The sequence below is a fragment of the Aeribacillus composti genome (genome assembly GCF_031760945.1).
Lineage (GTDB): Bacteria > Bacillota > Bacilli > Bacillales > Aeribacillaceae > Aeribacillus > Aeribacillus composti.
In genome coordinates this window covers 1596192-1826877 of record NZ_CP134501.1, presented here as the reverse complement: position 1 = coordinate 1826877, position 230686 = coordinate 1596192, and the positions used below count along the sequence as shown (strand labels likewise).

209 protein-coding genes, 2 tRNA genes, 6 pseudogenes and 1 riboswitch (2 of these 218 only partly in view) are annotated in these 230686 nt (G+C 38.8%); of the genes and pseudogenes, 64 read left to right on the top strand and 153 right to left on the bottom strand.

The window, feature by feature from the left end; all coding sequences use genetic code 11:
- Window positions 1–351: the 5' portion of a DMT family transporter gene (locus RI196_RS08865; protein ID WP_063389536.1), read on the bottom strand. 90 nt of this gene lie to the left of the window's left edge; only the first 351 of its 441 coding nucleotides appear in the window; its start codon is at window positions 349–351; the stop codon falls past the left edge of the window.
- 497 nt (window positions 352–848) lie between these two features.
- On the opposite strand from RI196_RS08865, the gene RI196_RS08860 reads away from it, so the two are divergent.
- The gene (locus tag RI196_RS08860) at window positions 849–2270 is read left to right on the top strand and encodes a glycoside hydrolase family 18 protein (protein WP_311067269.1); all 1422 of its coding nucleotides are present in this window, start codon (window positions 849–851) and stop codon (window positions 2268–2270) included.
- Window positions 2271–2340: 70 nt separating this feature from the next.
- Here the strand turns inward: RI196_RS08860 and RI196_RS08855 are convergent, their stop codons facing one another.
- The 5 genes from RI196_RS08855 to RI196_RS08835 form a co-directional block, all read right to left on the bottom strand.
- Window positions 2341–5466, bottom strand: coding sequence for an MMPL family transporter (locus tag RI196_RS08855; protein ID WP_311067268.1), 3126 nt, complete (start codon window positions 5464–5466; stop codon window positions 2341–2343).
- Window positions 5463–5915, bottom strand: a complete 453-nt coding sequence (locus tag RI196_RS08850) for a MarR family winged helix-turn-helix transcriptional regulator (RefSeq protein ID WP_144597992.1) — start codon at window positions 5913–5915, stop codon at window positions 5463–5465. The genes RI196_RS08855 and RI196_RS08850 overlap by 4 nt, the downstream gene beginning before the upstream one ends.
- A gap of 397 nt (window positions 5916–6312) precedes the next feature.
- The gene (locus tag RI196_RS08845; protein ID WP_094245728.1) at window positions 6313–6534 is read right to left on the bottom strand and encodes a hypothetical protein; all 222 of its coding nucleotides are present in this window, start codon (window positions 6532–6534) and stop codon (window positions 6313–6315) included.
- Window positions 6518–7054, bottom strand: coding sequence for an RNA polymerase sigma factor (locus RI196_RS08840; RefSeq protein WP_130156574.1), 537 nt, complete (start codon window positions 7052–7054; stop codon window positions 6518–6520). Before RI196_RS08840 ends, RI196_RS08845 begins: the two co-directional genes overlap by 17 nt.
- Window positions 7038–7415 (bottom strand): hypothetical protein, encoded by a 378-nt coding sequence (locus RI196_RS08835; protein WP_311067267.1) that lies wholly within the window; start codon window positions 7413–7415, stop codon window positions 7038–7040. Before RI196_RS08835 ends, RI196_RS08840 begins: the two co-directional genes overlap by 17 nt.
- A gap of 387 nt (window positions 7416–7802) precedes the next feature.
- Here RI196_RS08835 and RI196_RS08830 point away from each other — a divergent pair, with 387 nt between their 5' ends.
- Window positions 7803–8510 carry a DsbA family oxidoreductase gene (locus RI196_RS08830; RefSeq protein WP_144597991.1) on the top strand — a complete coding sequence of 236 codons (708 nt, stop codon included), beginning with the start codon at window positions 7803–7805 and terminating at the stop codon, window positions 8508–8510.
- Between the two features lie 562 nt (window positions 8511–9072).
- Here RI196_RS08830 and RI196_RS08825 read toward each other — a convergent pair.
- Window positions 9073–10395 (bottom strand): hypothetical protein, encoded by a 1323-nt coding sequence (locus RI196_RS08825; RefSeq protein ID WP_311067266.1) that lies wholly within the window; start codon window positions 10393–10395, stop codon window positions 9073–9075.
- Between the two features lie 104 nt (window positions 10396–10499).
- Complete coding sequence (locus RI196_RS08820) at window positions 10500–11102, bottom strand: TetR/AcrR family transcriptional regulator (protein WP_063389544.1); 603 nt, start codon at window positions 11100–11102, stop codon at window positions 10500–10502.
- Between the two features lie 84 nt (window positions 11103–11186).
- On the opposite strand from RI196_RS08820, the gene RI196_RS08815 reads away from it, so the two are divergent.
- Window positions 11187–11738 (top strand): hypothetical protein, encoded by a 552-nt coding sequence (locus tag RI196_RS08815; RefSeq protein ID WP_130156567.1) that lies wholly within the window; start codon window positions 11187–11189, stop codon window positions 11736–11738.
- 126 nt (window positions 11739–11864) lie between these two features.
- Here RI196_RS08815 and RI196_RS08810 read toward each other — a convergent pair whose 3' ends face one another.
- Genes RI196_RS08810 through RI196_RS08800 form a run of 3 tightly spaced genes read right to left on the bottom strand, consistent with a single transcriptional unit; the run spans window position 11865 to window position 14263 of the window.
- Complete coding sequence (locus RI196_RS08810) at window positions 11865–12113, bottom strand: hypothetical protein (RefSeq protein WP_063389546.1); 249 nt, start codon at window positions 12111–12113, stop codon at window positions 11865–11867.
- On the bottom strand, window positions 12106–13518 hold the full coding sequence (locus RI196_RS08805; protein ID WP_311067265.1) for a radical SAM protein: 1413 nt from the start codon (window positions 13516–13518) through the stop codon (window positions 12106–12108). Before RI196_RS08805 ends, RI196_RS08810 begins: the two co-directional genes overlap by 8 nt.
- Entirely contained in the window at window positions 13508–14263 is a 756-nt protein-coding gene (locus RI196_RS08800; RefSeq protein WP_311067264.1) for a prolipoprotein diacylglyceryl transferase, read from the bottom strand. The genes RI196_RS08805 and RI196_RS08800 overlap by 11 nt, the downstream gene beginning before the upstream one ends.
- A gap of 573 nt (window positions 14264–14836) precedes the next feature.
- Between RI196_RS08800 and RI196_RS08795 the strand changes: the two genes are divergently transcribed.
- Window positions 14837–16051, top strand: coding sequence for a Gfo/Idh/MocA family protein (locus RI196_RS08795; RefSeq protein WP_311067263.1), 1215 nt, complete (start codon window positions 14837–14839; stop codon window positions 16049–16051).
- Window positions 16052–16180: 129 nt separating this feature from the next.
- Here RI196_RS08795 and RI196_RS08790 read toward each other — a convergent pair whose 3' ends face one another.
- The 4 genes from RI196_RS08790 to RI196_RS08775 all read right to left on the bottom strand — a co-directional run bounded on the left by RI196_RS08790 (window position 16181) and on the right by RI196_RS08775 (window position 21395).
- A complete protein-coding gene (locus RI196_RS08790; protein WP_066246672.1) occupies window positions 16181–16756 on the bottom strand; it encodes a TetR/AcrR family transcriptional regulator in 576 nt (191 codons plus the stop codon).
- 195 nt (window positions 16757–16951) lie between these two features.
- Complete coding sequence (gene cstA, locus RI196_RS08785; RefSeq protein ID WP_063389551.1) at window positions 16952–18745, bottom strand: carbon starvation protein CstA; 1794 nt, start codon at window positions 18743–18745, stop codon at window positions 16952–16954.
- Between the two features lie 170 nt (window positions 18746–18915).
- On the bottom strand, window positions 18916–19647 hold the full coding sequence (locus tag RI196_RS08780) for a LytR/AlgR family response regulator transcription factor (protein WP_063389552.1): 732 nt from the start codon (window positions 19645–19647) through the stop codon (window positions 18916–18918).
- Window positions 19644–21395, bottom strand: coding sequence for a sensor histidine kinase (locus RI196_RS08775; protein WP_094245720.1), 1752 nt, complete (start codon window positions 21393–21395; stop codon window positions 19644–19646). The genes RI196_RS08780 and RI196_RS08775 overlap by 4 nt, the downstream gene beginning before the upstream one ends.
- Window positions 21396–21562: 167 nt before the next feature.
- On the opposite strand from RI196_RS08775, the gene RI196_RS08770 reads away from it, so the two are divergent.
- The 3 genes from RI196_RS08770 to RI196_RS08765 all read left to right on the top strand — a co-directional run bounded on the left by RI196_RS08770 (window position 21563) and on the right by RI196_RS08765 (window position 24106).
- Window positions 21563–21691 (top strand): hypothetical protein, encoded by a 129-nt coding sequence (locus RI196_RS08770; protein ID WP_277986809.1) that lies wholly within the window; start codon window positions 21563–21565, stop codon window positions 21689–21691.
- Window positions 21692–21726: 35 nt separating this feature from the next.
- On the top strand, window positions 21727–21849 hold the full coding sequence (locus RI196_RS18790) for a hypothetical protein (protein WP_499678692.1): 123 nt from the start codon (window positions 21727–21729) through the stop codon (window positions 21847–21849).
- Between the two features lie 724 nt (window positions 21850–22573).
- A complete protein-coding gene (locus tag RI196_RS08765; RefSeq protein WP_311067262.1) occupies window positions 22574–24106 on the top strand; it encodes an FAD-dependent oxidoreductase in 1533 nt (510 codons plus the stop codon).
- A 141-nt stretch (window positions 24107–24247) separates the two neighbouring features.
- On the opposite strand, the gene RI196_RS08760 is transcribed toward RI196_RS08765, so the two are convergent.
- The 3 genes from RI196_RS08760 to ppx form a co-directional block, all read right to left on the bottom strand.
- On the bottom strand, window positions 24248–25195 hold the full coding sequence (locus RI196_RS08760; protein WP_063389554.1) for an aldo/keto reductase family protein: 948 nt from the start codon (window positions 25193–25195) through the stop codon (window positions 24248–24250).
- 163 nt (window positions 25196–25358) lie between these two features.
- The gene (locus tag RI196_RS08755) at window positions 25359–27470 is read right to left on the bottom strand and encodes an RNA degradosome polyphosphate kinase (protein ID WP_063389555.1); all 2112 of its coding nucleotides are present in this window, start codon (window positions 27468–27470) and stop codon (window positions 25359–25361) included.
- A gap of 33 nt (window positions 27471–27503) precedes the next feature.
- On the bottom strand, window positions 27504–29036 hold the full coding sequence (gene ppx, locus RI196_RS08750) for an exopolyphosphatase (protein WP_063389556.1): 1533 nt from the start codon (window positions 29034–29036) through the stop codon (window positions 27504–27506).
- 514 nt (window positions 29037–29550) lie between these two features.
- On the opposite strand from ppx, the gene mmgD reads away from it, so the two are divergent.
- The 3 genes from mmgD to prpB all read left to right on the top strand — a co-directional run bounded on the left by mmgD (window position 29551) and on the right by prpB (window position 33442).
- On the top strand, window positions 29551–30660 hold the full coding sequence (mmgD, locus tag RI196_RS08745) for a citrate synthase (RefSeq protein ID WP_063389557.1): 1110 nt from the start codon (window positions 29551–29553) through the stop codon (window positions 30658–30660).
- Between the two features lie 24 nt (window positions 30661–30684).
- On the top strand, window positions 30685–32133 hold the full coding sequence (locus RI196_RS08740) for a bifunctional 2-methylcitrate dehydratase/aconitate hydratase (RefSeq protein WP_066246660.1): 1449 nt from the start codon (window positions 30685–30687) through the stop codon (window positions 32131–32133).
- Window positions 32134–32536: 403 nt separating this feature from the next.
- A complete protein-coding gene (gene prpB / locus RI196_RS08735) occupies window positions 32537–33442 on the top strand; it encodes a methylisocitrate lyase (protein ID WP_066246659.1) in 906 nt (301 codons plus the stop codon).
- 84 nt (window positions 33443–33526) lie between these two features.
- Here the strand turns inward: prpB and RI196_RS08730 are convergent, their stop codons facing one another.
- The 23 genes and pseudogenes from RI196_RS08730 to RI196_RS08620 all read right to left on the bottom strand — a co-directional run bounded on the left by RI196_RS08730 (window position 33527) and on the right by RI196_RS08620 (window position 61567).
- Window positions 33527–34399 (bottom strand): hypothetical protein, encoded by an 873-nt coding sequence (locus RI196_RS08730; RefSeq protein ID WP_066246656.1) that lies wholly within the window; start codon window positions 34397–34399, stop codon window positions 33527–33529.
- Window positions 34371–34946: an RNA polymerase sigma factor gene (locus RI196_RS08725; protein ID WP_063389561.1), complete on the bottom strand. Its 576-nt coding sequence runs from the start codon at window positions 34944–34946 to the stop codon at window positions 34371–34373. Before RI196_RS08725 ends, RI196_RS08730 begins: the two co-directional genes overlap by 29 nt.
- A 371-nt stretch (window positions 34947–35317) precedes the next feature.
- Entirely contained in the window at window positions 35318–35971 is a 654-nt protein-coding gene (locus RI196_RS08720) for an MOSC domain-containing protein (protein ID WP_063389562.1), read from the bottom strand.
- Between the two features lie 266 nt (window positions 35972–36237).
- The gene (locus tag RI196_RS08715; RefSeq protein WP_063389563.1) at window positions 36238–37158 is read right to left on the bottom strand and encodes a malate dehydrogenase; all 921 of its coding nucleotides are present in this window, start codon (window positions 37156–37158) and stop codon (window positions 36238–36240) included.
- 202 nt (window positions 37159–37360) lie between these two features.
- On the bottom strand, window positions 37361–37777 hold the full coding sequence (locus tag RI196_RS08710; RefSeq protein ID WP_082829330.1) for a MarR family winged helix-turn-helix transcriptional regulator: 417 nt from the start codon (window positions 37775–37777) through the stop codon (window positions 37361–37363).
- Between the two features lie 79 nt (window positions 37778–37856).
- Window positions 37857–39488, bottom strand: a complete 1632-nt coding sequence (locus RI196_RS08705; protein ID WP_375338809.1) for a DHA2 family efflux MFS transporter permease subunit — start codon at window positions 39486–39488, stop codon at window positions 37857–37859.
- An 86-nt stretch (window positions 39489–39574) separates the two neighbouring features.
- Window positions 39575–40219 (bottom strand): HlyD family secretion protein, encoded by a 645-nt coding sequence (locus RI196_RS08700; RefSeq protein ID WP_063389565.1) that lies wholly within the window; start codon window positions 40217–40219, stop codon window positions 39575–39577.
- Window positions 40220–40645: 426 nt separating this feature from the next.
- Entirely contained in the window at window positions 40646–41416 is a 771-nt protein-coding gene (locus RI196_RS08695; protein WP_242009281.1) for a PP2C family protein-serine/threonine phosphatase, read from the bottom strand.
- A gap of 68 nt (window positions 41417–41484) precedes the next feature.
- Window positions 41485–41802, bottom strand: a complete 318-nt coding sequence (locus tag RI196_RS08690; protein ID WP_063389567.1) for an STAS domain-containing protein — start codon at window positions 41800–41802, stop codon at window positions 41485–41487.
- A 52-nt stretch (window positions 41803–41854) separates the two neighbouring features.
- Window positions 41855–43474: a methyl-accepting chemotaxis protein gene (locus RI196_RS08685; RefSeq protein ID WP_158640158.1), complete on the bottom strand. Its 1620-nt coding sequence runs from the start codon at window positions 43472–43474 to the stop codon at window positions 41855–41857.
- 53 nt (window positions 43475–43527) lie between these two features.
- Entirely contained in the window at window positions 43528–45627 is a 2100-nt protein-coding gene (locus RI196_RS08680) for an HD domain-containing phosphohydrolase (RefSeq protein WP_311067261.1), read from the bottom strand.
- A 135-nt stretch (window positions 45628–45762) separates the two neighbouring features.
- Window positions 45763–46494 carry a LytR/AlgR family response regulator transcription factor gene (locus RI196_RS08675; protein ID WP_063389570.1) on the bottom strand — a complete coding sequence of 244 codons (732 nt, stop codon included), beginning with the start codon at window positions 46492–46494 and terminating at the stop codon, window positions 45763–45765.
- 601 nt (window positions 46495–47095) lie between these two features.
- Window positions 47096–47413 (bottom strand): STAS domain-containing protein, encoded by a 318-nt coding sequence (locus RI196_RS08670; RefSeq protein ID WP_063389572.1) that lies wholly within the window; start codon window positions 47411–47413, stop codon window positions 47096–47098.
- A 99-nt stretch (window positions 47414–47512) separates the two neighbouring features.
- Window positions 47513–49552: a flagellar assembly protein A gene (locus RI196_RS08665; protein WP_311067260.1), complete on the bottom strand. Its 2040-nt coding sequence runs from the start codon at window positions 49550–49552 to the stop codon at window positions 47513–47515.
- Between the two features lie 60 nt (window positions 49553–49612).
- Window positions 49613–50341: an EAL domain-containing protein gene (locus RI196_RS08660; protein WP_066246638.1), complete on the bottom strand. Its 729-nt coding sequence runs from the start codon at window positions 50339–50341 to the stop codon at window positions 49613–49615.
- 738 nt (window positions 50342–51079) lie between these two features.
- Window positions 51080–53665 carry a PAS domain S-box protein gene (locus RI196_RS08655; protein WP_311067259.1) on the bottom strand — a complete coding sequence of 862 codons (2586 nt, stop codon included), beginning with the start codon at window positions 53663–53665 and terminating at the stop codon, window positions 51080–51082.
- A 444-nt stretch (window positions 53666–54109) separates the two neighbouring features.
- Window positions 54110–54452 (bottom strand): annotated as a pseudogene (locus RI196_RS08650) (PH domain-containing protein).
- A gap of 90 nt (window positions 54453–54542) precedes the next feature.
- Entirely contained in the window at window positions 54543–54992 is a 450-nt protein-coding gene (locus RI196_RS08645; RefSeq protein WP_063389576.1) for a DinB family protein, read from the bottom strand.
- Window positions 54993–55691: 699 nt separating this feature from the next.
- Window positions 55692–55895: a copper chaperone CopZ gene (copZ, locus tag RI196_RS08640; protein ID WP_094245704.1), complete on the bottom strand. Its 204-nt coding sequence runs from the start codon at window positions 55893–55895 to the stop codon at window positions 55692–55694.
- 57 nt (window positions 55896–55952) lie between these two features.
- Entirely contained in the window at window positions 55953–58349 is a 2397-nt protein-coding gene (locus tag RI196_RS08635) for a heavy metal translocating P-type ATPase (protein WP_144597019.1), read from the bottom strand.
- Window positions 58350–58361: 12 nt separating this feature from the next.
- Window positions 58362–58637 carry a metal-sensing transcriptional repressor gene (locus RI196_RS08630; RefSeq protein ID WP_063389602.1) on the bottom strand — a complete coding sequence of 92 codons (276 nt, stop codon included), beginning with the start codon at window positions 58635–58637 and terminating at the stop codon, window positions 58362–58364.
- A 499-nt stretch (window positions 58638–59136) separates the two neighbouring features.
- On the bottom strand, window positions 59137–60597 hold the full coding sequence (locus tag RI196_RS08625; protein WP_066246629.1) for an aldehyde dehydrogenase family protein: 1461 nt from the start codon (window positions 60595–60597) through the stop codon (window positions 59137–59139).
- 652 nt (window positions 60598–61249) lie between these two features.
- Window positions 61250–61567, bottom strand: a complete 318-nt coding sequence (locus tag RI196_RS08620; RefSeq protein WP_063389580.1) for a helix-turn-helix domain-containing protein — start codon at window positions 61565–61567, stop codon at window positions 61250–61252.
- Window positions 61568–61704: 137 nt separating this feature from the next.
- On the opposite strand from RI196_RS08620, the gene RI196_RS08615 reads away from it, so the two are divergent.
- Window positions 61705–61980, top strand: a complete 276-nt coding sequence (locus tag RI196_RS08615) for a hypothetical protein (RefSeq protein ID WP_063389581.1) — start codon at window positions 61705–61707, stop codon at window positions 61978–61980.
- Between the two features lie 600 nt (window positions 61981–62580).
- Here RI196_RS08615 and RI196_RS08610 read toward each other — a convergent pair.
- The 3 genes and pseudogenes from RI196_RS08610 to RI196_RS08600 form a co-directional block, all read right to left on the bottom strand.
- A complete protein-coding gene (locus tag RI196_RS08610; RefSeq protein ID WP_311067258.1) occupies window positions 62581–63960 on the bottom strand; it encodes a methyl-accepting chemotaxis protein in 1380 nt (459 codons plus the stop codon).
- 253 nt (window positions 63961–64213) lie between these two features.
- A pseudogene (locus RI196_RS08605) lies at window positions 64214–65029 on the bottom strand (pirin family protein).
- A 10-nt stretch (window positions 65030–65039) separates the two neighbouring features.
- Window positions 65040–66008, bottom strand: coding sequence for an MBL fold metallo-hydrolase (locus RI196_RS08600; RefSeq protein ID WP_375338808.1), 969 nt, complete (start codon window positions 66006–66008; stop codon window positions 65040–65042).
- A 141-nt stretch (window positions 66009–66149) separates the two neighbouring features.
- Between RI196_RS08600 and RI196_RS08595 the strand changes: the two genes are divergently transcribed.
- Window positions 66150–66226, top strand: a tRNA-Pro gene (locus tag RI196_RS08595).
- A gap of 1 nt (window position 66227) precedes the next feature.
- A tRNA-Ser gene (locus RI196_RS08590) sits at window positions 66228–66315 on the top strand.
- Between the two features lie 168 nt (window positions 66316–66483).
- On the opposite strand, the gene RI196_RS08585 is transcribed toward RI196_RS08590, so the two are convergent.
- Window positions 66484–69630, bottom strand: a complete 3147-nt coding sequence (locus tag RI196_RS08585; protein ID WP_063389585.1) for an efflux RND transporter permease subunit — start codon at window positions 69628–69630, stop codon at window positions 66484–66486.
- Window positions 69631–69779: 149 nt separating this feature from the next.
- Here RI196_RS08585 and RI196_RS08580 point away from each other — a divergent pair, with 149 nt between their 5' ends.
- Window positions 69780–70637, top strand: coding sequence for a TetR/AcrR family transcriptional regulator (locus RI196_RS08580; protein ID WP_063389586.1), 858 nt, complete (start codon window positions 69780–69782; stop codon window positions 70635–70637).
- Between the two features lie 36 nt (window positions 70638–70673).
- Here RI196_RS08580 and niaP read toward each other — a convergent pair whose 3' ends face one another.
- A complete protein-coding gene (niaP, locus tag RI196_RS08575; protein WP_063389587.1) occupies window positions 70674–71864 on the bottom strand; it encodes a niacin permease NiaP in 1191 nt (396 codons plus the stop codon).
- Window positions 71865–72181: 317 nt separating this feature from the next.
- On the bottom strand, window positions 72182–72325 hold the full coding sequence (locus RI196_RS08570; RefSeq protein ID WP_158640157.1) for a hypothetical protein: 144 nt from the start codon (window positions 72323–72325) through the stop codon (window positions 72182–72184).
- Between the two features lie 151 nt (window positions 72326–72476).
- On the opposite strand from RI196_RS08570, the gene RI196_RS08565 reads away from it, so the two are divergent.
- A complete protein-coding gene (locus RI196_RS08565) occupies window positions 72477–73109 on the top strand; it encodes an NUDIX hydrolase (protein ID WP_130157232.1) in 633 nt (210 codons plus the stop codon).
- Window positions 73110–73130: 21 nt separating this feature from the next.
- On the opposite strand, the gene RI196_RS08560 is transcribed toward RI196_RS08565, so the two are convergent.
- Complete coding sequence (locus RI196_RS08560) at window positions 73131–74471, bottom strand: MATE family efflux transporter (protein WP_311067339.1); 1341 nt, start codon at window positions 74469–74471, stop codon at window positions 73131–73133.
- 147 nt (window positions 74472–74618) lie between these two features.
- Window positions 74619–75353: an SDR family NAD(P)-dependent oxidoreductase gene (locus RI196_RS08555; protein WP_063389589.1), complete on the bottom strand. Its 735-nt coding sequence runs from the start codon at window positions 75351–75353 to the stop codon at window positions 74619–74621.
- A gap of 552 nt (window positions 75354–75905) precedes the next feature.
- Between RI196_RS08555 and RI196_RS08550 the strand changes: the two genes are divergently transcribed.
- From RI196_RS08550 to RI196_RS08535, 4 genes are all read left to right on the top strand, one after another.
- The gene (locus RI196_RS08550; RefSeq protein ID WP_311067256.1) at window positions 75906–76226 is read left to right on the top strand and encodes a hypothetical protein; all 321 of its coding nucleotides are present in this window, start codon (window positions 75906–75908) and stop codon (window positions 76224–76226) included.
- Window positions 76227–76331: 105 nt separating this feature from the next.
- The gene (msrA, locus tag RI196_RS08545; RefSeq protein WP_311067338.1) at window positions 76332–76808 is read left to right on the top strand and encodes a peptide-methionine (S)-S-oxide reductase MsrA; all 477 of its coding nucleotides are present in this window, start codon (window positions 76332–76334) and stop codon (window positions 76806–76808) included.
- Window positions 76809–77084: 276 nt separating this feature from the next.
- Window positions 77085–77417, top strand: a complete 333-nt coding sequence (locus tag RI196_RS08540; RefSeq protein ID WP_311067255.1) for a DUF485 domain-containing protein — start codon at window positions 77085–77087, stop codon at window positions 77415–77417.
- Between the two features lie 15 nt (window positions 77418–77432).
- Window positions 77433–78971 carry a solute symporter family protein gene (locus RI196_RS08535; RefSeq protein ID WP_094245693.1) on the top strand — a complete coding sequence of 513 codons (1539 nt, stop codon included), beginning with the start codon at window positions 77433–77435 and terminating at the stop codon, window positions 78969–78971.
- A 473-nt stretch (window positions 78972–79444) separates the two neighbouring features.
- Here the strand turns inward: RI196_RS08535 and ilvD are convergent, their stop codons facing one another.
- From ilvD to yunB, 11 genes are all read right to left on the bottom strand, one after another.
- A complete protein-coding gene (gene ilvD, locus RI196_RS08530) occupies window positions 79445–81121 on the bottom strand; it encodes a dihydroxy-acid dehydratase (protein ID WP_063389594.1) in 1677 nt (558 codons plus the stop codon).
- Window positions 81122–81283: 162 nt separating this feature from the next.
- A complete protein-coding gene (locus RI196_RS08525; RefSeq protein ID WP_063389744.1) occupies window positions 81284–82063 on the bottom strand; it encodes a TIGR00266 family protein in 780 nt (259 codons plus the stop codon).
- Between the two features lie 1206 nt (window positions 82064–83269).
- The gene (locus RI196_RS08520) at window positions 83270–84121 is read right to left on the bottom strand and encodes an NAD(P)/FAD-dependent oxidoreductase (RefSeq protein WP_242009279.1); all 852 of its coding nucleotides are present in this window, start codon (window positions 84119–84121) and stop codon (window positions 83270–83272) included.
- Between the two features lie 76 nt (window positions 84122–84197).
- The gene (locus RI196_RS08515) at window positions 84198–85058 is read right to left on the bottom strand and encodes a DUF421 domain-containing protein (protein WP_066246610.1); all 861 of its coding nucleotides are present in this window, start codon (window positions 85056–85058) and stop codon (window positions 84198–84200) included.
- A gap of 14 nt (window positions 85059–85072) precedes the next feature.
- Entirely contained in the window at window positions 85073–85279 is a 207-nt protein-coding gene (locus RI196_RS08510) for a DUF1657 domain-containing protein (protein WP_063389730.1), read from the bottom strand.
- Window positions 85280–85284: 5 nt separating this feature from the next.
- The gene (spoVAE, locus tag RI196_RS08505) at window positions 85285–85641 is read right to left on the bottom strand and encodes a stage V sporulation protein AE (protein ID WP_063389729.1); all 357 of its coding nucleotides are present in this window, start codon (window positions 85639–85641) and stop codon (window positions 85285–85287) included.
- Between the two features lie 5 nt (window positions 85642–85646).
- Complete coding sequence (gene spoVAD, locus RI196_RS08500) at window positions 85647–86654, bottom strand: stage V sporulation protein AD (RefSeq protein ID WP_311067254.1); 1008 nt, start codon at window positions 86652–86654, stop codon at window positions 85647–85649.
- A 1-nt stretch (window position 86655) separates the two neighbouring features.
- On the bottom strand, window positions 86656–87135 hold the full coding sequence (gene spoVAC, locus RI196_RS08495; protein ID WP_063389727.1) for a stage V sporulation protein AC: 480 nt from the start codon (window positions 87133–87135) through the stop codon (window positions 86656–86658).
- A 13-nt stretch (window positions 87136–87148) separates the two neighbouring features.
- Window positions 87149–87595 carry a YhcN/YlaJ family sporulation lipoprotein gene (locus RI196_RS08490; RefSeq protein WP_063389726.1) on the bottom strand — a complete coding sequence of 149 codons (447 nt, stop codon included), beginning with the start codon at window positions 87593–87595 and terminating at the stop codon, window positions 87149–87151.
- A gap of 56 nt (window positions 87596–87651) precedes the next feature.
- Window positions 87652–87858: a DUF1657 domain-containing protein gene (locus RI196_RS08485; protein ID WP_066246606.1), complete on the bottom strand. Its 207-nt coding sequence runs from the start codon at window positions 87856–87858 to the stop codon at window positions 87652–87654.
- Between the two features lie 100 nt (window positions 87859–87958).
- Window positions 87959–88705 carry a sporulation protein YunB gene (gene yunB, locus RI196_RS08480; protein ID WP_063389724.1) on the bottom strand — a complete coding sequence of 249 codons (747 nt, stop codon included), beginning with the start codon at window positions 88703–88705 and terminating at the stop codon, window positions 87959–87961.
- A 191-nt stretch (window positions 88706–88896) separates the two neighbouring features.
- Between yunB and RI196_RS08475 the strand changes: the two genes are divergently transcribed.
- Together RI196_RS08475 and RI196_RS08470 are read left to right on the top strand one after the other, a co-directional pair.
- Window positions 88897–89088, top strand: coding sequence for a hypothetical protein (locus RI196_RS08475; protein ID WP_130158005.1), 192 nt, complete (start codon window positions 88897–88899; stop codon window positions 89086–89088).
- A gap of 258 nt (window positions 89089–89346) precedes the next feature.
- Window positions 89347–90582 carry an MFS transporter gene (locus RI196_RS08470; RefSeq protein ID WP_066246600.1) on the top strand — a complete coding sequence of 412 codons (1236 nt, stop codon included), beginning with the start codon at window positions 89347–89349 and terminating at the stop codon, window positions 90580–90582.
- Between the two features lie 185 nt (window positions 90583–90767).
- On the opposite strand, the gene RI196_RS08465 is transcribed toward RI196_RS08470, so the two are convergent.
- Window positions 90768–92465 (bottom strand): ABC-ATPase domain-containing protein, encoded by a 1698-nt coding sequence (locus RI196_RS08465; protein WP_311067253.1) that lies wholly within the window; start codon window positions 92463–92465, stop codon window positions 90768–90770.
- A 15-nt stretch (window positions 92466–92480) separates the two neighbouring features.
- Window positions 92481–92849, bottom strand: a complete 369-nt coding sequence (locus tag RI196_RS08460; RefSeq protein ID WP_063389720.1) for a replication termination protein — start codon at window positions 92847–92849, stop codon at window positions 92481–92483.
- 914 nt (window positions 92850–93763) lie between these two features.
- Here RI196_RS08460 and RI196_RS08455 point away from each other — a divergent pair.
- From RI196_RS08455 to RI196_RS08445, 3 genes are all read left to right on the top strand, one after another.
- A complete protein-coding gene (locus RI196_RS08455) occupies window positions 93764–94321 on the top strand; it encodes a hypothetical protein (RefSeq protein ID WP_311067252.1) in 558 nt (185 codons plus the stop codon).
- Between the two features lie 138 nt (window positions 94322–94459).
- Window positions 94460–95749 (top strand): sugar transporter, encoded by a 1290-nt coding sequence (locus tag RI196_RS08450; protein WP_311067251.1) that lies wholly within the window; start codon window positions 94460–94462, stop codon window positions 95747–95749.
- Window positions 95750–95752: 3 nt separating this feature from the next.
- Complete coding sequence (locus RI196_RS08445) at window positions 95753–96424, top strand: ABC transporter ATP-binding protein (protein WP_094245686.1); 672 nt, start codon at window positions 95753–95755, stop codon at window positions 96422–96424.
- 346 nt (window positions 96425–96770) lie between these two features.
- Here RI196_RS08445 and RI196_RS08440 read toward each other — a convergent pair.
- Window positions 96771–97124: pseudogene (locus RI196_RS08440) on the bottom strand (IS110 family transposase); the annotation flags it as partial.
- A gap of 261 nt (window positions 97125–97385) precedes the next feature.
- Here RI196_RS08440 and RI196_RS08435 point away from each other — a divergent pair.
- Window positions 97386–98996 carry an IS1634 family transposase gene (locus RI196_RS08435; protein WP_311067250.1) on the top strand — a complete coding sequence of 537 codons (1611 nt, stop codon included), beginning with the start codon at window positions 97386–97388 and terminating at the stop codon, window positions 98994–98996.
- Window positions 98997–99811: 815 nt separating this feature from the next.
- Here RI196_RS08435 and cotJC read toward each other — a convergent pair.
- The 3 genes from cotJC to RI196_RS08420 are packed head-to-tail and all read right to left on the bottom strand — an operon-like array spanning window position 99812 to window position 100932.
- Complete coding sequence (cotJC, locus tag RI196_RS08430) at window positions 99812–100381, bottom strand: spore coat protein CotJC (protein ID WP_063389715.1); 570 nt, start codon at window positions 100379–100381, stop codon at window positions 99812–99814.
- 45 nt (window positions 100382–100426) lie between these two features.
- Window positions 100427–100687: a spore coat protein CotJB gene (locus RI196_RS08425; protein WP_063389714.1), complete on the bottom strand. Its 261-nt coding sequence runs from the start codon at window positions 100685–100687 to the stop codon at window positions 100427–100429.
- 5 nt (window positions 100688–100692) lie between these two features.
- Entirely contained in the window at window positions 100693–100932 is a 240-nt protein-coding gene (locus RI196_RS08420) for a spore coat associated protein CotJA (protein WP_063389713.1), read from the bottom strand.
- A gap of 240 nt (window positions 100933–101172) precedes the next feature.
- On the opposite strand from RI196_RS08420, the gene RI196_RS08415 reads away from it, so the two are divergent.
- Window positions 101173–102657, top strand: a complete 1485-nt coding sequence (locus RI196_RS08415; protein ID WP_063389712.1) for an aldehyde dehydrogenase family protein — start codon at window positions 101173–101175, stop codon at window positions 102655–102657.
- Between the two features lie 1139 nt (window positions 102658–103796).
- Here the strand turns inward: RI196_RS08415 and RI196_RS08410 are convergent.
- Window positions 103797–104075 carry a hypothetical protein gene (locus tag RI196_RS08410; RefSeq protein WP_311067249.1) on the bottom strand — a complete coding sequence of 93 codons (279 nt, stop codon included), beginning with the start codon at window positions 104073–104075 and terminating at the stop codon, window positions 103797–103799.
- A 53-nt stretch (window positions 104076–104128) separates the two neighbouring features.
- On the opposite strand from RI196_RS08410, the gene RI196_RS08405 reads away from it, so the two are divergent.
- Entirely contained in the window at window positions 104129–104980 is an 852-nt protein-coding gene (locus RI196_RS08405) for a superoxide dismutase (protein WP_311067248.1), read from the top strand.
- A 5-nt stretch (window positions 104981–104985) separates the two neighbouring features.
- Here the strand turns inward: RI196_RS08405 and RI196_RS08400 are convergent, their stop codons facing one another.
- The 13 genes and pseudogenes from RI196_RS08400 to rarD form a co-directional block, all read right to left on the bottom strand.
- Window positions 104986–106428, bottom strand: coding sequence for an NAD(P)H-hydrate dehydratase (locus RI196_RS08400; protein ID WP_311067247.1), 1443 nt, complete (start codon window positions 106426–106428; stop codon window positions 104986–104988).
- 49 nt (window positions 106429–106477) lie between these two features.
- Window positions 106478–106684 carry a DUF6501 family protein gene (locus RI196_RS08395; protein ID WP_063389709.1) on the bottom strand — a complete coding sequence of 69 codons (207 nt, stop codon included), beginning with the start codon at window positions 106682–106684 and terminating at the stop codon, window positions 106478–106480.
- Between the two features lie 74 nt (window positions 106685–106758).
- A complete protein-coding gene (gene odhB, locus RI196_RS08390) occupies window positions 106759–108018 on the bottom strand; it encodes a 2-oxoglutarate dehydrogenase complex dihydrolipoyllysine-residue succinyltransferase (protein ID WP_063389708.1) in 1260 nt (419 codons plus the stop codon).
- A gap of 16 nt (window positions 108019–108034) precedes the next feature.
- Window positions 108035–110878 carry a 2-oxoglutarate dehydrogenase E1 component gene (sucA, locus tag RI196_RS08385; RefSeq protein ID WP_063389707.1) on the bottom strand — a complete coding sequence of 948 codons (2844 nt, stop codon included), beginning with the start codon at window positions 110876–110878 and terminating at the stop codon, window positions 108035–108037.
- A gap of 250 nt (window positions 110879–111128) precedes the next feature.
- Window positions 111129–113045 (bottom strand): vWA domain-containing protein, encoded by a 1917-nt coding sequence (locus RI196_RS08380; RefSeq protein ID WP_311067246.1) that lies wholly within the window; start codon window positions 113043–113045, stop codon window positions 111129–111131.
- 10 nt (window positions 113046–113055) lie between these two features.
- Window positions 113056–113961 (bottom strand): ATP-binding protein, encoded by a 906-nt coding sequence (locus tag RI196_RS08375; RefSeq protein ID WP_130157580.1) that lies wholly within the window; start codon window positions 113959–113961, stop codon window positions 113056–113058.
- An 811-nt stretch (window positions 113962–114772) separates the two neighbouring features.
- Window positions 114773–116239 carry an amino acid permease gene (locus RI196_RS08370; protein ID WP_063389705.1) on the bottom strand — a complete coding sequence of 489 codons (1467 nt, stop codon included), beginning with the start codon at window positions 116237–116239 and terminating at the stop codon, window positions 114773–114775.
- Between the two features lie 119 nt (window positions 116240–116358).
- Window positions 116359–116662: pseudogene (locus RI196_RS08365) on the bottom strand (group II intron maturase-specific domain-containing protein); the annotation flags it as partial.
- Window positions 116663–116800: 138 nt separating this feature from the next.
- Window positions 116801–116993: riboswitch (Lysine riboswitch) on the bottom strand.
- A 977-nt stretch (window positions 116994–117970) separates the two neighbouring features.
- Window positions 117971–119053 (bottom strand): C40 family peptidase, encoded by a 1083-nt coding sequence (locus tag RI196_RS08360; protein ID WP_311067245.1) that lies wholly within the window; start codon window positions 119051–119053, stop codon window positions 117971–117973.
- Between the two features lie 183 nt (window positions 119054–119236).
- A complete protein-coding gene (gene bshB2, locus RI196_RS08355; protein WP_063389702.1) occupies window positions 119237–119905 on the bottom strand; it encodes a bacillithiol biosynthesis deacetylase BshB2 in 669 nt (222 codons plus the stop codon).
- Between the two features lie 17 nt (window positions 119906–119922).
- Window positions 119923–120270 (bottom strand): YojF family protein, encoded by a 348-nt coding sequence (locus RI196_RS08350; RefSeq protein ID WP_311067244.1) that lies wholly within the window; start codon window positions 120268–120270, stop codon window positions 119923–119925.
- A gap of 14 nt (window positions 120271–120284) precedes the next feature.
- Complete coding sequence (yoyC, locus tag RI196_RS08345) at window positions 120285–120551, bottom strand: protein YoyC (RefSeq protein WP_063389700.1); 267 nt, start codon at window positions 120549–120551, stop codon at window positions 120285–120287.
- Window positions 120552–120585: 34 nt separating this feature from the next.
- Complete coding sequence (gene rarD, locus RI196_RS08340; protein WP_063389699.1) at window positions 120586–121485, bottom strand: EamA family transporter RarD; 900 nt, start codon at window positions 121483–121485, stop codon at window positions 120586–120588.
- A 138-nt stretch (window positions 121486–121623) separates the two neighbouring features.
- Between rarD and RI196_RS08335 the strand changes: the two genes are divergently transcribed.
- The gene (locus RI196_RS08335; RefSeq protein ID WP_063389698.1) at window positions 121624–122037 is read left to right on the top strand and encodes an Hsp20/alpha crystallin family protein; all 414 of its coding nucleotides are present in this window, start codon (window positions 121624–121626) and stop codon (window positions 122035–122037) included.
- A 537-nt stretch (window positions 122038–122574) separates the two neighbouring features.
- On the opposite strand, the gene RI196_RS08330 is transcribed toward RI196_RS08335, so the two are convergent.
- The 16 genes from RI196_RS08330 to ypmT form a co-directional block, all read right to left on the bottom strand.
- Window positions 122575–123960 carry a S41 family peptidase gene (locus RI196_RS08330; protein WP_066250343.1) on the bottom strand — a complete coding sequence of 462 codons (1386 nt, stop codon included), beginning with the start codon at window positions 123958–123960 and terminating at the stop codon, window positions 122575–122577.
- 183 nt (window positions 123961–124143) lie between these two features.
- Entirely contained in the window at window positions 124144–124983 is an 840-nt protein-coding gene (locus RI196_RS08325; protein ID WP_130157584.1) for a M15 family metallopeptidase, read from the bottom strand.
- Window positions 124984–125219: 236 nt separating this feature from the next.
- Entirely contained in the window at window positions 125220–125924 is a 705-nt protein-coding gene (gene deoD / locus RI196_RS08320; RefSeq protein WP_066250301.1) for a purine-nucleoside phosphorylase, read from the bottom strand.
- A gap of 98 nt (window positions 125925–126022) precedes the next feature.
- Window positions 126023–126331: a YodL domain-containing protein gene (locus tag RI196_RS08315; protein ID WP_082829560.1), complete on the bottom strand. Its 309-nt coding sequence runs from the start codon at window positions 126329–126331 to the stop codon at window positions 126023–126025.
- A gap of 79 nt (window positions 126332–126410) precedes the next feature.
- Window positions 126411–126734, bottom strand: coding sequence for a phosphatase PAP2 family protein (locus RI196_RS08310; RefSeq protein ID WP_158640156.1), 324 nt, complete (start codon window positions 126732–126734; stop codon window positions 126411–126413).
- Between the two features lie 1294 nt (window positions 126735–128028).
- A complete protein-coding gene (locus RI196_RS08305; protein ID WP_311067243.1) occupies window positions 128029–128799 on the bottom strand; it encodes a sporulation protein in 771 nt (256 codons plus the stop codon).
- Window positions 128800–129609 (bottom strand): serine/threonine protein kinase, encoded by an 810-nt coding sequence (locus RI196_RS08300; protein WP_311067242.1) that lies wholly within the window; start codon window positions 129607–129609, stop codon window positions 128800–128802.
- Between the two features lie 2 nt (window positions 129610–129611).
- Window positions 129612–129800 (bottom strand): hypothetical protein, encoded by a 189-nt coding sequence (locus RI196_RS08295; protein ID WP_063389690.1) that lies wholly within the window; start codon window positions 129798–129800, stop codon window positions 129612–129614.
- A 175-nt stretch (window positions 129801–129975) separates the two neighbouring features.
- A complete protein-coding gene (yodN, locus tag RI196_RS08290; protein WP_510904271.1) occupies window positions 129976–130641 on the bottom strand; it encodes a germination protein YodN in 666 nt (221 codons plus the stop codon).
- Between the two features lie 97 nt (window positions 130642–130738).
- Window positions 130739–130966, bottom strand: coding sequence for a YozE family protein (locus RI196_RS08285; RefSeq protein WP_311067240.1), 228 nt, complete (start codon window positions 130964–130966; stop codon window positions 130739–130741).
- Between the two features lie 218 nt (window positions 130967–131184).
- On the bottom strand, window positions 131185–132183 hold the full coding sequence (gene bioB / locus RI196_RS08280; RefSeq protein ID WP_063389687.1) for a biotin synthase BioB: 999 nt from the start codon (window positions 132181–132183) through the stop codon (window positions 131185–131187).
- 124 nt (window positions 132184–132307) lie between these two features.
- Window positions 132308–132457 (bottom strand): YjcZ family sporulation protein, encoded by a 150-nt coding sequence (locus RI196_RS08275; protein ID WP_082829556.1) that lies wholly within the window; start codon window positions 132455–132457, stop codon window positions 132308–132310.
- Window positions 132458–132823: 366 nt separating this feature from the next.
- Window positions 132824–133762, bottom strand: a complete 939-nt coding sequence (locus RI196_RS08270) for a magnesium transporter CorA family protein (protein WP_063389686.1) — start codon at window positions 133760–133762, stop codon at window positions 132824–132826.
- Window positions 133763–134055: 293 nt separating this feature from the next.
- The gene (gene msrB / locus RI196_RS08265) at window positions 134056–135027 is read right to left on the bottom strand and encodes a peptide-methionine (R)-S-oxide reductase MsrB (protein WP_063389685.1); all 972 of its coding nucleotides are present in this window, start codon (window positions 135025–135027) and stop codon (window positions 134056–134058) included.
- Between the two features lie 165 nt (window positions 135028–135192).
- Window positions 135193–136398 carry an MFS transporter gene (locus RI196_RS08260; RefSeq protein WP_311067239.1) on the bottom strand — a complete coding sequence of 402 codons (1206 nt, stop codon included), beginning with the start codon at window positions 136396–136398 and terminating at the stop codon, window positions 135193–135195.
- 151 nt (window positions 136399–136549) lie between these two features.
- The gene (ypmT, locus tag RI196_RS08255) at window positions 136550–136744 is read right to left on the bottom strand and encodes a protein YpmT (RefSeq protein ID WP_063389739.1); all 195 of its coding nucleotides are present in this window, start codon (window positions 136742–136744) and stop codon (window positions 136550–136552) included.
- 172 nt (window positions 136745–136916) lie between these two features.
- Between ypmT and RI196_RS08250 the strand changes: the two genes are divergently transcribed.
- On the top strand, window positions 136917–138296 hold the full coding sequence (locus tag RI196_RS08250; protein ID WP_130157591.1) for an RsmF rRNA methyltransferase first C-terminal domain-containing protein: 1380 nt from the start codon (window positions 136917–136919) through the stop codon (window positions 138294–138296).
- Between the two features lie 32 nt (window positions 138297–138328).
- On the opposite strand, the gene RI196_RS08245 is transcribed toward RI196_RS08250, so the two are convergent.
- The 13 genes from RI196_RS08245 to RI196_RS08185 form a co-directional block, all read right to left on the bottom strand.
- A complete protein-coding gene (locus RI196_RS08245) occupies window positions 138329–138907 on the bottom strand; it encodes a YpmS family protein (protein WP_311067238.1) in 579 nt (192 codons plus the stop codon).
- 5 nt (window positions 138908–138912) lie between these two features.
- Complete coding sequence (locus tag RI196_RS08240; protein WP_311067237.1) at window positions 138913–139740, bottom strand: SGNH/GDSL hydrolase family protein; 828 nt, start codon at window positions 139738–139740, stop codon at window positions 138913–138915.
- Window positions 139741–139871: 131 nt separating this feature from the next.
- Window positions 139872–140444 (bottom strand): SCO family protein, encoded by a 573-nt coding sequence (locus RI196_RS08235; protein WP_094245660.1) that lies wholly within the window; start codon window positions 140442–140444, stop codon window positions 139872–139874.
- A gap of 107 nt (window positions 140445–140551) precedes the next feature.
- On the bottom strand, window positions 140552–141400 hold the full coding sequence (gene fakB, locus RI196_RS08230) for a fatty acid kinase binding subunit FakB (protein WP_311067236.1): 849 nt from the start codon (window positions 141398–141400) through the stop codon (window positions 140552–140554).
- A gap of 213 nt (window positions 141401–141613) precedes the next feature.
- Window positions 141614–141865: a DUF2535 family protein gene (locus RI196_RS08225; protein WP_311067235.1), complete on the bottom strand. Its 252-nt coding sequence runs from the start codon at window positions 141863–141865 to the stop codon at window positions 141614–141616.
- A gap of 87 nt (window positions 141866–141952) precedes the next feature.
- Window positions 141953–143221 (bottom strand): threonine ammonia-lyase IlvA, encoded by a 1269-nt coding sequence (ilvA, locus tag RI196_RS08220; protein ID WP_063389677.1) that lies wholly within the window; start codon window positions 143219–143221, stop codon window positions 141953–141955.
- A 269-nt stretch (window positions 143222–143490) separates the two neighbouring features.
- Window positions 143491–143985, bottom strand: coding sequence for a dihydrofolate reductase (locus tag RI196_RS08215; protein ID WP_311067234.1), 495 nt, complete (start codon window positions 143983–143985; stop codon window positions 143491–143493).
- A complete protein-coding gene (locus RI196_RS08210) occupies window positions 143982–144776 on the bottom strand; it encodes a thymidylate synthase (protein ID WP_063389675.1) in 795 nt (264 codons plus the stop codon). Before RI196_RS08210 ends, RI196_RS08215 begins: the two co-directional genes overlap by 4 nt.
- A 207-nt stretch (window positions 144777–144983) precedes the next feature.
- Window positions 144984–145499: a phosphatidylglycerophosphatase A family protein gene (locus RI196_RS08205; RefSeq protein WP_311067233.1), complete on the bottom strand. Its 516-nt coding sequence runs from the start codon at window positions 145497–145499 to the stop codon at window positions 144984–144986.
- Between the two features lie 15 nt (window positions 145500–145514).
- A complete protein-coding gene (locus RI196_RS08200; protein ID WP_066250261.1) occupies window positions 145515–146096 on the bottom strand; it encodes a YpjP family protein in 582 nt (193 codons plus the stop codon).
- 373 nt (window positions 146097–146469) lie between these two features.
- Window positions 146470–146904: a BrxA/BrxB family bacilliredoxin gene (locus RI196_RS08195; RefSeq protein ID WP_063389672.1), complete on the bottom strand. Its 435-nt coding sequence runs from the start codon at window positions 146902–146904 to the stop codon at window positions 146470–146472.
- A 59-nt stretch (window positions 146905–146963) separates the two neighbouring features.
- The gene (locus RI196_RS08190) at window positions 146964–148088 is read right to left on the bottom strand and encodes a conserved virulence factor C family protein (RefSeq protein ID WP_063389671.1); all 1125 of its coding nucleotides are present in this window, start codon (window positions 148086–148088) and stop codon (window positions 146964–146966) included.
- Window positions 148089–148185: 97 nt separating this feature from the next.
- Complete coding sequence (locus RI196_RS08185) at window positions 148186–148659, bottom strand: glutathione peroxidase (protein ID WP_063389670.1); 474 nt, start codon at window positions 148657–148659, stop codon at window positions 148186–148188.
- A gap of 181 nt (window positions 148660–148840) precedes the next feature.
- Here RI196_RS08185 and metA point away from each other — a divergent pair, with 181 nt between their 5' ends.
- From metA to cspD, 3 genes are all read left to right on the top strand, one after another.
- A complete protein-coding gene (metA, locus tag RI196_RS08180) occupies window positions 148841–149749 on the top strand; it encodes a homoserine O-acetyltransferase MetA (RefSeq protein WP_063389669.1) in 909 nt (302 codons plus the stop codon).
- 60 nt (window positions 149750–149809) lie between these two features.
- On the top strand, window positions 149810–150949 hold the full coding sequence (locus RI196_RS08175) for a diglucosyl diacylglycerol synthase (RefSeq protein ID WP_063389668.1): 1140 nt from the start codon (window positions 149810–149812) through the stop codon (window positions 150947–150949).
- 378 nt (window positions 150950–151327) lie between these two features.
- Window positions 151328–151531 (top strand): cold-shock protein CspD, encoded by a 204-nt coding sequence (cspD, locus tag RI196_RS08170; RefSeq protein ID WP_063389667.1) that lies wholly within the window; start codon window positions 151328–151330, stop codon window positions 151529–151531.
- A 70-nt stretch (window positions 151532–151601) separates the two neighbouring features.
- On the opposite strand, the gene RI196_RS08165 is transcribed toward cspD, so the two are convergent.
- Window positions 151602–151820 (bottom strand): zinc-finger domain-containing protein, encoded by a 219-nt coding sequence (locus RI196_RS08165; RefSeq protein ID WP_157728045.1) that lies wholly within the window; start codon window positions 151818–151820, stop codon window positions 151602–151604.
- 353 nt (window positions 151821–152173) lie between these two features.
- Here RI196_RS08165 and RI196_RS08160 point away from each other — a divergent pair, with 353 nt between their 5' ends.
- Together RI196_RS08160 and RI196_RS08155 are read left to right on the top strand one after the other, a co-directional pair.
- Window positions 152174–152593, top strand: a complete 420-nt coding sequence (locus RI196_RS08160) for a reverse transcriptase-like protein (protein ID WP_063389665.1) — start codon at window positions 152174–152176, stop codon at window positions 152591–152593.
- Window positions 152571–152738, top strand: a complete 168-nt coding sequence (locus tag RI196_RS08155; protein WP_157727946.1) for a hypothetical protein — start codon at window positions 152571–152573, stop codon at window positions 152736–152738. Before RI196_RS08160 ends, RI196_RS08155 begins: the two co-directional genes overlap by 23 nt.
- A gap of 305 nt (window positions 152739–153043) precedes the next feature.
- Here the strand turns inward: RI196_RS08155 and RI196_RS08150 are convergent, their stop codons facing one another.
- The 5 genes from RI196_RS08150 to RI196_RS08130 form a co-directional block, all read right to left on the bottom strand.
- Window positions 153044–153310, bottom strand: a complete 267-nt coding sequence (locus tag RI196_RS08150; RefSeq protein ID WP_063389664.1) for a YpbS family protein — start codon at window positions 153308–153310, stop codon at window positions 153044–153046.
- Window positions 153311–153374: 64 nt separating this feature from the next.
- Window positions 153375–156980, bottom strand: a complete 3606-nt coding sequence (locus tag RI196_RS08145; RefSeq protein WP_063389663.1) for a dynamin family protein — start codon at window positions 156978–156980, stop codon at window positions 153375–153377.
- A gap of 442 nt (window positions 156981–157422) precedes the next feature.
- Window positions 157423–160866: a pyruvate carboxylase gene (pyc, locus tag RI196_RS08140; RefSeq protein WP_063389662.1), complete on the bottom strand. Its 3444-nt coding sequence runs from the start codon at window positions 160864–160866 to the stop codon at window positions 157423–157425.
- Between the two features lie 69 nt (window positions 160867–160935).
- Window positions 160936–162108: an FtsW/RodA/SpoVE family cell cycle protein gene (locus RI196_RS08135; RefSeq protein WP_311067232.1), complete on the bottom strand. Its 1173-nt coding sequence runs from the start codon at window positions 162106–162108 to the stop codon at window positions 160936–160938.
- 225 nt (window positions 162109–162333) lie between these two features.
- On the bottom strand, window positions 162334–162618 hold the full coding sequence (locus tag RI196_RS08130) for an Fpa/YlaN family protein (RefSeq protein WP_063389660.1): 285 nt from the start codon (window positions 162616–162618) through the stop codon (window positions 162334–162336).
- 279 nt (window positions 162619–162897) lie between these two features.
- Between RI196_RS08130 and RI196_RS08125 the strand changes: the two genes are divergently transcribed.
- Entirely contained in the window at window positions 162898–163395 is a 498-nt protein-coding gene (locus RI196_RS08125; RefSeq protein ID WP_311067231.1) for a molybdopterin-binding protein, read from the top strand.
- A gap of 285 nt (window positions 163396–163680) precedes the next feature.
- Here the strand turns inward: RI196_RS08125 and RI196_RS08120 are convergent, their stop codons facing one another.
- Window positions 163681–165027, bottom strand: a complete 1347-nt coding sequence (locus RI196_RS08120) for a PhoH family protein (RefSeq protein ID WP_375338794.1) — start codon at window positions 165025–165027, stop codon at window positions 163681–163683.
- Between the two features lie 253 nt (window positions 165028–165280).
- On the opposite strand from RI196_RS08120, the gene RI196_RS08115 reads away from it, so the two are divergent.
- Together RI196_RS08115 and RI196_RS08110 are read left to right on the top strand one after the other, a co-directional pair.
- Window positions 165281–165880 carry a YhcN/YlaJ family sporulation lipoprotein gene (locus RI196_RS08115; protein ID WP_063389657.1) on the top strand — a complete coding sequence of 200 codons (600 nt, stop codon included), beginning with the start codon at window positions 165281–165283 and terminating at the stop codon, window positions 165878–165880.
- 550 nt (window positions 165881–166430) lie between these two features.
- Complete coding sequence (locus tag RI196_RS08110) at window positions 166431–166631, top strand: YlaI family protein (RefSeq protein WP_063389656.1); 201 nt, start codon at window positions 166431–166433, stop codon at window positions 166629–166631.
- 87 nt (window positions 166632–166718) lie between these two features.
- On the opposite strand, the gene RI196_RS08105 is transcribed toward RI196_RS08110, so the two are convergent.
- Together RI196_RS08105 and typA are read right to left on the bottom strand one after the other, a co-directional pair.
- The gene (locus RI196_RS08105) at window positions 166719–167039 is read right to left on the bottom strand and encodes a YlaH-like family protein (RefSeq protein ID WP_242009277.1); all 321 of its coding nucleotides are present in this window, start codon (window positions 167037–167039) and stop codon (window positions 166719–166721) included.
- Window positions 167040–167062: 23 nt separating this feature from the next.
- On the bottom strand, window positions 167063–168901 hold the full coding sequence (typA, locus tag RI196_RS08100) for a translational GTPase TypA (protein WP_311067230.1): 1839 nt from the start codon (window positions 168899–168901) through the stop codon (window positions 167063–167065).
- Between the two features lie 149 nt (window positions 168902–169050).
- Here typA and RI196_RS08095 point away from each other — a divergent pair, with 149 nt between their 5' ends.
- Window positions 169051–169236: a DUF5325 family protein gene (locus RI196_RS08095; RefSeq protein WP_063389653.1), complete on the top strand. Its 186-nt coding sequence runs from the start codon at window positions 169051–169053 to the stop codon at window positions 169234–169236.
- Window positions 169237–169697: 461 nt separating this feature from the next.
- On the opposite strand, the gene RI196_RS08090 is transcribed toward RI196_RS08095, so the two are convergent.
- The gene (locus RI196_RS08090; RefSeq protein WP_311067229.1) at window positions 169698–170492 is read right to left on the bottom strand and encodes an inositol monophosphatase family protein; all 795 of its coding nucleotides are present in this window, start codon (window positions 170490–170492) and stop codon (window positions 169698–169700) included.
- 163 nt (window positions 170493–170655) lie between these two features.
- On the opposite strand from RI196_RS08090, the gene RI196_RS08085 reads away from it, so the two are divergent.
- A complete protein-coding gene (locus tag RI196_RS08085; RefSeq protein WP_063389651.1) occupies window positions 170656–171291 on the top strand; it encodes a YktB family protein in 636 nt (211 codons plus the stop codon).
- A 50-nt stretch (window positions 171292–171341) separates the two neighbouring features.
- On the opposite strand, the gene RI196_RS08080 is transcribed toward RI196_RS08085, so the two are convergent.
- Complete coding sequence (locus tag RI196_RS08080; protein WP_063389650.1) at window positions 171342–172307, bottom strand: NAD(P)H-dependent flavin oxidoreductase; 966 nt, start codon at window positions 172305–172307, stop codon at window positions 171342–171344.
- A gap of 198 nt (window positions 172308–172505) precedes the next feature.
- Here RI196_RS08080 and RI196_RS08075 point away from each other — a divergent pair, with 198 nt between their 5' ends.
- Window positions 172506–173978: an aminotransferase class I/II-fold pyridoxal phosphate-dependent enzyme gene (locus RI196_RS08075; protein ID WP_066250238.1), complete on the top strand. Its 1473-nt coding sequence runs from the start codon at window positions 172506–172508 to the stop codon at window positions 173976–173978.
- A gap of 173 nt (window positions 173979–174151) precedes the next feature.
- The gene (locus RI196_RS08070; protein WP_063389648.1) at window positions 174152–175081 is read left to right on the top strand and encodes a DMT family transporter; all 930 of its coding nucleotides are present in this window, start codon (window positions 174152–174154) and stop codon (window positions 175079–175081) included.
- Window positions 175082–175815: 734 nt separating this feature from the next.
- Here RI196_RS08070 and RI196_RS08065 read toward each other — a convergent pair.
- Entirely contained in the window at window positions 175816–175947 is a 132-nt protein-coding gene (locus RI196_RS08065) for a GapA-binding peptide SR1P (protein WP_082830423.1), read from the bottom strand.
- Between the two features lie 501 nt (window positions 175948–176448).
- Between RI196_RS08065 and RI196_RS08060 the strand changes: the two genes are divergently transcribed.
- Together RI196_RS08060 and RI196_RS08055 are read left to right on the top strand one after the other, a co-directional pair.
- Entirely contained in the window at window positions 176449–176823 is a 375-nt protein-coding gene (locus RI196_RS08060) for a hypothetical protein (RefSeq protein WP_311067228.1), read from the top strand.
- 394 nt (window positions 176824–177217) lie between these two features.
- Window positions 177218–178438: an IS110 family RNA-guided transposase gene (locus RI196_RS08055; protein WP_063388609.1), complete on the top strand. Its 1221-nt coding sequence runs from the start codon at window positions 177218–177220 to the stop codon at window positions 178436–178438.
- Between the two features lie 303 nt (window positions 178439–178741).
- Here the strand turns inward: RI196_RS08055 and lpdA are convergent, their stop codons facing one another.
- The 4 genes from lpdA to pdhA form a co-directional block, all read right to left on the bottom strand.
- Window positions 178742–180157, bottom strand: coding sequence for a dihydrolipoyl dehydrogenase (lpdA, locus tag RI196_RS08050; protein ID WP_066251282.1), 1416 nt, complete (start codon window positions 180155–180157; stop codon window positions 178742–178744).
- Between the two features lie 3 nt (window positions 180158–180160).
- Window positions 180161–181459: a dihydrolipoamide acetyltransferase family protein gene (locus tag RI196_RS08045; protein WP_063389644.1), complete on the bottom strand. Its 1299-nt coding sequence runs from the start codon at window positions 181457–181459 to the stop codon at window positions 180161–180163.
- A gap of 74 nt (window positions 181460–181533) precedes the next feature.
- Entirely contained in the window at window positions 181534–182511 is a 978-nt protein-coding gene (locus RI196_RS08040; protein WP_063389643.1) for an alpha-ketoacid dehydrogenase subunit beta, read from the bottom strand.
- 2 nt (window positions 182512–182513) lie between these two features.
- Complete coding sequence (gene pdhA, locus RI196_RS08035) at window positions 182514–183635, bottom strand: pyruvate dehydrogenase (acetyl-transferring) E1 component subunit alpha (protein ID WP_063389642.1); 1122 nt, start codon at window positions 183633–183635, stop codon at window positions 182514–182516.
- Between the two features lie 518 nt (window positions 183636–184153).
- On the opposite strand from pdhA, the gene RI196_RS08030 reads away from it, so the two are divergent.
- Window positions 184154–184288, top strand: coding sequence for a YjcZ family sporulation protein (locus RI196_RS08030; RefSeq protein ID WP_130157987.1), 135 nt, complete (start codon window positions 184154–184156; stop codon window positions 184286–184288).
- A 97-nt stretch (window positions 184289–184385) separates the two neighbouring features.
- Complete coding sequence (def, locus tag RI196_RS08025; protein WP_063389641.1) at window positions 184386–184940, top strand: peptide deformylase; 555 nt, start codon at window positions 184386–184388, stop codon at window positions 184938–184940.
- Between the two features lie 177 nt (window positions 184941–185117).
- On the opposite strand, the gene RI196_RS08020 is transcribed toward def, so the two are convergent.
- Window positions 185118–185888, bottom strand: a complete 771-nt coding sequence (locus RI196_RS08020) for a Cof-type HAD-IIB family hydrolase (protein ID WP_311067227.1) — start codon at window positions 185886–185888, stop codon at window positions 185118–185120.
- Window positions 185889–186263: 375 nt separating this feature from the next.
- On the opposite strand from RI196_RS08020, the gene RI196_RS08015 reads away from it, so the two are divergent.
- Window positions 186264–186473 (top strand): DNA-dependent RNA polymerase subunit epsilon, encoded by a 210-nt coding sequence (locus RI196_RS08015; protein ID WP_063389639.1) that lies wholly within the window; start codon window positions 186264–186266, stop codon window positions 186471–186473.
- A 6-nt stretch (window positions 186474–186479) separates the two neighbouring features.
- A complete protein-coding gene (rnjA, locus tag RI196_RS08010; RefSeq protein WP_063389638.1) occupies window positions 186480–188147 on the top strand; it encodes a ribonuclease J1 in 1668 nt (555 codons plus the stop codon).
- Between the two features lie 735 nt (window positions 188148–188882).
- On the opposite strand, the gene RI196_RS08005 is transcribed toward rnjA, so the two are convergent.
- Genes RI196_RS08005 through RI196_RS07985 form a run of 5 tightly spaced genes read right to left on the bottom strand, consistent with a single transcriptional unit; the run spans window position 188883 to window position 192507 of the window.
- Entirely contained in the window at window positions 188883–189548 is a 666-nt protein-coding gene (locus RI196_RS08005; RefSeq protein ID WP_269467019.1) for a potassium channel family protein, read from the bottom strand.
- A gap of 27 nt (window positions 189549–189575) precedes the next feature.
- Window positions 189576–190037 (bottom strand): DUF6884 domain-containing protein, encoded by a 462-nt coding sequence (locus tag RI196_RS08000; protein WP_130157983.1) that lies wholly within the window; start codon window positions 190035–190037, stop codon window positions 189576–189578.
- A gap of 8 nt (window positions 190038–190045) precedes the next feature.
- Window positions 190046–190771 (bottom strand): NAD-dependent protein deacylase, encoded by a 726-nt coding sequence (locus RI196_RS07995; protein ID WP_144596953.1) that lies wholly within the window; start codon window positions 190769–190771, stop codon window positions 190046–190048.
- Window positions 190772–190811: 40 nt separating this feature from the next.
- Window positions 190812–191711 carry a LysR family transcriptional regulator gene (locus tag RI196_RS07990; RefSeq protein WP_063389634.1) on the bottom strand — a complete coding sequence of 300 codons (900 nt, stop codon included), beginning with the start codon at window positions 191709–191711 and terminating at the stop codon, window positions 190812–190814.
- A 22-nt stretch (window positions 191712–191733) separates the two neighbouring features.
- Entirely contained in the window at window positions 191734–192507 is a 774-nt protein-coding gene (locus RI196_RS07985; RefSeq protein WP_094245630.1) for a sulfite exporter TauE/SafE family protein, read from the bottom strand.
- A gap of 224 nt (window positions 192508–192731) precedes the next feature.
- On the opposite strand from RI196_RS07985, the gene RI196_RS07980 reads away from it, so the two are divergent.
- On the top strand, window positions 192732–193769 hold the full coding sequence (locus RI196_RS07980; protein ID WP_130157977.1) for a metal ABC transporter substrate-binding protein: 1038 nt from the start codon (window positions 192732–192734) through the stop codon (window positions 193767–193769).
- Between the two features lie 266 nt (window positions 193770–194035).
- Complete coding sequence (locus RI196_RS07975; protein WP_066251268.1) at window positions 194036–195253, top strand: MFS transporter; 1218 nt, start codon at window positions 194036–194038, stop codon at window positions 195251–195253.
- 231 nt (window positions 195254–195484) lie between these two features.
- Here RI196_RS07975 and RI196_RS07970 read toward each other — a convergent pair whose 3' ends face one another.
- Window positions 195485–196651, bottom strand: a complete 1167-nt coding sequence (locus RI196_RS07970) for an acyl-CoA dehydrogenase family protein (protein WP_094245627.1) — start codon at window positions 196649–196651, stop codon at window positions 195485–195487.
- A 147-nt stretch (window positions 196652–196798) separates the two neighbouring features.
- Here RI196_RS07970 and RI196_RS07965 point away from each other — a divergent pair, with 147 nt between their 5' ends.
- Both RI196_RS07965 and RI196_RS07960 read left to right on the top strand, forming a co-directional pair.
- Window positions 196799–198031: an aminopeptidase gene (locus tag RI196_RS07965; protein WP_094245626.1), complete on the top strand. Its 1233-nt coding sequence runs from the start codon at window positions 196799–196801 to the stop codon at window positions 198029–198031.
- Window positions 198032–198327: 296 nt separating this feature from the next.
- Entirely contained in the window at window positions 198328–198954 is a 627-nt protein-coding gene (locus tag RI196_RS07960) for a LysE family translocator (protein WP_130157976.1), read from the top strand.
- 865 nt (window positions 198955–199819) lie between these two features.
- On the opposite strand, the gene RI196_RS07955 is transcribed toward RI196_RS07960, so the two are convergent.
- On the bottom strand, window positions 199820–200674 hold the full coding sequence (locus tag RI196_RS07955) for a DUF4349 domain-containing protein (RefSeq protein WP_165381945.1): 855 nt from the start codon (window positions 200672–200674) through the stop codon (window positions 199820–199822).
- Window positions 200675–200887: 213 nt separating this feature from the next.
- On the opposite strand from RI196_RS07955, the gene RI196_RS07950 reads away from it, so the two are divergent.
- Both RI196_RS07950 and ltrA read left to right on the top strand, forming a co-directional pair.
- Window positions 200888–202057 (top strand): FtsW/RodA/SpoVE family cell cycle protein, encoded by a 1170-nt coding sequence (locus tag RI196_RS07950; RefSeq protein ID WP_063389628.1) that lies wholly within the window; start codon window positions 200888–200890, stop codon window positions 202055–202057.
- 582 nt (window positions 202058–202639) lie between these two features.
- The gene (gene ltrA, locus RI196_RS07945; protein ID WP_311067329.1) at window positions 202640–203899 is read left to right on the top strand and encodes a group II intron reverse transcriptase/maturase; all 1260 of its coding nucleotides are present in this window, start codon (window positions 202640–202642) and stop codon (window positions 203897–203899) included.
- Between the two features lie 156 nt (window positions 203900–204055).
- On the opposite strand, the gene RI196_RS07940 is transcribed toward ltrA, so the two are convergent.
- From RI196_RS07940 to RI196_RS07920, 5 genes are all read right to left on the bottom strand, one after another.
- A complete protein-coding gene (locus tag RI196_RS07940; protein WP_311067226.1) occupies window positions 204056–205249 on the bottom strand; it encodes an ABC transporter permease in 1194 nt (397 codons plus the stop codon).
- Window positions 205246–205935 (bottom strand): ABC transporter ATP-binding protein, encoded by a 690-nt coding sequence (locus RI196_RS07935; protein WP_311067225.1) that lies wholly within the window; start codon window positions 205933–205935, stop codon window positions 205246–205248. The genes RI196_RS07940 and RI196_RS07935 overlap by 4 nt, the downstream gene beginning before the upstream one ends.
- Window positions 205932–207059 carry an efflux RND transporter periplasmic adaptor subunit gene (locus RI196_RS07930; RefSeq protein ID WP_311067224.1) on the bottom strand — a complete coding sequence of 376 codons (1128 nt, stop codon included), beginning with the start codon at window positions 207057–207059 and terminating at the stop codon, window positions 205932–205934. Before RI196_RS07930 ends, RI196_RS07935 begins: the two co-directional genes overlap by 4 nt.
- A gap of 7 nt (window positions 207060–207066) precedes the next feature.
- Window positions 207067–207756: a YknW family membrane protein gene (gene yknW / locus RI196_RS07925; RefSeq protein WP_311067223.1), complete on the bottom strand. Its 690-nt coding sequence runs from the start codon at window positions 207754–207756 to the stop codon at window positions 207067–207069.
- Window positions 207757–207989: 233 nt separating this feature from the next.
- Window positions 207990–208895, bottom strand: a complete 906-nt coding sequence (locus tag RI196_RS07920) for a hypothetical protein (RefSeq protein ID WP_311067222.1) — start codon at window positions 208893–208895, stop codon at window positions 207990–207992.
- Between the two features lie 175 nt (window positions 208896–209070).
- Here RI196_RS07920 and RI196_RS07915 point away from each other — a divergent pair, with 175 nt between their 5' ends.
- The gene (locus RI196_RS07915; RefSeq protein WP_311067221.1) at window positions 209071–209772 is read left to right on the top strand and encodes a Crp/Fnr family transcriptional regulator; all 702 of its coding nucleotides are present in this window, start codon (window positions 209071–209073) and stop codon (window positions 209770–209772) included.
- A gap of 538 nt (window positions 209773–210310) precedes the next feature.
- On the opposite strand, the gene RI196_RS07910 is transcribed toward RI196_RS07915, so the two are convergent.
- From RI196_RS07910 to RI196_RS07860, 11 genes are all read right to left on the bottom strand, one after another.
- Window positions 210311–212203: a XylR N-terminal domain-containing protein gene (locus tag RI196_RS07910; protein WP_311067220.1), complete on the bottom strand. Its 1893-nt coding sequence runs from the start codon at window positions 212201–212203 to the stop codon at window positions 210311–210313.
- 17 nt (window positions 212204–212220) lie between these two features.
- Window positions 212221–212490, bottom strand: coding sequence for a 2Fe-2S iron-sulfur cluster-binding protein (locus tag RI196_RS07905; RefSeq protein WP_063389622.1), 270 nt, complete (start codon window positions 212488–212490; stop codon window positions 212221–212223).
- Window positions 212491–212809: 319 nt separating this feature from the next.
- Window positions 212810–213016, bottom strand: coding sequence for a 4-oxalocrotonate tautomerase (locus tag RI196_RS07900; protein ID WP_130158872.1), 207 nt, complete (start codon window positions 213014–213016; stop codon window positions 212810–212812).
- Between the two features lie 502 nt (window positions 213017–213518).
- Window positions 213519–214376 carry an alpha/beta fold hydrolase gene (locus tag RI196_RS07895; RefSeq protein ID WP_144598356.1) on the bottom strand — a complete coding sequence of 286 codons (858 nt, stop codon included), beginning with the start codon at window positions 214374–214376 and terminating at the stop codon, window positions 213519–213521.
- A gap of 540 nt (window positions 214377–214916) precedes the next feature.
- Window positions 214917–215831, bottom strand: a complete 915-nt coding sequence (locus RI196_RS07890) for a catechol 2,3-dioxygenase (RefSeq protein ID WP_130158704.1) — start codon at window positions 215829–215831, stop codon at window positions 214917–214919.
- 61 nt (window positions 215832–215892) lie between these two features.
- Window positions 215893–216318, bottom strand: a complete 426-nt coding sequence (locus RI196_RS07885) for a GlcG/HbpS family heme-binding protein (RefSeq protein ID WP_063389618.1) — start codon at window positions 216316–216318, stop codon at window positions 215893–215895.
- A 29-nt stretch (window positions 216319–216347) separates the two neighbouring features.
- Window positions 216348–217208, bottom strand: coding sequence for an FAD synthetase family protein (locus tag RI196_RS07880; protein WP_130158702.1), 861 nt, complete (start codon window positions 217206–217208; stop codon window positions 216348–216350).
- Between the two features lie 17 nt (window positions 217209–217225).
- Window positions 217226–217711, bottom strand: coding sequence for a flavin reductase family protein (locus RI196_RS07875; protein WP_063389616.1), 486 nt, complete (start codon window positions 217709–217711; stop codon window positions 217226–217228).
- Between the two features lie 20 nt (window positions 217712–217731).
- Entirely contained in the window at window positions 217732–219237 is a 1506-nt protein-coding gene (locus RI196_RS07870) for a 4-hydroxyphenylacetate 3-hydroxylase family protein (RefSeq protein WP_130158700.1), read from the bottom strand.
- A 667-nt stretch (window positions 219238–219904) separates the two neighbouring features.
- Window positions 219905–221785: a thioredoxin domain-containing protein gene (locus tag RI196_RS07865; RefSeq protein WP_311067219.1), complete on the bottom strand. Its 1881-nt coding sequence runs from the start codon at window positions 221783–221785 to the stop codon at window positions 219905–219907.
- Window positions 221786–221853: 68 nt separating this feature from the next.
- Window positions 221854–222036 (bottom strand): DUF255 domain-containing protein, encoded by a 183-nt coding sequence (locus RI196_RS07860; protein ID WP_311067218.1) that lies wholly within the window; start codon window positions 222034–222036, stop codon window positions 221854–221856.
- 224 nt (window positions 222037–222260) lie between these two features.
- Here RI196_RS07860 and RI196_RS07855 point away from each other — a divergent pair, with 224 nt between their 5' ends.
- The 5 genes from RI196_RS07855 to RI196_RS07835 all read left to right on the top strand — a co-directional run bounded on the left by RI196_RS07855 (window position 222261) and on the right by RI196_RS07835 (window position 224026).
- Complete coding sequence (locus RI196_RS07855) at window positions 222261–222854, top strand: HTH domain-containing protein (RefSeq protein WP_311067217.1); 594 nt, start codon at window positions 222261–222263, stop codon at window positions 222852–222854.
- A gap of 51 nt (window positions 222855–222905) precedes the next feature.
- Window positions 222906–223178: a hypothetical protein gene (locus tag RI196_RS07850; RefSeq protein WP_311067216.1), complete on the top strand. Its 273-nt coding sequence runs from the start codon at window positions 222906–222908 to the stop codon at window positions 223176–223178.
- A 5-nt stretch (window positions 223179–223183) separates the two neighbouring features.
- Window positions 223184–223444, top strand: a complete 261-nt coding sequence (locus RI196_RS07845; protein WP_311067215.1) for a hypothetical protein — start codon at window positions 223184–223186, stop codon at window positions 223442–223444.
- Window positions 223445–223644: 200 nt separating this feature from the next.
- Entirely contained in the window at window positions 223645–223818 is a 174-nt protein-coding gene (locus tag RI196_RS07840) for a hypothetical protein (protein WP_311067214.1), read from the top strand.
- Window positions 223802–224026, top strand: coding sequence for an HNH endonuclease (locus RI196_RS07835; RefSeq protein WP_311067213.1), 225 nt, complete (start codon window positions 223802–223804; stop codon window positions 224024–224026). The genes RI196_RS07840 and RI196_RS07835 overlap by 17 nt, the downstream gene beginning before the upstream one ends.
- A 69-nt stretch (window positions 224027–224095) precedes the next feature.
- Here the strand turns inward: RI196_RS07835 and RI196_RS07830 are convergent.
- The 4 genes and pseudogenes from RI196_RS07830 to RI196_RS07815 all read right to left on the bottom strand — a co-directional run.
- Window positions 224096–224266 (bottom strand): annotated as a pseudogene (locus RI196_RS07830) (HNH endonuclease); the annotation flags it as partial.
- Window positions 224267–224502: 236 nt separating this feature from the next.
- Entirely contained in the window at window positions 224503–224709 is a 207-nt protein-coding gene (locus tag RI196_RS07825) for a hypothetical protein (protein ID WP_311067381.1), read from the bottom strand.
- A gap of 102 nt (window positions 224710–224811) precedes the next feature.
- Window positions 224812–225683 (bottom strand): annotated as a pseudogene (locus tag RI196_RS07820) (AraC family transcriptional regulator).
- 400 nt (window positions 225684–226083) lie between these two features.
- Window positions 226084–227271, bottom strand: a complete 1188-nt coding sequence (locus tag RI196_RS07815; RefSeq protein WP_311067212.1) for a glycosyl hydrolase family 18 protein — start codon at window positions 227269–227271, stop codon at window positions 226084–226086.
- A 432-nt stretch (window positions 227272–227703) separates the two neighbouring features.
- Here RI196_RS07815 and RI196_RS07810 point away from each other — a divergent pair, with 432 nt between their 5' ends.
- The 5 genes in view from RI196_RS07810 to RI196_RS07790 are tightly spaced (at most 17 nt apart) and all read left to right on the top strand, a layout consistent with a single transcriptional unit that may run on beyond the window.
- Window positions 227704–228429, top strand: a complete 726-nt coding sequence (locus tag RI196_RS07810; RefSeq protein WP_311067211.1) for a hypothetical protein — start codon at window positions 227704–227706, stop codon at window positions 228427–228429.
- Between the two features lie 15 nt (window positions 228430–228444).
- Window positions 228445–228843, top strand: coding sequence for a GntR family transcriptional regulator (locus tag RI196_RS07805; RefSeq protein ID WP_311067210.1), 399 nt, complete (start codon window positions 228445–228447; stop codon window positions 228841–228843).
- The gene (locus RI196_RS07800; RefSeq protein WP_311067209.1) at window positions 228843–229703 is read left to right on the top strand and encodes an ABC transporter ATP-binding protein; all 861 of its coding nucleotides are present in this window, start codon (window positions 228843–228845) and stop codon (window positions 229701–229703) included. Before RI196_RS07805 ends, RI196_RS07800 begins: the two co-directional genes overlap by 1 nt.
- Before the next feature lie 17 nt (window positions 229704–229720).
- The gene (locus tag RI196_RS07795; protein ID WP_311067208.1) at window positions 229721–230656 is read left to right on the top strand and encodes an ABC transporter ATP-binding protein; all 936 of its coding nucleotides are present in this window, start codon (window positions 229721–229723) and stop codon (window positions 230654–230656) included.
- On the top strand, window positions 230649–230686 hold the 5' portion of the coding sequence (locus tag RI196_RS07790) for an ABC transporter permease (protein ID WP_311067207.1). Its footprint extends 1189 nt past the window's final position; only the first 38 of its 1227 coding nucleotides appear in the window; the start codon lies at window positions 230649–230651; its stop codon lies off the right edge, out of view. Before RI196_RS07795 ends, RI196_RS07790 begins: the two co-directional genes overlap by 8 nt.

Below are 230686 nucleotides of genomic sequence, written 5' to 3'. Positions count from 1 at the left end.
TCCAAATAATCCAAAATGATCAATGATGACGCTGATGGCCATTTGACCGATGATTCCTGCAAGGAGCGTTACGGCCACCCCAACCTTCGGAACAGAAATAATGGTAAACGTGACGAACATCGCGCCTAAAAATCCCCCAAGCAAATTCCATTTTGGAACTTGAAACAAATCGGTAATGTGGCCCTTTCCAAAAAATAAAACAAGGAACGCTAAAACCATTGTTCCAACAAAAAAAGAGACAAATGCTCCTTCAACAGCACCGATTTTTTTGCCTAGACTTCCGTTAATCGGCGACTGTATTCCTATCATCATCCCACCCAGTATCGCTAAAAAAATGTAAATCCATTTCATCCTGAACCCTCCCCAGAAATATAATTTCTCTTCTACCCGCTTGAACTCCTTTACGTAAAAACGTTCTTAAGTAAAAAAGTTGATTTTCTAAAATTTTCATTTTGTAAAAAAAGAAGAGACTTAAAAAAACGGCGCTTTTGTAAAAGCTCTTAAAATGATGAAAGACAACAGAATTTATCAATAAATTTTTGTTGTCTGAAAGTGCAAACCTGCCGTTCAGATGAGAATCAAACCCGTTAAATAATTTTCTAGCACCCCCACAGAAAATGATGCTGTAAAGGAGGAGATGAAGACCGATCTATTTGTTTGATGAAGAGCACAACGTTTACAAGTATATTCGGCCTGATGATTAGTTCAATTATCCATTAACGACAATTTACTACACTTGTTATATGTAAAGACCTTAAAAAAATTATATTCAGCAAACTATTTTCTCTCATGTCATTTTCTAGATCAACCATTTTCAACATATATATAAACAAAAAAAGGAGGCACTTATGATCATTCATATTATACAAAGAGGAGAGACTTTATGGAACATAGCTGAACGCTACGGTATCAGTCTTTCTGAAATTATTGCTGCAAACAGTCTGCCCGATCCTAATCGATTACTGATTGGCCAATCACTTGTGATTCCCATTGCTTTTCGTCAACATATCGTCCGAGCAGGGGAAACATTATGGCAAATTGCCCAAAAATATGGAGTTGCCGTCGGGTCTATTGTTCAGGCTAACCATATTAGTGATCCTTCAAAAATTAATCCGGGAATAATTTTAAACATTCCGCCTCGCATCCATACTGTGAAGCCTGGAGAGAATTTATCGCAAATTTCTCAAATTTACCGTATATCCGTACAGGAAATTGCCAAAGCCAATCGAATTCAAAATCCCGACCTTCTTTATCCGGGGACAAGATTAACGATTCCTTTTGTAAAACCAGTCATTGACGTAAATGCATATACGATCCATGCAGGTGAAGAAGGAGGCAAAGAAGTTCGAGAAGCTGGCAGCTTTTTAACATACGTTTCTCCATTTGCCTACATCATCCGGGAAGACGGCGGACTCGATGCAATAAACGACACAGCGATTCTTCAAGCTGCTTTAACAGAACAAGTGATACCAATGATGAGCATAACAAATTTTACGTTCAGGGACCCCGGGTCACGGCTGGCTCATGCCATCCTTTCAAATACGGAACTGCAAGATCGATTATTGACCACCATTATAAACACTATGAAAGAAAAAGGTTATCGTGGATTAAATATTGATTTTGAAAATGTATTTCCTGACGATCGTGAGTTATATAATCAATTTTTACAGCGCGCCGTTGACCGATTGCACAAAGAAGGATATTTTGTTTCGACCGCGCTCGCCCCTAAAACGAGCCCAGAACAAAAAGGAATATTATATGAGGCACACGACTATGCCGCACACGGCAGGATTGCAGATTTCGTTATTTTAATGACATACGAATGGGGTTATAGGCTTGGACCTCCTCAGGCGATCTCTCCGCTTAATCAAATCAAACAAGTGCTAGATTATGCTGTAACCGTCATTCCAAGAAATAAAATCTTTATGGGCTTCCAAGTATATGCTCGTGACTGGCTCCTTCCCCATGTTCAAGGTCAGGAAGCAGAAACATTCGATATGCAAGAAGCGATTCGTCGAGCAGTTCAACATGGTGCTGTGATACAGTATGATCGAACATCTCAATCTCCGTTTTATCGGTATGTGGATGAACAAGGCCGTACGCATGAGGTCTGGTTTGAAGACGCGCGCAGCACCCGGGCAAAATTTGATGCGGTAAAGGATTACGGTTTACAGGGAATTAGTTATTGGGTACTTGGCTATCCATTCCCGCAAAATTGGGTATTACTTGAAGACAATTTTCAAGTGCGGAAATTCCGTTCAATTCATTGATAGCAGAAGTCTCTCATAGCACAAATGAAAATAAGGGAACCTACGCACAAAGCGTATGTTCCCTTCTCGCTTATTCCTCTTTCATAAACGGCCACCAGTTCGCTTTACCAAACATTTTGACCATCACCGGTACAAATAGCGGCAGTACAACAAGAGCATATAAAAATAATCCTGTTAAAACAATTGTGGCAATTTCGAGCAGCGACAGCACACCGGACGGAAGCATCGCCGCAAATGTTCCGCCTAAAATGACCGCGGCGGAAATAATGACCGTTCCCATATGACGCATAGCTGAAAGCATCGCTTCTGTGACAGGCAAATCTCTGTATTCGTTGAAGCGGTTCATAAGGAAGATGCTGTAATCTATGCCAAGCGCAATTAAAATGACAAATGAGAAAAATGGAACTGCCCAGTTCAAACCGTCGTATCCAAGAAGGCGAACGAAAATGACTTCTGACACCGCCATTGATGTGTAATACGTTAGAATAAGCGATAAAATTAAATAAATGGGCATGACAAACGAGCGCAGCAATGCAATTAATATAAGAGCAATCCCTATCAGCATCAATACAACTGTGCGGGAGTAGTCGTTTGCTGAAATCTCGTTCAAGTCGGAGTAAATGCTAGTAACCCCGTCATAGGCAATTTTCGCATTTTCAAGCTTCGTGTCTTTTACGGTAAACTCCACCGCTTGTTTGACCTCAGTAAGCTGATCCATCGCTGAAGTTGAATATGGATTTTTCTCGAAAACAACATCAATGGTTGTCACTTTGCCGTCATTCGATAAGTAAGCTTCTTTCGCATCCGCAAATTCTTTGCTTTCAAGCACTTCCTTCGGCATGTACCAGCCTGCCATTTCCTGATTTGAAGAAGAAAGACCAGATAAGTAATTTTCGGCAGAACCGAGACCATCGGCTACTTGATTTAGACCATCCACGCTTTTGTCAAGGCCTGAAATCAGCTGATTCATTTGTCCATCCAGCTGAGAAAAACCTTGCAGCAATTCCTCCTGTCCATTGTTGACTTGGCTTAAGCCGTTAGACAGCTCCGGCAATTTTGAAATGATGGTTTGCTGTCCAACCGCTGCTTTATTCAACCCTTTTCGCAGCTGATCAAGCCCGTTGATGAGCTCTCCCATTCCATTAACGAGCGCTTTTTGACCTGAAAGTAATTCAGAATATGAACGGTTCGCCTGCTCTATTCCATTTGTCACTCGCTGAAGCGCTCCGTTAATTTGCTGAAATCCGCTTCTCATTTGTTTTGCTTGTTCACTAAGCTGGGAAGCTGCCATTTTCACCTGTTGATACTCAGCATCCTGCTGAAGCTGCTGATGTCGTTGTTCGATGCGGTTTAAAGATTCACTCATGCCGGATAAATGTGTTGACAATTGACCGAGATGTGATTCCATCTGTTGATATTGTTTCAGCAATGAATGTAGACTGCTTCCGGCTGTTTCGTATCCTTTCAAAAGCTGTTCTGCGCCGGATTGCAGCTTTTTCGCATTGTTTTGAACGGTCTCAAGCCCTTTCTTTATGTCACCGGCCCCCATTGATCCGCTCTCGATCCCCTGTTTAACTTGCGAAAGCCCTTTTTCAAGTTCACCGACGCCTGCTTTTAATTCATTTGTTCCGGAAACCAGCGCTTCAATACCGTCTGTAGCTTGTTTTAATTTCGGAGATGATGCAGAAAGCTCTTTGCTCGCTTCATTCAAACCGGAGCTGATTTGTTCAAGCCCTTCATTTCCCTGACCAATTCCGTCTTTCAGCGTTTTCGCCTGTTCTGTCACAAATAATTGGTCGATCTGTTCGCCTGTCGGTCTCGTTACTGAGCGGACCGTCTCGACACCTTCAACTTTTTCGATGCTTCTGCTTATTTTTTCAATTAAAGCAAAATATTCCGTCCTATTCATGTTGTCATCATTTTTGATCACAATTTTTGTCGGCATCGCTTCGCCTGGGTTGAAGCTTTTCGAAATAATATTAAAAGCCTTGACAGAGTCGTAATTATCCCCGATTTCTTGAAGGGAATTAAACGACAGCTTGCTGTCATAGGAAAGCAGCACTGGGAGGGTAATGATTCCTACGATGATTAAAGAAACAAGCGGTCTGGTGAACGAAAAACGTCCTGCAAAGTCCCATAGCTTGCTCTGTTTATGTTCCAGATTTCCTTTAACTGGCCAGAACAACACCGGGCCAAGCACAGCCATGAAAAACGGAACAAGCGTCATAAGTGCTACCAGCAGGATGGCGACTCCGACAGCGACTGCCGCAGCCGATTGATAAAGCTTAAATGATGACAATCCGATCGCCGCAAAGCCGATCATAACGGCTAAACCGCTGAAAAACACAGTTTTTCCAGCCGTGCGATAGGTTGTTATAATCGCTTCAGTTCGGCTTTCTTGTTTGCCAAGCTCCTCTTTAAAGCGGCTTAGCAGTAAAATGCAATAATCTGTACCGATCCCGAACAAAATGGCGACCAAAAATGTTTGCGTAAAAGTGGACAATGGAAAATTCACCATTTCAACTAAAAAGGCGACAATTGACTGTGATGCCAAATATGTCATGCCGACTGTCAAGAGCGGCACAAATGGTGCTATAAGCGAGCGGAAAACGATCAGCAAGACGATCAAAATAAACACGACTGTTATGCCTTCTGTTTTTTTCACTCCTTCCTGCGAGCTGACAATAACGTCTTCATCGATGATCCAGCTGCCGGTATAATAATGCTCCAATGAAATATTATCGATCACTTTATAAAGAGCGGATGTCATTTCTTTTGCCGTTCTTCCGTCTCTTTCCATTTGTATTGACGTCAAGATGGTGGTTTTATCTTTTGAAACAAGCTGATCCTTTAACTCCTCTTGATGAAAAGGCGAAACAATTTCTGTAATCCGTAAATTCTCGCTGTGTTGTTCAAGCTGTTTTACAGCTTGTTCCGCTTCTTTCCAATCTTCCTTTGTCAGCCCGTCCTCATTATGCAGCACAAGGGCGACTGATATTAGATCTCCTGAATGCTCTTTGCTCTGAATTTCTTTTAAAATGTCATTCGCGATCGAAGAGGAATAACCTTCTGGAACCGTAATTTGCCCTTTTTCGCGCACAAGCTCCTCCATGTTTGGCGATGTAAAGAGCAAACCAATAACAGCGACAAGCCATAAAATGAGTACAAACCATTTTCCTTTCAGGATTGCCCTCATGACTCAACCTCCAGTTCAAGCAATACGTTTGCCAATTTTTCATAGGTTTGAATAAATGATTCGATCTCGTCCTCCGAAAATTTTGTTATGAACGATCCTACAACTTTATGAACTCTCTCTTCTGTGCTTGCAAACAAATTGCTCCCTTTTTCAGTCAAAGCCAAATAAATGACCCTCCTGTCTTTTTCATCGCGAATTCGCCGAACAAATCCTTTCTCAACAAGCCGATTAATCATCGCTGTGATCGCGCTTTTGTTCACTCGAAAAACATTAGCTAGTTCTGTTGAAGTGCACCTTTCCTTTTGATGGATATAGCGCAAAAGATAGTGTTGTTCGTTTGTGATATCTGGATCAATTTCACATTTCACAAGTTCTTCTGCTCTTTTCGTTACAGTGAACGAAACCTTAATATACCGTTCGATCAATTCATCTATTTTTTTTCGATCCATTGTCTGCCCCCTATTTTAAATAGTTCAACTATTTAACTATTAAACTATTTAACTATCAACCTGTCAATCAATTTTGTATGAAAATTGGCAAACTTCCTCTTCTTCAAGCGCGTGAAAGGTGCATTCCAATAATTTGAAGGCTTCTCTAACGTGCTGAACGCTAGTTTCCATTCTCTAAAATATGTTCTTAGCATAGAAAAAATGTTGTGTGAGCCAAGCTTTCATACTGATCCGCGTCACATAAGAGCAGATTCGCCGAGTTAGCAGGCAGGACTGTCCGTTGCACTCTCAATGCTTTCGTTATAGAACTGAGAAGCTTCTGTTTCAAGTGTCAGTTAAACGGCGAGCAATTGATGGAAAAAGGGATCAACCTGCAAAGATGATCCCATCCATCGGTTCACAAAATCATCCAAACCGAAACAGCTAGCGAAACAACAATTGGAATAACCTGAATACATACCATCCCTTTAAAGGTGATTCGTTCTTCAGGAATCGGAAATGAAGCCTTTTCACACAGCCAATTAGCAAGCTTCTCCATTTTTGACTTTTTCATTGGAAAATCCGGTACTTCCACTGTATATTTTTTTAATAATTTATCAATTTCACGATCCTTTTCCATCAGATTCGATCCCCCATTCTTTCCTCATTTTTTGAACCGCTTGATACAGCCTTGATTTCACCGTGCCCAAAGGTATGTTTAAGATGCGCGCAATATCCTTTTGTGACAGATCATGATAATAAAACAATACGATAACGGCCCGCTGTTCGTTTGAAAGCGATTGAAGCATCCGCTCGACCTCCATTTTTTCATCGGAACGGGATATGTTGACAGGCTCTTTATATAAAAACGGAAGAAGACGGTGCCACCTTGCTCTCATTTTTATTTTGCTGATCATCGTATGATAAGCAATTTGAAAAAGATATGTCTTCAGCCTCCCTTTTTCAGGGGAAAAGTAATGCTTTTTTTGCTGCAGCTTCAAAAATGCATCTTGAACGACATCCATGCTAAGCTGGTCGTCCCGTGTACAACGGTAAATAAAGCGGAAAAGCGGTGCTCGATATCGTTCATAAAGCTCGTTCAAAGCTTCCGTATCACCGTTTTGAAATTTTTCCATCAGCTTTTCATCTGTTAAATTCATCTGACCACCGCTCTTTAATTCCTTTGAACACATACAGAATTCTTCCGATGAACCAAAGAAACGTCATTAAAGTAAACATAAACGATTGATGAAGGAAAAATTGAATGACAGGACTGTTAATGTTATCTCCCTTTATTAGAAAGATAAAGAGTCCTGTGAGGCAGCAAAATGAATAAATTGCGGATATAACCGTAATCGTATCCCAACGGGTCCAATAGAAATAAAGATCGGTTTTTTTAAAATCAATGTTTCCCCATCGATCCCGAACGACCTTTTTATTTAAAGAAGCGATCGAAACACCGAAAATCGTTCCGATGATTCCGCCTACAATTGAACTGATTACCCAGCCGGTTACAGGCATAATTGTCATCTCCTTTCCCATCATTCATTTGTTTATACAAATCGTGAAAGGAAAAAGTTCATTTTTTTCCGTAATTTTTTAATAAAAAGGCTTCAGGTTGATTTCATCTGTAATATTAACAAAATCGCTGTTAGTTCTAATGTTTCGCTGGCCGTTTTACATGAAACGCTCCGATTCCATTCCGTTGATCAACATTTTACATCTTCTTGCAGATAAATCTCACGCTTTTTTCGCAAACGTCATAGGTCCGAAACAGATTCAATCATTTTAATGTTTTATGAAAAATGAAGTTTTCCTGTTTCTTTCTGTCAAGTCGAAAAAGTTGAAGTTGTTTCTTTTCATTCGATACAATGGATGTGCGATTGATTCATAAAAGAAGGTGAAAACATGAAAATTGAAATATGGTCTGATTATGTTTGCCCATTTTGCTATATCGGAAAGCGGCGTATGGAAAAAGCGCTCGAGCTGTTTCAGCACAAGGAGCAAGCGGAAATCGTGTTCCGCAGCTTTGAGCTTGATCCAACCGCCAAAAAGGAATACGATCTTTCCATCCATGAAATCATTGCTCAAAAATACGGCATTTCCGTTGAGGAAGCGAAGCGGGCAAATAACGATGTTGCCAAACAGGCAGAGTCCGTCGGATTGACATTTCGCTTCGAGGAAATGAAGCCAACAAATACGTTCGATGCCCATCGATTAGCGAAATATGCAGATAAAAAAGGGAAAGGAAGAGAAATGCACGAACGGCTCTTTTATGCTTATTTCACTGAATCGAAATTAATCAGTGACCATCAAGTTTTAGTTGAACTCGCAGAAGAAATCGGCTTGGATGGCGACGAAGTCAAGCAAGTGCTTTCAAGCAGTCAATTGGAAGAGGAAGTTAGAAAGGATGAACAGGAAGCCTCACGTCTCGGTGTCAGAGGTGTGCCGTTTTTCGTCATCAACCGCAAATATGCCATTTCTGGGGCGCAGCCAACAGAAGTATTTTTGAAAAGCTTTCAAAAAATATGGGATGAAGAAAACTCTTCTTCGCCGCTCAAACCACTGGCAGCTGATGGCGGAGGACTATGCAACGATCAGAGCTGTGAAATGTAATTCGCCCTGACCGCAAATGGACAGGAGGAACAACGGTCATCAAAAACGACGTGTCCTCCTTTTGTATTTCTTTCAGTTCATGACGATCTGTCAATTGCTCACATCGCAAAGTTTGTTTAATTTATTTACTTAAATTCGTTTGTTAACACATATAAAAGAACCGAATCGTCAGGTTATCAATGTTTACATCCTTTGTTACATTGACTAACCTTCCCAAGTTTTCTTTAGAGGAACAATTCTTACTTTACTCCTCAAACTATGAAATTTAGGCGGTGCGGCCGCTCATTATGTCTTCATAACGGTGATGAATCGTTTAACTATTTTTCTTGTTGATCTGCTATTCCTTTTTTCTTGAATGATGCAAAGACCTTTCCATTTTATTACACTTGCACCCGAAATAAAAAATCCACGTCAAAGTCCTAGAGGTAAAATACTGGGATTTTGACGTGGATCTCTATTTTCCCTTCAAATTTATGAATTTTTCATCCATCGCAACATTGTAAATGATTTCAAAGAACGGACTTTTTTCCATTTAATGTTTGATTATCCATTTCTTCATAAATTAAATTCTCGCTTCAAAAATGACCACCTCTTGATCAAATTTCATATCCAATAGACCCTCTGTTTTATTTATAAAAGAGTTCCAATTGTTGATAAGATTATTGTAAGTAAATGGATAATACGCATGATGCGCCGACCAATCATTTTGAAAAAACATGTCCCAGTCGTTTTTTGAGGAATGATAACGGACAAGATCATTCCAATTCGCATCATTTGTTTTTTGTTCATATGAAACGTAAGCAGACGGTATAATATGCAAAAAGACATGATCTATATTTTTTTCTTTTGCGTGCCTTCTCATACTTGAAATAATGTCATCGATGATTTTCGAATCAAGTATGGAATAAGCCCTTTTGCTCCGTCCATATGCTTCTTCCCTCTTTTCCTCCTGGAAGCGGTTGTATGATTCAATCGTTTTTTGGATATATGAATGGTATACATGCTCAAGGTTGCCGCGCATTTTTTCAGACAATGGTGTATGAAGCAATGCATCCAGCTTCATCCCTAATAATCCGAGTTCAATCCCGATTTGTTCTTCGCTTTTTGCAGCCGTATAGCCATGTTCTGTTCGAACCGCTTCTTGATAAAAGGACCCAGCCGCTTCAAAATCATATATTGTATAATGATCGCCGGTTTCTAAAGCGCTTTCCTTCTGTAAAAATTGTTGGCGGAGCGCCTCCAACTTAAAAGTATGGCTTCCCCTTAACAGCTGTTCACCATCCGTTCTGTCGATTGGGGCATAATCCTCATGCTTGCGTAAAAAAGATGTATATTGTTCGATGCGCTGTTCATAAGCTTTTAAAATATCGTTATACATCTCCTCTTTCACGACTGGGAGACCATGCTTCACAAAAAAGCCGCCAACTGATTTTGAAAAAGAATCAGCTAACTGTTGGATGCTTTGTTGAAAAAAATGATCGAGTTTGTCGAGCCGCTCTTTTCGTTGTTCACCAAAAAAATTTTCTTCAATCCAGTTTTTTAAATAAACATATTCTGAAGCTAGATCATCAATTTTTTCACCTAGGCGGTCAAAACGCCCAAATCCTGCCCGCCCCCTTGCTTTCGCGTAGAACTTAGTTGATTTCCAAGGAACGATTAGAGCGTTTGACTTTCCCCTTTTTAACGTGATTGTTTTCAGAACAGATCCGTGTGCCAGCGCTTCCTTCCTCAAATCTTTTATGTTGTCCTTTTCTGATTGGGCCCCAAGATTGGATTCATATATTTTTTCGACAATAGACTGTTTTTTCTCATGTTCTTTCAATGATTGCTGCAGAGCCACAATAGGTGCAAAACTGAATTGATCTGTGTAATAAAGCTGAACCATTTTCCCACCTCCTTTTATATCAGAAGCTAGAAAGGATTCCTAAACTTTCATTTTTTGCGGATGCGAGTTTGTTTGATTTATATTCTTAGTTTCGACGGAAACCATTATAAAACCTCTTGTTTGCACAAAGATTTTAAGTGACTGTCCAAAATGGATTCGATCATCTCATTAGATAAATATTCCGGATGCATTAATCCATGAATGGCCAAGCCATCGATCAGCGCATACAGACGGTCCACCTCCAGCTCTACATTGATATTCGGCCGCGCAAGATCAAGTTTGACTAAAGTCTTGATGACCTGTTCAAATCCATAACGCATTTTAAGATATACTTCTTTGCTTAAAGGCTGAAGTTCCGGCTCCGAAAGAGCTTTCTGGGTAAAAGCAAACCATACCTCCATTTCTTTCTTTGTATCATCTTCAAGCGGCAAAACCTCCCGGATCATCCTTTTCATTGCATCAAGCGGCGGCATAGAAAAATCAATTTCGTTAATTCGTTGACTCACCCTTTCCGACACCAATTTCATTGCAAATGACAGCAATTCTGCTTGAGTTGAAAAATAATGTCTTAATGAACCAACGGAAACTCCTGCTTCTCTCGCAATATTGCGAACGGTTGCTTTTTCCATCCCGCCTTTCGCAATGACATTCCATGTCGCTACAGCAATTTTTTCTCTTTGTTTTACGTGATCCACTTTTTTCGGCATATTTTTATTATATCATGGTTGTTTTTTTAATACACTTGTGTTAAATTTTTATTTAATACGTGTGTTTTAAAAAGGAGTGGAATCATGATCGGTTGGCTCATTGTCATATGCGAAATTTTGTTTTGGATATTTGTCGGCGCCGGATTATTCGCCAGATATATTCTAGGCTGGAAAAAAATCGGGTCGCTCCTTCTATTGTGTACGCCTCTTATCGATCTTGTTTTAATCATCGCAACGGTTTTCGATTTGAAAGACGGCGCAACAGCTCATTTTGTACACGGATTGTCTGCTGTATATATTGGGGTTTCGGTTGCATTTGGCAAACGGATGATTCAGTGGGCGGATGAACAGTTTGCTTACCGATTTGCTGGAGGAAAGCGGCCAAATAAACGGCCTCAATTCGGAAAACAGCATGCTGCTTATGAACGGAAAGGCTGGTACCGCCACCTTCTAGCATGGATTATTGGGAATGCCCTTCTCCTGTTCATGGTTCTTTTTGTCAACGATTTCCAGAAAACAGAAGCACTTTTATCATTTTCGGCAAAATGGACGTTCATCCTGTTTATCGATTTTTTATGGAGCTTCAGCTATACAATATGGCCGAAAAAAGAGGCGAAAGGGCATTATGAAAGTTAAAAATGTAATCCTATAATTTGACCATTTTCCCCTAGATTAGCGCTACAGAGCTTGTAGAGAAGGACAATATTTTTCTCTACAAGTTTTATTTACAGCTTTTTATACCATGTTTGTAAACTCTTTACGTTAGTACCATCCCATCATAAACACTCCGAAACATGCTGTATTCACTAAAAACGTAATCCCAGCTGCGATCAGTATTCCTTGAGCAATCGCTGTTTTTCTTTTCATTAAGGCGATCACCACTGCTGGAATGATATAAATCACCTGAACAAAACCGATAAAAAAGATCGTAATCGGAAAAATCAACAATAGCCCATGTAAAAGAAGCACAATACCGATGCCTTTCCAAATGTCTTTTGTATGCTCATTCATGCGCAGTCATCGCCATTTCTGTTTGAATTTCTTTCAGCCGGTTTTCAAGGCTGTCCCTATAAAACAAGTTATACGTGTCAAACGGAATGATGCGGCCGTCGTGATGTACAATATGTACACAGGATTTTTTAACTGAACGAACATCAAAGTTATAAGCATCTAAAAATTGCATAATAATTACACGAAACACATTGTTATAGCTGATATTTTCCGGTATCGCTACTTTCGGCAGACAGCATAATAAATCTTTTAGTGACATCGCGGAAGAGCCGGGAGAATGATTTAAACTGAATAGCTCAAAAACTTTATGTTTCAATTGTTCATCCTGTTCAAATACGATCGTATTTTGATCTCCTTCAAGGAGAATATGCGGATCGATCATACCCGTCAGAGGCTTTACTTCCCCGTTTAACTTCAGCGCATACCCCATAGCCAAACAGTCAGGATGGCAAGGGACGGGAATAATATCGTCTGCTTGAAAAACCTCCGATTGCTCGATAATCATGCTGCGAACTTCGCTCAACGTTAATCGGTCAGTTGCAGGGTTAAAATTTTTTGTTCTTCCGGCAATTTGCACCGGCTGAAAGGTGACTCCCCTGACTGCCTGCTGCGAAAGACCGTATTTAATGATTTTTCCGACCTCCTGATCGTTTACACCCTTTTTTAACGTGACAACTAATGTTGTGGAAATGTTGTATTCATTTAAATGTTCTATTGCCTTCTCTCGGACTGCACGCAAATCTACTCCGCGCAGATCGATTAACGCCTCTTTTTCAAAACTGTCAAACTGCAAATAAATTTCAAATCCGGGCATGTAGCGAGCCAGCTTTTCAGCAAATTTTTTGTCCTGGGCAATTTTAATTCCGTTTGTATTCACCATTATATGCTTAATTGGCTTCGATTTCGCCATTTCTAATATCTCGAAAAACTGTGGATGGATCGTTGGTTCACCGCCGCTGATTTGAACGATATCCGGTTCCCGCTCATTTTTCACAATCGCATCAAACATCTTCTCAATTTCCTCTAGTGGGCGCCATTTCTGTTTTTTCGGGGAAGACTCCGCATAACAGATCGGGCATTGCAAATTGCACTGATCCGTAACTTCCACCAATGCCAAGCAGCTGTGCTGCTCGTGATCCGGACATAAGCCGCAATCATACGGGCACCCGTATTGAATGGAGGTATTCCAGTGATACGGCATTTCTGCACGCTTCAAAAATTCACGGCATTTTTTGTAATATTCGATATCGGTTGAGATCAATACTTTTTCTCTTCCATGATGACGGCAATGTTTTACTAAAAAAACTTGATCATTCTCAAATATGACTTTTGCTTCCGTTTTCCGCAAACATTTCGAACAAATGCTGTTCGTTAATTCATAGAAAATGTATGGTCTATTTGGCATACTGAAATTTCTCCCTTCTTTTTTTCCTTATAAGGAACAAATAGTACATCAATCCGACGAAAGCTGCTAACTGAATGTTGTTTAACCCAAAATACGGGTGAGGTGTCGGCTTGATAAAATCAATAAAAAAGCGAAACAGCAAATAGGAAACCATAAAAAACTGGAACAGAAACCCTTCCCACGGAGCTGTTTTCTTTTTTCTTATGTATAGAACGAAAAAACCGATCAGCCATAAATAGACAATTTCATATATTTGAGTTGGATGTCTCGGCACGCCGTCTCCAAAATCAACACCCGTCACCCAAGTCGTTGGGGTGCCGTGCGTATGGTCTGAGAGGCCGGTGAAAAAACAGCCTATCCTGCCAATGCTCATGCCAATAATAAGCGGTAAGACAAAATCATCGCCTGTCGAGCGCTTCCAGCCGATTAGCTTTTTTGCGGTTTCAACTCCGATCAATCCTCCCAGCAATCCACCGACGATCGTTTTCCCGGCCATTAAATAGTTGAGATTCGTCACATTTTTCAGCGTTTCAACAGGATTTTCAAGCCAATATAGGAGCTTTGATCCTAACGCAGCCCCGGCTATCGCACCGATCACGACCCACATCGCCTTATCAAGTGGAATTCTTTCTTTATTTCTCGTATGCAAGTAAACTCTGAAACCGACAAAATAAGCCAAAGTCTCAAAAAATAAATGCGGATGAATCGAAACAGGACCCAAATGTATATAAACAGGAAAATCCATTTTACACCTCTTTTTGCAAAACCTTACTTTCATCATATCAAAAAATATGAATTTATTGTTTTAATATTTTAAACATTACAAAAAATTTCGTTGCAGCAGTTATATTTTTTCCCCGTCTCAACTAAACTAATGGAAGCGCCGGCAAATATTTTCGAAAGCTGATTTTTGTTCAACAAGCTTAGCATCAATAAGTGATTCCAAACTGTCCGCATCAGCCCATTTGCAGAAAAGCTATATTTTCTAATGTTTATAATCAAGGCAGATTGGATTTTTCCGGAAGCAAATCCCGAATTTCCTTTGAATCATGATGGCAATCGCTTTTGCATACAAATAAATAATTAAAAGTTATTTGTTAGGAATCGTTGTTTGAGCAGGTTTCCTAGATTTGATTCAACGATCATTCTGTCATTTCCTTGCTCTCATTCACGCAAATCTTTCAAACTTTTTTTACACTTAACAGAATCGGTTTTGAAAAATATACATCCTACTAATTGTGCAATTCAAAATTTACGAGACTATATTTTCGTTTATAATGAAGTTGTCAAACTCCATAACGTAAAGGGGGAAAACACCATGTCTGGCAAGATGAAGACTTACCGAGTGGGGATCGCAGGTGCGGGCGCTTTTGCCACTTTTTTGTCCGGTGCGCTTGCACGGCTGCCTGAATTTCAATTGACAGCTGTCGCAGGAAGGACGGATACAAAACGGGAGAGCGTGATGGCTGCTTTTCAAAAACAGAGACATAATGCGATAACGCCAAAAGAATATTATGAGGCAGCCGACCTTATAGCCGATCCTGAAATCGATATTGTCATTTTAGCAACACCGCCCCATCTTCACTCCTCACTTAGCCGACTGGCTTTAACACACGGAAAGCATGTCTTGTTAGAAAAACCTGGTGCCCTTTATGCCAAGGAACTTTTGGAAAATGCGAACTATGCAAAAAAACAAAAGCGTGCATTCGCCGTGAACCTTGTATTGCGTTACAATCCGCTAGTAGAAGCTGTTGAATGGATCGTCCGCCATCGGCTGCTTGGATTCGTGCATCATGCAAGTCTCACCAACTCGGCTCATCACGTCGCCAATGGCCATTGGTTTTGGAATGATCAACTAAGCGGAGGCATTTTTATTGAACATGGAGTTCATTTTTTTGAGGTCGGTCGCCACATACTCGGAGAAGCGGTCGATGCGAACGGTTTTGCTCTGACGGAGGAAAACGGTGAAAAACAGCGTGTTTGGGCAAGCGTTCTTCATAAACCAGTTTATCAACAAGACGAAAAAAGTTCGGGAAACAACATATATTCTTTAGTTCCTGTTCAATATTACCACGGCTTTACGATGGATCCTGACGCACCGGAATCGACAAAATGGGAAATTCATTGCACTCATGGACGGATTGTACTTGAAGGATGGATTCCCCAAAAATTATATTTAGAGGGCAAAATCTCAAAAGAACAGGGCGAGCTGATCGATCAAATACTAGACAGCATACCGAAAAAACCGGTAGAAAACGCTGTTGAAAAAGTACGCTCTTCAGCCTTTCATTGTTTCAAAAATAAATCGTTCCCGCTTAAAGCACTATCCAGCATTTCATACGAACGGACAATCAAATTGGAGCAGCGGCAATTGTGGTATGAGGCAATGGTCCAAGACCGTTTCCTTGATTTTTGCCGAATCATTGAAGAAGAAGGATGGGAAGGATTTGTTACAGCTGAAGACGCCGTGAAAGACTTAGAACTGGCAAATCGTGTAACGTTTAATAAAACGGAGCAGCCGCTAACCGAATAAATTGGTTAGCGGTTTTAAATAGCATTTTATCCAATGGAAAACGACTGATCTAATCTCGTTTTTTTATTTCGCATATACACTAATGCGAAATGATGTTAACGTCATTCCAGCACCTTTCATGTTCCCCTTTTAATTTTTATTCAAAATCCCCTCTAAGAACAAAAGGGACACTTGGTCCGCAAGTTCATTTTCTGTTTTTTCTCCTGTCATTACATATCGTTCAATGATGTGCTCGATCACTGAGAGAAATGCTTCACCGGCAAATTGAGTGTCAATTTCCGTTTTAACAATACCAAGTCTTTGATTGTTGCTCATATTTGCTGCTATTTTTTCAACAATGATGCTTCGTAAACGATCATCTTTGTTCTCCCTGAGTGCAACTTTCGTTAAGTGAGGATTTTTTCCGAGAAACTTCAGAATGTCAGCGATTGTCTCACGGACATGGTCTTTCACTTGCTCCGGTTGTATATCAGCCACTTTTTTTCCTGCATCACTAAAATGAATTAACTGCTTTTCAAAATCTTCAAGCATTTGTTCGAAAATTTCTTCCTTGCTGTTGAAATAAAGATAAAAAGCTGCCTGCGTGAGCCCTGCTTTTGCCACAATATCGCTGATCTTTGTAGCATGAAAACCTTTATGAGCGAACAGCTCCGCAGCAGCTTGAAATATTTTCTTTTTGCTCTCTTCTCCTTTATTTCTCGCCATAAAAATCACCCTTTTTATACAACTAACTAATTAGTTAGTTGTTATTGTACATGATATTGCTTTTACGATCCATTACTTCCATTAAGTTTTTTTGCCATCGTTTGATCATTTCTCCTCCTCTGTCGCCACCGCTGTTGTGATGCTTAAACAAATAAAGAGCGGCATCAACAAATGAGCCGCCCAATTACCCTTGTGTCAGGCTGATTTAGCCTCCATTTGAAAGCCCGGATCATTCCATATTTCAATCCATTTTTTCAATGCCGTTGCCAAGATGACAATACCAAGAACGAGCATAATGATGGATAAAATTCCGTTTAATACGTTGTAGCCTGCAGCTTCCGGATTCAAATAAACATTTACGGTCATCCAGTAGCCTGCATAGTTTACTGTAGCAAATAAATAAGCTAACGGAATGAGGCAAGTAAGCATATATCTTCGTTTATCGGCAATTTTTAAAATGACTGTCGCACCGACAATCAGTCCGATGGACGCCATCAGCTGGTTCGATACGCCAAACAATGCCCAAACCGATCCAATATCTCCTGAGTAAAGCAGGTACCCCCACATAAAACAGGCTAAAGCGCTTGCAAATACGGAAGCCGGAACGGAGTCTACCTTTTTTAATGGTTTATACACTTCACCGAAGAAATCTTGAATTAAATAACGTGCTACACGTGTTCCTGCATCAATCGCAGTTAAAATGAAAACAGCCTCAAACATTATAACAAATTGGAAAAAATACGAAGCCAAATTCTCAAACCATGGAATCGCAGTAAAAATATAAGTCATTCCAACTGCAAGTGTAACCGCTCCACCTGTTCTTCCTTCCAAATTTAAACCTATTTCCTGGCTTAAAGCTGGTAAATTAATAACATCCATTCCAAGTGTCCGGAATACTTCCGGTGCGGAATTGATCGCAAAATAATCTGCCGGATGAAGAGCTGTTGCAGCGATCAGCGCCATGATGCCGACCAAACATTCCACCAACATGGCTCCAAAGCCGACAACTTTTATATCGCTCCACTTATTAAGCATTTTCGGCGTTGTACCCGATCCGACAAAAGCGTGAAATCCTGAAATCGCACCACATGCAATTGTAATCGATATAAACGGCCAAACAGGTCCAGCTAAAATCGGCCCTCCGCCGTGGATAAATTCTGTAAAGGCCGGCATTTCAATAGAAGGATTAATGATAAAAACACCAATGATCAGCGCAATGAACACACCGATTTTCATAAAGCTGCTCAAATAATCACGAGGAGCAAGCAGCAGCCAAACCGGCAAAGCCGCAGCAAAAAATGCATAGATTGGTAAAATAAGCGCCAAAGTTTTAGTATCGAATGTCAACCAATCCCCAAGAGCTGTTTCTTGTATGGAAGGTCCTGCGAAAACACCTATCATTAATAAAATAAAGCCAACTGTTGAAGCTAATTTTAAATTGCCTGTTTTCTTATAGAAAATTCCGACTCCCATTGCAATAGGAATGGTGATTCCGACTGCAAACGTGCCCCAAGGGTTTTTTTCCAATGCATGAAGAACAACCATGGAAAGACCAGCCATTGTTATGGTAATAATGAACAGCATGGCAAGTCCTGTACAAAAGCCGGCTACCGGACCTAATTCTTCTTTTGCTACTTCCGATAATGATTTCCCTTTTTGCCGCATGGAAGCAAATAAAACGACTGCATCATGGACGGCCCCTCCAATTACGGCACCAATCAAAAGCCACAGCAGACTGGGCAAATATCCAAATTGTGCGGCCAGGATCGGTCCGACGAGCGGTCCTGCTGCAGCAATAGCGGCAAAGTGATGCCCGAAGCTTACCCATTTATTCGTCGGAACATAATCCTTTCCATCATTTAATTCGTGAGCTGGTGTCGGTTTTGAATCATCCAGCTTCAACACTTTTACAGCCATAAATGTTCCGTAAAGACGGTAGGCGATCATTAAAATACACATTGAGGCAATCACGATTGTAATCGCATTCATTTTTTTGCAACCTCCCCTTTGTTCTTGCTTTTTACATTCATTGTATTAAATAAACATCTTCATGATCGGTTTTCAAAACAAAATGCAAGAATCCGGGGATAAATCGTCAATTTCTTAAATTGAATTGCAACAATTTTGTCACAAATATTGCTTAAAGCTTTCAGCTTTTTTTAAATGCCCAATCGCTTTTTCAGCTCCTTCGTATAAGTTCTGCTGACCGGGATCGATTCGCCATTTTTCATGATTACATGATACGTGGAGTTGAACCACGGCTGAATTTCAACTATTTCATTCAAGTTGACTAAATAAGCTCTATGAACACGCATGATGTGCGTTTGCTGCAGCTTTCTTTCAAAAGTGACAAGCGATTCTTTAACTTCATATTTTTGATCGCGGCAAGTGATAATGGTTTTTCCGTCATTAAACTCAATATAAAGAATATCTTTCACGTTAATAAGCAGAATGCGGTCGTCTAATGACACAGGAATCTTTTCATCCTGCATTTGAAAATATTGCGGTCTTTTTTCTTGGCGGGCTTCCAGCCGCTTTGAAATTTTTTCAATTGTATGAAATATCCTTTCTTCATCAAACGGCTTCAAAATGTAATCAACCGCATTCAGCTCAAATGCTTTCAAAGCGTACTCATCATAAGCGGTTGCAAAAACAATCTCAGGTCTATGATCAATCTCCATTAGCTTTTCAGCAAGTCTAATCCCTTGTTCATGAGATGACAGCTGTATATCGAGAAAGATCACATCCATGTCGGTCTGGCGGATTTTTTCAATCGCTTCATCCATTTGTTCCGCTTCCCCAACAATCTCTACCTGCTTGCTCCTTTTAAGCAAGTAAATAAGTTCGTCTCTTGCCAACGGTTCATCCTCCACGATAAAAGCCTTGATCATACGGCTACTTCTCCTTTCATTTCTAATGGAAACTTAATCGTCACTTTCGTTCCATTTTCATCACTTTTAATATGGAAGGCTCCGGCGGAACCATAAATTTCTTCTATTCGTTTTTTTATATTCCAAAGAGCTGTTCCTGTTCCATCATTCGATTGAACGGTCTGATTTCCCAATTGGCGCAATAAATGATCAGGAATGCCGCTGCCATTATCTTCGGTGATTAAGATCATTTGATCATTTTCTGCATACGCCCGAATGGACACTTTCCCATGCTCCTTATTGGCAAAAGCGTGCTTGATGGCGTTTTCGACGAGAGGCTGAAGCGTAAACGGCGGAACCATTACTTTCTTTAAGCTTTGGTCAATATCAAAACTTACATGATATTTATCAGGAAATCTTGTCTGCTCAATAGATAAGTACGCTTCAACATGCTCAAGCTCTTTTTCAAGCGGAATGACAAATTGTCTAGCTCCCTGTAAATTACTTCGGAAGAACACGCTTAATTTTAAAAGAAGTTTTCTAGCTTTATCCGCATCAGTTCTGATCAAGCTGGAAATCGTGTTTAACGAATTGAACAGGAAATGCGGATTAATTTGCGCCTGCAAAGCTTTAATTTCTGCATCTTTCAGCAGTTTTCTCTGCAGTTCTGCATCAGCAAGCTCCAATTGGGTAGAAAACAGCTTGCTAAGTCCTTCCGCCAGCTCTTGCTCCACTTTATCCATAAGACTCGGGTCTAAAAAATAAAGCTTTAACGTGCCAACCGTTTGGTTGTGTACTTGAAGCGGCATAACAATCGCTGACTGAAGCGGACAATCAGAATTTGGGCATTGGATTTCCTCCTTCGATTTTGCTTTAATGATTTTACCCTGCTCTAAAACCTTTTTTGTCAGCTTTGTTACTAAAGTTTGCCCCTGCTTATGATGATCAGAACCTGCACCGATATGAGCGAGGACAATTTCCCGATTAGTAATGGAAATGGCATCTGCTTTCGTCCATTTTAAAATAATTTCCGCTACTTTTTTACACGAATGCTCATTTAAGCCTTTTCGGAAAAATGGCAAGGTCTGCTGCGCGATGTAAAAAGATTTATGTGTTTGAAGCGCCTTCGTCCGCTCTTCCTCCACTAGAATCGAATGAATAATTAAAATAAAAATAAGAGTCCCAAATCCGTTAATCGTAATCATCGGAAGAGCGATTAATTCTACAAGCTTAACTGCGGATTCAAACGGGCGGGCAAGTAAGAGAATAAGTCCCATTTGAGTACATTCCATAAAAATTCCAGTCAAAACAGCTTTCCAAGGTGAAAAATTGTCTTTTATTCTAAAACGCTTCCAAAGGAAACCGGTCACGAATCCAGCCAAAATAGTAGATGCTCCGCAAGCAAACGCGGTAAATCCTCCTAATGTCATCCGATGCAGTCCTGCTACTAAACCAGTGCCGATGCCGACGAATGGACCGCCAAGCAATCCCCCAATCACTACTCCCATAATTCTTGTATTGGCAATTGCGGCATCTCCATCCACTTCTATTTGCCATGTTTGTGAGCTGATATTCCCTTGAGCAATTTCGACACCAGTATAATTACTAATAATGCCAAAAGATCCAAATACGGCAATCAGCATTAGCTTTTCGCTTAATCCATGCTCATGATGAATCATTCGCCGAAATGCCTTCATCCTTGATAACAAAAAAGCTAAAATGACTAAAATTCCCACTCGCTCCAGCATTAAAGGCATTAAATCAAACAAGACAGACACACTCCTTTACACCGATATTCCAGCTTTTGTTCGCTCGCGGTGTCAATATTCATTGTACCTATTAAAGGGTGCTGAATAAAGTTTAATGTTCACAATGGTTATCATTACTATTACATTTTAAGCTTCTCAAAATGGATTTTTAGGCAGTACTCATTATAGTGAAAGTCGCACAGTTGCTTAGAGCGGGTGGAGATGCGGTATTTGATGCGGCAAGACATTTTAACATAATAGACGCAGCTACTGCCAGAACGTTTAAAAATAATAGTAAAAAATCGGAAATTGGTTAACGCAATTTGAAAATGCTGGTTCAGATGCAGCCGCTATGGTTAGAACAAGACTTCCAGTTTACTTAAAAAAGAATACTAGAATGAGTAAAACTACCGCTGAGAACATTGCAATAGCTGTAAGCTGGGCTATTCGTATGGCAGATGTCTTATTCTTTTAGGGGTGATACTTGTGGGGATTTTAGCTGTAAGTGAATGGATGAAAAAAATGGTTTATATGAAGATGATATACATTTTATCGAAACAATTTTGACTTTTGCTTCAACATTATAAAACCCAGTGGCTGAGAGTGAAGAATCAATAACAAAGTCAATAATAAAATAAATAGCCTCTTCCCTGAAAGAAAGGTGAAAATTAATAGAAAGGGCACTTATCAAGATTTTAAAAATATATTAAATGAAAATAAAATATTCATAAACCTAAGTGAATTATTGAGTAGATACCATTCTCAAGGAATTTGCAAGGATTTATGTGAAAAATTACTTAAAGAATACAATGATAATAAAAATGTGTAATTTTAGTTATTTCGGTTGTAGTCATATAATAACTATTCGAGTGCTCTTCGTAAAAAAACTTATGCTTTAATGTTTGTCCATTATAATTTATATTGTCTAATTAAGGAAAAAGCCTAATTTCTCATCATTTAAAATGAGAGAATTAGGCTTTTTATTTCGGAATTTACTTAGTGTTCTAAATCTGCATTTTCCTACAGCAACCCTAAGTAGAAGAAAGGAATAATTGGGATCAGCAAAAAACTTATTTCTTTGAAACGTAGCATATCTTAATTGAAATAAAAAGGTCGCTCAAAATTATCAGATGCACATAACAACCCAAATATTAGGAAAAGATAAAAGCATCATCAGTTCTAATAGGAGGAACTTTTTTATGAAAGAAGCCGTTAGTAAAAATGAACTTCCTCAGCTTTCAAAACCGTTTTGGCCAGATTCTGTTCAGCTGCCCTCCTTCAACAAGCTTGACAAAGATATTTTTGTTGATGTAGCGATTGTTGGCGGCGGGATCGCAGGCATCACAAGCGCCTATCTGCTTGCGAAAGAAGGAATCAAAACCGCGCTGATCGAATCGGATCGTATTTTAAATGGTACGACCGGACATACAACCGCAAAAGTCACCGCACAACACGGGCTGATTTATGATGAATTTATACAGCACTTTGGGGAAAGCAATGCAAAGCTATATTATGAAGCAGCCAGCGATGCGATGGAGTTTATCAAACAAACGATACAGGAGCACAACATCGAATGCGATTGGAAAGAAGAGGATGCATATGTTTATACGAATTCAGAGCAATACATAAAAAAAATCGAAAACGAATATAAAGCATATGAAAAGCTTGGAATTCAAGGAGAGCTTGTGGAAAATATCCCTGTTCCCGTACAGGCAAAAACAGCAGTTGTGATGAAAAATCAAGCCCAATTTCATCCGTTAAAATATTTGCAAAAGCTTGTGGAAAACGCGTCGGAAAAAGGGATAGACATCTATGAGAATACAACAGCTGTCGATATAAAACATGGCCCACACCCGAAAATTTTGACAAAAGACGGTTATCACATTTTGTGCAACTTTGTATTCATTTGTTCGCATTTTCCTTTCTATGATGCCGCCTTTTATTTTTCAAGAATGTATGCGGAAAGATCGTATATTATTGCTGTCAAAACAAAAACCGAGTATCCCGGCGGCATGTACATCAGCGCCGAAAATCCGGTTCGGTCGCTTCGGTCCGTCACGATCAACGGAGAAAAGCTTGTGCTGATCGCAGGTGAAAATCATAAAACTGGACAAGGAATCCCGATGATTCAGCATTACGAATCCCTTCAAGCTTTTGGTGATCAAGCATTCGGCATACAAAAAATTCCTTACCGATGGTCTACTCAAGACTTAACAACGTTGGATAAAATTCCTTATATTGGACATATAAACGAACAGAAAGCAAATATCCTGTTTGCGACAGGGTTTCGAAAATGGGGAATGACAAACGGCACAGCCGCAGCACGACTGCTTGTCGATATAATTAAAGGGAAGGAAAACCGATATCGCGAGCTTTTTACTCCAGCAAGATTTCAAGCAGATCCAAGCGTGAAGCAGTTTATTTCAACGAATACGGATGTTGCAAAGCATTTGATTGAAGGAAAGCTTGAGTTTGCTCTAAGAAAGCCGGAAGATTTAGCCCCTGATGAAGGAGCAGTCGTTTCCTATAACGGAAAAAGAGCCGGTGCCTACAAAGATGAAAATGGCAGCCTCCACATCGTAGATACTACCTGCACCCATTTAGGCTGTGAATTAGAATGGAACAGCGGCGAGAAAACATGGGATTGTCCATGCCATGGTTCGAGATTTTCAATAGACGGCGATGTTGTAGAAGGTCCGGCACTCAAATCAATTAAGAAATTAAAGGGGTGACTGCATCGCTTCCAAGTCCAAAAAATGAAAAATAAAAGGGAGAAAGACTTGTTGAGCAAAAACAATCCTTTCTCCCCTTTTTTATTGAAACGTCTGTTCTTCAATCAAAATGAACAAGTCTGCATTCTGCCTTAAGGAAAACTACGACAGGATTTGCTCAATTTCCTCGAGCACATCTTCCGTTAATTCCACATCAATTGCTTTGACGTTTTCTTCGACTTGCTCCGGCTTGGTGGATCCGATCAGAGCGCTGGCAACATTCGGCTGCCGCAATACCCAAGCAATCGCCAATTGGGAAAGTTTAATTCCTAATTTATCCGCCACTTTTCCTAATTTTTCTACCTTCAATAAATTTTCATCTGTCAGCAAATCATTGATATATTTATTTGCTTTTGGATCACTCGCACGGCTTCCTTCCGGGATGTCTCCATTGCGCTTATATTTCCCCGTCAGAACACCTTGTGCAAGCGGCGAAAAAACAATTTGGCTAATACCGTTATGTTCGCAGACTGGAATAATCTCCTTCTCAATATAACGGTTCAGCATATTATATTGCGGCTGGTTGACAACGATGCGGTCCAGCAAATATCGATCTGCTGTGCCAAGAGCTTCTTGTATTTGCTGAGCAGTCCATTCACTGACGCCGACATATAACACTTTTCCTTGCCGGACAAGATCATCAATTGTGCGCAGCGTTTCATCGATCGGTGTTTCCGGATCATAGCGGTGGCAGTAATAAATGTCAACGTAATCTAATTGAAGGCGTTTTAAACTGGCATGGAGCTGTTCAAACACATGCTTCCGCGATAAGCCTTTGTCATTGGGGCCATCTCCCATCGGCCAAAATACTTTCGTTGCCAAAACATATGATTCACGCGGATATTTCCGCAATGCTTCACCGACAACCTTTTCCGCTTCCCCAGTTGCATAAACGTTCGCTGTATCAAATGAATTGATGCCTAGCTCATACGCTTTGTCAATCGTCCGAATGGCCGTTTCTTTTTCGATGGAGTTTCCGTATGTAAGCCAGCTTCCCAAGCTGATTTCACTAACCTTTAGCCCCGTTCTTCCCAATTTGCGATATTTCATTTATTCATCCCCTTTTTTCAAAAAATAGCAAAAAATTCATTCAAGACTCATTATAATACTAAACATTTCGAATCTGAAAGCAATTTGTTTGAAGGGGACAAAAATCTATCATTTTTCCGCATGTGAAAAAGTTCTCTAGTTTTCATAAAACTTGCGCTGCTGATCAGTCAGCGTCATGGTAGCGAACCACTTCTTCATAAAAAATTTTTTGCGAGTTAATGACTGGCTCGTTTTCCGACCGTTCAACATAATGATAATCGCCGTTTGCATCCTGAAAACGCGCTTTGACGTTGTCCTTTAGTTGTATGTCCAAGATGTTTTTCAAACGCTCTTTTAAACGGACATCATAAATCGGAAAAAGAATTTCAACACGTTTAATCATGTTTCTTGTCATCCAGTCAGCAGAGGATAAGAAAATTTTCTCCTCCCCAAAATGGTGAAAGTAAAAAATACGGCTATGCTCCAAAAAGCGGCCGACGATGCTTCGCACTTGAATGTTTTCGCTCACGCCTTTTATTTGCGGTCGCAAACAGCAAATTCCCCTTACGATCAAGTCAATTTTGACTCCAGCCTGCGAAGCTTCATAAAGCTTCATGATGATCGTTTTATCTGTTAAAGAATTCATTTTGGCAATAATCCGGCCTTTGCCGCTTTTCTGGTGCCATTCGATTTCTTGATTGATGAGTTTGATAAAGGTCTCCCGCATATCATATGGCGATACAGAAAAATGATTCCAATCTGGTTTTTCCGCATAACCGCTTAAATAATTAAAAAAATTGGTTGCATCGATCCCAAATGTTTCTTTGCTTGTAAAAAAGCCGATATCCGTATACAGTTTCGCCGTGACGTCATTGTAATTTCCCGTGCTCAAATGAACGAAGCGTTGAATTTTACCCGTTCCTTCTTCCTGCCGGACGACAAGGGTAATTTTGCTGTGCGTTTTTAAATGGTGAAAGCCGTAAATAACGTGAACTCCGTGCTGTTCAAGCATTTTTGCCCAATGGATGTTGTTCTCTTCATCAAATCTTGCCTTTAATTCGACTAAAACCGTCACCTGCTTCCCGTTTTCCGCCGCTTTTGCCAATGCTTGAACGATCGGCGAATTTCCGCTTACTCGATACAGCGTCTGCTTGATTGCCAACACTTGAGGGTCATCCGCTGCACTTTCAATAAATTCAACAACAGGCTGAAATGATTCGTACGGATGGTGTAATAATAAGTCCCGTTTTAATATAGCTTCGAACAAATTTCCGTTCGGCAAGTCGAGCGGAGGTGGTGGAATGAACGAATCATGAACAAGGTGCTCAAAATCGGTCAGCAAATGGGTATAAAATGGAAATAAAAACGTTAAATCGATCGGGCCGTCCACTTCATAAACATCCATTTTTTGAATTTCCAGCACATCCATTAAATAATTTAAAACACGTTCATCTATCGTTCCTTTTTGAATTTCAAGCCTGACCGCCGCACCCCACTTCCGCTTTTTCAGCTCCTTCTCAATCACTTCCAGCAAATCCCGCGCCCCTTCTTCATCAATGGTCAGATCTGCATTCCTCGTAATGCGAAACGGTGAGACCGAAATGATGTTGTAACCGAGAAACAGTTTGTAAATAAAACTGCTGATCAAATCCTCAAGAAATACAAACTGCCTCTTTCCATCTTGATTCGGCACTTCAATGAATCGAGGCAAAACAGCAGGAACTTGAACGATCGCAAAAAAAGGGTTTTTCCGCTCTTTTTTCTTATATTGAAGCAATACGGCCAAGTTCAACGATTTATTTAAAAGCATTGGAAACGGTCTGTACGCATCGATCGCAAGAGGCGTCAAAACCGGGAAAATTTGCTCATCAAACTTTTGTTCCAAAAAGCGGAATTGTTCGCCAGTTAATTCATTAAGCTTGAGAAATTCAATCCCTTCCTCTTTTAATTCCCCCTGTACATATTCATTAAATATTGCATATTGGCGTTTGACCAATGTGTGGCATTTCGCCGAAATGGCGTTAAGCTGCTGCTTTGGCGTCATGCCGGCTTTATTTTCCGGTAAATTAAAACCAGCTTTTTCTTGATCTTTTAAACCAGCAACCCTCACCATGAAGAACTCATCTAAGTTCGAGCTGAATATAGCTAAAAACTTCATCCGCTCAAGCAAAGGATTTTCAAAGTCAATGGCCTCTTGCATGACACGCTCATTAAATGCAAGCCAGCTTAATTCCCGGTTATTATAAAATTCTGGACGGCTTATATCTGGAATCAATTGTTCTTTCTTATCTTGCATAATTTCGCCCACCTTTTACCTTTCGTATGTCCATTAGACGAGTGTAAATGATAATTCGACTTGGCAGTTAAAAGCGCGTTCCATATGCTTTTTTTGCTTATTTGCTTCCTGCTCTTCAAAAGTATAATCACTGTTGCAGGCTAAAGATATTTCCATCTTTTCCCCCTCCTTTTTGTTCACCTCCAGCTCGGAAATGATTGAACGGTGTGTCGTGTTGAGGGAATAAAGGAATTTCAAAATCGCGCCTAATCGCTCCAGCGATAAAATTTCTTCTTCCGTTAATAATGATTTGTAAGGAGAGATATATTTCATCAAAGTTTTTTTGGACTTAAAGGAAGCGACGCATGCGAGTTTCAACCGCATTTTATGACTGATTCCGTCAAGCGATCGATTTGTCAAAATATAAAACGTATGCTGACTGCTTGAATGATGATCGATAAATTCCCCGAATTGAACCAGCTTTGTGCTTTTAAACAAAATTTCTTTTTCCTCTTGAGTAAAAGATATAATTTTCTTTGCCTCACATTCACTGACAAATACGTAAGCAAGACGAAGGAGAAATGATGTATTCTTCAAGTTGATTTTATAATCACTTGCCAGCTTGGAAAATGTTTCGTCCGCTACTTGAGAAAAAGACCGGACGTTTAAGTTGGAAAACACCTCCTCAAAAAAGACCCCTTCCCTTAAGCCTTTGCTGCTCATTGTAAAAAATGGAGCTGATACGATTTCCGTCAGCGTATAAATTGCTTCAATTGCAGGAATGATGATATCCGCGCGTTCCTTCGACAGTCCATCTAATTTTTGACGCTCCGAGACAGTCATTCCGATCAGCCATTGATTTATTTTTTTAATTTCATTCGGTTCCATTTCATATTGATGAATACCAAATAACGGGTAATTGGTTTTATTTTGATGAAGCCGTATTAGATTTCTGGCGCTGCCGCCTATCCCGATTACCGGAACATTTTTGTTTTTAAGCCATTTTTGCGAAGAAAATTCATTTCGCAAAAACGCTGTCAGCTCTTTCATTTCCGATTCTTTCGGTTCGCTGTTGGCAATAAACCTTTTCTTTAATGTGAGGGCCCCAAACGGAAAACTGTATGAATGGACGAGCTCCCGATTTTTAAAATACGCAACTTCCGTGCTTGCTCCGCCTATATCAATGGTTATGCCTTCAGTTAAATATACGGAATGTATAACAGCTAAGTAGCCGTAATAGGCTTCTTCTTGGCCGGAAAGGACGCGAAAATCGAAATTCGTCTCTCTTTTTATAGCCTCTAAGACCATTTTCCGGTTTTTGGCAGATCTAATAGCTGCCGTTGCAACCCCTTTCGTTTCTGCCACTTGATGAAATTGAACGATTGGAACAAATTTTTTTAAAGAATCGATGACAACCTCGATCCCCTCGTTGGACAAATTTCCTTCGGCGTCAATATACGTAGCTAAACGGGCATTGATCTTAAAATTGTAAAGCTCTTTATATTGTCCATTTTGATCAATATGAAAAATAACGAGGCGAATGGAGTTCGATCCTAAATCTATTATGCCGATTTTTTTCTCTGTCATTTTTCCCATCCTTTTATGAAATCCAATGAGGAAAGTATGTTATTTTTTACTTATATCGTACTATTTTTCCAGTCTATTTAAAAGATTTGAATAGATATAAATAAGCAGTCAACATCCAAAAGACATTAAAACCGCAAAGCCTCCGATTGCTGGAAGCTGACTTCCATTTTTAAAGTCAGTTCTTCAAATGAATTTTGTGAAAGCTGTCGTTTTACAAAAACGAAAATTCCGAAGATTCATTTTCTTTTTTTAAAAAATGTGCTATATTTGTTCCAGAAGTAAAAAAATGGTTTCCTAACCATTTAAGCTTCGACAAGGAGAGGCGGTCAATTATAGCAAGATCGCTTTGAGATTTGGGAGAAATGAATAGGCTTTAAGAAATGAACAATGTTATTGTCTCAGCAATTGCCCAATAACAAAATTTGTGAAAGCGATCGATCATCCCGTTATTCATTTTTCCCTGTTTGCATCAAAAGTAAAGCGTTTTCGAAAACTTTTGAAGGAGGTATATTTGATGGAGTTTAGACCAGGATTAGAAAACGTAGTGGCAGCTGAGACAACGATTTCGTTTCTCGATGTAGAAAATGAAGAAATTGTCATTCGAGGATACGATTTAATTGAACTTGCCGAAACAAAATCATATGTCGAGGTTGCGTTTTTGCTGCTTGAAGGCAAGCTTCCGTCTGAACAAGAAAGAGCTAGATTTGAAAACGAGCTTCTAGCGAAAAGAGAGCTTCCAGACGTGCTTTACGACGTATTTTCCAAACTGCCGAAGACAACTCATCCAATGGACGCCCTGAGAACAGGCATTTCCATTTTAGCAGGATTTGACCCGCTCATTGATGACAGATCTGAACAGGCCAATAAAACGAAATCTATCAATCTTCTAGGACAGATGCCATCCATTCTTGCCAGCAGTTATCATCTACTCAATCAACAAGAAGTCATTCCACCAGATGAAAATCTCTCCTACAGTGCAAATTTTTTATATATGATTACAGGAAAAAAACCAACTGAACTTGAAACGAAAATATTCGACCGCTCGCTCATCGCTTATATCGAACATGAAATGCCAAACTCTACATTTGCCGCTCGCGTCATATCGTCTACACATGCAGATTTGTATGGCGCTCTCGCCGGTGCGGTTTCCTCTTTGAAAGGACACCTGCATGGCGGAGCCAATGAAGCGGTGATGTATTTAATTGAAGAAGCAGGTACAAAGGAAAATTTTGAGCGATTGATTAAACAAAAATTAGCAAATAAAGAGCGGATCATGGGATTTGGCCATCGCGTCTATATGAAAAAAATGGATCCAAGAGCATTGCTTATGAAAAAAGCATTGCAGCAGCTGTCCGAACAACGGGGCGATTTTCGATTGCTTGAAATATGCGAAGCCGGGGAAACCATTATGAGAGAGGAAAAAGGATTGTATCCGAACCTCGATTATTATGCGGCTCCTGTCTATTACATGCTTGGCATTCCGATTGATTTATATACTCCTATTTTCTTCAGTGCTCGAACAGCAGGCCTGTGCGCCCATGTGATCGAACAGCATAATAACAACCGTTTGTTCCGTCCGCGCGTGAAATATACAGGAAAACGTTCTTTGAAAGTACAACAGTAATGGATAGCTTAGGAGGTTGTAAAAATGGCAGAAGTACTAGTAAAAAATAATGAAAATCGACAAACAGACAAACTGCTTGAAGAAATTGCCGATTATGTTCTAAATAAAGAAATTCAAAGTAAAGAAGCGTTTGAAACCGCCCGCTATGTGTTGTTAGACACGCTGGGCTGCGGCATACTTGCTCTTCGCTACCCTGAATGCACAAAGCTTTTAGGTCCGATCGTTCCGGGGACGGTTGTTCCAAACGGGTGCCGCGTCCCTGGCACTTCATATGTATTAGACCCCGTGCACGGTGCATTTAACATCGGCTGCATGATTCGCTGGCTCGATTATAATGACACTTGGCTTGCAGCGGAATGGGGTCACCCTTCTGATAACTTGGGGGGAATTTTAGCTGCGGCCGACTACATAAGCCGAACGAATGTGGCAGAAGGGAAAAAGCCGCTCAATATGAGGACAGTTCTTGAAGCGATCATAAAAGCACACGAAATTCAAGGGGTGCTGGCACTTGAAAACAGCCTGAACAGAGTCGGGCTTGACCACGTGCTGTTCGTAAAGGTTGCTTCAACTGCTGTCGTTACGAAGCTTCTTGGCGGCGGAAAAGATGAAATCATCAACGCCCTTTCCAATGCCTGGATTGACAATTCAAGTCTTCGGACATATCGACATGCTCCAAATACTGGTTCTCGCAAGTCGTGGGCGGCTGGCGATGCAACAAGCCGCGCTGTACGTCTTGCATTTATGGCCATAAAAGGTGAAATGGGATATCCTTCTGCCCTATCGGCTCCGAACTGGGGATTTGAAGACGTGCTGTTCCGAGGACAGAAACTGAAGCTCGCCCGTCCTTTGGAATCATATGTAATCGAGAATATTTTATTTAAAATATCATATCCAGCAGAGTTTCATGGGCAAACAGCTGCTGAATGCGCCATTGAGCTTCATCCTGAAGTAAAAGATCGCCTTGATGAGATCGAAGAAATCACGATCACGACGCATGAATCAGCCATTCGCATCATCGACAAAACGGGACCTCTTCTCAACCCGGCTGATCGTGATCATTGCCTTCAATATATTACTGCCATCGGTCTTATTTATGGCGATTTAACAGCGGATCATTACGAAGATGAAATCGCACAAGACCCGAGAATCGATGCGCTTCGTGAAAAAATGACAGTTGTGGAAAATAAACAGTTCAGCAAAGATTATCTCGATCCGGACAAACGGTCAATTGCCAACGCAGTTCAAATACGGTTTAAAGACGGAACGGAAACGCGCCAAGTTGTGCGGGAATATCCAATCGGCCACAGATTCCGCCGTCAAGAAGGTCTGCCTAAGCTGATCCAAAAATATGAAAACAATTTGGCAACACGGTTCCCAAACAAGCAGCTCAAGCAAATCTTAGACGTTTCGCTTGACCAGAACGTGCTGGAAGAGACGTTTGTACATGAGTTTGTAAACTTATTTGTTATATAAATCCGGGGCAGATCACACGTTGTTTTGCATCAGATGCATGTTACTTTGGCGCAATTTCATTGTTTGGCAAGAAAAAACATGTTATAAACCTTGTAAGAACATTTGAGATAACTATATCGAGCTGGTGTGGCAATCGGCCACACCGAAAAATGTTCTGTAAAGCGAAAATTTTTTGGGCAGTCAAAAAGAACGAAAGAATCGATTTTGTACCAAATGACGGAAGTTAACAGACAAAAGATCAGGGTACAAAACAGACCGTAAGCGAAGCGTGGATACAGGGCGGCACCCTCGAGTAGACTTGACGAGGGCAGCGCTCGTTTAATGAAAAACGCGGCTTGCCTCTAGAAACGTAATTAATGGTTCTGTAAAGCTAAGATGAAATGACAGAAAAGAAGGTGATTCCATGGTTTGGATCGTTGAAAAAGAATCGACACAAGAGGAGTTGGCCGATCGGTTTCGAACGTTAATGAACGCACCGGAAATCCTTCAAATTCCTGGAGCCCATGATGGAATGGCTGCACTTATAGCGAGAAAAGCAGGATTTCAAGCGCTTTATTTGTCAGGCGCCGCCTATACCGCGAGCCAAGGGCTTCCTGACTTGGGCATCGTCTCGTCAGAAGAGGTTGCCCGCCGGGCGCGGGAAATCGTGCGGGCGGCTGATCTGCCGCTTCTCGTTGACATTGATACCGGTTTCGGCGGTGTTTTGAATGCCGCCCGAACAGCTAAAGAAATGGCAGAAGCACGAGTAGCTGCTGTCCAAATCGAAGATCAAGATCTTCCGAAAAAATGCGGACATTTAAACGGCAAAAAGCTTGTGTCTGTAGAGGAGATGATGCAAAAAATTAAAGCTATTAAACAGGCAGCGCCGACTCTTGTCGTTGTTGCCAGAACGGATGCCTATGCAGTTGAAGGAATTGAAAGCGCCATTGAACGCGCCAAAAGATATGTTGAAGCGGGAGCAGACGCTATTTTTCCTGAGGCTCTTTCAACAAAAGAAGACTTTTTAAAGGTGAGCCGGGCAATTTCAGCTCCTCTTCTCGCAAACATGACAGAGTTTGGAAAAACTCCTTACTATACAGCAGAAGAATTTTCGGAACTCGGCTATTCAATGGTGATTTATCCTGTTTCATCTCTTCGCGCCGCCGCTAAAGCGTATGAACGCCTATTCCAAACCATTAAATCGTCTGGAACTCAAAAAAGCGAGCTCGAGAATATGCAAACTCGCAAGGAACTTTATGAAGTGATTCATTACGATGATTTCGAAGCGCTCGACCAAACGATTGCAAAAACAGTATTGCCTGAAGATTAACCATCCACGGGGTTTGCCCCGTGGATGAAAAAGTATTTACCGGAAAAAATAGTAGCTGCTCACATTTCTGATTCATAAAACTTTTTAATCCCACAATCCTTTTTTCGTGTCCTTCCATTCCCATTGCTCCAAAATCGTTGTTGTTCTTGAACCCCATCCTTCCAATGCTTCATTAGCAAACTCTCTCTGTATATAAAAGTACTGTCTGTTATGCTCGCTTAAATAAATCTCGCCCGTTCTCGTCTGCTCTACATTTTCATAATGAAAGGAACGGAGAGACCAATCAGGTATATTTCTTTTCTCTTCTTCTTCCGCTGATAAAACTTTATAAGAAACATTTCCCAGCAATTCATCTGTAATGTAATTTTCCGCCTCTCCTAAAGATGTCCCTTTTGGAAAAAACATGACATCAACTTCCCCATATTTTTCATTCACCGCTATCAGCTTTGCTCCGATCAAATTTTTTTCTTCAATATATTCTGCCTGCCAACGATCCGGAATATATGTGGTAAAAGGTAGTTGCTTTATGTTTACGAGGTGATACAGCTCCTTTTCTTCCATTCCTTCCAATGAAATTGTCATTTCGATCGATTCAGGTCGGTTGATATCTCCTTTTTCTTCTTCCTTTTCTGCATTTTGAGATTGTTGGGGAGACATTAGTATGCTTTGTTGATCTGAATGCTGGCCGCCTTCTTTCGTCTCATTTGTTTGAAAAGGAGGAAAAATCATTAGAAGGATGCATACAGCTGCTGCGGCCGCAAATGAGAATACAAGCTGAAGCTTGCTAGCGGCTTTTTTCCTTCTCTCTTTATTTCTAGCTAATTCAATTCCGGCTAAAGCTTTTTGAAAACTTTTTTCTTTAAATTCATCTGTCGGTTCTATATAAAAGTGATGAAAAAGCTGTTTTATTGACTCTTCACGCTTTTCGCTATTCGGCGGTACGAGTTGTTTTTTCATGATCATTCACCTCGCTTTTTAAATGGGCTGACAATTTCTTTTTAGCCCTTGTTTGCAGCGATTTAACCGCCATAACCGTTTTCGACATTACCTTGGCTGTTTCTTTTATAGACATTCCTTCAAAAAATCTTAAATAAAGGACCGTCTTTTCATCCGGGGACAATTTTTCCATACTGGCCATGATCTGTTCTCTGAGCGAATATTCCAGAATATTTTGTTCTACTAAATGTTTATCCTGTTTATGCCCTAAGTCCTCGGGGCTTAAATAGACTGTGTTATTTTCTTTTTTATACTTGCGATGGTAATCGATAACAACCCGCCTTCCAATTGTAAACAGCCAAGTTTTAAAGCTTGATCTTCCTTGAAAGTTCGCTAAATGAACCGCCATTTTATACATGACATCTTGAGCAATTTCTTCTGACCGATGATAATCCCCCGTCTGCATATATGCATAGCGGAGCACTTGGCCAATGTAGCGGTCATGAAGCTCACGGAAGGCTGAATCGTCCCCCTCTAAAGCCTTTTGAACCAAATCTTCATCTCGCATGCCGAGGTGCACCTCTCTTTCTCGTACAATCAATTAGACGAAATGCTGGAGAAAAAGTATCGAATCATCAGATTCTAGTTGCAGAAATAGATTGGAGGAATTCCCATTTTCTCACAAAAAGCAAGAACTCAAATTTTGGAGCTTTTTAGATGGCAAAGTTTTGTAAAATAAGCCAACGATCTGCCCTGCATCAGTGGATCGTTGGCTTATTATATGGGAAGTAGCTGAAATGTAAGACGCTTTCTCCACAGAAGCTCAACCTTTGAAAATAGTAATCTAAAAACAACGATCATTGAAATTTTAATGATCTCTCTTGCATTTCTAATTTATATACAAGCCGATTTTCCAACCCCTTCTTTTGGTAGATGTTCCTAAATGGATTGTAAGCGTTTCATCAATGAATCCCGAAAGCTTTCCGATAGTTCGTCCACACGAAGAATTTGTTCAATTCCTTCTTTATTTGTTTTATCATGAAACATGATTTGATTCGCAAAAGAAACCGTTATGTTTAGCGGATGTTTTTCAATGAGCTGCAAGCTTGATTGTGTCTCCACCCAGCCTTCTTTCAGCACCCGAAAATAAAAACCGGTATAACCAGTATTTTGAACACGAAGCGGCAAGTCATTCACCCTGTGCTTTTTGGCAATCTTATGGCATGGCTGCCGAGGCTGGCTAACTTGCACAACCGCTTCCCCTAATTGGAACGTATCCCCGATGCAAACTTCTGTTTCCAACAAGCCTTTTACTGTCAAATTTTCACCAAATGCCACCACATCCAGCTTTCTTTCAAGCTCATGCTCCCAATAGGCATAATGATCATACGGATAAACGCATACCGCTTTATCTCTACCGCCATGATGAACAAGATCTGCCTGACCATCGCCTGAAAAATTAAGAAATGACAAAAAAACCGGTCCATCAACAGGCTGCTTTTGAATTCCAGTGACGAATTCTTTGCCGTTATATATGAAATTTTTCGGTTTTCCTACATTTATAGAAATAATTTCATAAGTTTTTGCTTCCATTTTGATCAACTCCATTAATTCTTTAAGATCTTCCAACTTCGTTTGGGAGCAGCAATAGATTATCGTTAAGCGGCAAGTCTGCAGTTTGTATGATTTTCAAAAAATCATACAGGATAAAAAAATCTATTCCAGTGCTGTAACCTCCTAAAATGGTTAAAAAGCTGAATTGGGAACAACAAAACAAAAACTAGCATAGTTTATAGTGAGCTTTTTTATTGTCTACTAGATAGATTGATGCGCTCTTTTTGAAGAAACTTCCATTTTGTCTATTTTTTATTCATAATAAACTCGTTGATGAGACGCTTCACTTTTTCAGCAGATTGTTGAAATAACTCTTTTTCCTTTTGTTCGATTTCCCATTCAAGGATGCTTTGGATGCCTGTATGATTCACTGCTAGAGGTACACCTAAACTAATGCCAGAAACGTCGTATTCTCCGTTTAATACCGCAGAACCGATTGCTGTCGACGTTTTTGGTTGAAGCAGCTGATCAATCAGCCTTTCCATACCGACGGCAGACGTCCACCCGGTTGTTCGGTTTATGCCTAGGTCATTGAAGTTTCGAAACCAATTTGTCAGCTTTTCTTTAACTTGAATTTTCTGATCTTCTGATAAAAGCAGCGGCTTATAGTTTACTTTGACTTGGCTGAAAAGCGGAACTTGTGTTTCTCCGTGCTCACCTATAACAGGGCTTGATACTTTATCATTCTCGTGTAGCTTTAGAACTCGGCGAAGCGCCCATTCAAACCTGTAGGAGTCATTCATGGTGTATCCGATTAATTTTTTCTTATCAAATTGAAACGTATGAACTAAATAGTAATTCAGAACATCGACTGGATTGGAAGCGGTGATAATCAAAGCGTTTGGGGCATGTTTTGCGACGGCTTCTCCGATTTGACGAAACAATTGCAAGTTTCCTTCTAAAAACTCATCTCTAGAAGAAATATCGGTTCGGTTTGGGATGGCTGCCGTAATGATGACGATATTAGAGTGCTTTAAATCGTGAAAAGTCCCTTTATAAATCGTTTTGGACGGATAAGCATTTTCCAAATCCATTAAATGATTGAGCAGCAGCTTTTCATTTTGATCGATGAGACAAATTTCATCGATCGCTTTTTTCCCTGCTAATTTGAAAGCGATGGCGGCTCCAAGAGTTCCTGCTCCGCCAATGATCGTAATTTTGCACATTTTCTTTTCCCCCTTTGCAGCCGTTAAGATTCCTCTCCACGTCAAACAGGCAGCATGACCCGTTTTGACATTGAATACACAAATTTCCCCGTCTTGTCAATGGATCATCTCTGAAAAAGTGCACCGTTTTAAAACAAGCTCGTCTCTTTTTGACTAAAATTACAAAGTCAGGCACTACTGATTTTGAAGACCACGGACGATATTATGGTATTTTCCGCAAAAGTCGAATTAAATCTTGAATTTCTTCTTCTGTAAATGCGTTGAATTTGGAACGCATATATTGAATCAAGTCCTGTTGAACCGCTATGATGGTTTCTTCTCCTTTTTTTGTTAAAGAGATTTGGACAATTCGGCGGTCCTTCTTTGATCTATTCCGTTCGATGTAGCCTTTTTCGATTAGCTGATCAGTAATACCTGTGAGGAAACTGGGAGATATATCAGATTCTTGGGAAATGGTAGATAGTTTTTGAGGGCCGTTTTTCAGCAAAAACTTCATAATAAAAAATTCATTTCTTGACAAGCCATATTTTTTCCCCATTGTATAAAAATTTCGCAAATCACGAAAAATCCTTATAAATTCGTTCTCTAATTCCGTCATGGAGGAGGATGTCGGATTCATAATATTACTTTCCCTTCCTTTCACATATATAAAGGGTGTCCTCTGCCGGACATCCCCGTTTCATTCATTATATCTTTGTTTATAACTCTTGGGAAGATGCTTCGGTTTTAACTTTTGCTGCTTCGAACGAGCTTTCCTGGAGCGTTTTCTTTGGTGTTTTTAAGAAAAAGGAAAGAACTAGCGCGATGAATGCCAAAACGGTCGCAATGTAAAATGCATCGTTGATCCCTTCGATGGTTGATTGCTGCAATGCCTGCCCTAAAAGTGCCTGAGCACCAATAGTTTGACCAGCATGTGCAGAAAGTCCGGCTGATTGAGCCATACTGCTGCCAAGTGCTTGCAGCTGATTCATCAACATTGGATCAGTTTTTGAAACAAGATTCGTATAATCTGATAAATGATTTGTTGATTGCTGTGTCATAACCGTTACTAATAATGCGGTTCCAATAGATCCAGCCACTTGGCGTATCGTATTCGACATGGCTGTTCCGTGGGAAATCATCTTTAATGGCAGCTGATTCATACCGGCAGTCATGATCGGCATCATGATCAATGACATTCCGAAAGACCGCAGCATATATATTCCTAATAAGGTTGTGTAGGGCGTATCGGCCGTCAGCTGCGTGAATTCATATGTTCCATATGTTGTAATGGCCAAACCGACAATTGCTAATCCTCTTACACCATATCGATCGAAAATTTTTCCTGCTATCGGCCCCATTAATCCCATGATCATTGCTCCTGGAAGCAATAATAAACCCGATTCAATCGGTGTAAAACCGCGAATATTTTGTAAATAAATCGGGAGAAGCAGCATTCCTCCAAATAATGCCATAGTAACAATCGAGTTGATAATTAATGTGAACGTAAAGAGGTTGTACTTAAATACTCTTAGTTCAAGCAGAGGTTTTTCCACATTCAATTGTCTTACGGCAAAGAAAATTAAAAAAACAACTCCGACCATTAAGCTGATGATAACTTCCGCGCTTGACCATCCTTTGCTTCCAGCCTCGCTAAACCCGTATAAAATGCCGCCGAATCCAATACTTGAATAAACAATCCCTTGGATATCAAACGTCGGGCGAGTTAATTCTTTTTCTAAACGGAACCAAATAAAGGCGAAAAAGATATCAATTAAACCGATCAAAGCCATCGCGTAGAACAAAAAATGCCAATCATAATTTTGCACAACCCATCCTGAGAGTGTCGGACCAATTGCAGGAGCCAGAATCATGGCAATCCCCATCGTCCCCATGGCTGTTCCTCTTTTTTCAGGAGGAAAAACAGTCAAAAAAATGTTCATGCCAAGCGGCATTAAAATTCCTGCACCAATCGCCTGAATAATTCTGCCAATCATCACCAATGGAAATGTTGCTGATACGGCACAAACGAGCGATCCAATTGTAAACGAGATCATCGCTGTAATAAACAGCTTGCGAAAACCGAAATTTTCAACTAAAAATGCGCTGATCGGTATTAAAATTCCGTTTGCAAGCATAAAGCCTGTCATCAGCCATTGTGCTGTTGTCGCATTGACATTTAAATCCGTCATCATGACCGGAAGCGCTACATTTAAAATTGTTTGGTTCAAAATCGCAATGAACATTCCAAACATTAAAACGAACAGCACTTTTCCAACCGGCACTTCCTTATCAAGTGCTTCCTCTTTTTTTGTATGCCAGTTTTTCTTTCTGACAAGGAAAACATTCATGACGATCAGCACAATCAGAGTGAAAAACGTATAACTGATGATAAACGGCATGCTTCCACCTCCTTCAGTTTATATGGTTAAATCATTTATTTATGGATGCGTACTTTTGCATTCATTCCCGGCATAATTCCTAGCCCTTTTGCATCCGCAATAGATATTTTCACAGGAATCACCTGTGTTACTTTCGTATAGTTTGCGTCCGCATTTTCACTTGGAAGCAATGAGAAGACGCTAGCTGTTGCTTTTCCGATTTGCTCTACTTTTCCCGAAAGTTTAGACTCGCTGTACCCGTCGATGTAAATATCAACATCTTGACCAACTTTTACATCCCCAATAATGGTTTCTTTAATATTGGCAGTGATCCATAAATGATCGAAATCATATGCATATGCCAAAGGGGTACCAGCTGCCACAAATGAATTTTCTACCGCATTTGTTTGGACAATCGTTCCGGACTGGGGCATTTGAATGCTGACAGGTTCATCCTCCCCAGGTACGGCTAATTTTCCAATGACTTTATCTTTCTGAAATTGTGCTCCAACCTTTCCATCAAATTTTGTCAAGACTCCGGAAGCAGGGGCGGCGATCACTAATTGCTGTCCGTCCACTTTTGCGTAATCTGTTTTAATATAGTTGACCGACTCATTGTAATAATAGAATCCGGCAAAACCTCCTAAAACCAAAACAACGAGAACAACAATATTTAATATGACCAACTTTTTCACATTCATTTTTTATCCCCCTTACAAAAAAAATATTCATTAAATAAATATTTCATTTTGTGAAATATTTATAAACTGCATTATTTATCATATGACAATCGTTTATCCGAGTCAATGTTTTTCGTGTACCGAAATATATATATAAAAATGACCCAGACAGTACAATGGACTGTTTGGGTCATTTTGTCCAAAAAGCATAATCATGTTCCATTCGATTTTTGATAAAAAGCTGCTGAAAACATTCATGAAAGTCCAAGACAAACGAACGAAATCTCAAAAAGAAAACGGTTTAAATAAATCACATTGTAAAAATGCTGCATGAATAGGAAAAGAGCAGCTATGATAAAAGCGATTCCCAGCCCAAGATTTATTTTTCCAACTAGTGTAAAATTTTTTATTTCAATTCCTCCAAACAATCACGTTTTCAAATAAACGTTACATGACAGGCGAATTTAAACTTGAAATATCGACTTTTTGTTTCCCTACTTTTAAGAATACCATAGTCATATCATCTTTTTGCGGAACGCCTTCTGTAAATTTATGAATCGATTCCAGCACTTTTTTTTCAATCTCCCCAGCATTTTTATCCTGATTTTGTTTTAACGTTTCGATCAGCCGTGCCAATGTAAATTGCTCGCCGCGTTTATTCTGCGCCTCAATGATTCCGTCTGTATAAAAGAAAATTGAATCATGTTCAAATAATTGGATCGATTCTTCATGGTAAATTTGATTAGGAAGACCGCCAATCATAATCCCTTTCACTTTTGGAAGCTCATGTACCGCATCGCCTCTTATAAACAGCGGAAGATGATGGCCGGCATTTGCATATGTAAACGTTCCCGACAGCGGATCCCAATCGGCACAGAAAACGGTAACAAAAGATTTTAACTTTCTCAAATCATTGTATAACGCTTTGTTCATTGCAGTCAGCGTCTTTCCGGGGCTTTGCGTGCTTTCAGCGGCTGTCCGAAAGGCGCCGCGCGTTAAGATCATGAGCATCGCAGCAGGAATCCCTTTTCCCATCACATCCCCAATAACGATGCGCACTTTTCCGTTGACAAGCGGATAAAAGTCGTAATAATCCCCGCCAATTAATCGGGCAGGTATAGAATAGCCAAATACCTCTCCCCCTTCGATCGATGGAGCATGCCCGTTCAACAACGTTGTTTGTATCGTCCGTGCCAAGTTTATTTCCCTTTGCAGCATTTGTTCCTTTCTCTTAACATCTTCTATCGTATAGGAAGATTGCTGATACGTTAAAAAGTCTCTTTGCATCAAACAACCTCCCCTTGAATCGATTTTAAAATTTCGTATAATCCAACTGTTTCAAATAAATGGTTTGTGAAATCATTCATACCTTTAAAAACTAATTTAATGTTTTTTTCTTGAGATAAATAAATTAAATCGATGATTTCACCAATTCCGGATGAATCAATGAATTCCAAATAGCTAAAATCAATCGTCAATACTTGAAAATTGCCGATTTCATTAAAATGAGCATGAAACACATGAGCCGTTGAAATATCTAAAACTCCTTTAATGTATAATGTGAGGCTTTGATCTTGAATTTCCTTTTGAACCGTAAGACCCATACATACCCTCCTTAGCAGAAAAACTGAGCAATCATTTTCACCTTTATGTGTTTCATGATTCTTGAACTTTAAATTTATTTATTTTATTTTCTAAATCCTTTGAAAGGTTGTCTAATTGAATAATAATTTCATTCAATTGCTGTATCGCATCAAAAGAAGATAAATTCATTTCCGTAACTTTTTTGACATTTTGTTTCATCAAATCATTCAGTCTTATGAGTTGATGACTTGATTGAATAATAAAATTAGAGACATGATGGAATTCAAAATGATTCGCTTCTTTTAGTTTTTCCAGTTGTTGATTGATATTTTCATAGTTTTGTCGTATTTCTTTCACCTCTAATTCTATTTCGTGAAAAATTTCCCGCGATTCCTTTGTCATGGTTGTTGAAACTTCGTCCATGACATGAAAGTAAGAGTGCACTGTCTCTGATAAAACGTTTGAAACGAGCCTTAATGTTTCAATATCGTTTTTAATATCGACAATTAATTGGCTGATGCGGTCAGTCATTTCATTTAAATGGGCAGCAATATCACCGAATTCATTTTTCTGATCGACATGAATTTCTTCGGTCAAATCGCCTGCTGCAATTTTATTAATATAACGGTGAATAGTAGGGATCGGAGTTAAATATTTTTTCGTAATGACCTGCAAAACGAAAAATATGATGACAAAGGCAGCAACAAATGACAGGACAAACAAAAAAATGATATTATGAAAAAACTTTGTGCCAGCGCTTAAGTCGGTGACAATCGTAATAACCCTGTCATTTGGAATTGGCAGATAATATTTCCGATAGTTTTCCCCCAGTTTCACTGACTCCATTTGATTTTCTTTCAGAACTTTTTGAATATAAAAATGATCTTTTTCATGCTTATATGAATTTTTTCCATATAATATCGGCGCATCTCTTTCCGGTTCAATAATATCTCGATTTTCGCTCCGAAGCAGTACATTGGCATTTATAACCGCAATTTCTTCGATTTCACTTTCTTTAAATTTTAAAATGGAATGAATAAGCGCTTCAGGATCCGAATGCTTCGTTGCATGATAAATTTCAGAATCAAGAATATACGGATTAATCATAAATTCAGTTGTTCCGTCATAATAATAGGCATATTTAAAATATTTGTTTTCCCAGTCTGATTTGGAGATCGGACCAACCCAATAATGTTCTTGATAATAACCTTTCCCTACTGTTACAGGCTTACCTGACATCAGTTGTTGAAAAGCATCATACCAATACCCCCACTCTTTTGTGCTTAAACCAATTTCATTTGGGTCTGAAGATTGGGCAATGATTATATCATCATTTCTTCTTACCAATAAAGAAATATTGTACACATCATATTTATTGCGCAATGCAATTAAATCTTGCTGAGTCACTTCCTCGATCGTTTTCCCGCGCAATTCTTTTGCAATCTCTTTTGAAATTAAGTGCAGCTTTTCGTCAATTAAACGTTCAACCGTTTTTTTGGAATTTTCGCTGATTTCTATCGCGCTTTTTAAAATGCTTGCTGTTCGTAACACATCATTTCTATGAAAATGATCAAATTCTTTCTCCATCTGCCTGACAAAAATAAAGATGAAAATAGAACAAATAATAATCGGAATAAGCGCAATCATTGTAATAATTTGACCAATGATCGTTTTATTCTTTAAGAAATTCATCCGCATTCACTCCGAACGAAAGGATCAAGTACTTGATTGCAAAATGATCTTTATCATAATGGAATGTTTTTTCTTCTCTCTATGAGTCGATCCTTTAAATCTACTTCTAAAATAATCGTCGTTCCTTCTGTACTTGTATATATTGAAATTTTATCCATCATTTTTAACATAATGCTGAAACCGTGCCCAAATGACCGTTTGCTGGAATAACCTTCTAACAATATTGATTTCGGCAGTTCGCTTAATTTGATGCCATTTCCTTTATCTTCTACAATCACTTTTAACCAATCATGGTTCAAATAAACTTTCATTTTTCCTTCAACCGCATGCTTTAATACATTTGTTACAGCTTCAGAAATAGATAAGAGCACATTATATCTTTTCTTTTCTGAAATATGCCGATCTTTTAACAACTGGTCAATAAATGTTCTACATGCCGCAACATCATTTTTTTCAGAAACAGGAAATTCTGCAATTTTCTCACCTTGATTAAAGCTTTTTAATTCTTCCCGTTCAATCAGAGTCAATTTTCCTTGTGTGACGGCGTATAAACAATCACGGTAAATTGTACGTATCCTCAATTCTTGTTTTCTCTCATATTCTCGTAAATGACTTACATCAAACAATAGACATAATATTTTCTTTTCCAAACAGATCCAATGAACGTTATACATTTTCCGACTTGGAACATCTTCAATAAATTCATGTGCATATCCATTTTGAATAGGATGATTCGTAATCAGGCTTTTGATTTGTTGTTCACAAGGAATCTGAACTTTTTCGCCATTTATATGATAGAAGCTGCCATTTTGATAAAATACAGCTTGTACAACAGCAAAATCTTTCAGAAGCTTCGAGCCTTTATATTTTATATCGTGAAAGTGCTGCTGATTTTGAGCCTGAATCAATCCCGGATGATGATCTTTGCCTGCCTTTTTGAAATCAGCTATTTTTAAAACAATTTCTACTAATTTTGGATCAAGTTTTGTATTCTTTAAATTTTGAAAAGCTTTCTTTTGATTGATAATTCCAGAAGAATGCATCAATTTGTCATACTCATTTGCCGCAGCAATAATGCGGGCTCCCAATGGAATTTCTTCTCCTTTTTTTCCATCCGGATAGCCTTTTCCATCCCATTGTTCGTGATGAAAACGGACATACTGGGCAGCTTTTTCGATTCCCGATATTGCTGAAACCATCTTTGCCCCTAACTCGGAATGTTGTTTATAAAGCTTTTCTTCTTCAAGCGTAAGAGCCCCTCGCTTCTGAAAAATTTCATGCTCCATTTGTATTTTTCCAATATCATGCAACAAGGCAGCGTAATGAACAGCATCAACATGTTTGGGGCTTAACTTTAACTCTTCTGCGATGCGGCGTGCTAAATCTCCTACCCTTTTAGAATGCCCCTTCGGCAAATGAACTTTTTGTTCCATATACTGTGTAATATTTTCTAAGGTCGTCAAATGGTTTTTTCTATGACGAACTAGTACTTGAGCAATGGATCGAGCGAATAGAAAAACAGCGACGGCAAAGATCGTTTCAAACCAAAATGGAAAAGGCTGTTGATCGTAATCAATAGCAGCAAGCCGAAATCCTAAAATAAATGTCACAGCAAATGCTAGCAATGTATCATTCATCTCTGTTTTCAAAACATCCGAAAAATTTTGAGAGAAAACGAGACTCTTATAGATCATTGTAATGGCAAAAAAGATGAAAAAATATATAAACGTTGTGCATGCAAATGCGAAAACGGAGGTTATATATGTAAAAACGCCGAGTTTGCCAAAAAAATACTCAAATACAAATCCTGATAAAAAAACAGCAACCGCACATTGACTGGCCTGAAATAACCAAGAAATAAAGCTTAATTTGCTATTGTAAAATAAGAATAAAGAAGCGATGAGAACAACAATCACAGCTTCCGGAATTCCCATTTGAACAAGAACCACAATGTTAAAAATGCTTGAACAAGAAAGCTTCTTACCATTGCGGAGTTCGATAGGAAATATTTCTAATATCCCTGCAAGAATCGCTATTAAAATGGCAAATGGTATATGTGTTTTCTCTAAACTCCATAATTGTATTAGAATAATGGGCAGGCCAAAGCCGATGACAATAAGCATGAACCCTTTCTCTTTCAACAAGATCGGCATGTATGATACACCTTTCTTTTAAAAACTCGGGTCAGACATATTTTACGAATTGAATGAAAAATCCCCGAATAATTTTTAAAGCTTTTTCAATATAAAAAAGAAAAAATCCATTTTAGAACTTCTCCCTTGCAAATATCATGCCCTTAACAATCCGTGCACCTCTTGTATTTTCAATTTCGAAATGTAGGCAACTTTATCGCTTCCAGAAAAATGGGCGGCATACGTTTCGCCTTGTGGTTCAATTTTTATGATCTTTTTCAAATTAACAATATAGGAACGATGAGTTTTATAGAAATTACAAGGCAATTTCCCTTCTATTTCTTGCAGGGATTCGTTTGTTTCGTGTTGATGTTCTGCAGTATGAAACACCGTTTTTCTTCCGTTCTTCTCAATAAAAAGGATGTCGTCCGATGAGATGTAATGAAAGGTTTGATTCGATTTAATCGAAAGCTTTTTAATCTCTTTAAATGGATGCTTGTTTAATAATTTTTTCTCTATTTCAATCGCTTTTTTCGCCTTTTCAAGCGCCGTAAATAATCGAGTCCGTTCAATTGGCTTTACGATATAATCTGTAGCAGACAGATTAAATGCCTCAACAGCAAATTCATCATACCCAGTTGTAAAGATGACTTGCAAGGACGGATGAATTTCTTTACATATTTTCATAGCTTCCATTCCGTTAATTTTCGGCATATCGACATCAACTAAAACAATATCAGGAATTTTCTTCATAAATCGTTGAATTAATTCTTCTCCGTCAGCTGCCTCACAGACGATTTCATATTGGGGGAACAATTGAATAAAATGGGATAAAATCAGTCTTGAAGGGTGATCATCATCTGCAATAATCAGTTTGTATTTCTCCATAAATCTCCACCTCGTTGCTCTAGTTTGCGTGCCGTCTTTTTGAGTTTATTGTGTATTCTGCATGGATGATGATGTTCCTTTTCAAAAGGAAAGCATGAATTGCGGATGAAACCGGCATCTTTCCTTGTTGGATGTCTCCATGATGCAGACAGCGTCTTCGATGTTTATCCAAGTACTTAAAATGCTGAAAAGCCGTTTTGCTTTATGAATTTCACATAAATATTTTCATAAAATAAGTTTTTCATTATAATCAAATTTTGTCGCCGAAAAGATACTTGCAAGCTGCGAAAAAGTTGAAATGCGTCGATTTCTGCAAGGATCGTTCTGCAATTCAAATCTTTTCCCGATATAAAACCACCGGGATGCCAATTTGAAATAAAAATTATTTTAACAGAAACATTATAGAAAAAATTTGATTTTTCCCCGGGCTCCCAACTCAGTCTCAACAATCTGTAAAATACACAAAATGCTAATATTAGTATTTTTTTACATATCAAAAGGTAGAAATCGGCTGTTTTGCTGATTTCTACCAATACTGCATCGTCTACATGTTGTTTTCTGCTTCTAAAATAGCACTCATCCCACTTCATTATCGTAATACCTATACAAATACATTTTCTCCTAAAATTTTATCTAATTGGAGCATATCAAATACATCTTTCACTAAAGGTTGAACGTTTTTTATTTTCACTTGAACATCCAACCCATTCTTTTTGACTGTCTCGATTAAATTTAATAACAGTCCAATCCCGGTGGAATCAACGAAAGGAACTTCTTGAAAATCAAACTCAATATTTGTATAGGTTTGCAGAGCCGGAATAATTTCTGTTTCCATTAATTCCGCGACTTCAATATCTAAATCTCCGACAAACCGGACGTATGCTTTTTCGTTCAATTGATCGAGGCTATAAGAAAACATACAAAAATTCTTCCTTTCTAAATCATGCCTGTTCGTTTTGCTGAAAAATCTTTTTATAAACGGCACGTCCTTTTTCAAACGTCAACTGTTTTTATGTCGCTAAAATACAAGATTTCCATTTTTATCTAATTTCGCTATTATGTTTCTTTTCCCTTCATGAAACACATGCTTCATTTTTCCTATTTCGATGATTGTCCCTTCATTGGCATGATCAATGATAATTTTTCCATTGCTTGGCACGCTGATTTTTGTCATAACCCCGCTTTCTGAACCGCTCTCTCTCACCATGACCTCTTTTTCGGAAAATATTTCCCCGCCTCTGAGGACATTTTTTATGGCGATCGTTCCACCAGCATACACTTTGCTGTTAAAACAGCCTTGTCCAGTTATAAAAATGTCCCCTCGGGAATAAATGGTGCTATTTTGAGCATACTTTAGTTTGACAAAACAGTGATCATCCTGTTCATTTTTTTGCCGCTCTAACAGTTCAGTTATTTTTTGCATGAGCTGATTGATTTTTTCGATCGTATGGTATTCATTTACAGCAGGTGAAAGGAAACATAGTCTTAACTGTTCGCTAATTGTTAACCATTCCAGCTCTAAAATATGACTCCCATTATTGCAGGTCGCAATATATTGCTTTACAAGCGTAAGCAAATTATTGAACTTTTTTTCAAGCAAAATTTTTATTAACGGCTGTAATCCTTTTGATGAATAGTCTGACATTTTATATGCAGGGAGCTTAATGACTTGATAAATGGATTTGATCAATTGATCCATTTGCTCTTGAATGCTTGTTAATAATCGAATGAGCTCGGATGAATAAATATTTTGTTTTCCTGCTGAGATTGTGCTTTTAATAAAGCTTCCATGAACGACAATGGCATTTTTCGATGAAATTGTAGCTCCATATACATTTTTTTGAATCAAAATGTTTCCATCCGCCTCTACAACCATTCCCTCTTCCACATTGCCAAGAACGTCCAGATCACCCTTAAAACGAATGTTTCCTGATAATAAATTCACATCATGAGAATGTACAAGTTTTGGCAATATAGATACTCTGACGATTAATCCCCTTTGTTCAATGAGAGGACGCCCCGTTTCTGTAGCTAAAATTTTTTTACCTTGCTCGATAAGAGCGATTCCCTTTCCCGGCTGAATCGTAAGCGGATATGTCGGTTTAGGTGGTAAAGGTTCGTTCGTAACCGTAATTCCAGGTATTCCAGGGACAGGAGGATGTACAATAGCAATGACCTGTCCTTTTTCAACTGAAGGGAACTCCTGTTTTTCACGAAAATCGACGGTTCCGTCTTCTTTTTCTTTCACTTTTGCTCCTTTATTTAAATCAACGAGAAGCTCGATTTTTCCATTTTCCCCTTCTTTTGGTTTCATGTCAGATGCAATTGTAAATTTTCCTGGCCGGTCCGTATGAATTGCTTTAATAATCTCATTATGGTTAAATCCATGAATAACTCGCAGCTCTTCTAGTTTTTTTAAAATTTGATTGTAATCAACTGCTGGAATCGTTTCAACAATTTCTTCTCCTTCTAATACAATATGCTCACTAGGTTCGATATCTTTCACTTTATACGTTTTTCGATACCCTGGTTCTATTTGTAAAAAAACATGCAGCTTGTCAGAGTCGATCGTAATATCCCATTTACCTTCCGTTACAACTTCATCCGTTTGAATTTTATACTCATCCATTTCTGTTACGATGGTTGTTCCGGTAATGAGTTGACCATTTTTATACAACTTTATTCCTTTTCCAACAGTAACGGTCGGGTATTTATTTGAAGCTGGCTGGCAATATAATTTTCCATCTTTTATCCACACTTTACCTTCTAATGAATTTTCTTTTATTGGTTCAGAGCTTGCAAATGATTCGATTTCTAACGAATCAATGATCTGTTCTAAGGGATCCTGTTTTATAGAGCTTTGCTTAGAAGATGTTTCCTGATCATCCAGCTTTGTTAATCTGACGATCGCCTGTTTAGAACCAATTTTCCAAAATCCTTTGCCGCCTTTTTCGATGATTTCAATCGAAACTTTCTCCTTATCAGTCCCTAAAATACTCAAACCTAGTTCGATCGCTTCCTGTATGTTTTTTCCTTTCGCTAAAACTGACTGATTCATTTGCATCTACCTCTCCATATAAAATTCAGGAGAAACATGTTCATTCATCTGTCGGAGTGCTTATCGAAAAATATCTTCAATGGTGTGGACGGCTGATTTTTCTGGTTTTCCTAATAAATTTCCTTGGCCAACAGGAACTTTTAACAATTTTGCCTTAGCTAAGTCCATCTCCTTTTCGATTCCTTCCAAGATAATAGTGATTTGTTGTTTTGCATATTGCACTAAAAGCGAGACAATGTGCTGTTTTTCTTTAGAACGATATAATTCTTTAGTAAAATGCCGATCAAGTTTAATATAGCTTGCTGAAAAATCAACAATTTGTTGTAAAACAGCCGTTCCATTTCCAACGCCATATAATGCTACATCAAAACCGTTTTTCTTTAACATGTTTATTTTATCTTTTAAATCTGGCAAGTCCCATATATGCTTTTCACTTGGTGTATGATTTATTTGAAATACAACTTTTTCTTGTATTTGAGGATATTGTTTCAATAACCGCTCGACAAATTTTTCGAATTGATGATGAATGAGTGTGGAAGGGAAAAGATTGACGAATATTAATGAATCATCCAAACGTTCAATCGGAAAACACGTAATCGCATTTAATATCGCCTTTATGTTCAGTTCATAAAGACATCCTTTTCCCCGTGCCAGTTCATATATTTTTTCTATGTCCATTTGGCCATCTGGAAAGGTTAAAAATGCCTCATATCCAAATACATTCCAATTATTTAAATCCCAAATCGGTTGATAAACTGATTCCATTTTATTGGCTGCACTGTTTCTCATCTTTTCCCTCCCTTGCCATGTTTTATGATATTTTTGTTCTATGTTCAATGTAACTGTATTCCAACTTATTGTCTAACCAGCCTCCAGCATGAGAGGAACGTATTTTGACTTAAGAAAAATGATAGAGGACAGAATATGTCAAAAATCCGACATTTTACGACTTTTTTATTCAAACTTACAAATATTGCCCAAATAGTTCTTTTGAACTAAAAACAATAGCAAAAAAGACCTATGACTAAATAATCATACTAAAATTATTTCATTTTTTTTAGCAGAAGTTTGAATCCAGAAGGAAAAGCTTCAGAATCGTCATTGTCTTGTATTCATGATTTTGTAACTAGGAAATTGTATTTATGAAAAAAAGAAGCTGCTATGATTAGCAAGCCTCCTGTTCAAGTATGAAATTCTTCTGCTTTTTCGACATTGCCGGCAAGTTTGACGTGTTCGTCTAATAAAGTTTTTTATAATTCTCATTTCCTGTATTTCCACAAGATGGTATCTTTTGCTTAAGAAAAGGTTTTCATTATCACTGGAATGAAAAAAGCTTTGATTTTCATCAAACCTTTTACTTTTGCATATTGAATATTGCAAAACACTTTGTAACAAGGCAACTGAACGATCAGTCATTAAATTCCAACATTAAACGGAACTCTTTTAACCTATTTGAACAAAATAACATTTTTCCCATAACTCATGCGGCATTTTCCGTAAACATAGAAAACAGTTTATATATATATATTAATGGTGCTGCCTGTGTTCTAGATCTTTCTTAACAGCATGATTCGTTTCTCGATTCAACATAGGCAGTTTAATCCAAAAGTCACTTCCTTCTCCTATTTTGCTAACAACCCCAAATTCCCCGTTCATCAGCTCTATCAGTTGTTTTACAAGTGAAAGTCCGAGACCGGTTCCTTCAACTTGCACATGTTGAATACGATAAAAAGGTTCATATATTTTTTTCAATTCTTCTTCGCATATCCCGATTCCGGTATCAATTATGTGAATAACTAGAAATCCGTTTTGACATTTACAGGTTATATGGATCTGTCCACCTTCAACATTATATTTAATCGCGTTATCTAACAAATTTAAAATGACTTGTTTTAATCTTAACGAATCAATGTGGATCATTTGATCCACACACTGATCAATGCTTTTGATGATTTTGATCCTTTTTTTGTTTGCCGCTGGCTTCATCAATGCTATACATTCACATATGACCGAATCAATTTGTACTTCGTCATTTGAAATTTTTATTTTTCCTGTTTCAATTCTGGAAAGATCTAAAATTTCATTAATCAAATTTAATAAATGGCGGCCTCCTTTTAAAATTTCTTCCACAAATGCTTGCTGCTGCTCCGTTAACGTTTTATCTAGTTCCAACAAATGAGAAAAACCAAGGATTCCATTTAACGGCGTTCTTAATTCATGACTCATTTTCGATAAAAATTCCGATTTCGCCATATTGGCTTTGACGGCTTCTTCTTTCGCCTGAATAATGCTGTTTTCCATCTTCTTTTGTTCTGTTATATCTTCAAACGTCCATAAATGGCCTTTCAGTTTCCCGTCCATATAAAAAGGAAAATAACTTCTTTTCAAGATTTTACTATTTTTGATGTTCACTTCATCAGAGAAATGCTTATAGGGAGTGAAAATCTTTGATACTTCCCCTGTGTTCTCTTCAACATTTCGGCCAACGGCTGGAAAATAATTTGTGATGTTTTTCCCAATCAGCTGTTTTATTGGCTCATTGATTTGAAAAATTTTCAATATCGTCTTATTTAAGGCGATAATCTTCATTTCATGATCAATCACAACAATTCCGATTGGCAGATTGTCAATAATCGTCCGTCTTAGTGCATTCGACTCATTTAATTTCATTTCCTGCTCTTTTCTGACGGTTATGTCTACACAAGAACCGATGACTTCAACAACTTTTCCATTTTCTATAACCGGACTTAACACAGCCAAGTAATCATATCCGTTCAGCTTTCCCTCAAAATGGACAATCTCGCCATTCCAGGCTTTCTGATAAGCTCGAAGCTGCCCTTCAGCGACTTCTTTCGGCAAAAAATCCCGCAAATCCTTTCCAATAATCTCATGGGGAGAATAGCCAAGTTTATAGAGCAATTCCCCTGCACATAACGTATGGATAAACTGATCGTTTATTTTGACGAACTTAAATGTCATTCCTTGCTGGCGTTCTAATGTATTCATTAAATCTTTCTGCATTTTTCGAAGTCGTTTTTGATATTGTTTTAATTCTTTCATATCTTTGGCGATGACGAAAAAACCTTCATTTTTTCCTTCAACGATCATAGGGACAAACGTTAAAAGTAAAGGAATCCATTCACCTTTACTATTTTTAAACGAAACTTCTATTTCATTTTCGTTATGCTCCAACAAACGATTCATTTTCTGTTTTACCCTTTCGGCATCGTCTTGAGGCAAAAACGAAAAAATCGATTGATGAATCATTTGTTCTTTTTTTGCTTTTAAGATTTCTAATCCTTTAGGATTTATATTCGTAATCATTCCGTCGATATTAATGATGAAAACGATATACGGATTATACGAAATCAATGACTCGTAATATAGATTTGTTGTTTCAAACTTTCTTTCTAGCTTGTTTTTTTCTTTTTGAACAAATGCAAAAATCATAAAAATCATGATGATTGAAAGGAGAAGTTGATTTGCCAGCAATGTAGAAACCGAATAAATCTGCTCATATATGAATAATCCAGCTTTTTTTATTTCATTCATTACCGTGTATTGAAAAATGAAAATACCCAATCCCAAAACAATTGAAGGTATTATGATCGCTTTCATTTGAAGCTTTTGAGATCGCTTATTGTGATGGAAAAAGGCAATCACTGCTCCCGCTAAAACAAAAGCGATTAAGTTAGAAAGAACGGAATAAAATCCGTCATATTCATTCCCTTTCAATGATTTTATACCAATATAATATATTACAAAAATACTTAAACCCACTACAATCGAAATCGCCGCTGCATTAGAAACATTTTTTTGTTTATCTTTCATGGAAAAAGCAGCGAATGATGCAATGATCCCTAGCAAAAAAGATAATAACGTACAGACGGTGTAATACGTTGCAATCAAATATAAATCATCACCGAGCATGTCAATAAATTGCATCGACCAAATTCCTAACCCTACCCATATCGTTCCTAACATTATGTATAACCACTTATCCTTTTCAGTAGACACCTGTATGTTCTGAATCATGTGAACAGAAAAAAAAGAAGCAATGATTGCCATGACGACAGATGAAATCACTAACTCCCAATTAAACAAAGCTTCCATGTTTCACACACCTTATCTTATTTGCTTACATCATAAACAAATAAAGAAGGTTAGACAATTATTTTTACTCTGTGGAACCATTTTGAACAGAACGGAACAGTTTTTTTAGTAAAATATTAAAACTGTTTTTTGAAGACGGTGGAGTAATATGCCAAAGAACTTTGCAGATAAGCGGGATACTTTTATTAAAAAGCGGAATTTAAAGCGTCATCCTAGTATTGAAAAAACAAAAAAAGCACCGAGATTTAAGAAATTTTATAGGTGCTATTGCTCTCAAACAATCATTCTATATGAAAAATTTCATAGAAGCAATTTTAAATGTTCTTAACAATCTTTGCATTTTATTGCACCTATTGATTCAAAAATCTCTTAGTGCAGCATTGTAAATGTTATATTTATTTATTTTTGTAAAATATAAAAATTCTTTTGATTTAAAGAGTACAACTACAGAATATGACTTGCAATAATTCGATCAAGCTTCCGAATATTCACTTTTTTATTTAATAATAATTTGAATTTCCCTGCCCTAGCCCATAGTTCGAGTTCTGCATTAAGGTCAATCTTTCCTCCATTTTCAGAAGAATACATGACAATCGATTTAAATGGAATGGTGTAGATTTCCATTTTTTACCTGTAATTCTTGACGATCGGCAATGATTATTCTTTTGTTCGTCACGACCGCAACATCTCGAACCGTTTTATACGCAGCTTCCGCAGTTTCCCCTTCAATTAAAATTTCCTCCACTTCTTTTGGAACATCTGTCTCTTCATAAAACGTCCAAGTCATAATAGAACCTTCATTTGCCATACCTGATTTCATCCCCTATTTGCTTCATTTATGAACAATAAACATAATTTTGGCAAACTGTCTTGGAGCTTATCTTACAAATGTGATAAAATCAACGTTCACTGGTTCATGCCGTTCAGATCGCAGTCTCAAGTTGATCTGTCCTCGATGGTAATGTCCGTGCAAAGCGACATGAGTTAAAATTTCCCTTAATGTATTTTGAAACTCGATTCCTTTACTGTTTTTGTAAGTGACAATGTTGTCTAAATCACGATTCGTCAAATTTTTCAAAAACGATGTAATGCTCTGTTCATTTTGTTTTGCAAGTTCTGCACAGGCATCTATATGTACATCCTCCCAAATCGCAATGTGTGAGCTGTCCAATCCTTGTAATCTTGTAAACCATAGTTTTTCAGTTAAAAGAATATGCGAAAACAAGCGCAGCGCTCCATTATTTTCCCCTTCAATCTTTTGCAAAGTGTCTAATATACGCTCGTTCGCCCAATGCAAGTGCTCAAACATCTTTTGAATCGTTTCCAATAAAAATCCTCCTTCTTTACTTTACTATGTATGCAGCAAATGCTGTTCCTTTGAGTTAACTGACAATGATTAGGTTTTATCGTATAAAAGTTCGTCAAATACACGGTATATCTTCCGAATATTCTAATAATTTATTGTTGGCAAGCTGATTATGAATTCCTGTTTTTGACTGTTTTATCAAATTGGGAGATATCCAACCTTTTAAAACTTTTTGGGAAAGAAACTCCAAAGATTGTTCAGAGTTTTGCATTCTGCCTCGCAAAATGACAAGTGTTGAAACAATTATAACATGAGTTCGCTTAAAAATTTAAACATTTTTTCAGTCTGCGAGCATAATTAAGCTCTCTATTATTAATCCAACTTCTGTCAAATATTATGCAAAATTACATATTCAATATACCTGCTTGACAGCCGATTTTCTCATTGATTCGTTCAATCATTTCGCAAACTTTAAAAGTCGGATAGATCATATGCTTGCTTGACAGATCAAGCAATCAATAGTTTACTTTCTATCAGTTAGTATTTAATAATAGAAGAAGGAAAGGGGCATGCTGACATCAAACGACAAATAGTTAATATTTATATCTATAGAAGGAAAGAGGTTGTAATAGCCTGACTCTTCTTTTCAACCTTTTGAGGCATGAAGCTCTTCATATAGAACTAGCAAAAGGAAAACCATCCCCTTTTAGGAGAGGATGGTTACTTGACATCGTAGCCTTGATCTTCAATGGCGTTTTTCATTTTTTCAATTGTTACTTTTTTGTCGTCATATTCTACCTCAACAGTTCCTTTTTCAAGTGATACTTCGACCTTTTCGACTCCGTCCAGCTCTTTTAGAGCGTTTGTAACAGCCATTTTGCAGTGATTGCAAGACATTCCTTCTACTTGAAATGTAAGATTCATTTTCATTTCCTCCTTAGTATGATTTTAAGATATTCAGATTAAATCGTTGCAAATACTTTACAGTTTAATTCGTTTTAGACGCAGCGCGTTTGTGACAACGGAAACTGAACTGAGTGCCATCGCTGCTCCGGCGATCCAAGGCTCCAAGAGGCCAAGGGCGGCAACTGGTATGCCGATTGAATTGTAGAAAAGAGCCCAAAATAAGTTTTGCCGAATGTTTTTCATCGTTTTTTGGCTCAAGGAAATCGCTTTTGGAATGTGTGTTAAATCGCCTCCGACCAAGGTGACGTCAGCCGTTTCGATGGCGACATCTGTCCCGGTTCCGATCGCCATGCCGATGTCGGCAACTGCTAGAGCGGGTGCGTCATTCATTCCGTCTCCAACCATTGCTACACGATATCCTTGCTTTTGTAGATCCTCCACGATTTTCGCTTTTTCCTCCGGAAGCACTTCAGCATATACTTGCCCGATCCCCGCTTCCTTCGCTACTGTTTCCGCTGTTCTTTTATTGTCTCCCGTTGCCATAAATATGTTGATTCCCATTTCCTTCAATGTTTGAATGGCTTTTTTTGAGCTTTCTTTAATAGTATCAGCGACAGCGATGATGCCGGAAAGCTCCCCATCAATTGCAACTAGCATAGCTGTTTTTCCTTCTGATTCAAGCTTCACCATTTTCTCCTCATGGTCTGAAGTTGCAATCGACCGTTCTTTCATCAGCTTTCTTGTGCCAACAAGTATATGTTTTCCATCTACTTTGGCTTCGATGCCATGTCCAGTCACGGCTTTAAAATGCTCCGGCTTTTGTATGTTGATGGAACGTGCTTTACCGAATTCCACAATTGCTTGGGCAAGCGGATGTTCAGAAGCGCTCTCCGCAGAAGCGGCATAATAAAGCATGCCTGTTTTTAATTCAATACAATCGGTCACTTCCGGTTTTCCTTTTGTTACCGTTCCCGTTTTGTCAAGGAGGACCGCATTGATTTTATGTGTTTCTTCTAGATGCTCTCCCCCTTTAAATAAAATCCCGTTTTCTGCCCCTTTTCCTGATCCGACCATGATCGATGTCGGCGTCGCCAATCCGAGTGCACAAGGACAGGCGATGACAAGAATAGAAATCGCTACTTCTAACGCTCTTGCCATATCATATGGCGTTATGAACAAATACCAAACAGCAAACATCACGATCGCAACGCCTACAACAATAGGAACGAATATACCGGATATGACATCGGCCATTCGCTGTATTGGCGCTTTCGATCCTTGCGCTTCTTCAACAATTTTAATGATGTTGGCAAGAGCGGTATCCTTCCCAACCTTTTCTGCCCGTATTGTTAAAAGGCCGTTTGTATTGATTGTGGAGCCAATTACTGCATCCCCTACTTTTTTCTCAACCGGGATAGATTCACCTGTGATCATCGATTCATCGACAGAAGACATTCCAGAAATGACCGTTCCATCGACTGGAATTTTTTCTCCGGGCTTTACGATTATCTCATCCCCTACTTTTACTTGCTCCAGCGGGATCCATTCTTCCTTCCCGTCACGGATGACAAGCGCGTCCTTCGCTTGCAGGCTTAACAGCTTGGAAATAGCTTCTGTCGTTCTACCTTTTGCAATCGCTTCAAAATATTTTCCAACGAGCACTAGGGTGATCAAGATTGCGCTCGTTTCAAAATATAGATGCGGCATATGATCGGAACGACCGATTGATTTGATCGCTTCGTACAAACTATAAAAGTAGGCTGCTGATGTGCCGAGCGCCACGAGCACGTCCATGTTTGCGCTTTTGTTTCTTAAAGCCCGGTAAGCTCCTGTGTAAAATGAGCCGCCGATATAAAATTGAACAGGTGTTGCCAGCAACAGCTGAAACCACGGATTCATAAACAGATCCGGCACCGCAAGCCCCGTTTCAAACGGTAAATGGGCGATCATTGTATACAATAAAGGAAGTGATAATAAAATAGAAACAATAAGCTTTCTTTTTTTATGATGCAATTGTTCTTTTTTTCGATCCGATTGATGGGTAGTCTCGTCCCGAACTTGTCCTTTATAACCAAGCTTTTTTATTTTCTCTAAAAGATCTTCAACCGAAACAACGCCTTCCCTATATTCCACAACAGCGCTGTTTGTCGCTAAATTGACAGTCGCATTTACAACGCCTTCCGTTCTTTTCAGCCCTTTTTCAATACGTGCACTGCATGCGGCACACGTCATGCCTTCAATATCCAATGTTACTTTTTCCGATTCGACGCCGTAACCTAACTGTTCAATTTTCCGCTGGATGTCTAAAAGATTTTGTTTCGAAGGGTTATAATGAATAGTTGCTTTTTCCATCGCTAAATTGACAGTTGCCTCTACTCCGTCCATTTTATTCAGCACTTTCTCAATGCGCGCGGAACATGCAGCACATGTCATGCCGGTAATGTTTAATGTGACAAGCTTCTGTTCGCTCATTTGTTCCACCTCTTATTTAGAAAACTGTTTGATCACATCCATCAGCTCGCGAATCGACTCATCACCGCTTCCTTCTTTGATCGCTTTCGCAACACAATGGCTGGCATGCCGCTCCAACAGGTTGAAACCTACTTTTTGCAGCGCAGCTTGAATGGCTGAAATTTGGACTAAAATATCAATGCAATAACGATTGTCCTCAATCATTTTTTGTACCCCGCGAACCTGCCCTTCAATCCGTTTCAGCCTCTTTAAAAGCTTGTCTATTTCATCAGAAGTTCTAGGAACCATTATTTTCTCGTGATCATGTTTTTCATTTTCTGTCACTGACACCCCTCCCCTCTTTCGTTTGTATACATTATACCCGTTATAGGTATAAAAAGCAAATGATTCAGCTTCCTAGTTTTTTTACAAAGATTCAACTCTATCAAGTCGTGAAACACAATTTTCTGCAAAAGCTGACCGCATACTTAAGAGTGGACAATAAAATTCAAAAATTGGTAAGATTCGTTTTAATAAAAAATCAGATAGCATGAGTGATGCCTTCATGAAATTGTTTTCGTTTATAAAAAAGAGGATGTATTTTTATATTTTTCTCTCGAACTATCGCTTATTCCCCCAAAAGGAATTTCCTCGTCCAAAATTCCTCTTACAATAAATCGGGGCTGTCTAATAAGTCGATTTTCCGGCTTATAGACACCCCTTTAATGTTTTAGAAACGCTGATATATCAATGCTTATGATGTTTCGTTTTCAGTGGATTTTGACTTTCTGGGCAGCCCCTGTCATCATTAAAACGGAAATTGACGCTCTTTTTCTTGAACTGAAACCCATTTTGTCACGGTAAATTCGTCGACAACCCATGGATTTCCGAAACGTCCTAAACCGCTTCCTTTGTTTCCGCCGAATGGAATATTTGGAGCATCATTGACTGTTTGGTCATTGATATGGGTCATGCCTGAATCAATGGACAACGCAAGCTGTTCCCCTCTATTCAAGTCGCTGGTGAAAATAGAAGAACTTAAACCATATTCGGTGTCATTTGCCATTTCAATCGCTTCTTCATCTGATTCAGCCTTAATGATTGTCGCGATGGGCGCAAAAACTTCTGTTTGCGCGAGCTTGCTTGAATTTTTGACATTCGTAAAGACAAATGGAGTGAGGACGTTTCCTTCTCTTTTCCCTTCTAAGACAAGTGTTGCGCCTTCCTTCTTAGCTTCTTCAATGTAGCTTAAAGCTTTTTTCAGCTGCGTTTCATTGATTAATGGTCCAATGACCGTATTGGGATCGGAAGGGTTCCCATAAGGAAGAGATTTTGCTCTGGAAACAAATTTTTCCACAAATTCATCGTAATGATCTTTATGAACGATAAAGCGATTGACGATCATACAAATTTGTCCTTGGTGGATAAACTTGCCGAAAACAGCGGCGTTCACTGCCTGGTCTACGTTGGCATCCGACAGCACGACAAACGGACTGTTGCCTCCAAGCTCCAGCGCAACCCGTTTCAAATTGCGGCCAGCAATTTCACCGATATGTCTGCCAACGGCGGTGGAGCCGGTAAAACTAATTAAGCGCGGAATCGGATTTGTCAACATTTCATCACCGATTTCAGGAATATCGGTTAAAATCATGTTGAAGACTCCTTTTGGAAGTCCGGCATATTCAAATGCTTTCGCAATGATCGAGCCTCCAACAAGACCTACCTGTATATCCGGTTTATGGACAACGCTGTTTCCTAATGCAATCGCAGGAGCGATTGTTCTCATCGATAAATTCATCGGGAAATTGAACGGTGATATTGATGAAATCACTCCGAGCGGAAGACGGTAAATTTTGTTCACTTTCCCTTCAATTGCACTTGGGACTTCCCTGACTTCATGTATGGCTCCTGCATAGTTCAAGGCTTCTTCGAGAACCTCCAGCGTCAAGTGCAATTCTACATTCGCCTTTAAAACAGTTCCGCCTGTCTCACGAGTGATAACGCTTACAATTTCATCCTGATGAGACTTTAAATATTCTGCTGCTTTTCGAATAACTTCCTTTCTTTCTTCAACAGACGATTTCGCCCATTTTTTTTGTGCCTGTTGAGCGATTTCAAATGCTTCTTGCACTTGTTCTCTTGTTGCTAAACGCACTTTTGTGATGAGGGAATTATCGTAAGGATTAACATCTTCAAATATGCTTTCGCTTTTTCCTTCAACCCATTGTCCGTTAATATAGCTTTTATTGTAGTTCTCAAATTTCTCCATTTGGTCCCCTCCTAAAAATTCCGAATTTTCAATCCAATTTTATTAGTTTATGGCGCGGCTGTCAATCATTAAGCATCATTTCATATTTTTCGTCCTGCTGTCATTGTATCAATTTGCTTGGCCCGCCATGAAATTGGCGAGCTTCTAAAAAACCTTTCATTGAGAACTGTAAGATTTTCTAGGAAGCTGCATCAACATAGCAGTTATGCTCCGTTTTATAGATAAATATGTTTCGCTGCCGACTTCCATTCCAACTCAAATCCCAAATATTTCTCGCTTTATTACGACAATGTTTAAATGATTTTCGAGTCATTTTTATTGAAATGGTTCAGAAGTTCCATTTGATTGTGCTTTTGAAAAGTGGATCAACTGTATATAGTTTTGTTCAAACATACTTTTTGGCTTCTTACATTCTAGCAAAATATTTTAAGCCGATGCATCAGCATGTTCCATTTTTACTGTGCATATAATACGGCAGTTACTTGCCTGGATCTAAAAAGCGGTGATTCAACTCTCCATAAAAATAAAATAAAGAGGATTCTCACCGCTTCCAAAAACTATCAAAACATGGTAAAATAAAAAGGAACATTTGTTCGTTTATTTTCGGTCTGCCTTTCGTCACGAATTCATGAAGGGATCAAGGGATGGAGGGTTATTTTTGAAAAGAAGATAAAAAAACATATAATGCTTTCTTTTGCTCATCATTTAAAGTAGAAAGAATATGTTCTACTTGATCATCAACAAGGGATATGTCCTCGTTATCGATCATTTTAAAAAAGCTTCCCATCGGTATATTAAATCTTTGGCAAAACTTTTGAATGAGGCTAATAGGAATTTCTTGTTCACCATTTTCGATTCTGGAAAGCCTTGGCTGAGAAATTTCCAAATCCTCGGCCAGTTGAACCATCGATATATTATACTTTTTTCGCACTTCTCTTATTTGTTCTCCGATTTTTTTATTGATTTCCATCTGTTACATTCCTTCTTTGCTACTTCATCTATAATATAGTTTAACGTTTTCCTATTTTACTTTCAATTCGTTTTGTATTACTATAAAAATGAATATTTTTTATTCATTTTTATCTTCAAAGGGTTGGGTGAGCATAGATGAACTTTGAGCAAGCTTTCAATGAATTCGCTTATAATCGAATTGAGCAAGCTTTGTTAAATCGACAAAACCGTGAGCTCAAAGCTCTATACAACGAGCTTGAAGAAAAGCTTAAAAAGCTGGGCATAGCCAAAAACGATTGCGATGATTTAAAAGGAACCATCTATTGTTTGATGGATACTCAAAATTTGCTAGTTTATAGGCAAGCACTTGCAGATGTCATTTCCTTTCTTATCAAACTGGAAGAAACAAAAGCGGGCACCGGCCAAAAATAAACAATTCTACGAAAATATTTCCCGTTCATGCTGATCAAAAGGGTTTTTGGGGGTCAAGATGTTGACAAATGAATTAAATCCTTCTTTCTATGAACATCGTAAATATTTTTCACTGCCTCTCTACATATTTAATAATGAGTATAAAAAAGACCATCATGAATCAATTATTGAACAGCATCTACATAAAAATGTAAAAAATAGGTATTTTCAAGTCCCGGAATTCGTTTTTAAAGAATTTGCCAAAGGAAATTTGTCTGAAGTGTGTGTCTGGATTTTATTGACTTGTTTTTATTTGCTCCATATAAACAAGAGAAACGGCTTTAACGAAGGGGAAATTTTGCGGCTCGTAATGGAAGCGAGGAAAAAGACATGTTCTTATCCATCATTAAAAAAATGCTTTAAGCATTGTGTTGCGGAGTTAAAGAGAAGCGGATGGATCGAGCAGAAAAACAGGCTAATCTTTCTGAAAATTTTTTGAGTATTCATTCTCTTTTTTTTAATTTTCTTGTTTGAGAGAAAAGAAAAACGCGGTTGTGAAACCGCATTTTTAAATAAAAGGGCGAAAATTATATCGTTTCAAAAAGGATTGAAACCATCTGCTTATTTTACTATTAAATCGACACCGATAACCCCGACGATGTCTCCGTTCTTATGAATGGGGAAGGAAATGGTGATGCACGGTTTTTTTGTAACAGCAGATGTATAGATGCTTGATATAAAGATTTTATTTTTACTAGCTTCGATAAACCAAGGACGGGCTTTTGCATTTATTAAGCCTGCAGGAGGGTTGGAATAAACGAATGTACCGTCCAGTCGATTCGACCAAATAGCTTCGATATGCTCGTTCTCCTCAAAAAATTGATCCAATGCTTTTTTATGAACATCCGCATCTAGTTCATACAATGGAAATTGTGATAAAAGATTCATCACTTTTTCTTTCATTTCGTTGATTTTTGCCAAATCTATTTCTGTAATTTGTTGAAGCTGATCCCTTTTGACTAACGTTTGCAGCTCTTTAGAGGTTTGATCCAATGTCTCGCTGATGGCAATCATCTCTTCAATATGCTGGTGCTGCTTATCCATATCTTCTGAAACTCTCAGTGCATATGTTTTATTTTCATGAGCCATATCTGAAATTTGCTTGAGCACCGTAGTAATTTCCTGTACATGATCACACTGTAATTCGACAGCGTCTTTCGAATCCGATACCATTGATGTGATTTTGCCCAACGATGTTTGAAAAGAATGGATAACATCAATTAAAGATAGTAATTCAGCCACATTCTTTTTCATCTGATCGTTTTCCGATTTTACCATTTTGGTCGAAAACTCAATTTCTGATTGAATCGAAGAAAGAATTTGATGTGTTTCTTCAACCGCATCATGCGTTTGGTTTGCTAAATTTCCAATTTCATTTGCAACGACCGAGAAGCTTTTCCCATGTATTCCGGCTCTTGCCGATTCGATATTTGCATTTAATGCAAGTATTTTTGTTTTTTGGGAAATCGCTCCAATCGAAGAAAGAATGTGATCCATTTGTTTGGAAAAAGAAACGAGCCGATCCATTTGATCAAGAATTTTCAAATGATTTTGCCGCAGCTGTTCCGTTTCTTCTTGTATTTTTTGCAGCTGCGATTTCGATTTTACGAGCTGTTCATAAAATAATATACTTGAGGAATGTATCTCTTGGGAAGATGCTGTGATTTTCACAGCTGCCTCTTCAATTTTACGCATCTTTTCTGAAACGTTATTTGTGTCTTGCGCGGTCTGCTCAATATGCTCTAATAGCTGAAACGTGCTTTTTTTACTCGAGGAAGATCGTTCATCAAGGGAAACAGCGGTTAATTTCATTTGCTCAATGACGCCTTTTAATTGATCCGCAGCAACTTCCACCTGTGCCGCAAACGAATCCTCCATCTGTTTTTTTTGTCTATCTTCTTCATGATCCGCTGCTCGATTCCATTTTTTTAAAAACAGCATATTTATCACCTACTGTCTCCACTAATTTACTCTTTATTGTAACAAGCCGAACAAGAACGAAACATGATTTATGTCACATAATCTGACACAAAACATTTCAATATACAACCATTCGACAGATGCTACCTTTTTTCTCGTTTTTTCTTTATCATTGTTGAATTTTGCGCTTTCCCGAGAAATAATTTTTATTTACAAAAAAATACTCTCCTTCCGTGCATAAAAGGCGGAGAGTTTATCAAGCTGTTATTCTCTTTCATTCAAACTTTCCTGTTTGATAGTCGACGATTGCTTGCCGTATTTCTTCTTTCGTGTTCATAACAAACGGACCGTAAGCTGTGACACGTTCATGGAGAGGTTCTCCCGCATATAGAAGCAGCCGGAGTTTGTCTGTCGCTGTGACGGTTATGAAGCTTTCCTCTCCCTCAGCACCCTTTGTTAAAAACAGCACTTGCCCTTTTTCCCCTTTTGTTTTGGACGCACCAAACAAGCCTTTTCCTTCCAATATATAAAGAAAACCATTATAGTTTTCCGGAAGATCTTGATGAACGGACGCATCAGGTTCCATAATCATTTCTACCATCGTGACAGGAACGTAATTTTTTAGTCGGCGCTTGAATACCTTTTGACGAACCAGAAAAAATCCGAATCAACGCTCCTTTTTCTTTTCTAACTGGCATGTCAGCACTTTTCAAATTTTGATAGCGGGGAGCGGTCAGTTTTTTTGAACTCGGCAAATTAACCCACAGTTGCAGACTGTGAACAGTAGATCCAGGTGCAGGATCTTCTTGATGGATTACTCCTCTTCCAGCAGTCATCCATTGAACATCACCCGGCTTTAGCTTGCCATATCCATTTTTGTTATCAAAATGCTCTAAAATCCCGTCAATTACATATGTGACAGTTTCGATTCCCCGATGGGGATGAAGGTCAAACGTCCCTTGCTGAAAAATATCCTCCGCAAGCATTAAAAACGGATCATATTCCTCCCAATTACCAGGTTCTAACACAAACCCATCGGATGATTCGATTGTAACGCAACATTTTTAATTTTGCGTATATCTCTTTCCATACAAGCCTCCTTATCTATTTTCTGCTTTTTGCAAGTAATCAATAATCCCTTGCGCACAAATGCCCATATCGATTTTTATATACTCGTGCACTTGATGATCTTCGGAAATATGTTTTTTCTTTAAGTAATCTTGCAACGTGCTGTACAATCTATCAGATAGAAGCTTTGATTTTTCTTCAAACGGCAAGCTTCCATGCTCTTTTACAACCGCTTTGCCTTGATCTACAAAAATGTCCAGCCAATATTTTAGCTGTTTATAAACTTCCTCTGGATGCTCGCTCATGCCAAAATGACCGAAAAATATTTTCGAAACGTTTAATGCTTCGATTCTTTCGCATGATTCAAGCATTTTATCCGGATCGAACTGGTTAGGAGAAGTAGACGGCAAATAAAACTCTAAGTCTGAATCTAAGAGCATTGAATAAAAAACCCCGATCGTGTCGCCGGTAAAGATGCCGTTGCTTTTGGAATCATGTATACAAAAATGGTGATTCGCATGACCTGGTGTGTGATAAAATGTCAGCACGCGATCATCGCCTACTTGAAGCGTTTCCAAATCTTCTTTTACAACTAGCTGGTCTTCTGGCACGGGCAAAATCGGGTCAAACAATTTTTGAAATTGCTCCTCTCCATACACCGTTTTGGCGCTGGCAATTAATCTCGATGGATCTTGCAAATGACGTTTCCCGCGGGGGTGGACGAACACTTTTGCTTTTGGGCAATGTTCAAGAAAAAGCCCGACACCTCCCGAATGATCTAAATGAATGTGCGTAACAATGATGTTTTTAACATCCTTCGGATCAATTCCTAAACTTTCAAGACCTTTTAATAAATATGGGACAGACGGGCTCGCGCTTGTTTCGATGATGGTCAGCTCTTTTTCGTGAAGAACGTAAGCCCCTGTTCTGTTTTCTAATCCTAAGTCAAAAAGATCAATTAATGTGATGTCATCGCCAATGTTTTGTACCTTCAATGTTATGTGACTCCTTTCTTTTATTTGCCTACTACATAATTCAACAAAAAAAGATTAATTTCCTTTTCCAAACTTTTTGTTGATTGGTTAAAATTTTTTGATGACAAATTTTTTATTTTAATATATAATATCAATGCTGACGTTTTTCGGGAAGTAGCTCAGCTTGGCAGAGCACCACGTTCGGGACGTGGGGGTCGCAGGTTCAAATCCTGTCTTCCCGACCATGGAGAAGTACCCAAGTGGTTGAAGGGGACGCACTCGAAATGCGTTAGGGCGGGCAACCGCCGCGTGAGTTCGAATCTCACCTTCTCCGTTTAAAAAACGCGCTTTTTAGCGCGTTTTTTTATTGCCGGAATTTGAATAATTGACCCTTTTAAAAATTTTTCAAAACAATTGATATTCTTATTTTCATAAAAACTGTTTCAGCAAGTTATGCAAAAAACCTGAAAAGCCTATTCAGTGCTTTTCAGGTTTTTTCTTATCATTCCTCGATTGGAGCTTTTCTTCTAAATTTGCTTAATACTTCATAGACGATCGGAACAATGATGAGAGTCAGCAAAGTCGAGCTGGTCAATCCGCCGATGACGGTTAAACCAAGTCCTCTCGAGATCATGCCTCCATCTCCTTCATAACCTAATGCGAGAGGAAGCAATGCTCCAACTGTTGCCAGCGCAGTCATTAAAATCGGTCTTAGACGAGTTGCGCCTGCTTCAATGAGCGCATCTCTTGTAGAAAGTCCTTCACGCTCTTTATGAATGACACGGTCAATTAACACAATCGCATTCGTCACAACAATACCGATTAACATGAGCGCGCCGATCAAAGCTGAAACGCTCAATGTTTCTCCCCCAAGCCATAGCGCTACAAATCCGCCGATGACGGTAAATGGAAGTGAAAATAGAATGGCAAAAGGCGCAAGTCCTTGACTAAACGTAACCACCAGCACAAAGTAGACAACAGCGATGGCAGCGAGCATAGCCAATCCTAATTGTGAAAACGACTCATTGATCTGTTCGGACACTCCACCTGTTTCAATGTTCACACCAGGCGGCAATTCTAAACCATCTATTTTCTTTTGAATGTTTGCATTTACTTGGCTAACGTCATTAGTAGTAATCTCTCCGCTGACCGAAACTGCAAATTTTCCGTCGCGTCTAGTAATCGTATTGGATGTTTCGCCTTCTTTTACTTTCGCTACATCTCCAATTTTCACATTCATGCCAAGAGGGGACTGAATGGTTTTCTTTTTCATCTCATCAATCGAATCAAATGTTTGCTCTTCCCCTTCAATATAAACTTCAATGTCTTGACCTTCTTTTTGGATTGTTGTTAAAACCGGCCGTTCATGCTGTTGGCTTAATGCCATCGCAATTTGCCCAGCGGTCAATCCTAGCTTGCTCATCTTTTCTTGATCAACAACAAACGTGAACTCATCATAAGTTTTCGATAAACCTGATTCGACATTTTTCAAGTTTTTTTCATCTTCCAAGATTTTTTGCACTTTTTGGGCGACAGGCTCAATATCTTCCATCGAATCGCCAAACACATGCAATGTGTACTCATTGCTTGCCATCATCATGTCAATGGTGCCCCAATCGCCTTTTTCGTTCGTTAATTCATTTAAGTCTTTAACAATTTTCTCCTTTTCTTTTTCAAAATTCGGTGTGTCATCTTCATACATAATAAAGAAAATGGCCTGATTTCGATTTCCAGGATTCATCGGATTTTCGCTTCCGACAGACAATTGAATCGTTTTTACATGATCACGGTCGACAAGGAAATCTTCTGCCTTCAATGCGATATCTTCTACTTCTTCCAGCGTTTGCCCTGGATCCGGATCATACGTTACGATAACTTGCTTTTCTTGTTCATTCGGCAAAAAGCTTACACCGATGACAGGAATTAAAAACAGACTGGAGACAAGAAGCAGGATCGCAATCAATGATGTTATCCATTTATGGTTCAAAGACCAATTTAATATTTTTTTATAGTTAGTAACCAAAAAGCCAGCTTCCTTTTCTTTTTCGCCTTTCCGTTTTACTCCTTTTTTAAATAAAACGTGAGCAAGTGCCGGCACAATAGTAATCGCCACTAAAAGGGACGCTAAAAGCGAGAATACAATCGTAAGGGCAAACGGCATAAATAGCTGTCCGACCATCCCTTCGACAAATGCGAGCGGCAAGAAAACCGCAATCGTCACAATGGTTGAGGACATAATAGGAATAAACATTTCTTTTGTCGCTGCAATAATCAGCTCTTTCCCTTTTAACGGCTCCCCTTTTAATGTCATCCGTCTGTAAATATTTTCAATGACGACAATCGAATCGTCAATGACGCGGCCGATCGCCATTGTGATAGCTCCAAGCGTCATCATGTTCAACGTGATGTCCATTTCACGCAAAATGATTAATGCAATTAATATGGAAAGCGGAATTGACACCACGGAAATCAACGTTGAACGAATGTTGCGCAAAAACAGCAAAATGACAATAACTGCAAAAATCGAACCGAACAGCGCTTTATTCAGCATTGTTTCAACAGATTTTTCAATCGGTTCCGCTTGGTCCAGCGTTGAAACGACTCCGAGGCCTTTATATTCGTCTTTTAATTCATCCAATTTTTCTTTTACTTCATTCACAACTTCAACTGTATTCGCATCAGTAGCTTTTACAATTTGCAGTCCGATTGCTTCTTTTCCGTTCGTTCTTGATACGGATTCAGCTTTTCCGACGATTTCGATATCGGCAATTTCTCCTAATTCGACTGTTGGCAATTCAATGCTTTGCTGCTGGATCGCCTGATTTGGCGCTGCACCATTTGCTCCAGACAAACCGTTTGGCACTTGGCTCATTTGCGCCTCTCCAGCTTGCTGCCCTTGTGCTGATCCAGTGACTGGAATTTTAAGCTTTTTCAAATCGTCAATTGTCGTAATATTTCCGTCAACAACAACAGACTTTTCCGTGTCTTTAAATGTATAAAGACCTAATGGCGCACGGAGATCCGCACCTTGAATATAATCTTTTATTGTTTCCTCATTTAGCCCGAGCTCTTTTAATTTGTCTTGATGAAAAACAAGCCGCCCCTCTTCTACCTGCTGTCCAGAAGTTACAATGCTTTCTACTCCATCGATTCCTTTCAATTCAGGAACAATGATGTCTTCAACCAGTTCAGTTAATTCAGGAAGTGTTTTTCCTTCATCAAAAAAGCTCACTGTATAAACAGGGAAAGCGTTCATGCTAAATCTTGCAATTTTAGGCTCTCCTGCTCCATCCGGAAGTTCGACTTGTTCGATTGCCTTTTCAGCTTCCTCTTCTGCTCGTTCCATATCTTTTTCAAATTTGTATTCGATTTGAATAGAAGATGCATTTTCAAACGAATTAGAGCTGACGATTTCCACCCCGTTCAAATTGCGAACAGCTTCTTCAATAGGAACCGTCACTTTCTCTTGTACTTCTTCAGGGGTTGCACCTGGATATGTAGTCGTAACACTTATGATGGGAGTGTTTATGTCCGGGATCGTCTCCAGCTTCATATTAAATCCAGAAAATAGTCCCGCAAAAATTGCAATGATAGTTAAAATCCAAATAGCCAGTTTATTACGGAGCGAAAATTTAATAATGTTCTCCACCAAGTCCCATTCCTTTCATGAAGATTTGACAATTCTCCTTTTTTTATACATACTTATAGTAAGTTGACTATATAGTCATTATAATTGACCGGTTAACTAGTAGTCAACTAAACTAATAAATTTTTTTCCGACAATAAGGGGATGTTCATGTGAAAGAAAAAGAACGTTTAATCATTGAAGCTGCGATGAAGCTGTTTGCTCGAAAAGGCGTTTCTTCCACCTCCATCCAAGAAATTACCAATGCATGTGGCATTCCGAAAGGTTCGTTTTATTTTTATTTCAAATCAAAAGACGAGCTGTTAATTAAATTATTGGAGCAGTTTTTTAGTCAGTTAAAGAAAAAAACGGAGCAAATCGGGGCAAATTACGAAGATCCAAAAGAGCGGTTTATTAAACAATTGTCTGTTCAATTAAAAGAATTTTTGGCGCATAAAGAAATATTTATTACGCAGATGCATGAAAATTTAAAAGAAAATAATGAAAAAATTGATTCGTTGTTACAAAACCTAAGAAACGATTTTTTTCATTTTTTAACAAACAATCTGAAAAACATTTACGGCAAGTCAATTGATAAGTATATAGCAGATGTAAACATTATCGTTCAAGGAATCTTTTTTTCATTCATTCAGTTCCTCATATTTGAAAATAGGGTGAGAGTAGATGAGGAAAAATTGGCAAAATACATTTTGCAAACAGCAGATGATTTAGTCAAAGGAATGCTGGCAAAACAAAATGACCCCATCATTCCAGCTGAGATCATGACCAAAATGTTCAATCATCCTCAATCCCCCAGCCATCCGTTGAACATTTTAAATGAGATAAAAGAAATGAGCCGTTCTATAATCGATGATGGACAGTTAAACATTACGATTGAAGTGTTAGAAGCTGAAATAACGGCTGAAAAGCCAAGAACTCCGGTCATTAAAGGAATGTTGTCAAATCTCCATGAATATCCTGAACTACGCTACTTGGCCAATCAACTAGCTGATTATTTTCAAATTAAATGAGCCTCTAAAGGGTTAATTCCTTTAGAGGCTGTATTTTTACTCCAGCTCCAACGCTTTTGTTTCTTGTCCAAACAATAGAACAGCTAATGCTCCAATAATAATGGCAGCGCAAAAAATTGAAAAAATGGCTACCATGGAAACTTTGAGAGCGGCTAAATAACCAACTAATAAAGGCCCGAAAATGCCACCAATTCTTCCAAACGATGCGGCCATTCCCGCACCTGTCCCGCGAATTTCTGTTGGATAAAGCTCAGGTGTATAAGCATAAAGCGCTCCCCAAGCCCCTAAGTTAAAAAATGATAAAAAGATTCCAGATATTAAAAGCTCTGCCGTTGTATCGGAAAATCCGAAAAAGAATGCGCTCAGTGCAGTGCCAAATAAATAAAGAGAAAGAACAAATTTTCTACCGATTCGTTCAATGAGCCACGCCGCACTAAAGTATCCCGGAAGCTGTGCAATCGTCATAATAAGAACATACTCAAAGCTTTGCACTAAACTGTAGCCTTTCATCATCACAACGCTTGGAAGCCATAAAAACATCCCGTAATAAGAAAAAACAACAGAAAACCACAACACCCAAAGTACAGCTGTTTGTTTCACATATTTTTTTGACCAGACAGCTGCGATATTTTTCCATACATTTGATTTTGTTTGTATCGATTTGAATTTTTTTGAATCCGGAAGCTTCATGCGCAAATAAATCGCATAAAAAGCCGGAAGAGCTGTTAAAATAAGGGCGAGACGCCAGCCAAATTGAGGGATAACAAAATAAGATATAATTGCCGCGATCAACCATCCTGCAGCCCAAAAACTTTCAAGCAGCACGACCATTCTTCCCCGATCCTTTGTCGGCGAGCTTTCTGATACTAGCGTTGATGCTACTGGCAATTCACCCCCCAGCCCCATGCCGATAAAAAATCTTAACAGCAAAAATACTGCTAATGTGGTTGTAAAAGCCGACAGGCCGCTGCCGATCGAAAATAACAATAATGTGATAATAAAGACAGTTTTTCTGCCAATTTTGTCTGACAAGAGACCGAAGAAAAATGCCCCTACAGCCATGCCGATCGAGTTGATGCTCCCGATCCAGCTCATTTGTTCTGCCGTCAAATTCCAATCTTCTTTTAACGCGGCAATGATAAAAGATAAAATGCCGACATCCATTGCATCAAAAAGCCATGCGAGTCCCGCAATGCCTAATAGCTTTTTTGTTGACATCTCTTTCATCTTGTCAACTTCACCTCTTTCTGATGTCTTTACATATGTTTTGTTATATGTAAACTATATCATATTTTACATAATTGTCATGTTTTTTGTTTTATAAACGAAACATAATATTGTGCCACCGGCATATGAATCCTATAATCGCAATTTCAGACCATCTTTGCAGCGTTTCATTTATTGCAAAAGGTACAATTCCTTGAAATTTCTACTTTCAGAAAAATCCTTAACAACTAAAAAAGATCCACAGAAATCATTTATATATTCTGTAGATCTTCGCCATTTAAAAAGGAATAGGAGACAGCATTTTGTCTATAAAATTTTTATTTTTTGTTTTTTGTCCCATCTTCTACGTTATAGGCTTGACCATATGCTTCACGGGACGGTTCATATAAGTCATGTACATCCGTTCTTCTTTCGAGTTCCGTTTGTTCATGTGTACGTTTTTTGTTTTTAAACCACTTCATTCTTGCTCACCTCTCATATATATCATCATCTTCTTATTTATTGTTGCGAAATTTTTTACGTTTATTCGAAAATATGCATGCCATTCGCCAACCAGTTCTTTTTTTCATTTATAATGAAATTAATCGATTATGTTAGATTGAAGGTGACAGTATGGAGATCGAAGATATTATAAAGAAGGTTAAAAATCATACTCCGACGATAATTGGGATGGATCGTTTAGTAAAATTTGCGGTATTGCTTCCGTTTATGCGAATAAATGATGAAGTTCATTTGTTGTTTGAAGTACGCGCCAAAAAATTAAAAAGGCAGCCCGGCGAGATTTGTTTTCCAGGTGGGAAAGTTGAGCCGACCGATCACGATGCAAAACATACAGCTATTCGCGAAACATCAGAAGAGCTAGGTATTTCAGCCGATATGATTCAGCATGTATATCCGCTTGATTATGTGATGACTGCCTACGGAACGGTTGTTTATCCTTTTGTCGGCATGATCGACCCTGACGCTTCGTTAGAGCCAAACAAAGACGAAGTCGGCGAAGTATTTACAGTTCCTTTTCAATTCTTTTTAGAAACGAAGCCAGAAATTTATGAAGTTCATTTTCGGGCAGAACCTGAAGAAAATTTTCCTTATGAAAGCATCATCGGGGGAAAAAAATATAAATGGAATTCACCGAAAATAGAAGAACATTTTTATTATTATAAAGATAAAGTGATTTGGGGGCTGACAGCCCGGATGATCTACTATTTTATCGATATGCTAAAGAGCGAGCCATCCCTAAAATAGTTTTATGGGATGGCTGTTTATTTAAGCTGTACCGTGAAACAATTCTTTTTTCCTCCACCCGCCGAGCCTAAAATATAAAAAGGCGAATAAGCTGGAAATAACAAAGCTGACGCCCATTCCGACACCGATGCCGTCTTCGCCGATCCAATTGGAAAAAAGGTATGTGAGCGGGTAACGCAGCACCCAAAACGAGATGATGTTTAAAATTAAGACTTGCATCATCGCACCAGATCCACGAACAACACCGTTTAACACAAAATTGATGCCAAGAAACGGATAGAAGAAAGCGACGATTTTTAAATAATTCACACCAAATTGCACCGCTTCTTCCTCCTGGATAAATAATTCCACACCAAAACGGGCGAAAAAGAGAATTAGCAATGATATCAAAACCATAATAGCTAAATTATACATCAATCCATATTGAGCAATTTTATAAACTCGATCCCATCGATTTGCACCAATGTTTATGCCTGCCAAGCTGTTGACAGCAGTTCCGAGGGCCATTGCGGGAAGCAAGATAATATTATCGAGCCTCTGAGCAGCGCCGAATCCGGCCAGCGCGTCTTCGCCAAAACTAGCTACAACGCTCATGATCGCCGTCACTCCAGCGGAAATGACCATCATTTGCATGCCGGACGGAACCCCGATTTTTAAAATAAGAGAAACTTCTTCTTTTTTCGGCATACGCGGCCATGTAAAAGGAACTAATTTGTAATGAATCGCCAAATATATTCCGAATAAAAAGGCGATCCCTTGGGAAATCACTGTTGCATAAGCCGCTCCGGCTATGCCGAATTGAAATCCAGAAATAAATAATGGATCTAAAGCGGCATTTAAAAGAACAGCCAAAACAACAAAATAAACCGGGGCTTTGCTTTCTCCAAGCGCACGCATCAATGTCGCCACAAAATTGTAGCCGAATAAGAAAATAATTCCAAGAAAATTAATTCGCAAGTATAAGGATGCATCTGCAATTAAACTGTCAGGTGTTCCAAGCAAAAATAAAATCCGTTCGGCAAAAATAAATCCAAAAACTCCAAGCAAAATCGATAATATAAACAGCGTGACAACAAAGGCATTCACATACCGTTTCAACCCTTGTTCATCGCGTTTTCCTTTTAATTGGGACAAAATCGTTAATGTTGCTTGGTTGATCCCGATAATGAAAGAAAGAATTGTGAAAATGACAGTTCCTGAGAGAGACACCACCCCTAATGCACGAGCCCCCAGCAAGTTTCCAACCCATAAACTGTCAATTATTTGATACGAAACTTGAAGCAAGTTCGTTAATAAAATAGGCGAGGAAAAAGTGATGAGCTGCTTTAAAATATTTCCTTCTGAGTAATCCGTCTGTTTCATCCAAGAATCACCTTTTTCTTTCATCTTACATTGACGCAGCCTTCGAATAAGCAAAGTGCCGCTCGGTGAAGGATTTACGACCACGTCCTGCTGAGAGCTTTTTTTGAACGAATGGGGCTCTCTTGCTTCCTTACCTTTTATCAAGATTTATTCTTCATATATCATTTTTTTCGTCATACCGCCGTCAATAATAATATTTTCTCCCGTAATAAAATCGTTGTCGGGATGAGTTAAAAACAAACACGCTCTGGCAATATCATCCGGTTTTCCGACTCGCTTTGCAGGATGCTGTAGATGATCGCGCTCAGTAAGCAGTTCATAGTTGTTCGTTTCAATCCAGCCGGGGCTTATACAATTGACTCTGATTTTGTCTTCCCCCAATGAAATAGCTAAAGCGTGTGTTAAAGCAACGATGCCGCCTTTAGACGCAGCGTACGCTTCCGAATCTTTTTCAGACATGAACGCTCTTGTTGAAGCAATATTAATGATCGAACCTCCCCTTTCATTTTCTCGCATATATTTTGCCGATTCCTTTGCAAATAAAAATACGCTGCGAAGATTTGTTTGTAATATGTCATCCCATTCCTCAACCGTTAGCTCATAAAGAGATTTAAATCTTGAAACACCTGCATTGTTAATCACAATATCGATTCTTCCCGTTGTATGTTTGACCGTTTCTATTAATTGGATGACGTCCTTATGATTTTTGACATCCGTTTTGATAAACGTCGCTCCATATTCCTCAGCTGTTTCCTTTCCTTTTTGTTCATTCACATCCGCTATCACAACTGTTGCTCCTTCTTTTGCATAGGCGGAAACGATCGCTTTCCCGATCCCTTGTGCACCGCCGGTTATAATGACTGTTTTTCCTGCAAAGACCATGTCGATTCCTCCTCTTATCGTTTTTTAAAATCCTGCTCTTGTTTTCGATTACTTCCGTTGGAAATAACAGGGGCAGCCCCACAATATTGAAAATTTTCATTTAAAGATGGACTTTTTTCGTTGAACGCAGAAACCGTCTAAAGATCTTTTATGCAAGCTTTTTCCCTCCTTTTAGCTTCGGCTGCTTAAAAGGTTGGTTTCACCATCTTGTGTTCGAGCTACTAGTTCAATCTGGCTGCAAAGCTGGAAGCTTGCAACCTTCCCCTCCTCTAAATCGAAAAAAGAGTCCCCCTTGAAACAGATTGACTGTTAGCTCAGAAGACACGCAGCCTGATATAAAAAGATCAACTCTACTCGCCTAAACGGAAGCGAATTAATTTTTTTGTATTGCCTTTTTTCGGCTGCAGATTTTTACATTTCTTCTATTTAGTCGCTTTTAGATAGCTCACTCATTTATTATATCATTTATAAACTTAATCAATTGACAACAACGTGCAGCATACATAAAATACAATTAAACAGATCGGAATAAAAGTCAGAAAGGAGATACCTTTGGCAATTAAATTGACAACTGTTTCCATCTTTGTTTTCATGATTATCTCATGGCTGTTTGGCATCTATTCGCTGTCAAAGTTTTACACACCAACAATCATCATCCCGATTTTTAACAATTATTATTGGTCTACTCCATTTGTCGGAATGTTAGGTTTAACTGTTTTCTTTTCCATCGTATCAGTAGCAGCATTTTTTATCTTGAAATATAAAAATTTTAGAAAACGAACCGCGATCTATTCTATAGCCTCCATTTTATGGATAGCTATTATCGCTGGGCAATTTAAAATTTTACAGTTTAATCTCGGGATTTGCCATTAACTTTATGATATTATTAAACTTTAACTCATTCTAACTGGACCAGGAGTGAAGAAATTGGAGAAGAAGCTAGAGAAAGCAACATTCGCCGGAGGCTGTTTTTGGTGCATGGTAAAACCTTTTGACCAGTGGGACGGCATTGAGAAAGTCATTTCTGGTTATACGGGCGGGCATGTTGAAAATCCTACTTATGAACAGGTCAAAACAGGGACAACTGGGCATTATGAAGCGGTACAAATCGAATTTGACCCATCGGTGTTCCCATATGAGAAGCTCCTTGAAATTTATTGGCAGCAAATCGATCCGACCGATGACGGCGGACAATTCCACGACAGAGGCAGTCAGTACAGGACGGCCATTTTCTATCATTCAAATGAGCAAAAAACGCTGGCAGAACAATCTAAACTCGCCTTAGCCAAAAGCGGAAAATTCAATAAACCGATCGTAACCAAAATTTTACCGGCTGCGCCATTTTACCCAGCAGAAGAATATCATCAAAATTTTTATCAAAAAAATCCAGAAGCATACAAAAAAGATCGGGAAATTTCCGGACGGGATGAATTTTTGCGAAAGCATTGGAAATAAAAATGATCGAAACAGTAAAATCTTACAATAGATTTTACTGTTTTTTTGAATGGCCATCACTGATCATGCATTCATTCAGCTTCCTGATTTCCGGACATCCAAACGCATTTGTGTAAACGATTCCATTTTGTGTGTCAATGCAGCCTCTCACTTCCAAAATGTTACAAACGAAATTTTGAAAACGTTTTACAAAAATGATTGACTATTTTTTTAGCATAACTTATTATTGTAATTGACAAAAAATTACGAATATTACCAAAGAAAGGGGATGGTACAATGGAAACATTCGGAAAGGAAAAAGAACAGGGGGAGCGCATTCTCGATTATGAGAAAATTGTTGCAACGAGCAAATTTCAACAGTTGATTAAAAAAAAGCGGAATTTTATTGTACCCATTATAATCGTTTTTCTCATCACTTACTTTTTATTGCCGATTCTCACGGGTTATACATCCATCTTGGAGCATAAAGCAATCGGATGGATTACATGGACATGGCTCTATTCGCTTGGTCTTTTTGTCATGGTTTGGGTATTCGCTACGATGTATGTAAAAAAAGCGGAAACATTTGACCAATTGGCGGAAGAAATTATTGAAGAAAATATAAAATAAGGGGGCTGCACTTTCATGAGTGTACCAGCATTCATTCTGTTTTTAATCATCCTTTTAGTCACGTTATATATCACGTATTGGGCTGCAAAAAGAACAAAAACCGCAAACGAATTTTACACAGCCGGCGGAGGCTTGACTGGGTGGCAAAATGGACTTGCGATAGCTGGAGACTATTTATCAGCCGCATCATTTCTTGGTATCGCAGGCGCCATCGCATTGAATGGATTTGATGGTTTCTACTACAGCATCGGCTATTTAACCGCATATCTCTTCGTTCTATTCATCGTTGCAGAGCCTCTCAGAAATTTAGGAAAATATACACTCGCAGATATGATCAACTCAAGATTCAGTGAAAGAAAAGTCCGTGCAACAGCTGCTCTTAGTTCCATCACAATTGTTATATTTTATATGATCGCACAGCTTGTTGGTGCAGGTGCACTCATTAAATTGTTATTGGGGATTGAGTATTGGATCGCCGTATTGATCGTTGGAGTCATGATGACCATTTACGTATTATTTGGTGGAATGACAGCAACTAGCTGGGTGCAAATCATAAAGGCTGTATTGCTTATGGCAGGAACGGTCATTATTTCATTCCTTGTTTTATTGAAATTTAACTTTAATATCGTTGGCATGTTTAACGAGATGTCACAAGCGACTCCACACGGCGAAAACTATTTACATTCAGGAATTGTATTTAAAAATCCGCTCGATTTACTTTCCATGATGCTGGCCTTAGTGTTGGGAACGGCAGGGCTTCCTCACATATTAATGCGCTTTTTTACCGTTAAAGATGCACAAACTGCACGTGCGTCAGTAGTTAATGCAACTTGGGTTGTCGGAATCTTTTATGTCATGACAATCTTCTTAGGATTCGGTGCAGCCAAATTTGTCGGTTCAGAAACGATTATAGCCGAAAATCCTGCTGGAAATATGGCGGCGCCGCTGCTTGCGAAAGCACTTGGAGGAGATTTCTTAATGTCCTTTGTTTCTGCAGTAGCTTTTGCAACAATATTAGCTGTTGTTGCAGGTTTAGTTTTGTCTGGTGCGTCCGCATTCGCGCACGACATTTATGGACAGATCATTAAAAAAGGAAAAGCTACGGAAAGACAGCAAGTGTTAGCTGCAAGATGGGCTTCTGTAGGCGTTGCCGCATTTTCAATCCTGCTAGCCCTTGGCGCTCAATCATTAAATGTTGCATTTCTTGTGTCTCTTGCGTTTTGTGTAGCGGCAAGCGCTAATTTGCCCGTCATTGTTTATACGATTTATTGGAAAAAATTTAACACTGCCGGAGCGGTCACTGCCATGCTGGCTGGTTTAATTACAGCGATTGTATTAGTGTCAATCAGCCCAAATGTCATTCATCCTGAAGCTGGAAAAGCCTTTTTTGTCGGCGATCCTATTTTCCCGCTGACAAACCCAGCGCTCATATCAGTACCAGCAGGTTTTATCGGTGGTTTGATTGGTACGCTTGTTTCCGCCAAGCGGGATGAGAAAAAATATGCTGAAGTGACGTTTAAAGCCAATACTGGATATAAAGAAGCCGAAATGTAAGCGCTTGAAAAATAGATGAAGGGGGTGTCTGATAAGTCGTTTTTACGGCTTATTGACGCCCCCATTAATGTTTTAGAAACGTTGATATATCGGTGTTGTTTTCAATGGCGATTTGACTTTCTGGACAGCCCCCTTCAACTTTAAAACATGAAAAAGCCCATTTGAAATCATTAAAAAATGGGCTTTCATAATTTCATAATGAAAAAAACAATCCGTTCTCGTGCTTCTTCTGAATCCTTTCTCTGTTTTATATGCGTCAAAACGAGATGAGCAGATCTTTGTTTCACACTTTCTGTATGTTGCTTCCCCTCATCTTTCCAGCAGTATTGGATCAGAAAAATTCGCCAAATCAAGTGAGATCATCTGAAAAATGCTTGAAAGACGCGGCAGTCGCGTCTTTCTAGAAATATGTGCAGCTATGAGGAAAATCTGTCCAATTTTTAATTTTTTGAAAAAGGGGGCGGTTAGTGACGTCAAATTTTCATAATGCCGCCTGTGCTAGCAGATGTAACCAGTTTGGAATAGCGAGCTAAGTAACCGGTTTTCACTTTTGGCTCAAAGCCTTTCCATTCCGCTTTTCGTTTGTTCCATTCCTCTTCTTTAACATGCACATCAATCGTCCGTTTTTCAATATCGATCACAATACGGTCTCCTTCTTTTACAAAGGCAATCGGTCCGCCTTCCGCAGCTTCAGGTGATACGTGGCCAATCGATAAACCGCGGGATGCACCGGAGAAACGTCCATCCGTGATGAGAGCAACTTTCGGTCCAAGACCCATCCCAACAATTTGTGATGTCGGCGCAAGCATTTCAGGCATTCCCGGGCCTCCTTTAGGACCTTCGTAACGAATGATGACAACATCCCCTTCTTTTACTTTTCCTTTCGCAATTCCTTCAAGCGCTTCCTCTTGAGAATCAAAAATTACGGCAGGGCCGTCAAAATGAGTGATTCCTCCTTGAACGCCGCCTGTTTTAATGATAGCGCCATCTGGAGCTAGGCTTCCAAATAATACGGCAAGTCCGCCTTTTTCAGAAAACGGATTATCAATTGGGCGAATAACGTTGTAATCTTTTACTTCGCATCCGGCAATATTTTCACCGAGCGTTTTTCCTGTTACCGTCATGCAGTCTAAATGAAGAGTTCCTTCTTTTTTCGTCAACTCATTTAATACGGCGGAAACTCCCCCAGCTGCATGTAAATCTTCAATATGAACATCAGATGCCGGCGCAAGCTTTGCTAAATGAGGCACTCTTTCCGCCACTTCATTGATCCGTTCAAGCGGATAATCAACGCCTGCTTCATTGGCAAGGGCTAAAGTATGCAAGACCGTGTTGGTCGAACCACCTAACGCCATATCTAAAGCAAATGCGTTATCAATTGCTTTTTCCGTCACAATATCACGAGGTTTTAAATCCATTTCGATCAATTTCATTAATTGTTTTGCCGTTTGTTTGACAAGTTCTTTCCGTTCAGGCGAAACAGCTAAAATCGTTCCGTTCCCTGGCAGGGCCAAACCTAATGCTTCAGACAAACAGTTCATTGAGTTTGCTGTAAACATGCCTGAACAAGATCCGCAAGTCGGACAGCCGTACATTTCAAGTTCTTTTAATCCGTTTTCATCTATTTTTCCTGATTGATAAGCTCCTACTCCTTCAAAAACTGAAGATAGGGAAATTTTCCGGCCGTCGCTTGTTCTTCCGGCAGCCATCGGTCCTCCGCTGACAAAAATCGTCGGAATGTTAATCCTCATAGCTGCCATCAACATACCAGGCGTAATTTTGTCGCAGTTCGGAATGCAGACCATGCCGTCAAACCAGTGTGCATTGACGACTGTTTCAACAGAATCAGCAATAATTTCTCGGCTTGGCAGTGAATAGCGCATGCCGATATGCCCCATTGCAATTCCGTCATCGACACCGATCGTATTAAATTCAAATGGCACGCCGCCAGCTTCGCGAATCGCTTCTTTTACAAGCTTTCCAAATTCTTGTAAGTGAACATGGCCTGGAATAATGTCCACATATGAATTAACAACCGCAATAAACGGTTTATCAAAATCTTCTTCTTTTACACCAGCTGCGCGCAACAAGCTTCGATGCGGTGCACGGTCAAACCCTTTCTTGATCATGTTGCTGCGTAATTGCGCCAAAATAAATCCCCCCGCTTTTAATTCCTTTTTTAATTTTCAATTAATTTTAATATTTAAATATTATACTACTATTTTATTTTTTTCACAAAGGTTTTTATTATGGCCTTTTTCATTAAAAAAAGAGGAATCGTATGAGCCGCTTCCTCTTGTCATTGCAAATAATCAATCTCCATCAAATAAATCCCCAATTCCGCCTAAAATGCTGCCTTCATCTTTGCCTCCACTTTGCGCGGCCAAAACTCTGTCAGCTAAACGGCTGAAGGGCAATGATTGTACCCAAACAGAACCCGGTCCACGTACGGTTGCGAAAAACAGACCTTCGCCGCCAAAGAATGCCGTTTTCACTTTGCCGACAAATTCGATATTGTAATCAACATCTTTTGTCATTGCTACTAAACAGCCTGTATCAATTTTAAGTTTTTCTCCTGGGAGCAAATCCTTCTGGATAATCGTTCCGCCTGCATGAAGAAAAGCTAATCCATCTCCCTCAAGCTTCTGCATAATAAACCCTTCACCGCCGAAAAATCCTGTCCCTAATTTCCGTTGAAATTCAACTCCGACGGAAACCCCTTTTGCAGCGCAAAGAAATGAATCCTTTTGACAAATGACCTTCCCGCCGAATTCCTTTAAATCAAGCGGAATAATTTTTCCGGGATACGGAGCGGCAAAGGAAACATGTTTTTTTTCCATCTGATGATTTGTAAACACTGTCATAAATAAGCTTTCTCCAGTAATCAAACGCTTCCCTGCGCCAACAAGTTTACCTAATAAACCTTTTGATTGATTACTTCCGTCACCAAAAACTGTTTCCATTTCAATACCATCGTCCATCATCATCATGGCGCCGGCTTCTGCTATGGCGCTTTCGCCAGGATCAAGTTCAATTTCGACAAATTGCATATCGTCTCCATGAAGTTTGTATTCAATTTCATGAGCGACCATAGTTTCACCCCAATAATTGTAATTTTTTGAATATGTAATATACTCATCATAGCTCTTTTTCATCCATATTGCCATAATTTTTTTAAGAATCTCTATGACCATAGAACCAGTGCATAATACCACTTTGAGCAATCCGTTCGATTTCTTTTTTCAATCGGGCTTCGGTGCAATATGAATGTTTTGTCCTAGGCAAGGAAAAAGAATTGCTTGCAGCAAAAAAGCCAAAGGATTAACGGCTGCTCAGTTAAACGATATATCTACTTCATTTGCAAAATGCAGATGTAAAATAAAGTTTGATAAATAATCGTCTTATATAAAATTGAAAGTTTGATCAAAAATCCTGTTTATTTAGAATTTATCCTTTAAAAAAGCAAAACAGAATTTGATCGAATTTAATCGATTTAGGAGCGAGAAAATCAGCCTCTAAATCCGAAAAAACTAATGAGGTATTGGTACAGCTCGAACAGTTAATACAGGGCTGACCAGTTTATAAAGATAATATAAAAAGTTAATTGATGAAATTATCTGAGTAATAGATTTTCGATTTTCGAATAAACTAACATCACTGGATATGGAATATTCGTTCTGGATCGCTGCTGAAATAATTTCGCAGAAGCAATTTGAGAAATTATAGATAATACCTTTTATTAGGTGTATTTTTATTTTTACTTCAACAAAGGAAAGCAGCTGCAAATGAATCTTATCGTGCAAATAATATAGAATGATTTCTTGTCTTTGATAAAAATTCCTATGTAAAGCTGGAGAATAGTATGTGAAACATACACTTCAACAATTCGGGGCTTTAGTTGAAAACATCTGAGCCTTCATCGTAAAAAAATTAAAGATTGAAGAGAGCTTTTTCGCCAAAAACAAATGCTCAATCCCTATCATGTGCAGAACTTCCATTTTCGGATTCTCACTTATTTGATCACATTTACTTTCTCTGCAGCCGTGAAAGGCTGTAATCATAAATATCTTCATGTCAACACAAAGGAGGGCATCGAAACTTCCAGCGCTCAAAACAATTGATGTCCTCCCCCTCCTAGCTTTATGTTCAGTCAACTTTTTCCAATACTAATTCAAGACAAATCCGAGCATTCGCTCCTAAATTGCTCGTCATTCTTTGTCGATAACTTTTACGGTCGTAAAATCGGCAAAATAATGGAGCCCTGAACAGCTCGGAATTTTCAGATCTATCAATCAACATCAAGTCCGTTGTTCCTCTAAAAGCCGTTTATGAATCCAAATCGCTGCTTGGATTCCATCCCCCATTGCGATTGCAGCTTGTTCCGAGTGAGCCGCAACGTCTCCGGCTGCCCAAACATTTTGGACGCTCGTTTCTTTCGTCCGTGCATGGATGACTAGATGCTTATTTTCTAATCGCTCGGCGCCGAGCTGAGCGGCAAGATCTGAATGAACGCGATTGCCGCCAAATCCGAGGAAGCCTCTATCCGCGAAAAGGCGTCTTCCGCTTTCCAATTCAACTCCCTTAAACCATTCACCGTCTCTCATCACTTTCGTTAACCGTTCTTTTATGTATTCGATATTTTTATTAGAAAGTTCATTTTTTAATGCAGCATTAATTTCTTCTCCATCATGATTCACGTACTGAATGTCTTTCGTCCAGTACGTTAGTGAGAGAGCCAGCTTCGCTCCTGCTTTTCCTGCCCCCATTACAATGACCGATTTCCCATCTACTTCATATCCATCGCAATCAGGGCAAACATATACCGAAATGCCTAAACAATGCTTTATTTCTGACAGCACTTCTGGTATGCGGTCGGTAACCCCTGTTGCAATCAGCAATTTTTTTGTTTTGTATATGCTGCGATCGTCCGTTTCGATAAGGAAATCTTTTCCTTGCTTTTCGACTTTTGCTGCCAGCTTTTTCAAAAATTTTACTCCGTATTTTTCTGCATGTTCTCTTCCAAGAGTACGCAGTGTCTGTCCGCTTACCCCGTCAGGCCACCCTAACAAATTATGATAGCTTCTGCATAGCGTCGATCTTCCGTTCATCTTGTCGATGACTAAAACATTATGTTTATACCTTCCAAGCATAATGGCCGCAGATAAACCGGCGATCCCGCCGCCAACAATGATGCAATCGTATGTTTTCACTTTTCCACCCTTTCAGTCAACCTTGCAAAAAAGGCGTTAATGTTTTGATCATTTCAGCTATTTTTTTTCTATTTTTTATATACATGTTTTTCGCTTCCGTATTTTCAGTTTGCAGAGCGTATAATTCAAAATCTGCCTCCACTTTTTTAAGGGATGAAAGTAGAAGCTGTTTTTCAACAGGTTCAGGCACTTTTACTTTATCATCATATAAATCAACAGTGAGTTGTCCATATGAATCGACTTGGGCTAAAAAAACATTCTCGACGGCGACTCCTAATTGATCGAGTTTTTCTTTCAGCCATCTTCGATTCAAACCGGTCGTTGAAAGAGCTTCGTCCATAATTTTTCCGTCCATTATGACGGTTTGCGGTTCTTTAACAGGGGCAACGTTCGTTTTGATATCTCCTACCGTTATAGGCTGTTTTTCTTTTTTTAGCAAAATACTCAGTTCACCAGTAGTTTCCAAAATAGCAAATTCCACATCACTGGCATGATGGACATTATTTTTCCTCAATTGTTCCAACAAAGCGGCCAAAGGATATTTTTCTTTCTTTAAATTTTCCTCCATGATTTTTCCGTTTTTAATAAAAACGGTCGGTTTTCCTTCAATAAATTGCTGAAACGACGGACTTTTCATGGAAATGAATGAAATAATAACCGGAATCATCACCCATATGGCAATGCTGATAATACCGTTTGTTAAATTTAAATTCGTATCCATTGACAGTGTCCCGGCAATGTCACCAATGGTAATGCCGACGACGTATTCAAAAAAGGAAAGCTTGGAAAGCTGTTTTTTTCCCAATAGTTTGGAAATGAAAAATAATCCAGCTATTATGGCAAGTGAACGAATAATGACTTCAACCCACTCTGGCATGTTCATCCCTCTTTTCAAAAGCCTTTATACTCAGGTTCCTCAAACTCCAGCTCTCCAATTCGAGACTTTACATCATTGATAATTTCTTCAGATATTAACATGTTTTCGTGAAAAACTCGTTTCGTTTCTTCATCAGTTGACGTAATGGCCAAGTTTTGTAATCCCGCATGAATGCTTTTTAAACTGGCCAGCGTTTGCTTGACCTGTGATGCTACTGTCAATCCAATCACCCCTTTGGTTTAAATAAAAGCGCTCCGATAAAACCAAAAATAATAGCTGCTGAAATACCGGAGCTAGTCACTTCAAACATACCTGTTAAAACTCCGATCAATCCATGTTTTTCTGCTTCTTGCAACGCTCCATGAACGAGAGAATTTCCGAAGCTTGTAATCGGAATGGTTGCACCTGCACCCGCAAAATCGATAAATGGTTCATAAAGCCCGAAACCGTCCAAGATGGCTCCAATCACGACAAACGTACTTAATGTATGAGCAGGTGTTAAATGAAACACATCAAACATGATCTGTCCAATTACACAAATTAATCCGCCTATGACAAACGCCCAAAAAAATGACGCAACCAAATGTTTCACCCCCTGAATTCAATGGACACAGCGTGTGCAATGCACGGAATGGTTTCATTTTGCTGGAACGTTAGCGGAGAAAGCAGCGCCCCAGTTGCGACAGCGAGAATTCGCTTCAGCTCGCCTTTTTTCATCCGATTTAATAAATGGCCGTATACGACAATTGCCGAGCAGCCCGCCCCGCTTGCACCGGATAAAACTGGTTGTCCTTCCCGATAAATCATTAAACCGCAATCCTGAAATTTTTCCTCATCCATTTGAACTCCATTTTTTTCAAATAATTCAAGAGCGACGTTGCGTCCGATTTTTCCTAAGTCGCCTGTTACAATTAAATCATAGTAGTCCGCATCAATATTTAAATCGCGGAAATGCGCTTCTATCGTGTCAACTGCTGCCGGCGCCATCGCACCGCCCATATTAAACGGATCAGACATGCCTAAATCGACCACTCTGCCAATCGTTGCCGAGGTCACGGCAGGTCCTTTCCCTTCATTGCTTAACAAAGCAGCTCCTGCACCCGTGACTGTCCACTGTGCAGTCGGTGGCTTTTGCCCACCGTACTCGGTCGGATAGCGAAATTGTTTTTCGATTGCCGTATTATGGCTGGCCGCACCAGTCAGTAAATATTTTGCTCCGCCGTAATTGACGATAAATGCGCTTAATGCCAGCCCTTCCATCGACGTAGAACAAGCGCCGAAAATGCCGAGATAAGGAACGCCGAACGTTCTTGCTGCAAAGCTGGACGGGGTGATTTGATTCACTAAATCTCCGGAAATAATAAATTCCACCTGTTCTTTTTGAATGTTTCCTTTTTCTATTGCTTTGTAAAACGCTTCTTCAAAAAGCACTTTATGAGCTTTTTCATAAGAGTCCTCACCCAACCACAAATCTTCGTGAAGAAGATCAAAATCGTCGGCTAGTCTGCCATTTGCTTCAAACGGCCCGCCAACGGTAGCGGTTGAAATGATCACGGGTTGATTATGAAATACCCAAGTGCGATGTCCTTTCAGCATTTCAAAAACCACCCCATTTAATTAAAATCGTTTTGATTAAAGCAACTACAAATGCAGAAAACGTTCCAAATAAAATAACAGATCCGGCCAATTTAAACATGTTCCCGCCTACACCGAGGACAAATCCTTCTGTTCGGTGCTCAATCGCTGCAGAAATAACAGCATTTCCGAACCCTGTGACTGGTACAGCGCTTCCGGCACCGCCAAATTGAGCAATCCGGTCGTAAACACCAAATCCGGTCAAAAGCATAGATAAAAAAATCATCGTGGCAACAGTCGGATTTCCAGCGGTTTGTTGAGTAAAATGAAAAAAGTACATGTAAAAAAACTGTATCGCTTGTCCGATGGAGCAAATAATTCCACCGACTAAAAAGGCTCGTAAACAGTTTTGGACAACAGGTCTTTTCGTTTCATTTTTTTTCTCCAATTGATAGTATTCCTGCATGATTTTCGTTTGAAGTTTTCTTTGCTCATTCGCCATTGAAAACACCTTCTTATGTTTCTTCTCTGCTCAATTGAATAATGTTTTCCACTTTCTTGTTCATTTCACGCTTGTCCAGATTTTCCAGTTTGTTAATTAATTTTTCTGTTTCCCAATAAATTTTCATGTCGCTTGAAACGGTGACATCATAATCTCGGAAAGATTTTTTTAATTTTTTTTCAATTGTTTTTTCCTTTTGTTTTAATTGAAACCGTTTCATATGATCTAATTGAAAAGCAAGCAATAGCTTGCGGTCTGTATTGACGCTTATGGCTTTGGGAACTCCATCATAGCTTTCCGCTATTTCCTCCGCCTTTTTCGCGACCTTTTGATTAAAAGGAGCGTTCTTCGTCGAATAATTGATTTTTGTCGGTTGTTCTAAAGTCGGATCGACCATATCGTTCTGTTGGCATGCTGAGAAAACAAAAAGGAAAGTGAAAAAGAATATAAAATGTTTCATCCTGACCAGCTCACTCTTATTTGTGATGTGTTGAAAAGGTTGGTAAATACCAACCTTTACTGTTGTTTATATTGAGGCTCTTCATTCTGGATTTGCTGCAAGCGAGTATTAATCAAATCAACAATTGACTGTGTTTGCTGCGCAGCCTGTTGATAAATCTGTTTTGCTTGCTTGTTTTCCGTTTGCAGTGCAAACGTTTCAAAGCTTGCTTGAGCACTTTTTAATCCTGCTAATGTTTGTTGAACTTGAGTTGAAACTGTCAATGTCAATTCCTCCTTTTTGTTGTTACAAGTTTAATATTTCCTAAATGCCCAAAAGTAAAAAAGGGATGTTCTTCCCTTATATCCATTTTATTCCGTATTATTATTTTGATTTTTCAGGCATAATGACAGCAGGTGCCGAACCAGTCCCGCCGCTGTTGTAAAACTGCGGAACTTTTCCTTCAATAAATAAATCACCAATTTTCACTGAATTTTCTATTTCCATATCTTTTGAAATCGAAGGAATAATGACGTTAATTTTAACTAAAATGTCCATATATATTTCTAAATAAGCGTTATTAATGCCAATTTCCTTATATTTTGTGCTAATTTCTGAATTAACTGAACCAATAAGTTCAAAGCGTACGGGAACTTCAGGACCTAAATGGGAGATGAGCGCATTGTTCGTTATTAATCCGAGTGGAATATGATAAACCAGGCCTTTTCCATCTGGGTTTTGATTGACGGGGATGCCGTCTTCCGATTCAACCTCCACATTCCCATCTAAATATTGCTGAATATAAACGGTCGCATCTGAAATAAGACGGTTATAAATTTGGGAATTAAAGCTGTAAGTCGCCGTTTCGTCTGATTTCTTTTCATGAATAATGATCAATTCCTTCATATCAAGTTTTTCTGCTATTTTTTTCGAAACAGCATCATGAATTGCATGTTCGGCAATTTGCCTCGTCTTTGTTTCCGCTATTCTGACCAATGTCGGTTCAATAATGGCATTGATCAGCCATAAGCTGTATGCTGTCAAAACATTGAAAATGACAAATGTAATTAAAAAAACATATTTAGCCGGCAGAGGGCCGCGTCTTCGTCGTCTTCTGAATTTTCGGTACAAAAGAATTTCCCTCCCTTTGTACCAATATATGTAGAAAAGAAAGCTGATTAGAAGCTAAAATAAAATTGGAATCAACTGTAACTAATAAAGAATCGTGAAAAAACAATACTATAACTGTTGGAAGATGTTCTTCCAAACACAACTTAGGAAGAGGTGCTTTTATAATGAGAAAAATGGGGTCCCTCTTCAAAATGGGAAAAAAACGCTCCATGTTTCCTAAGAACCGGCAAAGAAACAGCATGATGTGGATTTCTTTAGTCGGTTTGGGGGCTGCAGCATTATACGGATTTGGCAGACGACAAAACTTATTCGCTAACATCATCAAACCGCTGCAACAAAAATTTGCAAACAGTCAAATTCAACAAATCATGCCAAACCGATAAAAGAAAACGGCCGATTTTCTTTCTCTTGTTTGAAAGAAAATCGGCTTTTTTTGTAATATGTGTCAGTTGCAATTTTTCAACCCATCACTGTTCTAGATTTTCCATCGATTTGTGAATTTTCTTCTCCAGCTTCTATTAAAAAGAAAAGGCAACCAATCCATTGAGTTCCTTTGAAAAATTTGTATAATAGAGTAGTTGGTAATTGTTCGAGTATCTAAATATTTTTGTTTTTACGATGCAGGAGGTGCCATCAAATCCATGAAGGATTCTGCCGTTCATACCGCCAAGCCGCCGCTTTGGACAAAATCATTCATTTTGTTAATTATCGGAAATTTATTTGTTTTTATGAGCTTTCAAATGCTTTTGCCTACTTTGCCGCCGCAAGCGAAAGCAATTGGAGCATCGGACATTGAAATCGGGCTTGTTACAACCCTTTTTTCCATCGCTGCTGTTGTCATTCGACCGCTCATTGGTTTTCTTCTTGAATCAGCGAAACGAAAATGGCTCGTTATAACTGGAGCTGTAGGCTTACTCTTTTTAACCCTTTCATACTCGCTTACATCGATTGTTTTTTTATTTTTAATTGTCCGCCTCCTTCACGGTTTTGCCTGGGGATGGTCAACAACAGCAAATGGAACGGCAGCTGTTGAATTGGTTCCAACGAAACGCCTCGGAGAAGGAATGGGCTATTATGGTTTATCTATCACCATTGGGATGATCATCGCTCCTAGTTTTGGCATTTTGCTTTTTCAACATTTAGGATTCCAGCCGCTCATCATCGGTTCCGCCATTTTCGGTGTCATATCGATTATAGCCCTTTCATTAGTTCAATACAAAACGCCAAAGTCTGTTTTAGAAAAATCAATGCATGTAAAGGATTTTTCTTTTTTTCGCTCACTCATTGATAAACATGGGGCGTTTCCTGCACTGATTACATTATTATCAGCTTTCGGTTATGGGGGAATTGTCACGTTTATCGTCATATTCGGCCAAGAAAGAGGGATCGATCAAATCTTCTTATACTACTTATGTAATGCGTTGGCGGCAACTGCTGTACGACCAATTTCAGGAAGGTGGTTTGATCGAAGCGGTCCTTGGCTTCTTGCCATTGTTTGCTCATTCTTAACATTTATCGCCTTTTGGGTTTTATCTTTCACATACTCAGTCGGAATGCTTGTTTTAGCTGGTATTTTATTTGGCGCCGGTTTTGGGTCACTGCTTCCTGTTTTGCAATCATGGGTGCTTTCTAAAACACCTGCCGATCGGAGAGGAGTCGCAAACGGAATGTATTATTCAGCATTGGATGGAGGAATAGGAATAAGTGCGGTTTTTCTAGGCTTCTTATCATCCTATGTTGATTTAGGAACGATTTTTCAATTATCAAGCATTTGTTTTTTCATTGTTATTCTGCTAGTTTTAATTGATTATTTAAAAGAGAAAAAGAAAACGGACAAGCGGGAAAACCAGCAAGTTCATGCCAAATCGTTTTCGTAACGAGCATTGACAGATTCAAAGCTTGCGACTCCCGCGCCCGTTTCGCGCCGGCAAGCTTGCGGTCGAGGCCGTCTAAGCAAAAGAAATGCTCGGAGTCTCTCGCTTTCTTTGCGCTGTCAAAATTGGGGCACCCGTCAGTTCGTTGATGATGATAGAAAAATTTTTTATGGAAGAAAGTCTTTTCTTCATTCCCGAATTTTTAACGCCCTAATCCGGTTCAAGGCTGCCGCTAATTCAAATCTTCTTACATACGCCAATTCACCTTGATGACCATGATGGGCCGAAAAACTTTGGAGACCGTCCTGATTGATCTTATTTTCTACGAAATCAAGCAATTGTGATACTGTTAAGCGTCTGTCAAAAAGGTTTGTCCGTTCGATATACGATAATATTTCTCCAATCATTCTTGTCTGGCTTTCGTCGACCAGCTGTTCTACATAAGATAAATCAATTTTTTCTAGTCCATATTGAATTTCAGAAAGCCGGCAAGCAATTTTAGATTTTTTCCCTTTTCTGCTGTTCAAGCTGCCTGATTCCGGAATACGAAGCTTCCATTCTCCAAATTTCTCCCCTCCTTCATGCTTTCTTCCGGTTTTAATTTGACAGGCAATCTGTTTTGCTTCATGTGTGACGTCATAAGGCTTATAATGATCCATTTTTATTACGCGATCCGCAACGGAAAAGTAATCTCCCGATCCGCCCATAACTAAAATTGTTGAGACATCAAAATCCTGCTTCAATTGTAAAACTTTATCGATAAATGGAGTAATGGGTTCATGCTCTTTATGAATTAATGCTTGCATTCTGGCGTCCCGAATCATAAAGTTTGTTGCACTTGTATCCTCGTCGATCAATAATGTTTTTGCTCCTGCTTCTAGCATTTCCATTATATTGGCTGCCTGCGATGTACTGCCGCTTGCATTTTCCGTAGAGAAGGATTTTGTGCTTTTTTGAAACGGCAGATTGTTAATAAAAGCGGAAATATCCACCTTCTTTATACTGCGGCCATCTTCGGCACGTATTTTGCATGCTGAACGATCCGTCAAAACAAATTCACGGCCGTCCCCTTCAATATGGTCATAAACACCATGCTCGAGCGCCTTTAATAAAGTGCTTTTTCCATGATAACCTCCTCCAACGATCAAGGTGATGCCTTTGAATATAGCCATGCCCTTCAACGGTTCTTGCCGATGCGGAACAGGAATTGAGACTTCCATTTCCTTTGGACTTTGAAAAGGAACAGCGCCTTTCAACGGCTGATCACTTACGCCGCTTGCACGCGGCAAAATTGAATTATTTGCAATAAACGCTATTATTCCTCTCTCTTTCATATAGGAGCGGATCGCCATTTGCTGGTCGCAAAGCTGAATCGCGCACTCAATATCTTTCCCCTTCACAGAAAAGACAGAATGCCGCAAAATTTCGGGAAGTAGTTGAAAAAATATTTTTTTGGCTTCCTTGCCTAATATTGTTCTCCCTTGAGCCGGAAGACCGATTGAAAGACAAACTGTAATATCGTTTTCTCCTATCTGAACAGCTGTCCGTTCTAACACCTTCTGCCCCGGTTTGTCAATCATGATCAGCCCGCTTTTTCCAGAGCCGCGTACGTTATTTTTCAAATTAGAAATTGCTTGAAATACTTCGCGGACAATCATATCTTCACATCTTATCTTTCTTTGCCGGCTGTTTGTCCATTTTTGTAAAAAAGCCGTTTTGCTTCTAGCGATCAATATTCTGATTTTCGAAGGACTTGCAAACGGATCGCCCTGTACATAATCGATCAACAATTCAAAATCAGGAAACTTGTACGAGCCTTGAATCTGTTTGTACGCTTTATATCCTTTGCCATCGATTTGTTCCAGCTTTTTTGCAAGATTGATCATAATACTCCTCCATATTTATGCAAAATTGTCTCGTATAGCTTTTTCAATAATTGCTTTTGAGCGGTCCAGCTCTGCTTTTAGTTGTCTTTTATATTGTTTTGCTTTTTCATAATCGACAAACTGATAATAGACAACCTCTTGAAACTCGGCTCCTTCCTTTTTTCGTTTAATTTGTTTTAAAATGCCGTCTTTTATTAAATCATGAAGCGCTTTGTACAGCTCAGAATGATTCGGACGGTAGCCATACGGGCGAAACTCTTCCCGCAGTTCATCCAATATTTTAAAACCGTACAGCCGCTTCTTTTCCGTCATCGTGATTAAATATAATTTTAAAAAAGCTCGCTGCTTCAATAAAAAGCCGCTAGGTTTTCTTTTTTCCGTCATCTCTCCATCCATCTCCTTTTTACAATAATATAATTATGTAAACTTATAGTTTTCCGATCCTTTTATTTTAATCATAATATAAGTTCAAATAAAAATATATCTTTTTTTCATTTAGAACATTGTTTGCAAAATGAATTGTCACATAATATGACAAGACCTCCATGCTATTTGTTAAAATATTTGTTTTAGCATAAAGTGGAATGGCATTCGGCTGTTTGTCAATCCGAAAATCTTTTCCTCTACCACCGAATCTTGACCTTTTTAAAATTTCGATTGCTTCTCGGAAGCATCGGGCATGAACATTTCTTATTCACGCAATAATGAGTGTTACAAACAAGATGATTCTGTCTAAAAAAACGTAGATTAATGAGATGGATTACTTAAAATCATCATTCCTAACATGCCACCTTTTGAAAACCATCAGAAAAATTTAGGAGCAGCTTGACCAAGGGATCCAACCTTCATTATAATATTTCTATAAATTGCCAAAAACCTCATTCGGAAATACTAGTTTAAAAGAAATTACATGACTTTGTTTTCGGGTTTCATCACATAAGAATTCACGGGCTGCTTATCTATGCAAGTTCGTGATTACAATTTGGCTTCCCGCTTTAGTACAATTGCATGATTTGTTGTTTATAGTCTACTAGAACTAAAAATTTCTGACCAGCTAAGTACAGCCCCATTCAGTTGCAATTTTAAACGAGGAAAGAATATTATTTGTGTGAAATTAAAGCAATTTTGAGAGGATAAGTTATGAATTTAATCTGACTGCTGCCGGAATTATTCTTGATGGTCTCAATGAAATTTCTTATATTTCATGGTGATTGACTCTAACTGTAATAGCCTTTAGCCTCCTAATGTTTTAATTTTTGTAATAAGGCGGGACACCTTTTCTTATAAAGGGGATAAAAATGCTCAAATTAAAAAATGAAAGAATAATAAATTTACTTTCTTTTTGCCTGTTAGTGCTAGCAGTTGTGGCGAATTCATTTTTTTCCATTAAACAGTTTCAAGTGATTGAGCAATTTGATAAACTGCAAGCGAGCTTTCCATTGTTTGCACATTCGTTTGTTACTGCTTTGTTAATTTTAATACAATTGATTGCGGGAATTACCGTGATCATAATCGAAACAATATTTATTACTTATATTACAAATGTCATGACGAATAAAAAGTTTACATTTAGTAACTTTTTATCAGCCATCATTTTTGCGAATCTTGTTTCCATTTTATTAAATATGACGATCATTTCACTGGCTGGCTTTGATCAATTGCAAGATATTCAATGGCTGGGCTGGTTTCCAGGTTCGCAAATCCTATTGGTTGTTTTTTTCTACTTATATTTATCATATTTAGACAGTTCCACTTCCATCAGCCTAAAAATAAAACTGTGTACAATAATATTTTCGACCACTTATGGTTTGACGCTTATCATTCAAACGTTCATGACTGTTGTGCAATTTCAATGATCTTAGGAAGGTGCATAATATGGAAAAAAAATTTAAGGCTAAAATGAGAATATTGTTCGTAATCTCGATAATCGTTTTTTTAGTAGGAATTTTTAATCTGGTAAAAATTGTTGCGAAAATGTTGGGGAATTGAAGAAGATGAAATACTTTAAATACAAGCGGTTAATGAAAAAAAGAAAAGCATTAGCAAATTTCGAGATTTTATTTGGGAATTTTCTAAATAAGTTTGCTGGCGGCGATAAAAAATTGCTGCTGGTCTTTCTTTATAACGTAAATGCAGTCATTACTTTCGCTTCGATGTTAGCACCGATTTTTGTCTATTTGCTCATTTATTTTTTTCATTCCTTTATAATAAATATAAATCCTTTTTATATCGCCACTATCTATTTTTTTATAACGCTTTTGTTCACTGATATTAATAATGATGATTACGATCATGTGGAGCTGGAGAATATTTCTCAATGGATGTATAAAGCTCACAAAAATAAATTTCAATTACTGATTATTAAAAAATTGCTGTTAACATTTGGAACAAACATTCTTTCTTATTGTTTTTTTATGTTGATTTTTATGAGAGAATTTCATTTTAGTTACATAACCATCCTTTTATACGAGATTTTCGTCTTAATAGCTGTTTTTTTTACTATTATTGTAAAATTTTTATGGAGCAATCCTCAGATTGTCTTTTTATTTATTCACGGGCCGAACGCTACGAAAAAGAAAGAACATTTCATCCGGTATAAAAATGACCTGCATTTAGATCAGTATCAAGCGGCTTTATCCCGATCTTGTCAAAATAGAACTTACTACTTATATATATTGTATACTTATTTGTTTGCAGTTGCTTCTTTAGTTCTGATATGTATGATTCATTTTTATTTTAATATTCATAAATTGATTATCATTTCGGTTTATTTAGGAATTGAAAGCGCAATGATTAGTTTGATATCTCAAGGAATCATAAATAGCTCAAAACTGTTAAACGACTGTAATTTAAGCGATTTTTATTATATAAAGAAGTTTGATCAAAAAACTTATTATGAGAATTCGCTTTCTAAATTTCTGTCAAGAAGGCTCATCGTAATCCTAATCAGTTATTATGCTGGTGTATTCCTCCTTTATGGATTTTCATTATTTTCAGCTGTCACTGTTTTATGTTCAACAATCATTTACTTCTACACAATAAAAATCATTTCAAAAAGAGTCTATCGCTTTCAAAAATTATCAATAGAAGATATTAAAAACAATTTTTTTGTATATTTTTTTAATCCTTTAGAAGATTTATTCGTTTTAGGATTGCCTTCTATTGCATGCAGCGCTGTAGCTTTTTATTCAATGAAATTCGGCAGTATATATCCTATACTCTTTTTCTTTATTGTTTATTCACATTTTTTATTATTATATAATTTTCTGACAAAAGAGAGGTAAAACATGCTTGAATTGATCAATATAAAAAAAAGATATGGTGAATCAGCCTACATTTTTGACGGTATTAACTTAAAAATAGATAACATGAGCATTGTTGAATTACTTGGTGAAAATGGAATTGGCAAATCAACGTTGTTGAATATCATCGGTGGAATGACAACATTCGATGGGGACATCAAGTTAAACAATATTTCATTAAAGGACGATTTTCAAAAGTATATAAAAGGAGTCTCCTTAATTGGCAATACACCATTTTTATACGATTATTTAACACCGGCTGAAACAATTGATATGATCTTATCCTTCCTGAATGGGGAAAGATTAGATTCGTCTCTAGAAGGTCTTATAGAAAAAATTGGACTCTACAAATATAAAAATACCCTTACACGCGAACTGTCTTTAGGAACGAAACAAAAACTATCTTTAATTTTAGCACTTCTATCTTCGCCTAATTTGATTCTCCTTGATGAACCTTTTGTCAATTTCGATATTAGGTCAAGAAAAGTTATTCTCGATTATTTGAAAAATTACGTCATGCAAAACAAGGCAATTTTAATTTATGCCACTCATTCAACGGATGCTGATTTAACTGATTTTTCAAATCAAAAGATCATTTTAAAAAGAAATGAACAACTGAATACAGTAGTTTTAGAGTGCGGCAGCCGTGAAGCATAAATTTTGTATGCTCGGTTATAGGAAGTTCATTTTTCTTTTTGGGCTTTCTAAGGAACAGTTTCACCTTGATTTCCAGCCTTCTTTTTCCGCGATTTTACTAACATACAAATACTGTTTGAATCATTCTTTCATATAGCAGAATGAAAAACAAAAAAATTCCTAAAAAACAGCATTTACGAGGATAGCTCGAGTAAATAGTAGTCAAAGCCTGATGAAACAGTTTATAAAGGAGTCCAAAAGCCATTCAAAACCAATCAATCTCTATAAAAATTGACCCTGCTAGAACAGTCGCTAATGTTAATGGAGATTTTCAAACTCAAGGGGCAGTGTCTTGGACTTATAAAGCCTTGGTTGGAAGATTGTTGTCTAGCTCTTTGGAGCGCTTCACGTGCATCGGGTTTGTCATCACGAGAGGAATGCTCTTCTCGTCAAGAAAGTAAGCGAGATTGAGCCAATAATGTCCCGTTGGCTCGATGCCAACGATCACTTCCGTTTTTTCAACTTCCTCCATCGCTTTCACGATGCACTGGTACAACCATTCCAATCCTTCTTTCGATTGCAGAACGGGAAACGGCTTTTTTAACACCCTCCCTCGCTCATCCACAAAGCAGGCATAATGCTTCTTTTTCGCGATATCCATGCCAACGATGAGCGTTTGATCGGTGACTTGATTAATCTTCTTGTTTGAGATAGAACTCATGTATAGTCCTCCTTGGTATCCAAATTAGGGGGCAATTAATCCGATTGACACCCCCGAATCATACCAAGAGGGCTTTTTTATTCAAGTCCCCGAAAAAACTTCTAACTCAAGTTTGACACCATTTCACTACATGTGGATAACTAAAGGTGATTATACCAATAGTTATCCACTTTTTTATCGAAAATATAATCATTATGTAGTGTTATGTGGATAACTTTTGTATATCCAATAATATGTAATATATGTTATACTATTAGTGCTATGTATATTCGAATTAATAAGCAAAAAAATAAAAATGGTTCAGTTCGTCAATATCTACAAATATGTCGTACATTTCGTGTAGACAATAAAGTTCGGCAACAAACGCTTTGTAATCTAGGGAGGTTAGAACATTTATTAGAGAATGGCTCTGTCGATAACATAATCGAGGGATTAGCCAAATTTTCAGAGCGTTACTTTGACCGAATTCACGGGCAAGGCTCTTCCTCTTCTGTCTCCGTGCTTTGGACAAAAGAGTTTGGGCCGGTTTATCTGTTCCGAAAGGTATGGGAAAAGTTAGGGCTTGGTCGGCTATTACGTAAAATCATGGATGATTCCGAGACTGCTTCTCAGTATGACGAAGCCATTTTTGCCATGGTGTTAAACCGTCTCATGGATCCCAATAGTAAGCATTATATCTTCAAACAATGGATCGACACGATTTATGCAGAAGGTCTTTCAGACATTCAACTCCATCACTACTATCGTGCATTAGACTTCTTAAGTGAACAAAAAGAAAAAATTGAGGAACAACTTTATGGACATTTAACCGATTTAACCTCATTAGAAGTAGATATCGTGTTTTACGACACGACAAGCACCTATTTCGAAGGAGAGGAAGCAGACGAACTGCTGGCTCACTATGGTTACTCCAAAGATCATCGTGGAGATCGAAAACAAGTCGTGATTGGCTTATTAATGACCAAAACAGGGATTCCGATTGGACATCAAGTCTTCCCTGGAAACATGCATGATACGAAGACGTTTGGCATGGTGGTTGAAGACCTGAAGAAGCGCTATCCTATTCAGAAAGTCATTCTAGTGGGAGACCGCGGAATGGTTAGTGAAGCCAACTTAGATCAAATTCGTGAACTGGGCATGGAATATATTGTGGGTGTCAAATTACGAAAGTCGAAGAAAGCCCAAGAGCTATTATCCATCCGTGGGCCATATAAGAAGGTTCTCCCGAATCTAAAAGTGAAGTCAAAGAAAATCGATGGCGAAACGTATGTACTCTGTTACAATCCGGACGCTGAAGAACGTGATCGAGCGAGTCGTCAAGTCGTGTTAGAAAACCTTCAATCGAAGCTTGATGAACTCGGTCCATCTGGACTCGTCAAAAACCGTGCGTATTCCAAGTTTTTAACGATAGAAAAAGCATCGGCCAAAATTGATGAAGAGAAGGTATCCAATGACGAAAAGTTTGACGGAAAGTACGCCATTCGTACCAACTCGTCATTAACGGATGAAGAGGCAGCACTTGCCTATAAAGAGTTGTGGAGAGTGGAACAAGCCTTTCGTAACCTGAAGTCGAATCTAGAACTTCGCCCGATGTACCATCGAGTGGAATCTCGTATTCGAGGCCATATCATGGTTTGTTTCCTTGCGCTTGTCATGGAATCCTTTTTGGCCTATAAGCTAAAAGAAATAGGATGCCAAACAAGTGTAAAGGATATTTTGCATGATGTAAGCCAGATGAAGGCCTCGAAAATACGCGTGAATGGTGAAGAGCAAATCGTTCGTACAGAATTACAAGGTCAAGCAAATCTAGCATTTGAAGCACTTGTCACACAAGCGCCTCCTAGAGTATTAGAAAAAAACACGTGCCACTAACAAGTGTAGTGGTACGTGTTGTGGGTAAAGTCCAAAACACCAGTATTTTCGGGCTTTTCTTTAGTGTACTCTGTCAAACTTGAGTCTAACAGGAATGTTCCTTATAGGCTTTTGTTTATTCTTTGCTATGGCTGTTCCTAGCCTAATCATTTACTTTGTTTCTTTAGGAGTTAATCATTTCTTAGGAGACTATGTAAATTATTGCTCTCGGTCAGACTTATACATATTTCTTTATTGGTAAGTGCAGTAGCACTCGTTTATATGCTCAGATTTATGGTAATTATTAAAGGACTCGCAGCATCGCTCATAATACCTAACTGGATCACTTACATTTTTGAGTTTTCTTTTGCATAGATAGCTGTGTATTTTCCATACAGTATGTTATAAATAACCATTTAAGTAATGTGTCCATTTTTCAAGGAGGAGAGTTACTTTTATCCTTTTTTGTTGCATTTTTATTTTTAGGGTGTGCCATTCTTTTCTAACCTAGATGATATATCAAGGATAAAATTGGGATAGACATAGTAGAAGTAGAAAATACTATGTCTTCATAAATATTAAGAAGGAGGATATGATTTTGAATTTTATTCATGGGCTAAAGAAAATGGATTAAGTAATGCAAAATACACTATTTTTGTACGTGAACAGCTTCAATTGATCGATTGTACAGCTGTTTGTATTATTTTAAAAGAAAGAGAGTAAAAAAATTCGATCAATGCTGTCAATCTTGGATATTACCAACAATGTTCTGCCTGAAACATAAAAGGAGCATCCAATAGATGAAAGTACGTCTGATTGGATGCTCCTTGAACTTCTTAAAAAAACTTTTTACGATCACGTTCTTCTTTTAAAATTTCCACCGCCTCCCGAAAACGTTGCGAATGAACAATTTCTCTTTGGCGCAAAAATCTTAATCCGTCATTTAAGTCTGGATCATCTGACATATCGATAATCCATTGATAAGTAGCTCTTGCTTTTTCCTCGGCAGCTATATCCTCATACAAATCAGCTATCGGATCCCCTTTTGCTTGAATATAAGTCGCAGTCCACGGAGTTCCAGCAGCGTTGTTATAAAACAAGGCGCTGTCATGATTGACATAATGCTCGCCTAGTCCTGCTTCCTTTAATTGTTCCGGTGTCGCATCTTTCGTCAATTTATACACCATTGTTGCGATCATCTCCAAATGAGCAAATTCTTCTGTTCCAATATCCGTTAAAAGTCCTACTACTTTGTCGGGGATCGTGTATCTTTGATTCAAATAGCGAAGGGCGGCAGCAAGTTCTCCATCTGCTCCGCCGTATTGTTCAATTAAATATTTTGCAAGTTTTGGGTTGCACGTACTCACCCTGACAGGATATTGTAGTTTTTTTTCATAAAACCACATGTTCTTTCTCCTTTCATCGTATGAGTATAGTTAAACAGATTAAAGCTATACTTGCCATGGCCACGGCATCGTTCCCCAGCTCCAGTTCGCGTCTGAAAAGCTGTTTCCAAATTGCTGCAGCGCACCGAATTTTGATTCAAACATTTGCTTCAATTGTTTTGAGTATTGGGCATATTGGTTAAATTGCTGGATTGCTTCTATATCATTTGGATGAGTGTCTAGATAAAGCGATAATTCAACAAGCACGAAATCAGCCGCTTGAATTTCTTCAAGGAGCTGATAGTACTCTTGAGGAAGCTCCTTCATTTTGGCTACCTCCCTTTTTTCTCATACGGATTTTCGTAATAGTCATAAAAAAATCGCCAAAGAGTCCCTTTTTTTAATGCTTCTTTTGCGGAAAATTGCTGCAAGTTCGGCGGCTGAAAACCGAGGAAAAGGTTTGGCGGTGTGGAATAGTATTTGACACCGATTGGTTTACATGGATCATATCTGCTATGAAAAGGACGATATGATTTTACGGTCGTAAAAGATTTTTGATGCTTCTCATTCATAGTCATCACCTCTTTGAAGTTCATTTCTCTTTATACGATTATTCTTAAATAGTTTGTCTTGATGACTGAAATAAAGTTGTTTTCTTAAGTTTTCTGCGGCCATCCAGCAGTTGTTGGTCAGGAGATTTTTGGTAATTTTTAAAAAATAGGTTGAAATATTCTGAATTTTCCTTTATTATAAAACTGTATTTCGTTCATCCAGAGTTTACACAACGAAAAAAAAAATTAGGAGGATGATCGATGAGTCAATTAATCGCTAATGTTGAAGGGAAAGTAGCGGAGTTTCTAAAAGGGAAAAAAAAGTTGTACATTAATGGTGAATTTGTCGAAAGCGTTTCCGGCAAAACGTTCGACACTCCTAATCCAGCAACTGGAGAAACTCTTGCAACGGTTTATGAAGCGGACAAAGAAGATATTGACCGTGCTGTCCGTGCGGCAAGAGCTGCTTTTGACAGCGGGCCATGGTCCAAAATATCAGCTGCTGAACGAAGCCGATTATTGTACAAACTGGCGGATTTACTGGAAGAAAACAAAGAAGAACTAGCTCAGCTGGAAACGCTGGATAACGGAAAACCGATCCGGGAAACTAGAAATGCAGATATTCCATTAGCCATTGAACACTTGCGTTACTATGCCGGATGGTCTACAAAAATAGTCGGGCAGACCATTCCTGTCAACGGCCCATTTTTCAATTATACAAGACATGAACCTGTTGGTGTTGTCGGCCAGATTATTCCATGGAACTTCCCGCTTCTAATGGCAATGTGGAAACTTGGTGCCGCTCTTGCAACTGGTTGTACAGTCGTTTTGAAGCCTGCAGAACAAACTCCACTTTCAGCCCTTTATTTAGCAGAGCTTATTGAAGAAGCAGGTTTCCCACCTGGGGTTATCAACATAGTACCGGGCTTTGGGGAAACAGCTGGGCAAGCGATTGTTGATCATCCTCTGGTAGATAAAATTGCTTTTACCGGATCGACGGAAGTCGGCAAGCTGATAATGAAAAATGCCGCACGTTCACTGAAGCGAGTTACGCTGGAATTAGGAGGCAAATCGCCGAATATTATTTTGCCGGATGCTGATCTGTCAAAAGCGATTCCAGGTGCATTAAACGGTGTAATGTTTAATCAAGGTCAAGTATGCTGTGCAGGTTCTCGTGTGTTTATTCAGAAAAAACATTACGATAATGTATTAGCAGATATGGCCTCCCATGCCAAAAATATCCGACAAGGCTTTGGCCTGAATCCGGAAACGGAAATGGGGCCGCTCGTATCTGAAGAGCAGCAGTCAAGAGTGTTGAATTATATTGAAAAAGGAATTGAAGAAGGCGCAGAAGTTGTGACCGGCGGATCTACGCCATCTGAAAAAGGCTATTTTGTCACTCCTACAATTTTTGCTGATGTTGAAGATAAAATGACAATTGCCAAAGAGGAAATATTCGGTCCGGTCATTGCTGCATTGCCTTTTGAAGATTTAGATGAAGTTATTGATCGGGCAAACAACAGCGAATACGGCTTAGCTGCCGGTTTATGGACGAGAGATGTGGCCAACGCTCACTATGTCGCCAATCGCTTGAGAGCAGGAACTGTTTGGGTCAACTGTTATAATGTATTTGATGCAGCTTCTCCGTTTGGCGGATACAAACAATCAGGTATCGGTCGCGAAATGGGTTCATATGCTTTGAACAACTATACAGAAGTAAAAAGCGTGTGGATTAGCTTAAATTAAAATATATAATTCAGAATAGCGCCTGTCTAAAAAACAATATCTATGCCCCACAGAAAATGATTTCTGTGGGGCTTTCCAGTTGTCGAGAACTTCTCCTAAAAGGTTGAGTTCCGCCTGCTTTAGTACTTTCTGCATTGAGAAAAGCTCGGGCATTTCCTCTGTGAAAAACAACAGAAACAGTAATTGTCCATAATACAGCAGAACACCCCTTCCCTGTTCGGCTTTAAATTGAAAAAAGCGTTGTCTTCTCTGCTTTTTACATAAATGAAAGGACGCACAGCATCAAAAAGGAATTACAGGGAAAATCGCGATATAAAATGAACATTGTTTCTAAAAATCTTTCAAAAACAGAAATGAAGAGGATTATGAAATCTTTAAAGGAAAACCAAGTAACGGGATAAATCAAGTAATTTAATATATGAAATCTGTAAAAATAGTAAACAAAATGAATTTAAAGGGTGTATAGACAGATGAAGCTATTATTTGAGATTGAAGAATATGAGGATACAAAAGATGCTCCTTTTGAGCTATCCTTTTATTTCTACAAAAGATTATATATGTATATTGTTGAAAAGGGACAAAAACAACATTCCGTGATGGTCTTTTATTAGATATCGGAGATTACTTGATCAAATTCAGTAATGAAAAATAGTTCAAGGGACCGTAGAAGCTTTGAGAATGCTTTAAAATATCACATTAAAAAAATCCCAAAATCGTCTGTTTATTGATTGTTGTATTATGATTCAAGCAAACAAAAAGTACTGGATTGTCATTTCACGGACTTTGTTATAGCCTTTTGTAAAGGAATACCAAAAATATATAGACGACATTTTAAAGCAGGATGAAAATGCGTATGATGATAAAATTTTTGTTATGATGGCAGATCTAATCAAGAAGTAGTATTTTGTTGTTAAAATGAAATTTGAATGTACTTACTTCTGCCATTAAAGTAGAGTTTGTCTATTAGTTTCCAAAAAAGCTAAAGAAGCTGACGTGCTTATTTGAAAAGATGAAAAGTATACTGTTCAATGAACGATGTTTGGGCAGATTGAACTTAAGGGGCCGTACAATTAGTTGATTTCACGGTATTGGATCCCCCTTTTCATGTTCAGTAATGCTGATATATCAGCATTTCTTGATTATTGAATTCCAATGGATGTATCCTTTTGGGACAATCCCCTGATCTTATTTTGCATTGATACGCTGGCATTTTTCATACATAATTCAGGCAGCTGCTCTTTTTTCATAACAAGACCGAGTATTGACAAACAAATTTCTTCCCATCCAGCCTCTCCTCTCATATAAAAAATGCACGTCTTCAAAAAATCATCCGTTTTTAATTGGTGAAAAACCGCTTTAAGGAGCTTCCCTCTTCCATCTAAAAAAAGACGCGCTTCTTTTAGTTCACCCTTTTTCAAATTGCTTCATATAGTATTCTGGACGATTGAATGAAAAGGAGGATTTTGTTGTCTTGAGTGAATCGTATATTAATGAATTAAAAAAATGGTGTGATGATCTTTATGGAAACATCATTTCAGAACACCCTTTTGCAAGCGAATTCGAGGAAAAAATAATCCGTTTCAAAACAGAGCTGGACAAAGCCGAGTCCGTTTCAGAAAGCGAACTTTATGAACAGGCGAATCAATTGTATGATGAATTCAGATTATTTATTGAAGGTGAAGATGACCGGTCTTTGGCTGTGCCGATAGGACAACATAAGCTCCCTCCTCTTCCCTATCGATACAATGCGCTTGAGCCGTATATTTCAGAAGAAATCATGAGGCTTCACCATTTGAAACACCATCAAAGCTATGTAGACGGTTTAAACAAGGCGGAAATCGAAATGGAAAAAGCACGGAGAACAGGAGATTTTTCATTGATTAAACATTGGGAACGGGAAGCAGCTTTCAATGGGGCAGGCCACTATTTGCATACAATTTTTTGGAATGTCATGAACCCAAAAGGCGGGGGCGAGCCAAAAGGTGAATTAAAGGAAGCGATCAAAAATTCATTTGGAAGCTTTCAAGCATTTAAAAAGCATTTCAGCGAAGCTGCAAAAGCAGTCGAAGGCGGAGGCTGGGCGATATTAGTATGGTCCCCCCGTTCAAGAAGATTGGAAATATTGCAGGCGGAAAAGCATCAAAACTTAAGCCAATGGGATGTCATTCCTCTTCTTGTATTAGATGTTTGGGAGCATGCATACTACTTGCAATATAAAAACGATCGGCAAAAATATATCGATAATTTTTGGAAAATCGTCAACTGGCCAGAAGTGGAACAAAGATTTCAAACTGCAAAAAAAGTCATTTGGAAGCCATATTGATAAGGCTATTCGAATCGTTTCATCACTTCCGGCAAAATGTCTGGAATATCGCCCGCAAGCATTGATCTTACACCTTTCGTTTTTACAAACAGATCTGCACATAAACCGTGTAAATAGACTGCATTTGCCACAGCTGCTTTTTTGTTCTCATAATAGGACAAAAAAGCAGCGATGATTCCCGTTAATGCATCTCCGCTCCCGCCTTTGCCCAAAGCAATGTTTCCAGTTGGATTGATCATTCCTGTTCCATCCGGAAATGCAATCACTGTATATTGGCCTTTTAAAACAACAATGACATTTTCTTCAACGGCAAATTTAGAAGCAGCTTCGATTCTGTTCTTTTGTATATAGCTGATCGGCTGATCGATTAAACGGCTAAATTCACCCGGATGCGGTGTTAACACAATAGGATGTTGTCTATTTTTCGGATATGTGCGTTTATGTAACGCACCGGCATCCAGCACAACAGGCCAATCGTTTTGTAAGATGGATTGAATGGCTTTTTCGGTCTCTTCTCCAGGAACGATACCTGGTCCAATTGCACATACTGACAGCTTTTCCGGGAATTCACCATCTCCTGCTTTTATAAGACCTTCAAAAAAATAAGTTGCTTCAGGAATTTGCCCGGCGATGGCACCGGCTACAAATGGTGTTGTGCCGATCACAAGCTTGCCAATTCCTGCCCTCATAGCTCCCTTCGCAGCAAGAAGCACACTTCCCGGCATTTCGTCGGAGCCAGCAATTAAATAGCCTGTTCCAAAAGTGCCTTTATGGGAAAAAGACGGATGGTTCGGCCATGTTTGCTTCACATCTTTTTCTGTCCAGACCTTCCATTTCCCTTCTTCCTTCAGGCCGATGGACACAACTTCCTTTTTTCCGTAAAAAGATGAAGAAGGCAGCAAAAAGGCTGATCGCTTATATCCGTGGATGCTGATGGTGACGTTTGCTTTAACCGCTATTGGCGCTTCTCCGGAGTCGGATAAAACTCCTGAAGGAACATCAACGGAAACGACAAAAGCGTTTTGTCCATTAATCCATTCAATGATGTTTTTCACATCATCTCTTAGCGGATGCCTTGCACCGACCCCCAGCAAAGCGTCAACGATGACTTGGTAATGATTTTGTTCATATTCGGCTGTTTCGAGAAAACCGCTGTTTTTATAAAAAGCGAAATGATGCTTCGCTGCTTCACTTTTCGGTGCCCCAAGCGGAAAAGAAAGATCGGCATGGTAGCCGTTTTGTTTTAAATATCTGGCCAAAACAATTCCATCTCCGCCGTTGTTGCCTTTACCGGACAATATTAAAATGCGATCATCTTTTTTTACGTACGAAACAAGCTTTTGAAATAAAGAGCGCCCGGCGTTTTCCATCAACACAATAGAAGAAAGGCCATTTTTTTCTGCCAGATTGTCAATGTTGCGAATATCCTCTTCAGTATAAACGAACACGAACAACACCTCCTCTCAAAAAGGAAAGAAAAAATAAAGGGATGATTAGCTATTTTGCTTCTTCAAAATATTCTTTGTAAAACCCGCCTACTTTTCCGGAATTGTCGATAATAAAATAATACTCTTCCGTTTCGTTCAAGACATCATAAGTTTGTCCAGGTGTCAATACATTATTTACCATATACTTTTTTGCATTTGTATGTAAACATACAACTTTTTTATTCGCTTTTTTGTTTTTCCATGATAGATGATTCATGTTTGCCACTCCTTCAATCGCTCGTTTTCATATGAAAAGAAGAACGCGGAATGCGTTCTTCCTTCATTAGTGATTTACCCTTCCAGCAAGAGCTGCTCTGGATCCTCCAACAGCTTTTTGACAGTTGCCAAGAAGCTGACAGCTTCTTTTCCGTCAATAATACGGTGGTCATATGATAAAGCAATATACATCATCGGACGGTTTTCAATGCGCTCTTCGTCAATCGCAACTGGGCGAAGCTGGATTTTATGCATCCCTAAAATACCGACTTGAGGTCCATTTAAGATCGGTGTTGACAATAAAGATCCGAAAATACCGCCGTTAGTTATCGTAAATGTTCCTCCTTGCAGATCCGAAAGCGCAAGTTTATTTGCTCTCGCTTTTGCTGCAAGATCGGCAATTTCTTGCTCGATTTGAGCAAATGTTAAGCGATCTGCATCTCTTACAACAGGAACAACCAAACCTTCATCTGTAGAAACAGCTACTCCAATATCATAATATTTTTTCAACACAATTTCATCGCCTTGAATTTCCGCATTCAGTAGAGGGAATTTTTTCAAGGCTGCGACTACTGCTTTTGTAAAGAAGGACATAAAGCCTAAACGAACATCATGCTCCTCAAAAAATTGATCTTTTCTCCGTTTGCGGATGTTCATAACTGCTGTCATATCCACTTCATTAAAGGTTGTCAGCATAGCTGCTGTATTTTGAACTTCTTTTAGACGTTTGGCAATGGTTTGTCTTCTGCGGGACATTCTGATCCGTTCCACAGGCTTCTGATCTGCAACCGTTGCCTTTTGTGTTTCTTGCGGTTCTGGTTTTGGTTTATTAGGGGCTTTTTCTTCCGCTTTTGGCGCTTCATAATATGCAATATCTTGTTTGCGAACACGACCGAGCGGATCAGCCGTCGGCACGGCCGATAAGTCGATTCCTTTTTCACGTGCAAGCTTTCTTGCTGCAGGCGTTGCGATTGGGCGCGGTTTGCCTGCAGACTGTTCTTCCGATTCCACTTGAACTGTTTGCTCCTCTCGATTTTGCTCTGGAGCGGCTTCTACTTTTTGTTCTGGCTGAGGGCTGCTTGCCTGTGGAGCTTCACTTGCGCCTTCATCGATGATTCCGATGACTTCGCCAACTTCGACAACATCGCCCTCATTTTTAAATACTTCTTTTAAAACACCAGCATGTTCAGCAGTAATTTCAACATTGACCTTATCGGTTTCCAGCTCAAGAATGTATTCGCCTTTTTCAATTTTATCGCCAGGTTTTTTCAACCATTGAGAAATTGTACCTTCTAAAATGGATTCTGCTAGTTCTGGAACTTTAATTTCAGCCATTTTTTAAATTTCCTCCTCATTCATTCCATGTAAGCGCTTCTGTTATGATTCGGCTCTGCTCTTTTTTGTGAATTGTCGGGTCTCCTTCTGCAGGGCTTGACCGTCTTGGACGTCCAATATATTTAACAGCGAGCTTATCACCCACAATAGATTTTAATTGCGGATATGTGAAAATCCACGATCCCATATTCTTCGGCTCTTCTTGCACCCAGACGATTTCCTGCAAGTTAGGGTATCTTTCTATAATCTCTTTAATTTCTTCTTCAGGGAACGGATAAATTTCCTCCACCCGTACAATATGAAGAAAATCTTTTTGATCTAATTTTTGTAGACCATTCGCCAATTCTATCGATATTTTGCCAGTGCACAAAATTAAACGTTTTACTTTTTCTTTATTTTGACCTAAACCAGGCTGCTCAATAACCGGTTGAAATTGACCTTCAGTCAGCTCTGTAACGTCGGAAACCGTATTTGGATTACGCAGCAAGCTTTTTGGCGTCATAATGATGAGCGGACGCACTTCTTCTTTTGTTAAAATCGCTGCTTGTCTTCTTAGCAAATGAAAATATTGAGCAGCAGTCGTTACATTTGCCACCGTCCAATTGTTTTCTGCAGCAAGGGTCAAGTACCGTTCCAAACGCCCGCTGGAATGTTCCGGTCCCTGGCCTTCATATCCATGTGGCAGCAACATGACGAGTCCAGATTTTTGTCCCCATTTTGCCCTGCCGGCTGAAATAAATTGATCGAATATGACTTGTGCAACGTTTGCAAAATCACCGAATTGTGCTTCCCAAATGACAAGCGTTTCCGGAGAAAATACGTTATATCCGTATTCAAATCCCAATACAGAAACTTCAGACAACGGGCTGTTATGAATCGCAAACGATGCTTGAACATCCGACAAACGATGCAGCGGCGAGAAGGTTTTGCCTGTTTTCACATCGTGCAAGACTAAATGTCTATGAGCAAAAGTCCCGCGTTCCGAATCTTGTCCAGTAATTCTAAGCGGAGTTCCATCTCTCAAGATTGTCGCAAAAGCGAACGCTTCTGCAAGCGACCAATCTACTTTTCTTTCTTCTTCATATACTTTTGCCCTGCGTTCTAGAATTTTTTGCAATTTATTAAAAACGGTGAATCCTTCTGGGAAAGTAATTAATTCCTTGTTAATTTTGTCAAGGACATCCACCGGCACAGTCGTGTCGATTTTGGGCAGACCATGGCTGACCGTTTCTGGAATATGAATTTCCTCTTCTTGGTGTTCGTTTTTTGGAACTTTATCGTATGCTTTTTTCAGCCGATCCTGCACTTCTTGTTCAAACTTTCTTGCGTCTTCTAAAGAAATAATTCCATCGCTTTCAAGCTGTTTAGCATATAATTTGCAAATTGTTTCATGTTTCTTAATTTTTTCATAAAGCAACGGATTTGTCGCCATCGGCTCATCCATTTCGTTATGCCCGTAACGGCGGTATCCGATTAAATCAATTAAGAAATCTTTATGGAATTTATTGCGATACAAAATGGCAATATAAACAGCTGCCAAACATGCTTCTGGATCATCCGCATTCACATGAACGATCGGAATTTCGAAGCCCTTGGCTAGGTCGCTGGCATATTTTGTTGATCGAGAATCATGGCTTTCCGTCGTAAATCCAATCATATTATTGGCGATAATGTGGATTGTTCCTCCGGTTTTGTAACCGTTTAACTGACTAAGGTTAAGAGTCTCTGCCACGACTCCCTCGCCAGGGAATGCTGCATCGCCGTGAATCAGCACAGCCATGGATTTGTGAATATCTTGTTCAGGATATCCGCGCACATTACGATTATCTTGGGCTGCACGTGTATACCCTTCCACAATCGGATCCACAAACTCTAGATGGCTAGGGTTGTTCGCTAGCGTGAGCCGTGCACGAACAACATTATGATCTTTAATTTTTCTGTCCGCACCTAAATGATATTTCACATCTCCGGTCCAGCCGTAGTTGATTCCGATTGAACCTTCAGACGGAACCAATTCTTTGTTCGGTGCATGCTGGAACTCAGAGAAAATAAGCTCAAATGGCTTTCCTAACACATGAGCCAACACGCTTAGTCGGCCCCGATGCGCCATTCCGATGTTTATATTTGTCGTTCCGCTTTTCACAGCTTCAGAAATCAGCTCATCAAGCATCGGAACGAGCATATCAACACCTTCAATGGAGAATCTCTTTTGGCCGACAAATGTTTTATGGAGAAAAGATTCAAATCCTTCAACTTCTGTTAATCGCTTCAAAAGAGAAATGCGTTTCTCTTTTGAAAGTGTTTTGAAAATTTTCCCAGATTCCACCATTTCGTTGAGCCATTCATGCTCTTCAAAATTGTGGACATGCTGAAATTCAAATGCAATCGATTTTGAATAAACATCTTTTAAATATTGGATCGCTTCGTACCCGTTGTGTACATGATCAGGAGTATACGGACTCAACAATTTGGCCGGTATTTCAATTAAGTCCTCTTTCGTCAGACCGTATCTTGATTCATTCAAAACATCTTCTTCGTTATGTTTTATCCCCATAGGATAAATAGAAGCATCCAAATGTCCAAATGTCCGAATATCCTCTGCAAACCTTACAGCAGCTGCTACTTTTTGCAGCTTTTCAAACGTATAAGACAAATTTCTGCTTACAGTGGATGAGGAGTTTACATAAGATTGTTCAGTTAGAGCCTCAGGAGCCCCCCAAGCATCAAACATGTTTCTTAATTCTTCATCAACAGAATTCGGATCTTCTAAATATTGTTCATATAAGTCCATGACATACCCTAAATTAGGTCCGTGAAAATCACGCCATGCGATTTTTAAATTTGACGAAGTTTCTTCCATTTTCTTAAAAACCCCCAATGATCACTAATCATTAGAATTCTTCTGCTTTGTTTCCCCACAAAAAATTTTTTTAAATTCTCATCACCATCCCACAAGAAGCAAGCTATATTTTTTTAAATAACCGCTTCCACCGCTATTTTAACACTATTCATCAGATTGACCAATAGTATTTACTTAAAAATTAGCATCTTTATATAATAATTTTCTTGATTTTTTGAATACATGTTGTATTCTGCCATGTTTTGGCGGTTTATTCGATTGTTTTTTGCAGCAATTTTTTCAAAAGCGGGAACAAGACGTCCGGGAGTTCTGTGATATTTTGCACCATGATGCTGTGTTTTCCATAAATCGTTTTCATTACCTTTCTTTTGCTTTCTTCAACTGCTCCGGCGGATAAAAATATGTTCAGCACCTCTATACCGTGCTTTCGTGCATTCATTACGGCTTCATGTGTATCGACAATTCCGTTTTGATCATATCCGTAGGCAGCAGGCTCACCGTCTGAAAAAACAAGAAGAAATTTTTGCTTCTCTTTTCTTGCAAGCAGTTCGTTTGTCATATGCCGGATCGCAAAACCGTCGCGGTTATCTTCTTCAGGCAAAAGCTGCATGATTTCTGGTCCTGAGCTGGAGCTAAGTGAAGTTTCGAAGTTGATTACTTTTTTGAAATAGTTCGGCTGGTTGTTTTCTGTACTGTTTGCCGAGTCTTCCCAAAAACCGACAATTTGATGTGGAACCCGAACAGACTTTAACGTTTCATGAAACAAAATGATGCCTCGTTTCGTTTCTTCCATTTTGTCGTGCATGGATGCAGAGCAGTCGACGAGCAGTGTAAACACCCCGTCAAGATCATTCGCAGGATTCCTTTTTTTGAAAAAAAGCTTCGGGTTTTCATCCGTCCATAGACGCAACAGCTTTTTATTCAATCTGCCAAAATGTTCATCTTGTTTTGGATATGTCTTTTTATGTTCAAGCGTTTTTTGAATGATTCGCTGCAAACGTTTTTTGTACACGATCAATTGCTGCAATTCCTTTTCATACGCAGATTTTTCTGCTTCCTTTGGCATGTTTGCCGTCAGGAAATATGCTTTTGCATGCTTGTTTTCCTTCCCGAGTTGTTGTTGTATTTCTTGCTCTGCTTCTTTTTGCAGCTTTTCATCAGCATTTACTTCGTCATAATAATTGTTTTGAGTCTGTCTAGCTGAACCTTCCACAATCACAAGCGCCTGATCTCCCGTCTCAGTTTGCCTTGCATGTTCATCTATTAAATTCGTTTGCGTTCCTTGTTCTAAATCAAATTGCAAAAAGCTTTTCGTCGGTGTGGATGTTTCACGATGCCATATGGCCATTTTTTCATCATGAAGATCTTCATCGCCCTTTTTTACATTATCCAGTGCATCATGATTTTGAAGCCGGTCTTTTCGTTTCATGTCGTCAAAAGTCAAGGTATGGAGATCTTTTTCCGATAAATCAGGCAAAATGAAATAAGTATGGATCAAATCTTTTTTCAACACTTCATCCAACAGCCTCATCGTCTTCAGGACAATATCGGAAACTTCTTTCGTGCTATTTGCATCGTATACGTTCATCACTTGTTCCTTCACGAAAGGCAGCAGTTCATCTATTTGGACGCTTATTTCTGGTACATTCAAAACAGGTGATGTGGCCGTAGCCATTTCATACAGGGCCGCAAAGAGCGCATCGGTTGCAAATCCCCGATCAAGACTTGCTTTCAGCTGATCATGGTAATATTTTTTATAAATATTCAGTCGCTTGCGGAAATAGCGCTTTGTCCCGGGACGATCGCGTTTAACCAGTTCTTCAATCCGGACATCTTCAAGCAGCATCAACAGCTGTTTTGCAAATTTTTGATGATGTAATGTCCGAACGAGATCATGAAATGCAGCAATTTGATGAAAATCCGTATAATAATAGCTGCCAATTGCGCGCAAATAAATGTCTGATTTAAATCCTGCAAGCTTGTCTTCTTCCGCACGATCGTTCCAAAAATGGCTGATATAAATTTTTTGTTCTGCTGGATGAAAGTAAGACTGAACGGCAAAAGCGATATCGATATCTCTTCGTTTTGTCAATGTTTGCGCTAAATCGGACAGCTCCATCATTAACATTGAATCTATGATTTCATCATTAAATTTTATATAATGCATCGGATTTCCCTCACTCAAAAACGGTTTCTGCAATGTTCATGATCGCTCTTTTTTCCAGCTCATCATCCAATTTTGCTGCAATGGCCCGTTCAATCGCTCTTAAAGGGGGCAAATAAACCGACAAATCGCAGGCATCGATCAAAGCCCGGATGGAAGCTGCTTCTTCCGAAACCTTCCCGATTTTTACTTGTGTAATAATGTCGCTGGATAATGTGAGAAACTTTTCTATCAGCTTTTCATCTTTTAAAGAAGACTGCTCAGTGAGCACTTGTTTTAACTTTTCATTTTGTACATATGGAACATCAATCACGACGAATCGGTTTTTCAACGCTTCGTTTAACGGAACCGTCCCTACATACCCTTCGTTAATAGCTGCGATGACACCAAATCCCTCTTTCGCCGCCACAACCTCTTGTGTAAATGGATTCGTGATCCGCCTCCGGTAATCTAGCACCCCATTTAAAATTGGCAATGTCTCAGGTTTCGCCATATTGATTTCATCTATATATAAAAAATGCCCTTTTTTCATCGCCTGAATAACAGGTCCTTCGACAAACTCAATGGCTGTTTGATTGCTGGAATTGACAATCGTTTTATATCCAAGCAATGCTTCGGCATCAAGATCAACTGAACAGTTAATGCTGTGCATCGGCTGAGAAAAAAATGATGACAGCGTTTCAGCAAGTTTCGTTTTCCCAGCACCGGTCGGTCCTTTTAACAAAACATTTTTTCCAAGGGCCAATGCCACCAGCGCATCATACAAAATGACTGGATCGTCAGACAAAAAACCGCCTTGTCCAATTAATCTTTGATCTTGATCAGAATGCACCCGCTTTTTGCGAGATTCAATTACATTTATTATTTCTTTTGGCAAATGAAGCTCTAAAGACATCATAAAAATTTCCTTTCTAATCATCACGTTCTTTTTTATATTGTTTCACTACATAACTATATCATATCCTTTTTTAACACATTAATTTTTAAGATTCTTTTGAATTTAAAATATTGTAATTTTTACAGACAGCACAAACCATAGACGTGGTTTGTACTACTGGGATTGTCCAGAAAGTCAAAATCCATCAAATCATAAGCATGAATATATCAACGTTTTAAAAAAAGTTAAAGGGGCGTCTATAAGCCCAAAAATCGACTTATTAGACAGCCCCTATAAATCAATAAATTATATAGAAATTTATTTATATTGAACTCAACTTTCGCATACTAGTAGCTTAGTTAAAATTTTATATATATAGATCTTGTAATTCAAATGTATCATTTAACATTTTGGCAACATTAAGAAAGACACCTATTTTCAGACCGTCGAAAAACGGTCCAAGCTACATATCCATGCAGATGTTAACATGTCAAGTTACATCTATATAGGGAGGAATGGATTCAATCCAATCGTTTTCTATCTTACCAAATGAAAGGAAGATGATGGACGCCTTTCCGCCATTCCCCCATCTCTGGATGTTGGGAGCTCTGAACAGACAATCTTAATTATCGGAATAAAAAGAACAAATCATTTGATGGAAAAGATGAAGCTTTCCCTTTAACTGATGAACGCCGCTCCGTATCAAGAAAGAGCGGCTTTTCTGATTGGACCATCATTCGTTTACACTTGTCCTGCACCATACGAGCGTTTTCGTCGTTGTGATGGCATACAAAATCCGTTGAACACCGAACGTGCAGATTTTGGATACTAATGCGTCTTTTCAAGCGGCTTTTTAGTCTAATTCACATTCATCGAGAGGAACGACCTTTGTCTTTTTCACGATTTTATAGCCAAACCAAACTGCTAAAAACAATGGCAATCCAATGTAAGAAACGAGAATACCGTACCAGTCGATTGATTCTCCCATGAAGGCCCTGTAGTTCTGTCCCAAAATGACGACCGCGCAAAGTACCAGAGCAAACAGCGGTCCGAATGGAAACCATTTTGCTTTGTAAGGAAGATCACGGAGATCTCTCCCTTGCGCAACATACGCTTTGCGGAAACGATAGTGACTGATTGCAATGCCAAGCCATGCAATGAACCCCGACATACCAGAAGCATTTAATAACCATACATAGACGATCCCATCCCCAAAAAACGAAGCCAAGAAAGCAAGCGTTCCTAATGAAGCAGTAACCAGTAATGCATTAACAGGGACTCCCCGGCGATTCAACTTAGCCAAAAATTTTGGCGCTTTCCCCTCTTTTGCTAGCCCCCAAAGCATCCGAGTAGACGCATACATACCAGAGTTTCCAGCTGATAAAACCGCTGTTAAAATGACAGCATTCATAACGGATGCAGCGAACGCAATGCCAGCTTTGTCAAAAACGAGAGTAAACGGGCTGACCGTAACATCGCTATTCGCTAGATTTTCATTCGTATATGGAATAAGAAGTCCGATTGCTAAAATAGCCAATATATAAAATAGCAAAATGCGCCAAAATACTTGCCGAATGGCGCGAGGAATGTTACGCTTCGGATCCTCGCTTTCACCTGCTGCAACTCCAAGCAGCTCTGTTCCTTGGAAAGAAAAACCCGCCGCCATAAAAATGCCGAGAGTCGCCATGAAACCACCATGGAATGGAGCGTCGCCGATGGTGAAGTTTTTAAATCCAACCGCTTCACCACCCATAATACCTACAATTATTAAAAAGCTGACAATAAGAAAAATAATGACTGTTATTACTTTAATGAGCGAAAACCAATATTCTGCTTCGCCAAATCCTTTTACGGATAAATAATTAAGCAGAAACATAATTACTAAGCATAAAGCGCTCCATAAAAGTGAAGGACTATCAGGAAACCAAAATTTCATAATTATAGTCACAGCAGAGAGCTCTGCGGCAATCGTAATGGCCCAGTTGTACCAGTAATTCCATCCTAGAGCAAATCCGAGCGCAGGATCGACAAACTTAGTTGCATACGTACTAAACGTTCCAGTAACTGGCATATAAGCTGCCATTTCTGCAAGACTGGTCATCAAAAAATACACCATTATACCAATTGCAATATACGCTACCAGCGCTCCGCCCGGCCCAGCAGTATGAATTGCTCCACCGCTGGCTAAAAACAATCCAGTGCCAATCGTCCCACCAAGAGAAATCATCGTTAAATGCCTTGTTTTTAGCTTGCGTCGAAGCTGGTTAGGCGAAGAATGGGCGGTCGTAGCTGTTTCCTTCTTTTTAATAACGCTTTCCATTGTTTTCATCGCTCCTTTTTTCTTTGTCATGGAAAGGAGCCGGGTGATAATCGAGTAGGAGTGGGTGACTAACCCCCGACCTCTCACACCACCGTACGTACCATTCAGTATACGGCGGTTCAATTAAGATGACGCAGAAATTGATATCTTTCGAATAGACTTCTTAACCTTTGTCGACTCCAGTAGGAGTTGTCGAGGGTTTTGTGTAGAATGGGACTGCAGGCAATCCGACAGTATTTCTTGCGTATTACCCCACTCGAATGGCTTATGCGTTGGAACACTTAATCCTCTGAGTTTCCGAATTTTTGTTTTCGGCGTTTTCCACTCTTTCCATAAACACATTCGAAGTCTTCGTCTGATCCATTCGCCAAATTCTTTGAACTTACTTGGCGTATCTGCCAAGGCAAAATAGCCGCACCATCCCCTTGCGTTAAGCTAACTGCTCTTCTGCCTTTGCAGCTCGGGACTTTCACCCTAGAGATTACACCCATGCTGGGCGCACCAAAAAAGCCGCCGAAGGTGATTCGGCGGCAATACAAACATTACCCGTATCAACCCTTCCGTGAAGATAGCGCTCCACGGCTGCTTTTCTTCAGGCAAACCGTGACAGTGCTGCCCCTGTTCGGTGGCAACCCCAGTCCGCACATCCAGAGAAATGTGCGAACTTCGGCGGCTTTCCCTTTCCAGCGAAGTCTTCAATGTTCTCTGCATCTCGTTCGCAGTACTCATAAAAGCCGCAACCTCTACCTCATCGGGTGAATGAGGATGCTATTTATTTAATTCCATAATGATTATAAAACAATTTTTGTGCAAAAACAATATCTATTTGCACCTCGATTGAGACAAGATTTTTTCGTATAGAATTTTTTAAAATCCAACCATTGCTTTCAAGGGATGATCAATCGGTCTACCAGATGATTGTTGTAGATAGAAGACATGGTTTCTCGTGATGACTTCGATCTTTTGTTTAGAAATGATTTTAAATATGGTTCTTACGAAATTTTTTATGAAAACGAGTAAGGGTTGAAAACAAGTTTATATTTGTTATTTCGCAATAGTTATCACAATCGATAAAGTACCTGTTTCTCTAACAAAAATAATCCAGTTCGTCCGCAAGTCACTCGTTTTATTATTTGTAAGCGATTGATTTGACCCTCAAGCAGACCGATGTTTTAGGGGGAAGTAAAGCATTCCTTACAGCTTGGATATCACTTCTCAGCCTAAAAGCATAATAATAAAATGGTGTTGGGATCATTTCACCCTCCCTCTATAAACTTTAATTTTCTTCAAAATTCTCACGTTTTCTTTAAATTTCACTAACTTCCAATAGCTTCTTCACCTCATGTTAGTAGATATTAATTGAATATATTTACATGGTAGGGTCCGTCCCACCTAACAGATTTACAATATCTGTAATATCCTGTATGACCGTGCTCCTAATCAATACCTATAGCACCTCCTTCAGATCAACAGAGTATGACTTATTTTCTAAAAATTATTCCATATCATTTGCTGAATTCGTTGCAAAATATAAATTTTTATATACAATTGTATTTCTTGTCAATAATGTCGAAACATTTTTAACAACCCTAAATTTCATACATATACAAAATCTCCAGTAAGATGGATGTATCGGCAAATTAGACGATTCTATCATTCTTCCGATTAAAAAAGCAATTAGCCAACAAACGGCTGATTGCTTCATGTTTCTCATTCTCGCAAAATATAATTTTAAAAGTAAGATCTGGCTCCTAAATATCGATCGTTCCAATATTTTTGGTTTAAATTCGATATTTGCACGCCACTTGATCCGGCATGAATGAAATCCCCATTTCCAAGATAGATTCCCATGTGGGAAGGACCTTCTTTATATGTTGAAAAATATACAAAGTCTCCGACATCTGGTGAACTTACTGGTTTCATCATGTTCCAATAACCGGCTGTACTTAACCGAGAAACGGATGTCACTTTGTTTAATACATAGTAAACAAATCCGCTGCAGTCAAAACCAGATGGCGTATTTCCGCCCCATCTGTACGGAACTCCAACTAATTTTTTGGCTTCTCGAATCATTACTAAAACTTTGCCGTTTTGAGTAGATGAATCAGAATTCGTTTTTGTACCGGAATTCACTTGACGTGCACTATCGGCTGAAGAGCCTGACAGCTTCAATACTTGGCCGGGGTAAATAACGTCAGATGAAAGGTTATTCGCAGCTTTTAATTGATTGACGGTTAATTTAAATTTTACAGCAATTTTCCATAGAGAGTCGCCTTTTTGGACGGTATATGTATTTTGTGAACTTGCTTTATTTGAAGTTTGTGAGGTTTGTTTGGGCGCCTGCACCTGTTCTTTGGCGCTAACCTTTTCGCTAGATACAGCTTGGCTGGATCCAGATAGTTTTAACACTTGGCCAGGATAAATTAAATCGCTGGTTAATCCGTTCAGCCTTTTTAATTCGCTGACAGACGTTCCGTTGTTTTTGGCAATGCCCCATAACGTATCACCTTTTTTCACTGTGTATGTCGAACCAGTTTGTTTAGGAGCCGCCTCTGTTTGATTATTAGTAGTTACTTTCGCTTTCGGAGAAGACGATGCTTCTGAAGGAATATTTAAAACCTGACCTATGTATATTGTATCGCTTGTAAGTCTATTTGCTTCTTTTAACTTTACAACAGTAGTATTATATCTTTGCGAGATTCCCCAAAGAGTATCCCCGGCTTCTACTCGAATCGTTTCAGCGGAAGCGACTCCTGCGAAAACCGAAGATCCAAGAACCGCGGATGTCGTTAATCCCAACACTTTTTTCTTCATACAGCCTTTCCTCCTCATATGAGACATCCTATGTTCGTTTATCGTACAATAAAATTTCTTACTTATTATATCGACAACTTTCTTCATATTTTACTATATTATAAGATAAAATTCATCATTTTTTCAAAAAAGAGGATGATAGACCTGTATTGTAAATATTTTCAAAGCAGCCTATTCGATCGTTTATTTTTCATCATCAAATGGGTAAATCCAGAACGTTTCTTTATGAAAAAATTGTTGAAATTGAGGGAGGTCTTTTCCTCCTTCTTCTATTTTTTCTACGATGGAATAAGTTTGCGATCGATGAGCCTTCAATGCCTGTATTTTTATATCTGCAACTTCAGATATATCGATTTCTACATCCGGCTCGCCTATATGTTCAAATCGATCGTTTGAAAAAGCTATGCAATAAACGGTTGGACGCTCCTCCCTTTTCAAGCGTTTCACCGCACGAATAACCGCCTCGCCACAAGCGTTGTGATCTGGATGAACAGCATAACCAGGATAAAACGTGACAAGAAGGGTCGGTTTGACTTCCCGGATGATCTGTTCAAAGTGGTCTGCCAATTTTTCTTCATCTTCAAATTCCAATGTTTTATCCCGATAGCCGAGCATTCGTAAATCGTTTATATTTAAAATTTTTGCGACCTGCTCCAATTCTTTTTTTCGAATATCTTTTAATGTCTCCCTATTGGCGATTAAAGGCTTTCCCATGCTGCGGCCCATTTCGCCTAAAGTGCAGCAAGCATACGTGACAGGTACGTTTGCTTTCCGTTTTAAAGCGATCAGTCCTGCTGCTCCGAACGATTCATCGTCGGGATGAGGCAGGATCACTAATAACCTCTCTTCCATTTATTCCTCTCTCCTTTTTAAGTAAATGGAGTTTCACTAATTTGTAATGCAATGGCAAGCTTTCCATCTCGATCGTGGCCGGCCATGAGAAGGCGATTTTGTTCATCAACGGTATAATCGGTAAGACCTTCAGCATACACCCAGCCTTCCTCTGTTTTTAATCCGACACGGTATGGTCCTGTTCCTTTTATTTTACCTTGTGAAAATGTAATTTTTGCATTTCGGACAAACGCGACAATAGTCATGCTGTTTTGATTGTGGTGTGAAGTATAAGCACCGGTTGTCGTTTCAAGATGAATATACACCTCTTTATGTAAAAAAGAATCAATGATTTTTTGAACCCTTATCGGATCAATCGGTTTCAAAGCTTCCACCTTCTTTATTTTGTTAAGATTTTCTCATACATCTCCATATGCTTGCTGATTAATTCAAGCTTCTCTTCCGGTGAAATGTCGGCTGCTATAATGCGTTTCAGCGCATCTAGTAATTTTTTATCTGGACTTTTTCTTACTCTAGGGTGAGTCATTTCATCGAGGAGTTCTTTTTTAATCGCCTCTTCCAACGTTTTTTTCTCATCTGACCCTACTGAAAGAGTTCGGTTTGACCAAAGTTTTCTGTATGCATGAAGAAGTTCGTTATCATTCACATTTATTCACCTCGAGGAACCTGCTTGCATGAGGTTACTTTGAGAGTCTAGTCTTCCATATCGTTTTGAAAGAAGGTTCACTCATTGTAAAAATGATGATGCCTGTCCAAATGCAAACAAAGGTGATCAATTCTACAACAGTAAACGGCTCGTGGTAAAGAAAAACGCCGAGAAAAAAAGTGATCGTTGGCGCAATATATTGCAAGACTCCGAGAAAATACATCGGAATTTTAGGCGTACCTTTCGCAAACAGCAATAAAGGGATCGCCGTAATGACGCCTGTTCCCATTAGAAGAAAGTTGGTCGATGCATCCCATTCAAAAAAAACACTGCTTCCTAACGATTCTAAGTATAGCACATAAATGATTCCAATTGGAAACACAACAAACGTTTCAAGCGCCAGACCAAAAGCAGAATCTAATTTTATCACTTTTTTAGCCAGTCCATAAAACCCGAATGTACTCGCAAGAATAAGCGATGTCCACGGGACATGGCCATAATGGACAGTTGATATGAGCACTCCGAAAGCCGCAAACAAAAACGCGGTCTGCTGCCCTTTGTTTAATTTTTCATGCAAAAAGATCATTCCTAATAGTACGCTCACCAATGGATTTATGTAATAACCAAGACTTGTCTCAAGTACACGGTCATGATTCACCGCCCAAATATAAACAAACCAATTGGCGCTGATTAAGAAGGATGAAAGAGCCAACGTTAACAAAATCTTGGGTGATTTAACGATTTTTGTGCACTCATATAAAAAATCAGCAAATCGTTTTTGGAACAAAAGCAACAGCAACACAAAAACAAAAGACCATATGATTCGATGAGCCAAAATTTCCTCAGATGACACATGGTCTAATACTTTCCAATAAATAGGGAATATCCCCCATAAAATATAAGATAGACTAATATACATGATTCCTGATCTCATGCTAGATCATCTTCCTTCCCATATCACACATTATATTCTGTTTCGATCGCTTTTTCCAAGAAATTGTTTTGAACGATCTTTCCGCAGCAGTCATATATTACAATGTAACAATTAGGGTCGAAGAGGGATGTGTGAGCAATGAATCTTTGGAAAAACATGAATGCCGGACATGTTGAACAATATATTCAGGAAGTAATGAAGCAAGCGTTTGGTTCACACTATACAGAGCAATTCCCATTCACCAGTCCTTTTCCTATTATGAATCATAAAGAAGCTCCTCCTTCACCTGAATTTTATGAGACAGATGAATTTATCTATATTAAACTTCCGATGAATGATGATTTAAAAAAAATGATAAAAATCCAACATAACCAACACCATTTGCATCTTATGAATTATCCGGAAAAAAATCAACAAAAAAAATTTGTATTTCCTGCACCTGTGAAAAGAAAAGGGACAAAAGCCGTTTTTTCTGACGGAATTCTTGAAATTAAATTCGTGAAATTAAAAGATCATCATTATACGGAAATTGATCTTTTCCCATCTGAGTAAAATGAGGCCGGTTTTGTTAACCAGCCTCCACTCATCCAATTTTCGTATGGATAAACTCCGCACTGCCAAAAGGGATCTTCAACATATTCTTGAAACTGAAGATGAAATGCAGACAAATCCGATTCCGCATTTTACTTTAATCCCTTTTCTTAACACCAATTCAAAAATATCGAAGCGAACGTTCGCCGCATTATATGAAAGCTCAACAAAAATGAAATGAAAATGGCAGAACGATAGGGAGGTCTATGATTATTAAATTTTTTAAAATGAAATGAAAAGTGGAGAAGGTAGGCAAGAATTTAAAAGCAAAATATTTGTCACTTGCCCTTTTTTATTTGCGATCACTTTACATATATTTGGATGCCTTAGTTGTATTAGCAATCATTCCCTCTTGCTTTATCGTATAGAAAAAATCAGTTAAGTAAAGCTTTTGCAACAGGACTTTCCTTAAATAAAGTCCTTTCAATGTCAACAATATGCTTGAACAAATCTGAAAATAAAGAAGGCGGCCGGAAGACCAAGCCGCTGCTGTCAATTTTATTCCATCTTCGATTTCAATACTTCAATTGCTTTTTTCATTTGGGTATCATTTTTTTCAATTTTTTCTCTTACTAAATCCATCAGTTTGATTGTCGTATCTTGTGAGATTTTCCCCGTTTGTTTTAATTGATGGTCTCTTTGGAAAGCAACAACAGTATTTTTTAATGCTTTATCAAAATATCCGTCCACATCTGTTTTATAGCCTAAAGCTTGAAGCATTTTCTCAGCTGTTTTCACTTCTGTTGAAACGTCGCCTTCCTGCAACGTTTTTTCCGGATTTAAATATGGTAAATGAGCATATTCAGGCAAAGTCACTTTATATTGAGGTTCTATTCCTTTTTCGTGAATCCATTTGCCTGAAGGTGTCAGCCATTTGGCAATCGTATATTTCATCGACGAACCGTCTTCAAACGTTTTAGCGCTTTGAACGGTTCCTTTTCCGAACGTTTTTTCTCCTACAATCGGAATTCCCTCCGATTCGTTCAAAGCCGCGGCCATAATTTCGGCTGCGCTGGCTGTTCCATTATCTGTGATGACTACGACCGGAACATCAACGATTGGTTGATTTTCCGCTTTATAAATATCCTTTGATCCGTCTTTTGCTTCAACTTGCAAAATCTTTTTGCCTTTATCAACAAACATATTTGACATCGTTATGGCTTGGTCCATCAATCCCCCAGGATTTTGTCTTAAATCGAGGACAATTCCTTTTACTTTTTTCTCCTTCAGCTCTGTCAATGCATCTGCCAATTCTTTTCCAGTGTTCTCGGAAAATTTTGTGATTTGTATTTTTCCAATTTTATTTTCTACTACTTCACTATAAACTGTTTCAATCGGAATCGTATCTCTTGTAATCGTAAAGGTCAGCGTGCCGACGCCATCCCGTTCAATTTCAAGGCTTACTTTCGTTCCTTTTTCGCCACGAATAAGAGATACCGCTTCATTCACAGACATTCCTTCAACACTTTTATTGTCAACTTTTAAAATTTTATCTCTCGGCTTCAACCCTGCTTTCTCGGCAGGCGAGCCTTTTATCGGTGAGACGATCATGATATAGCCGTTCGTCTCTGTTACTTCTGCACCGATTCCTTCAAAGCTTGAAGATATATTTTCTTCAAATCCTTCTGATTCTTTCAAATCCATATATGACGTATACGGGTCGTCGAGAGATTCTACCATCCCTTTGACAGCACCTTCTACCAATTTTTCATCATCTATTTTTTTATAATATTCTTGCTTTAACGTATCATATGCTGAATAAAGCTTCTCAAAACTATCATTTTCTTTTTCAGATGCTGACGTAAAGTTGAGTAATGTGAGCGTAAAACCGCAAGTTATTATGACCGTCAGTACAATTGCGATGAAAAAATTTCGTTTTTTAATATACAACACAACTCCCCCTTTAATCCATCCATTTCATTATGTCCGACAATTACAATATCGTCAAACGATCTATGTGTTTCTGTCGGCAAAGAAATGGCAAGTCAAAACGTTAAATCAACGCTCTTTCATCCTTCATCTCTTGTTTATGAAAAAATCAATCCCGCTTCAGCGGGAGAGCTTCGGTTAAATTTTCTTTACTTTTTGGAAATATTCTTCAAGTGTTAAATTATTTTCATATATGACTTTTGCAGCTTTCTTTCCAACGTAGCGAATATGCCAAGGCTCATACTTATATTTTGTGATCGCTTCTTTCCCTTTCGGATAGCGGATAATATAGCCAAATTTATGGGCGTTTTGTTGAAGCCATTTTCCTTCCTTCGTTTCCCCAAATTTTTCAGTAATTTGAAAATCTACACTTTCACTCGTCACATCAATAGATAACCCTGTCTGATGCTCACTTTGACCAGGTTTTGCTACTGCTTGAACTGCTTTTTGCTCCCCTTTTTGTTTTTTTTCTGCTTCAAACAGCTCAACCTGCCGATCGTACGAACGAAAGCCTGAGGCTCCGAAAAGAATCACGCCGTCTTTTTTCGCAGCTGCAAAAAGCTGTTCAAGTGCCGCAGCTGCTTCCTTGCGCAAATAACGCTTCGGAACATCCGCGTCCCCGAATGAAAACTGTATGTTTGGCACTGTCAAATCATTTGGTTTATAGTCGACAGGAAGGAAAAAATCTTTATTGACAAGAACTAAAATATTGTCAGGATTTTGAATAACGGGTTGACCGTTAACCGTTTGTACGACATTAAAATATTGCTCCTCAAGCAAAAATTCCGGATCAATTTGTTCTGTTTGGACGGTTTTTTCCGTTGTTTGGACGAGTTCTTTGTTTTCTACTGTTTTTGCTTGCGGTTCATTCTCTTCAACATAGTCGCTTCCATGAAAAAAGGGAAGCTTATCAAATGGCATTGAGCATCCGGCAAGCATCAAAGCTGCAAGAATCGTGACTGCGATGATTTTATGCATAAAAATTCCCACCTTGTATAATCTCTCACTCCTATTTTAACACTTGTCCAAACAGAAGAAAAACGGTTCTTACATTATAACTTATCATAACGTTCAATAAAAGAAAGGAGCAGATGACGATCTTTCAAAAACTAAAACAAGAGAGTGAATGTAATAAATGGAGCTAAGCCGTTTCCTTCAATTTTTGTGAACATGTTTTAAAAAATAAAAAGCGGCATGACGCCGCACATGCCGTTTTATTCCTGTATAGCAGCTTCAAGAGCGATTTCAACCATTTCGTTAAAGGTCGATTCCCTTTCGGCAGCAGATGTTTCTTCCCCAGTCAGGACATGGTCGCTGACCGTTAAAACAGATAATGCTCTTCTGCCGAATTTCGCAGCAAGTGTATAAAGAGCAGCCGTTTCCATTTCAAGTGCCAAAATTCCGTATTCAGCCCATTTTTCGTGCTCCGCTTGATCATTATAGAATAAATCCGTCGTGAACACGCTTCCGACTTTGACGTCGATTCCTTTTGATACTGCAGCATCATAAGCTTTTTTCAACAAATCAAAATTAGCGGTAGGCGCATAATCAACAGAGCCAAACGTTATGCGGTTCATTTGGGAATTCGTTGATGCGCTCATAGCTAAAATGCAGTCTCTGATGTGGACGTCTTTTTGAATGGAACCGCAGGAGCCAACGCGAATAAGCGTTTGCACATCGTACTCTTGCATGAGTTCATGAATGTAAATCGAAATCGATGGAACCCCCATTCCTGTTCCTTGGACAGAGATGCGCTTTCCTTTGTAAGTTCCGGTAAAACCGTACATTCCTCGAACTTTGTTGTAGCATACAGCATTTTCTAAAAAAGTTTCCGCAATATATTTGGCCCGAAGGGGATCACCGGGAAGCAATATTTTGTCAGCAATCTCGTCTTTTTTCGCACCAATATGAATGCTCATGTTATCAAGCCCCTTCATTTAAAAATAATTGAAGTAATATTATCATAACATAGCAGATTTTTCATGAGAATCCGTGCAGCATATTTTGCATCCTCCAATCACCGGACGTGAATGCGGTGAATTTTTTCCCACCCACCGGTCACTAATTTATAATACTTTGTTCCATTTTTTCCTTCATCAATAAAAACAATGTCTCCTGTCCAAATATAACGTCCGTTATAATCCGGAGGGATCGCTTCCGAAATATTAAATTTCCGAAAAATTTTTTTGAGCACTTCCTGATGATTTTTTGCACGGACAGTTAAGCGGTATACGGGTCGATACCCTTTTTTCTCCCCGATGTTTGGTGTTTGAAAGATCGTCACATCATAATCGGTCGATGGATTAGACAATTTAAGAAGATTCAGTGCCAACCTTGTCCCCTCCAAATACAATTTTCCAAACTTATTTGCTGTCAATGGAGGGAATTCCTGCTGCGAATGTCAACTACTTTTGTCGAACCTTTTCTGATATTGTCAAGATAAACATAAGCCAGCACAATCCAACCGCAAATCCCGCCAAAACATCTGTTAAATAGTGAACTCCCAAATAAATTCTGCTTAATCCAATCAACAGACATAAAATACTGGAAACGGCAAAAACGACCCGCTTTCCTTTTTTTATGCGGGTGCTGATTAAATAAGCGATCAAACCGTAGACAGCTGTTGAATTCATCGTATGACCGCTTGGAAAACTGTAGCCGGAAATATCGGTCAGTCGATCAAAATCAGGGCGCTCTCTTTTCACCATTTCTTTTATCATTTCATTCATCCAACGAACTCCGTATAAATTTATGTAAAGAATAATGAACGTGATCCATTTTTTTCGAAATATATAATAAATACTTATGAAAATAGTGACAGGGAGAAGAATATGATATGAACCAATTTCTGTGAAAAAGAACATAATGGAAGTAAATGGATCATTTCGAACCCCTTCGATTGATTGAACAATTGTATCGTCAACATGGCGAACTGTCTCATTTTTAATCGCAAAGGAACTCGTTATCAAATAAAAAAGCAGGATGAAAAATATATATGTTTTATTCATCTAAGGCAGCGAAGATATGCCACTTTTTAGCGAAAGTGGGAAAGGTAATCGCTTTTTCCTCCCTTCGTTTCGTTGTATTTCTTAGTATAGTAAAAAATAGGAAAAACGCAAATCGTTTAAAACGTCTTATTCTTTTTATCGCTGATATTCGAAACAATTTTTGCTGAAACCTATGATAGAATGATAGTTGGGGAGGTGGTGGAAAACAGTGGATAAAAAAATACATCCATTCATACTATTAAAATTTGTTGATCAATTCGATCGTGTTGGGGATGTTTGCTTATGACAAATACAGCGAACATAATATAGGTTATAGCATCACTTTTACAGTCTTATGTATATTTTTTGTTTTCTTAACTATTTATGGGTTCATGAACAATAGTAAAATTAACCGAGCAAAGCAATAAAAGAATGATGCTTCTTTTTGATGTTAAATAGTAGTGATGGCCGCCTTTTAATAAGGTGGAGGAGAATTTCCTTTGCGTGCTGCTGGTATTTTCTTATTCAAGTTAAGAAGTTTACTGTTGCCGCGCATTGATAAATCCGTTCATTCATCTTTTCAAGAGAGTGTGTGAACTGGATACATTTCCTTCCGTCTTTATATACATAGAGAGCTTTGATTTTTAAGTTCTTCATCGCCATAAATTTTTGATAGCTGGCTTCTATTTCTGAGCAGCAAAAGCAGAGGGGTGACGATATGTGCTGCCCAACACCCCTTCCATTTTCGCAGCCTTAATGCGCCCTCTTCCTCCCATTTTGGGTTGGTCCGATTTTATCGCGGCCACAATAAATTTAGCTAGTTAAAAATGCCGCGTAATTTGACTGCACAGCTACTTTGACAGCTTTTCTAAACGGAATAGTCTTCTCCGTTGTCGCTAATATGAGAGCTTTGTTATACACCTACTTACGCCATAACCGACTGATTCTATTCCCCGTCGGATTTTATGACAACAGCCTTTTAAATTGGACATGATTGAAAAATTTTCATACAAAAAAACTAGGCTCTCCTTGTTTATCAGCTATATTGGCGAATGATATTGATAAGCTTGCTATCAAGATTCGGCACGTCCTGCTTGCTTACACGAACTCGAACGTAGCTTTCATCCAAATCTAGCGCTTCGGCGAGAAACCCGGAAAGTCCTCTTGCTCTTCGGTCAATTTCCATAATCATTTCAATATCGTGTTCGCCTATCGAATAGAAAACAATTTCAAGCTCCTTTAAACGGCCTCTAAATGGACCGGAAGTCGGATAAAATTCAAACTCTTGAATGAACGGTAGCCTTTTTCTTAAACGATATGGCGCTGCTTCATTTTCAACTTGAAGGAGCTTAAATCCGATTCGGTTTATACTGTTTAATACTTCCTTCATTAAGCCGCCGGGAACAACGTCGATATAGTCCGTATCTTTCGGATCGATCGCTCCTTTAATATCCAATCCGGTATGAATCCATACTTTGGATGCTCCGATAGTAATTGGAGTATCAAGCGGAAGCTGAAATGAAAACGGAATTTCTTTCGTTTCATTCGGCAGTATGACGAAAGGTTTATTGATTTGTATTTTAGCGATTTCTGCTTGCCTCTTCTCTCTACGATCATCTACTTCTTTTATATAATGCGTAAGAACGGACAAGTAAATTTCGTCAATTTTTTGTTCAACGTTTCCTCCATTAATGACAACAATTCCTTTCACCTCTTCACCGGGATAGAACGTTGAGGAGGTAAGCTTCGTATCTACTTTTGCCGCTCCAATCCCAATGCCCGCGAAAATTTTATTAAATAGAGACATTTATTCTCCCCCTATTTCGGAATTTTTCTGAATATCCTCTAGAATCTCCTCTGCTGATCTGTATGAACCATCCATTCCAAACAGCTTTTTTATAATATTCTTTGATTCTACGGAAATATCTAGCTCCTCTTCCCAACTTTTTTCTTTTTTTCCCTTTTGATCAAATGATGAATAAAGCAAAAACAATACGAAATGCCCCAGCGCATAAAAATCCGTCTGAAAGCTAATTTTACGCATCCTTTGCTTTTCCGGCTCCCATTTATGAAAACTCTCCTCTTCTTCATCTGTAATCAAACGGGACAAGCCAAAATCAATGATGGAAATACTGTCGTTGTAAAGAAGAATGTTCGGTATTCTTAAATCACGGTGGACAACGTTTTGATCATGTATATACTGGACAACTTCGAGAATTTTTGTTAAATAATGAAAAGCATCTTTTTCGGAATATTTTTTTCCAAATTGAAAGATTAATTGCTCAAATGTTAGCCCTTCTTTGTATTCCATGACAAGATATTGATGGCTACCATCATTGATTTCAGCGTATAAAGCTGGAACGGCAGGATGACTTAATTTTTGCAATATTTCCCTTTCTTTTTGAAAAGGCCGTTCACCCATTGTTTTTCTTCGCTTTCGGAGCTGCTTCAAAACGACTTTTTGATGTGTGGACAAATCTTCTGCAAGATACGTGATTCCGTAGCTCCCTACTCCTAAAAATTTTTGGACTACGTATCGTTCGATAACAGATCCTGGTTTATGCAGCCGCTCACCCCAAAGCGGAAACGGCTTCCAAAACTTTTTCCATACTTCCATCATCAGCTGCTATACGAACCGGAAAAGAATCCAAACCCAGAGCGATGTTTTCTTTTATAATAATGATGGCCGTAAGAAGTTGGATCATGTTTGTATTTTGACTTAGGATAATGCTTTTTGTGGTAGTGGCTGCTGCTGGAATAATGGTAAGGGCGATGGCCTAAAAACGATTTGATGAATTTTCTCAACATACACCTTTTCCCTCCTTCTTGTATTACTTGTTTTTACGAAAAAAATCTGTATTGGTTTCAGTTTAAAAAATTTTTTGAATAAAAAGATTGGAAGACCTGGTAATCTTCCATTCCTCTATTTCTATTACTTGTCATCCATTGCAGTTTTTTCATTAGAAAATTTTTCAAAAAAAGATCATGGTAAGCGGCTCATTTTTTTCAAATATTGAATGACAACGTCCATCATTTCCTTATATTTTTTATCCCCAAATAAATCGTAAAGACCTTTGTAATCATTATACAGATCAAGGAGGGAATCAATGATTTCCTGCTGCATAGGCTTTGTTTTCTTTTCGTTTTTTTGGCTGTTCATCGGAGCAGAAGCATTTTTCTGTGCGCCCATCCCAGCAATATGTTGGATAATATGAATATTTTGCAAATGTTGATCTGCTTCTTTTTTCGAAACGGCCAGCTTTAATTCATCCGCAGATGATTCCATCCATTCCCCGTCGCGCACCCGCACTAATTCATAAATCACTTCCTCCCACGCATCGTCTTTATACCTCCACAATTCCGTCCGGTACCCGACAATTTTGAAAATTTCATCACCATAGCCTTTCACATAAACAAGATCGCCAATTCCAAACATCAGTTCCACTTCAACCGTTTCTGACTCAAACACAGTCCCATCATATTCTGATAAAAACTGTAATGAATGTTCAAAATATAAAATTTCATTGTAATTGATTTCATATAAAAACTCTTCGTCCATCGTATGGATGTTTGTAATCGTCCCCAAAGTACCGTACAAAGTAATAACGACTTGATCGCCAATATTGAACTTCGGTTTTTTTCTTTTCAGTATGAAGGCACCCCCTTTAATGCCATCACTCTTTCGATTATCACATTATATGCATCATCAACTTGTTTGAGTTGGGCGGACTATTTTGAAGGCTCAGTCAATGTTTTTGTTCAATCAATTGAACATATTTTTCCCAAGCTTCATCAAAAACAGACATGTTTTCCAAATATGATCCATTTAATTCCAAGTAATTGCTGAGTTCATCATAATCAGTTGAATTTTTCGGAAAGCTGTGGTCAAGATAAGCATCGTTTGCAAACTTGCTGATTTTGTCCTTCGGTTTAGGATGTCTGAACGTCATCAAATAATGATAAAAAGAAGTCATATTTCCACCTTCCTAAAAAATTTGCTTGTTTCATTATAACGTTTTGATAAATTTTCGAAAATAAAAAAACCGCCTTTTTATGGAGCGGTTTTAAAGAGAAAAAATGCTCTTTCTTCAGCTGCAGCTGGAAAAAGATTTTTTATTGTTTTATAGAATGGACCATATTTATTCTCCACTGAATACAAAACAACGATCCATTATGCCAAGACACCGTTTCCTTATTGAACGGTTTCTGGAAGCGGATTTAAGTCAATCTCAAAGCCTAAATCTTTTAACATTTCGTGATCTTTTGACATTTCCTGTCCTTCAGTTGTTAAATAGTCTCCGATAAAAATAGAATTAGCCGCATATAACCCAAAAGGCTGTAGCGAGCGCAAGTTTACTTCCCTTCCTCCGGAAATGCGTATTTCTTTTGTCGGCAGCATGTAGCGGAATAAGGCAAGCACCTTTAAACAATATCGAGGATTAAGATTATTTTCTCCTTGCAACGGAGTTCCTTCAATAGGATGAAGAAAATTAACCGGAATAGAATCTGCGTCGATCTTCTTTAAAGCAGCAGCCATTTCAATAACATCTTGTTTCGATTCACCCATCCCGATAATCACACCGGAGCAAGGAGAAATCCCTGCACGTTTGACTTTGTCAACTGTGTTTACGCGATCTTCATATGTATGACTAGTGACTATATGTTCATGATATCTTTCTGATGTGTTCAAGTTATGATTGTATCGATTGACACCAGCTTCCTTCAATCGTTCCGCCTGTTCGTCTTTTAAAATTCCTAAACATGCGCAAACCGTCAAGTTGTATGTATCTTTTATTTCGCGTACAGATTCGCATATTTTTTCTAACTCATGGTTTGTAGGCCCTCTTCCGCTTGCAACGATGCAGAAAGTTCCAGCTTTCAACTCTTGTGCCCGTTTGGCCCCCTCTAAAATGGCTTCTTTTGAAAGCAGCGGGTATTTGTTGATCGGAGCCGTTGATACGGAAGATTGGGAACAGTAGGAACAGTTTTCAGGACAATATCCTGATTTTACATTCATGATCATATTTAACTTCACTTTATTCCCGTAAAATGCTTTTCGAATCTTGTAAGCACCATGCAGAAGAAGCAGCAATTCTTCATCAGGACAGTCCAAAATTGCAGCAGCTTCCTCATAAGTTATTTTATGTCCAAATAGTACGTTTTCGGCTAATTCAACCCAATCGATTCTCATTTCGTAATCCCCCTTTTCTGTAATACTTAAATGGTAAAAAAAGAAAGGATATATGTCAACTATTTTTTGAATTAAGTTTACATAAAATGCAGATAAAAATCCTGCCCGAACAGGCAGGATTTTTTTATTTTACATAAGCGCAGCCGACAATGATCAAAAGTATAAATAATACTACGATCAAAACGAATGAAGATCCGCAGCCATATCCGGCACCATGTACCGGATAACCGTATCCATGTCCACAATGGTGAAAATCGTGATGGTGAAAATGCATTTGCCCCACTCCTCATTTTTTAATCTAGGTTTCAGTTTACATTATGTTTTTTTGGACTTTCAGGTATGTGCACATGCCTATTTTTCCAAATTCTTTGGAACAAACGCCCTGCAGTTGGAAATTGGAAACACCAGTTGTGCAAGCAGGCAGATGATATCGTCCTAGTAAGAAACATGAGGAGGAACTTCATCTGCGACCGCATTTTGATTGTCTTAAAAAATCAATTTTACAAATTTTAGATTATTTGAGATTACTATAGACATGGCAGCGGTCAACGAAAGAAAAGGAGTGGGCAAATTCGTCTTTTTCCGACATAAGCTGCTAGTATTAGTTCAGAGTCATCTGACCAGTTATGGTTGTACAAGTTTAAAAATATCTTTTTTTCCAAAAAATATAAGCTGTTAAGCTTGACATGAGCAATGAAATGGAAATGGGAATAAAAAACGCAAAATGATGATTTTGAAACGGTATCGGCACATTCATCCCATACAAGCTCGCTACTAATGTCGGAATAGAGATGACGATCGTAATTGCCGTCAAAAATTTCATGACAATATTGACATTGTTGGAAATGACTGATGCAAATGCGTCCATCATTCCGCTTAAAATACTTAAATATACCTCTGTCATTTCAATTGCTTGTTTGTTTTCGATAATGACATCTTGCAAAAGATCTTGATCTTCCTCATACATTTTCAAGTAATTTAATCGCAGCAGCCTTTCCATGACAATATTATTGGATTTCAGCGATGTCGTAAAATAAACTAAGCTTTTTTCCAGACTGAGCAATGAAAAAAATTCTTTATTTTTCATCGATTGATGAAGCTCTTTTTCTACTTCGCTCGTTTTGCGATTAATTTGTTTCAGATATCGCAAATAATAAGTTGAAGTTAAATATAAAATTTGAAAAGCAAAACGCGTTTTCATAAACGTATAAAAACCTTTAACTTTGTTTCTGGCAAACTGTTCAAAGATTGGGTTTCCTTGCAAACATACTGTAATAAAACAACTGTCAGTAATGATCATTCCGATCGGGATCGTTTCATAAAACGTTTGCCCGATGTCATCTACCGTGATAACCGGAATGTCAACAATAATCAACACATTGTGGTCCTCTTTTTCAATCCGGGATCTTTCCTCATCATCCAGTGCATCTTTAAAAAAGTCTATTGGAATTTGCAGCCGTTCTGACACGAAATGAACTTCTTCCTCAGTCGGTGCCACCATGTTGATCCAACAACCGTTTTGAATATCTTCAATTTCCTTCAATTGGCCGTTCGCGCTTGACATATAAATGTTCAGCATGCTTTAACCTCCTTTGCTAGAGGCAGTCTGCACGCGCAAGAGTGTCATCGCTTACGAACAGCGCCTCTTTCCGCATACATACTGCCTTACCTATCTCGGGTCCGTCCGGATCTAAAAAAGAACCGCTATTCATAAACGATTTTCACCCTCCTTCATCCATAAAAATTCAACCTAATATATGATACTAATTTTGTTTTACGATGTATATAGGTTTTAACGGAATTTTACATAAATTTGAACATTTAATAAAAAAAGGGCACATGTTTTTGTGCCCATTCGTTTACATATAATCTTTACTCTGTTTGATCGTCTTCAAACAGTTTTTTATATTCACCATAGCCTTCTTGTTCGAGCTGATCTTTCGGGATAAAGCGAAGCGCAGCCGAGTTAATGCAGTAGCGAAGGCCTGTCGGTTCTGGACCGTCAGGGAAAACATGTCCAAGGTGCGAATCCGCCGTTTTGCTTCTAACCTCTGTACGGATCATGCCGTAAGATGTATCTAATTTTTCGACGATCTCATGCTGATGAAGCGGTTTTGTAAAACTTGGCCATCCGCAGCCTGAATCAAATTTATCGAGCGAGCTGAAAAGCGGTTTTCCCGAGACGATGTCGACATAAATCCCTTCTTCTTTATGATCCCAATATTCATTTTGAAATGGAGGCTCCGTCCCGTTGTTTTGCGTCACCTCATATTGCATCGGAGTCAATCGTTTCTTCAGCTCTTCTTTATCCCAGTCGCTCCAATGCTTGCGTATAAATTCATCCCGTCCAGACGCTTGACGATACCGTTTGTAGTGAAAAGGATTTTTTTTGTAGTAATCTTGATGATAGTCTTCGGCTGGGTAAAAAGGTTTTGCCGGCAATATTTCGGTCGCAATCGGTTTTTCAAAACGTCCGCTTTTTTCTAAAAGCTCTTTCGATTGTTCCGCGAGCTCGCGCTGTTCCTCCGAATGATAAAAAATAGCCGTTTTGTAAGATTCTCCCCTGTCATAAAATTGTCCGCCCGGATCAGTCGGATCAATTTGCTGCCAAAATATATCCAGAAGCTTTTTATATGGAAACACGTTCGGATCAAAGGTAATTTGCACGGCTTCCACATGACCCGTCGTGTGCGAGCACACTTCTTCATATGTCGGATTTTCCTTATGTCCTCCCGTATATCCGGAAACAACCTTAATAATTCCCGGAAGCTCATCAAAAGGCTGGACCATGCACCAGAAGCAGCCACCCGCAAAAGTAGCCAATTCATATTTTTCATTGCTCATCATTTTTCCCTCCCTTTAGCTAATTTTCCTGCCTGCTCATTCTCATCGCAAAAGTAAAGATCAACTTGTTCTTCCTACAATACATTATAAAACGATTAAAAAGAACAAAACAATTGATTTGCAACTCAAGCATAGCGAAGTGCAAAAACTAGTATATTCGTTCCATTAAGAATTTTTCCTTTTTTGCTCCATGTTATCACGAAATGGCCATAACGCTGCCATCATGAAGGCTAAAAGCAAAACGATGGAAGCTAAAACGTATGGAAAATCGACGTCGATATCAAACAAAATTCCTGCAATCGCAGGACCGACAATGTTTCCTAAACTTGTATAAGTAGAGTTCATGCCGGCAATAAACCCTTGTTCATCTCCTGCCATATTGGATAATAGAGTGGTGACAGCTGGTCGAAGAAGATCGCATGCTAAAAATACAGCAAACGTTACAGCCATAATGAAAAAGTAGCCGTCAACTAAGGTTGACAGAAAAATAAAGACGGAAGCGCCTAATAAACAAATTTCAATCAACCTTTTCTCGCCAAGATACTTCACTAGCTTGTCAAAGAAAACGATTTGGGCGATGAGTCCAAAAATCGTTCCTGTTGTTATGACGATGGAAATATCTTTCGGCGAAAAACCGAATTTTTTATCGACAAACAAACCGAACATCGTTTCATATGCGGAAAGACCAAATGCTAAAACAAACACGATCAATAGCGGTACAACATACGGAGGTTTGATCGATTTGCTTAATTCGCTGAAAAATTGAAGACGAGTTTGTTTTTCATCTAATTGTTGAATGTTATCATTTGGAAGCGGTTCTTTTAAAAGGAGAATGGAAAAAACGGCTGCGACAAGCGCAATAAATGCCGCAAGAAAAAACGGCACCCGAATGCCGAATTCTGCTGCAAATCCTCCGATGCCGGGCCCGATAATAAAACCTGCGTTAATGCTGGCAGACAAATATCCAAGCGCTTTCGGCCTGTCCTCTAAAATGGTGATATCTGTAATAAACGCAGTAACAGCGGGCATAATACATGCCGCGCTGATTCCGCCAATTATTCTTGAAATCAAAAGCAAGAAGAACGCAGAACCTATTGCAAATAAAAATTCGGATACAGCAAACAAAACTAAACCGATGACAATCATAATCTTTCTGCCAAAACGGTCAGTAAAAATCCCCGTGACCGGCGAGGAAAACAACTGGGCAGTTGAAAATGCTGCTATGAGATATCCCATATAAACGCCCGATAAATTTAGTTCATTCATATAAGCAGGCAAAACCGGAACAACGAGTCCGATTCCTAAAAAAGCGATAAAAACATTGCAAAGCAGTAATATAAGGGAGATATTTTGTTTATTTGAACGTAACATGATAACTTCACCTGCATATCTTTGACTTTAAATTTTTATGTATCAAGAATCAACTACGATGTAAAATTTTTACTTTTACAGGAAAGAAAGAAGGCGATCCATCAAAGGACGTTTTTCATCCTTCTGGATCCCCTTTCTATCTCGCTTTTCTTTAACTTTTATGCTCGCGCAAATGAAGTACATATACAGCAATGCTTAAAAACAAGGCGCAGTAACCGACATTTATGTAAACTTTGTCTAAATTGTAATCTAAGTTTCCAGCAAGGTATTGTTTATATGCCATACCGCCAAAATAAACAGCAAGGAGGAACATGACGATGCTAGCAATTAAATATATTTTTTTCAAATACATCACCCCTACACCAAATTCCCTTGCTTTTCTTTTTCTATAAAAATGTTTCATCTCTAACAATTTATTTTCTCTTATCTTCACTTCTCCGTCAAGAATTCGCCAGAAAGAATTTTCGCCATTATGTTTCATATTCCGCTATAATATTTTAGGAAAGGAGATCTGAAATATGGCATTACCTGATGATTTTTGCCGGAAAATGAAACAATTGTTAAAAAATGAAGCAGATGATTTTTTTTCTGCTTTGCGAGATGAACCGATCAAGGGACTGCGCTTCAATCGTCTAAAAATAGAAAAAGAAACGTTCATTCGGAAAATACCTTTTTCTCTTTCTTCAGTTCCCTTTTGTGAAGACGGATTTTATTACGATGAAAAACAAGACGAGCCCGGAAAACACCCTTTTCATGCAGCTGGGCTCTATTATATACAAGAACCGAGTGCTATGGTTCCTGCTGAAGTGCTTCAGGCAAAACCCGGAGAAAAAATATTAGATTTGTGCGCTGCGCCAGGAGGAAAATCGACGCAAATTGCCGCGGCGATGGAAAATGAAGGAATTCTTATCTCAAATGAAATTCATTTCAAACGAGCGAAAGCACTATCGGAAAATATTGAACGTTTCGGAATTCAAAACGCTATTGTGATAAATGAACGGCCCGAAAAACTGGTTCAACACTTTCCGAATTATTTCGACAAAATTTTAGTTGATGCCCCGTGCTCTGGAGAGGGAATGTTTCGAAAAGATGATAACGCCATCGAATTTTGGAGCGAGGATCTTGTTGAAAAATGCTCGTACACGCAAAAAAAGCTGTTATCTTTAGCGTTTCAAATGTTAAAACCCGGCGGAACTCTCGTCTATTCCACCTGCACGTTTTCTCCTGAAGAAAATGAACAGGTTATTGAGGCATTTGTAAGCATGCATCCAGAAATGTCTCTTGTTGAAATTCCTAAACGTGAAGGTTTTGATCGAGGAAGAGTGGAATGGACAAAAACGAATTTTGAAGAAATTTCAAAATGCATCCGCCTTTGGCCGCATAAAATCAAAGGTGAAGGGCATTTCGTTGCGAAATTAATCAAAAATGGCGAAAACAATACGAGAAGCAGCGTTTCATATTTAAAATCAAATGTCAAAAAACAGCAATTAGCTGAGTTTCAGCAATTCGAACATTCTTTTTTAAAGAAAAGAATAACCGGGGCATTTTTCTTGAAAAAACAACAGCTGTATGTATTACCTGAAAAATGCCCAGATATTACTTCGTTGAACGTTTTGCGGGCGGGTCTCCATCTTGGAGAAATCAAAAAGAAACGATTTGAACCGAATCATCATCTTGCCCTGTCACTCACACCAAATGATGTGAAATACAGTTATTCCTTCTCAACGAACGAAAAAGATTGGCAAGCTTATTTAACGGGAGAAACGATTTCATCTCCATTGGGTGTAGACAGGGGATGGATATTAATGACAATAGACGGCGAATCGATCGGTTGGGGAAAAGAAACGAAAGGAACCATTAAAAACTTTTATCCAAAAGGTCTTCGTGTTCAATTTTGACAAAACAAAAGCGGGTTTTGATACCCGCTTACTTATTTGAGAGGGAGCGGAACATACAAATTTGCTGAAATTACCCCTTCCTCCAAATCAATTTTTTCAGCTTGAATTTTAGACCCGTTTTCCAATGCAAGCTGATCAAGAAAGACTACAATCTGGCGATTTTTTGCATCAATCTGCACTTCTTTTGGAAAGTGGTATTGGGAATCAATATATTTCAACACATAAGAAACCGGAACGGAAAGTCTCCCAACCGATAAGCTTTTCACCTTTAAAATGACGTTTCCCTGCTGTACACTCGGTTCAAAAGACATGACCATGTCCAAATCCCGGCCGAAAGCGAGAAGGCTGCCGTACAGTTTAATATCATCCGTAATTTCAACCCAGTATGTGAGAGGCTGATGAACGGCTTCCTTTTTTAAATAATCATTGATGACCTTAGTTACTGTCTGTTTATCTGTTTCCACTTTAAAGACAGCAAAATTTTTACTACCTTCCGCTTCCTTTTTCAGAGGTGGTTTTTCCCCAGGCATAAGCAGAAGACCAGAGGAGATGAGAATAATCAAAAAATTGGAAAACAACAAGATAAAAAATGCAAGCTTCCATTTATTCATTTACTTCAATCCTTTTTTGTTCCATTTTCCAATGTTTCCATAACCCTTGCCGCAATCAATACATATCCGTTCTCGTTCGGATGGAATTCATCTGTATATAAGAGGTTTTTGTCCTCTCCTTCTTGAAAAATATCCTGAATTGAAACGAATACCGCACGTCCATCTCCGAGCAAAATTTGTTTCGTCCGCTCGTTCCATTCCGAAATAATCATATCAATTTCCGGAAATTCTGCCAATTTCCACGCAAACGGATTATAAAGCCCAATAAACGCAATCACTGCCTGTTCATTTGTCAACCGGATCTTGTTCATAATGTCTCTTAAACGTTGTTCATAAAGAAGGCGTTCTTCTTGAAAAAGTTCAACTGTTAATTCAAAAATATTTTCCCGCACGACTTTCATTAAATCATTTGCACCAATCGTCATGAAAATGAGATCGGCATCTTCCAATTCCTTTTTTACTTGATCTTCATCAAGCTTTTTTAACAAATTTTCCGTTGAATGCCCCATCGCTGCAAAATTGACTGTTGAAACAGATGAAATGTCTTCCTTTTTTTCTAATTCATCTGAAACGAGACCAACATAGCCTTCTTTTGTTCGGTCGCCCACTCCTTTTGTCAGGGAGTCGCCAAGTGCAACAATTTTGATATCTCCTTGCAATTGAAAAGAGCTGGACCTACTTTCATTCCCCGCGACAGCGATTTCAGTTTCAATCGGTTTGCTCTCTTCCTCTTCCGCCTTCGCTTGATTTGAAGGAGAGGCAGTGGATTTTTGGACACATCCGGTTAATAAGAAAAAAGCCATAATAAGAAGAGAAAATTTTTTCGACAGCATTCCTATCACCTTGTGACGATCTCTTTCTTTTTATTATATCATACGAAAAAAAGTTTAAAATTGACCCAAAGGCATCATGTACAGAGGGTCCTTTCCCCCTGCTGTCAGACGCTTTAGGCCAACTTTAAACTTTATTGAACAGCTTTTATATCGTTGATGATTTCGTCATACGGCGTATTTTCAACACCGTTGTAGCTTTTTAAAACAACTCCGTTTTGATCCACTAAATAAAAGCTCGTTCCATGAATGACCTGATCATCGCTTTCCGGTTTTTGAACGATCGTTTTAAAACTGTTTTTTGCAAAGTTTTCAATTGTCTCTTGGCTGTATCCGGTTAAAAAATGCCAGTTGTCAAGAGAATCGGAAAATTGATTTGCAAATTGTTTCAGTTTCTCTGGTGTATCTACTTCCGGATCAACGCTGAATGATACAAACTCGACTTCAACACCTTCTTTTTCCGCTTTTTCCTGCAATTGAGCCATATGGGCTGTCATCGGCGGACAAACGGTTTCACAGCTTGTAAAAACAAAATCAGCTACCCAAACCTTCCCTTTTAAATCTGCTAAAGCAAAGGGCTGTCCGTTTTGATCCGTAAATTCAAAATTTTCCACTTTATAATTCAACGGATCTTTTATTTTATTTCCGCTGCAAGCCGTTAAAAAGATCAATAACAGAAAACAGGAAATGAACATTTTCTTCTTCATCGATCATTCACCTTTCACCTATTCTCATCGAAAGTGTATCAAATTTTCATTCAAGTGAAAACAAATTCCAAAATGATTCATAAAAGATTCAAAAAACTAGCTTTTACTTATGGCTTCACATAGTAAGAAACTCCTAAAGCTCCTTTGCCGGTATGAATGGAAATGATGGGTGTCGTTGTGCAAATATCAATTTTATCGGCGGTTGTGATCTTCAACAATTCCTCTTTTAAGCGCAGCGCCAAATCTAATGCATTGGCATGCGCCACCCCAATCCTCAGCAAATCGCGATCTTTTATATCTTGAATCAATTGCTTCATAAAAAATTTAACAACTTGCGAATGGCTTCTAACTTTTGTGATTGGCGTAAAGATCCCGTCTTGTAAAGAAGCAATCGGTTTAATATTCAATAACGAGCCTAATAGAGCCTTTCCCTTTCCAATCCGTCCCCCTTTTTCCAAATGCTCGAGAGTGTCTACTGATACATAAAGAAAAGTGTTTTTTCGTACTTGTTCTATATGAGAGATTATTTTGTCTAACATTGCTCCCTTTTTTGCCATTTTTGCCGCTTCAATCACTTGAAAACCTAAAGCGCTAGATATATAGTTGGAATCTATGACCGTAACTTCTCCCTCGGTCAGGCTTGCCCCCTGCTGTGCGGCGTGCACTGTTCCGCTCAGTTTACCGGACATATGAATGGATAGCACTTGAAAACCTTCTGCATGAAGGCGATCATACACTTCCTTAAAATGGATCGGAGAAGGCTGAGAACTTTTCGGTATTTCTGCTGATTCCATCATTTTTTCAATAAATTCCGCTGGTTCAAAATCAATGCCGTCCGTATAAGATACACCATTCAATGTATAGGTTAACGGAACAACTTCAATATTGTATTCCTCCAAAATATTTTTATCTAAATCTGCTGTTGAATCGGTAACGATCCTTACCTTTTGTGTCAATACATTCACTTCCTATCAAACAATAATATTTCAACCTTATCACGTTTCTGATCAAAAGAAAAGAAACAGTCTCTAATCTTTACCCGTCCTAACATATTTTGAAACTTAAAAATTCAAAAACGGTCAATTTCGCAGATCTCTCCTTCTTCTCCAAAACGCTTAAAAAAATAAAAAGCCCTTGCCGATAATCAAATATCTGCAAGGGATATTTCTTTAAGCGTTATGTTTTAATCGGTTGTCTTGAAAAATTGATTCATAATCTTTCCACTTTAAAGCATGCTTCAAATAGCTTCGAAAATTATAAAGGCTTTTTGGCTTTGATTCTTTGCAAATGTTCGCTATAAAAAGCTGCATATGAATATTTAACATGAAACGGTAAGAGTTATCCTCCTCCAATACTGGGATTTCAACAATCTTCACCTTCTGTCCATTTTCAAGTTTGAACTCTAGGCTTTTAAATAGCAAAGTATCAATCCTCTTTTTACCCGTTTCTTCTATTATACAACAAAATAGGAGCGAATTTTGCAAAAATTTGTCATATACAAAAATATTTTAAATTAACAAATTGAATAAGTTGCTGTCCTTGTTAACCTCTGTAAAAGGAAAACCTTTCTTTTTCATTCTTTCGACTAATCCGCGGTAATCTTCCCGATGCTTGACTTCGATGCCGACAAGCGCAGGACCGCTGTCTTTATTATTTTTCTTCGTGTATTCAAAGCGAGTGATATCATCCGTCGGACCTAATACCTCATCTAAAAATTCACGTAAAGCACCCGCACGCTGCGGAAAATTAACGATAAAATAATGCTGCAAGCCTTCATAAATTAAGGATCTCTCCTTAATTTCCTGCATGCGCTCAATATCGTTATTGCCTCCGCTAAGAATGCAAACGACATTTTTTCCTTTTATTTGATCTTTGTAAAAATCAAGCGCTGCGATTGGAAGCGCACCTGCTGGTTCTGCTACAATTGCATTTTCATTATATAAGTTCAAGATAGTTGTACAAATTTTTCCTTCCGGCACAAGTAAAAGATCGTCCAAAATTGTCCGGCAAATGGAAAATGTCTGATTTCCTACCCGCTGGACCGCCGCTCCATCCACAAATTTTTCAATCTCATCCAGTTCGACTACTTCGCCTTTTTCGAGTGATTTCGCCATAGCTGGTGCTCCGGAAGGTTCCGTGCCGATTAATTTTGTTTCCGGCGATACGCTTTGAAAGTATGTGCCGATGCCAGACATTAACCCTCCGCCGCCGATAGCAGCAAACAAAAAATCAATTGGCTCATCGCTGTCATTTAAAATTTCAACAGCAATGGTGCCTTGGCCCGCAATGACATCTTTATCGTCAAACGGATGGATGAACGTACGGTTTTCTTTTTCGGCGCATTCAAGCGCTTTTTTATACGCATCATCAAATGTATCGCCTGTCAACACAATTTCAATGTACTCTCTTCCGTGCAATTCCACCTGAGATATTTTTTGTTTAGGAGTTGTGGAAGGCATAAAAATTTTTCCATGCACTTTTAACGCTCTGCACGAAAATGCGACTCCTTGCGCATGATTTCCAGCACTTGCACAGACAACTCCATTTTTCGTTTCCTCAGGAGTCAAATGTTTCATTTTGTTGTAAGCTCCTCTTATTTTAAAAGAGCGTACAACTTGCAAATCTTCCCTTTTCAAGTATACCCGGCAACCATATTTTTCAGATAATCTTTGGTTAAATTCCAATGGAGTATGTGTCACAACATCCTTTAATGATTGATGCGCTTTTAATATATCTTCTACTTGGACGAATGCTTCAACTTTTGTCAAATTCGTCATCGTACATCCCTGCCCTTAAACAATTTCTTAATTTTTAAATTATAACACGATTCAAATAAAAATAAAATTACATCTATTGTTTTTATTTAGAAATCGGCTTTTTTGACCGATTGAATCCAATTTTACATGTGAAATTATATGATTCTTATATGTATTACTTGCAAGATATGGCACAACTAAAAAAGACGCTGCAGCGCCTTTTTTAATGTCCTATAGAAGCCTGCGAAAGAAGCAATGCTTCCTTGACTTCAAATTGACTCAGACCGTTCTTATTTATTTCGCTCATACACAAGGAAGCGGTGCGGATAAACATTTTTTTCATCAACTACTCCATCTTTTTGGGAAATAAGCTTCCATTCAGAAAAATCAATTTTTGGAAAATATGTGTCGCCTTCAAACTCCCCCTCAATTTCTGTTACATAGAGCCGATCGGCAAACGGAAGCAGCGCTTCAAAAATCTTCGCTCCGCCAATTACAAACATTTCTTCTTCCTTATTGTTGTTTTGGGCAAATTGCAAAAATTCATTTATCGAATGAAAAACGAGACAGCCTTCGCAAGAAAACTTTTCATTCTTTGTTAACACAATCGTTTCTCTTCCGGGAAGGGGCCGTCCAATCGATTCAAAGGTTTTACGGCCCATGACGATCTTTTTGTTCATCGTTGTTTCTTTAAAATATTTTAAATCATTCGGAAGATGCCAAGGAAGCTTATTGTCCTTTCCGATCAGCCGGTTTTCATCCATCGCAAACAAAAAGGAAATCATACACTCACCTCACCTTTAATGTGAGGATGAGGATCATACCCTTCCAGCGTGAAATCTTCATAAGTAAAATCAAAAATGGATTTTACCTCTTTATTCAATTTCATTGTCGGAAGAGGCCGCGGCTCCCTCGTCAGCTGCAATTTTACTTGCTCAATATGGTTGTTATAAATATGAACATCGCCGAATGTATGGATAAACTCCCCGGGCTCCAAGTCGCAAACTTGAGCAATCATCATCGTTAAAAGCGCATAGGAAGCAATATTGAACGGCACACCTAAAAAAAGGTCTGCGGATCGTTGATAAAGCTGACACGAAAGCTTTCCTTCCGCAACATAAAATTGGAAAAACGCATGGCACGGCGGTAGAGCCATTTTATCTAAATCAGCGACGTTCCAAGCACTTACAATCAATCGCCGTGAATGTGGATTCGTTTTAATTTGTTCAATGACATTTGAGATTTGGTCGATGGTATTTCCGTCTGCACCTGTCCACGAACGCCATTGGTAGCCGTAAATGGGGCCCAAGTCGCCGTTCTCATCTGCCCATTCGTTCCAAATTCGGACGCCGTGTTCTTGTAAATATTTTACGTTTGTATCACCTTTTAAAAACCATAACAGCTCATAAATGACCGATTTTAGATGAATTTTTTTCGTCGTAACAAGAGGAAACCCTTTAGCCAAATCAAAACGCATTTGATATCCAAATGTGCTGATGGTTCCTGTCCCCGTCCGATCCTGTTTTTTAACCCCGTGCTCAAGCACATGTCTGCATAAATTTAAGTATTGTTCCATTGATGACACATCCTTTAGTTGAAATGTTACTTTAGTTTACAATCGGCTCGTTCTCTCATTGCTATTAAACCGTTTGTCAAACGAAAAATTTTTTTCAAAATCCGGATCGAAAAAGCCGTCTCATGCAGCTTATTTTTGCAATCTCCATCTTTAAAAATGGAAAAATTGGCGAATCGCCAATTATTTCCCGCTGCACACTTTCTGAAATTATTTTATCTCTTCCAGCTTATCATTTACATCTTCGTTATTATGAGCAATGCGGCTAGCTGCACTTGCAGCAATGGCTGCCACGATATCGTCTAAAAATGTATTGACTTTCCCGCCATGGCTATTGTTCAGCTCTTTGATGATTCCAAATTTTTCTTTGTCTAAATAGCCATAATTCGTAAATCCAATTGACCCATAAACATTTACAATCGATAACGATAAAATTTCATCAATTCCATATAGCGGTTCATCTGATTCGATAATTTGCTGAAGCGGTTCAGGAAGCAATTTTTGTTCCGCAAGCTTGTCTAAAGCAATTCCTGTCAAGACAGCATGAATGATTTCTCGTTTTCTTAAAATCTTTTCAACATGGTATGTGCATTCTTCAAGAGACAGATCGGGAATGTATTTTTTTTGCAGCTCCAACACGATTTGTCCAATGTCTTTTAATGTTACTCCCCGATCTTCCAACAATTCAATCGCTTTTTTTTGGAGCTTTTCAAGTGAATACGCCATATTCAATCACTTCCTTTACTGCATCCAATTTGGAGGTGTGTTTGTGTCCCAATAAATTTTCCCCAATGCATAATGGGTTTGAAAGTGGTCATGGTATGTATGGTAATGAAAATCAAACCAATAGCCTTGTTTTGGCGGATGATCGACGCGAACATGAAATCGTATCAAGTCTTTTCCGCTCGTACGATCATAAATGTGAAAAATTTTTTCTCCTTTTCCATTCGCAGGTTTTTGGGATATAGCCAAATCTGCAAATTTTTCCTTCTCCGTTGCCAAGAAGGTTTTGATCACTTCTTCCATTTGCGGCAAAACTAAGTTGCGAAACTCATCTTCTATCACACCGCTGATTTTTTTGCCGAATTTTTCAAATGATTGTTTTTCCGCTTCAAACAAAAATTGATCGACAATGTTTGGCTGTTCTATTGCTGACTGATCTTGTGAATCACGATGCAGTAATAGTTTTTTCTCTTCGGCCTCCGGTGCATAGTTTGCGTCAGGAGCCTGTTTATTGACGGTTAAGGCGGACGGAGGCGCTACAAGCCCGAATGTTGCGAGTGTAAATAAAACGACAAGCGATTTTCGAATCCAATTTTTCAAGTTCCCAACATCCTTTCCGCCAAATGAACAAACGATACTATCATTCTATCATATTTTAATCAAAATAGATATTTGATAGAGTTTTTTGACTGAAAAGAAATGGGTTCAAAAAAACGAGAAAAAAGGGTAAAATAAAAATCAGAAGTTGGAGGCAGCAGATCGGAAGCCGACAATTTGGGAAACCGGCAGAAAATGACCGTTCAACTCATCCTGCAAAATTTTTTCTAGTTGATTGGAGGAAAGTACATATGTATGATGCAATGTTTATAATAGGTAGCTTTATTACACTTGCATATTTAATTGTAATGGAACTTACAGACTAAAAGCTCATGGAAGACCATGAGCTCTTTTACTTTTAAGAAGCTGAATATCATTAGCAATGCTTTTCAAATGCTTGAAGAAGATTTTCCATAACTCCTTCCAGCGTATTGCCTTCAATGTCATGTCTTGGGATAAAATGGACAACTTCTTTTCCTTTTAAAAGAGCCATTGACGGCGACGACGGTTCATAACCGATAAAATACTCCCTCATTTTTGCCGTCGCTTCCCGATCTTGACCCGCAAAAACTGTTACGAGATGGTCAGGAGTTTTTTCGCTTCTTACTAAAGCTTGTGTTGCCGCTGGTCTTGCAAGTCCCGCTGCGCAGCCGCAAACGGAATTCACAAAGACGAGCGTTGTCCCTTCCGCTGATTCCATAAATTGATCCACCTCTTCAGGTGTAACTAATTCGCGGAATCCGGCATTTGTCAACTCATCTCTCATCGGTTGAACGAGCTGACGCATATACTCTTCATAAGCCATTGACATTTTCAATCCCCCCAATTTTTACTATATTTAACATTATTCGTTTATGAAACAGAAATATGCTACTTTTGCCGGCTTTCGGTCATTTGCTTCCAAACGGATCCTTTTGCTTCTTCTCCTTTTTCGATCCTTTCTATTGCCATTTTTATTTGCATTTTCACTTCAAATTCTGGATCGTCTTCCGCTTCCTTCAGTTCCTTTAAAACAGATTCATCTCCTACTTCGTACAAAAACATGGCTGCTCGCCAACGAACAAGTTTACTTTTGTCCTTCAATGCTTTCGCCATTTCAGGAATAGCCGCTTTGTCCCCGATGTCGGATAGCGCATCACCTGCTGTTCTTCTAACAGTAACGCTTTTATCTTTTAACGCTTTATAGAGCAAAGGAAGGACAGCCGGATCTTCGAGCATTCCTAAATAGACCGTTGCAAGTCTTCGTATCGATGCTTTCTCATCATTCAACGCTTTTTCCAGCACATCTAAATCTTCAAGCGTTGGATCCATTTGCTCCAAATGGGCAAACCGCTTTTGCCAATCAGGATCATCAAGCATGTCAACCGTTACTTTGTAGCTGAATCGCTTAAACGTTTCCTTTTCATCCTTTTGATGAATGATTCTATTTTTTATGCGTTCCAGCCTGTCATTCGGATAGGCTGCTGATATTTCATCGACAACCTCCTGGCCGATTGCATCCAAATCTCCGTAGCGGACGCCATGCTCCTTCCATTCCCTTTCTAAAACAACGTTGTTCGCATGCTTTTGAACTTCCATGATCATGTTTCGGAAGCGTTCAGGCAGCCCGTAGCGGCGCTCCTCATGTCCGTCTGTCAGCTTTACTTGCATCGGCAGGCCGTGAAACATTTGAATAAACACTTTTACTTCGCCATATCCTTCTTCAGGAGAATAGGCGTCCTGGCTGTTATCTTCAACCTGCTCGCCGAAAATGCTTCTTACTTCTGATAAAATATCCTGCCAATGATATTTGCTGTTTCGTTCAATGGCCATAAAATCTGCAACATGATAAACCCCTTTCACCCCTTCAATTGCTAAAATGGATTGGATTTCCTTTGGTGCTTCATGAGCATTTTCTTTTTTATAATTGTTCCTTTTACCTGCCGGAAGCTCTTGGTCGAGAATTACTTTCATCGTATTAGGGCTTGGGGTAGGTTCAATCGACTTAATGTTCACAAGATGTCACTCCCTACTTCCTCTTAGCTAGTTCCATTTTAACATGCCAGTCTGCAAAATTCTTTCCAAAAGCACTTGCAGTGAAATAATGGAGAATTTACAAAAGCTTTTCGATATAAGGAGCGATGTCTTTCGGATTTGTTTGCGGAACAAATCGCTCTACCGGATTGCCGTCGCGGTCGATCAAAAATTTTGTAAAATTCCATTTAATCATCTTTGTTCCAAACACGCCTGGAATTTGTTCGGTCAAATACACAAATAAAGGATGGGCATTCGGGCCTCTCACATCAATTTTTGAAAAGACGGGAAATGTCACACCATAATTTTCACAAAATGTTTGGATTTCTTCGTCCGTTCCCGGCTCCTGATTGCCAAACTGATTACACGGAAACGCCAGTACGACAAATCCTTTTTCTTTGTATGTTTCATATAAATTTTGCAAATCTTTGTATTGCTCCGTAAAGCCGCAATAACTTGCAGTATTGACAATGAGCATGACATTTCCTTTATACTGTAATAGTGATATTGTTTGCCCATCTGCGGTTTTTACATCAAAGTCATAAACAGTCATCACGCCTCCCCCTCCATTTACGTTGATTTTACATTACAGTCATAATAATAACAAATCTAAAATTGAAATATCATTTTAAACTATCTATAATATTAGCAAAACTTAGTCTGATCATGTTCTGTTTCGCTCTGCACATGATTCATTTTTTTGTTTTTCGATTACATTCCGGAGGTGCACATACATGCCAATTAATATACCAGCAAATTTGCCGGCAAAAGAAATATTGGAGAAGGAAAACATTTTCGTGATGGATGAAAAAAGGGCTTACACTCAGGATATCCGCCCATTAAATATTGCCATTTTAAATTTAATGCCAGAAAAAGAAAAAACGGAGACCCAGCTTCTCAGACTTTTAGGAAATTCTCCACTTCAAGTTAATATCACGTTTTTGCGTCCGAAAACCCATACGCCAAAAACAACGGCAAAGCAGCATTTAGAACAATTTTATACAACGTTTGATCAAGTCAAGCATCGAAAATTCGACGGGTTGATTGTAACAGGGGCTCCTGTTGAAAAAATGCCTTTTAATGCTGTTAATTATTGGGAAGAGTTGACGAACATTTTTGAATGGACAAAAGAAAATGTGACATCTACTTTGCATATTTGTTGGGGTGCTCAAGCAGGCCTATTCTATCATTACGGCATCGATAAATATATGCTGCCGAAAAAATGCTTCGGCGTTTTTGAACATAAAATATCAGATCCTTCCGTCAAGCTGTTAAGAGGTTTCGATGAAATCTATTACGTTCCCCATTCTCGCCATACGGACATCGATGTGGAAGAAGTGAAAAAACAAAAAGATTTAGAGATTTTGTCTTATTCGGATGAAGCGGGTGTATGTCTTATTTCTTCGAAAGACGGGAGATTTATTTTTTTAACCGGACATCCTGAATATGATGCAACAACATTAAGAGATGAATATGAACGAGATTTGGCGAGAGGACTTGACATCGAAATCCCAAAAAATTATTTCCCTAATGACGACCCGACGAAATCGCCTTACAATCGCTGGCGGTCACATGCGAATTTGCTGTTTGTCAACTGGCTTAACTATTATGTATATCAAGAAACTCCTTATATTTGGGAATAATAATAGCAACCTGGTCGGATTAAAATACGACGTTCTGAAATTGAGGTGATGAAATCGTTTATGAATAAGCAGAAAATTTTGATCTTGACAGCAAAGTACGGAAACGGGCATATTCAAGTGGCAAAGACGCTGGAAAAGCGATGTATGGAACGGGGTATGGACGTCATCGTTTGCGATCTATATCAAGAGTCTCATCCACTCATTACTGAATTCACAAAATACCTGTATTTAAAGAGCTTTTCGTTTGGAAAACAGTTTTACCGTTTGTTTTATTATGGTGTAGATAAAATGTACAATAAACGAGTCATGAATGTTTATTACACAATGGGCAGAAAAAAACTCGAACAAGTGATTGCTGCTGAAAAACCCGATATCATCATCAATACGTTTCCAATGATCGTCGTACCCGAATACCGGAGACGCACCGGTCACGTGATTCCGACCTTTAATGTCATGACAGATTTTTGTTTACATAAAATTTGGGTGCATCAAAACATAGATAAATATTATGTTGCATGTGAAGATGTAAAAGAAAAACTTCTCAGCTTAGGGATCGACGAAAAAGACGTAAAAGTTACCGGAATTCCTATACGCAGCCGATTTGAAGAAAATATTGAGATAGAACCGTTGTACCGCAAATATGGATTAAGTGAGAACAAACATATTTTGCTTATTATGGCAGGTGCTCACGGCGTCTTAAAAAATGTGAAAGAAATTTGCGAAGCGATGCGCTATTCAGAAAACGTCCAAACCGTTGTTGTATGCGGAAACAATCATGCGCTCAAAGACCGCTTAGCCCCTCTTGCTAAAGCAAGCAGAGATCAATTGAAAGTTTTGGGTTACGTCGAAAGAGTGGACGAGCTGTTTCGAATTGCTTCCTTGTTAATTACAAAACCCGGAGGAATTACGTTAACAGAAGCTTCTTCCCTTTCGGTTCCTCTCGTTTTATACAACCCGGTTCCTGGGCAGGAAAAAGAAAACGCGGAATTCTTTGCAAAACACGGTGCTGCGGTCATCGTCAACAATGTATCTGATATGATTGATGAGGTGAACAAATTATTGCATTCACCTGATAAATTAAAACGGATGCGTAAAAATATTTTTCAACTGTACCATCCAAACGCTGTGGACACCATTTTAGACGACATAAAGTTAGAAAGTGAACGAATGTCTAAATATATTCATGAACATATTTCATAAACGAGTGTCAATAAGACATTCGTTTTTTTATAAAATGATGTCGCTTTATCGTATTAACTTCCTCGTATTACCTGGAAAATGCTTTTTTTTGCGAGAAAACAGCACCGATTTTCACGGTGAAAGCATCCTTGTCATGTAGCCGGCAATTAAGCTGATTTATTCCCAATCAATTTCCATCTTAGCGTTTTGACAAAAATTCGAATCATTGGAATAAACTTGACTTTCAATAATTGGTTAGTGTATAGTAGATATATCATTTAGCTGAATATAGGCAGCCTAAGGTTTTGAGACCTTGCTTGTTGCATTATATTCCTGTTAAATGATAAAAAATTTTTTAAGCACGGCTTTGTGCGGAAAGTATTAGGAGGAAATCGAAATATGCAACAAAATGGTAAAGTAAAATGGTTTAACAATGAAAAAGGTTATGGTTTTATTGAAGTTGAAGGCGGAGACGATGTTTTTGTCCACTTCACTGCAATTCAAGGCGAAGGTTTCAAAACCTTAGAAGAAGGTCAAGCGGTATCTTTTGAAATTGTCCAAGGAAATCGTGGACCACAAGCAGCGAACGTTGTAAAATTATAATCGATGATCATTTGATCTTCAAATATAAAAAGAGGCTTTTGCCTCTTTTTATTTTTTATTTTCGGAATTTTTATTTATTACTGAATTTTCGATCGCCGCGCTTGCGTGTCCCCCTCAAATTTTTCCCCAGCTCTTTAATTTGCTGTCCCACCGTACATTTATTAATACAAAATGAATGGGCATATGTTTTTCCGTATTCTTTTCGAAAATGAGCTTTTAAAAAACAATTTACGCAATATTCATCCATTAATTCAGTCACTTTTTCAAATATAGCCGCACGATCTTTCATCATTCCATCTCCACTGTTTTTTATTTATCATTATGCTGTTTCACAAAAAGAGATTGTACTTTCTCGAAAATGTATCTTTCGCATTCTCAATTGAAGAGACTAATTTTTTATACCATATTCTGTTCAACCTTGCAACCGATTCACTCAAAAGGGTTTTTACAGACATTGATCGAATTGTATGGTATAATCACATCGATTTTTTTGAAAAGAAAAAGGCAGTCAAATAGATGTTTTACTTAATAAGATCAAAAGCTCCTCACATCTATTTTAAGCTTTTTTCATCCTTATCATGATCTTGATGACATGTTATATTCTTCATTTTTAAAAAAATTCCTCTAAGGGAGTGAAATTGATTGGTAGAAGTCTACATAGATGGTGCGGCAAAAGGAAATCCCGGACTTTCCGGCGCCGGTATTTATATAAAAGGAACGAACATTCAAGAAAAATATTTTTTCCCCCTTGGCGTCATGGATAATCATGAAGCTGAATTTGCTGCATTAGTCAAAGGACTTATGATCTGCCTTGAAAAAGGATATAAGATCGTCTCTTTCAGAACCGATTCACAGGCAGTGGAGCAAGCAGTGCTTAAACGTTATGCAAAAAATCAACGCTATAACAGCCATCTTCAAGAAGCATTAAAGCTCATCGATCAATTGGATTTGTTTTTTATTAAATGGATTCCCGAAAAGCAAAACAAAACGGCTGATGAATTAGCCAAAAAAGCATTGCAGCTTCAAAAAGGGATTGATCATGAAGGAACAACAAGCGGCTGATTTTAAGTTTTTTCGCGTTGCTTATATTTGGAAACAGCATTTTTTATCGTTCGGAGGGCTTTATGTGTTAACTCATATTATTGAAGAAGAACTAACAACGTTCTGGTCTTTCATTGGAACCCTTTATTGTATTAGCACGCAATAAACTAACAACGTTCGGAGCGTTCAGCGGGACCTTAATGTATTAGCGCGATAAACTAACAACGTTTGTGAACATTCACCGTGACCTTTAATGTATTAGAACACAATAAACTAACAACGTTTATGAGCGTTCCATCAAGAGCGGGGCCCCATGAGATCATCCGCTTTTTGATCAGAGGGATGAGCTTTGTTTTTGCGGCTTCTCCCGGCAAAAAACATTTCCACAAACCATTTTGCACGTTCTGTTAGCATCCAGAAAATAAAGACTCTTCCATAAATTTTATGAGGAACTGGGTCATCCAGTTCCTTTCAGCTTTGCTTCCGACTTACATATTCTTTTACCATTTCTTCCGTTACGTATTTTCGCTGCGGAACGATTCCGGTGGTTCTGGCCAGCTCATTCATTTCTTTTGTAATTTCGTTAATCGTTTGCACGGAAAAATGAAGCCCCTTTTCGCAAAGCATTACAGCTTCATCGATTGCCTGCTCCCGTTTTTCTTCTAGATGCAAAAACCTTTTCACGATCTCGTGCTGGCGGTTTGAATGCTTTGTTATCTCTTTATGTACTTCTGCCATCTTTTTTCCCCCTAATTTTTAAGTTCGAGCACTTTCAAAGGAAGAGAGGAGCTTCTGCCCCTCTTTATGAAAGCGATGTTAATTCATTGAATTTTTCTTTCATCCATTGTACATCATTTGGTGCTGTCAACGTTTTTAATCTAGCTTGAATAAATTGTTCCCCTTCATGAATCATTTTTTCCTTCAGCTGTTCGATTTCCTTTTTCAATAATGCTTCGTAATGGCGAGCCAGATGCTCTTCAAAAGCTCTCACCGACATGTCAATCGTATCTTTCAAATTCTGTTCTAGAATATCAAACAGCTTTTGCTTTTCGTTCTGCTCGAAAAATGATTTCGTATTTCGGAACACTTTATGTGCTTTTGAAACATCAAATTGAATGTAAGGGAAAACGGAAACTTGGATCCGGATTTCTTCCCATTGAACCTCTTCTATATTTGAAAACGGAACTGCTTCACATTGTTTAGCAACCATGTCGGAAAGGTTCTGATTGATTTTTTGCAATATTCCGTTTAAATAATTTTCAATACGAAGTGTTGTAGCGTTCATTTCCTGCTGGAGCTGAATATTCAGTCCTTCTATCATTTCGTTAAAACAATCCATTAAAATGGCTGCTTCTCCCTTTGTGTTGTTTGTAAATTTGCCAGGATGATACGCCTCTTTAAACAGCTCTGGAAGTTTATGAAGAAGCCGCTGTTTTACGTAATAGTTCAATTCTTCCGTTTCCTGTTGGAATGTTATAACGTATTCATCAACTGATTGCGTACGAATTAATTCCTGCATGCGATTGAGCTGATCCTTCAATTCGCGAATTTTCTGATCGCGTTCGCTTTCATCAAGCTCCAAAAGCTTGATCATATCTGAAAGTTCTGAGACCGCCTGTTGAAATTCATGTTCAGCCGCTTGAATTAAAACGGTCATCAATTCATGATGGATAAAATGTTCAAACGACTTGAGAAAATGCGGAAACTCGTCTCGAACCTTTGAAATCTTTTTCTTTTCCAATGCCTGTAAGCTTGAAACTTGAAAAAGCTTCGGCTCTCGGATTGAATGGGACAATAACATTTGCTCGACATAATTTCGAACATCTTCTGCATCTTGATCATGTTCCGCCAAATCAATTGCATTGATGATAAAAAACATTTTATCTAACGTAAAGGCGTCCTTTACAAGACCAAGCTGATCCAAAAACTGCTGATCTCCTTTTGAAAATGGATGGTTGTAGTAAGTTAAAAAGATAATGGCATCCGCATGTTTTATATATTGGAAAGCAAGTTCTGTATGCCGGCCGTGAAATGAACTCGCACCTGGAGTATCAACAAGAGTAATCCCTTTTCTAGTCAGATCACAATCATAATAAATCGTTACATCCTGAATCATACATGACCGTTCTTCTTTTGCAACAAATGACTCAAGCTCATCTGCCTTGATCCATTTCACTTTTTGATCTTCTTTTTCATAAAATGAGATTCCTTCTAAAAAGGTGTTCAGCCTTCGTTGAACCATTTCATCTTCCGTTCGTTTCATTGCTTGAAGCATCACTTCGCGCAAACCGGAAAATCGCTCCGCCTTAAGAGAAAGCGGTGCTAGCAATTCATTAATTTCTTCTAAAATTTGCTGCTCATTTTTAAAGACTACTTCCACATCCCCGTGTTTTTTGCCATCTTTAACACCGGTTAATTTATTGATAACAGCGGTTGTTGGAGTTGGCGAGGAAGGGAAAATTTTTTCACCAATCAAGGCATTTAAAAAGCTCGATTTTCCTGCACTAAACGCGCCAAAAATTGCAATTTGAAAGGAGCGGTTCTCAATTTGAGAAAGTTTTTCTTTTAAGCGGTTGGCTGAATGCTCCAGCCCAGTCTCATTTAAAATTTCAATCCCTTTTTGCAGCTTATTTATCATTTGATCTTTCTTCGCCGCTTCATGTTTTCGTTCGGTTTCTTTTTTCTCTATTTTTTTATCTTTTCTTTGCTTTTCATTCGAAATAAGGAATTGAAGAGAATTCCATTCCATGATTTGTTTTTGCAGATGTTCGGCTTTCCATCGCTCGATATCGATATTGTCAACAGTTCCTTGACCATTTAATATGTCGGAAAGCTGTTTAAACTCATTCATAAATTGTTCTTTCTCATCAATCGCTTTAGACATTTGCATCAGTTTGACTGTAAGCTGTTCCCGCTCCTGCTTCATCCGTTCTCTTTCTGTTTGATTCATCTTGTGTAACGCTTTGATCATGTGATCGCGCAAGCTTTGAGCTTCTCGTTTGCACAATTGCTGTACAGCATTTGAAACATCTTTCCCATACTGGAGCACATATTGACCGTTTAATTCAGCCCCTGGTTTGATCACGTCAAGCAGCATATTTTCATCAAATTCGATCGAAAAGCTTAGTATTTGCTGTAAAAGAGAAGGTTGGTCGATATGATGCTTTTCGTAATATTTTTTCGCCATATTGATGATGTGCCATACAATTTGCGATTCCACATTTTTGGCCAGCTCTTCATAAAATTGAATAAGTGCATTTCGTTTTGCCTCTTCTGTTTTCTTTTTTGAGAAAAACAAACCAACTTTAAAATCTTTTTTCTGGGTTTCAATTAATTTTGCCGCTTTTTCCCTTGTATCATAAGGCATAAGATTGGCGTTTCTCAACAAACCATCAAGTTCTTGATCAAATGCTGCTTCAAACTGTTTAATGTCTTCATCTATCAGTTTGAGCTTCTGTTCTATTTCCGACAATTTTTGCTGGCTGTTTTGAAGCAGCTGATCAAGCTGATTCCATTCATCCAATGAGAGATGAAGGCTCTCCGCTTTCTCTTTAGACAAATCCTCCTTCATTTGTTGAAGCAAAATTTTTGCCTGCTCCAATACATTTTTTCGCACTAAATGCTTTTTATTATCGACTAGCCCATTTAACCGCTCCTCTAACTGCTTAAATTCGTTTAAAGGATGCTCAGGCGATTTCGTTGTCGTATAATAAATATTTTCCTTTTCAATTCCGATAGCTGTCAGCGAGGCTTCAATGTTTGTTTTAAACGTTGAAAAAGGTATTTCATCTTCTTGATGCTTATCAATTTGGTTGATGATGACGATGATCGGTTTATTCATCCCCCTCAGCTTTGACAAGAAAGAAAAATTCAGCTCCGACTGAACGTGATGATAATCCGTCACATATACGATGTAATCCGCTAAATGGAGCGCCGATTCTGTTCTTTTGCGATGATCGTCATCCGTCGAATCAATTCCCGGCGAATCTGTTAAAATCAGATGTTCACGAATCGTAAAATAAGGCCGTTGAATAAATACTTTTTCAATTTCATTTTCTTGTTTGCACAGCTTGCTGATCAGCTCATTATCCAAATCGTCTTTCGATTCATACATTTTGCCATTAAACAGATGCACACGGGTCAAACGTTCGCCTTTCGCCAGCATGACGATATTGGAGCTGGTCGGAAGCGGACTCGAAGGCAAAATGGTTCCGTTTGCAAGCTTGTTTAACAGCGATGATTTTCCTGCCGAAAAATGGCCCATAAATGCAATTTGGATTTGATCCTGCATTTCTTTTTCAATTAATTCTTTCCATTTTTGTTTATAGGAAGCTTTGACTTCTTTAGGAAGCTTTTCAAATATTTGAATCAAGCTGCTGATTCGTTCTTGCTCAACTACATTTCCCATACCTCAGGCTCCTTTTCGTCAATTCCTCATGTTGATTTTACCATATTGCCCGTAAATGAAGGCAAAAAAATTATTTTCAGGAGCCTGGACAAGAAAAAACCCGCTTCGCTTCCTCCCAAGCGACTGTTAAAAAGCTCAGTTTTCCCATAAAAAAGAGATTGACTGTTTTTTGCCAATCTCCGCTATGTAATATATGAAAAATTTATTTATGAATTTGAATCGACTCGCTTCAAAACATATCCGATTAAAATGCTATAAATCAAAACCGTACTCCCGACAAAAAGCATGGTCATGTCGTCACAGCCTTTCTTGAGAATGATTTTCATCATTAATTAAAGAATAACATGAGTGAAAATCATTTTCAATAGTTTTTTCGAAACGAAGTTTTAAATTTTAAAATTTTACATAAAAAACCAGCCAAAAATGGCTGGCACAAAATTTATTATTTAGTGATTTCGATTAACAAATCACCTGTTTGAATAGCTTCTCCGCTCTTCACATAAATATCTTTAATAACACCTGCAAATGGAGCTTGAACAGTCGTTTCCATTTTCATTGATTCAGTGATCATTAAATGATCGCCTTTATTTACTTTTTCGCCTTTTTCTACCAAGACTTTAATTACTGTTCCAGGCATAGACGCTCCAATATGTTCAGGGTTTTGCGGATCTGCTTTGACTCTTTGCTGAACAGTTGATTTGATGCTCTCGTCTTTAATAACAACCTCACGCGGCTGGCCGTTTAATTCAAAGTACACGATCCGCGTTCCATCAGGCTGCGGTTGGCCAATGGAAACTAGCTTCACAATCAGCGTTTTTCCTTTTTCAATTTCCACTTCAATTTCTTCGCCTAAACGCATTCCGTAGAAGAATGTCGGTGTATCTAAAACAGAAATGTTTCCATATTGTTCATATGTTTTCAAATATTCCGTGAACACTTTTGGATACAGTGCATAAGCGATCGTCTCGTAAGGCGTCGGCTCACGATGGAGCAGCTGCTCCAGCTCTTCTTTTAATGCTTGGAAATTAACCGGCTCCAATAGCTCCCCAGGTCTAACTGTAATCGGCTCACGGCCTTTTAAAATCACGCGCTGGAGCTCTTTCGGAAAGCCTCCGTACGGCTGGCCGAGATATCCGGCAAAAAATTCAATGACTGAATCTGGGAAGTCAAGCGATTCTCCACGCTCATATACGTCTTCTTCCGTTAAATTGTTCTGAACCATAAAGAGCGCCATGTCACCAACAACTTTTGATGACGGAGTTACTTTAACAATATCGCCAAACATTTGGTTGACGCGGCTGTACATTTCTTTCACTTCCTCCCAGCGGTCACCCAAACCTACAGCCTTCGCCTGCTGCTGCAAATTGCTGTATTGTCCGCCAGGCATTTCATGTACATAAACTTCTGAATGAGGAGCTTTCATGCCGCTCTCAAAGTCTTGATAATATTTGCGCACTTCTTCCCAATATTGAGACAGCTTTTCCAATGATTGAATGTTAACATTCGGTCTTCTTTCCGAACCTTCAAGCGCATAATATAAAGAATTGGCACTTGGCTGAGAAGTTAAACCGGCCATTGAGCTCAACGCCGTATCTATAATATCGACCCCTGCTTCGATCGCTTTGGCATATGTGTAAATGCCGTTTCCGCTCGTATCATGTGTATGCAAATGAATTGGCAGATCGACCGTTTCTTTTAACACTGAAATAAGCTCATATGCCGCCTGTGGCTTCAACAGTCCTGCCATATCTTTAATGCCTAAAATTTGTGCGCCTGATGCTTCCAATTCTTTTGCCATCTGTTTGTAATAATTCAAATCATATTTTCTTCTTGTTGGATCGAGAATATCCCCTGTATAACAGATGGCTGCTTCGGCAATTTTTCCGGTTTTACGGACGGCATCGATGGCAAGGGTCATCCCTTTTACCCAGTTTAAGCTGTCAAAGATTCTGAACACATCAATGCCTGCTTCCGCTGATCTTTCGACAAATTCTTTAATTACATTATCTGGATAGTTTTTATATCCGACAGCATTCGATGCGCGCAAAAGCATTTGCAGAAGCAAGTTTGGCACATGCTTTCTGACAATTTGAAGTCTTTCCCACGGATCTTCTTTTAAAAAGCGATAGGCAACATCAAACGTTGCTCCTCCCCACATCTCAAGCGAAAACAGGTTTGGAAGCAATCTCGCAGTAGGTTCAGCAATCTTTTTAATGTCATTTGTGCGCACGCGAGTTGCCAGCAATGATTGATGAGCATCTCGGAAAGTCGTATCCGTCAACAGCACTTGTTTTTGTTCTTTTACCCATTTAACAAGACCGTCGACTCCTTCTTTCTCTAAAATTTGTTTCGTTCCTTCTGGAATAGGCTCCGATAATTTTACGTGCGGAATCGGTGGCTCATCAAATACCGGTTTTTTCTTTTTCCCGATGCCTGGAAAACCGTTCACCGTCACATTCCCGATATATGTGAGCATTTTTGTTCCCCGATCTCGTTGTTTCGGGAAAACGAACAGCTCAGGCGACGAATCAATAAAGGACGTATCATATTCTCCAGATAAAAATTTCTCATGTTTAATGACATTTTCCAAAAAAGGAATATTTGTTTTTATTCCGCGAACTCGAAATTCTCTTAAATTTCGAATCATTTTTCTGGCAGCTTGCTCAAACGATAGCGCCCATGTCGATACTTTTACAAGCAATGAATCATAATAAGGTGTAATAACAGCTCCTTGGAAGCTGTTTCCGGTATCCAATCGAACGCCAAAGCCGCCTCCGGAACGATACGCCATAATTTTTCCAGTGTCCGGCATGAAATTGTTCAGCGGATCTTCCGTCGTCACCCTTGCTTGAATAGCATATCCCCATGTTTTAATGTCTTCCTGTCTTGGAATTCCAACTTCCGGGCTGTGAATTGAGTGGCCTTCTGCCACAAGAATTTGTGTTTGAACGATATCTATCCCCGTAATCATTTCAGTTATCGTATGTTCTACTTGAACGCGCGGATTTACTTCGATGAAATAAAAGTCATCGCCGGAAACTAAAAATTCCACCGTACCTGCATTGACATAGTTGACATTTTTCATTAACCGTACAGCCGCTTCGCAAATTTTATCCCTTAATTCCTGCTTTAAAGAAACGCTTGGAGCAACTTCCACGACTTTTTGATGACGACGTTGAACAGAACAGTCCCTCTCATAAAGATGAACAATGTTTCCATCGTGGTCACCAATGATTTGCACTTCAATATGCTTCGGATTTTCGATCAGCTTTTCTACATACACTTCGTCGCTGCCGAATGCTGCTTTTGCTTCCGATTTAGCTCGTTCATAAGAATCCTTTACTCCAGCCTTTGAACGGACTATGCGCATTCCCCGGCCTCCGCCGCCAAGAGCAGCTTTAATGATAAACGGATACCCGTATTCTTCACCAAACTGAATCACTTCATCCAAGCTTTTGACTGGACCGTTGCTGCCTGGAATGACTGGAATTCCGGCCTTTTCCGCCTGATGTCTAGCTTTCACTTTATCGCCAAACATATCTAAGTGCTCTGTTCTAGGGCCGATAAAAATGATTCCGGCTTCTTCGCATTTTCTAGCAAATTCGATATTTTCAGATAAAAAACCGTATCCGGGATGAATAGCATCCACGTCATGAGCTTTTGCAATTTCAATGATACCGTCAATATCTAGATATGCTTCGATCGGTTTTTTTCCTTCGCCAACTAAATAAGCTTCATCTGCTTTATATCGATGATAAGAACCTGAATCTTCCCTGGAATAAATTGCAACGGTTCGGATATTCAATTCATTGCAAGCTCGAAATACCCGAATCGCGATTTCTCCACGGTTTGCTACTAAGATTTTTTCAATTTTTCTGTTCGTCATATAAATCCCCCTTGCAGTGTATATTAGATTTTCAAGAAAATAAAACTAGAGCAGCATATGGCGGAACGATTACATGCTTGCAATTTCTTTTTCTTTTTTATATTGCTCCCGGTAATTGACAAACATTGAAACATTCACTAACAATCCCATCGATATTAAAAGTACTAATAACGATGAGCCTCCATAGCTGACAAACGGCAATGTAACACCAGTGATCGGGATCAGTCCTGTCACTCCTCCCAAGTTGACGGCCGTTTGAATAGCGATCATGCTTGAAACTCCTACAGCAATCAATGTACCAAACGGGTCGGTGCATTTTCTTGCAATATAGAGGCCTTTTAAAACGATAAACGCCAAAAGCGTAAGAACAAATAATACACCGAAAATACCTAGCTCTTCCGCTACAACGGCCATAATAAAATCAGTGTGCGCTTCCGGCAAATATCCGTATTTTTGCACGCTTTCCCCCAGCCCCAGTCCAGTAAGACCTCCGGATCCGATCGCAATATATGAATTGACGAGCTGATAACCTGCTCCGTCTTCATGTTCAAATGGATCCGTATACCCTGTAAAGCGGGAAAGACGTTCTTTACTAAAAATATCATCGGCCTTAAATAAAATGAGCGGACTTAGCAGCAATAAGAAAAATAAAGCAAGCAATACTAACTTTAACATGTTTTTGATGCCCATACCTGAACATAAAATAATAGACAAGGCAATCATTCCAATAATGAATGATGTCCCAATGTCAGGCTGAAGCATAACAAAAACGCAAATCAATACGGTAAAGATTACCGGAGGCAATGCTCCCTTTCCGAAGTGCCATATGTACGATTGCTTTTTTTCGTATACAGCTGATAAATAAATAATGGCGGAAAGCTTGACAAATTCTCCCGGCTGAATGGCTCTTCCGGCAACTTTAAACCAGCTTTGCGCACCGCCGGCAACATGTCCAAAAATAAATAACAGCCCGAGAATAGCAATCGATCCAAAAAACAAAATTCTTATAAATTTTCCGTTCAGCAGAGCGCGGTACGGAAAAAACATCATAACTAGAAAAGCTATCGTTGCAAGCAGGAGCGAGGACAATTGCTTGCGAAAAAAATAATCGCTTTCCGTATAATACCTCGTGACTGCCATGATCATACTTGAACTGTACACCATGACCAAGCCGAAACCGCATAATAAGAAAACTGCTAAAATAAGCGAATAATCATATGATTTTAAAATTCGTTTCAACATGTTCATCTTCCTTACGACTTGCTGCTCTTCTTGTTGCAAAATAAATACACAGTCATTGTTTTCATAAGTGTAAAGAAAATTTATTTTCTATTATACTTTGAACAATTCATTTTCTCAATGGCAAAATAAAAATTACGAAGGAACACCTAGTGGAAGGTCGATATGAGAAATGGAAAAGATAAAATAAAAGCCCAAACCTTTTTTTTACCGGTTTGAGCAAGCTTTTTATTTTCGTACAAATGCCTCGTGCAGAGCTGACAGCTCACGCTCAAGCTCATCAAGCAGAGCTTTTCCCTCGCGTTCTTCAATCAGGCCTAGTCTGACAGCAAAGTCAATTTCCCGAGATAATCCGAACATTTGCGTATCTAAAACCTCTTCATAAAGAGGACATTGAGGCATTGTCAAATTGTCCATTTGTACTTTAATCAATTTCATGATTTTATCTGCATCCGCCTTTAAAAGCGAAAGAGCCTTTTCCCGGTGACTAAGAACCATTTCAAATGATGCCATCTGAATCCCTCCGTTCCCCATTAAGGAATCCCTATTCTATCTATTAATATTAAATGTTATAAAGGAAAATTGCAAGGAAACACGCACCCTCCTTCCCTAATAATTTTAAAGTTGTTCATATATATGTATGAACCTTCCAAAAAAATGCTAGAAGAATTTGTCTGATTGATTTGCCGCTCTGGACTCAGCCGCCTGACTGTCGCCTTTTTGAACTGAAATGGACAACGGAATGTGACAAAATCCATAAAAGCGCTTATACTTTAACGTGGAGGGATGCTCATGAGCGATACTATTCAAATAAAAGGGAATGTAAAATTTCCAATTACTTTGGACCCAGGTGTTTGGATCTTTGATGACCGCCGCATTGATTTAAATACATATTTTGATCAAGGCCGCAAAGAGGAAAACATAGAAGAGGACTATGTGAAAAAAACAGCAAATCAATGGCAACGGGAGATTCAGGAGGGAGCTGTATTTCCGCCTACTTTAAAAACGGAACAAAAATTTGAAAAAGAAAAGGTGCTTACCGGGACTTTCGGCATGCCGCTTAAACCGTTTTTATCAAATGCTGAACCGTTAACGAACGCCAAAACGGTCGTTTTTGAAACCGAAAACGGCGAAGTCGAAATGCCGATTGAAAAAGCAGAAGAATGCATTTTGGCATTTAGCAAGGAAGGAAAACCGCTAAAAGAAGACGGCCCTGTCCACATCATTTACGGAGATGGCTCGAACCGCAATGATCCAATTAAAAAGGTGAGAGCAATAATCGTAAAATAATTTTTTGGGGTGTCTAATAAGTCGTTTTTACGGCTTATTGACGCCCCCATTAATATTTTAGAAACATTGATATATCGGTGTTTATAATTTTTTGTTTTCAATGGCGATTTGACTTTCTGGAAAGTACCTTTTTTTTTCATCTCTCACAATTTGAGTAGAATCGCAAATGTTAGCGCAAAAAATTTTTTTGGATGCTGCAAAGAGCTTAAGATAAATCAGCTGCTGCAAAGCTCACACTTTTATCTCTGACCCCTGAGGCTTTTGAAACTACAACGTCTCACTTTTTCATAACAAATCTGCTGCTATTTGCGCCAATTGGGATCGTTCGCCTTTCAGTAATTTTACATGTCCCGCAATTGCTTGATCTTTAAATTTTTCCACTACATAGGTCAACCCATTGTTATATTCATCTAAATAAGGATGATCAATTTGTCCTGGATCCCCCATCAACACAATTTTGCTTTTTTCGCCAACTCTTGTTAAAATCGTCTTCACTTCATGTTTCGTCAAATTTTGCGCTTCATCGATGATGATAAATTGTTCCGGGATGCTCCTGCCGCGAATATAAGTCAGCGCCTCCACCTCGATCGAATTCATACCTGCTAAAATCGCATCAAGCTCGCCAGCTTTTTTCGTATTAAATAAATATTCTAAATTATCCCATATCGGCTGCATCCAAGGCCTCAGTTTTTCTTCTTTTTCTCCCGGCAAAAAACCGATATCTTTTCCCATTGGAACAATTGGTCTGGCGACAAGAAGCTTTTTATATGATTCCATGTCTTCTGTTTGCATCAGCCCGGCCGCTAAAGCCAAAAGCGTTTTTCCTGTACCTGCTTTGCCGATCAAAGTCACGAGCTGAATATCGTGTCTCATTAATAGTTCGAATGCCATCGTTTGTTGAACATTTCTCGGCTGAATTCCCCAAACATGGTCATGCTGAAAAACAAGCTTTTTCAATCTTTTCCCTGTTTTATCGACAATCCCAATGGCAGATGATTTGCCTCCTAAAGCATCCTTCAGCAAAATAAATTGATTCGGATAAAAAGGATGATTGGTTATTTCCGACAGCAGCAGCTCATTTTTCTCATAAAATCGGTTTAAGTTTTCCATACTTATGTAAAGGTCAAGAAACCCTGTATAGATATGGTCAATTTCTACTACACGATCGCTCAGAAAATCTTCAGTATGAAGTCCAATCGCATCTGCCTTCACTCTCACTAAAGCATCTTTGCTGACTAAAATTACCGATTTTCCATCTTTCTTTGATTGCTCTTCCAATGATAAATTTTTGGCTACTGCCAAAATTCGGTTATCATTTGTTTTTTCCACGAAAATCTCCTGCAGATCATGAAACGAACGATGATTTAATTCAATTCTTAAAGATCCGCCGTTTGGCAGAGGAATTTTTTCGTGCAATTTCCCTTGTTCCCTCAACTGATCAATGATTTTTGAAACTTGGCGCGCATTTCGTCCAACTTCATCCATATATCTTTTTTTGGAATCCACCTCTTCAAGAACAACGGCAGGTATTACAACTTCGTGCTCATCAAAGGAAAAAATGGAATTCGGATCCTGCAACAAAACATTCGTATCCAGCACATATATCTTACCCAATCTTTCTTCCTCCCTCATCCGAAATTATTGGAGGCTTCCTTAGCTAAAATATATGTCTTTATGAATAAAGATAGAAGGTTTATTAAACAATAAATAAAGAAAGATGCTGCCTAAGCCGATGTCTTCTACAATCCAGTCGGGAGTTAACTCCGAAAGATTCAGGCTTCTTTATAAGTTTTGTAACTAGAACCAATGTTATTCGTCAAAGACGGAAGCACGAAATAAGTAATGGATTACTTTACACCTTACTTGTAAGAAAAGGAGTGATAGCATGCGCAGCTTTTTGATGTTTATTTTGCTTGTCGGCTTTATTTTAAACGGTTGTTCCACAAACGAAAATGCACGAGAGGAAAATCGTGGTGAAAACTATTCAAGAACAATTACTGTCAAAGATTCCGTGCGGGAAAATGTTGATCGCAAATCCGGCCAGGAAATCGCCCGCCGCTTGGCAAAAATAGCCGAAAATGTTCCAGATGTAAATGATGCAACTGCAGTTGTTCTTGGAAATTATGCAGTCGTCGGAATTGATGTCGACAAAAAGCTGGATCGTTCAAAAGTTGAATCGATTAAGTATTCCGTTGCAGAATCATTAAAAAACGATCCTTACGGGGCTTATGCTGTAGTTATTGCCGATCCAGACACAAATGAACGAATCCGCCAAATTGGAGAGGAAATTCAAAACGGCCGGCCCATTGGCGGCATTCTAGATGAGCTCGCTCAAATTGTCGGAAGATTGATGCCGGATCTTCCTGGTGACGCGACAGACAATCAACAAAAGCAGCCGATGAATGAAAAAGATCAGCTTCCGAAGTCAAAAAATCAAGAGCTGAATAAAGAACAGCGTGATCAATCAAACCAAAAACAACAATAAAGACATTAAAACGCTTAAGTCCGAAGCTTAAGCGTTTTTCATTGCTTTCAACACCTTTTAGTCAAAATCCGATGATGTTTTATCATATTTAATAAAATAACAACTCATAAAACATTGTTTCACTATCGACCTGCGCGGCTGAAGATCAGTATGTCTATTCATTTTAATAGCTTGACTATCGCCGGATGATTCACGATCCCAAGTCGGAACGGAAATGCAAATGGCTCTGGTTTGGATAAAGAGTATTGACCTGTCTCACAATGTTTTTTGCAATGCTCGAAAGTGGCTCAATAGCTTATTTTTCTGTCTTTTCTTATAGAAATTGTATTGTGTGTAAGTCGTATAAAGCCGCTGCTGGCTTGATTCTTTTGCAAAGTTGCAAAAGAAATTGTGTGAGCGGAAGCAAAACGTGATATACTATGCGAGAGGCGAGTGAGTATAGAGGCGTGTTGTCTGGAAGCAATCCAAACTATCATCGAAGCCTTTTGATGCTGAGACGAACAACGTTGTACAAAGCTTAAAAATTTGATTAGAAAGTGTGAGAAGCAAGATGAAAGTCAAATGTGTTTTATGCGATAAAATCGAAACAATTGATGACGAATCATTGAAGGCAAAACAGCTGAGGAATAGACCGATTCATACATATATGTGCAATACTTGCTATAATCGAATTACGGAAAAAACAAACAAAAGACTATCAACCGGAAAGTTCCGTTTGTACCGCGAAAGAAAAAGGAATGAGCTTTTTTGAGAACAGAAAAATACTCAGAAAAAAGTTAAACAGATGAAGGTGGTGCGCGCTGGCACATACCGACATCTGTTTTGATTTTCTTTAAAGCTATGTGTTGTTTTCATTTTTTTTCGAATAGTAAAGCCGAATTTTATATATGCTTAAAATAAGAACAGCGACTACCAATCCTTCTGCAATCGGCAGAAAAATTGCCAAAAACGTCAGCACCGTACAGCCGAAAGCGAGAAATAAATAGATTATAGCAGACTTTAAAATCGGGAGCTTCTTAGCAAATCCTAGTTTATATACAATAATTGATAAAATCAGAATGGTAATATACAAATACCACATTCCGACATCATGCTGCTCATGAACACGGAAAAGACGCGCAAAAAAAGACAGCCTTTCAATTACTTGTTCTTCTGTCACTACGTCCCTCCCCCTTTCACTCATTAGCTTTGACTTGACAGTTTTTTCTTTTTCGCTGCTTTTTCCCTCTCGTTTTTATCCAAGATTTTCTTTCTTAAACGAATCGATTGAGGCGTGACTTCACAATATTCATCATCATTTAAATATTCAAGTGCTTCTTCCAACGACATGATCCGAGCTTTTTTCATTCCGACCGTTTGTTCTTTCGTCGAAGAACGGATATTTGTTTGTTGTTTTACTTTACATATATTCACAACAAGGTCATTTTCACGATTATGTTCACCGACAATCATCCCAGCGTACACGTCTGTTCCGGGTTCAACGAAAATCGTTCCGCGATCTTCGACCTGTTGAATGCCATAAGAGGTAGCTTTTCCTGTTTCCATTGAAACAAGAACCCCTTGACGCCTTCCGCCAACTTGTCCTTTTTGCATAGGCTGATACGAGTCAAACGAATGGTTTATGATGCCGTATCCTCTTGTTAAAGACATAAATTCGGTCGTGTAGCCGATTAATCCGCGCGATGGCACCATAAAAATCAAGCGGACTTGTCCATTTCCGTTATTGATCATGTCGACCATTTCCCCTTTGCGCGCGCCCAATGATTCCATGACAGGACCTGTGTATTCCTCTGGAACGTCCACCTGCACCCGTTCAACCGGTTCGCAAAGTACTCCATCGATTTCTTTTACAATTACTTCAGGCTTCGAAACTTGCAGCTCATACCCTTCCCTGCGCATGTTTTCAATTAAAATGGATAAATGAAGCTCGCCTCGCCCTGATACTATCCATTTATCCGGGGAATCCGTCGGCTCCACTCTTAGCGAAACATCTGTTTGCAGTTGTTCATGCAGCCTTTCTTCGATTTTTCTCGCCGTCACATATTTTCCTTCTCTGCCTGCGAAAGGGCTGTTGTTAACTAAAAACGTCATTTGCAGCGTCGGTTCATCAATCCGAAGAACAGGTAGCGCCTCTTGATGATCAACCGGACAAACCGTTTCCCCGACATTAATGTCTTCCATTCCAGAAACAGCGACAAGATCACCAGCTTTTTCCTGTTCAATTTCCAATCGTTTTAATCCTTTAAATCCAAACATTTTCGTAACACGGAAATGCTTCACACTTCCGTCAAGCTTCATTAATGCGACTTGTTGTCCGACTTTCATCTCTCCGCGAAAAATGCGGCCGATGCCGATCCGCCCAACATAGTCATTGTAATCCAGCAGCGCCACCTGGAATTGAAGGGGTTCTGAGCTGTTATCAACAGGTGCAGGAATATGTTCGATAATCGCATCAAATAGAGCTTCCATATTTTCATCCTGTTTAGTTGGATCAGTGCTTGCCGTTCCGTTGATGGCCGAAGCATAAATAACCGGAAATTCTAATTGATCATCGTTTGCATCAAGCTCAATAAACAGCTCAAGCACTTCATCGACAACTTCTTCAGGCCGGGCAAACTCTCTGTCAATTTTGTTCACGACGACAATAGGTGTTAAGTTTTGTTCCAACGCTTTTTTCAAAACAAATCTTGTCTGCGGCATGCAGCCTTCATAGGCGTCGACAACTAGCAGCACGCCATCGACCATTTTCATAATTCGTTCTACTTCTCCGCCAAAGTCGGCATGACCAGGCGTATCTAAAATATTAATGGTCGTTCCTTTATATTCAATCGCCGTATTTTTGGCTAAGATGGTGATTCCGCGCTCGCGCTCCAAGTCATTGGAATCTAAAGCACGCTCCGCCACTTGTTCATTTTCCCTGAACGTTCCTGATTGGCGAAGCAATTGGTCAACCAATGTTGTTTTCCCATGGTCTACGTGCGCGATAATAGCAATATTGCGTAAGTCGTTTCTAACTTTCACACTGTCATCTCCTATTTGCTAAACTGAACCTAGGCTATTATACCATAAATACTGTGGAAACGTTGAACGTTTTTCGATAAACTAAAGATGGAAAGAGGCTTAAAGGCTATTAATGGTTTTCGTCTTGGATTGATGAAAGGAGGATGGGAATGGGCAACGGAAAATGGATATTTTGGGTTCTCGCCACCATTGCGGCGCTGCTTATTGTGTCGGTCGGCTTTGCAATAGGGGCTGGCAGCCTGTTGGGAGTAGTTGTTAGCATCATTGGAATTATTATTGTATTTGGACTCGGCTTTACCCAAAAAAAGAAAATGCGAGAGAGAGGATTATTATAAAGAATTTACATCTTGGCATCGACCATTTTATACTTTCAAACGGTTTATGATACATAGATCGTCCCCTCTACTGATAGAGGGGATTTATTACATGGCATTAGTTTCTTTCAAACCTACAAAGACCCATCTTTTGTTTCACAATATGTTCGGTTTTAGCTAAAACTCATTTACAATAGCCTTTTTCAAAAGACCAGCCAGAAATGGAATGGATACAAAGAAGTTCCATTTTATGTAAATTTTTAAACAACCCGATTTTTAGCCCTATTTACAAAACGTTGATTGCTACAACATTTCATTGCTCCACACTTGTTCCATTTTTCTCGCCTGCCATCACGATGTGAAGTTTGCCGAACGATACCAATTCTTTCATATTTTTATAAGAGACTTTTTATACTGCTTTCTTCATGCTTGTTTTTTAGCAAGCTATGATGATCTATAAGCTGTCAACAGCATTTGCAGCTTTATATTTTCCCTTTAATATACTCCTCGATAATTTGTTGATGAATGGTTTGGTTAGCGGTGAAAATGCTTTGCTTTTTAAGCAAATCGACTGGTTTTCCGTCAAGCGTTGTCGTAACCCCGCCTACTTCGTCGACAAGGATTAAACCTGCCGCAAAATCCCAAGGAGCAAGTCTCATTGTAATATAGCCGTCCAGCTTGCCTGCAGCTACATAGGCAAATTCAAGAGCGGCTGAACCAAATGATCTCGTTCCTCTTAAACGTTTGACAAGCGGACTTAATATTGCTGGATCAATTCGTCTGTTTTCCACCAGCCATGATGCATTCAAGCCGATGATGGATTCTTCTATTGTTTTCTTTTGTAACGGCGGAAGCTCCGTTTTGTTTAAATAGGCGCCATTCCCCCTTATCGCATGGTACATTTCATCTCTGACGACATCATAAATCAGTCCTATTTGACCGACACCATCCGCAAAAACAGCAACCGAAATGCAGAAATTCCGCTTTTGATGTACAAAATTCATTGTGCCGTCAATCGGATCAATTATCCAAACGATACCGTCCAATGATTTCAATTCATGACCGGAACCTTCTTCTCCTAAAATGCTGTGTTCCGGAAACGTTTTGCGAATATTTTCCCAAAAGAAATGCTCTACTTCCCGGTCAATATTCGTCACTAAATCGTTTGGACCTGATTTCGCTTCAACGACCAGCTTTTGTTGAAATGATTGGCGAATTCTTTCACCAGCCTCATAAATCCATTGCTTTGCTTTTTGATCTATTTCATGCCAGTTCATCTATCTTACCCACTTTCTATTCAATCACCTTTTTTAGCATACTGTAAAGAAATGGAGAAAATCAAGTTTTTCACCTTTATCATTGCAATATTTCACCCACATTATTTTTCTTTCTCTGTCGGTTTGTGCTACAATGTGGACAAACAACACAAGGAGGATTTTTATGGATTTTGTGCCATTTGTGAAGGAAGATTTTGAAGTTTTTCAAATAGACGGTTTAGAAGCGAGAATGGATGAGCTAAAAAAACGGGTGCGCCCAAAACTTGAAGCGCTGGGACAGCATTTTGCACCTACTTTGTCTGCTTTGACGGGAGATGAAATATTTTATCATGTAGCAAAACATGCCCGCCGTACCGTTCATCCTCCCAATGACACATGGGTTGCATTTGCAAACAGTAAACGGGGTTATAAGAAGCTCCCTCATTTTCAAATCGGATTATGGAGCACACACGTCTTTGTTTGGTTTGCCATTATTTATGAATCCCCTGTGAAAGAAGAAATCGGAAAACAATTTTTACAGAATTGGCAGCAAATTCGAAAGCAAATTCCTGAAGATTATTTCTGGTCAGCCGATCATACAAAACCAGATGCGGAAAAACAAAAAAATTTATCTGACGAAGATTTTCAACGAATTTTTCAACGTCTGCAATCGGTGAAAAAAGCAGAAATGTTATGCGGCATCAACCTTCCAAAAAATGAAGTTCTCTCCATGAGCAGGGAGCAATTTTTGGAAAAGGTTGACGAGACGTTTAAAACGTTAATGCCGCTTTATCAAATCACACAAAAAAGCACTGTTTAAAAATGGTCAGGATGCGCTGCATCGCTGACCATTATTTCTTTTGAAAACAATTAAGCAATGCTGGACCATTTCCGCCTTATCTCTTTCGCCTGTTCAATGATTTCGTCAAACAGTTCCGCAACAGACGGAATATTTTTTACCAGCCCTATAGATTGACCGGCCCATGCGTATCCTTCCTCGATTTTGCCTTCATAAATATATTTTTTGTTCGCTTCTCCACTAATGAAATCTTTTAGCGACTCATAATCTCCTCTTTCTCTTTCAATTTCCAAAATTTTTTCGGTCCAATTATTTCGAAGCGCCCGACCTGGTGCCCCTAACGACCTTTTAATAATGACGGTATCAAGTTCAGTACCGTTGACAATTGCTTCTTTATATAACGGGTGTGCATGTACGCATTCCTTCGTTGCAATAAAACGAGTTCCCATTTCAATCCCTTCAGCTCCAAGAGCCAATGCTGCCATTAGTCCCCTCCCGTCCGCAATGCCTCCAGAAGCAATCACCGGAATGGAGACAGCTTCCACTACTTGTGGAATTAATACGAAATTGCCGATATCGTCTTTTCCTAAATGACCGCCGCCTTCTTGTCCGACGACCATCACTGCATCTGCTCCAAGCTCTTCCGCTTTCTCCGCTTGTCTTCTTGCCGCAACGAGAACTAGTTTTTTTACATCGACACCTTTTAATTGGTCAAAAAGCGGAGCCGGGTTCCCGCCAGTGATGGAAATGACCGGCACTTTTTCTTCAATCGCCACATCAAGCATATCGGAAAATGGACGGCCATGCTGACCGATGGCGAAGTTCACTCCAAACGGCTTATCCGTTTTTTGTTTCACCTTCCGTATTTCCTCTCGAAGCGCAGCTGGATTCGGAAGAGACATAGCCGTGATCTGACCGAGCCCTCCTGCATTGCTTACTGCACTTGCTAATTCTGAATACGCTAAATAAGCAAGTCCCCCTTGAATGATCGGATATTTAATCCCTAGCAATTCGGTAATTTTTGTTGAAAATACCATGTTTCCCCCTCCCCATTTCGTATTATTCTTTTTCCACGCATTAAATTCCTTCTTTATAAAAACGTAGCTCAAAACAAAGAGAAGCACAAAGATATTAAAAACCCTATTTAATGCCTTTTGCAGGTTTTAAAGGAAAGTGCTATAATTTCATTTGTTTTTAATTTTGGGGAACCTTTAAAAAGTAGGTGAAAAGGAAAATTGTCACAGCATGATACACCATTGTTTACAGGTCTTTTAGAACATATTCAAAAAAATCCAATTCAATTTCACATTCCCGGCCATAAAAAAGGAGCCGGAATGGAGCCAAAATTCCGAGAATTTATCGGACATAATGCTCTGGCGATGGACTTAATTAATATCGGTCCTTTGGATGATCTTCATTCGCCAAAAGGAATTATTAAAGAAGCACAAAAATTGGCTGCTGAAGCTTTCGGTGCCGATCACACCTTTTTCTCGGTACAAGGTACGAGCGGAGCCATTATGACAATGGTCCTGTCGGTTTGCGGACCTGGAGATAAAATTATTGTTCCAAGAAATGTTCATAAATCGGTCATGTCAGCAATCATTTTTTCAGGGGCTTCCCCCGTTTTTATACATCCTGAAGTGGATAAAAACCTCGGCATTTCTCACGGAATAACGACAGAATCAGTTGAAAAAGCTCTTCAGCAATATCCTGATGCAAAAGGGCTTTTAGTCATTAATCCAACGTATTTCGGAATCTCAGCTGATTTAAAACAAATCGTAAATATTGCTCATTCATATAATGTCCCTGTTCTTGTAGATGAAGCGCACGGCGTCCACATTCATTTTCATGACAAGCTGCCATTATCCGCCATGCAGGCAGGGGCAGATATGGCGGCAACTAGCGTTCATAAGCTGGGAGGATCGATGACGCAAAGCTCTATTTTAAATGTTCGGGAAGGTCTTGTGTCTCCTGACCGTGTTCAATCGATTTTAAGCATGCTGACTACGACATCGACATCCTATTTGCTTCTTGCATCACTGGATGCAGCTCGAAAGCAGCTGGCAACGAAGGGCTATGAATTATTAGAGCAAACGATTCAATTGGCGAATCAGACAAGATACGAAATTAACAAAATTGATCATCTATATTGTGTAGGAGAAGAAATTTTGGGAACGAATGCAACGTATGATTATGATCCGACAAAATTAATTATTTCTGTGAAGGAACTAGGCATAACGGGATATGATGCAGAGCTGTGGTTAAGAGAACATTACAACATTGAAGTGGAGCTTTCCGATCTGTACAATCTGCTCTGTCTGATCACGCCCGGTGATACAGAATATGAAACATCACTTTTAATAAAAGCGCTTCGTGCTTTGTCAAAAGAATTTTCCCATCAGGCAAACAAGCAAGCGGAAGTCTCTGTCCTTCTGCCCGATATTCCTGTTTTGGCGCTGACACCTAGAGATGCTTTTTATGCAGAGACGGAAATGGTACCTTTTGAACAATCTGTCGGACGCATTATTGCAGAATTTGTCATGGTGTACCCACCGGGCATACCGATTTTCATACCAGGAGAAATCATCACTAAAGAAAATTTACATTACATCCGAAAAAATTTAGATGCCGGCCTGCCTGTTCAAGGTACAGAAGATCCAACTCTTTCCTACATTCGCGTTATTAAAGAGCATAAACCGATTAAATGAGAAATCGCTGAAGAAGCTTTATAAATCCATACATTCGAGGACAAGTCGAAAAACGGATGAAACCAAATTTTGCTGAAGATCGATCATAAAATAATTTTGCTGCGGTAATGGCTAAAACCATTACCGTATTTAATTTATAATAATATTCAATTCTTTTAAAAGGAGCGACAACAATGAAAGAATATCAATTTCCCGTTCCGCCTATTTTTATTTTACTAATTGGTGTTATTTCTATTTCATTTTCTTCTATTTTTGTTAAATGGTCTGATGCGCCTGCATCTATATTAGGAATGTATAGACTGCTTTTTACGGTGATCGTTATGCTGCCGTTTCTCCCTTGGAAGAAAATCAAAACAGGAGCTATTAACATTCAATGGAAGGATTGGATTCAACTACTTTTATCTGGAATCTTCCTAGGTTTTCATTTCTTATTTTGGATGGATTCCCTTAGATATACAACAGTAGCAAGTTCAATGATTATAACTACATTAGAGCCTGTATTTGTTATGATCGGAGCTTATTTTATTTTTAAAGAGAGAACAAACCTTATTGGGATTGTGAGTATTTTTATAGCTGTTAGCGGTTCAATCATTATTGCATGGGGAGATATTAATCTTTCTACAAAAGCATTATATGGAGATTTCCTTTCATTAGCAGGAACGTTAGCAGTAGCCATTCATATGCTTTTTGGACAAGAATTATGCAAAAAAATTCCAACATCAATATATAGTTTTTGTGTGTTCTTTATAGGTGGATTTGTATTATTGATTTACAATCTTAGTTACGAGGTCCCGCTGATTCATTATTCAGTTCATGATTGGGGCATATTTGTACTTCTAGCACTAGTCCCCAATATTTTTGGTCACGTATTATTTAATTGGCTTTTAAAATATTTGGATGCTACGACGATTTCAATGAGTATTTTAGGTGAACCAATAGGGGCAATTATATTAGCATACTTATTTTTAGGAGAAGCTACATCTATTTCCCAAATGATTGGCGGAGCGCTATCTTTAATTGGAGTCAGTATGTTTTTGAAAAATAAAGGACTTTCAAATAAGGAATTGACTACGAATGCTTCTGTAAAAAGTGCTAATACATAACTAAAATATGGACGACGGCCTTCCTGCTTCGTGGGGAAGGTCTTTCATTAAAAAAACAGTTAATAGAAGTAATGAAATATTTTTTGATAAACAAACGGTAAAACGGAAGCAATAATTAAACCTGTAACAATTGAAGATATGGTGAAGATGATGAACTTCCGAAGCGATATTTCTTTCCTCTTAAAAGCGATGATGAATACCCTTATCATAGAAAAGACAGTAATAAATATAATAATTGCCGAAAAGACGCTTGCTGCCATTACCTCCATTGTAAAGCTCCTTTCACAAAAGTCCTTTAGCTACATTTTACCGCCTAATGAATGGAATAGACACCACTTTTTATACTTTTATTGAAAAGACATCGATAACAAACTTCGCTATATCGAATTGCTGCCAGTTCCAATATTGGCTGCGAAATTTGTCGTAACTCCAATAAATTTTTCATCCAACCTTTTATGCACAAGTGACATTTGGTATATGTTTCATCAATCTTTACAAACCGCATCGCTGTCGTTTTAACACTTAAAAACCGCAATGACCGTCTTACTGAAAAAGACAAAGGTGAATTGATAAAAAATGAATTCAAACGATGTTTTTCTGTCTTAGCTCTCAATCACAATCCTGCAAGCATCCATTCCATTAAGATCACCAGCATTTGCTTTACATAAAAAAAAGCTGCCTTAAAGACAGCCCATTTATCTTAAACCCCTTTGTTACACGTGTTATTCAATATGTTATTGATGATTGCTTTTTTTACGATTCTTTTCTGTACAGCAATTGTTGCATTTACCATACAATACCGTAACTTTTTCATCATCAAAGAAATGAATTGTTGAATTGCAGTCTTGACAGACAATTGTTCCCATCCTGTATTCCCCTTTTCCATATAGCGTCATAAAGAATAAAGTGGAGACAAAATGACCTGATAGTTATATATTAATATGTCACATTATATTCGTCAAGCAGAAAATTGTATAACACATTTATTTTTTTATGCATTAAAAAATATGTAAATTGATTTTATCCGCTACAATTAAAGTTTTGTACATTTTATATGGGGATGGGGACATTTTTTTGGTTCAAAGTAGCTTTCAAATGACCTTTATCTTTATGATCATTAGCATTACATGATTGCTGAGTATGATCCATTACGTGCATCTAAAGTCTACAACCCAACAACTCAAACATTCGCTCTAGATATCATACTTCTCGTACACGATTTGAAATTTTTTAATTTGTTTAAATAATATTTTATTTTTGTAACATTTGCATAACATTCAAAAGTGACGGAATTAAATATGTTAAAATGGCGTTAAGAAAAAATGAACACATTTTACCAGTTTTCTTTAAACGAAAGAGGTAGGACAATGGTGAAATTTATTGCATATACCTATACCGTTGCCGTACTGCTTCTATTGTCATCTTGTATTGCTGATCCGAAAGACAATCACTCGATTTCAAGCTCCGACAAAAAACAAATTCTTTTTTTTACCGACCAAAAAATGATGGAAAAAGAATCAATTTACTACGATGCTTTATTAGATTTAAAAAAACAATTTCCAGAGGAAATGGACAATATGATGATCTACCAAGCTGATAATCCTGAATCTAAGCGGTTTAATATTAAAACATATCCTTCCATTATCGTGATGGATCATGACGGCATCATTTTGCATATTAAAGGATCAGTTTCAACAAAAGATGAAATTGTAGAGCCGGTCTCAGAAGTGCTTTCCGAATAATGAGAATGTCGGTTTGAGGTAATTAAGCGCTGAGAAGATTCTTTAGTTAAATAGGATTTGTGCTCAAAATCTCTGCACAACATATTTTTGTGAAAAAACTTTCACAACAGTGAGAGAATTGTTCCATCATTTATTTTTCATCATAAAAACATACTAACATTAGTAGTACAGACCTAGGCCAAGGTTTGTGCTACTATTTTTTTATAGTAGAAGTGAAGGAAGGTCGAACATCCCCTGGGACCAAATAGAGTCCGTATTAAAAACAGACCAACTTCACATCCTTATTTGAATCAGTTTAGTATGTTGGGTCCGAAGAGACCGTGTATAAGAAAATGGAATCAATAAGGCAATGTGAAGAACTTCTATGTTTGGCTAAAAAGGAGAGGCAGAAAATATGAAACACGTAGTGGCATTTGATGTCAGTATGGGGAAAAGTACAATGGTCATTTATGACCGTTATCGTCAATGCGAATATGAGGGTGAAATAACCCATAACCGCTACTCTTTCGAGAAATTAAACGAAACCCTTATATCTTTAACACAAAAAGATGCACAGGCACCTGATATTGTCTTTGAAGCAACAGGCGTATATTCAAAACCACTAGAACGATTCTTAGGTGATCAAGGTTATATGTATTATCGAGTTAACCCACTCGAAGCGAATATTCAAATGGCTTCAATGAGGAGACAAAAAACAGATAAAAGCGACGCTCATGAACTTGCGAAAACTCACTTTAGAGTTGAACGTGAACAAACTTATCAAGAAGGGGAATATTATAAACAAATGCGTGCAATGACGAGATATTATGATGAATTAAGTAGTGAAATGACGCATTTATATAGTCGTTTACATGCGATTCTACAATTGAGTTTTCCCGAGTTAGAAAAGCTATTCAGTAAACGTTCTGCTTTATTTTTGAATGTCGTTCAATTATACCCTCATCCGGATCATGTGTTAGTTTGTTCAAAAACAGTGATTCGTAATCGTTTAAAAGCCAACACAAGAAAAAACTTATCATTGGCACGTGCTGAAGAAAAAGGGATCGCTTTAATCGAAGCAGCAAAAGAAGCGTATCCAGCAATTTCAAAAGATGATATTCGCTGTGAACAAGTGCGGGATTATGCCAAACGGATTGCAGACTTGAAGGAGAAAAGAGATCAACTTGTCCAAAAGATGGTTAAATTATCGAAAGATAAACAAGAGTATCAGATTTTAATTTCATTTCCAGGAATCGGAGAAACGACTGCAGTTCGTTTAATTGGAGAATTAGGAGATATTCGACGATTCAAAAACCATAAACAACTGAATGCTTACGTCGGTATTGATATTATGAGATATCAATCTGGGAATACCTTTTATAAAGACAAGATTAATAAAAGAGGAAATAACAAACTTAGAAAGATTCTATTTTACATGATCCAGACCATGATCCAACTACGGAAAAACACACAAAATCATATTGTAGATTATTATGATAAATTAAAAACGCAACCCCAGAGGAAACCTCATAAAGTTGCGTCCATAGCATGCGTGAATAAGTTCTTGAAATCGGCTTATCACCTTATCACACATAATCTGAAATACGATTACGAAAAGGCAACAATGCATCAGTAATCGTAAGTAAGATTATATCACAAAGACCTGACGAAAAAAATGGAAATCGTGAGGTCTATTTGTCATGCGAAAATTTATTTTGGAAGGAAGGGGTCCCCCTTCCTTCCAAAATAAAATCTATATTAACCAAATTATTTAATAAAAAATACTTGACTAGAGGTAAGAAAGGGGTTGTCCAAAAAGTCAAATCCCCATTGAAAACAAATAATCATAAACACCGATATATCAACGTTTCTATAACATTAAAAGGGGCAGTCAATAAGCCGAAAAAACGACTTATTAGACTGCCCCCTTTGGGCTGCATTACTTATTTATAATATGAATCGGTGTTCCAAGTGCAAGTTCGGCAGCTTCCATTGCAATTTCTCCTAATGTCGGGTGGCCATGAATTGTCAAGGCAATATCTTCTGCCGTCATGCCTGCTTCGATCGCAAGTCCAAGTTCAGCAATCATATCTGATGCGCTGACACCTGCGATTTGAGCCCCAATAACAAGGCCGTCTTCTTTTCGTGTAATCAATTTTACAAATCCATCGGTTGCATTTAATGACAATGCGCGGCCGTTTGCTGCAAATGGAAACTTAGCTGCCACAATGTCAATTCCTTCGTCTTTAGCCTGTTGTTCCGTATATCCGACAGAAGCCAACTCAGGTTCTGAGAAGACAATGACAGGAATTCCGTTATAATCGATTTCAGAAGGTTTTCCAGAAATCGCTTCTGCAGCAATTTTCCCTTCATATGAAGCTTTATGAGCAAGTGAAGGTCCTGGAACGATGTCGCCGATAGCATAAATATTTGAAATATTTGTCCGGCACTGTTTGTCAATTTTAATGTAGCCTTTTTCATCGATTTCTACTCCGACTTGTTCGAGACCAAGTTCATCAGTGTTTGGTTTGCGTCCTACTGTAACTAAACAATAGTCCGCTTCCACTACTTGCTCTTTTCCTTTCGCTTCAAATGTCACTTTTACTCCGTCTTTTGTTTCTTCAACACCTTTTGCAAGTGCGCTAGTATGAATTTCGACATTTCCTTTTTTCTTCAACGCTCTTTTTACAAGAGCTGTCATTTGTTTTTCAAATCCTGGAAGAATTTCTTTGTCTCCTTCAATAATCACAATTTCAGTGCCGAAATTCGCATAAGCAGTTCCAAGCTCTATGCCAATGACTCCCCCGCCAATGATAACCATTTTTTTCGGAACTTCTTGCAGGGACAACGCTCCTGTTGAGTCAATGACTCGCTCAGAAAATTTAATGCTTGGAATTTCAATTGGACGGGAGCCAGTTGCAATGATTGCATTTTTAAATTTATACGTTTGAGCTGAATTCTCGTTTATGATTCTGACGGTGTTGCGATCAACAAAATATGCTTCGCCTTTTACAATTTCAACTTTATTCCCTTTTAAAAGGCCTTCAACACCGCCTGTAAGTTTTTTGACGACACTTTCTTTCCAAGCTTGCACTTTAGAAAAGTCTAGTGTTACATTTTCAGCTTTTATTCCTATATCTTCTGATTCTTTAGCCTCTACATAACGGTGTCCTGCACTAATTAATGCTTTAGAAGGAATACATCCAACATTGAGGCAGACGCCGCCAAGAGATCCTTTTTCAACGATCGTAACTTTTTGCCCTAATTGCGCAGCTCTTATTGCAGCCACATAGCCGCCGGGACCAGCTCCTATGACGAGAGTGTCAGTTTCAATCGGGAAATCTCCTACTACCATTTATTACGCCTCCATTAGTAATAATTGGGGATCATGCAATAAACGCTTAATATGGTTAAGCGCATTTTGTGCAGTTGCACCGTCGATCATTCGATGGTCAAAGCTTAAAGACAGCGCTAAAACAGGGGCTGCAACGATTTCTCCGTTTTTCACAACCGGTTTTTCAGAAATGCGTCCGAGACCTAGAATGGCTACTTCTGGATGATTAATGACAGGAGTAAACCATTGGCCGCCAGCGGAACCGATATTGGTTATCGTGCATGATGCGCCTTTCATTTCATTTGGAGTAAGTTTGCCCTCACGCGCTTTTGTTGCCAATTCATTAATTTCTGCAGAGATTTCAAAAATCGATTTTCGATCTGCATGTTTGACAACAGGAACTAAAAGTCCTTTTTCCGTATCAGCTGCAATTCCGATATTGTAATAGTGCTTATGAATAACTTCTTCTGTTTCATCATCAAACGACGTGTTTAATACTGGATATTTTTTCAGTGCCGATGTTAAAGCTTTGACAACATAAGGCAAATATGTAAGCTTAATGCCTTGTTCTGCCGCAATAGCTTTAAATTTCTTCCGATGTGCAACAAGCTCTGTTACATCGACTTCATCCATTAATGTTACATGTGGCGCAGTTTGCTTCGATTTAACCATCGCTTTTGCAATTGCTTTTCGAATACCGCTGATTTTCTCGCGGGTTTCTGGGAATTCTCCTTCAAGGACAACCGGAGCCGGCGCTGCTTTTTCTCCTGCCGATACGCCTGTTGCAGCTTCTTTTTCCACGTTTTCAACAGGTTTTGCTTCTTCTTGTCCACCTTTCAGATAAGCATCAATATCTTCCTTCAATATGCGCCCGCCGTTTCCTGAGCCTTGTACCAATCGAATATCAACGCCTTTTTCACGCGCATATTTTCGGACGGATGGCATTGCAATAACGCGTCGGTTAACATCTACGTCTTCTGAAGCAGACTGTGAAGCGTTGCTTTCCACTTTTTGCTCTTCTGTGGAAGGCTTTTCTTCTTTTGCTGCTTCACCGCTTTCATCGCCTTTTGATTGATTTTCATAACCTGGAGCATCAATTGTGACTAATACTTGACCGACAGTTGCAACTTCCCCTTCATTCACTTTTAATTCTAATACTTTTCCTTTTACAGGGGAAGGGATTTCAACTACTGCTTTGTCATTTTGCACTTCACAAAGAACATCATCTTCATTGATTTCATCACCAGGTTTGATAAACCATTTTACTATTTCACCTTCATGAATGCCTTCACCGATATCCGGCATTATAAATTCAAAAGCCACAGATTTCAACCTCCTAAATAATTTTCAGTTGATGGCCGAAAAGAAGAAAAGATGATGCTCCTCTTTTTAGCCAATTAGAAATTCAATGCTTTTTTAGCCGTTTCAACGATATCTTTGTAGTTTGGAAGCCATACATCTTCCGCTTGTGAGAATGGATAGACAGTGTCCGGAGCTGCCACGCGGAAAACTGGAGCTTCCAAGCTAAGAATCGCTCTTTCATTAATTTCTGCAACAACATTAGCAGCAATTCCTGCTTGTTTTTGGGCTTCCTGCACGACAATCGCGCGGTTTGTTTTCTCTACTGAAGCAATAATCGTTTCTATATCCAGCGGACTTACTGTTCGTAAATCGATCACTTCTGCTGAAAAGCCCTCTTTTTCAAGTTCGTCAGCAGCTTTTAAAGATTCATGCACCATTGCCCCGTAAGTGATGATCGAAATATCTTTCCCTTCACGTTTTATATCCGCTTTGCCGATCGGAATTGTATATTCTTCTTCCGGAACTTCATCACGGAAGGAACGATAAAGCTTCATATGCTCCAAGAAAATGACCGGATCATTATCCCGAATTGCTGAAATAAGCAACCCTTTTGCATCATAAGGGGTGGAAGGAATAACGACTTTTAAACCAGGCTGCTGCGCCATCAAGCCTTCCAAGCTGTCCCCGTGAAGCTCAGGGGTATGAACGCCGCCGCCGAAAGGAGAACGAATGGTGATCGGAGCATGCCAGCGGCCCCCGGAGCGATAACGCAAACGCGCCATTTGTCCAGAAATGGAATCCATAACCTCATAAACAAAACCGAAGAATTGAATTTCAGCTACCGGACGAAAGCCTTGTGTGCTTAAACCGATTGCCAAGCCGCCAATTCCTGATTCTGCCAGAGGTGTATCAAAAACTCGGTCTGGGCCGAATTCTTTTTGAAGTCCTTCTGTTGCACGGAACACACCGCCGTTTACACCAACATCTTCCCCAAATACTAACACATTTTCGTCGTTTTTCAGTTCCGTACGCAACGCATCAGTGATTGCTTGAATCATTGTCATTTGCGCCATGCTCACTTCGACTCCTTCTCTTTATAAATTTCATATTGTTCTTTTAGGTTATAAGGCCAGCTTCCTTCTTCAAACATAATGTTGATTAAGTCTGTCACTTTTTGTTTTGGAGTTTCATCCGCTTTTTTGATTGCTTCTTTTATATCTTCTTTCGCCTTTTCGATAACTTCGTTTTCTTCTTCCTCGCTCCACAATCCTTTTGCTTGAAGGAAGTTTCTGAAACGAACAAGCGGATCTTTTGCCTCCCACTCGTCATCAAGCTCTTTTGCCCGATATCTCGTTGGATCGTCTCCTGCCATTGTATGCGGACCGTAGCGGTAGCATAATGTTTCAATTAATGTCGGACCTTCACCGTTTATTGCCCGTTCACGCGCTTCCTTCACAGCTGCATAAACAGCAAGCGGATCCATTCCATCTACTTGTATGCCAGGGATTCCAGCTGCAACAGCTTTTTGTGCAAGTGTTTCAGCTGAAGTTTGCACTTCTACAGGTGTTGAAATTGCAAACCGGTTGTTTTGAACGATGAAAATAGCAGGTGCTTTAAATGCCCCAGCAAAGTTTATTCCTTCGTAAAAGTCGCCTTGAGACGTTCCTCCATCACCTGTATACGTAACAGCAACTGCTTTTTTGCCGCGTTTTTTCAAGCCTAATGCTACCCCTGCAGCTTGCACATATTGGGCGCCGATAATAATTTGCGGTGAAAAAGCGTTTACGTCTTCAGGCATTTGGTTTCCATGAAAATGCCCGCGGGAATATAAAAATGCTTGATACAAAGGCAATCCATGCCAAACTAACTGCGGTATATCACGATAGCCCGGGAGAATGAAGTCCTCTTTTTCCAAGGCAAAATGAGAAGCAATTTGTGATGCTTCTTGTCCGGCAGTCGGTGCGTAAAAACCTAAACGACCTTGACGATTTAAAGAAATTGAACGCTGATCCAACACTCTGGTAAATACCATTCGTCTCATTAATTCCTTTAATTCTTCATCAGAAAGGGAAGGCATCGCATCTTCATTCACGACTTCGCCTTTTTCGTTTAAAATTTGGAACGTTTGGAATTCCTTGCGAATCGCATCAAATTGCTTTTCGCTGTCAACGACAACATTTTTCGCCTTTTTTGCCATTCAACACACCTCTTCGTTTCATTTTCTCAGCCTTTAAATTCATCCATAAAACTAGATTACCCCAAATTGTTCATAGAGACACACATTGCGGATCTTTAATTGCCAAAATCGTCAAGTACATTGCAAGATCGCTTTACAAACTGTATTAATTTTTTTATTTAAAATAGTAATACACATCGATTTCACTTCATAGTGTACACCCTTTTTTCACATGCGTCAATTAATTTGTTTATTTTTAAAACAATATATAAAACGCTTTCAAGATAATTGGAAATATTTTTACTTTTAAATCTGTACTAATACAACAGATAATTCTGTATCACTATTACAGATACAGACGGAAGCGAATCATTTATCTGGAGAGCGTGTTGCTTCTCTATATAAATTACAGAAGAATTTATATAAATAAGGAAGTCTTCTAGGCAAACGTCTATACCTTTATTTTGCTTCATCATACGATGATATAGACATTTGCCCTAAATAAGGCGATATGGAGTCCTTATGTGGAGGTGAAAGAGATGCATTATTATTACAATCCGTCTTATCATTACCCATCATACGGATATTTTCCAGTTTCAAACTGGACATTTGTATTGATCGCTGTGCTTTTTATTTTGCTCATTATTGTTGGCGCTGCCTGCTTAAACTATTAATTGATGATTGTCCGATTTTCGGGCAATTCTTTTTTGTTTCTTTTAAAAGATTTATGTATAATGAAATTTGTTGATATAGGTTCAGGAGTGATTAGCAATGATTACAATGGAAGATATTATTAAGGAAGGACATCCAACTCTTCGTCAAGTTGCCAAGGAAGTGGAATTGCCCGCTTCTGAAGAGGAGAAAAAAATTTTAGCGGAGATGCTTCAATACTTAAAAAACAGTCAAGATCCAGAGATTGCAGAAAAATATGGATTGCGGCCTGGGATCGGTCTTGCCGCCCCGCAAATTAATGTATCAAAACGAATGATTGCCGTTCATGTGACGGATGAAAAAGGAAAATTATATTCGTACGGTCTGTTCAATCCAAAAATTGTAAGCCATTCGGTGGAACAAAGTTATTTAACAAGCGGTGAAGGATGCCTTTCCGTTGACAGAGAGGTTCCAGGATATGTTCCGCGTTATGCACGCATCCGCGTCAAAGGGGTTGACCTTGAAGGCAATGAAGTCGACCTTCGTTTAAAAGGTCTTGTCGCTATTGTGTTTCAGCATGAAATAGATCATTTAAACGGCATTATGTTTTATGATCGGATCAATAAAGAGAATCCTTTTAAAGAACCGGAAAATGCAACTCCAATTGACAGATGAAGCCAGAAGTTAGCGCCCGGCATCCAAGCCGCGGAATATTTTGAAGCAAAACGAAAATCCATGCAAAAAATCCCGAATAGTTCTTTCGGGATTTTTTGTTCATAAAGAGAAATTTTTTGTGCACACTACCATTTGAAATCGCCTTTGCAAGGCATTTTTTTGAGTTTAGCTTCGGATTTATATCAACTGCAATTGCTTTGCAGCATAAAATATTCCATCTTCATCAACAGGCTTTGTAACAAAATCAGCTACTTTTTTCACATGCGAAACAGCATTACCCATAGCAACGCCTGTTCCAGCAAACGAGATCATTTCTATATCATTCAAACCGTCTCCAAAAGCAACCACATCTTGACGGCTAACGCCAAGCATATCCATTATCTTTTTGATCCCTTCTGCTTTCGATCCTTTTTTTGGAACAACATCAGTTGAAAGCTGGTGCCAGCGGACAAATTTTATCTCTTCAGAAATATTGAACTGTTCTTCTTCTCCTTCTTTGCAAAACAAAAGCGCTTGGTAAATATGTTTTTCTTGAAAATAATCAGGTCTGCACTCAGGATGCGAGAGGTGCAAAGATTTCAAACTTTCATGAATAAACGGATGATCTTCCACATTTGCTTTCATATCTTCTTCACTCAAAAATACAAGCGGGTAATCAGTATTTTCAGTCGCTTCGATTAATTGCTCCAACGCATCGACCTTCAAAGGATTTTCATAAATGACTTCTCCTTCATGCACAACATACTGTCCGTTATAGCTGACATAAGAATGGATTCCGAGCTCTTCTCTTAGCTTTTTAAACATAAAAGGGCCGCGGCCGGTTGAGATGGCGACGTGATGTCCGGCTTTTTTCAAACGGGAGACCACGTCAAGAGTAGATTCCGGCAAACGTTTATCATGATCCAATAAAGTACCGTCTATATCAAAAAAAATAAATTTTTTCCCCATGTTCAATCTCCTTTTCTCTTTCGTGAAAACCTTATCTACACTAAACAAAACGGTATAGTATGCAAACGCTTTATGTCAATAGAGCTTTTCCACGTTTAGCCATAAAAAAAATAAAAAAATAGCATATAATATAAGTAAATACAATCGGACTCGACTTTGACATCTTATTGAAGGAGGAGTTGATATGTTAAAACGTTTAAAGAAAAAAATTAAAAAACAGTGGAAGCAATTGCTTCGCAGAAAATCGATTGCTTAAAGAAACCGGGCGGCTTTAGCCCGGTTTTCGTTATTTTCAATGAAGGTTGGATTTGCCATCAGAATCGACTATAATAATAAAAGCTAGTTTAACATGGAAAGTAAGGAGAGATTACGCAAATGATGTTTAAAGTTTTTTATCAGGAAAACCCGAATGAACCGCCTGTTCGGGAAAGAACGAAAACATTTTTCGTTGAAGCGGAATCAGAAAGAGAAGTTCGTGAAAAATTAAAAGGCCGCTCCATAAACATAGAATATATTCAACCGATTAGCGGTCCGTTTTATGAATTTGAAAAACAAAGCGAAAATTTTTCTGTATTGGAGAAATGATAGTATATGAAATTTGTAAAAAGAGACCAAGTAGCAGCATTCGCCCTCGGCGGATTGGGCGAAATCGGAAAAAATACGTACGGTGTGCAATTTCAAGATGAAATCATTTTAATTGATGCTGGAATTAAGTTTCCAGAAGACGAACTTCTAGGGATTGACTATGTGATTCCGGACTATACGTACTTAGTAAAAAACCAAGAAAAAATTAAAGGCTTGTTCATCACACATGGCCATGAAGATCATATAGGCGGTATACCTTATTTGCTGCGGGAAATTAATGTACCAATCTACGGCGGTAAACTGGCGATCGGACTGATTCGCAATAAGCTTGAAGAGCATGGACTTTTAAGACAAGCTAAACTAAACATCATCCAGGAGGATGATGTGATTCGGTTCAGAAAAACTGCCGTAACTTTTTTCCGTACAACTCACAGCATTCCAGATTCATATGGAATTGTTGTCAAAACTCCCGCAGGAAATATCGTTCATACAGGAGATTTTAAGTTTGATTTTACTCCAGTCGGGGAACCTGCAAATTTAACTAAAATGGCGGAAATCGGCAAAGAAGGTGTGCTCTGTCTTTTATCGGACAGCACAAACAGTGAAATTCCTGAATTTACAATGTCTGAAAGAAGGGTCGGCGAAAGCATTCACGACATTTTCCGAAAAGTAAGCGGCCGCATCATTTTTGCAACATTTGCATCCAATATTCATCGACTTCAGCAAGTAACTGAAGCAGCTGTTAAAAACAATCGAAAAATAGCTGTTTTTGGAAGAAGTATGGAAGCAGCTATCCAAATTGGTCAAGAACTCGGGTATATTCGCTGCCCGAAAGATACGTTTGTTGATGCAAATGAAATAAACCGTCTGCCCGCTCATCGGGTCGTGATTTTATGTACAGGAAGCCAAGGCGAACCAATGGCCGCTCTGTCCCGAATTGCAAATGGAACTCATCGGCAAATCCAAATTATTCCCGGCGATACGGTCGTTTTCTCATCATCGCCCATCCCAGGGAACACTTTATCGGTTTCAAGAACGATCAATCTGCTTTTCCGCGCCGGTGCGGAAGTAATTCACGGGTCGTTAAATGACATCCACACGTCTGGCCACGGCGGACAGGAAGAGCAAAAATTAATGCTGCGGCTAATGAAGCCAAAATATTTTATGCCGATTCATGGAGAATATAGAATGCAGATCATGCATATGAAACTAGCTGTCGATTGCGGAGTTCCAAAGGAAAACTGTTTTATTATGGATAACGGAGATGTGCTGGCGATGAACGACCGCGAAGCATCCATTGCCGGTAAAATTCCATCCGGATCCGTTTATATTGACGGAAGCGGAATTGGCGACATTGGAAACATTGTGTTAAGAGACCGAAAAATTTTATCTGAAGAAGGACTCGTAATCGTTGTCGTCAGCATCAATATGAAAGAGTTCAAAATTGCTGCAGGACCTGACATTATATCGCGCGGCTTCGTTTATATGAGAGAATCCGGAGATTTAATTAAAGATGCCCAAGAACTGATTACTAAGCACTTAAATAAAGTATTGGAAAGAAGAACTACGCAGTGGTCGGAAATCAAAAATGAAATCGCCGATACACTCGCTCCGTTTTTATATGAAAAAACGAAACGCCGACCGATGATCTTGCCAATTATAATGGAAATTTAAGTAATAACTTGTGATCGATCCCTCTTGTGTTGACAGTGGAACGTACTGTTTAACATAAGAGGGATTTATTTTGCAAAAATGTCCAGTTGTTATTTTGTCGGCTCATAACACGAAGCATCCGGCCGCTCTTGCTTTTTTAGGTAGATGGTTTTAAAGCGGGCAGCCGTCAGCTAAAAGTTCTTATAAAAAAACGAAAAAGTGAGTGCTTGAAGAGAAGAAAGACGGAGATCAAAACATGTAAATGAAAAATACCGAAAAGTTTTATGGTTAATTTTTTCGATATACAAGTGTTTAATAGAAGAGCAGAAAGACATTTTATGTACGTTTGTGCCATCATATAAATTTATACGCAATCATTTGAAAAACATTTCATGAAAAAATTCGACTTGGTTAATGTCATAATCAGAATTTTTCAGGAGCAGGTGCTGCAAGTGGCAGCAGTAAAGGGAGATAATAAAGAAATCAATTTGTAGTTAAAGAAGACATGTATTCGATTGCCAGAAAAAACAACGACATTCTTGCAATAAGCAAGGATTTTGAGCCGGCAAACAAAAAAAGAATGAGAAGAACTGTCTTTGGGCATTCTAGACAGCTGCTTCTCATTCAATTACCATGTAAGCTTCAAATGATTGTTTTTACTTGACTGGATAAGTTCAGTTCATTCTTCAGTAGATTTTGATTTTGCCCATGCGGATGAAACATTTAAAGCTCCGAAAGAATGTATATAAGTTTTCATTATTCTCCTAGCACTTTCTTTTCAAACCGATCAATATCGACATCAGCTCCGATGACAATTAAAATATCTCCTGCCTTGATTACTTCTGTAGCTTGCGGCGATACGATAATTTCGTTATTTCGTTTAATCGCAACAATATTGATTCCGTATTTCGCACGAATATCGAGCTCGATGAGAGAATGACCGGCAATGTTGCGGTTAGCAGCAATTTCAACAATGCTGTGCTCTTCCGACAGCTCAAGATAGTCCAACACATTGTTCGAAAGAAGATTATGGGCAAGCCGCCGCCCCATATCCCGTTCAGGGTGAACAACTGTATCTGCTCCTATTTTTGACAAAACCTTTTCATGATAGTCGTTTTGAGCCTTCACCGTTATATGCTTAACTCCTAGTTCTTTCAACATAATGGTTGTCAAAATGCTCGCTTGAATATTGTCGCCGATGGCTACGATCACATGATCAAAATTTCTGATTCCCAAGCTTTTTAATACGGCTTCATCCGTTGTATCCGCTACAACAGCATGTGAAACAATATTGGCAAATTCGTTTACTCGATCCTCATCCACATCAATGGCAAGCACCTCTGCTCCTTCTTCCGATAACGTTCGGCAAATGCTTCCGCCGAACCGCCCCAACCCGATTACGGCAAACTCCTTTTTCATCAATACTCCCCCATTACAACTTGAATGACATTATTCTTGTATTTCTTGGCCAAAATCAATCGCTTGTTTCAACTTTTGCTGCATAAACCCTATTCCTTTGCAATCGGAAAGAGGATAATGAAAAGCTGTCTTATTTGTAAACACTTGTTCTATATATGGACGGAATTTCTTTCCTCCCAAAAGAACAATATCATCTACATCTAACAAATTTTTTTCAACCGCTTGTTCCTTCAATTGGTTGATTGTAATTAATTCAGGATGCTTTTTCATGCTAAAGGAAACATTGTAAGGACCAGGCACAAAATCATTTGGCCGCAAAAAGCCATGCTTGGCAGACAAAATCACCCATTCATCGAAAAATTTTTTAGCATACGCCTGGCAAAGGCGGTGAAAAACTCCTATATACGCTTTTTCTGCGGAAACAGCACCTGCACTGGGCTCTTTATCCCATACTTTTTTTGTTCCGCAAGGTATGACACAAATCCTTCTCATTTAACATTTCACCTGTTCAATCGATTATTCAATTCATTCAAAAATTGTATAATATCGTTATGAAAAACAAAATCAGCCCATTCATCGAAGTCTGTTTGTTCTTGGTTGACAATCACTAATACCGCTCCCATCCTTTTTGCCAAGAACGGTATTTCGTTCGCTGGCCGAACTGTTAAAGATGAACCAAGCACGATCATAACGTCTGCTTTTTCACATTCAAGCTCCGCATCTCTAAAAGCATCTTCCGAAAGCAGCTCTCCGAACAGTGTAATGGAAGGACGAATAAAGCCCCCGCAGCCGCAATAATATTGATTTTTCAAGTATACATCATTTAAAAAGCGTTGGCCGCAATTGTGGCAGTGAAACGTTTGAAGTGTTCCATGAAGTTCAATTACGTTTTTGCTTCCTGCTAAGAGATGGAACCCATCAATGTTTTGAGTAATAATCGATTGAATCTTCCCTTCCTTTTCCCATTTTGCCAGCAAGTAGTGTCCTTCATTCGGAGATTTGCTTTTATATAATTGAAGGCGTTCTTTATAAAATTGAATAAATTCATCACGGTTTGTCTCCATCGCTTCAATGCTTGCCAATTTACTCGGATCCTTTTTGCGCCACAAACCAGTTTTTGAACGATAATCCGGAATTCCGCTGGCAGTGGACATCCCTGCGCCAGTAAATACAACAGCATGTTCAGATTGTTGCAAAAGATCAGCGATTTCGGATATCAAAGCCATCTTTTTTCATCCTTTTTTATTAATTGTGAAAACAATTATTTTAACCTGAACTTACCATTTTTTTATAAATGAAATCAATAAATTCGTCAACAATTTCTTTGCGGAACCGTTCAGTCCGAGACAATATCGATAAATGCCGTTTAATTTCCACATCTTTTATTTTCAATTCATGTAAGTAGCCGTATTTCAGTTCTCTTGACACCGTAATCCTCGGCAAAAAGCCGATTCCCAGTCCGGATTCTATAGCAGCTTTTACAGCCTGCGTGCTTCCTAGCTCCATATAATAATTTATTTTATCTAACACCCCATATTTTTTTAAAGTATTTTCGATAATGAGACGGGTTCCTGAATTTTTTTCTCTCCAGATCATTTTTTCTTTTGCCAGCTCTTCAATGTCAATTTGTTTTTTCTCCTTCAAAGGATGCTCTCTTCCGCATACTAAAATAAGCTCGTCATCGACAAGCTTTTTTACATGAAAAATGCTGTTTTCTACAACTCCTTCTACAAATCCGATATCAATTTTGCGGTCAACAAGCCGATCAATAATGCCCGGAGTATTAGAAATCGCTAATGAAAGCTTTACATCTGGCACTTCTTTTTTAAATTTTCCGAGCAGACTAGGCAAAAGATATTCCCCAATTGTCAACGTCGCTCCGACACTTAGTGTAAAATCTTTGTGTCCGGTTATTTCCTTTACTGCTTCTTTTGATTGTTGAATTTCTTCCACAATATTTTTGGCAATCGGATATAACATTTTGCCGGCTTTTGTCAAAGTCATTTTTCCGTTCGAACGGTCAAACAATGGGGTTCCATAATAATCCTCTAGTTGATGGATTTTTCTCGTAACAGCCGGCTGGGACACATAGACAAGCTTTGCAGCACGGCTGATGCTCCCTTCCTCAACAACAAGACAAAACATTTTTAAACTTTCCAAATCCAATTCGGAATCACTTCCTTACAATTTAAACACTTAAAAACAACTTCATGCTAACACCTATCAGCAAAAAAGACAACATTTGCAAAATCCATTTTCCAGGCACTTTTGTTGATAAGATAGCTCCCAGTTGAGAGCCGATCATCACTCCTATACCGCCCCACAAGCAGGCCGTCCAATTAACATTCCCTAATGCAATTTGATTCAGCGCACCAACAAGTGAATAGATCGATAATGCAAAAAGAGAAATCGCAGTTGCGTCGTGAGGACGAATCTTCAATAAATAAATTAAAATGGGGACGAGCAACCATCCGCCGCCAATTCCAAAAAAATTCGATAAAGTTCCCAACAAAAGTCCGATGATGAATAAAAAAACAGCTTTTAAACGGTTTCTGCCCTCATTGAAAAAACCTGCTTTCATACTATGTTCCGGCTCTTCCGGAGCTTTTTTTAAAAGCAAAAACATCCCGAGCATGAATAAAGCAGCGGCAAATATCCAATAAAAAAAGTCGGGTGAAATAATTCCCAACAGCCAAGTGCCGATAAACGTTCCCGGGATGGAGCCGAAGATGATCGGCCAACTGATAGAAAAATGAACACGCTTTTGCCGTATATAATTCATCGACCCTGATATGGAATTGAGAAAAACCACAACAAGACCCGTACCAGCTGCAATTTCAGGAGGCAATTTCAACAGCAATAAGAGAGCAGGAACAAACACAAATCCTCCCCCTGCTCCCACCATTACCCCATAAGCGCCTGACAAAAGTCCAAGAGCGAGCAGCAAAACCATTTCCACCATTCAAGTTCACCTCTGTTAATATCCTAATTAAAGGGTACCAGTGAGAAGGATTGGTGTGAAATGCTTATTCAACATGGGGTATAACAAAATGTTATAGTTTGTGATATTTTTGTTTTTAGTGCTTCTAGCCTTGCCCATTTAGAAAATGTTATATATAATTAAATCGAAATCATTACGATTTAATACAGCGGGGTATACATATATTTTGAAAGGAGTTCAAATCGATGAAAAAAGTCTTTTTTGCATTTTTAATGGCAATGCTTGCAATCTTTCCTATCGGCTGCGACCAAAATAACAACAATGCTTCCGAAACGAACAATCATAATGAGGACAAAAACAATCAAAAAGAAATTGAAATTTATACAACAATCTATCCACTGACAGATTTCACTAAAAAAATCGGCGGTAAATACGTTCACGTCGAAAGTGTTTACCCGCCGAATGTAGAAGCCCATACGTATGAACCTACATTAAAAACTTTGGAAGCAATCGCGAAAGCGGATTTATTTATCTATACTGGAGCTGGTATAGAAGGATTTGCCGATAAGGCAGAAAAAACGCTGAAAGACGGCAATGTCAAAATTGTAAAAGCAGCTGAAGGAATCCCATTATTAAGTGCGTCCGAAGATGAACATGACCATGAAAGTGGAGAAGAAGAGCATTCACATCATGAAGAAGATTCAGATCATGAAGAAGAACATGGGAACCAAAACGAAGAGGAACACGATCATGCACATGGAGATGTTGACCCTCATGTATGGCTTGATCCAAATAGGGCCATTACTCTTGCGGAAAACATCAAGAACGCTTTAACGGAAGCGGCTCCTGATCAAAAAGAATATTTTGAACAAAATTTCGCTCAACTTAAACAAGATCTTGAAGAACTGGATCAATCATTTCAAGAAACAATTAAAAAATCGAAAACAAAATATATTCTTGTGGCTCATGCTGCTTATGGTTATTGGGAAGACCGCTACGATATTGAACAAATTCCAATATCGGGATTATCTCCAACAGATGAGCCTAGTCAAAAGCAGCTTGTCAAAATCATTGAACTATCGAAAAAACATCATTTAAAACATGTGATCTTTGAACAAAATGTATCTGAAAAGGTAGCAAAAATCATCCAACAAGAAATTGGTGCCAAATCATTAACGCTACATAATTTAGAAAGTGTTTCGGAAACAGATTTAAAAAATAACGAAGACTACTTCAGCATTATGAAACGCAATCTTGAAACGTTATCTGAAGCTTTAAATTAAATACTATTTGCACGCTTTTAGGGGGCTGTCCAATGAGTCTTTTTTGGCTTATTGATGCCCCCTTTCATGCTTTAGAAAACGTTGCTATATCGATGTTTATGAGTTTTTTGTTTTCAAATGGAAATTTGACTTTCTAGACAGACCTTTATATATACTAAGTTGACATAATAAAACTACTGTAAATCGTTAAACTTTTTTATTTCATATTTTTGTAAAATCAAGTAAAATATTTAGACATACGAATAAATATGAGAGGAGAAACCAAAATGGAAGCAGCTGTTCAAAAACAGAATATGGGTCAAATTACATTATACAGAATATTATTTATTATCGGATTTGTTCATCTTCTAAACGATTCGATTCAAGCTGTTATTCCAGCAGTTTTCCCTATATTGGAAAAATCAATGAATCTTACATATATGCAGCTTGGATTCATTACATTCAGCCTTCAGCTAACGGCATCTTTGCTTCAGCCTGCTGTCGGGTTTTATACAGATAAAAAGCCGATGCCTTATTTGCTGCCCATCGGGCTTACGTGTACGTTTTTCGGCATGTTGGGACTTGCTTTTGCACCTAATTATTGGATTGTTTTAGTTTCGGTATTTTTCGTCGGAATCGGTTCAGCCGTTTTCCATCCGGAAGGTTCAAGAGTGGTACATTTAGCAGCGGGAGAACGAAAAGGGCTCGCCCAATCCATTTTTCAAGTTGGAGGTAATGCCGGACAATCTCTTGCTCCCATTATGACAGCTCTTATTTTCGTCCCTATGGGACAATTTGGCGCGATTTGGTTTACTTTAATTGCCGGCATGGCCGTCATCGTCCTTCTATACATTGCAAATTGGTATAAGGAAAAGCTCGACAGCCGAAAAAAAACAAGCGCAAAAAAAGCCGTTGTGCAAGTTCCTGCCGCTCGAAAAAAGCAAGTGAAAATTGGACTTATGCTGCTTATCTTCTTAGTTTTTGCTCGTTCATGGTATCATGCAGCAATCACTAATTTTTACCCTTTTTATTTAATTCATGAACATGGACTTTCCATCAGCAAAACACAGCTATATATTTTTATATTTTTAGCAGCAGGTGCAATCGGAACATTTTTAGGAGGGCCGCTTTCAGATCGTTTCGGAAGACGGAATATCATTGCTTTCTCAATGCTCGGATCAGCTCCGCTGGCGGTCATTTTGCCTTATGTGAATGAATTTTGGGCAATTCCAATAATGCTCATTAACGGTTTTATTATTTTGTCAAGCTTTTCTGTAGTTGTCGTATACGCACAAGAGCTAATGCCTGGAAAAATCGGAACTGCATCAGGCTTAATGGTCGGTCTTGCCTTCGGTTTAGGCGCTTTAGGATCAGTCGTGCTCGGTGCTCTCGCGGACTTATTCGGCTTAAAGCCAGTTATGATCGCGTGCGGCTTTCTTCCATTTATCGGCATGCTCTCCATGCTTTTACCTTCCGATCAAAAGCTGAAAGAATGGACATCTTAACATTTTTACAAGACAGCAGCTACTTTTCAATTGATGTGAAACAAAAGACAAAGTTGTTTTGACAATAAAAAAAGATTGAATGAAGTTAAAACCAATGAACAATTTTTTGTTCAAATGTAATAAATGAAAGCTTTTATTTGTACTAAGGAACGAATGAACGCAGAAATAATAAAAGGCGTTTTTCGGCTGTCCATCAACTTTTCAGCCTGAGAAAACGCCTTTTGTGTTCTTTTATTCTTGAAAAGCACGGTCACCGAAAATTTTTAACGTTATATCATCTGCTGGAGGATTATGAAGACCGCATCTGACATCCCGATAGTAGCGCTCCAATGGGTATTCTTTTCTTAAGCTTTGTCCGCCTGCAATTCGCATGGCTAGGTCAACGACTTTGATCGCACTGTTTGTGGCAACATATTTTACGGCAGCCAGCTCATGCCCCATTTGTTCGTGTAAATGCGGCTGTTCATCCCATTTTTTCGCCACACTGTACATAAAATGCCGTGCGCTTGTAAGCTCCAGATCCATTTCAGCTGTTTTTCGCCGCACTTCCGAAAGTTCTGAAATTGGATGAGAAAGACTGGCAGGTTGATACTCTTTTGCATATTTGACAGCAAAGTTTCTTGCGGCGATAGCGATCCCGAGGTAGCAGGCAGGAATATGTAAAAGCCATCCTTTCGGAGTGGAAGGACTGAATGTAGCTTGTCTGATCGAAACGAGAGCGTCTTTTTCGACCTTTACGTTGTGCAGTAATAAATCGTCGCTTCTTGTCGCGCGCATACCGATTGTATCCCATGTTTCTTTTATGGAAAGCCCCTCTGCTCCTTTTGGGACTAAATATTCGCCAACCTCACCTGTTTCTTCAATTGTTGCGGTTACAATAAAATAATCTAGAATCGGGGCCAGTGATGTGAACGATTTATGGCCATTAATAATCCAGCTGCTTCCTTCTTTTCTTGCCGTTGTTTTTGGTTTTCCGCCTCTTGCAGGACTTCCGGCAGCCGGTTCTGATGCACAGCTATTGATTAATTTTCCTTCAGCGACAATTTCTTCGCAAATGCGCTCAAACGTGCGTTCATCCCATTTTTTTGATTCGGATAAATCCATTACGATTCCATTATGCCACCCTAACGATAAACCTGTCGCTCCATCTCCTTCTGCAATTTTTTCTTGAACAAGCAGAAATTCATATAAAGAAATTTCATTTCCTCCATATTTTTTTGGCACAGTTAATTTCAGAAATCCTTCCGTTTTTAAATCTGAAAAGTTTTCAAATGGAAACGAAGATTCCTGATCATTTTTCGCGGCTCGCTCCGCGAACTTCTCCGCAAGTTTTTCGGCTTTTTCTCTTAATTCTCGATGCGATTTGTTGACAATAACCATTTCATCTAAAAAATTCATATTCTTCACACACCTGTTTCTTTTTCTTTCTTTTCTATCTCTATTGTAGCTCTATTATTCATTTTCGTTAAGCAATCCAATTGGTTTTATTTTAATTTTTTTGGTAAAATACAGAAAAAAATATGTAGGAAATAAAGGAGAATGATGATGACAACTTTCAAACAGCAGCTTGAAAAATATGCAGAACTTGCCGTCAAGGTCGGAGTCAATGTTCAAAAAGGACAAGAATTGTTCATTTCTGCAAGCATAGATGCAAAAGAACTCGTCCGATTTATTGCGGAAAAAGCTTATGAGGTTGGTGCAAGGAATATTCATATCGACTGGCAAGATGATGTTTTAACAAGATTAAAATATGAAAAGGCTCCTGATGACGTGTTTTTAGAATATCCTGAATGGAAGTCTCTCGAAAGAACTGCCCTAGCAGAAAGAAATGCAGCTTTTATTTCTATTGTGTCCCAAAGCCCTGATTTATTAAAAGGCATTCAGCCTGAGAGAATCGCTAATTTCCAGAAAGCGTCTGGAACAGCTTTAAATACGTTTCGCAGATACATACAATCGGATAAAGTCAGCTGGACGGTTATCGCTGCCGCAAGCGAAGAATGGGCGGAGAAAGTTTTTCCAAATGAAGAAAAATCGCTTCGAGTTGAAAAATTATGGAATGCTATTTTTCAAGCAACACGTATTAATGAGGAAGATCCGGTTTCTGCATGGAAAAAACATAATGAAAACCTTCATCAAAAAGTCGATTATTTAAATGCGAAAAAATATAGAAAACTCCATTATCAAGCTCCTGGAACGGATTTAACTATTGAACTGCCTGAAAAGCACCTATGGGTGGGTGCAGGAAGCGTTAATGAAAAAGGCGTTTCTTTCATGGCAAACATGCCTACAGAAGAAGTGTTCACAGCTCCGAAAAAAGATGGGGTAAATGGTTATGTGACTAGCACAAAACCGTTAAGCTACGGCGGAAATTTAATCGAAAATTTTGTAATCACATTTGAACGAGGACGCATTACAAATGTAACAGCCGAAAAAGGCGAAGAAATTTTGAAGCAATTAGTCGAAACAGATGAAGGCTCTCATTATTTAGGTGAAATTGCTTTAGTACCTCATAACTCACCGATCTCAAAGTCAAATCTTTTATTTTATAACACGTTGTTTGACGAAAATGCTTCAAACCATTTAGCGATCGGCAGCGCCTATGCATTTTGCTTAGAAGGCGGAAAAACGATGACAGAGGATGAATTGAAACAGCATGGTCTCAACACGAGCATTACACATGTTGATTTTATGATCGGAAGTGCAGAAATGGACATCGACGGCATTCTTCCGGACGGCACACGTGAACCAATCTTCCGAAAAGGAAATTGGGCGTTTTAAAAAAGGGCCGGCTGATCGTTTCTCATGAAAGCCTTGCTTAAATATTGCACAACACTTAGCTGAAACTGTATCGTACATCCTTAACGTTTGTTTCAGGCAAGTCAGTAAAAGCTCTATATTTCTCGTTTTGCTTATTTGCTGCATCAACATCATCATAGTATTTGTCTTCTTTGAATCGAATCGTACTTTATCATGCTAATGGGCGGTCATTTGACTTTGCCCTTTTCATTCTTATTCAAAGAAAAAAACAGCCAAACTTTATAATGATCCACTATGCGAAAAGGAGAACGTAAAAAATGGAATTGTCCATCATTTTAAGTTTTCTTGCAGCTTCTATTTTATTAACCGTTGCACCAGGACCCGATAATTTATTTGTCATTGCACAAAGCATGTCTTACGGCTTTCGAGCGGGGTTCATCACTACTCTCGGACTTTGTACCGGACTTATCGGACATACTTTAATCGCATCACTCGGACTGTCAGCCATACTCTATCAATCTACTGTTATTTTTACAGCTATTAAATCTGTCGGTGCGATCTATCTGTTATATTTAGCATGGGAATCTTATAAGGAAGGGAAATCAGCAGTTTCCGGTAAAATAGCAAATGTAAAAAGTCTTTCACTCTTTTCTTTATATAAAAGAGGCATCTTGATGAACCTGTTAAATCCGAAGGTGTCATTGTTCTTTTTAGCTTTCTTGCCGCAGTTTGTATCAACAAACAGCGTCCATGTTCAGCTCGACATGTTTGTGCTAGGTCTTATTTTCATTGTACAGGCATTGGTATTGTTTTCCTTATTTTCAGCATTAGCTGGCAAAATAAAAATTCTGTTTCAATCTAAAAAAACAGTTTCTGCTATTCATTACGGCAAATCTATTTTATTTGCAGTTCTTGGCGGAAAGCTGCTTTTTACAAAAATTTAGTAGATACAATGAGGGGGAACGTCAGGAGCGAAATTTTTTTCGCTCCAGTTTTTTTACTCTGCCCCCTACTTCATTTGTTTAGAAGATGAATGTCCGAATCAACATCATTACTTTCCCGCACTATTTTTTCTTAAGGCAGTAAGATCGATTTTTTCAACATGTTTTAAAGCCGTCCAAACTCATTCTTTTTACAGCTTCTTTTGTCTGCTATAATTCTACGTTTATTAATCTATTTGTCCTCCTACATAACTGAATTCTTCCTATCATCCTTCTCCCAAAAACAAAATCGTCAAGCTGAATAATCATCATTCCAATCATTTGAAGGTGTTTATTCATTTTAACCTTCTAATTCGCATATATTTGTACAAATGAGAGGTGAACATGGTGAACGCAGAAAAAACTAAGCCGGCTCTACAAATAAAAACATTTTTTGAACATCGTTTGCAGCGGTTTCTTCAGCATCTTTTTTTATCGATAATTTGCGGATATATTTTATACTACTTAGTTAATTAAATGCAGAATAAACACAGCGAATTCATAACAAAGAGACTTCACATTTTTAGTACGTGAAGTCCGAAACTGCCCATAATAAACTAACGATGATGAAAGCAAAAGCGCTGCAATCGGTATTTCCAGGGCTTTCCGGAAAGCCAAATCCTCAATATATCAACGTTTCTAAAACAATAATGAGGGCTTCTATTATGCGAAAAAACGAGTTATAGATATCCCCTAAAAAAACATGCCTTGGCTCGCAAGCTTCTTTGAAGTCAGAGTTAAAAAATTCAAATTGAAAAAGACCGCACAATTTCATTAATAAATTGTGCGGTCTTTATCATTTTAACAGCCGATCCACAAGTAAAAAAGATTACTCAGTTTTCTCCTGTTTCTTTTTAAATGTTCGATAGACGAAGAAAAATATAATAAGCGCCAATAAAACAATTGGTAAATTCCCTACAACGATCACAACAATCCAAGATGCCGCCTGAACAATCCAATGAATGCTTGTCAAAAATTGTTCTTTCGTTTTTTCCCACGTATTAAAATCCTTTGAAAAATTTTCATGAGATTTTATTTCTGTTAATTGCAGTTCAACTGTTGCATAGTCTGTTCTATTTTCAATATATTTTATTCTGCCCTTTAATTGTTCGATTTCTTCTTGGACAGCTGCCAAATCTTCCGAAATTTTCAACAAGTCTTCTGTTTTCTCAGCCGATTCCATAAATTTAAGGAGCCGAGCTTCAACCGCTTGCTTCGATTTCAATCGAGAGTTTAAATCGACATATTCTTCTGTTTGATCTTCACCAGTCATTTGCTCCGATTTGACTGATATGCTTGCCTTTTTCACTTCCTCTATAAATCGTTGAAGTTCATTTTGAGGAATGCGGAACGTTACATATGCCTCGATCTTTCCATCCTGTTCCACTGCATTTGATTGAATGATATAGCCCCCTCTGCTTTCGGCCTTCTTTGTTAAGTTTGCAATCGTTTCATCATAGCTTACCACTTCTGCCGTTATATTCGCAGTGTACATAACTTTTCGTTCGTTTGAGTATGTGCTGGCAGCTGATTTCGCTTCAACTGTTTCCATTTCTCCTTTTTTTTCAATTTTTTTCTCTATCATGGTCTGATCCATTTTAGCACTTTCTACGGATGATTTTTGTTCTGAATTGCTGCAGGCGACCAAGAAGAGCAGCAACAAACCAATCAAGACTTTCTTCATTTTCATCATCTCCAGTTAATTACAGTTTATGGATTAGACGAAATAATGAAGCAAAGGTATCTTAAATAGATGAATAAAATGTGTGCAAACAAATGAAAGTGTGCTACTATAATAAACGTACTTGCGCTTGAAACCTTTCGCTTTTACCATTCGTCTAACATAAGGAAATTCTACTCTTCTAAAAAAATCATTTTCATAAAGTTGGTGGGCTTCATGGATTCTAACAAAAAGGCGCAATCGCGGTTTGATTATCAATTAGCATTTATTATATTTCTACTATTTTGCGCGAGCTGCGTGGCCATTTACGGAGCGCAAATGACTTCAGGGCAATATGCGGTAAACTTTATTTTTAAGCAAATTGCCTTCTATGCAGCCAGCTGTCTTATTGCCGGAGTTGTCATGCTGTTCGATTCAGAACAAATTCAAAAAATGACATGGTATTTATACGGTTTTGGGATATTTCTTCTATTTTTGTTAATGATTTCACCAGAAAAAATTGCCAAAGAAATAAATGGCGCTAAAGCATGGTTTACTCTTCCCGGTTTTTCGTTTCAGCCTTCAGAAATCATGAAAGTTTTCTTAATCATTGCTTTGAGCCATATTATTTGCAAGCATCATCAAAAGTATTTGCATCGAACCATTCAAACCGATCTCATTTTGTTATGTAAAATGGGTGTGACGACAGCAGTACCGGTATTGTTCGTTATACTGCAGCCTGACTTTGGGACTGCGCTTGTCATGTTTGCCATTTTAGCCGGCCTTATTCTTGTTTCAGGCATATCTTGGCGGATTCTTACATTAGGGTTTCTCATCGTAACCCTCTTTGCTGCAACAATTTTTTATCTTGTATTGCGAATGCCTGAATTTCTTGCCAAATATTTAGGTGTCAAGCAATATCAGTTCGGCCGGATTTATGCATGGTTAAATCCCGAAGGATATAAAAGCGCTGAAGGCTATCATTTGCTCAATTCTCTAAAAGCTATCGGATCTGGCCAAATTTTCGGAAAAGGGGTTGGGCATGGACAAGTATATATCCCTGAAAACCACACCGACTTTATATTCAGTGTGATTGGGGAGCAATTTGGATTTATCGGCACTAGTATTGTCATTAGTTTATTTTTCTTATTAATCTATCACATCATTAAAGTGTCAATTGAAACAACTGAACCGTTTAACAGCTATCTTTGTACTGGCGTCATCAGCTTGTTTGTCTTCCATGTATTTCAAAATGTCGGCATGACGATTGGCCTTCTGCCGATCACAGGTATACCGCTTCCTTTTATCAGCTATGGAGGAAGCTCCCTTATTGGCAGCATGATGGCGATCGGATTGATTTTCAGTATCCGATGGCACCATCGTGTATCTATGTTTTCAAAAGAATAGGTGTCCAATAAAGTTGGACACCTTTTTTGTGTGCGCCCGGCATGGGTGTAATCTATAGGGTGAAAGTCCCGAGCTGCGAAGGCAGAAGTAGCAGTTAGCTTAACGCAAGGGTGTCTGTGGTGACGCGGAATCTGAAGGAAGCGAGCGGCAAACTTCCGGTCTGAGGAACACGAACTTCATATGAGGCTAGGTATCACTGGGTGAGTTTGCACAACAAAACAAAGCCCTTTCTGCCGAAGGTGATACAAAGTAAATGAAGCAGATGGATGGAAGGAAAGATTACACTCTTACCCGGGGAGGTCTGGCTGGCACGCCAAGTAACCTTGGTAACCTATCTAGTGATAGATAGCTGAACAGTCAGAAGTCAGCAGAAGTCATAGTACTCTTCCAAGCTCGAGATGGAAGAGGAAGGACTGAACAATTAAGGAGAACGAATCGCTAGGCGTTCATCTTCTGTGTGGAAGCAGACAATCCGATAGGACTTACTTGAAGGAGGAAGTGGTGAATCCCACGGGGGACTTCAAGAGGGTGGAGCAGAAGATGGCACAAATAGAAGAATTCGTTCACGTGGAGAGGATATCAATGTTGATGGAAATGATTTTGTCACGGGAAAATCTCCTGGCGGCACTGAAACGAGTCGAACAGAATAAAGGAGGTCACGGAGTAGATGGCATGTCCGTAAAAGACCTACGAAGACACCTCTACGAAAATTGGGACTCCATTCGACAGTCGTTGAGAGAAGGAACCTACAAGCCCTTACCCGTCCGTCGAGTCGAAATCCCGAAACCGAACGGTGGAGTAAGGCTTCTAGGGATCCCTACCGTGACGGATCGTTTCATCCAACAAGCGATTGCCCAAGTGTTGACGAAAATCTTTGATCCGACCTTCTCGAACCATAGCTATGGTTTCCGCCCAGGTAGAAGGGGACATGATGCGGTTAGGGAAGCAAAGGGTTATATCAAAGAAGGATATCGTTGGGTAGTCGATATAGACCTAGAGAAATTCTTTGACAAGGTGAATCACGACAAACTGATGGGGATCTTGGCGAAAACGATCAAAGATCGAATTCTACTGAAGGTAATCCGCCGGTATCTTCAATCAGGCGTGATGATCAATGGAGTGGTAATGGAAACGGACATGGGAACGCCTCAAGGCGGCCCGCTTAGTCCACTTTTATCAAACATCATGCTTCATGAATTGGATAAGGAGCTTGAGAAACGTGGACATAAGTTTGTTCGGTATGCGGATGACTGTAACATCTATGTGAAAACAAAGAAAGCAGGAATTCGTGTCATGAACTCCATTACGAACTTTATAGAGAAGGAGTTAAAGCTCAAGGTAAATAAAGAGAAATCGGCGGTAGACCGTCCTTGGAAACGGAAGTTTCTCGGTTTCAGCTTCACACTCAATAAGACTCCAAAGGTACGGATTGCGAACGAAAGTGTGAAACGTTTGAAGAACAAGATCCGTGAAATTACATCAAGGTCGAAACCGTATCCAATGGAGAAAAGGATTGAGAATCTGAACAAGTATTTAATGGGATGGTGCGGATATTTTGCCTTGGCAGAAACACCAAGTAAGTTCAAAGAATTTGATGAATGGATTAGACGAAGGCTTCGGATGTGTTTGTGGAAAGAATGGAAAACCCCGAAAACAAGAATTCGGAAACTCAGAGGATTAGGGGTTCCAAGCCATAAAGCATTCGAATGGGGCAATACACGCAAGAAATATTGGCGGATTGCCTGCAGTCCCATTCTACACAAAACCCTCGACAACTCCTATTGGAAGCGTCGAGGGTTAAGAAGTCTATTCGAAAGATATCAAGCACTACGTCATACTTAATTGAACCGCCGTATACCGAACGGTACGTACGGTGGTGTGAGAGGTCGGGGGTTAGTCACCCCCTCCTACTCGATTTTGTTTAAAGAAACAGATTGTATTAGCATTCATTTTTGATTTTTTCTCGCCTATGGAAGGCAGAGGTAGCAGCTTTCTGTGTCACTCATATCTTAACGATTCGATTGGATCCAGTCTTGCAGCCTTGTTTGCCGGCAATAGTCCAAAGAGAATTCCAATAAACATGGAGAACAACAGTCCACCGACGACAACCTGCCACGATACTAATGAAGGCCAACCGGCAAAAATGGACACGATGGAAGCAATTCCTGCACCTAATAAAATCCCTAAGGTTCCCCCAATTAGTGTTAATGTCATCGATTCTATCAAAAACTGCAGCAAGATTTGGCTTCTTGTTGCCCCTAGCGCTTTACGGATCCCGATTTCCCTCGTTCTCTCGGTAACGGAGACAAGCATGATGTTCATAACGCCGATACCGCCAACTACGAGAGATATTCCCGCAATACTTCCGATAATCATGGTCATAATACGGGTAATTTGGCCAATGGATTCCGCAATTTCTTCAAAATTCACCACTTGATACGAATCTTCCGTCTTGTGCATTCTGTTTAGCAATTGCTCCGCTTTTTCCCCTGCAGCTTTGATTTCGTCAGCGCTAACTGCTTCAAGCGTTACTTGTGTATAATTCGTTTGGCCGAAAGCATTTCGATAGGCCGTCCATGGAGTGTAAATTTCCGACATGCCAAAGGCAAAAATTCCTGTCGGTTTTTCAAGTATGCCGATAATTTCGAACGGCTGATTCGATACCCAAACGACCTCGCCAATCGGATTTTGACTTTTAAATAAATCTTTTGCTAGTTGGTCGCTAATAATCGCAACACGCCTGCCGCCTAAAAAATCCGCTTCCGTAAACAGGCGGCCTTTATCAATGTTTAATTGATTTACATCCATATATGCCGCATTGATCCCATAAACCGTTGCATCGATTGTTTCTTCTCTATACCTTGTTTGATAAGAACTTGTCGTGGAAGCAACAACCTGTTTGACTTCAGGAATCCCCTTCAGCGCTTCAACATCTTCTTGTGTAAACGGATCCACTAGCATTGCGTTCGGATTTGCTTTCAACTCTTCTTCACTTGGTTGATAATACACTTCTATCGTATTGCTGCTGCCTGCAATTTGGGCTTTTAAGGCTTGTTCGCCCCCTTGGCCGATTGCTACAACTAAAATAACAGATCCGACACCGATAATTATTCCTAGCATTGTCAGAATTGAACGGAGCTTATGGGCAAGAATGGAGGAAAACGCCATCCGAAAATTTTCCATCAAATTCATAATGTCCTCCCCCGTCCCAAATCTTCTTGTAAAATTTCTCCATCTCTTACTACAATCGTACGCTTAGCAAATTGAGCCACTTCATGTTCATGCGTTACGACAATGATGGTTGTCCCTTCTTTATTTAGCATTGTAAATTGTTCCATAATTGCTTCGCTTGTTTTCGTATCCAATGCACCAGTCGGTTCATCTGCCAAAATGAGCTTTGGATTATTCACAATGGCTCGAGCTATTGCCACCCGTTGTTTTTGGCCTCCCGATAATTCGTTTGGCATATGCTGAATTCTATCGCCGAGACCAACCTTTATTAAAGCCTGCTTAGCGAGTTCATCCCGCTGTTTTTTTCCAATGCCGGCGTAAATCATTGGCAGCTCTACATTTTTTAAGGCGCTCAACCGCGGCAGAAGATGAAACTGCTGAAAAACAAAACCGATTTTCTTGTTGCGTATTTTGGCCAATTCTTGATCATCAAGGGACGATATATCCTTCCCTTCAAAATAGTAAGCACCTGATGTCGGGCGGTCCAAACAGCCAATAATATTCATGAGAGTTGATTTGCCGGAACCGGACGGCCCCATAATGGCCACAAAATCCCCCTGCCGGATTTCTAAATTGATTTTTTTGAGCACATCCATTGTTTCTTTACCGTTTCTATAAGATTTCGTCACATCTTCCAGCTTGATCATTTGATTGTCACTTCCACGCCTGCTTTGATTTCATCAGATGGTTCACGAACAATTTCATCATCTTTTGTTAAACCGCTCGTCACCTCAATATATTCATCGGTTGAAGTACCGGTTTTAATTTCTTTTCTTGTTATTTTTCCGTTTTTCACTACATAAACATATTGTTGATTATCATCTTGTTGAACAGCGGTAAGAGGAATAACATTCGCTTTTTTTCTTTCCGTTTCAATTTCCATAATCAATTTAAAGCCAGGCTTCACCGGGATGTTCTGATCTTGGACAAGAACTTCCACTGGATACTGGACAGCCTCGTTTCCTGTTTCCGCCGCCATCTCACTGCCTTGTTGAGGCAAAATGCCAATTTTCAATACTTTTCCTTTCCATTTTGCATCAGGCACCACATCAGATTTTAAAACTACAGGCTGACCTTCTTTAATTTTTAAAGAATCGTATTCAGAAATGACCCCTTCCACTTTCATTTTGTTTAAACTGCCAATATGTATGAGCGGTTTCACATTTTCGCCCATTGCTACTGATGCATCTTCATCTACGGTAATCACAATTCCATCAACTTCGCTTTTTACTTCAAGTTCTGAAATTTTCTTTTCTACTGTTTCCTTTTGAATCTTCTGTTGTTTAAGCTCAAGATTTGTCATCTTTTTATCCATTTGCAGCTGATTTTTTTCATTTTCTATTTGCTTTTCTGCTTCTTCTTTACCGACTTGTTTCTTCAATTCTTCTTCTTTTTTCTTAAGATCTTCCAACTGCTCATTGATTTGATCGAGCTTGATGTAGCTTTGTTCAATCGAAAGCTTGGCCTGTTCCTTTTCAAGTTCTAATTGTTCGTTTTCATAAATGACGAGGGGTGTTCCTTTTTTAATTTTGTCCCCTTCATTGACAAGGATTTTTTTGACTTTTCCTCTTTCAGCATCATAATAAATTTTTTGTTCATTCATTAACTGTAGAGTACCGGGAATCATTACATTCCCGGTAATTTCTTTTTCTTTCATCTTGACTGTTTCTACAGTCGGATTTCCCTTCGATGCAGCACGAAAAATACTGATCCCGACAAATAAAGCGATGATAACTGCAACTCCTATACCGATCAAAACTTTCTTTCTCATACTATTGCTACGCCCCCACCAATGATTGAGTTGCTCCTGATAATGTCATTATCAGACTGCCAAGAATGAATAAAACGATTGAAATGGTCCAAGATGCACCTTTGGATAGTTGGCCTACATGATGAAGCCCAAAAGCGGTTAATACCGTTCCCCAAATTCCAAAAATTTCGATAGATGACAAAAATGATCCAAGCGCCCCTTCAGCTCCTACAATACTGTTTAAACTTGTAAATTCTTGATCAGGGGTATCTCCTCCGCCGACAAAATATAAAATAATCGCATTTAACAGTGTTCCTATTGTTGTAATGAGAGAAATAAAAACGGTCATTGAAAACATTTGTTTAAAACGAATTTGTTTTCCGGCAATTTTAACGATGGCAAAAAGAATAAGTGCCGAAATCAATAGTGCAATAAGTCCGCCAATGATACCAAACACAAGTGCACTGACTTTTGTAAATGCGCCGACGTAAGCTGCTCCTTCTACACCTAATTCCTCTTCCACGATGCTATAGTCGACTGACAACATCGAAAGGTAAGCTGCCAAAGATGAAATAATAATGACAACAATTAATGGAAGCAATACTTTTGGCTGTTGTTTGATCCGCTCAAGCGTCTCAATCGGACTTGTCACAATCCCAAACAACGACGGTTTATCCACTTTTTCATTTGAATGCTGAATGTTCAGTTGCTCACTCATTAAAGTCATCTCCTCCATTATAATGATTATTTTCAATTTATTTTACGAGATTGATAAGAATGAAGTTTCACATTTTTTGAATTTCTTACAAATATTTTGAAAAACTTCCCTTAACATGATGAAAAGACCGCAGAAATACATTCTACGGTCTTTTACAGGTTATTAACTCTTTGGTTATCATTTTGTCCGCATGTTGTTTAGCTCTAATTTGCGCCTGTTTGCCGCGCTTGGCTTTAAAACGGTATTTGTGACTGCTGCGCTGATTGCTGATTTTGTTGGCGCACTTCATTGACGTTCGTTTGGCTCGCTTGTCCGCTTAACGGATTGAAGCTGAAGCCGGATGCTTGCTGCGTTTGATATTGGTTCGGTATTTGCTGTGCTGATTGCTGGTTTTGTTGGCGCACTTCATTGACGTTTGTTTGGCTCGCTTGTCCGCTTAACGGATTGAAGCTGAAGCCTGATGATTGCTGACCTTGATATTGGTTCGGTATTTGCTGCGCTGATTGCTGATTTTGCTGGCGCACTTCGTTTACGTTCGTTTGGCTCGCTTGTCCGCTTAACGGATTGAAGCTGAAGCCTGATGATTGCTGACCTTGATATTGGTTCGGTATTTGCTGCGCTGATTGCTGATTTTGCTGGCGCACTTCATTGACGTTCGTTTGGCTCGCTTGTCCGCTTAACGGATTAAAGCTGAAGCCTGATGATTGCTGCGCTTGATACTGGTTCGGTATTTGCTGCGCTGATTGCTGGTTTTGCTGGCGCACTTCATTGACGTTTGTTTGGCTCGCTTGTCCGCTTAACGGATTGAAGCTGAAGCCTGATGATTGCTGACTTTGATATTGATTTTGCGGTTGTTGAGCTTGGTATACTGCTTGATACTGGTTTTTCGGTTGATAATTTTGCAGCTGCTGTGCTTGACTATGAAGCGACTGAGCCAAATTTTCAATTTGCTGCAAATTTTGCACCGCATTTTGTTCCTTTTGTCCAAATGCTTGTGTCTGTTGTGCTGTAAATTGATTTGAGCTAAATGCTTGATTAGCGTTTTGCTGTTCTTGCTGTTTCAGCATTTTGGCAATTTGTTGAATCTGCTGCAATGCCTGCTGCGCTTGATTTACATACGATTGAATGCGTTGTGGCACTCTTTTTCCCTCCTTATTCATTTAAATTCATTTTATTTTTTTGTAATCGCCTAATTTTTATTCATAAAAAAATGTGCTTTACATTACAATTCACCATTTTTTCACAGTCAAGATTCCTAGTTTCTGGTAAAATATTGGTATATAGATGGTTTCCTTCTTGAAAGGAGGTTTTTTAATGGTCAAACAAGTGGCGGATCCATTCTTAACCGATCCATTGAGTGCTTTGCATGAATATTTCGACGGAATCATAAACGTAAGGGAAGGGACGTATCTTTTTCAAGAAGGCATGGAGGTTCATGAATTATATTGCATTCAATCCGGTTTGGTGCAAATAAGCAAATCAACTTTAGATGGAAGAGAATTAGCGCTTAGGATCTGCAAAAAAGGCGACCTTATTGGTGAATCTTCTATTTTTTCAAATGAACCAAAGCACATATTTAACGCAAAAGTTTTAGAAAACAGTTCCATTTATTTCATAAAAAAAGAACGATTAGAATGCAAACTGTTTGAAAATCCGAATCTTAGCCTTTCGTTCCTAAAATGGATGAGCGAACAATATCAAATTACTCAAACAAAATTCCGTGATTTGATTTTAAACGGGAAGAAAGGTGCCTTATACTCCACACTCATCCGAATGGCGAACAGCTATGGAGTAAATACTGATAACGGAATTCTCATTAATATAGACATGACCAATCAGGAGCTTGCGAATTTTTGCGGAGCGACTAGAGAAAGTATCAATAGAATGTTGAGCAAGTTGAGGAAAAAAGGCGTGATTTCTTTTCAAAACAAAAAAATCACCATTCACGATCTTCAATTTTTAAAAGATGAAATCAATTGTGAAAATTGCCCCGTTTCCTACTGCCGAATTGATTAAATTGGAAAACCATCTTATATGCTCCTTGTCTTTCAGAGATGGAGGCGGAACTTTAAACTGGCAAATCGCCAGTTTCTTTGTTTAGTTTTCATTTAACAAAGATCTTGTCGTGCATATATTCTGTCAAGTAAAACAATGAAAATAGGGAATACTATGCCGGGACAATGATTCGATCGCAGGACAGGCATTTTTTTAAAGCGGCTAAGGCTAAAAAAATGAGAACCTGTTCGATCGTTTCGGGGTGTGCTTCATATAAGTGTCTTTAATCTTTTCCTTCAAATGAAAGGTTCCTGATTTGAGGTTTTGTTTTTTCTTTGCCATTAAAAACCCCCATCCCAGGCAGACTCTTTACACATCATATGAAATGCATCTGTTTTTTTTGTCTACCTGAGTAGGGGATACCAAATGGAATTTAACTCAAAATTTGCACTTGATTCCTGCAAATTTTAGAATTTCCATATGAAACTTTTATTATGAATACAAATCACAACCGGTGCCATTCCCATGCAGGAAAATGTCCGTACCTTTAGTGCCTTCATTATTTAATGCCGATATCGATCTCTCCAATCATCATTAATGACTGGATCGATAAAAGAAGTTGATGATGAATCATAGGATTTCGCAGTTCCTTCTGAATAATGCTTTCGATTTTGCTCACCCTGTAACGCAATCCGCTGATGGATAACGCCAAATCTGCCGCTGTCTGTTCCAAATTGCCTCCATTGACTAGAAAGATGTACAATGTTCGCAGGAACTCGATATTTTTTGAATCATCCAGTTTTAAGTTTCCAAGGCAAGCTTTAGCCATTTTTTTTACCTCTTGTTCATTCTTTTCATTAATCAGCACACCAACAACTCCTAACGATTCAAATGAAATGATTTGTTGGTGTTTCGATGACACCCTGACTGCTGTAAGTGCTTCTTTATATGCTTCCCCGGCATTTGACACATTGTTTGCTTTGGAGCTGATTCCCCCGTAAAATTTAATAGTAGAGAATTGTGAAGATAGTAAATCAACGATTTTTGACAGCCATGTTTGTATACCTGTTTTAGCAACTTGATCTGCTGTTACCAGCAAAATAAGATGTTTAGCACGCTGGCCAATCAACATGTTTTGTTTTTGATCTTTGCCGTAAGCGGAAAGAAAACTTAAAACTTCTTTTTGCATTTCCAGCTCCTTCGATAAATCATCTTCTTGAAACCGGCAATCCAGCACACAGATATAAAAAGGCTTGGATAAATCCACTCCTATTAAACTAGCTTTCATGATTAAGTCGTGATCATTGCTTTGTTGTCCCGCATTAATCATTTCCTCTAAAAAAAATCCTTTAATCCGTTCATACGATTCTAGCTTCGCTTTTTCATTGAGCAAGCATACCGAGCTGACAGAGGCCAGCCGCTCTAAAATCATAGGAGAAATTGAGGCGTTATATTGATGCAAATCGCGATAAACAAACGAACAATATCCTACAATTTTGTTTTGCAAAAATATTGGTGTCATCAGGCGATCATGATGGCGCAAATGAAGAAGTTGTGTTGATGTGACGATGGCTTGAGGCTGGCAAAAAGGATTTTTTCCTACATAGTCAATAAGTTCGTTTTTATATTGTTCTAATTCATTGGAAGTAATCCCAGCATAGGCCATCGGATGAAGGTGCAGGTTCTCAATTAAAACTGGGATATTCGTCGATTGAAACACTTGACGAACTACGGAGTCTAAATTGTTTCCTTTAATGATTTCCTCAGTGAGCTTCTTATGAACATCCGTCACAAATTTTAAATTATTCCGTTCTTCTAAAAGTTTTTCGTATGTTGCCGCCAACTCTTCTACGATTGGGGACTCTTCAAGATAGCACAGCTCTTGTTCCGCTTCTTCTCCCCATCGATCCACCGTTTGGCCGATCCAATGGCATTCTTCTTTTCCCATACCTTGACAAGCAATTTCTTTGAAAATCGTCTTTTCTCCGACAATTTCTGAAACGAAGCCGCTGGCATAACCAGAAAGGGTAAAGCAAACTGGGATGGATGATGTCTCAAAATGGCGCACATGTTCTTCTGCTTCATAGGAATGACACCAATATCCTTCCATTCTGACTTGATATTTTCCATTTTCCCTTCTGACTTCTAAAAAAGTACATCTCGCTTTCACATGACCTTTCATCGTATGCAGCTTTGGACCATCTTGAATGTACTCCTCTACTGTACAGTTTGCATGATTCATCAATTCTTTCGCGTCTTGTCTACCTAGATTCCATCCATACCGAAACAAAAAACCTTTCATCCGTTCAAATCCCATGTCGCGAATTAAATCTCTGCGCAATAATCCGAGCGCATTTGTCGCCACAATCATCGAGCGGGACTTCCCCATATAAATGTAACCGTTATCAAAATTTAATTCCAGCTGATCTAATGCCGATCTTTTTTTGTTCATATGTTACCACCTTAGCTTTATTCAACAAGATCACCAATCAAGTGGCTGAGCGGATACGTTTTGCAAGCCAATACATAACCTTGTTGCCGCTCCTCATCCGAAAGAGCTCCTTTCGAACACAATCCAATTTTGTATTCTCCCTTTTGGATTTTGACTTTGCACATTCCGCAACCTCCATTTGCACATCCATAAGGAATTTTTACTTGATGAGATCTCGCAGCTTTTAATAAATCAACGCTCTCTCCGCAAGAAAAAATTTCTCCGCCTATATGAATTTGATATACCATTATTATCTCCCTCCCAACATGATAATTTTTTCTATTATTCAAGCATGCTCTACAGCATAACGTTATGCGCCATTTTGCACCTGCTTTTACTAGCGCTGGCGAAAAGAAACAAAAATGCCATAGCATTGATCGCATCGTTGATGAACATAACATCATGGCTATCCGACACCTATAAGCATATTAAATATTTTTGCTTAAGTTATGTTTTCTTCTTCACGACCAATGCCGCAGTTCTTGAAAGCGTCGAACGGAGTTCTTAATCACGCAACATGTTCCCCATTCATAAACAATTAACTTTCTACTTTTGTATCTACCGATTTCACCCCTCTTTTTCATGCTCTCTTCGTTTTTTCACAGATTCTCCAGCAATTCCCCAATGTTCTAGAGGCATTTCTTGAATCATGATGCGGACATTTTCTTTCGGCGCATCCAATACTTTGCACACCGTCTCCGTTAATTCATAGATAAGTGTCTCCTTTTTTTCCGGAGAACGACCTTCTAACAAGTGAACTTGAATGAAAGGCATACGTTTTGACTCTCCTTTCCAAAGATAAAAAGGCTTCAACCGAACGAAAGAAGTTCAGGCTTATGGAGAAAACGTTTTGCTATTGCATCGGTTAACTCCCGCTTAGAACGATTTCTACCATTGCACTGATTCTTGGTCACGAGAAAGTTTGTTATCGTTCAAATAATGGCCCCTGACACACTATCACCGCAACCGGCGAAATAATGGCACCATTCCTTTAAAAAACTATAAAGAGATGAAGCATACATCTGACCCAACATTTTTCGTAAATCGTTCTTTTAACATGATGCGGGAAGACAGCCGCTAAAGTGAGAAAATGCGATGCCGGCTGCAAAAAATTTCAAATCTCTTTTAGTGCAGGCTGTCTTTCTAGGTAAAGCGTCAATGATTGAAATGTACAACAACCGTAACTGTTGTGTTGTACTAGACATATTCGCAATGCTGTCTGGCTTTCAAAAAAGCGAATCATAACCTTGTTTTTGATAAAAACATAAAAATATTCTTATATTTCATTGTGAAAAAAATGCAAAAGCAAAGAATGAAAGCTGTCTCGATATTCCACTTGCGTCCAATGGCTGCATTGTCCGTAAATCATCATTTTTACCCGCGGAAGATGTTTGGCAAAATAATAACTTGTCTCAACAGGAACGATCGGATCATTCAGCCCGTGAACGAGTAAAACTTGTTGTTGTATGCGGCGCAAAGTGGCGCTTGGCAAAACAAGATCATCTACTATCCGCTGGCGAAGCGGAGGAAACATTGCTTCATAGGAACGGCGCACGGCAGAATTCATTGCGGCCTCAAAGCGCATTTTACTAATACTGTTAAGATTGTCTTTAATAAAGCTTTCATCATATGCAAACCAGCGAATGATCTGCGCCATTGCCTCTGCGGATGGATCCTCATAAAACCCCCAAACACGGTCAAGTTCTGGAGTCAATCGAAACGGAGCACCCGCCGAGCCCATCAACACAACGCGATCAATTCGATCAGGCGCCTCGGCCAATAAATGAAGAGCAACAGCCCCGCCTAAAGAATTTCCCACTAAATGAACGTTTTTCACTTCCAATTCATCCAAAAGGTCTTTAAGCTGATCCACCCATAACCTCATCCATGACCGGATGCCTTTCGGAGGTGAAGACGGATGTTCCGACATTCCAAAACCGATTAAGTCTGGCGCGATACAATCAAATCCCTTTTCCTTGAAAAAAGGGAGCGCATATTGCCAATTAGACCAAGCAGTTGCTCCAGGACCGGACCCATGGATAAAAAGAATCGCTTCATTATTTCCGATGCCGGTGCGGTAAAAATAAGTTTCATAGTCTCCGGTTTTGACACGGGCACTTGTCGCTTCTTGCAAACCAATTCCTCCCCTCTCGACTCTATTATCGAATCATTTTCCAACACGTACTCCTGACATAAAATTAATTGACACAATTTTTAGAAAATACTAATTATCCCAATCGTAAACGGTATTTATTGTTTATACAACTCCATTGTTTCATAATAAGAAACAAAAGGAAAAAATAACAAATTTTTTCATACATTAAAACAGTTTCTTGGATAGACCCTACAAAGTGGAACGTGCCGTTAAAGAAATTTCTAGAAAAAAAGGGCATGAAATCGCAACAAAGCGAAACGTACTGTTAAAGAAATTAAAATTGGGCATGGAAACCTCATCAAAAGAACAATCCATAAATTATGGATTCGCATGTCCGTATAAAAAGAAGCTGACCCCAAACATCGACTTCAAGTGATTTTAGGTCAGCCATCTGAAGTATTTCTTTTTTAAGAATGCAAAATAAATAGCGAAGGGGCTGCAAACATCTCCTTACGTGTTTCCCGAATCAGAAGAGATGATCGAACCCCTTTAACAAGAATATTCTTGATCTTTGTATTTTTATGTTAGTGCTTTAGAGAATGATTCAATGAGTTCTCTTCGATGATAGAAAATACCTGTTCCAATTTTATCTTCCGTCCAAGTAATGGTCGGAAAGTCTGCATAGCTCATATAACCGCTTGTGTATGCTTCATTTCTATTGCCGGATGGATCAAAAAAGTAAACGGTAAGGCCTCGTGTAATGCCGTGTCTTGTTGGCGTCACTTCTGCTTGAACATTATTTTTGGTTAAAATATCTGCTGCCTTTAATACTTCATACCAGTTATCGACATAAAATCCTGCATGATGAAATTTCGCATCCGGTCCTTTCACGAATGCAAGATCGTGACCTTTGTTCGTCACTGACATAAAGCTTCCGACTAAATCTTCTCCATCTACCGTAACGATTTTCTCGGTTTGTCTAAAACCGAGCACTTCCGTAAAGAAGCGGGTTGCTGTTTTTAAATCATCGCCTGTTAAAAGAGCGTGATCCAATCGATGCGGAGCAATTCCTTTTAGTCCATCCGGCCATGGATCTGGGTTTAGATTCCCAGTTTTTGTCCCTACTTGTTCTATTTCCGTATACAGCTCCATATGATGGCCTGTTGGAAGCTGAAAACGAACCGCTTCTCCTTCTGCTAATCTAGCACCTTTGGAAATTCGGGAAAGTTTGCAGCCAAATTGCTCAATTTTATATTCTAATTTTTCCAGCTCGTAAATATCTTTTACCTTAAATGCCATATGATCCATTCCAGCTGTATCGGATTTTTGCAAAATGATGCTGTGATGGTCATATTCGTCCCAAGCTTTTAAATATACTCGATTTTCCTCGCGTCCTGTCACTTCAAGCCCAATGACATTTGTGTAATATTTTACAGATTCTTCTAAATCCAACACCCGAAGCTCCAATCGCCCTAATCTTAAAATTTCGCTCATTTGAATCCTCCCTTTCATTGAAAAATCTTATTTTAATGAATTTGATCATCAGCTCTTTCCATTAAACCGTTTCCAATAAAGATAACGCAGCCTCGCAGCACAATCTGTCTTCTTCTTCTGAGCCGCCGCTGACCCCGATTCCTCCAGCTAAATCGTTTCCGTCATAAATCGGGTACCCTCCTCCAAAAACGACAAGCTTTTCTGTATGGACAATCCCAAGGCGCAAGCTCGGCTCATCTTTGATCATGTCATACCATTGATGGGTCGGAATCCCGAAAGCCGCTGCCGTATAGGCTTTATTTTGAGCAATTTGTATGCTTAAAAGAGGCGCCTCGTCCATCCGGAAAAACGATTTCAAATTTCCGCCTTGATCCACAATAGCAATGTTCACTTTCACTCCAAGTTCTTCAGCCTTTTGTACCGCTTTGTCAATCATTTGTTTCGCCAAGTCACTGCTGATGCTTTTTTGCTGTAAAAACGCCAACATTTCTTCCCCCTTTCCTAAAGTCAACACCGCTATCCTTTTGTAAATACTAGATTTTTCTCTTCCTTTTCTTCGATCTCTAATGTTAAATCGAAACTTCTGGCAATCCATTTTACTTTGACTCGAGAAATACTCCACACAGAAGATATGGATGGACCAAGCCAATAGATTTTTTTCTGCTTAGTAACAAGCACGCGTCCCTCAAACCACCCTTTTCCTATATCAATTGCCACGTCGTAGCATCCTTTTGGAGGAAGCATATAGTACCGATCCAAAATCAATTCATCTTTTGCATCAGTATGGATCATTTTTCCTTTTGTTTCGTAAAATTCTCCCAAGTAATCAGGAAGTTCTTCCATCAATCCTGATTGAATCTTATTTCGAATCAACGTAGAACTAATTTTTTCATCGTTTCGTTTGACATTTTCTACTTTCGTGACAGTGATTGAGTATCCGCTGTCTTCCTCCATCGTATCTAAACTTCCTTTTCCTTTTCGGCCGTACGTGAAGTCATATCCAGCTGCTACATGCTTGATTTGCAGCGGAACTAAATATTTCTGGACAAATTCCTTCGGCTCAAGTCTTGCAAATTCCGATGTAAATCGTATTAAATAAAAGTAATCAATGTCTAAATGGGAAAACTTTTTTGCTTTTTCGGCAGGCGGGAGCAAATATTGGACACGTTTTCCCGTTTTGCCGATTATTTCTTTAGGGTGCGGAAAAAAGCTGATAACCGCTGTTTTTACCCCCATTTTTTCCGCCAAGTTTTTAGCGGTCTGAATGACTTTTTGATGTCCGAGATGAACGCCGTCAAAAAACCCTAGTGCAGCAACGACAGGGCAAGAGGCAATAAGATCTAGATCATTTTGATGATCAATGATGATTGTTTTCAATGAAATGCCCCCTTTTTTTAGCTCGACGCCGTCGCTTGTTCGCTTTGAGCAAGCTGATGGTATTTTCCGCTGAAAAACAGAAGCGGATCTTGCTCTGTCATGTTTATATCCGTCACTTCCCCGATGAAAAGGACATGATCACCTGCTTGAACCTCATTAACAACTTGGCAGGAAATTTGCGCAAGAGCATCTTTAATGACCGGCAGCCCCCCTAGCTGTTCAAATTGTACATCGACTGGTTTTTCCAGCTGCCCGGCAAAATTCATCGAAAGCACTTGTTGATCGTGCGACAAGATGTTAACAGCATATTTTTTTGATTGTTGAATTTTTTCCAGCATTTTCGCTTTTTCTCCAATGGAAATTAATACAAGCTTCGGATTTAAGGAAATGGACATAAAGGCATTTGCTGTCATTCCATGAATATCTCCGTTATGCTCCGTTGAAATGACCGTCACCCCTGTAGCAAATTTCCCCATCGCATTGCGAAACAAGCGATCGTCCATATCCACCAACTCCTTTCTTTTTATTTCTGCACAAGTTCTTTTTGTGGAGATACCCAAGTATCATTGAGCCAACCGTTTAGATCGTAATCATCCAAAGCGGAATCGACAAACTCTTTAAATCGGTCGGAATCTCCAGTTGCATCAGCAATTTTTAACGTCTCTAGACGAATGTTCTCATGGTTGCCCGCATAGTTGATTTCATAAAGCTCATGACGTCCGCCAAATTCCGTTCCGATCGCATCCCAAATCATTTTCATCAATTTCACCCGCTCTTTTGCATCAATGCCTGAACCGCGATAATAACGATCGAGATACGGTCGCAGCTCCGGATTTAAAAAGTCGCTGGCACTGGAAGGCAATTGAATGAGGCCCCCCGCAACGATTTGTTCAAAAATTTGTTTGACGCGCGGCCATACCATTGGAGCGAGCACACGGTAAGCAGCGCCGTACTGAAGGTTCGGAAGTGCAACGCCATTTTTCGTTTCACAATTGGCTGCCATTGCGGTAGAAAGAGCCCAAAACATATTGCGAAGGGCAATAACCTCACCGATATTTGCCTGAACCCCACGAAACTGCTTCGTACCTGCCGCCTCTGTCGCTTTCATTAATAAGCCGACCATAAAGTCAAGCTTGACGGCAAAACGCGTACAACCTTGGAATGTAAAGCGGTTTACAAATCCCGTTTCAACAAAAAACCCGTTTACTACGTTTACATTTTTGTAGGCAAGTACGTTCTCCCAAGGAATAAATACATTATCTAATACAATGACTGCATCGTTTTCATCAAAACGGCTGGAAAGCGGATAATCAAACGGAGAACCTAATGTTTTTGCGATTTGTTCATACGATTGACGGCTGATCATTTTTACGCCAGGCGCATTCATCTGTACAAAGAAGACGAGTGCATGGCTTTGATCACCATCTCCTAAATCTTGAGCTCCATAGTTAGAGACGAAGTTATAATGAGTTAGTGCAGCTGCCGTTCCCACCATTTTGGCACCGTTTACAATAATACCGTCATCCCGCTCTTTTACAGCGCGAACATAAACATCTTTATTTTCATGAAGAGGTTTTGAACGGTCGACCTGCGGATTAATAATCGTATGGTTAATAAACGGAACTTCTTTTGTTGTTTTTTTGTACCAATTTCGCGCATTGTCCTCAAAACCTTCGTAATAATCCGCAAACGCTTTCAAATGTGCTGTGAAAGAAGCTTTATAATCAGGGGTGCGCCCCATAAAGCCATAGCTCAGCTTGGCCCATTGTGCAATCGCATCTCTTGCTTCTAAAAGATCTTGAGCATTTTTTGGTTCTTTAAAAAATTTGTGAGTTTGATAGCCTTCTTCAGTAGTCGTCGTTAAAATTTTTCCCATCTGTTCATCATGAAGAGCATCATACATTCTTGCTATGGAGCGAGCAGAGTTTTCGTAGGCAGAATGTGTTGTAACATCATCAATCTTTTCTCCATTTAAATAAACAACCCTGTTATCTCTTAAACTTTCTAAATATTCCTTACCATTCATCATCTTTTATCACCTTCCTAAATGAAAATATAATGAACTGGTATTTCCTCTACGGTTCTATCATATAATTGATTTGAATTTTCAGACAATGACAGCGTTTGTTTAAAAATCATTGAAAACTAAACAATTGTTGTTGAAAATACACAAAAAAGACTGCCTCATTGCCAAACACCAGCATTGCGTCAAAATGGCAACAAGCTGGCGATTTGAGCGTGAGACAGTCTTCTCAAATAATATTCATACATATCTTGGCTTCGATCGCTTCCGGTGAATAGTCTCCAGGCGTTTTTTATCATATAATGCTCATACATATCCCTGTCTAATGTACTGAAATGTTGTAATCACATTTCCCGCTGATCTTTCAATTACCTAGCAATGTGAACTTTCTTAATCCCTTGTGCTATCTGGGCATTGCTCTTTATTCCAACATGTTTGCGGCACCGCCGATAAGATCAGCGTTTCTTCTACGCTGCCAGGAGCCGAATCGTCAGCAATCGGATCAAGTCACCGATCAGAAAGTGCTCTTTAAACTGCAAACGAACGACTCCCCGTTTTCAGGATTGTCCTTTCACATAAAAACCCCAGTCCGAGGCAGACTTTCAGAACATCGTATTAAATGCATCGTTTTTTACTGCCTGCCTGTTGGGGATAATAGTATCGTACATTTTCATTATAAGTTCAATGTATTTATAACTTCCTCTACATCTGTTGTCGGCTGTTGGCAGGCAAAGTTTTCACATATATAAATAGTTGTTTCATTATTGATCATGCGATAATTTTTCGCAAATTCCGCAATTTGTGCAAATTGATTTGGATCTTCAGCAACTAACACTGAAAGTTCCATTGTATACGCCTGTTGAATACGATTCAATAATCTTTTCCTTTTGCTGCAATCTTTCGGACCAATAATGACAACCTCTTTTTGCGGCAGCTGTTCCATCAAAAGGCTTTGCAAGAAAAACGTATGACCGCTTGGGTATTGCTCCACTTCTTCTTTAAAAATAGAATACATTTGCTGAACGCTTTCGTGTAAATCCAAATTGCCGGTCAGCCTGCTCAATTTCAAAAGCGCGAAGGCCGCAACGCTGTTTCCTGAAGGGAGCGCACCATCATAAATTTCCTTCTCCTTGACAAGCATTGCTTCACTGTCATGACCTGTGAAGAAAAATCCGCCATTTTCTTGATCCCAAAAAAGATCAATCATTTTATCAGCAAGTTGTTTACCTTTATGCAAATAAGTTAAATTAAATGTCGCTTCATACATTTCGATATAGGCCCAAAGAAGGTATGCATAATCATCAATGAACGCCTGTTGTTTTACTTCGCCATCGCGATAGCGCACCATAACCCTTCCGTCTACAATTAAATGATTTTCAATAAAATCCAGCGCCTTTTTTGCCATTTCGATATATGCTTCCTGATCAAAAACAGCTCCTGCTTTTGCTAGTGCAGCAATCATGAGAGCATTCCACGCGGTCAGCACTTTATCATCAACATGTGGAAACGGTCTTTCAATTCGTTTTTCAAAAAGCTTTTGTCTCGCCTGCTCCAATTGCTCTTTTAGCTCTTCCAGCCCCATTTGATAGGTAATTGCCGATTTTTCTTCATTCGTATGAATGAGATTCGGGATATTTTTTCCTTCAAAGTTCCCTTCTTCAGTTATATCGTAAATATGACAAAACTGTTCGCCTAGTTCCTGCCCGAGAATCTCTACCACTTCCTGTTTTGTCCATACGTAAAATTTCCCTTCCTCCCCCTCAGAATCTGCATCAATGGCAGAATAAAAAGACCCTGATTCATTCCGCATATCCCGCCGGACAAATTCAATAATTTGTTCTGCAATTGTTTTAAATTGAGGGTTTTGGGTCACTTGATAGGTCTCGGAGAATGTATAAAGCAAAAGGGCATTATCGTACAGCATTTTTTCAAAATGCGGAACGAGCCACATGGCATCTGTCGAATATCTGGCAAATCCGAAGCCAATATGATCCCAAATCCCTCCCTTTGCCATTTGCACAAGCGTTTTATTCACAAAATAAAGAGCATTTTCATGTTTAGTCCATTCGTAATATTTCATTAAAAACATGAGCATGTGAGGAATGGGGAACTTCGGTGCCTGACCAAACCCTCCATAAATTGTGTCAAAATTGCTTGAAAGCTGATGAAACGTTTCATGAAGAACGCTTTGCTTCAGCTCACCTTTCTTATTTTGACTGGCATTTTTATTTAAAACTTCCGTTATGCGTGCTGCTGTCTTTTCAATTTTTTCATGCTCTTTTTGATAAATTTCCGAAAGCTGCTGCAACACATCGATAAATCCCGGACGTCCAAAACGGCTTTGCTTAGGAAAATAAGTGCCTGCATAAAAAGGTTTTTGATCCGGTGTGATAAATACATTGAGCGGCCATCCGCCTTGCCCCGTGAGAATCTGGCATACCCTCATATATATGGAATCAATATCTGGTCGCTCCTCACGATCTACTTTTATAGCGACAAACCGTTCATTTAATATCTTTGCAACTTCTTCATCTTCAAAGCTTTCATGAGCCATGACATGACACCAGTGACATGTAAACTTTATATCCACCTTTTAATTAATATATTAGCCCCATTACAGGGCTAGGAATAGCCGATAGACACAAGTACAGGCTTTCCTTCTCTTTTTGCTTTTTGGAAAGCTTCAGGTGACCATTCCAACCAGTTTACAGGGTTCGTTGCATGTTGTAGCAAATACGGTGATTTTGATTTTATTAGCCAATTATATTCTTTTGAAAAACGATCTTGTTTTAAGTATTCCTTCATCTTCAACACTTCCTCCTCTTAATAGAATTTAGAACAATCCTTCCAAATTCGCTTAAACGGTTGTCCATATGACCGTATAAAAGTATTTGCTTGGAAGATACGTTCAACTTTATTTTACCAAATATTTCCCGTGAAGATACAACAAAAAATATTCTCAAATTTGATAAATTATGCATTTGTTATATTATTTTGTTAAAGGTAATTATTAACTTGGGGTGTTCAATTTGGAAAAGTTAACATTTTTTGAACTAGCAATTAAGGTATTGAAAGAAGCTAATAAACCAATGACAATTGAAGAAATATGGCGTTATGCCCAAGAAAGAGAATACGATGTGTTGGTAGGTTCAAAAGGTAAGACACCATGGCAAACTATGAGTGCAAGAATATACGTTGATATGCGGGATAATCCAAATTCGCCTTTTGTTAAAATTGATTCTAAACCAAAGAAATTCTTTCTTAAGGAACTTCAAAATGTAGATACAATAAAAGAAGAAAAAGAAATTATACAACCAAAAGAAACTTCATATAGTGAAAGAGATTTACACCCTTTTTTAACGTACTATGTTAATACATACTTAAATGTATATACCAAAACCATTTATCATGAAAAATCTTCTAAACGAACATATTCACAATGGTTACATCCAGATTTAGTCGGAATTAACTTCCCTATTGGTGAATGGGAATCGGAAGTTTTAGATTTTGGATTAACTCTCGGAAGTCAACTAGTGAAGCTTTATTCCTTTGAAGTGAAGAAAGAATTAACATTTGCTAATATTCGTGAGGCTTATTTCCAAGCGGTTTCAAATTCTTCATGAGCTAACGAAGGCTATTTAGTAACTGCAAACATATTACACGATGAAGAATTTATGACTGAGTTGAAACGTCTTACCTCTGCTTTTGGGATTGGAATTATAAAACTAGATATTGAAGACCCAGATGCTTCTGAAATATTATTCCCTGCCAAACACAAAACAGAAATTGATTGGGAAACTGTAAACAAACTTTCAAAGGAAAATCCTGATTTTAGAAAATTTATTGTTCGGATAAAAAATGATATGAATAGTAAAGAAATCATCAAGGAAAAGTACGATAAAGTTTATACGGCTGAACAATTAGTTGAGAAAATAAAAAAGAAGTGAATAGTATGTTTGCGATAGCACCTACTGATATTGGTTGGTATAGATATCTTAGAAACACCCCAATTCCCGAAGAAGTAAATTTTTGGACACCGACACCGTGTAACGTCAGAAGACTTTCCAAAGGTAACAAATTTTTGTTTTTGTTAAAAGCCCCTATCGAAAAATATGTAGGTTTGGTAGTTTTAAATATTACGAGAATCTCTCAAATAAAAAAGCGTGGGAGAGGTTCGGAACAGGCAACGGTGTTGAAAGTTTATCAGAATTAAAAAATCGTTTCAATACATACTCTAGGAAGACGTTTTACAACCGCTTTTTCTGATAATGACGAAAATCGTGAGATATTGTCATAATTTTAACTGATGTTATATTATTTAGCGAAGAAAATTTTATCACCACAGTTCAATTGAACGTATCTTTCCCACGCCAAGTTGTGAAGTTGAAATATTTCAATATGGAATTACCTAACGTGCTTGAAGATGTACAAATAAGACTAGTAGAAAAAATATTGGAAGTAGAAACACTTGTTGAAGGTGCCAAAAAGCAAATTTCTGTTAACGCTTATGAACGTAATCCCATTGCAAGACAAAAGTGTTTAGATTATTACGGTTATAACTGTTCAGTTTGTGATTTTAATTTTTAGTGAAACATGCGGTGATATCGATAAAAACTTTATTCACGTTCATCATCTCAAAGAAATTAGCCAAATTGGCGAAGAGTATGAGATTGATCCTTTAAAAGACTTACGCCCTGTTTGTCCCAATTGTCATGCAATATTACATAGACAAAAACAAGCCTATACCATTGAAGAATTAAAAAAAATAATTAACAAAAATAAGGTACATTTATAGTAATATAAAAAGGTATTATCTCCTTTTTTGTGGAAATAATATCTTTTGTTGTTTCTCGATCCATATTAGCTATTCCTTCTTTATTAAATCTTTTAACTGTTCCTTAGTTAACCACGGTCTTCTTCTATGTAACATGCGGTGACAGTTTGAACATACTAAGACTATATCTTCTATCCTTGTTAATTGTCCTTCTTCTAATTCTGATACAGGTATAGTGTGGTGACCTTCTATAAAGTGTTTTCTGCAAGAAAAAAATACAGAGGGTTGCAGTATATCTTTATCAAAATTTTGAATAAATATACATATATGTGATCTATCCATCAAGGGCTTGACGTCGATCCTCTGTAGCCATGATTCTTTAGTCAAGCGCCAGCTTCAACAGTTTTGGCAAAACCAAAAAAGGTTATCATGGCTCCTCCTCCATGTAAAGCCCCATTGCATATCACTGCATAAGGATTTTGCAATTCTCTGCACTTTTATTTTGCAAAAAACACTTCTATAAAGTCTTCTCCTATTTCGCCATACACTTCATAAAAGTCAAAACCACATATTTCACAGAATAGGCGTCCACCATTTTCACGTTTAAACTTCTCTTTCACTAATCTAATTACTGAATCGGCTACACTTAACTGGACACGTAGACTAAGCGGGCCGCCTTGAGGCGTTCCCATGTCCGTTTCCATTGCCACTCCATTGATATTTCATATTTTTTAAACTATAAACACTTGAAAATTAATATACCATTATTAGGAATTAATTACAAAAAGAGATATCTAATGCTTTTTTTACTTTTTCAGTACCGGAATCCAAATTTCACATTTTACAGTCGGGGAAGTTAAATCTTTGCTTCCGATTGATAAGATTTCTGGACCTTCTATTTGTTCATAGTTTGAGGTTGGAAACCATTCAGAATAAATGCGTCCCCATACATCCTGCAGTGTATCAGGAAATGGTCCGATTGCTTCGAATACTGCCCATGTTGAGGCAGGAACTACAAGTTGTGTAAATTCAGCTGGACATTCCTTAGTTGTTGCTACGCCAATATAGTGATCAAGCTCCCCTTTTTCCTCCATTCTGCCTTCAGAAAAGTTCGTGGATGCTTGAATCAGGCCTAAAGGCTCGACATTCGAAAGTTTTTTAAGTTTATTGATCTTTTCATCATCTAAGCTTTTCCACATCGAGGCAATTTCCGGATTAATTCCTTTGAAAATGATCGGAACTCTTTTTTTAATACCAACAATACGAAATGCCTCTTTTTCTACAATTCGATAGTTCATTTCATTTCCTCCCTTATTGTTAACTGGAAGGTCATTCGTGGATAAGCTTTCAATAAATGACCACGATTTCTGGCTTCTGACGGTGTTATACCATGCAAGTTTTGAAAAGCTCTTGCAAAAGAATCTGGTGAGTTGTACCCATATTTTATCGCAATGTCGATGACCTTTACGCTGCTATCTTTAAGTTCAAATGCTGCAAGAGTCAGGCGTCTGCGGCGGATGTATTCTGATAGTGTAATACCTGCAAGAAAAGAAAACATCCTTTTAAAATGATATTCGGAACAGCAAGCGATTTTTGCCACCTCTTTAAAGTCAATATCATGTGTAAGGTTTTCTTCAATATACTGTATGGCTCTGTTCATGTTCTTAAGCAAATCCATTATATGACCTCCCTTGATTACAAGAATAGCAGGAGCTGAATGGATCTACACGATATTTTGTGCACAATTATGCAGGGTGGTGATATGATCATGTGCATTTTTGCGCAACCTGCTCAGTTTATGAATAAAAACGGTTTTATGATGGAACAAGTGAAATAGATCAGGTAAATAATGAAAGCAATATGTTTGTTTAGTATTTGGTGAAATGATCATTATCATAAATAAGCAAAGAAACGGCTCAATTTTCATAAACGGTTTTCGAACAAGTCCCTAAAATAAATCAAGTAGAGAAAAACGAGCTGTTTTTCTCTACTGATTTTGTATACCTTCGATTTTGATATGCAAGCAGTTGACGCCTTCTTCTTTCAGAATGTTGCGGGCTAATGCCATTTTTCTCCGCTTAGTGTCTTTGAATAATAAACTCCTCTTCAAGCAAAGTCCAATTTTGAGGGAAAGGCTCGCCAAGCACCCAATATGCCACTCCATTCAGTCCGTATTCTTTTACGAGATTAAACTTTGCCTGCATGCTTTGTTCATTTTCAAACCAGACCTCATGTGTTTTGTTTTGATCATCGGTGTAGCGAAACCAAGGTGCCTGCGCCTCGTTGTCATACTGAATTTCAACTCCTTCTTTCGCCGCTAGGTCTGCTGCTTCCGCCGGAGCGATTCGTTTGGCAAATTTACCGCCTTTTTTGTATGGTAAAGTCCAATCGTACCCATACAAAGGGGCGCCCATCACAATTTTGTTTCGCGGAATGACGGAAACGGCATAATCCAGTACTTTGCGAACTTGCGGAATCGGTGACACCGCCATTGGCGGACCGCCGGACCATCCCCATTCATACGTCATCAAAATAACAAAATCTGCTAACTCTCCATGTCTCTTATAATCATGGGCTCCGTGCCATGGTCCTCTTTGTTCATCGCTCGTTTTTGGGGCCAATGCAGTTGAAACCGTAAAGCCGGCTTTGCGAACCTGTGGCAAAATCGTTTCGAGAAAGCCGTTATACAGCTCACGATCCTTTTCCCGAATATGTTCAAAGTCGATATTTAAAGCTTTATATCCTTTTGCTTTCATCGTCTGAATAACGCCATTGATCAAACTTTTAGAGGCTGTTTTATCTGTAAAGATCCGATGAGCAATATCCGGTGAAAAATTTCCTTCTGTAAAATTGGTGATGACCATCATCGGAATCGCACCGGATTTTTTAGCAGCTGCGAGTGCTTCACTGTCTTCAATTGGAACAAGACTTCCATCGGCGTTCACTCGGTAGCTGAAAAAAGCTACATATGATAAATGCTGGCTGACACCTTTTAAGTCAGAAACGGATTGCTGCGGAGTGATCGGCTCAAGAAATCCAATTGAGTTAATAGGTCTTTTGTCGCGGGCCGTCTGATCAGGGTTTACCTTTTGGATTCGTTTTGCTGGAGATTGGCTATGCTGTATCCTAATGAGCGAGCTATCTCCTTCATTCTGAGTTGTCGTTCCTTGCTGTTGATCATAAGAAGCGCCCTGCTTTTTATCATTTCCATCTCCGCATCCAGAAAGAGCGAGCGAAAGGCAGAGCAAAATGACAAATTTTCTCATCACAACATCTCCTCTTGTTTTTTCTTATACTTCCTAAACAAGAGGATGAATATTCCCGAGTTTTTCACTTCTGTCCATAGATTCAGCAAATATGCGCTGGAAAAAGTATTTAAAAAAAGACTGTCGCAAAATTACATAGAAATTTTTCATCTGCTGTTGACCTTTTTACAGTTCCATTTTGCTGCGTGTTTCTCCGTACATTTTTTTCATCAGTTGCTTCGAATTTTTTTATTTACATCCTGTGCTCCAGAAGTTGAAATTTTTTTGCAGTCCTTCTACATACCGTTTGGAGTTACTTAAAAATTTTTAGAACGAATGTTGTTGATGCCTATCCATACATTTTTTCAAAAAAGACTGGTCAAATTTAACAAAACGTTATATAGTGTGTATATAGATATACACAGTAAAACAGTTCACTTGGAGGAGATCAATATGAACGATTGGAAGGAAGCGTTTTGGCTAGCAAAGTTTGAATTAAAAAAATTGAAATTGGGATTTGTATTGCTTGCCTTGATGGCCATCACGTTTTCGATGTTTTTCGCCACTGTCATTCCGAAAAATACGGAAAGAAGCACCGTTATGCTAGATTTTTTGTTCTTTATTGTATTTGGTTTTGGAACTGCATGGATCAAACCGAAAGAATTTAATCATCAAAAAATAGGCGGCGACTTTTGGGCCCTCCCTTTTTTTATTACACTTAGCCAGCTGCCGATCCAAAAGGATGTGCTCATTAAAAGCAGATTTATCATTTTTTTCGCCTTTGCCGTTCCTTACTATTTAGGGGTATCGATTCTTACTTATGTGTTTTCCCCTGATCTTAGAGCAGCGTTGGACTTAAAGGAATATTTCGCATTTATCATGATTTGGATTGGTATTGGCATTCATTTAGGAGCTTCGTTTCCAGCTAGTGATGTCGGCTACCGGCTTTCAACGGTGAGGTTTGCCCTTTATATATTCGCTTTATTTTTTGGATTCATGTTTATCTTTACGATATTTAACGTTTTATATGGAAACGGCTTTGTGCCTTTGACGATGCTCATGGCGGAAAAATGGCCTCTAGTAAGTATTATTGCGTCAGTTCTTTTCGCTGCTATAGGCGTGCTCTACTCGCAAAAATATATGTCCAAAAAAATTGAAAAAATGGATTATTTATTTTAAGAAGGAGGAAGTTGAATGGAGCTTCCTATTCAGATTGCAAAAGATTCTCCGGAGCCTATTTATTATCAATTGGAAGAACAAATTAAAGCGCTGATTGCAAGCGGTCAGCTTCCTGCTGGTTCACCGCTGCCTTCGATCCGCACCCTTTCAAAAGACCTTGAAATTAGTGTGATTACGACTAGACGCGCCTACCAAAATCTTGAATATGAAGGGTTTATCCAGACAACACAAGGAAAAGGAACGTTTGTAGCTGACATAGACGATGCTAAGAAAGAAAAAGTAAAGGCAGAAACGGTGTACAAAGCTATTCAAACCGCTGTACAAACGGCGCTCCGCCATGACTATACGTTTGCAGAGATTGAGCAAATCTTTCAACAAGTAATGGTTGAATTGCGGGAAAAGGAGGGTTCTTAATGCAGCCTTGGTTAGAAATCATGCAGTTAAGAAAAACGATCGATGATTTTCAATTAGGGCCAATTGATCTTTCGTTTGAGCCTGGAACGATTCATGCACTCATTGGGAAAAACGGAGCTGGTAAAAGTACATTAATGAAAATGCTGATGAATCTTGCGAAAAAAGATGAGGGGCAGATCCGCTTATTTGGTCAATCAATACAAAATCGTGATGAAAGCTGGAAGCAGCACATCTCGTACCTGCCGCAGACATTGATTGGATGCAATTCCTTTAACGGATTGGAATTGATGAAGCTCACTTCCCATTGGTATTCAACATGGGATCAGAAATATTTCGACCAGCTTGTACAAATGTTCGATATCCCTTTAAGAAAGCTATATCGAAATTTATCACAAGGTGTTCAAAAGAAATTAAGCATCGCCTTAACTTTAGCCTGCGATACCGACATTTTGATTCTTGATGAACCAACCGCTCATATGGATATCCCTTCAAAACAAATGCTGATGGATATTCTCGTAGAATGGATGGAAAGAAGCGAAAAGCTGATGATCATTGCCAGCCATCAAACAGATGATATTCGAAAGCTTGCTGATTATCTAATTGTACTGAAAAACGGACAATTGCTTGGAAAATTTGAAAAAGAAGAATTAGCCAGCAGATATAAACGTTACTTTTTGCAGCAGCCTCTGCCAAATAAACCGATACCGGGTGAAGTTGGAAGAAAAGGAAAGCAAATTGTCATCACTCAACAACAAGAAAATACAGAACAGTATTTAATAGAGCATCAATACGATTGGATCAAAGCAGAATCGTTAGAGTTGGAAGAAATTATCACGATTATGCTCAATCAACCAATTTAACAGAAAGGAACATAAATATGAACGAAACGGTTTTAACAGTTGAAAAATTAGGAAAATCATTCAAACATCAGCCGATTATCCAAAATATATCGTTTGAAGTGAAAAAAGGGGAAATTATGGCGGTATTAGGACCGAACGGGGCTGGAAAATCAACGATCATTCGCAACATTATGGGGATTATGTATCCAGATGAAGGAAGCATTACATTCCACAATAGCCAAAAAAATATGATCCCGCGCCATAAAATTGGCTATTTGCCGGAAGAACGCGGTTTATATAAAAATGTCAAAGTAATGGATATTCTCCTTTATTTAGCAGATTTAAAAAGCTACCCATTAAAAAAAGCAAAAGAGCGGGCTAAAGTCTATTTAAAAAAATTTGGCTTAGAAGGAAAAGAACAGTCATCAATTGATGAACTATCAAAAGGGATGGGACAAAAAGTACAGTTTATCGCTTCGATCCTGCATGAGCCTGAACTGCTCATCTTAGACGAACCGTTTTCCGGAATAGACCCTGTGAGCCAGGAGTTATTTAAAAAAGAAATAAGAAGCTTAGCTAATAACGGCACAGCGATTCTTCTATCTTCCCATCAAATGAATATAGTAGAAGAGATGTGTGACAGATTATTTATGATCCATCGCGGCCGCAAGGTGGTTTATGGATCGATAGAGGAAGTAAAGAAAACATATGCGAATTTCAAATGTGTCATCCGCGGAAAAAATGACCGCGCCGTACTAGAACAAATTTCTGGTGTTCAACGAATAGAACAAAATGAAGATGTATCAACTCTTTATTTAACAAAAGACATTCAACCTGCCAAATGGTTAAAAAACCTTCCGGAATATATGATAATTCAAGAATTATCGCTTGACCGCATTTCCCTGCATGAAATCTTTATTGATGTTGCCACAGATCAAAATTTATTACAGGAAGCTGGTGAAAATTATGAGTAATACTATAAAAATAGCAAAATGGGAAATAAA

Excerpts from the sequence above, each read along its gene's own strand:
- RI196_RS08450 (WP_311067251.1), top strand. The coding sequence starts at position 94,460 with ATGAAATACTTTAAATACAAGCGGTTAATGAAAAAAAGAAAAGCATTA.
- mmgD (WP_063389557.1), top strand. The coding sequence starts at position 29,551 with ATGGAGTTTAGACCAGGATTAGAAAACGTAGTGGCAGCTGAGACAACG.
- RI196_RS08535 (WP_094245693.1), top strand. The coding sequence starts at position 77,433 with ATGAGTGTACCAGCATTCATTCTGTTTTTAATCATCCTTTTAGTCACG.
- RI196_RS08135 (WP_311067232.1), bottom strand. The coding sequence starts at position 162,108 with ATGTTGAAACGAATTTTAAAATCATATGATTATTCGCTTATTTTAGCA.
- RI196_RS08055 (WP_063388609.1), top strand. The coding sequence starts at position 177,218 with ATGAAACACGTAGTGGCATTTGATGTCAGTATGGGGAAAAGTACAATG.
- RI196_RS08095 (WP_063389653.1), top strand. The coding sequence starts at position 169,051 with ATGGGCAACGGAAAATGGATATTTTGGGTTCTCGCCACCATTGCGGCG.
- ltrA (WP_311067329.1), top strand. The coding sequence starts at position 202,640 with ATGTTGATGGAAATGATTTTGTCACGGGAAAATCTCCTGGCGGCACTG.
- RI196_RS08730 (WP_066246656.1), bottom strand. The coding sequence starts at position 34,399 with ATGAAAAAACAACTCGTACCGCCGAATAGCGAAAAGCGTGAAGAGTCA.
- RI196_RS08835 (WP_311067267.1), bottom strand. The coding sequence starts at position 7,415 with ATGCCTGTAACCGGCTGGGTAATCAGTTCAATTGTAGGCGGAATCATC.
- RI196_RS08525 (WP_063389744.1), bottom strand. The coding sequence starts at position 82,063 with ATGGTCGCTCATGAAATTGAATACAAACTTCATGGAGACGATATGCAA.
- RI196_RS08395 (WP_063389709.1), bottom strand. The coding sequence starts at position 106,684 with ATGAATCATCTATCATGGAAAAACAAAAAAGCGAATAAAAAAGTTGTA.
- RI196_RS08800 (WP_311067264.1), bottom strand. The coding sequence starts at position 14,263 with ATGGATTTTCCTGTTTATATACATTTGGGTCCTGTTTCGATTCATCCG.
- RI196_RS08675 (WP_063389570.1), bottom strand. The coding sequence starts at position 46,494 with ATGGAGAAATACAAACTGATTATTGCAGATGATGATCACCCTTCAAGA.
- RI196_RS08175 (WP_063389668.1), top strand. The coding sequence starts at position 149,810 with ATGAATAAGCAGAAAATTTTGATCTTGACAGCAAAGTACGGAAACGGG.
- RI196_RS08145 (WP_063389663.1), bottom strand. The coding sequence starts at position 156,980 with ATGGGAAATGTAGTTGAGCAAGAACGAATCAGCAGCTTGATTCAAATA.
- RI196_RS08815 (WP_130156567.1), top strand. The coding sequence starts at position 11,187 with ATGATCGGTTGGCTCATTGTCATATGCGAAATTTTGTTTTGGATATTT.
- RI196_RS08490 (WP_063389726.1), bottom strand. The coding sequence starts at position 87,595 with ATGAAACATTTTATATTCTTTTTCACTTTCCTTTTTGTTTTCTCAGCA.
- RI196_RS08560 (WP_311067339.1), bottom strand. The coding sequence starts at position 74,471 with ATGAAACAGACGGATTACTCAGAAGGAAATATTTTAAAGCAGCTCATC.
- RI196_RS08120 (WP_375338794.1), bottom strand. The coding sequence starts at position 165,027 with ATGAGGGAGGAAGAAAGATTGGGTAAGATATATGTGCTGGATACGAAT.
- RI196_RS08085 (WP_063389651.1), top strand. The coding sequence starts at position 170,656 with ATGGATTTTGTGCCATTTGTGAAGGAAGATTTTGAAGTTTTTCAAATA.
- bioB (WP_063389687.1), bottom strand. The coding sequence starts at position 132,183 with ATGAGAATCGATTGGGTTGAATTAGCCGAAAACGTACTATTTGGACAT.
- RI196_RS08015 (WP_063389639.1), top strand. The coding sequence starts at position 186,264 with ATGATGTTTAAAGTTTTTTATCAGGAAAACCCGAATGAACCGCCTGTT.
- RI196_RS08165 (WP_157728045.1), bottom strand. The coding sequence starts at position 151,820 with ATGAAAGATCGTGCGGCTATATTTGAAAAAGTGACTGAATTAATGGAT.
- RI196_RS08555 (WP_063389589.1), bottom strand. The coding sequence starts at position 75,353 with ATGGTCTTTGCAGGAAAAACAGTCATTATAACCGGCGGTGCACAAGGG.
- RI196_RS08655 (WP_311067259.1), bottom strand. The coding sequence starts at position 53,665 with ATGGAAGCTTTGTTTAATTGGGAGTTAGTGATTTCATCTGTCGTCATG.
- RI196_RS08565 (WP_130157232.1), top strand. The coding sequence starts at position 72,477 with ATGGAGATCGAAGATATTATAAAGAAGGTTAAAAATCATACTCCGACG.
- RI196_RS07825 (WP_311067381.1), bottom strand. The coding sequence starts at position 224,709 with ATGGAAACGGACATGGGAACGCCTCAAGGCGGCCCGCTTAGTCTACGT.
- RI196_RS07930 (WP_311067224.1), bottom strand. The coding sequence starts at position 207,059 with ATGAGAAAGAAAGTTTTGATCGGTATAGGAGTTGCAGTTATCATCGCT.
- RI196_RS08065 (WP_082830423.1), bottom strand. The coding sequence starts at position 175,947 with ATGGGAACAATTGTCTGTCAAGACTGCAATTCAACAATTCATTTCTTT.
- RI196_RS07890 (WP_130158704.1), bottom strand. The coding sequence starts at position 215,831 with ATGAGCGAAATTTTAAGATTAGGGCGATTGGAGCTTCGGGTGTTGGAT.
- RI196_RS07875 (WP_063389616.1), bottom strand. The coding sequence starts at position 217,711 with ATGGACGATCGCTTGTTTCGCAATGCGATGGGGAAATTTGCTACAGGG.
- RI196_RS08270 (WP_063389686.1), bottom strand. The coding sequence starts at position 133,762 with ATGCTGAACATTTATATGTCAAGCGCGAACGGCCAATTGAAGGAAATT.
- RI196_RS08240 (WP_311067237.1), bottom strand. The coding sequence starts at position 139,740 with ATGCTGTCGAAAAAATTTTCTCTTCTTATTATGGCTTTTTTCTTATTA.
- rarD (WP_063389699.1), bottom strand. The coding sequence starts at position 121,485 with ATGAGATCAGGAATCATGTATATTAGTCTATCTTATATTTTATGGGGG.
- RI196_RS08805 (WP_311067265.1), bottom strand. The coding sequence starts at position 13,518 with ATGCCAAATAGACCATACATTTTCTATGAATTAACGAACAGCATTTGT.
- ppx (WP_063389556.1), bottom strand. The coding sequence starts at position 29,036 with ATGACAGAGAAAAAAATCGGCATAATAGATTTAGGATCGAACTCCATT.
- RI196_RS07915 (WP_311067221.1), top strand. The coding sequence starts at position 209,071 with ATGGTCAAACAAGTGGCGGATCCATTCTTAACCGATCCATTGAGTGCT.
- lpdA (WP_066251282.1), bottom strand. The coding sequence starts at position 180,157 with ATGGTAGTAGGAGATTTCCCGATTGAAACTGACACTCTCGTCATAGGA.
- RI196_RS08235 (WP_094245660.1), bottom strand. The coding sequence starts at position 140,444 with ATGAAGAAGAAAATGTTCATTTCCTGTTTTCTGTTATTGATCTTTTTA.
- RI196_RS08110 (WP_063389656.1), top strand. The coding sequence starts at position 166,431 with ATGAAAGTCAAATGTGTTTTATGCGATAAAATCGAAACAATTGATGAC.
- RI196_RS07815 (WP_311067212.1), bottom strand. The coding sequence starts at position 227,271 with ATGAGAAAATTTGTCATTTTGCTCTGCCTTTCGCTCGCTCTTTCTGGA.
- RI196_RS08790 (WP_066246672.1), bottom strand. The coding sequence starts at position 16,756 with ATGGCGAGAAATAAAGGAGAAGAGAGCAAAAAGAAAATATTTCAAGCT.
- RI196_RS08620 (WP_063389580.1), bottom strand. The coding sequence starts at position 61,567 with ATGGAAATCAATAAAAAAATCGGAGAACAAATAAGAGAAGTGCGAAAA.
- RI196_RS08250 (WP_130157591.1), top strand. The coding sequence starts at position 136,917 with ATGGCATTACCTGATGATTTTTGCCGGAAAATGAAACAATTGTTAAAA.
- ilvA (WP_063389677.1), bottom strand. The coding sequence starts at position 143,221 with ATGACGAATTTGACAAAAGTTGAAGCATTCGTCCAAGTAGAAGATATA.
- pyc (WP_063389662.1), bottom strand. The coding sequence starts at position 160,866 with ATGACGAACAGAAAAATTGAAAAAATCTTAGTAGCAAACCGTGGAGAA.
- RI196_RS08615 (WP_063389581.1), top strand. The coding sequence starts at position 61,705 with ATGAACTTTGAGCAAGCTTTCAATGAATTCGCTTATAATCGAATTGAG.
- RI196_RS07870 (WP_130158700.1), bottom strand. The coding sequence starts at position 219,237 with ATGATGAATGGTAAGGAATATTTAGAAAGTTTAAGAGATAACAGGGTT.
- RI196_RS08130 (WP_063389660.1), bottom strand. The coding sequence starts at position 162,618 with ATGGCATCATTTGAAATGGTTCTTAGTCACCGGGAAAAGGCTCTTTCG.
- RI196_RS07985 (WP_094245630.1), bottom strand. The coding sequence starts at position 192,507 with ATGGTGGAAATGGTTTTGCTGCTCGCTCTTGGACTTTTGTCAGGCGCT.
- RI196_RS08825 (WP_311067266.1), bottom strand. The coding sequence starts at position 10,395 with ATGGTTCAGCTTTATTACACAGATCAATTCAGTTTTGCACCTATTGTG.
- RI196_RS07965 (WP_094245626.1), top strand. The coding sequence starts at position 196,799 with ATGACAACTTTCAAACAGCAGCTTGAAAAATATGCAGAACTTGCCGTC.
- RI196_RS08375 (WP_130157580.1), bottom strand. The coding sequence starts at position 113,961 with ATGATTAGAAAGGAAATTTTTATGATGTCTTTAGAGCTTCATTTGCCA.
- yknW (WP_311067223.1), bottom strand. The coding sequence starts at position 207,756 with ATGAGTGAGCAACTGAACATTCAGCATTCAAATGAAAAAGTGGATAAA.
- RI196_RS08685 (WP_158640158.1), bottom strand. The coding sequence starts at position 43,474 with ATGAATTTCTTAAAGAATAAAACGATCATTGGTCAAATTATTACAATG.
- RI196_RS08335 (WP_063389698.1), top strand. The coding sequence starts at position 121,624 with ATGAATCTTTGGAAAAACATGAATGCCGGACATGTTGAACAATATATT.
- RI196_RS08570 (WP_158640157.1), bottom strand. The coding sequence starts at position 72,325 with ATGAAGTGGTTTAAAAACAAAAAACGTACACATGAACAAACGGAACTC.
- RI196_RS08520 (WP_242009279.1), bottom strand. The coding sequence starts at position 84,121 with ATGCTTGGAAGGTATAAACATAATGTTTTAGTCATCGACAAGATGAAC.
- RI196_RS08070 (WP_063389648.1), top strand. The coding sequence starts at position 174,152 with ATGAAAGAATATCAATTTCCCGTTCCGCCTATTTTTATTTTACTAATT.
- RI196_RS07845 (WP_311067215.1), top strand. The coding sequence starts at position 223,184 with ATGTTTGCGATAGCACCTACTGATATTGGTTGGTATAGATATCTTAGA.
- RI196_RS07980 (WP_130157977.1), top strand. The coding sequence starts at position 192,732 with ATGAAAAAAGTCTTTTTTGCATTTTTAATGGCAATGCTTGCAATCTTT.
- RI196_RS08670 (WP_063389572.1), bottom strand. The coding sequence starts at position 47,413 with ATGTTTTCTTATAGCCTCGATCAATTGAACGAAAAAGCATACGTCCGG.
- RI196_RS08665 (WP_311067260.1), bottom strand. The coding sequence starts at position 49,552 with ATGAATCAGTCAGTTTTAGCGAAAGGAAAAAACATACAGGAAGCGATC.
- RI196_RS08150 (WP_063389664.1), bottom strand. The coding sequence starts at position 153,310 with ATGGCAGAAGTACATAAAGAGATAACAAAGCATTCAAACCGCCAGCAC.
- RI196_RS08030 (WP_130157987.1), top strand. The coding sequence starts at position 184,154 with ATGCATTATTATTACAATCCGTCTTATCATTACCCATCATACGGATAT.
- RI196_RS08260 (WP_311067239.1), bottom strand. The coding sequence starts at position 136,398 with ATGTTACGTTCAAATAAACAAAATATCTCCCTTATATTACTGCTTTGC.
- RI196_RS07955 (WP_165381945.1), bottom strand. The coding sequence starts at position 200,674 with ATGAAGAAAGTCTTGATTGGTTTGTTGCTGCTCTTCTTGGTCGCCTGC.
- RI196_RS08855 (WP_311067268.1), bottom strand. The coding sequence starts at position 5,466 with ATGAGGGCAATCCTGAAAGGAAAATGGTTTGTACTCATTTTATGGCTT.
- RI196_RS07905 (WP_063389622.1), bottom strand. The coding sequence starts at position 212,490 with ATGGTATATCAAATTCATATAGGCGGAGAAATTTTTTCTTGCGGAGAG.
- RI196_RS08445 (WP_094245686.1), top strand. The coding sequence starts at position 95,753 with ATGCTTGAATTGATCAATATAAAAAAAAGATATGGTGAATCAGCCTAC.
- RI196_RS08000 (WP_130157983.1), bottom strand. The coding sequence starts at position 190,037 with ATGAGAAGGATTTGTGTCATACCTTGCGGAACAAAAAAAGTATGGGAT.
- RI196_RS08840 (WP_130156574.1), bottom strand. The coding sequence starts at position 7,054 with ATGAATTTAACAGATGAAAAGCTGATGGAAAAATTTCAAAACGGTGAT.
- RI196_RS08610 (WP_311067258.1), bottom strand. The coding sequence starts at position 63,960 with ATGCTGTTTTTAAAAAAATGGAATCGAGCAGCGGATCATGAAGAAGAT.
- RI196_RS07940 (WP_311067226.1), bottom strand. The coding sequence starts at position 205,249 with ATGAATTTGATGGAAAATTTTCGGATGGCGTTTTCCTCCATTCTTGCC.
- RI196_RS08380 (WP_311067246.1), bottom strand. The coding sequence starts at position 113,045 with ATGCATTATATAAAATTTAATGATGAAATCATAGATTCAATGTTAATG.
- RI196_RS07910 (WP_311067220.1), bottom strand. The coding sequence starts at position 212,203 with ATGAACAAAAAAAGATCGGCATTAGATCAGCTGGAATTAAATTTTGAT.
- RI196_RS08415 (WP_063389712.1), top strand. The coding sequence starts at position 101,173 with ATGAGTCAATTAATCGCTAATGTTGAAGGGAAAGTAGCGGAGTTTCTA.
- RI196_RS08725 (WP_063389561.1), bottom strand. The coding sequence starts at position 34,946 with ATGCGAGATGAAGATTTGGTTCAAAAGGCTTTAGAGGGGGACGATTCA.
- RI196_RS08765 (WP_311067262.1), top strand. The coding sequence starts at position 22,574 with ATGAAAGAAGCCGTTAGTAAAAATGAACTTCCTCAGCTTTCAAAACCG.
- pdhA (WP_063389642.1), bottom strand. The coding sequence starts at position 183,635 with ATGGCAAAAAAGGCGAAAAATGTTGTCGTTGACAGCGAAAAGCAATTT.
- RI196_RS08755 (WP_063389555.1), bottom strand. The coding sequence starts at position 27,470 with ATGCAAGATAAGAAAGAACAATTGATTCCAGATATAAGCCGTCCAGAA.
- RI196_RS08040 (WP_063389643.1), bottom strand. The coding sequence starts at position 182,511 with ATGGCGCAAATGACAATGATTCAAGCAATCACTGATGCGTTGCGTACG.
- RI196_RS08860 (WP_311067269.1), top strand. The coding sequence starts at position 849 with ATGATCATTCATATTATACAAAGAGGAGAGACTTTATGGAACATAGCT.
- RI196_RS08635 (WP_144597019.1), bottom strand. The coding sequence starts at position 58,349 with ATGAGCGAACAGAAGCTTGTCACATTAAACATTACCGGCATGACATGT.
- msrA (WP_311067338.1), top strand. The coding sequence starts at position 76,332 with ATGGTAAAACCTTTTGACCAGTGGGACGGCATTGAGAAAGTCATTTCT.
- RI196_RS08850 (WP_144597992.1), bottom strand. The coding sequence starts at position 5,915 with ATGGATCGAAAAAAAATAGATGAATTGATCGAACGGTATATTAAGGTT.
- RI196_RS08795 (WP_311067263.1), top strand. The coding sequence starts at position 14,837 with ATGTCTGGCAAGATGAAGACTTACCGAGTGGGGATCGCAGGTGCGGGC.
- RI196_RS08115 (WP_063389657.1), top strand. The coding sequence starts at position 165,281 with ATGCGCAGCTTTTTGATGTTTATTTTGCTTGTCGGCTTTATTTTAAAC.
- msrB (WP_063389685.1), bottom strand. The coding sequence starts at position 135,027 with ATGAGCAATGAAAAATATGAATTGGCTACTTTTGCGGGTGGCTGCTTC.
- RI196_RS08760 (WP_063389554.1), bottom strand. The coding sequence starts at position 25,195 with ATGAAATATCGCAAATTGGGAAGAACGGGGCTAAAGGTTAGTGAAATC.
- RI196_RS07795 (WP_311067208.1), top strand. The coding sequence starts at position 229,721 with ATGAACGAAACGGTTTTAACAGTTGAAAAATTAGGAAAATCATTCAAA.
- RI196_RS08810 (WP_063389546.1), bottom strand. The coding sequence starts at position 12,113 with ATGAATGAGCATACAAAAGACATTTGGAAAGGCATCGGTATTGTGCTT.
- RI196_RS08695 (WP_242009281.1), bottom strand. The coding sequence starts at position 41,416 with ATGCTGCAAAGGGAAATAAACTTGGCACGGACGATACAAACAACGTTG.
- RI196_RS08465 (WP_311067253.1), bottom strand. The coding sequence starts at position 92,465 with ATGATCAATCTTGCAAAAAAGCTGGAACAAATCGATGGCAAAGGATAT.
- deoD (WP_066250301.1), bottom strand. The coding sequence starts at position 125,924 with ATGAGCATTCATATTGGTGCGAAAAAAGACGAGATTGCTGACAAAATA.
- RI196_RS08660 (WP_066246638.1), bottom strand. The coding sequence starts at position 50,341 with ATGAGAAACAGTGCAGCCAATAAAATGGAATCAGTTTATCAACCGATT.
- copZ (WP_094245704.1), bottom strand. The coding sequence starts at position 55,895 with ATGAATCTTACATTTCAAGTAGAAGGAATGTCTTGCAATCACTGCAAA.
- RI196_RS08420 (WP_063389713.1), bottom strand. The coding sequence starts at position 100,932 with ATGAATGAGAAGCATCAAAAATCTTTTACGACCGTAAAATCATATCGT.
- RI196_RS07995 (WP_144596953.1), bottom strand. The coding sequence starts at position 190,771 with ATGGCTTTGATATCCGAAATCGCTGATCTTTTGCAACAATCTGAACAT.
- RI196_RS08090 (WP_311067229.1), bottom strand. The coding sequence starts at position 170,492 with ATGAACTGGCATGAAATAGATCAAAAAGCAAAGCAATGGATTTATGAG.
- RI196_RS07885 (WP_063389618.1), bottom strand. The coding sequence starts at position 216,318 with ATGTTGGCGTTTTTACAGCAAAAAAGCATCAGCAGTGACTTGGCGAAA.
- RI196_RS08285 (WP_311067240.1), bottom strand. The coding sequence starts at position 130,966 with ATGACTTCTTTTTATCATTATTTGATGACGTTCAGACATCCTAAACCG.
- RI196_RS08690 (WP_063389567.1), bottom strand. The coding sequence starts at position 41,802 with ATGGGTCTTACGGTTCAAAAGGAAATTCAAGATCAAAGCCTCACATTA.
- RI196_RS08780 (WP_063389552.1), bottom strand. The coding sequence starts at position 19,647 with ATGATCAAGGCTTTTATCGTGGAGGATGAACCGTTGGCAAGAGACGAA.
- RI196_RS07900 (WP_130158872.1), bottom strand. The coding sequence starts at position 213,016 with ATGCCTTTCATTCAAGTTCACTTGTTAGAAGGTCGTTCTCCGGAAAAA.
- RI196_RS07970 (WP_094245627.1), bottom strand. The coding sequence starts at position 196,651 with ATGAATTTTTTAGATGAAATGGTTATTGTCAACAAATCGCATCGAGAA.
- cstA (WP_063389551.1), bottom strand. The coding sequence starts at position 18,745 with ATGAATGCGATTACAATCGTGATTGCCTCAATGTGTATTTTAATGATC.
- RI196_RS08700 (WP_063389565.1), bottom strand. The coding sequence starts at position 40,219 with ATGAATGTGAAAAAGTTGGTCATATTAAATATTGTTGTTCTCGTTGTT.
- RI196_RS08820 (WP_063389544.1), bottom strand. The coding sequence starts at position 11,102 with ATGCCGAAAAAAGTGGATCACGTAAAACAAAGAGAAAAAATTGCTGTA.
- RI196_RS18790 (WP_499678692.1), top strand. The coding sequence starts at position 21,727 with ATGGTTAGAACAAGACTTCCAGTTTACTTAAAAAAGAATACTAGAATG.
- RI196_RS08540 (WP_311067255.1), top strand. The coding sequence starts at position 77,085 with ATGGAAACATTCGGAAAGGAAAAAGAACAGGGGGAGCGCATTCTCGAT.
- RI196_RS08705 (WP_375338809.1), bottom strand. The coding sequence starts at position 39,488 with ATGAATGTTTTCCTTGTCAGAAAGAAAAACTGGCATACAAAAAAAGAG.
- prpB (WP_066246659.1), top strand. The coding sequence starts at position 32,537 with ATGGTTTGGATCGTTGAAAAAGAATCGACACAAGAGGAGTTGGCCGAT.
- RI196_RS07950 (WP_063389628.1), top strand. The coding sequence starts at position 200,888 with ATGGATTCTAACAAAAAGGCGCAATCGCGGTTTGATTATCAATTAGCA.
- RI196_RS08830 (WP_144597991.1), top strand. The coding sequence starts at position 7,803 with ATGAAAATTGAAATATGGTCTGATTATGTTTGCCCATTTTGCTATATC.
- RI196_RS07800 (WP_311067209.1), top strand. The coding sequence starts at position 228,843 with ATGCAGCCTTGGTTAGAAATCATGCAGTTAAGAAAAACGATCGATGAT.
- RI196_RS08300 (WP_311067242.1), bottom strand. The coding sequence starts at position 129,609 with ATGGAAGTATGGAAAAAGTTTTGGAAGCCGTTTCCGCTTTGGGGTGAG.
- RI196_RS08460 (WP_063389720.1), bottom strand. The coding sequence starts at position 92,849 with ATGACGGAAAAAAGAAAACCTAGCGGCTTTTTATTGAAGCAGCGAGCT.
- bshB2 (WP_063389702.1), bottom strand. The coding sequence starts at position 119,905 with ATGGAAGAGAGGTTATTAGTGATCCTGCCTCATCCCGACGATGAATCG.
- def (WP_063389641.1), top strand. The coding sequence starts at position 184,386 with ATGATTACAATGGAAGATATTATTAAGGAAGGACATCCAACTCTTCGT.
- RI196_RS08325 (WP_130157584.1), bottom strand. The coding sequence starts at position 124,983 with ATGCATAAAATCATCGCAGTCACGATTCTTGCAGCTTTGATGCTTGCC.
- RI196_RS08245 (WP_311067238.1), bottom strand. The coding sequence starts at position 138,907 with ATGAATAAATGGAAGCTTGCATTTTTTATCTTGTTGTTTTCCAATTTT.
- RI196_RS08295 (WP_063389690.1), bottom strand. The coding sequence starts at position 129,800 with ATGTTGAGAAAATTCATCAAATCGTTTTTAGGCCATCGCCCTTACCAT.
- cspD (WP_063389667.1), top strand. The coding sequence starts at position 151,328 with ATGCAACAAAATGGTAAAGTAAAATGGTTTAACAATGAAAAAGGTTAT.
- RI196_RS08435 (WP_311067250.1), top strand. The coding sequence starts at position 97,386 with ATGTATATTCGAATTAATAAGCAAAAAAATAAAAATGGTTCAGTTCGT.
- RI196_RS07935 (WP_311067225.1), bottom strand. The coding sequence starts at position 205,935 with ATGATCAAGCTGGAAGATGTGACGAAATCTTATAGAAACGGTAAAGAA.
- RI196_RS08370 (WP_063389705.1), bottom strand. The coding sequence starts at position 116,239 with ATGGAAAGCGTTATTAAAAAGAAGGAAACAGCTACGACCGCCCATTCT.
- RI196_RS08155 (WP_157727946.1), top strand. The coding sequence starts at position 152,571 with ATGAAGGAACAACAAGCGGCTGATTTTAAGTTTTTTCGCGTTGCTTAT.
- RI196_RS08720 (WP_063389562.1), bottom strand. The coding sequence starts at position 35,971 with ATGGAAGCAAAAACTTATGAAATTATTTCTATAAATGTAGGAAAACCG.
- RI196_RS08515 (WP_066246610.1), bottom strand. The coding sequence starts at position 85,058 with ATGCCAGAGTGGGTTGAAGTCATTATTCGTTCACTTGCCATAATAGCT.
- RI196_RS08470 (WP_066246600.1), top strand. The coding sequence starts at position 89,347 with ATGAAGGATTCTGCCGTTCATACCGCCAAGCCGCCGCTTTGGACAAAA.
- sucA (WP_063389707.1), bottom strand. The coding sequence starts at position 110,878 with ATGGAAGAAACTTCGTCAAATTTAAAAATCGCATGGCGTGATTTTCAC.
- RI196_RS08215 (WP_311067234.1), bottom strand. The coding sequence starts at position 143,985 with ATGATTTCCTTTTTGTTTGCGATGGATGAAAACCGGCTGATCGGAAAG.
- RI196_RS08715 (WP_063389563.1), bottom strand. The coding sequence starts at position 37,158 with ATGTGCAAAATTACGATCATTGGCGGAGCAGGAACTCTTGGAGCCGCC.
- rnjA (WP_063389638.1), top strand. The coding sequence starts at position 186,480 with ATGAAATTTGTAAAAAGAGACCAAGTAGCAGCATTCGCCCTCGGCGGA.
- RI196_RS08185 (WP_063389670.1), bottom strand. The coding sequence starts at position 148,659 with ATGACTGTTTATGACTTTGATGTAAAAACCGCAGATGGGCAAACAATA.
- RI196_RS08455 (WP_311067252.1), top strand. The coding sequence starts at position 93,764 with ATGCTCAAATTAAAAAATGAAAGAATAATAAATTTACTTTCTTTTTGC.
- RI196_RS08060 (WP_311067228.1), top strand. The coding sequence starts at position 176,449 with ATGGTGAAATTTATTGCATATACCTATACCGTTGCCGTACTGCTTCTA.
- RI196_RS08205 (WP_311067233.1), bottom strand. The coding sequence starts at position 145,499 with ATGGCGTATTCACTTGAAAAGCTCCAAAAAAAAGCGATTGAATTGTTG.
- RI196_RS07850 (WP_311067216.1), top strand. The coding sequence starts at position 222,906 with ATGACTGAGTTGAAACGTCTTACCTCTGCTTTTGGGATTGGAATTATA.
- niaP (WP_063389587.1), bottom strand. The coding sequence starts at position 71,864 with ATGAAAGAGATGTCAACAAAAAAGCTATTAGGCATTGCGGGACTCGCA.
- RI196_RS08210 (WP_063389675.1), bottom strand. The coding sequence starts at position 144,776 with ATGGAACAATACTTAAATTTATGCAGACATGTGCTTGAGCACGGGGTT.
- RI196_RS08740 (WP_066246660.1), top strand. The coding sequence starts at position 30,685 with ATGGCAGAAGTACTAGTAAAAAATAATGAAAATCGACAAACAGACAAA.
- RI196_RS08305 (WP_311067243.1), bottom strand. The coding sequence starts at position 128,799 with ATGTCTCTATTTAATAAAATTTTCGCGGGCATTGGGATTGGAGCGGCA.
- RI196_RS08275 (WP_082829556.1), bottom strand. The coding sequence starts at position 132,457 with ATGCATTTTCACCATCACGATTTTCACCATTGTGGACATGGATACGGT.
- spoVAD (WP_311067254.1), bottom strand. The coding sequence starts at position 86,654 with ATGCTGAAAGGACATCGCACTTGGGTATTTCATAATCAACCCGTGATC.
- RI196_RS08360 (WP_311067245.1), bottom strand. The coding sequence starts at position 119,053 with ATGAAGAAAAAAGTGTTGGGATTAACGACATCCGCGGTTCTTGGATCT.
- RI196_RS07810 (WP_311067211.1), top strand. The coding sequence starts at position 227,704 with ATGAACGATTGGAAGGAAGCGTTTTGGCTAGCAAAGTTTGAATTAAAA.
- RI196_RS07975 (WP_066251268.1), top strand. The coding sequence starts at position 194,036 with ATGGAAGCAGCTGTTCAAAAACAGAATATGGGTCAAATTACATTATAC.
- spoVAC (WP_063389727.1), bottom strand. The coding sequence starts at position 87,135 with ATGGCGAATGAGCAAAGAAAACTTCAAACGAAAATCATGCAGGAATAC.
- RI196_RS08425 (WP_063389714.1), bottom strand. The coding sequence starts at position 100,687 with ATGAAGGAGCTTCCTCAAGAGTACTATCAGCTCCTTGAAGAAATTCAA.
- RI196_RS07865 (WP_311067219.1), bottom strand. The coding sequence starts at position 221,785 with ATGGCTCATGAAAGCTTTGAAGATGAAGAAGTTGCAAAGATATTAAAT.
- RI196_RS07805 (WP_311067210.1), top strand. The coding sequence starts at position 228,445 with ATGGAGCTTCCTATTCAGATTGCAAAAGATTCTCCGGAGCCTATTTAT.
- RI196_RS08310 (WP_158640156.1), bottom strand. The coding sequence starts at position 126,734 with ATGAATGAAATGATAAAAGAAATGGTGAAAAGAGAGCGCCCTGATTTT.
- odhB (WP_063389708.1), bottom strand. The coding sequence starts at position 108,018 with ATGGCTGAAATTAAAGTTCCAGAACTAGCAGAATCCATTTTAGAAGGT.
- RI196_RS08845 (WP_094245728.1), bottom strand. The coding sequence starts at position 6,534 with ATGGAAAAGGATCGTGAAATTGATAAATTATTAAAAAAATATACAGTG.
- RI196_RS08625 (WP_066246629.1), bottom strand. The coding sequence starts at position 60,597 with ATGGAGAAATTTGAGAACTACAATAAAAGCTATATTAACGGACAATGG.
- metA (WP_063389669.1), top strand. The coding sequence starts at position 148,841 with ATGCCAATTAATATACCAGCAAATTTGCCGGCAAAAGAAATATTGGAG.
- RI196_RS08680 (WP_311067261.1), bottom strand. The coding sequence starts at position 45,627 with ATGCCGATCTTGTTGAAAGAGAAAGGGTTCATGCTTATTGTCATCGGC.
- RI196_RS08475 (WP_130158005.1), top strand. The coding sequence starts at position 88,897 with ATGGGAAAAAAACGCTCCATGTTTCCTAAGAACCGGCAAAGAAACAGC.
- RI196_RS08630 (WP_063389602.1), bottom strand. The coding sequence starts at position 58,637 with ATGGTTCCTAGAACTTCTGATGAAATAGACAAGCTTTTAAAGAGGCTG.
- RI196_RS07960 (WP_130157976.1), top strand. The coding sequence starts at position 198,328 with ATGGAATTGTCCATCATTTTAAGTTTTCTTGCAGCTTCTATTTTATTA.
- RI196_RS07860 (WP_311067218.1), bottom strand. The coding sequence starts at position 222,036 with ATGAAGGAATACTTAAAACAAGATCGTTTTTCAAAAGAATATAATTGG.
- RI196_RS08080 (WP_063389650.1), bottom strand. The coding sequence starts at position 172,307 with ATGGTATTTTCAACAAAAATTACCGAATTGCTAGGGATTAAATATCCG.
- RI196_RS08710 (WP_082829330.1), bottom strand. The coding sequence starts at position 37,777 with ATGAATCCGACATCCTCCTCCATGACGGAATTAGAGAACGAATTTATA.
- RI196_RS08195 (WP_063389672.1), bottom strand. The coding sequence starts at position 146,904 with ATGTCAATGGCTTATGAAGAGTATATGCGTCAGCTCGTTCAACCGATG.
- RI196_RS08125 (WP_311067231.1), top strand. The coding sequence starts at position 162,898 with ATGAGCGATACTATTCAAATAAAAGGGAATGTAAAATTTCCAATTACT.
- cotJC (WP_063389715.1), bottom strand. The coding sequence starts at position 100,381 with ATGTGGTTTTATGAAAAAAAACTACAATATCCTGTCAGGGTGAGTACG.
- RI196_RS08020 (WP_311067227.1), bottom strand. The coding sequence starts at position 185,888 with ATGGGGAAAAAATTTATTTTTTTTGATATAGACGGTACTTTATTGGAT.